Source organism: Mesorhizobium sp. M0037 (genome assembly GCF_040323635.1).
In the GTDB taxonomy this organism is placed as follows: Bacteria; Pseudomonadota; Alphaproteobacteria; order Rhizobiales; family Rhizobiaceae; genus Mesorhizobium.
Genome location: NZ_JAMYVB010000006.1, coordinates 107,641 through 272,698 on the forward strand (window position 1 = coordinate 107,641; position 165,058 = coordinate 272,698).

The 165,058-nt window shown below is 62.4% G+C and carries 162 protein-coding genes, 2 tRNA genes and 2 pseudogenes (1 of these 166 cut by a window edge); 79 read left to right on the plus strand and 87 right to left on the minus strand.

Annotated elements, in window-relative coordinates; genetic code table 11:
• A protein-coding gene (locus NKJ78_RS12045; protein ID WP_352460000.1) for a transporter crosses the window boundary here: on the minus strand, nt 1-524 show its 5' portion. Its footprint begins 82 nt before the window's first position; the window shows 524 of its 606 coding nt (coding positions 1-524); it begins with the start codon at nt 522-524; its stop codon lies beyond the left edge, outside the window.
• A gap of 2 nt (nt 525-526) precedes the next feature.
• On the minus strand, nt 527-1,717 hold the full coding sequence (gene dapE / locus NKJ78_RS12050) for a succinyl-diaminopimelate desuccinylase (protein ID WP_352459999.1): 1,191 nt from the start codon (nt 1,715-1,717) through the stop codon (nt 527-529).
• A gap of 115 nt (nt 1,718-1,832) precedes the next feature.
• Here dapE and NKJ78_RS12055 point away from each other — a divergent pair, with 115 nt between their 5' ends.
• Entirely contained in the window at nt 1,833-2,846 is a 1,014-nt protein-coding gene (locus tag NKJ78_RS12055) for a 2-dehydropantoate 2-reductase (RefSeq protein WP_352459998.1), read from the plus strand.
• A gap of 66 nt (nt 2,847-2,912) precedes the next feature.
• Here the strand turns inward: NKJ78_RS12055 and NKJ78_RS12060 are convergent, their stop codons facing one another.
• Genes NKJ78_RS12060 through dapD form a run of 3 tightly spaced genes read right to left on the minus strand, consistent with a single transcriptional unit; the run spans nt 2,913 to nt 4,960 of the window.
• Nucleotides 2,913-3,683 (minus strand): hypothetical protein, encoded by a 771-nt coding sequence (locus tag NKJ78_RS12060; protein WP_023673220.1) that lies wholly within the window; start codon nt 3,681-3,683, stop codon nt 2,913-2,915.
• Between the two features lie 21 nt (nt 3,684-3,704).
• The gene (locus NKJ78_RS12065) at nt 3,705-4,109 is read right to left on the minus strand and encodes a DUF805 domain-containing protein (protein WP_081725464.1); all 405 of its coding nucleotides are present in this window, start codon (nt 4,107-4,109) and stop codon (nt 3,705-3,707) included.
• A complete protein-coding gene (gene dapD / locus NKJ78_RS12070; protein ID WP_023696035.1) occupies nt 4,106-4,960 on the minus strand; it encodes a 2,3,4,5-tetrahydropyridine-2,6-dicarboxylate N-succinyltransferase in 855 nt (284 codons plus the stop codon). Before dapD ends, NKJ78_RS12065 begins: the two co-directional genes overlap by 4 nt.
• Nucleotides 4,961-5,108: 148 nt before the next feature.
• On the opposite strand from dapD, the gene NKJ78_RS12075 reads away from it, so the two are divergent.
• The gene (locus tag NKJ78_RS12075) at nt 5,109-5,954 is read left to right on the plus strand and encodes an LOG family protein (RefSeq protein ID WP_023681343.1); all 846 of its coding nucleotides are present in this window, start codon (nt 5,109-5,111) and stop codon (nt 5,952-5,954) included.
• 80 nt (nt 5,955-6,034) lie between these two features.
• Here NKJ78_RS12075 and NKJ78_RS12080 read toward each other — a convergent pair whose 3' ends face one another.
• Nucleotides 6,035-6,754 carry a pyrimidine 5'-nucleotidase gene (locus NKJ78_RS12080; RefSeq protein WP_023681344.1) on the minus strand — a complete coding sequence of 240 codons (720 nt, stop codon included), beginning with the start codon at nt 6,752-6,754 and terminating at the stop codon, nt 6,035-6,037.
• Between the two features lie 175 nt (nt 6,755-6,929).
• On the opposite strand from NKJ78_RS12080, the gene NKJ78_RS12085 reads away from it, so the two are divergent.
• The 3 genes from NKJ78_RS12085 (at nt 6,930) to NKJ78_RS12095 (ending at nt 9,475) form a co-directional block, all read left to right on the plus strand.
• On the plus strand, nt 6,930-7,691 hold the full coding sequence (locus tag NKJ78_RS12085) for a GGDEF domain-containing protein (RefSeq protein ID WP_023681345.1): 762 nt from the start codon (nt 6,930-6,932) through the stop codon (nt 7,689-7,691).
• 177 nt (nt 7,692-7,868) lie between these two features.
• Nucleotides 7,869-8,039, plus strand: a complete 171-nt coding sequence (locus tag NKJ78_RS12090; RefSeq protein WP_023805802.1) for a hypothetical protein — start codon at nt 7,869-7,871, stop codon at nt 8,037-8,039.
• On the plus strand, nt 8,036-9,475 hold the full coding sequence (locus NKJ78_RS12095; RefSeq protein ID WP_352459997.1) for a GMC oxidoreductase: 1,440 nt from the start codon (nt 8,036-8,038) through the stop codon (nt 9,473-9,475). Before NKJ78_RS12090 ends, NKJ78_RS12095 begins: the two co-directional genes overlap by 4 nt.
• Nucleotides 9,476-9,669: 194 nt before the next feature.
• Here the strand turns inward: NKJ78_RS12095 and phhA are convergent, their stop codons facing one another.
• The gene (gene phhA / locus NKJ78_RS12100) at nt 9,670-10,506 is read right to left on the minus strand and encodes a phenylalanine 4-monooxygenase (RefSeq protein WP_352459996.1); all 837 of its coding nucleotides are present in this window, start codon (nt 10,504-10,506) and stop codon (nt 9,670-9,672) included.
• A 139-nt stretch (nt 10,507-10,645) separates the two neighbouring features.
• Between phhA and NKJ78_RS12105 the strand changes: the two genes are divergently transcribed.
• The 3 genes and pseudogenes from NKJ78_RS12105 to NKJ78_RS12115 all read left to right on the plus strand — a co-directional run bounded on the left by NKJ78_RS12105 (nt 10,646) and on the right by NKJ78_RS12115 (nt 12,280).
• A complete protein-coding gene (locus tag NKJ78_RS12105) occupies nt 10,646-11,122 on the plus strand; it encodes an Lrp/AsnC family transcriptional regulator (RefSeq protein WP_023687465.1) in 477 nt (158 codons plus the stop codon).
• Between the two features lie 111 nt (nt 11,123-11,233).
• A pseudogene (locus NKJ78_RS12110) lies at nt 11,234-11,566 on the plus strand (cobalamin-dependent protein); the annotation flags it as partial.
• A 315-nt stretch (nt 11,567-11,881) separates the two neighbouring features.
• Nucleotides 11,882-12,280, plus strand: coding sequence for a RidA family protein (locus NKJ78_RS12115; protein WP_352459995.1), 399 nt, complete (start codon nt 11,882-11,884; stop codon nt 12,278-12,280).
• Nucleotides 12,281-12,322: 42 nt separating this feature from the next.
• Here NKJ78_RS12115 and argB read toward each other — a convergent pair whose 3' ends face one another.
• Nucleotides 12,323-13,216: an acetylglutamate kinase gene (gene argB, locus NKJ78_RS12120; protein ID WP_031209616.1), complete on the minus strand. Its 894-nt coding sequence runs from the start codon at nt 13,214-13,216 to the stop codon at nt 12,323-12,325.
• 77 nt (nt 13,217-13,293) lie between these two features.
• A complete protein-coding gene (locus NKJ78_RS12125; protein ID WP_352459994.1) occupies nt 13,294-13,524 on the minus strand; it encodes an amidase family protein in 231 nt (76 codons plus the stop codon).
• A gap of 410 nt (nt 13,525-13,934) precedes the next feature.
• Between NKJ78_RS12125 and NKJ78_RS12130 the strand changes: the two genes are divergently transcribed.
• The 5 genes from NKJ78_RS12130 (at nt 13,935) to NKJ78_RS12150 (ending at nt 18,383) form a co-directional block, all read left to right on the plus strand.
• Nucleotides 13,935-14,474, plus strand: coding sequence for a sigma-70 family RNA polymerase sigma factor (locus tag NKJ78_RS12130; RefSeq protein WP_023673234.1), 540 nt, complete (start codon nt 13,935-13,937; stop codon nt 14,472-14,474).
• Nucleotides 14,471-15,193, plus strand: coding sequence for an anti-sigma factor (locus NKJ78_RS12135; protein ID WP_023673235.1), 723 nt, complete (start codon nt 14,471-14,473; stop codon nt 15,191-15,193). The genes NKJ78_RS12130 and NKJ78_RS12135 overlap by 4 nt, the downstream gene beginning before the upstream one ends.
• A gap of 222 nt (nt 15,194-15,415) precedes the next feature.
• The gene (locus NKJ78_RS12140) at nt 15,416-15,973 is read left to right on the plus strand and encodes a fasciclin domain-containing protein (protein WP_023696028.1); all 558 of its coding nucleotides are present in this window, start codon (nt 15,416-15,418) and stop codon (nt 15,971-15,973) included.
• 213 nt (nt 15,974-16,186) lie between these two features.
• On the plus strand, nt 16,187-16,681 hold the full coding sequence (gene msrB, locus NKJ78_RS12145) for a peptide-methionine (R)-S-oxide reductase MsrB (RefSeq protein WP_023696027.1): 495 nt from the start codon (nt 16,187-16,189) through the stop codon (nt 16,679-16,681).
• Between the two features lie 154 nt (nt 16,682-16,835).
• Complete coding sequence (locus NKJ78_RS12150; RefSeq protein WP_352459993.1) at nt 16,836-18,383, plus strand: FAD-dependent monooxygenase; 1,548 nt, start codon at nt 16,836-16,838, stop codon at nt 18,381-18,383.
• 117 nt (nt 18,384-18,500) lie between these two features.
• Here NKJ78_RS12150 and NKJ78_RS12155 read toward each other — a convergent pair whose 3' ends face one another.
• Together NKJ78_RS12155 and NKJ78_RS12160 are read right to left on the minus strand one after the other, a co-directional pair.
• Nucleotides 18,501-20,102, minus strand: a complete 1,602-nt coding sequence (locus tag NKJ78_RS12155) for a DHA2 family efflux MFS transporter permease subunit (RefSeq protein ID WP_023739775.1) — start codon at nt 20,100-20,102, stop codon at nt 18,501-18,503.
• A 21-nt stretch (nt 20,103-20,123) separates the two neighbouring features.
• The gene (locus NKJ78_RS12160) at nt 20,124-21,305 is read right to left on the minus strand and encodes an HlyD family secretion protein (RefSeq protein ID WP_023687455.1); all 1,182 of its coding nucleotides are present in this window, start codon (nt 21,303-21,305) and stop codon (nt 20,124-20,126) included.
• A gap of 146 nt (nt 21,306-21,451) precedes the next feature.
• Between NKJ78_RS12160 and NKJ78_RS12165 the strand changes: the two genes are divergently transcribed.
• Nucleotides 21,452-22,195, plus strand: a complete 744-nt coding sequence (locus tag NKJ78_RS12165; protein WP_023739774.1) for a TetR/AcrR family transcriptional regulator — start codon at nt 21,452-21,454, stop codon at nt 22,193-22,195.
• 63 nt (nt 22,196-22,258) lie between these two features.
• Here the strand turns inward: NKJ78_RS12165 and yihA are convergent, their stop codons facing one another.
• The 6 genes from yihA to rpmH all read right to left on the minus strand — a co-directional run bounded on the left by yihA (nt 22,259) and on the right by rpmH (nt 27,117).
• Entirely contained in the window at nt 22,259-22,918 is a 660-nt protein-coding gene (gene yihA / locus NKJ78_RS12170; protein WP_023739773.1) for a ribosome biogenesis GTP-binding protein YihA/YsxC, read from the minus strand.
• A complete protein-coding gene (locus NKJ78_RS12175; RefSeq protein WP_023739772.1) occupies nt 22,915-23,553 on the minus strand; it encodes a CatB-related O-acetyltransferase in 639 nt (212 codons plus the stop codon). The genes yihA and NKJ78_RS12175 overlap by 4 nt, the downstream gene beginning before the upstream one ends.
• A gap of 319 nt (nt 23,554-23,872) precedes the next feature.
• Nucleotides 23,873-24,439 carry a fasciclin domain-containing protein gene (locus NKJ78_RS12180; RefSeq protein WP_023739771.1) on the minus strand — a complete coding sequence of 189 codons (567 nt, stop codon included), beginning with the start codon at nt 24,437-24,439 and terminating at the stop codon, nt 23,873-23,875.
• Between the two features lie 344 nt (nt 24,440-24,783).
• Nucleotides 24,784-26,598: a membrane protein insertase YidC gene (gene yidC / locus NKJ78_RS12185; RefSeq protein WP_023739770.1), complete on the minus strand. Its 1,815-nt coding sequence runs from the start codon at nt 26,596-26,598 to the stop codon at nt 24,784-24,786.
• Between the two features lie 14 nt (nt 26,599-26,612).
• A complete protein-coding gene (gene rnpA, locus NKJ78_RS12190) occupies nt 26,613-26,966 on the minus strand; it encodes a ribonuclease P protein component (RefSeq protein ID WP_023672264.1) in 354 nt (117 codons plus the stop codon).
• 16 nt (nt 26,967-26,982) lie between these two features.
• Nucleotides 26,983-27,117, minus strand: coding sequence for a 50S ribosomal protein L34 (gene rpmH, locus NKJ78_RS12195; RefSeq protein ID WP_008833937.1), 135 nt, complete (start codon nt 27,115-27,117; stop codon nt 26,983-26,985).
• A gap of 301 nt (nt 27,118-27,418) precedes the next feature.
• Between rpmH and NKJ78_RS12200 the strand changes: the two genes are divergently transcribed.
• Both NKJ78_RS12200 and NKJ78_RS12205 read left to right on the plus strand, forming a co-directional pair.
• Nucleotides 27,419-28,951 (plus strand): ATP-binding protein, encoded by a 1,533-nt coding sequence (locus NKJ78_RS12200; RefSeq protein ID WP_023672265.1) that lies wholly within the window; start codon nt 27,419-27,421, stop codon nt 28,949-28,951.
• A gap of 195 nt (nt 28,952-29,146) precedes the next feature.
• A tRNA-Arg gene (locus tag NKJ78_RS12205) sits at nt 29,147-29,223 on the plus strand.
• 226 nt (nt 29,224-29,449) lie between these two features.
• Here the strand turns inward: NKJ78_RS12205 and NKJ78_RS12210 are convergent.
• Both NKJ78_RS12210 and NKJ78_RS12215 read right to left on the minus strand, forming a co-directional pair.
• A complete protein-coding gene (locus NKJ78_RS12210) occupies nt 29,450-29,944 on the minus strand; it encodes a helix-turn-helix domain-containing protein (RefSeq protein ID WP_352562443.1) in 495 nt (164 codons plus the stop codon).
• A gap of 103 nt (nt 29,945-30,047) precedes the next feature.
• Complete coding sequence (locus NKJ78_RS12215) at nt 30,048-30,689, minus strand: hypothetical protein (protein WP_352562444.1); 642 nt, start codon at nt 30,687-30,689, stop codon at nt 30,048-30,050.
• Between the two features lie 186 nt (nt 30,690-30,875).
• Between NKJ78_RS12215 and NKJ78_RS12220 the strand changes: the two genes are divergently transcribed.
• Nucleotides 30,876-31,097 carry a helix-turn-helix transcriptional regulator gene (locus NKJ78_RS12220; RefSeq protein WP_502903271.1) on the plus strand — a complete coding sequence of 74 codons (222 nt, stop codon included), beginning with the start codon at nt 30,876-30,878 and terminating at the stop codon, nt 31,095-31,097.
• Between the two features lie 98 nt (nt 31,098-31,195).
• Here NKJ78_RS12220 and NKJ78_RS12225 read toward each other — a convergent pair whose 3' ends face one another.
• Genes NKJ78_RS12225 through NKJ78_RS12235 form a run of 3 tightly spaced genes read right to left on the minus strand, consistent with a single transcriptional unit; the run spans nt 31,196 to nt 34,076 of the window.
• Nucleotides 31,196-32,989 (minus strand): ABC-three component system protein, encoded by a 1,794-nt coding sequence (locus NKJ78_RS12225; RefSeq protein WP_352562445.1) that lies wholly within the window; start codon nt 32,987-32,989, stop codon nt 31,196-31,198.
• Nucleotides 32,986-33,234: an ABC-three component system middle component 6 gene (locus NKJ78_RS12230; RefSeq protein WP_352562446.1), complete on the minus strand. Its 249-nt coding sequence runs from the start codon at nt 33,232-33,234 to the stop codon at nt 32,986-32,988. The genes NKJ78_RS12225 and NKJ78_RS12230 overlap by 4 nt, the downstream gene beginning before the upstream one ends.
• Nucleotides 33,231-34,076 carry an ABC-three component system protein gene (locus tag NKJ78_RS12235; RefSeq protein ID WP_352562447.1) on the minus strand — a complete coding sequence of 282 codons (846 nt, stop codon included), beginning with the start codon at nt 34,074-34,076 and terminating at the stop codon, nt 33,231-33,233. The genes NKJ78_RS12230 and NKJ78_RS12235 overlap by 4 nt, the downstream gene beginning before the upstream one ends.
• Before the next feature lie 228 nt (nt 34,077-34,304).
• Here NKJ78_RS12235 and NKJ78_RS12240 point away from each other — a divergent pair, with 228 nt between their 5' ends.
• The 6 genes from NKJ78_RS12240 (at nt 34,305) to NKJ78_RS12265 (ending at nt 44,727) form a co-directional block, all read left to right on the plus strand.
• Nucleotides 34,305-34,544, plus strand: coding sequence for a hypothetical protein (locus NKJ78_RS12240; protein WP_352562448.1), 240 nt, complete (start codon nt 34,305-34,307; stop codon nt 34,542-34,544).
• 110 nt (nt 34,545-34,654) lie between these two features.
• Nucleotides 34,655-36,154, plus strand: a complete 1,500-nt coding sequence (locus tag NKJ78_RS12245) for an ATP-dependent nuclease (RefSeq protein WP_352562449.1) — start codon at nt 34,655-34,657, stop codon at nt 36,152-36,154.
• Between the two features lie 388 nt (nt 36,155-36,542).
• Entirely contained in the window at nt 36,543-37,055 is a 513-nt protein-coding gene (locus tag NKJ78_RS12250; RefSeq protein ID WP_352562450.1) for a hypothetical protein, read from the plus strand.
• A 230-nt stretch (nt 37,056-37,285) separates the two neighbouring features.
• Nucleotides 37,286-38,464 (plus strand): hypothetical protein, encoded by a 1,179-nt coding sequence (locus NKJ78_RS12255; protein ID WP_352562451.1) that lies wholly within the window; start codon nt 37,286-37,288, stop codon nt 38,462-38,464.
• 279 nt (nt 38,465-38,743) lie between these two features.
• On the plus strand, nt 38,744-41,431 hold the full coding sequence (locus NKJ78_RS12260) for a PD-(D/E)XK nuclease family protein (RefSeq protein WP_352562452.1): 2,688 nt from the start codon (nt 38,744-38,746) through the stop codon (nt 41,429-41,431).
• Nucleotides 41,428-44,727, plus strand: coding sequence for a UvrD-helicase domain-containing protein (locus tag NKJ78_RS12265; RefSeq protein WP_352562453.1), 3,300 nt, complete (start codon nt 41,428-41,430; stop codon nt 44,725-44,727). The genes NKJ78_RS12260 and NKJ78_RS12265 overlap by 4 nt, the downstream gene beginning before the upstream one ends.
• A gap of 839 nt (nt 44,728-45,566) precedes the next feature.
• Here the strand turns inward: NKJ78_RS12265 and NKJ78_RS12270 are convergent.
• Complete coding sequence (locus NKJ78_RS12270; protein WP_502901623.1) at nt 45,567-45,845, minus strand: hypothetical protein; 279 nt, start codon at nt 45,843-45,845, stop codon at nt 45,567-45,569.
• Between the two features lie 601 nt (nt 45,846-46,446).
• Between NKJ78_RS12270 and NKJ78_RS12275 the strand changes: the two genes are divergently transcribed.
• The 8 genes from NKJ78_RS12275 to NKJ78_RS12310 all read left to right on the plus strand — a co-directional run bounded on the left by NKJ78_RS12275 (nt 46,447) and on the right by NKJ78_RS12310 (nt 54,518).
• Nucleotides 46,447-47,235, plus strand: a complete 789-nt coding sequence (locus tag NKJ78_RS12275; RefSeq protein ID WP_352562454.1) for an RNA polymerase sigma factor — start codon at nt 46,447-46,449, stop codon at nt 47,233-47,235.
• Entirely contained in the window at nt 47,232-47,852 is a 621-nt protein-coding gene (locus tag NKJ78_RS12280) for a hypothetical protein (protein WP_352562455.1), read from the plus strand. The genes NKJ78_RS12275 and NKJ78_RS12280 overlap by 4 nt, the downstream gene beginning before the upstream one ends.
• 7 nt (nt 47,853-47,859) lie before the next feature.
• The gene (locus NKJ78_RS12285; protein ID WP_352562456.1) at nt 47,860-51,267 is read left to right on the plus strand and encodes a UvrD-helicase domain-containing protein; all 3,408 of its coding nucleotides are present in this window, start codon (nt 47,860-47,862) and stop codon (nt 51,265-51,267) included.
• A gap of 113 nt (nt 51,268-51,380) precedes the next feature.
• Nucleotides 51,381-51,872, plus strand: a complete 492-nt coding sequence (locus NKJ78_RS12290) for a hypothetical protein (protein WP_352562457.1) — start codon at nt 51,381-51,383, stop codon at nt 51,870-51,872.
• 10 nt (nt 51,873-51,882) lie between these two features.
• Complete coding sequence (locus NKJ78_RS12295) at nt 51,883-52,371, plus strand: DUF7665 family protein (protein WP_352562458.1); 489 nt, start codon at nt 51,883-51,885, stop codon at nt 52,369-52,371.
• The gene (locus NKJ78_RS12300; protein WP_352562459.1) at nt 52,319-52,840 is read left to right on the plus strand and encodes a hypothetical protein; all 522 of its coding nucleotides are present in this window, start codon (nt 52,319-52,321) and stop codon (nt 52,838-52,840) included. The genes NKJ78_RS12295 and NKJ78_RS12300 overlap by 53 nt, the downstream gene beginning before the upstream one ends.
• 9 nt (nt 52,841-52,849) lie before the next feature.
• The gene (locus NKJ78_RS12305) at nt 52,850-54,235 is read left to right on the plus strand and encodes a BilD N-terminal domain-containing protein (protein ID WP_352562460.1); all 1,386 of its coding nucleotides are present in this window, start codon (nt 52,850-52,852) and stop codon (nt 54,233-54,235) included.
• A complete protein-coding gene (locus NKJ78_RS12310; protein ID WP_352562461.1) occupies nt 54,222-54,518 on the plus strand; it encodes a hypothetical protein in 297 nt (98 codons plus the stop codon). The genes NKJ78_RS12305 and NKJ78_RS12310 overlap by 14 nt, the downstream gene beginning before the upstream one ends.
• Before the next feature lie 53 nt (nt 54,519-54,571).
• Here NKJ78_RS12310 and NKJ78_RS12315 read toward each other — a convergent pair whose 3' ends face one another.
• The 4 genes from NKJ78_RS12315 to NKJ78_RS12330 all read right to left on the minus strand — a co-directional run bounded on the left by NKJ78_RS12315 (nt 54,572) and on the right by NKJ78_RS12330 (nt 61,995).
• Nucleotides 54,572-58,567: a PIN domain-containing protein gene (locus NKJ78_RS12315; protein ID WP_352562462.1), complete on the minus strand. Its 3,996-nt coding sequence runs from the start codon at nt 58,565-58,567 to the stop codon at nt 54,572-54,574.
• Nucleotides 58,568-58,741: 174 nt separating this feature from the next.
• Complete coding sequence (locus NKJ78_RS12320; RefSeq protein ID WP_352562463.1) at nt 58,742-59,500, minus strand: hypothetical protein; 759 nt, start codon at nt 59,498-59,500, stop codon at nt 58,742-58,744.
• Nucleotides 59,494-60,507 carry a winged helix DNA-binding protein gene (locus tag NKJ78_RS12325; RefSeq protein ID WP_352562464.1) on the minus strand — a complete coding sequence of 338 codons (1,014 nt, stop codon included), beginning with the start codon at nt 60,505-60,507 and terminating at the stop codon, nt 59,494-59,496. Before NKJ78_RS12325 ends, NKJ78_RS12320 begins: the two co-directional genes overlap by 7 nt.
• Before the next feature lie 108 nt (nt 60,508-60,615).
• On the minus strand, nt 60,616-61,995 hold the full coding sequence (locus tag NKJ78_RS12330; protein ID WP_352562465.1) for an integrase arm-type DNA-binding domain-containing protein: 1,380 nt from the start codon (nt 61,993-61,995) through the stop codon (nt 60,616-60,618).
• A gap of 270 nt (nt 61,996-62,265) precedes the next feature.
• Here NKJ78_RS12330 and NKJ78_RS12335 point away from each other — a divergent pair.
• Nucleotides 62,266-62,418, plus strand: a pseudogene (locus NKJ78_RS12335) (LysR family transcriptional regulator); the annotation flags it as partial.
• 99 nt (nt 62,419-62,517) lie between these two features.
• Here the strand turns inward: NKJ78_RS12335 and NKJ78_RS12340 are convergent.
• Nucleotides 62,518-63,060, minus strand: a complete 543-nt coding sequence (locus NKJ78_RS12340; RefSeq protein ID WP_023739769.1) for an autotransporter — start codon at nt 63,058-63,060, stop codon at nt 62,518-62,520.
• 146 nt (nt 63,061-63,206) lie between these two features.
• Between NKJ78_RS12340 and NKJ78_RS12345 the strand changes: the two genes are divergently transcribed.
• Entirely contained in the window at nt 63,207-63,935 is a 729-nt protein-coding gene (locus tag NKJ78_RS12345; RefSeq protein ID WP_031198350.1) for a GntR family transcriptional regulator, read from the plus strand.
• A 30-nt stretch (nt 63,936-63,965) separates the two neighbouring features.
• On the opposite strand, the gene NKJ78_RS12350 is transcribed toward NKJ78_RS12345, so the two are convergent.
• Both NKJ78_RS12350 and NKJ78_RS12355 read right to left on the minus strand, forming a co-directional pair.
• Nucleotides 63,966-64,856, minus strand: coding sequence for a sigma-70 family RNA polymerase sigma factor (locus NKJ78_RS12350; RefSeq protein WP_023739768.1), 891 nt, complete (start codon nt 64,854-64,856; stop codon nt 63,966-63,968).
• 32 nt (nt 64,857-64,888) lie between these two features.
• Complete coding sequence (locus tag NKJ78_RS12355; RefSeq protein WP_023739767.1) at nt 64,889-65,197, minus strand: hypothetical protein; 309 nt, start codon at nt 65,195-65,197, stop codon at nt 64,889-64,891.
• Between the two features lie 147 nt (nt 65,198-65,344).
• Between NKJ78_RS12355 and NKJ78_RS12360 the strand changes: the two genes are divergently transcribed.
• The gene (locus NKJ78_RS12360) at nt 65,345-65,710 is read left to right on the plus strand and encodes a VOC family protein (protein WP_023672270.1); all 366 of its coding nucleotides are present in this window, start codon (nt 65,345-65,347) and stop codon (nt 65,708-65,710) included.
• 47 nt (nt 65,711-65,757) lie between these two features.
• On the plus strand, nt 65,758-66,615 hold the full coding sequence (locus tag NKJ78_RS12365; RefSeq protein WP_245260482.1) for an alpha/beta hydrolase: 858 nt from the start codon (nt 65,758-65,760) through the stop codon (nt 66,613-66,615).
• Nucleotides 66,616-66,700: 85 nt separating this feature from the next.
• Here NKJ78_RS12365 and NKJ78_RS12370 read toward each other — a convergent pair whose 3' ends face one another.
• The 4 genes from NKJ78_RS12370 to NKJ78_RS12385 all read right to left on the minus strand — a co-directional run bounded on the left by NKJ78_RS12370 (nt 66,701) and on the right by NKJ78_RS12385 (nt 70,030).
• Complete coding sequence (locus tag NKJ78_RS12370; protein WP_023714484.1) at nt 66,701-67,687, minus strand: Gfo/Idh/MocA family protein; 987 nt, start codon at nt 67,685-67,687, stop codon at nt 66,701-66,703.
• Between the two features lie 78 nt (nt 67,688-67,765).
• The gene (locus NKJ78_RS12375; protein ID WP_023681381.1) at nt 67,766-68,341 is read right to left on the minus strand and encodes a YceI family protein; all 576 of its coding nucleotides are present in this window, start codon (nt 68,339-68,341) and stop codon (nt 67,766-67,768) included.
• Between the two features lie 68 nt (nt 68,342-68,409).
• Complete coding sequence (locus NKJ78_RS12380; protein ID WP_023687445.1) at nt 68,410-68,988, minus strand: cytochrome b; 579 nt, start codon at nt 68,986-68,988, stop codon at nt 68,410-68,412.
• Between the two features lie 151 nt (nt 68,989-69,139).
• Nucleotides 69,140-70,030, minus strand: a complete 891-nt coding sequence (locus NKJ78_RS12385; protein ID WP_023687444.1) for a LysR family transcriptional regulator — start codon at nt 70,028-70,030, stop codon at nt 69,140-69,142.
• 96 nt (nt 70,031-70,126) lie between these two features.
• Here NKJ78_RS12385 and NKJ78_RS12390 point away from each other — a divergent pair, with 96 nt between their 5' ends.
• Nucleotides 70,127-71,122, plus strand: coding sequence for an aldo/keto reductase (locus NKJ78_RS12390; protein ID WP_352562466.1), 996 nt, complete (start codon nt 70,127-70,129; stop codon nt 71,120-71,122).
• Nucleotides 71,123-71,183: 61 nt separating this feature from the next.
• Here the strand turns inward: NKJ78_RS12390 and NKJ78_RS12395 are convergent, their stop codons facing one another.
• Complete coding sequence (locus NKJ78_RS12395) at nt 71,184-71,372, minus strand: hypothetical protein (RefSeq protein ID WP_031199013.1); 189 nt, start codon at nt 71,370-71,372, stop codon at nt 71,184-71,186.
• Between the two features lie 327 nt (nt 71,373-71,699).
• A complete protein-coding gene (locus NKJ78_RS12400) occupies nt 71,700-72,302 on the minus strand; it encodes a nucleotidyltransferase family protein (RefSeq protein WP_023828830.1) in 603 nt (200 codons plus the stop codon).
• Nucleotides 72,303-72,455: 153 nt separating this feature from the next.
• Here NKJ78_RS12400 and NKJ78_RS12405 point away from each other — a divergent pair, with 153 nt between their 5' ends.
• Nucleotides 72,456-72,833, plus strand: coding sequence for a helix-turn-helix domain-containing protein (locus NKJ78_RS12405; RefSeq protein ID WP_023710419.1), 378 nt, complete (start codon nt 72,456-72,458; stop codon nt 72,831-72,833).
• A 105-nt stretch (nt 72,834-72,938) separates the two neighbouring features.
• Here the strand turns inward: NKJ78_RS12405 and pheT are convergent, their stop codons facing one another.
• The 7 genes from pheT to infC all read right to left on the minus strand — a co-directional run bounded on the left by pheT (nt 72,939) and on the right by infC (nt 79,278).
• Complete coding sequence (pheT, locus tag NKJ78_RS12410; RefSeq protein WP_352459992.1) at nt 72,939-75,347, minus strand: phenylalanine--tRNA ligase subunit beta; 2,409 nt, start codon at nt 75,345-75,347, stop codon at nt 72,939-72,941.
• Nucleotides 75,348-75,349: 2 nt separating this feature from the next.
• Nucleotides 75,350-75,796 (minus strand): GFA family protein, encoded by a 447-nt coding sequence (locus NKJ78_RS12415; RefSeq protein WP_023696009.1) that lies wholly within the window; start codon nt 75,794-75,796, stop codon nt 75,350-75,352.
• Entirely contained in the window at nt 75,793-76,845 is a 1,053-nt protein-coding gene (pheS, locus tag NKJ78_RS12420) for a phenylalanine--tRNA ligase subunit alpha (RefSeq protein WP_032891898.1), read from the minus strand. Before pheS ends, NKJ78_RS12415 begins: the two co-directional genes overlap by 4 nt.
• Before the next feature lie 296 nt (nt 76,846-77,141).
• Nucleotides 77,142-77,543 carry a 50S ribosomal protein L20 gene (rplT, locus tag NKJ78_RS12425; protein ID WP_023672281.1) on the minus strand — a complete coding sequence of 134 codons (402 nt, stop codon included), beginning with the start codon at nt 77,541-77,543 and terminating at the stop codon, nt 77,142-77,144.
• Nucleotides 77,544-77,582: 39 nt separating this feature from the next.
• Entirely contained in the window at nt 77,583-77,786 is a 204-nt protein-coding gene (rpmI, locus tag NKJ78_RS12430; RefSeq protein WP_006201248.1) for a 50S ribosomal protein L35, read from the minus strand.
• 184 nt (nt 77,787-77,970) lie between these two features.
• The gene (locus NKJ78_RS12435) at nt 77,971-78,609 is read right to left on the minus strand and encodes a methyltransferase family protein (RefSeq protein WP_023755491.1); all 639 of its coding nucleotides are present in this window, start codon (nt 78,607-78,609) and stop codon (nt 77,971-77,973) included.
• Nucleotides 78,610-78,741: 132 nt separating this feature from the next.
• The gene (infC, locus tag NKJ78_RS12440) at nt 78,742-79,278 is read right to left on the minus strand and encodes a translation initiation factor IF-3 (RefSeq protein WP_023744911.1); all 537 of its coding nucleotides are present in this window, start codon (nt 79,276-79,278) and stop codon (nt 78,742-78,744) included.
• A 247-nt stretch (nt 79,279-79,525) separates the two neighbouring features.
• Between infC and NKJ78_RS12445 the strand changes: the two genes are divergently transcribed.
• From NKJ78_RS12445 to NKJ78_RS12460, 4 genes are all read left to right on the plus strand, one after another.
• Nucleotides 79,526-80,296, plus strand: a complete 771-nt coding sequence (locus tag NKJ78_RS12445; protein WP_023693062.1) for an alpha/beta hydrolase — start codon at nt 79,526-79,528, stop codon at nt 80,294-80,296.
• 6 nt (nt 80,297-80,302) lie between these two features.
• The gene (locus NKJ78_RS12450) at nt 80,303-81,445 is read left to right on the plus strand and encodes a benzoate/H(+) symporter BenE family transporter (protein ID WP_352459991.1); all 1,143 of its coding nucleotides are present in this window, start codon (nt 80,303-80,305) and stop codon (nt 81,443-81,445) included.
• Nucleotides 81,446-81,562: 117 nt separating this feature from the next.
• Nucleotides 81,563-82,048: a DUF2852 domain-containing protein gene (locus NKJ78_RS12455; RefSeq protein ID WP_023672286.1), complete on the plus strand. Its 486-nt coding sequence runs from the start codon at nt 81,563-81,565 to the stop codon at nt 82,046-82,048.
• Nucleotides 82,049-82,246: 198 nt separating this feature from the next.
• The gene (locus NKJ78_RS12460) at nt 82,247-83,005 is read left to right on the plus strand and encodes a M48 family metallopeptidase (RefSeq protein WP_023693065.1); all 759 of its coding nucleotides are present in this window, start codon (nt 82,247-82,249) and stop codon (nt 83,003-83,005) included.
• Between the two features lie 18 nt (nt 83,006-83,023).
• Here the strand turns inward: NKJ78_RS12460 and NKJ78_RS12465 are convergent, their stop codons facing one another.
• Nucleotides 83,024-83,242 carry a hypothetical protein gene (locus NKJ78_RS12465; protein ID WP_023672288.1) on the minus strand — a complete coding sequence of 73 codons (219 nt, stop codon included), beginning with the start codon at nt 83,240-83,242 and terminating at the stop codon, nt 83,024-83,026.
• Nucleotides 83,243-83,351: 109 nt separating this feature from the next.
• Between NKJ78_RS12465 and NKJ78_RS12470 the strand changes: the two genes are divergently transcribed.
• The 6 genes from NKJ78_RS12470 (at nt 83,352) to NKJ78_RS12495 (ending at nt 88,941) form a co-directional block, all read left to right on the plus strand.
• Nucleotides 83,352-84,011: a phosphoribosylanthranilate isomerase gene (locus NKJ78_RS12470; RefSeq protein WP_352459990.1), complete on the plus strand. Its 660-nt coding sequence runs from the start codon at nt 83,352-83,354 to the stop codon at nt 84,009-84,011.
• 28 nt (nt 84,012-84,039) lie between these two features.
• A complete protein-coding gene (gene trpB, locus NKJ78_RS12475; RefSeq protein WP_352459989.1) occupies nt 84,040-85,290 on the plus strand; it encodes a tryptophan synthase subunit beta in 1,251 nt (416 codons plus the stop codon).
• Nucleotides 85,291-85,292: 2 nt separating this feature from the next.
• On the plus strand, nt 85,293-86,132 hold the full coding sequence (trpA, locus tag NKJ78_RS12480; protein ID WP_352459988.1) for a tryptophan synthase subunit alpha: 840 nt from the start codon (nt 85,293-85,295) through the stop codon (nt 86,130-86,132).
• Between the two features lie 48 nt (nt 86,133-86,180).
• Entirely contained in the window at nt 86,181-87,107 is a 927-nt protein-coding gene (gene accD, locus NKJ78_RS12485; RefSeq protein ID WP_023748272.1) for an acetyl-CoA carboxylase, carboxyltransferase subunit beta, read from the plus strand.
• 62 nt (nt 87,108-87,169) lie between these two features.
• A complete protein-coding gene (locus tag NKJ78_RS12490; protein WP_352459987.1) occupies nt 87,170-88,495 on the plus strand; it encodes a bifunctional folylpolyglutamate synthase/dihydrofolate synthase in 1,326 nt (441 codons plus the stop codon).
• A 26-nt stretch (nt 88,496-88,521) separates the two neighbouring features.
• Complete coding sequence (locus tag NKJ78_RS12495; protein WP_352459986.1) at nt 88,522-88,941, plus strand: VOC family protein; 420 nt, start codon at nt 88,522-88,524, stop codon at nt 88,939-88,941.
• Nucleotides 88,942-88,963: 22 nt separating this feature from the next.
• Here NKJ78_RS12495 and NKJ78_RS12500 read toward each other — a convergent pair whose 3' ends face one another.
• From NKJ78_RS12500 to NKJ78_RS12565, 14 genes are all read right to left on the minus strand, one after another.
• Nucleotides 88,964-89,212, minus strand: a complete 249-nt coding sequence (locus tag NKJ78_RS12500; RefSeq protein ID WP_352459985.1) for a plasmid stabilization protein — start codon at nt 89,210-89,212, stop codon at nt 88,964-88,966.
• Between the two features lie 72 nt (nt 89,213-89,284).
• Entirely contained in the window at nt 89,285-89,566 is a 282-nt protein-coding gene (locus NKJ78_RS12505) for a cupin domain-containing protein (RefSeq protein WP_352459984.1), read from the minus strand.
• A 131-nt stretch (nt 89,567-89,697) separates the two neighbouring features.
• On the minus strand, nt 89,698-90,021 hold the full coding sequence (trxA, locus tag NKJ78_RS12510) for a thioredoxin (protein ID WP_023672297.1): 324 nt from the start codon (nt 90,019-90,021) through the stop codon (nt 89,698-89,700).
• 73 nt (nt 90,022-90,094) lie between these two features.
• Entirely contained in the window at nt 90,095-93,613 is a 3,519-nt protein-coding gene (gene addA, locus NKJ78_RS12515; protein WP_352459983.1) for a double-strand break repair helicase AddA, read from the minus strand.
• The gene (gene addB, locus NKJ78_RS12520; RefSeq protein ID WP_352459982.1) at nt 93,610-96,747 is read right to left on the minus strand and encodes a double-strand break repair protein AddB; all 3,138 of its coding nucleotides are present in this window, start codon (nt 96,745-96,747) and stop codon (nt 93,610-93,612) included. The genes addA and addB overlap by 4 nt, the downstream gene beginning before the upstream one ends.
• Entirely contained in the window at nt 96,744-97,448 is a 705-nt protein-coding gene (locus tag NKJ78_RS12525) for a nucleotidyltransferase family protein (protein ID WP_352460028.1), read from the minus strand. Before NKJ78_RS12525 ends, addB begins: the two co-directional genes overlap by 4 nt.
• 14 nt (nt 97,449-97,462) lie before the next feature.
• Entirely contained in the window at nt 97,463-98,974 is a 1,512-nt protein-coding gene (gene tsaE / locus NKJ78_RS12530) for a tRNA (adenosine(37)-N6)-threonylcarbamoyltransferase complex ATPase subunit type 1 TsaE (RefSeq protein WP_352562467.1), read from the minus strand.
• 8 nt (nt 98,975-98,982) lie between these two features.
• The gene (locus NKJ78_RS12535; RefSeq protein ID WP_023739754.1) at nt 98,983-101,547 is read right to left on the minus strand and encodes a sensor histidine kinase; all 2,565 of its coding nucleotides are present in this window, start codon (nt 101,545-101,547) and stop codon (nt 98,983-98,985) included.
• 309 nt (nt 101,548-101,856) lie between these two features.
• A complete protein-coding gene (gene ahcY / locus NKJ78_RS12540) occupies nt 101,857-103,257 on the minus strand; it encodes an adenosylhomocysteinase (RefSeq protein ID WP_023681401.1) in 1,401 nt (466 codons plus the stop codon).
• Between the two features lie 206 nt (nt 103,258-103,463).
• Nucleotides 103,464-103,754, minus strand: a complete 291-nt coding sequence (locus NKJ78_RS12545) for an HPr family phosphocarrier protein (protein WP_023672303.1) — start codon at nt 103,752-103,754, stop codon at nt 103,464-103,466.
• Entirely contained in the window at nt 103,751-104,152 is a 402-nt protein-coding gene (locus NKJ78_RS12550) for a PTS sugar transporter subunit IIA (RefSeq protein WP_023672304.1), read from the minus strand. Before NKJ78_RS12550 ends, NKJ78_RS12545 begins: the two co-directional genes overlap by 4 nt.
• Before the next feature lie 164 nt (nt 104,153-104,316).
• Nucleotides 104,317-104,778: an HPr kinase/phosphorylase gene (locus NKJ78_RS12555; protein ID WP_023739752.1), complete on the minus strand. Its 462-nt coding sequence runs from the start codon at nt 104,776-104,778 to the stop codon at nt 104,317-104,319.
• A 12-nt stretch (nt 104,779-104,790) separates the two neighbouring features.
• Nucleotides 104,791-106,572, minus strand: coding sequence for a sensor histidine kinase (locus NKJ78_RS12560; RefSeq protein WP_023672307.1), 1,782 nt, complete (start codon nt 106,570-106,572; stop codon nt 104,791-104,793).
• A gap of 85 nt (nt 106,573-106,657) precedes the next feature.
• Entirely contained in the window at nt 106,658-107,359 is a 702-nt protein-coding gene (locus NKJ78_RS12565) for a response regulator transcription factor (RefSeq protein WP_010912942.1), read from the minus strand.
• 346 nt (nt 107,360-107,705) lie between these two features.
• Here NKJ78_RS12565 and NKJ78_RS12570 point away from each other — a divergent pair, with 346 nt between their 5' ends.
• The 4 genes from NKJ78_RS12570 (at nt 107,706) to NKJ78_RS12585 (ending at nt 111,886) form a co-directional block, all read left to right on the plus strand.
• Nucleotides 107,706-109,316 (plus strand): phosphoenolpyruvate carboxykinase, encoded by a 1,611-nt coding sequence (locus tag NKJ78_RS12570; RefSeq protein ID WP_023695997.1) that lies wholly within the window; start codon nt 107,706-107,708, stop codon nt 109,314-109,316.
• Between the two features lie 86 nt (nt 109,317-109,402).
• A complete protein-coding gene (gene arfB, locus NKJ78_RS12575; protein WP_023672309.1) occupies nt 109,403-109,837 on the plus strand; it encodes an alternative ribosome rescue aminoacyl-tRNA hydrolase ArfB in 435 nt (144 codons plus the stop codon).
• Between the two features lie 158 nt (nt 109,838-109,995).
• Nucleotides 109,996-110,625 (plus strand): alpha-ketoglutarate-dependent dioxygenase AlkB, encoded by a 630-nt coding sequence (locus tag NKJ78_RS12580; RefSeq protein ID WP_023739751.1) that lies wholly within the window; start codon nt 109,996-109,998, stop codon nt 110,623-110,625.
• A gap of 124 nt (nt 110,626-110,749) precedes the next feature.
• A complete protein-coding gene (locus tag NKJ78_RS12585) occupies nt 110,750-111,886 on the plus strand; it encodes a phosphatase PAP2 family protein (protein WP_023739750.1) in 1,137 nt (378 codons plus the stop codon).
• Here the strand turns inward: NKJ78_RS12585 and coaA are convergent.
• The 9 genes from coaA to hisB form a co-directional block, all read right to left on the minus strand.
• Nucleotides 111,873-112,832 carry a type I pantothenate kinase gene (gene coaA, locus NKJ78_RS12590; protein ID WP_023672313.1) on the minus strand — a complete coding sequence of 320 codons (960 nt, stop codon included), beginning with the start codon at nt 112,830-112,832 and terminating at the stop codon, nt 111,873-111,875. The genes NKJ78_RS12585 and coaA overlap by 14 nt on opposite strands.
• A 132-nt stretch (nt 112,833-112,964) precedes the next feature.
• Nucleotides 112,965-113,288 (minus strand): phosphoribosyl-ATP diphosphatase, encoded by a 324-nt coding sequence (locus tag NKJ78_RS12595; protein ID WP_023672314.1) that lies wholly within the window; start codon nt 113,286-113,288, stop codon nt 112,965-112,967.
• A gap of 8 nt (nt 113,289-113,296) precedes the next feature.
• A complete protein-coding gene (hisF, locus tag NKJ78_RS12600; RefSeq protein ID WP_023739749.1) occupies nt 113,297-114,103 on the minus strand; it encodes an imidazole glycerol phosphate synthase subunit HisF in 807 nt (268 codons plus the stop codon).
• Nucleotides 114,100-114,936, minus strand: coding sequence for an arginase family protein (locus tag NKJ78_RS12605; RefSeq protein WP_023702081.1), 837 nt, complete (start codon nt 114,934-114,936; stop codon nt 114,100-114,102). The genes hisF and NKJ78_RS12605 overlap by 4 nt, the downstream gene beginning before the upstream one ends.
• Complete coding sequence (gene hisA / locus NKJ78_RS12610; protein ID WP_023694622.1) at nt 114,933-115,679, minus strand: 1-(5-phosphoribosyl)-5-[(5-phosphoribosylamino)methylideneamino]imidazole-4-carboxamide isomerase; 747 nt, start codon at nt 115,677-115,679, stop codon at nt 114,933-114,935. Before hisA ends, NKJ78_RS12605 begins: the two co-directional genes overlap by 4 nt.
• A gap of 3 nt (nt 115,680-115,682) precedes the next feature.
• Nucleotides 115,683-115,973 carry a DUF1330 domain-containing protein gene (locus NKJ78_RS12615; protein WP_023672318.1) on the minus strand — a complete coding sequence of 97 codons (291 nt, stop codon included), beginning with the start codon at nt 115,971-115,973 and terminating at the stop codon, nt 115,683-115,685.
• A 1-nt stretch (nt 115,974) separates the two neighbouring features.
• On the minus strand, nt 115,975-116,625 hold the full coding sequence (hisH, locus tag NKJ78_RS12620) for an imidazole glycerol phosphate synthase subunit HisH (protein ID WP_023739748.1): 651 nt from the start codon (nt 116,623-116,625) through the stop codon (nt 115,975-115,977).
• A gap of 1 nt (nt 116,626) precedes the next feature.
• A complete protein-coding gene (locus NKJ78_RS12625; protein ID WP_023739747.1) occupies nt 116,627-117,103 on the minus strand; it encodes a DUF2628 domain-containing protein in 477 nt (158 codons plus the stop codon).
• A gap of 4 nt (nt 117,104-117,107) precedes the next feature.
• Nucleotides 117,108-117,707, minus strand: coding sequence for an imidazoleglycerol-phosphate dehydratase HisB (gene hisB, locus NKJ78_RS12630; RefSeq protein ID WP_023672321.1), 600 nt, complete (start codon nt 117,705-117,707; stop codon nt 117,108-117,110).
• A gap of 237 nt (nt 117,708-117,944) precedes the next feature.
• On the opposite strand from hisB, the gene hslV reads away from it, so the two are divergent.
• From hslV to NKJ78_RS12655, 5 genes are all read left to right on the plus strand, one after another.
• A complete protein-coding gene (gene hslV, locus NKJ78_RS12635) occupies nt 117,945-118,496 on the plus strand; it encodes an ATP-dependent protease subunit HslV (protein ID WP_023672322.1) in 552 nt (183 codons plus the stop codon).
• Nucleotides 118,486-119,013, plus strand: a complete 528-nt coding sequence (locus NKJ78_RS12640) for a GNAT family N-acetyltransferase (RefSeq protein WP_352459979.1) — start codon at nt 118,486-118,488, stop codon at nt 119,011-119,013. Before hslV ends, NKJ78_RS12640 begins: the two co-directional genes overlap by 11 nt.
• A 4-nt stretch (nt 119,014-119,017) precedes the next feature.
• Nucleotides 119,018-119,620: a DUF2585 domain-containing protein gene (locus NKJ78_RS12645; protein ID WP_352459978.1), complete on the plus strand. Its 603-nt coding sequence runs from the start codon at nt 119,018-119,020 to the stop codon at nt 119,618-119,620.
• 1 nt (nt 119,621) lies between these two features.
• A complete protein-coding gene (hslU, locus tag NKJ78_RS12650; RefSeq protein ID WP_352459977.1) occupies nt 119,622-120,935 on the plus strand; it encodes an ATP-dependent protease ATPase subunit HslU in 1,314 nt (437 codons plus the stop codon).
• A 276-nt stretch (nt 120,936-121,211) separates the two neighbouring features.
• Nucleotides 121,212-122,168, plus strand: coding sequence for a DUF1402 family protein (locus NKJ78_RS12655; RefSeq protein WP_352459976.1), 957 nt, complete (start codon nt 121,212-121,214; stop codon nt 122,166-122,168).
• A gap of 117 nt (nt 122,169-122,285) precedes the next feature.
• On the opposite strand, the gene NKJ78_RS12660 is transcribed toward NKJ78_RS12655, so the two are convergent.
• The 3 genes from NKJ78_RS12660 to NKJ78_RS12670 all read right to left on the minus strand — a co-directional run bounded on the left by NKJ78_RS12660 (nt 122,286) and on the right by NKJ78_RS12670 (nt 125,026).
• The gene (locus NKJ78_RS12660) at nt 122,286-123,506 is read right to left on the minus strand and encodes an NAD(P)/FAD-dependent oxidoreductase (RefSeq protein WP_352459975.1); all 1,221 of its coding nucleotides are present in this window, start codon (nt 123,504-123,506) and stop codon (nt 122,286-122,288) included.
• Between the two features lie 16 nt (nt 123,507-123,522).
• The gene (locus NKJ78_RS12665) at nt 123,523-123,837 is read right to left on the minus strand and encodes a MocE family 2Fe-2S type ferredoxin (protein WP_023672328.1); all 315 of its coding nucleotides are present in this window, start codon (nt 123,835-123,837) and stop codon (nt 123,523-123,525) included.
• Nucleotides 123,838-123,922: 85 nt separating this feature from the next.
• A complete protein-coding gene (locus NKJ78_RS12670) occupies nt 123,923-125,026 on the minus strand; it encodes a fatty acid desaturase family protein (protein ID WP_352459974.1) in 1,104 nt (367 codons plus the stop codon).
• Nucleotides 125,027-125,201: 175 nt separating this feature from the next.
• On the opposite strand from NKJ78_RS12670, the gene NKJ78_RS12675 reads away from it, so the two are divergent.
• From NKJ78_RS12675 to NKJ78_RS12725, 11 genes are all read left to right on the plus strand, one after another.
• Entirely contained in the window at nt 125,202-126,233 is a 1,032-nt protein-coding gene (locus tag NKJ78_RS12675) for a LacI family DNA-binding transcriptional regulator (RefSeq protein ID WP_352459973.1), read from the plus strand.
• 372 nt (nt 126,234-126,605) lie between these two features.
• On the plus strand, nt 126,606-127,547 hold the full coding sequence (locus NKJ78_RS12680; protein ID WP_023684065.1) for a sugar ABC transporter substrate-binding protein: 942 nt from the start codon (nt 126,606-126,608) through the stop codon (nt 127,545-127,547).
• Between the two features lie 107 nt (nt 127,548-127,654).
• A complete protein-coding gene (locus NKJ78_RS12685; protein ID WP_352459972.1) occupies nt 127,655-128,731 on the plus strand; it encodes an ABC transporter permease in 1,077 nt (358 codons plus the stop codon).
• A 2-nt stretch (nt 128,732-128,733) separates the two neighbouring features.
• On the plus strand, nt 128,734-129,516 hold the full coding sequence (locus NKJ78_RS12690) for an ATP-binding cassette domain-containing protein (RefSeq protein WP_027049093.1): 783 nt from the start codon (nt 128,734-128,736) through the stop codon (nt 129,514-129,516).
• A gap of 112 nt (nt 129,517-129,628) precedes the next feature.
• On the plus strand, nt 129,629-130,624 hold the full coding sequence (iolG, locus tag NKJ78_RS12695) for an inositol 2-dehydrogenase (protein ID WP_352459971.1): 996 nt from the start codon (nt 129,629-129,631) through the stop codon (nt 130,622-130,624).
• Nucleotides 130,625-130,654: 30 nt separating this feature from the next.
• A complete protein-coding gene (locus NKJ78_RS12700; protein ID WP_352459970.1) occupies nt 130,655-131,449 on the plus strand; it encodes an SDR family oxidoreductase in 795 nt (264 codons plus the stop codon).
• A gap of 71 nt (nt 131,450-131,520) precedes the next feature.
• A complete protein-coding gene (locus NKJ78_RS12705) occupies nt 131,521-131,784 on the plus strand; it encodes a type II toxin-antitoxin system Phd/YefM family antitoxin (RefSeq protein ID WP_023710445.1) in 264 nt (87 codons plus the stop codon).
• A complete protein-coding gene (locus NKJ78_RS12710) occupies nt 131,781-132,203 on the plus strand; it encodes a type II toxin-antitoxin system VapC family toxin (protein ID WP_352459969.1) in 423 nt (140 codons plus the stop codon). The genes NKJ78_RS12705 and NKJ78_RS12710 overlap by 4 nt, the downstream gene beginning before the upstream one ends.
• A gap of 499 nt (nt 132,204-132,702) precedes the next feature.
• On the plus strand, nt 132,703-133,794 hold the full coding sequence (locus NKJ78_RS12715) for a 3-deoxy-7-phosphoheptulonate synthase (protein ID WP_352459968.1): 1,092 nt from the start codon (nt 132,703-132,705) through the stop codon (nt 133,792-133,794).
• Between the two features lie 75 nt (nt 133,795-133,869).
• Nucleotides 133,870-134,229 (plus strand): ArsR/SmtB family transcription factor, encoded by a 360-nt coding sequence (locus NKJ78_RS12720; RefSeq protein ID WP_352459967.1) that lies wholly within the window; start codon nt 133,870-133,872, stop codon nt 134,227-134,229.
• A complete protein-coding gene (locus NKJ78_RS12725; RefSeq protein WP_023703749.1) occupies nt 134,207-134,722 on the plus strand; it encodes an SRPBCC domain-containing protein in 516 nt (171 codons plus the stop codon). Before NKJ78_RS12720 ends, NKJ78_RS12725 begins: the two co-directional genes overlap by 23 nt.
• Nucleotides 134,723-134,837: 115 nt before the next feature.
• Here NKJ78_RS12725 and NKJ78_RS12730 read toward each other — a convergent pair whose 3' ends face one another.
• On the minus strand, nt 134,838-135,473 hold the full coding sequence (locus NKJ78_RS12730; protein WP_352459966.1) for a LysE family translocator: 636 nt from the start codon (nt 135,471-135,473) through the stop codon (nt 134,838-134,840).
• A gap of 126 nt (nt 135,474-135,599) precedes the next feature.
• Between NKJ78_RS12730 and NKJ78_RS12735 the strand changes: the two genes are divergently transcribed.
• Nucleotides 135,600-136,292, plus strand: a complete 693-nt coding sequence (locus NKJ78_RS12735; RefSeq protein ID WP_352459965.1) for a helix-turn-helix transcriptional regulator — start codon at nt 135,600-135,602, stop codon at nt 136,290-136,292.
• 12 nt (nt 136,293-136,304) lie between these two features.
• Here NKJ78_RS12735 and NKJ78_RS12740 read toward each other — a convergent pair whose 3' ends face one another.
• Entirely contained in the window at nt 136,305-137,414 is a 1,110-nt protein-coding gene (locus NKJ78_RS12740) for a Gfo/Idh/MocA family protein (RefSeq protein ID WP_352459964.1), read from the minus strand.
• A gap of 213 nt (nt 137,415-137,627) precedes the next feature.
• On the opposite strand from NKJ78_RS12740, the gene NKJ78_RS12745 reads away from it, so the two are divergent.
• The 9 genes from NKJ78_RS12745 (at nt 137,628) to phnN (ending at nt 147,444) form a co-directional block, all read left to right on the plus strand.
• Entirely contained in the window at nt 137,628-138,473 is an 846-nt protein-coding gene (locus NKJ78_RS12745; RefSeq protein ID WP_023672343.1) for a MurR/RpiR family transcriptional regulator, read from the plus strand.
• 154 nt (nt 138,474-138,627) lie between these two features.
• Nucleotides 138,628-140,562 carry a bifunctional 5-dehydro-2-deoxygluconokinase/5-dehydro-2-deoxyphosphogluconate aldolase gene (locus NKJ78_RS12750; protein ID WP_352459963.1) on the plus strand — a complete coding sequence of 645 codons (1,935 nt, stop codon included), beginning with the start codon at nt 138,628-138,630 and terminating at the stop codon, nt 140,560-140,562.
• 33 nt (nt 140,563-140,595) lie between these two features.
• Nucleotides 140,596-142,446 (plus strand): 3D-(3,5/4)-trihydroxycyclohexane-1,2-dione acylhydrolase (decyclizing), encoded by a 1,851-nt coding sequence (gene iolD, locus NKJ78_RS12755; protein ID WP_352459962.1) that lies wholly within the window; start codon nt 140,596-140,598, stop codon nt 142,444-142,446.
• Nucleotides 142,447-142,592: 146 nt separating this feature from the next.
• Nucleotides 142,593-143,510: a myo-inosose-2 dehydratase gene (iolE, locus tag NKJ78_RS12760; RefSeq protein WP_352459961.1), complete on the plus strand. Its 918-nt coding sequence runs from the start codon at nt 142,593-142,595 to the stop codon at nt 143,508-143,510.
• Nucleotides 143,511-143,519: 9 nt separating this feature from the next.
• On the plus strand, nt 143,520-143,768 hold the full coding sequence (locus NKJ78_RS12765) for a DUF3329 domain-containing protein (protein ID WP_352459960.1): 249 nt from the start codon (nt 143,520-143,522) through the stop codon (nt 143,766-143,768).
• A gap of 189 nt (nt 143,769-143,957) precedes the next feature.
• Complete coding sequence (gene iolB, locus NKJ78_RS12770) at nt 143,958-144,770, plus strand: 5-deoxy-glucuronate isomerase (RefSeq protein ID WP_352459959.1); 813 nt, start codon at nt 143,958-143,960, stop codon at nt 144,768-144,770.
• Between the two features lie 151 nt (nt 144,771-144,921).
• A complete protein-coding gene (locus NKJ78_RS12775; protein ID WP_352459958.1) occupies nt 144,922-145,629 on the plus strand; it encodes a DUF1045 domain-containing protein in 708 nt (235 codons plus the stop codon).
• 34 nt (nt 145,630-145,663) lie between these two features.
• Nucleotides 145,664-146,818 (plus strand): alpha-D-ribose 1-methylphosphonate 5-triphosphate diphosphatase, encoded by a 1,155-nt coding sequence (locus NKJ78_RS12780; protein WP_023694645.1) that lies wholly within the window; start codon nt 145,664-145,666, stop codon nt 146,816-146,818.
• On the plus strand, nt 146,815-147,444 hold the full coding sequence (phnN, locus tag NKJ78_RS12785; protein ID WP_031208993.1) for a phosphonate metabolism protein/1,5-bisphosphokinase (PRPP-forming) PhnN: 630 nt from the start codon (nt 146,815-146,817) through the stop codon (nt 147,442-147,444). Before NKJ78_RS12780 ends, phnN begins: the two co-directional genes overlap by 4 nt.
• A 2-nt stretch (nt 147,445-147,446) precedes the next feature.
• Here the strand turns inward: phnN and NKJ78_RS12790 are convergent, their stop codons facing one another.
• The 3 genes from NKJ78_RS12790 to NKJ78_RS12800 all read right to left on the minus strand — a co-directional run bounded on the left by NKJ78_RS12790 (nt 147,447) and on the right by NKJ78_RS12800 (nt 151,101).
• Nucleotides 147,447-148,433, minus strand: coding sequence for an ABC transporter permease (locus NKJ78_RS12790; RefSeq protein WP_023684050.1), 987 nt, complete (start codon nt 148,431-148,433; stop codon nt 147,447-147,449).
• 44 nt (nt 148,434-148,477) lie between these two features.
• Nucleotides 148,478-150,016 (minus strand): sugar ABC transporter ATP-binding protein, encoded by a 1,539-nt coding sequence (locus tag NKJ78_RS12795; RefSeq protein ID WP_352460027.1) that lies wholly within the window; start codon nt 150,014-150,016, stop codon nt 148,478-148,480.
• Nucleotides 150,017-150,138: 122 nt separating this feature from the next.
• Nucleotides 150,139-151,101: a sugar-binding protein gene (locus tag NKJ78_RS12800; protein WP_023672352.1), complete on the minus strand. Its 963-nt coding sequence runs from the start codon at nt 151,099-151,101 to the stop codon at nt 150,139-150,141.
• Nucleotides 151,102-151,680: 579 nt separating this feature from the next.
• Here NKJ78_RS12800 and NKJ78_RS12805 point away from each other — a divergent pair.
• Entirely contained in the window at nt 151,681-152,784 is a 1,104-nt protein-coding gene (locus tag NKJ78_RS12805; protein WP_352459957.1) for a LacI family DNA-binding transcriptional regulator, read from the plus strand.
• Nucleotides 152,785-152,930: 146 nt separating this feature from the next.
• Nucleotides 152,931-153,185: a hypothetical protein gene (locus NKJ78_RS12810; protein WP_352459956.1), complete on the plus strand. Its 255-nt coding sequence runs from the start codon at nt 152,931-152,933 to the stop codon at nt 153,183-153,185.
• A gap of 359 nt (nt 153,186-153,544) precedes the next feature.
• Here the strand turns inward: NKJ78_RS12810 and NKJ78_RS12815 are convergent, their stop codons facing one another.
• The 12 genes from NKJ78_RS12815 to NKJ78_RS12870 all read right to left on the minus strand — a co-directional run bounded on the left by NKJ78_RS12815 (nt 153,545) and on the right by NKJ78_RS12870 (nt 164,655).
• On the minus strand, nt 153,545-154,096 hold the full coding sequence (locus NKJ78_RS12815) for a hypothetical protein (protein ID WP_352562468.1): 552 nt from the start codon (nt 154,094-154,096) through the stop codon (nt 153,545-153,547).
• A 539-nt stretch (nt 154,097-154,635) separates the two neighbouring features.
• A complete protein-coding gene (locus NKJ78_RS12820; RefSeq protein ID WP_023710456.1) occupies nt 154,636-155,547 on the minus strand; it encodes an ABC transporter permease in 912 nt (303 codons plus the stop codon).
• Complete coding sequence (locus NKJ78_RS12825; RefSeq protein ID WP_023695008.1) at nt 155,544-156,644, minus strand: ABC transporter permease; 1,101 nt, start codon at nt 156,642-156,644, stop codon at nt 155,544-155,546. Before NKJ78_RS12825 ends, NKJ78_RS12820 begins: the two co-directional genes overlap by 4 nt.
• Nucleotides 156,641-158,164, minus strand: coding sequence for an ABC transporter ATP-binding protein (locus NKJ78_RS12830; RefSeq protein WP_023739727.1), 1,524 nt, complete (start codon nt 158,162-158,164; stop codon nt 156,641-156,643). The genes NKJ78_RS12825 and NKJ78_RS12830 overlap by 4 nt, the downstream gene beginning before the upstream one ends.
• Nucleotides 158,165-158,167: 3 nt before the next feature.
• Nucleotides 158,168-159,265 (minus strand): BMP family ABC transporter substrate-binding protein, encoded by a 1,098-nt coding sequence (locus tag NKJ78_RS12835; protein WP_196814159.1) that lies wholly within the window; start codon nt 159,263-159,265, stop codon nt 158,168-158,170.
• Between the two features lie 26 nt (nt 159,266-159,291).
• Nucleotides 159,292-160,671 (minus strand): amidohydrolase, encoded by a 1,380-nt coding sequence (locus NKJ78_RS12840; protein ID WP_023739726.1) that lies wholly within the window; start codon nt 160,669-160,671, stop codon nt 159,292-159,294.
• A gap of 1 nt (nt 160,672) precedes the next feature.
• Nucleotides 160,673-161,332, minus strand: coding sequence for a glutathione S-transferase family protein (locus tag NKJ78_RS12845; RefSeq protein ID WP_023683611.1), 660 nt, complete (start codon nt 161,330-161,332; stop codon nt 160,673-160,675).
• A complete protein-coding gene (locus NKJ78_RS12850) occupies nt 161,329-162,174 on the minus strand; it encodes an aromatic ring-hydroxylating oxygenase subunit alpha (RefSeq protein ID WP_023739725.1) in 846 nt (281 codons plus the stop codon). The genes NKJ78_RS12845 and NKJ78_RS12850 overlap by 4 nt, the downstream gene beginning before the upstream one ends.
• Nucleotides 162,171-162,824 carry a Rieske 2Fe-2S domain-containing protein gene (locus tag NKJ78_RS12855; protein WP_023739724.1) on the minus strand — a complete coding sequence of 218 codons (654 nt, stop codon included), beginning with the start codon at nt 162,822-162,824 and terminating at the stop codon, nt 162,171-162,173. The genes NKJ78_RS12850 and NKJ78_RS12855 overlap by 4 nt, the downstream gene beginning before the upstream one ends.
• A 156-nt stretch (nt 162,825-162,980) precedes the next feature.
• Nucleotides 162,981-163,421 carry an acylphosphatase gene (locus NKJ78_RS30805; RefSeq protein WP_444849051.1) on the minus strand — a complete coding sequence of 147 codons (441 nt, stop codon included), beginning with the start codon at nt 163,419-163,421 and terminating at the stop codon, nt 162,981-162,983.
• A 91-nt stretch (nt 163,422-163,512) separates the two neighbouring features.
• Nucleotides 163,513-163,589: transfer RNA gene (locus tag NKJ78_RS12865), tRNA-Arg, on the minus strand.
• A gap of 163 nt (nt 163,590-163,752) precedes the next feature.
• Entirely contained in the window at nt 163,753-164,655 is a 903-nt protein-coding gene (locus NKJ78_RS12870; RefSeq protein ID WP_023703727.1) for a DUF1003 domain-containing protein, read from the minus strand.
• Nucleotides 164,656-165,058: the final 403 nt, after the last annotated feature.

Below are 165,058 nucleotides of genomic sequence, written 5' to 3' on the forward strand. Positions count from 1 at the left end.
CCTGCGAACACGGCGCTGCCGACAGCCGCGCCCTTGCCGATCGCGGCGTTGGTCATCCGCCAGGAGAGTACCAGCGACAGCACCACCAGAGCCAGCCACACCAATTCGGCAACCGGGTTGCCGGACGGCAGGAAAAGCCTGATCAGCGCTGAAGGCAGCAGCATCCAGGCGGTGATCGCCGACGCCCAGTTGCTGGCGACGACATAGTGGACGAAGCGGTCGCCGATGCCGGCGCGCGATGCGACCAGGGCAAGCACAACCAGGGGCAGCAGCCACGAGCCGAGGTCGACGGTCGCCAGGCGAATCAACATGCCCAGCCGGCCGGCGAACGCATTGGGATCGCCGATCTCGTTGGCCGTGCCGACCCAGCCGACGATCATCGCCGGCGCGGCGACGACGATGGCGAAGAAGGAATTCCAGAAGCCGTCCGCCGACAGGTCGAGCAGCCGCAAGCCGTCGGCCTTTCCGAGCATCAGCCGCCAGGCTCCGTTAAGCGATGAAGAGGTCTCGTCAACCGAAAGCATGATCAGCCCTGCTCGAACCAGTCATCGATGAAGCGCTGGTAGATTTGGGTCAGCGTCTCGAGGTCGGCCAGTGCGACGCGCTCGTCGACCATGTGCATGGTCTTGCCGACGAGGCCGAACTCGACCACCGGGCAATAGTCCTTGATGAAACGCGCATCCGAGGTTCCGCCCGAGGTGGACAGCGCCGGCTCCTTGCCGACCGTCGCCTTGATCGACCCGCGCAGCGTCCCGATCAGCTTGTCGTCGCGCGTCAGGAAGACATGGCTCGGCCGGTCGCGCCAGATCAGCTCGTAGTCGACCGGCGTCTTGCCGGTCCGGTATTTCTTGCGCTTCGCCGCCTGGTCGAGGCGGTTATGGATCTCGGCCTGCACCGTCTCGGCAGTCCATGTGTCGTTGAAGCGGATGTTGAAGGTGGCTGTCGCCTTGGCCGGAATAACATTGGTCGCCGGGTTGCCGACATCGATCGAGGTCACTTCCAGATTGGTCGGCTGAAAATCCTTCGTGCCCTTGTCGAAGACGGGCGACAGCAAGGCGTCGACCAGGCTGATCAGGCCGCGCACCGGATTGTCGGCGAGCAATGGATAGGCGACATGGCCCTGGCGGCCGTTGACCGTGACACTGCCCGACATCGAGCCACGCCGGCCGATTTTGATCATGTCGCCGAGCGTGTCCGGATTGGTGGGCTCGCCGACGATCGCGGCGTCCCATTTCTCGCCCCTGGCCGCCGCCCAGTCGAGCAGTTTTGTCGTCCCGTTGATCGCCGGCCCCTCCTCGTCGCCGGTGATCAGCAGCGAGACCGAGCCTTTCGGACCACCCTTTTTCTCGACATGGCGCGCCACGGCGGCGATGAAACAGGCGATGCCGCCCTTCATGTCGACGGCGCCGCGGCCGTACATTTCGCCCTTGGCGATCTCGGCGGCAAAGGGCGGATGCGTCCACGACGCCTCGTCGCCCGCCGGCACCACGTCGGTATGGCCGGCAAACATCAGATGCGGCCCGTTGCCGGAGCGACGCGCGTAGAGGTTCTCGATGTCGGGGGTGCCGTCTTCGGAAAACACAGGGCGTTCGACGGAAAAGCCGAGCGGCTTCAGCATGCCTTCCAGGGCAGCCAGCGCGCCGCCCTCGGCGGGCGTTACGGAGGCGCAACGTATGAGGGTCGCGAGGTTGGCGGCGGGATCGGTCGGCAGTTTCATGGGCAAAGCGATAGTCGAAAGCGAAAGGCCTGTCACGGCCAGAGATGATGACCGATCCTGCCGCCGACATTATGGTTTTCCTGTCGTATAGTGCAGGCCAACACGAGATAATCGCATGGCCAACGCCGAAAAGACCATCGTCATTGCCGGCGCCGGCAGCATCGGCTGCTATGTCGGCGGTTGCCTGGCGCTGGCCGGACGCAAGGTGGTGTTTTTGGCGCGGCCAGGCATCGCGACAGCCTTGCTGGACGGTGGCCTGCGCATCACCGATCTCGATGGTCGCGACCGATCCATCCGGCCGGAGTCCGTCACCACCGATCCCGCCGCTGCCCTCGCCAGTGCCGACGTGGTGCTGGTGACGGTCAAGAACGGCGCTACCGAGGAGATGGCGTCGCTTGTTGCCGGACATGCGCGCGGCGATGTCGTGGTGGTCAGCCTGCAGAACGGCGTCGGCAATGCCGACCGGTTACGCGCCGGGCTCGGTGGACGGACTGTGCTCGCCGGCATGGTGCCGTTCAATGTCGTCCAGTCGGCCATAGGCAATTTGCCGCTTCACGTGCATCGCGCCAGCGACGGCAAGGTCATGATCGAAGATGGCGTGACCGGCCTTGCCGGCCTTCTCGATGTCGAAGGGCTTGGCGTGGAAACCCATCCCGACATGAAAGCCGTTCAGTGGGGCAAGCTGCTGATCAACCTCAACAACGCGCTTGTCGCCTTGTCCGGCCTGCCGCTGGCGAGCGAACTTGCCGACCGCCGCTGGCGGCGAATCCTGGCCGGTCAGATCGACGAGGCCCTGGCGGCGATGAAGGCGTTACATATCGCGCCGGCACGAATCGGCGGCTTGCATCCCGTCCTGCTGCCGAAACTGCTCCGGCTGCCGGACTGGCTGTTCCGGCTGGTCGCCCGCCGCATGCTCGCCATCGACCCGCAGGCGCGCTCGTCCATGTGGGACGACCTCCAGCGTGGTCGGCCGACCGAGATCGGTGACCTGCAGGGGGCCGTCCTGAACCTCGCCGAAAAGGCCGGCACGCCGGCGCCTCTGCTGAAGCGGGTCACCGTGCTGGTGCGGCAGGCCGAGCGGGAAAAGCGCGGCTCACCCGGGCTGACGCCGGAAGCCGTCACTGGATAGTCTACTTGCCGCGAGCCTCGGGCCTTGGCCCGCATAGCCCGAAAACAGGCGCGTGGGCCCGCCGCGTCACAGCTTTGGTGCGCGCCTCGGAGCCGGCGCTTTGCTCGCCGGGCCTGGCGCCGGCACGGGCTGCGCCGCCGGGTGGTTCTCGATCAGCGTGATCTTCTGCCAGATCTTGCGCGACAGGTTGGACGCCAGGTTCTCGACGTCGTTGACGCCGTCGATGACCACATCGTCATTGACGGACTGCGCAAACAGCGCCGCGATCTTGCCGGTGATCGACAGCATTTCCGAGCAATAGTCGAGGTAGCGCGCAAGGTCGGCGGCATTGGTGATGCGCGCCGGCGAATGCGCGGTCGGCCTGAAATTGGCGGACAATGCTGCCGGATCCTTGGTCAGCTGGTGCATGTCGATGACATGGATCAGCGATCTCAACCCATGCAACTGGCGAAACACCCGCTTGCGCTTGATGCGCTCCTCGGTGCGGATCAGCGCCAGCAGGCCGAGCACGGCAAGGATCATCATGTTGATCGTGGCTTCGATGCCTTGCACCGACTGCACCGCATCGTCGGCCTGCGAGATATGGATGAGCGGCAGGATGGTGCCGACGAACAGGAAGATCAGCGCGCCGGCGGCAACAGCGGCGACGATGGCGCCGCGGAGCCACCAGATCGGCGCTTCGAGCGCCTGCGCCGCCTTGGCCAGGTCGCGCGACAGCGACACCAGTTCGGCGGCGACGCCGCGCAGGCCGGCATCGGGAAAACGCTCGGCGACGCGCTCTTCCAGCCGCTCGGCGGTGTCGATGATCAGTTTCGGATCAAGCGTGCGGTAGCGCATGGCGAGATATCCGGTCGGCGCTCATGGTTCAGCCGGCGCGTTGCTGCGTTTGCCGTAGCGGTTCGGACCGGGGTCACCGCGGAAACACGCTAGAACGATGAGAAGAATGGGGCCGATGATAAGAGAGATCAACGCGTAATAAGTCGGCTTGCCGAAATCATGAAACCGCTTTGCGGTTACCGCAAAGCTCGACCATGTCGAGATCAGCAAAACGACCCAGAACACAAGTGCCCAGTTCTGGCTGGTTGCGGTGCCGGGTTCCAGTCTCGACAACTGGTAGAGCGGGAAAAACTGTGCAAGCACCAGCAGCAGCCCGGCGAGCACGTAGGCACTTGGGCTGACGCGCCCTGAGAGGCTGAAGAAAAGCCAGGGAAGTGGTGGTGTGTTGGGCAATCTGGAGCGCTCTGGTTGCTCGGACAGGATCAATCACGCAGCAGTTCGTTGATCGAGGTTTTCGACCGGGTCTTGGCATCGACGCGCTTGACGATGACGGCGCAGTAGAGGCCAGGGCCCGGCTCGTTGTTCGGAAAGGCCTTGCCCGGCATCGAGCCGGCGACGACGACCGAATTCGGCGGCACCTCGCCATAAAACACTTCGCCGGTGGCGCGGTCGACGATCTTGGTCGACTGGCCGATGAACACACCCATTCCGAGCACCGAGCCTTCGCGCACGATGCAGCCCTCGACCACTTCGGAGCGCGCGCCGATGAAGCAATTGTCCTCGATGATGGTCGGGCCGGCCTGCATCGGCTCCAGCACCCCGCCGATGCCGACGCCGCCCGAGAGGTGCACATTCTTGCCGATCTGGGCGCAGGAGCCGACCGAGGCCCAGGTGTCGACCATGGTGCCGCTGTCAACATAGGCGCCGACATTGACGAAGGACGGCATCAGCACCGCGCCCGGCGCGACATAGGCAGAACGGCGCACGATCGAAGACGGCACGGCGCGGAAGCCTGCCTTCTCGAAGTCGACCGCGCTCCAGCCGTCGAACTTCGACGCCACCTTGTCCCACCAGACCGCCTGGCCGGGGCCGCCCTTGATGATCTCCATCGGATAGAGCCGGAAGGAGAGCAGCACCGCCTTCTTCAGCCACTGGTTGACATGCCATTTGCCATCCGGCTGGCGCTCGGCGACCCGCACGGTGCCACGGTCGAGCAGGTCGAGTGAGGACTGGATGGCGTCGCGCGTTTCGCCACGGGTCGCGGTCGAAATCGTGTCGCGCTCCTCGAAGGCCTTCTCGATGGTCTTTTCGAGGCTGGCCAGATCAGGCTTCGACATGAATTCGCTCCGTTACCACGCTGTTAAGGCCGTCGGCCTTAACCTTGTTTTGAAAGTCGCGCGGACCCTATGTTAAGGCGTATTGGGGGTCAATCGCGGGTGCGCCATGGGACGGCGCAAGTGAACTGTTGGGACGGGTAGAAAGCATATGACTCCTATGGAAAAGGCGGGATGGACGCCGCTGCCGCATTCGGACGAGGATCTGGAGCGCTCGAAAAGCGTGCCCGACACGCCGCAGACTCGCGCCGAAACCTACCGGCTGGCCTGGAACGATCCCGACTTCATGACGCGCCGGGAATTGCGCGCTGTGCGCTTGCAGCTTGAGCTCTTGAAGCCCGAAATGATCCTGGCCGAGCGCGGCATCCGCTCGACGGTCATCCTGTTCGGCGGCGCGCGTATTCCCGAGCCCGGCGGCGAGGCCTGGGCCGCCAAGAACGAGACGCAGAAGAAAAACCTCGAGGAAAACAGCAAATACTACGAGGAGGCGCGCAAATTCGCCCGCCTCTGCTCACAGCAATCGGCCACGTCCTACTACCGCGAATTCGTCGTCGTCACCGGTGGCGGCCCAGGCGTGATGGAGGCGGGAAATCGCGGCGCCGACGATGTCGGCGCGCCGTCGATCGGCCTCAACATCGTCCTGCCGCACGAGCAGGCGCCGAACGCCTATGTGACCCCGGAGCTGTGCTTCAACTTCCACTATTTCGCCATCCGCAAGATGCATTTCGTCATGCGCGCCAAGGCCGTCGCGGTGTTTCCGGGCGGCTTCGGCACCATGGACGAATTCTTCGAGACGCTGACGCTGATCCAGACCGGCCGCATGGAGCGCGTGCCGGTGATCCTGTTCGGCAAGGCGTTCTGGCAGCGCGCGATCGACCTCGATTTCCTGGCCGAACAAGGCACCATCACGCCCGGCGACCAGGATATCATCGACTTTGTCGACACCGCCGACGAGGCCTGGGGGATCATCAGCCGCTTCTACAAGTTGGGGGAGTAGGGGAACCGGGAATTGAAGAACTGAAGAATTGAGGAAAAGGAGGTCCGGATCGGTCTCCCTTTCACCAGTTCTTCAATTCTTCAGCTCCTCAATTCCTCTACCCCCTCCACTATCCCCGTCAGAAACGTCGCGAGATCGTCGGTGACGAAATCGACGTCGTCCTCATTGGCCGGATCGCGCTCCCAGATCTCGGCAAAGGTCGGCTCGAAATTGCGCGGCACCACCAGCACCGTGGTCATGCCCAGTGATTTCGGCACCTCGAGGTTGCGGGCGAGATCCTCGAACATCACCGCATTGTGTCCGGTGACGGCGTGCAGTTCGGCAAACTTCTCATAGGTCTGCCGCGACGGCTTCGGCGTCAGCCCGGCGGCGACGATATCGAAAATGTCGTCGAAATGGTCGAGTATGCCGAGCTGGCGCGCGGTGCGCTCGGCGTGCCTGCGGTCGCCATTGGTGAAGATGAACTTGCGGCCGGGCAGCTGGCGGATAGCGGTGCCCAGCACCGGATCCGGCACCAGCCACGAATAGTCGATATCATGCACCTTTTCGAGAAAGTCGTCGGGGTCGATGCCGTGACGCGTCATCAGCCCGTTCAGCGTCGTGCCATATTCCTGATAGAGTTCCTTCTGCAGCTTGCGCGCTTCCTCGCGCGGCAGCGTGAGCAGTTCTCCGACATAGGCCGTCATCTTGACGTCGATCTGCGAAAACAGATTCGAATGGTGCGGATAAAGCGTGTTGTCGAGGTCGAACACCCAGTCGGTGACATGGGCGAAGCGGGCGGGATCGGGCAGCGTGGTCATGGCGTCCTTATGGCATGAAATATCTGCCGTTCGAACCCCTTTCTGATGTAGAGCTTATCCACAACCTATGTGCATCTAGAGTTGTAAAAATGGGCTCACCATTCAAATTTTAGCCATCACGGAAAGGTGGCCTTCAGGGCTTGCTGGCACAGAGACGGTTCAGTGGGAGCCAGCGATGAGTCGCATAGTCTTAAAGTCCGCCGCGGTCGCATTCGGCTCGGTAGCCATCTCGCTTTTGCTGACGCTGATCATCGTTCCCGCCATGGGTTTTCCGGTCGACCGCACTGTCTGGCTGACATCGACGGTGTGCCCGCTGGCGCTCGCCTGGATCGCCTGCGCCAGCACCTTCTGGCAGAGCGACCGACTGAAAAACGCGCATCGCGATCTCGCCCGCGCGCATGCCCAGCTCGCCGCCGCGCATCGGCGCCTGTCGGCGAAGGCGAGCCGCGACGACATGACCGGCATGCTCAACCGCGAGAGCTTCTTTGCCGCGTTGGACGGCTCGCGGCGCAAATCCGATCGCGGCGCGCTGCTGATCATCGACGCCGACCATTTCAAGGCGATCAACGACAGTTTCGGCCATCTGACCGGCGATGACGCACTGGTGTTGATCGCCAGCGCCATCGAGCGCGGCGTCCGCAGCGGCGACGTGCTCGGCCGCATTGGCGGTGAGGAGTTCGGCGCCTTCCTGGTCGGCGCTACGGAAGCCGAAGCCCGGCGCGTGGCCGAGCGCATCCGCCGTGAAGTCGAGCTGGTCCGCTTTCGTCCGGTCGACGAGCGCACGGTGCCGCTGACCGTCTCGATCGGCGGCATCACCTGTGCGCAAGATGCCGATGTCTCGGACCTGATGCGCGCCGCCGACCGCCGGCTCTACGAGGCCAAGCACCGCGGCCGCAATTTGTCGATCCTCGACCGGGACATTTCCGAAGCTGCCTAGGTGTTGGTGGTGGGGCTGTTAACGGTTCGCCAACATTGTTTCCACGCAACTGCGCCGTTTACCGGGTTGTAACTCGTTTACAGGCAAGGCTTGGCACGGGAATGGCATGTCTGGCCGGTACCTGTGCCGTTCAGGGAACGCCATGCGTGGATCGAAGCCCCCATCCAGAGACGTGTCATGAGTTTCTTCATCAGGAAAATATCGCGCCGCACCATCGTGCAGGCGCTGATTGCGATGCCGGCGCTACAGCTTTTTCGCAAGCAGCCTGACAGCGACCGCCCCCCGGCCGATCCCGACGTGATCGTCGTGGTCAATGGCTGGATCCTGAAGCGGAGCGACCTGGCATGATCTTCGACAGCTATGAGGCGTTTCGAGCCTCGGATTTCAAGCCCAAGGTCTGCATTCTCGGCTCCGGGCCGGCCGGCACCACCATTGCCAGAAAGCTCGGCGCCGCCGGCATTCCGGTCGTGGTGCTGGAGGCCGGCGCACGCGAATTCAGCGACGAGTCGCAGGATTTCTACCGCGGCTCCACGGTCGGCGATCAATATTTCGATCTCGACATCACCCGGCTGCGCTTCATGGGCGGGTCGTCGAACCACTGGGCCGGCTGGTGCCGCGTGCTCGACAAGCAGGACTTTGAGCCCAAGGCATGGGCGCCGGACACCGGCTGGCCAATCGCCCGGACCGACATCGAGCCCTATCTGTCCGAGCTGCACGACATACTCGAGCTTCCCGACTTCAAGCCCGATGTGCCGATTTCAGACGACATACGCTGGGTGCAGCTGATCAAGAGCCCGGCCGTGCGCTTTGGCGAGAAATTCTCCGACGAGCTCGACAAGAGCAAGAACATAGCGCTCGTGCTCAACACCTATGCCACCGAACTTGCCGGGGACGGCAAACGAGTGACCGGCGCCAGGCTGTGGTCGAACGGCAAGGATGCCGGCGCCTTCAGCGCCGATTATTTCATCGTCTGCGCCGGCGGGCTGGAGAATTCGCGGCTGCTTCTATGGTCGAACCAGCGCTCGAATGGCGGCGTGGTGCCGAACGCCACGGCACTTGGCCGCTACTGGATGGAGCACCCGACCTTCGAGGGCGGCAATGCCATCCTGGCCGATTACAGCGAGTTCGAGGTCGATGCCGTCAACGAGGCGTTCTTCTCGCCGACGCTCGCCGCCATGGAGCGGCTGCAGATCATGAATTTCGGCATACGCCTGATCGAGACGCCCTATGCCGGCGTCAAGAGCCTGATTGCCGACCTTGCCTGCACCGCGCCCGAGGCCGCCGAATGGGTCGCCTACCAGCTCAGCCAGAACCTGCGCTGCGCCGCCCAGCTCTACGTCGCCTGGGAACAGGCGCCGCTGGCCTCGAACCATATCGAATTGTCGAAGACCGATGTCGACCGTGCCGGCGTGCCGCGCATCGAGCTGCACTGGAAGAAGTCGCCGTTGGAGCGCCGCACCATCCTCGAGGGGCTCAAGTTGTTCGGAACGACGCTGATCGAGAAGGACCTCGGCCGCGTCCGCATCATGGACTGGCTGACCAATGGCGAGGACTACCCGACGGATGAGGAACTGGCCGGCCACCACCACATGGGCGGCACGCGCATGGGCACCGATGTCGTCAAGAGCGTGGTCGACGCCAACTGCAAGGTGCACGGCATGGATAATCTCTATGTCGGTGGTTCCTCGGTATTCTGCACCTCTGGCGAATGCAATCCAACGACGACGATCACAGCGCTTGCCTGCCGGCTAGGCGACCATCTGACCAAAGTAATCACGGTGTGACGAAGTCATCCACGGTGTGACGAAGTCATTACCGTCTGATTGTCAAAAAAGCGAACGGCGCGACAGGATTGCTGCCGGCGCTACCCATGCCTTGGTGTCGAAACCCTCGGAAATCAGCGCCAACGAGATCTCCCTCCCCCTTGTGGGGAGGATTAAGGGTGGGGATAGGTGCCGCGCAAACCCTTCAGGATTTGCTAAACCGTCGCTGGATCCAGGGTCGGCTGCCCCTTGCGACGGGCAACAATCGCCTTGAAATCGGCGGTCCGGAACGCATCGCGCAGCACGTCGAAGGACGGCAGCACGAAATAAGCGCGCTGGAACTTGTCGATCTCGTAACCGGTGCGCATTACCGTTTCGAGGTCGAAGGGCACGCGGTGCGCGTCCGGGCTCGCGACGGCGAACTGCAATTCGGTGAACGACGACATCAGCCCGGCGCCGAAAGCTTTCAGCTTCTGGCCCTCCTCCTGTATCAGCCCGTATTCGGCGGTGTACCAGTAGAGCCGGGTGATCATCTCGTCACCGCCCAGCGCAATCACGTTCTCGGCCTTTTCGCCATACATCTGCATGAAGTCGGCAAACACCGGCTGTGTCAGGATGGGCACATGGCCGAAGAAGTCGTGGAACATGTCGGGTTCGACGATGTAGTCGAGCTCGTCCTTGGTGCGCAGCCAGTTGGTCACCGGAAAGCGCCGGTTGGCGAGATGGTCGAAGAAGGGCGCGGCCGGGATGAGCCCAGGCACGGCGACGATTTCCCAGCCGGTCAGCTTGCGCAGCTTGTCTGAGACCGCGCCGAAATCCGGGATCTTGTCGAGCAGGCCGAGTGCGGCGATCCCATCGAGATAGGAATGGTGCGCCAGCTTCTGCGTCAGCTTGGTCTGCCGGTCGCACAACGTGCGCCACACCGCCTGTTCGTCGGCGCTGTAGTTGTAGCCCTGCGCCACGGTGAAGTCGGAACGGCACACTGAATAGTCGCCACGCAGGCCTTGCGCCGCGCAATCGCGGGCATATTCGGCAACACTCATCGTCGTCATGGTTCTTCTCCCCTGATCGTGACACTTGAATCTGTCCGCAGAGTCTAGCGGCGGCCGGCGAGGCAATTCAGCTTTGATGATGGCTTGGGTCCATGATTTGAGGTAAAAATCACCAAGAAGAAGCTGAAAGAGAGTGAAAATGCCTCAGTTCGACGATTTCGAGATCAAGATGCTGGATGTTCTTCAGCGCGATGGACGCAAGCCCGTGTCCGAACTGGCGCAGGAGATCGGCCTGTCGACGACGCCTTGCGCCCGCCGCTTCGAGGCGCTGCAGGAGGCCGGCATCATCAAGGGCTTTGCCGCCGTGCTCAACCGCCGCGCCGTCGGCCTGATGGTCGAGGTGTTCATCCAGGTGCGCCTCACCAGCCACAGCGACGGTTCGCCCGAAACCTTCATCGCCGCCGTGCAACGCATGGACGAAGTGTCGTCATGCTGGACGATGACCGGCGACCACGATTTCCTGCTGCACGTCATGGTGCCGTCGGTCGACGAACTCAACGCCTTCGTCATGCACCGCCTGATGCGCCTTGCCGGCGTGCGCGACGTTCACACCCAGCTGGTGCTGCAGAACATCAAGGGCCCGGGCCACGTGCCGCTCGCCCACCTCAGGCGGTAGGACACGCATCGCCATTTCTGCGGAAAAGCTGCACGCAAACTGCTGAACGGAGCCCAAATGCGAAACTGAAACGCCGGCTACGCCATGCGGACCGTCGCTCAAAGGTCCGTCATGAACATCGTGCTGATCAATCCGCCGCACACCGCCATCGGCAGCCGCGTGCCCGATGACCATCTGCCACCGCTCGGCCTGCTGGCACTGGGCGGCCCGCTTATCGACGCCGGCCATAAAGTCCGGCGGGTCGATGCCGAATTCGGGCCGATGCCGTTGGAAACGCTGGTGCGCGATGCGCTCAGCGGCCAGCCCGATTGCATCCTGATCGGCCACTCCGGCTCGACCTCGGCGCATCCCACCGCGCTCGCGATCGCCCGCATGGTCAAGGCGCTCGAGCCGGCGACGCTGGTGATCTATGGCGGCGTGTTCCCGACCTATCACTGGCGCGACGATGCGCTGGTACACGCAAATGGGCCGCCGCGTGGTTCCACGAGGTCTGGGGTTTTCTGGCCCGCGACCGCCGCCTCAAGGATGGTCCGACGCTGGCTGAGTTCTGGGGCGCTCCGCAGGATCCCGATGAGGAATCCATGGTCGTCATGCGCCCGTCGCGCAAGCCGGCCGAAGCGGCTGTCGCGATCTCTGCCGGCGCCTGACAGGCTCGCTGCCATTCATAGATACGTACCGTATGCGTATTGACATACGCAGCGTATGTACCCACCTCATGCATACGGGACGTATGTGAGTGCCCCGGACAATGGAGTGAAAATGACCAAACGTGACGCGATCTTTCCTGCCGGCCGGCAGGCTCTCTACGAGATGAATCGCTATTCTGCTGCAATCCGATCGGGCGATCTTTTGTTCGTCTCGGGCCAGGTCGGCAGCCGCGAGGACGGGTCGCCCGAACCTGCATTCGAAAAGCAGGTCCAGCTTGCCTTCGATAATCGCGCGGCAGTACTGAAAGCAGCGGGCTCCACGTTCGACGATATAGTCGACGTGACCACCTTCCACACCGATCCGGCAGCGCAATGGCCCGTGATCGATGCCGTTCGGCTGAAGGTGTTCGGTGAACCGCCCTACACCAATTGGACGGCGGTCGGCGTCAACTGGTTAGCCGGCTTCGACTTCGAGATAAAGGCCATCGCGCGCCTGCCCCAGCCTGCCTAACGGCTGGCCAGCCGATCGACTGGCCGCCAAGCAAGTTGCACCTCAGGGCACGATCAGCGTGCCGGCGCCGTGTTCGGTGAACAGTTCCAGAAGCACCGCATGCGGCGTCTTGCCGTTGAGGATGACGACGCCTTCGACGCCGCGCTCGATCGCCTCGATGCAGGTCTCGACCTTGGGGATCATGCCGCCCGATACCGTGCCGTCCTTGATCAGCGCCCTGGCCTCGGCCACCGTCAGCTCGTCGATCAGCTTCTTGTTCTTGTCGAGCACGCCGGGCACGTCGGTCAGGAACAAAAGGCGCGTCGCCTGGCAGGCGCCTGCAATGGCGCCGGCGAAAGTGTCGGCATTGATGTTGTACGTGTGGCCGTCGCGGCCCGGCGCCACCGGCGCCAGCACCGGGATCATTTCCGAGCGTGCCAGCAGATCGAGCAGGGTGCGGTCTACCTCGACCGGCTCGCCGACGAAACCGAGATCGAGCACACGCTCGATGTTGGAGTCCGGGTCGATCATGGTCTTGCGCGCCTTTTCGGCGAACACCATGTTGCCGTCCTTGCCGCACAGGCCGATCGCCCATTCGCCCTCGGCGTTGATCAGCGCGACGATCTCCTTGTTGATCGAACCGGCCAGCACCATCTCGACGATCTCGACCGTCTTCTGGTCGGTAACGCGCAGCCCGCCTTCGAACTTGGATTCGATGCCCATCTTGGCCAGCATGGCGCCGATCTGCGGCCCGCCGCCATGGACGACGATCGGGTTGACGCCGGACTGCTTCAGCAGCGCGATGTCACGGGCGAAAGCCTTGCCGAGCTCGATATCGCCCATGGCATGACCGCCATATTTCACCACCACCGTCTTGTGCTCGTAGCGCTGCATATAGGGCAGGGCCCGCGAGAGCAGGGCGGCCTGCATTTCGGCGGTGGCGGTGATCTCCGTCATCGGCATGGTTCCCTGGATGTGGGTAAGGACGGCGGCGTCTTAGCGGGAATTGGCCCAGGCCGCAAACAGCTTTGCTATCACGATGATGAAATCTGCCGGATCAGGCCGGCACCTTGAGCGGCGCCCGCCGCGTCAGCCAGCCGGAAACCTTCTCCATCTGCGCGGCAAGCGACAAAAGCGTCCTGCTCGTCGCCGGGGCGGCCGACGGCCTGGATGCCGAGCGGCAGGCCAGCATCGGTGACATGGACCGGCAGCGCGATCGACGGCTGGCCGCTAACATTCTGGATCGCCGGCCAGTGGTGAACCACAGGCTCTTGTCCATCAATTGCCCAAACAGGGATCTGATCTCCAAGAGACGGGTCAAATGCAATTTGTCGAGCAGGTTTTCGATGAGCTCGTCGGCCCCCTTCGGGTCCATGGCGCCTCAGGCAAGCGGCGGATGCGCAATGATCGGGTTGCCTCGGCGCGCGCGATCGCAGCATCGACAAGGTCTGGCGGCGAGATCTCGCCTCTGTGCACAGCCTGCCAAGTCGGTTGCATCGTTCTCCCACAGCATCTGTTCGGCCGACATTGCTGTTCCCCTTTCTGCGGGAGGCTAACGACAGCCGATTTCCTTGGCACCGACCGGCGATTACTGGCGATCGGGCGCGGACATCGTTTGCGTGGACAACAAGATTTCTGCCTTTGCAAATAAATTGTGATCGCTTAGCTTGTCCGTATGACGCCGCAGGATATCTCCACCCTGATTGTCCGAACCTCGATGAAGGATCGGACTGCGTTCGATCTGCTTTACCGGCAAACCAGTGCGAAACTTTTCGGCGTGTGCCTTCGTGTATTGAAGGATCGCGGAGATGCGGAAGAAGCGCTGCAAGAGGTCTTCGTCAAAGTGTGGACGAAGGCGGACCGTTTCGCTGTTTCCGATCTAAGCCCAATCTCCTGGCTGGTGGCCATAGCACGCAATCATGCGATTGATCGCATCCGGTCGCGACGCAAGCCCGCTGCCGATATCGATGCCGCGCTCGACGTGGCTGACCCCGGTCCGGGGCCAGAGGCTATGGTTGTTGCGGGCGGTGAATCCGAGCGCATCTATCAGTGCCTTGAAGAGTTGGAACAAGACCGGGCGCAAGCCGTTCGGGGTGCTTATTTGAACGGCGAAAGTTACGCCGAGCTCGCGGAACGTCACAAGGTTCCGCTCAACACGATGCGGACATGGCTGCGCCGCAGCCTGTTGAAACTTAGAGAATGTCTGGAAAGATGACCCTGGCAGAAGAAAATGGACCGGAACGTGGAGGCGACGACCTGCTCGCAGCCGAATACGTTCTCGGCGTGCTGCCGGCGGATGAGCGCCAGATAGCCTCCGGACGCATCGACGCGGAGACCGGCTTTGCCCGTCTCGTCGATTCCTGGGAAGTGAATCTCTCGCCGATGGCTGCCGCTTATGCTGAGGTAGAGCCGCCGGCCACCATCAAGCCGGCTATCGATCGCCGGCTGTTCTCCTCCACCGCGGCATCGACGACGGCCCCGAGCGGCAGCCTGTGGTCCAGCCTTAGCTTCTGGCGCGGCCTCACCGCAGCGGCTCTCGCGGCCCTGGTGCTCTATGTCGCCGTGCCTTACGTCAGGTCGCCGGTCGTCGTGCCGCAGGAGCGCCTCGTCGCCTCGCTGGCTGCCGAAGGCAGCGATGTCAAATACCTCGTCGTCTACGACGCTTCCCGCCGCGATGTCGGCCTGTCACTGGTTTCGGGCGAACGCGCCGCCGGCAAGGACTTCGAACTGTGGATGATCGAAGGCAAGAATGCGCCGGTCTCGATGGGTGTCATTCCCGCCGGCCAGGTCACGCACATTCCGGTTACCCCGGCAGTGCAGCAGAAGCTGGCGCAAGGCGCCGTGCTTGCCGTCAGCGTCGAGCCGACGGGCGGTTCGACGACCGGACAGCCGACCGGACCGGTCGTTGCCGCGGGCGACCTGAAGGGCATCTGATAAATCGTAAAACCATGACGTCACAATGAAGACAGCGGAAGTACATCTTCCGCTGTTTTCGTTTTGGATACGCTGCTGGAGATTAGAGGTTCGATCTCCGGAGATTAATTCGTCGACAAAATAAAGGAAATTTTTCCCGGCGCGCGGAAACTCAGGCAGTTCTATTTCGTATCTCCTCATGTTCCGAAAGAGGAAACAATAACCCCGAGGAGTTCGAACACTATGCGTAGAATCGCCACCCTTTTGCTCGCCGGTACCATTACCGTCTCCGCCCTCGCCACGGTCGCCTATGCCGAGAATCCGATGGTTGGCGGCGCCGCCATGTTCGCCAACAAGAACATCGTCGAGAACGCCGTCAATTCGAAGGACCACACCACGCTGGTCGCCGCGGTCAAGGCTGCCGGCCTGGTCGAGACACTGCAGGGCGCCGGCCCGTTCACCGTCTTCGCGCCGACCAATGAGGCCTTCGCCGCGCTTCCGGCTGGCACGGTCGAGTCTCTACTCAAGCCCGAGAACAAGGACAAGCTCACCAAGATCCTGACCTGCCATGTCATCGGCGCCAAGGCGATGGGCGCCGATGTCGCCTCGATGGCCAAGGCCGATGGCGGCACCCACAAGGTCAAGACGGTCGGCGGCTGCGAGCTGTCGCTCAAGGCTGATGGCGGCAAGGTCACCGTGACCGACGAGAACGGCAATGTCGCCAATGTGACGATCGCCGACGTCGAGCAGTCGAACGGCGTCATCCACGTCATCGACAAGGTCCTGCTGCCGAAGATGTAACAAAGCCCCTGCCGCCGACGAACAGGCGGTAAGCTCCTGCAGATTGCGCGGCCCCGCCCCCGTGGGCCGAGCAAACGACCGAGCGCTCCATCCCGTCCGCAATAAGCGCGGAGCCGGTATGGAGCGTTCGTTTGCAGAGGCCCACCGTCGCCGGCTTTTGATTTTGCAGTGCCGGCCAGATCTGGCATAACAACCCGCAGGAGGATTTCTGTCATGAACCGTCGCGACTTGCTTTTGAGTGGCGTCGCCTTTGCGACCGTTGCCGGCGCGGCGGCAACGTTGCGCTTGGGCGGGCCCGCCAAAGCCGCCGAAACCTTCGAGGTCACCAAGACCGACGCCGAATGGCACGCCATCCTGTCTGACGAAGCCTTCAACGTGCTGCGCAAGGAGGGCACCGAATATCCCGGCACCAGCCCGCTGCTCAACGAGCACCGCAAGGGCATTTTCGCCTGCGCCGGCTGCGACCTGCCGGTCTATTCCTCGGAGACCAAGTTCGAATCCGGCACCGGCTGGCCGAGCTTCTGGCAGGAGATTGCCAACGCCGTCGGCAAGACCGAGGACCGTTCGCTCGGCATGACGCGTACCGAGGTCCACTGCCGCCGCTGTGGCGGCCATCTCGGCCATGTCTTCGACGATGGCCCGGCGCCGACCGGCCTGCGCCATTGCATCAACGGCGTGGCGCTCAGCTTCAAGCCGGCCACTGCCTGACCGTTCGGCGTCTTTTAGCGGGATTGGGGATTTGGCGCCGGTGTGACGACCGCCTCCTATCTCTTGAAATGGGGCGAAAACAGTCAACTTCAAGAATTGGCAGACGGCTTTTTATGCGTAGATTCCGCAGCCCTTAACGAGAGGGCCAGAACCTATGCAACGAACTGAAGCACGGGCTCGCGACGGCGAGCCCAAATCGACCGCCAAATCGACCGACGGTGTTGATGCGGACCGGCCGCGAATATCCCATTCCGTGGTGATCGCCGGCGGCGGCCCGACCGGGTTGATGCTGGCCGGCGAGCTTTCCCTGGCCGGCATCGATGTCGCCATCGTCGAGCGGCGCGAGAACCAGGACCTCGCCGGCGCGCGCTCGGGCGGCCTGCATTCGCGCACCATCGAGATCTTCGACCAGCGCGGCATTGCCGATCGGTTCCTGTCGCAAGGCCAGACCGCACAGGTCGCAGGCTTCGTCGGCGTTTCGCTTGATATCAGCGACTTCCCCACCCGCCACAATTACGGGCTGGCGCTGTGGCAAAAGCACATAGAGCGCATCCTTGCTGACTGGGTCGAGGAGCTTGGCGTCACGTTCTACCGTGGCCGCGAGGTGACAGGCTTGGTGCAGGATGGCGGCGGCGTCGATGTCGCGCTGAGCGATGGCGGGTCGCTTCGTGCCGATTATCTCGTCGGCTGCGACGGCGGCAGAAGCCTCGTGCGCAAGGCGGCGGGCATCGAGTTCCCCGGTTCCGAGCCGACAACCAGCAATTTGATCGCCGAGATCGAGGTAACGGAAGAGCCGCAATGGGGTATCCACCGCGATGCCATCGGAATTCACGGCCTCAGCAGACTGGAAGACGGTACGGTGCGGGTGCTGGTGACCGAACGCGAGGTCGGGGCCGGCGGCGTGCCCACATTGCATGAGCTCAGCGAGGCGCTCATTGCCGTCTACGGCACCGATTACGGCGTCCACAATCCAACATCGCTGGCCCGCTTCACCGACATGACCCGGCAGGCAGCCTCATACCGCAAGGGGCGGGTGCTGCTGGCAGGCGACGCCGCGCACGTGCATCCACCGGACGGTGGACAGGGGCTGCAGACCGGCGTGCAGGACGCGGTCAATCTGGGCTGGAAGCTCGCCCAAGTGGTCAGGAAAACTGCGCCCGAAAGCCTGCTCGACAGCTACCAGGCAGAGCGCCACCCGATTGCCGCGCGTGTGATGAAAAACACCATGGCGTCGGTCGTGCTCCGTCGCGAAGACGAGCGCACCAAGGCGCTGCGCGATACAGTGTCGGAACTTCTCGGCATGGAAGAGCCGCGCAAGCGTTTTGCCGGCATGTTGTCCGGCCTGGACATCCACTACGATCTTGGCGAGGGGCATCCGCTGCTGGGGCGTCGCATGCCGGATCTCGACCTCGTCACCGCTGCCGGTCCGCTGCCGGTTTTCGCCCTGCTGCACGACGCTCGGCCGCTGCTGCTTAATCTTGGTGAGCCCGGCGCTTTTGGTATCGGCCAGTGGGTGGAGCGGATTCAGCTGGTCGACGCCAGCTACGATGGCGCATGGGAGCTTCCGGTGCTGGGGGCAGTCGAAGCCCCACGCGCAGTGCTGGTCCGGCCTGACGGTTATGTGGCCTGGGTCGGCGGCCCTGAAGCAGCCGGGCTAACCGACTCGCTGACCAAATGGTTTGGGCCGCCTGCCGCAGCATAGCGCGCCGGGTGTTCGACCAAGGAGCTTGACAACGATCGATGCTTAAGCGTGACCCCGGAAATCGGGGGTGATTTCCGGGGTCACACATGAGGGCGCCAGGCGGGGGATCCGGCGCGCTCAATGGCCTCCGCTACCGCTGCCCGCGGGCGGCGCCGGCTTGGCGATGACCAGGGTGAAGACCGCCATGGTCGCGAACAGCACGGTCAGCATGGTGAACACATCCATGAACGACAGCAGCGACGCCTGCTGCTGGACCATGCCCGACAGTTTGGAGATCGCCGCCTTGGTGGCGTCGAGGCCGGGAGTCTGCTGGAAGTCGAGCGTCATGTTCTGCAGCTTGGCCTGCGCCGCTGCACTGCCCCATTCCACATGCTCGGCCAGCCTGGCGTAGTGGAAGGCGCTGCGATCGATCAGCACGGTGTTGATGACGGCAAGGCCGACCGCACCGCCGAGGTTGCGGGTCAGGTTGAACAGGCCCGACGCGTTCTTCAGCCGGTCCGGCGGCAAGGTACCGAGCGCAATGTTGTTGATCGGCACCATGCACAGCATCATCGAGCTGCCGCGCAGGATCTGCGGGATCAGCAATTCCCAGAAATCCCAGTCGGCGGTCAGATGCGTCATCCACCATGTGCCGGCAGCGAAACCGAACAGCCCGATCATCATCATGATGCGCAAATCCATCTTGCTCGACAGGATGCCGGAAATCGGCGCGGTGACGAACATCGCCAGGCCGCTGACGAACAGGGCTTCGCCGATCATCAAGGAATCGTAGCCGCGGATGCGTCCGAGGAACACTGGGTAGAGATAGGTCAGACCGTACAGGCCGATGCCGATGACGAAGGAGAACAGCGAACCGAAGGCGAAATTGACGTTGGTGAAGGCCCTGAGATCGACGATCGGCTCCTCGGCGGTAAAGGCGCGCCAGAAGAACAGCGCCGCACCGACAACCATGATGATGGCGCAGATGAACACGGCCTGTTCCTGCAGCCAGTCATGGTTCGGACCTTCCTCGAGCACATATTCCATGCAGCCGAGGAACGCCGCCATGCCGGCAAGGCCCCACCAGTCGAACTTGCTGAACAGGCCGAGATTGGGCTTGTCGAAATCGATCAGGGTCCAAGTCGTGACCGTCACCAGAATGCCTGGAATGACATTGATGAGGAACAGCCAGTGCCACGACATGGCATGGCTGATATAGCCGCCGACGGTCGGGCCGATGGTCGGCGCCAGCGTCGCCACCAGGCCGATCATCGGCGACACCATGGCGCGGCGCGACGGCGGGAAGATGGTGAAGGCGGCGGCGAAAACGCTCGGGATCATGCCGCCGCCGATAAAGCCCTGGATGGCTCGGTAGACGATCATCTGGTCGATGTTGGTGGCGGTCGCGGCCAGCGCGCTGGCCGCCGTGAAGCCGGCCGCGGCGCCTGCAAACAGCACGCGCGTCGACAGCATCCGGCTGAGGAAGCCCGACAGCGGGATCATCACCACTTCGGCGATCAGATAGGCGGTCTGCACCCATGGGATTTCGTCGGAACTGGCGCTGAGGCCGGCCTGGATCTCGGCCAGCGAGGCTGAGACGATCTGGATGTCGAGGATCGCCATGAACATGCCGAACACCATCGCCAGGAAGGCGATGAGGCGGCGCGTCGAGATGGTCGTCGGTACCGCCGGCATGGCAGGCGCCGGCGCCGCTCCTGCTGTTATGGTTGCGGTTGCCATGGCATTGCTCCCGGCGTTCGCTCAGTTCGCCGCGGCCGGAGCCGTGCGGCTGTCGACGGCGACGACGACGCTCAGGCCGGCGCGCAGCCTGCCGGCCTTCAGCACATCGGCCGGCACGTCGATGCGAACCGGGATGCGCTGCACCACCTTGGTGAAGTTGCCGGTGGCATTTTCCGGCGGCAGCAGCGAGAACACCGCACCCGAAGCCGGCGCCAGCGACGACACCGTGCCTTCGAAATCATGGCCGTCCGTGGCGTCGACCGAGACCCGCACCTTCTCGCCGGGCACCAGCTTGGCCAGCTGCGTCTCCTTGAAGTTGGCAACGATGTAGAGCTTGTCCAGCGGCACCACGACGGCGAGCTTCTGGCCGGGGCTGACGAGGTCGCCCTGCTCGACCGAGCGGTTGCCGACGACGCCGTCATAAGGCGCCTTGAGCACGGTGAAGGACAGATCGCGCGCGGCCTTGTCGCGGTTCAGCCGCAGCGAAGCCAGCGTGCTGGCCGATTCGGCGCGCTGCGCTTCGAACACGCCGATATTGGCCTGTGCGGCTGCAATCTGCGCGTCGGCGCCGACGAGGGCTGCATTGGCCTGGTCGAGAGCGGTCTGGGCATCGTCCAATTGCGCCTGTGTGCCGACATGCGTCTTGACCAGTTGCGCGGCGCGCTGCTGGGCGCGAGCGGCGTTGTCGGCTGCCGCCTGGTCGGCGACCTTCTGCGCCTGCGCCTGTTGCAGCGAAGCTTGCGCCGCCTTGGTCTGCGCGTCGATACGGTCGAGCGTCTTGGCCAGCGTGGCGATCTGCGCCTCCGCCTGGGCAACGGCTATTCTGTAGTCGCCGTCGTCGATCGTCAGCAGCGGATCGCCGGCCTTGACCTGCTGGTTCTCCGAGACCTTGACTTGATCGACATAGCCGGAAATCTTCGGCGAGACGAACGACATGTCGGCCTGGACATAGGCATCGTCGGTCGAGATCAGGAACCGGCCGTCGGTCCAGTAATTATAGCCATACCAGGCGCCGGCGCTGAGCAGAGCGAGGCCGATGATCGGCAGCATGAACGAGCGAGCCGACCGCTTCTTCTTGGCCGGCACCTCGGCCAAAACTTCGGCGGCAGGCTTGATGGGCGCTTCCGGCGCTTCGATAACCGGCGAGACCTTGGCGTTGGGGAAGGGGCGGACTTCGGCGGTGGTTGGCGTGTTCGAGGACATGATATCTCGCTACCGTAGCTACATAAGGAAAATGTGTTATACTGAACCGTTCGGTTCGATGCGAACGTTGACATAGCGCTAAAGCAGGCCCATATCAAGAGCAATCGAACCGCCCGGTTCGAATTATTTCGCGAGGTGTGACTTTAATGGCCGACACGTTACCCGACCTCGAAAATGATCGGTGCGATGTGCTGGATAGTGCGCGTCGCGGCCGCCCGGCGGCGGGCCAGGATCCGGTCAAGCGCAGCCAGATCATTGAGGGCGCGCGGCGCGTGTTCATCGACAAGGGCTTCGAAGCGGCGTCGATGAACGACATTACCCGCGAGGCCGGCGTCTCCAAGGGCACGATCTATGTCTACTTCGCCAACAAGGAAGAGCTGTTCGAGGCGCTGATCGAGGAAGAGCGCGGCACCATCTTCAAGAACATGTACGACATGCTCGACCGCGCCGACGATCTGCGCCAGACGCTGGTGAAATTCGGCAAGGTGCTGTCGATGAAGATCACCTCGGCCAAGGTCATCCAGGCGCAACGCACCGTGATCGGCGCCTCCGACAGGATACCGGACATGGGCGCGCGGTTTTACGAACGTGGCCCCAAACGCGGCCACGACAAGGTGGTCAAGTTCCTCAATGCAGCCATCGAACGCGGCCTGCTCAAGATCGATGATGTCGATCTTGCCGCCTATCAATTCACCGAACTGTGCCTCGCCGGCCTGTTTCGCCAGTGCATCTTCGCCTACCGCACCAAGGCGCCGAGCCAGGATGAAATCGACCACATCGTGCGGTCGGGCGTCAGCCTGTTCCTGAAGTCCTACGGCACCGAAAAGCTTGCCGAGGAAGAAAGCCACCAGATGATCGCTGTGGAGGCGAAGCCAAAGGCAAAGGCCTAGTTAGCCAAGGTCTTTTTTCGCAACTCCGGACGGAAAACCGCTTCACACTTCCTGGAGTTGCTTTTAACCGCCATTGGCCGCCAGCACGATCGCCGCGCGCAGTTCGTCCAGACCCTCGCCCTTTTCCGACGACGTGGCGAGCACGAACGGAAACGCCGCCGGCCGCTTCTTGATCTTCAGTAATGTCTCTTCGATCAGCCGCGGCACGCCGGCGGCCTTGATCTTGTCGGTCTTGGTCAGCACGATCTGGTAGGACACCGCCGCCTTGTCGAGCAGCGACAGCACTTCGTCGTCCTTGGCTTTGATGCCATGGCGGGAATCGATCAGCACATAGACCCGCTTCAGCGTCACGCGGCCCTTGAGATAATCGAAGACCAGCTTGGTCCAGTCGTCGACCTTTTCCTTCGGCGCGCTGGCATAGCCGTAGCCCGGCATGTCGACCAGCGCCATTGGCGGCAAGTCGGTGCCTTCGCCGGAAAACCCGCCCGGCACGAAATAGTTGAGCTCCTGCGTGCGGCCCGGCGTGTTGGAGGTGCGCGCCAGCCCGTTATGGCCGAGGAGCGCATTGATCAGCGACGACTTGCCGACATTGGAGCGGCCGGCAAAGGCGATCTCCGGCGGCCCCTCCGGCGGCAGGAACTTCATCGCCGGCACGCCGCGGATGAAGATCCACCCCTTGGTGAACAGGTCGGTTCCGATGACGGCGTTGCCCAACGCGTTCAAATTGCTGCCTCCAGCCTGGAAATATCGGCGCCCCGGATGGCGTTGAGGTTGCGGCCGATCTTGTCCACGGGCCAATTCCACCACGCCGCGGAAAGCAGTCGCCTGACCGTCCTGTCGTCGAAACGCATCTTCACCACCTTTGCCGCATTGCCGGCGACGATCGCATAGGCCGGCACGTCATGCGTCACCACCGATTTCGCCGCCACGATGGCGCCATTGCCGACCGACACGCCGGGCATGATCACCGCATCCATGCCGATCCATACATCATTGCCGACCACCGTGTCGCCGCGCACTTCCTGCGACCACGTCTTCGGGTCGAAGCCTTGCTCCCAGCCATGGCCGAAAATGTTGAACGGATAGGTGGAAAAGCCGGACATGGCATGGTTGGCGCCGTTCATGATGAAGCGCGCGCCCTCGGCGATGGCGCAGAACTTGCCGATGATCAGCTTGTCGCCGATGAAGGGATAATGATGCAGCACGCATCGCTCGGCGAATTTGTCCGGTCCGTCAGGATCGTCATAGTAGGTGAACTCGCCGATCTCGATATTCGGCGCGGTGACCAGGGGCTTGAGGAAGCCGACGCGGGTGTGCATCGGGATGGGGTGTTTGATGTCTGGGTTGGGTCCGTCCATGGCGAGATCCGTCGAGAGTGGCGCAAATTAAAGCCGCCATTCTAGATGGCGTGATCCGCCCTATAGCACCAATCGCCCGATGAGCGAGCCCTGCTGGGCTTCGATGTTCAGTTCGTGCCGCGGCAGATCACGATCAGGTCGACCGCCGCCGTCGGCTAAGGCGCCCTGAAACCCAAAAAAACGGGGCCCTGCGAAGGACAAGCAGGACCCCGGTGGTGTCGAAGACGGCTTCAAAAGAATGGCACCTCCTCGTGAGGTGGGGAAGGCAGACCGAGAAAGCCCGTCGCAGCCCGCCGTCATTCCCCGTTGCGTAAAGCCGTTACTTCGGCAACAGCACCTTGTTGACGACGTGGATGACGCCGTTCGACTGGTTGACGTCGGCGACCGTCACCTTGGCGGCGCCGCCGGACTCGTCGACGATGTAGAGCGAGCCGCCCTTGACCTCGGCGATCAGCGTGTCGCCGCTAACGGTCTTCATCTCATACTTGCCGCCCATCGCCTTGGCCTTGGTCATCATCTCCTTGGCCGAGATCTTGCCGGCCACGACATGGGCGGTCAGGATCTTGGTCAGCTTGTCCTTGTTTTCGGGCTTCACCAGCGTGGCGACGGTGCCGGGCGGCAGTTTCTTGAAGGCGGAATCGGTCGGCGCAAACACCGTGAAGGGTCCCGCGCTTTCCAGCGTGTCGACCAGGCCGGCGGCCTTGACGGCGGCAACAAGCGTCTTGTGGATCGGCGAGTTGAGGGCGTTCTCGACGATGTTCTTGGAGGTCAGCATCGCAGCGCCGCCAACGGCGGGATTGGCGAGCGTATAGGCCGTCGTAGCTGCGAGGCCCGATAGAGCCAGGCCGGCGGAAAAGCAGAATGCCTTGAGGATGGACTTTGCCATTGGAGAACCTTCTGGTGCGACAATTGTTGATTCGATTGTCGGGAAGAGTTACGCGGCGATTGCGGGAAAGTTTCGGTGCAGAGTAAAAAACGATAATGATAACAAATACTTAAAGGCGAATGCCCATTCCACGCGCCGCATCCCCGCGATGGACATGACGGGGTCACGGATCAAAAACAGCGGTCTTCGGATTAGAGCTGATCGGTGTTGATCGGCCTTGGCGGTACAAGCAGCAGCCACGCCGGTTGCACGCCGCAAGTTTCGCGCCTCACGGGAACGTGATGCGCGCCTCGTCCAAAAAAACCCCGGACGAGCCGGGGCTTTGATTGCCGGAATAGCGCCTTCTATTCAGCCGGCGAGGGTTTCTTTCGGAACAATGCCGTCAGATTGTCCCACAATTCGATCTTGGCGCCCTGGCGCTTCATGATCACGCCCTGCTGCAGGATCGACAGCGTGTTGTTCCAGGCCCAGTAGATGACGAGGCCGGCCGGGAAGCTGCCCATCATGAAGGTGAAGATCACCGGCATCCAGGTGAAGATCTGCGCCTGCGTCGGATCCGGCGGCGTCGGGTTCATGCGCATCTGCAGGAACATGGTGATGCCCATAACCACCGCCCAGGCGCCCATATGCGGCAGGAATGCCGGTGGCGCGAAGGGCAGCAGGCCGAACAGGTTGAAGACCGAGGTCGGATCGGGCGCGGCCAAATCCTGGATCCAGCCGAAGAACGGCGCGTGCCGCATCTCGATGGTGATGTAGAGCACCTTGTAGAGCGAGAAGAACACCGGGATCTGCAGCGCCACCGGCCAGCAGCCGGCGAGCGGATTGATCTTCTCGGTCTTGTACAGCTCCATCATCGCCTGTTGCTGCTTCATCTTGTCGTCCGCGTATTTCTCGCGGATCTCGAGCATCTTGGGCTGCACCTTCTTCATGTTCGCCATCGACGCATAGGATTTGTTGGCGAGCGGGAAGAAGAGGGTTTTGACGACGACCGTGGTGGCAAGGATGGCCAGGCCGAAATTGCCGAAGAATTTGTACAGCGTGTCGATCAGGTAGAACATCGGCTTGGTGATCCAGATGAACCACCCCCAATCGATCAGCCGGTCGAACAGCCTGATCTGCCGGTCCTGGGCGTAGGCGTTGATCTTGTTGACTTCCTTGGCGCCGGCGAAGATCTCGGTCTCCACCGTCGCCGACTGGCCGGCGGCAATGGTGATCGGGTCGGTGAGGAAGTCCGACTGGTAGCGCGGGCGGCCATTGTCGTAATAGGCATAGTGCGGCTGGAAGGGCTGCTTCTCGGTCGGCACCAGGGTGACCGCCCAGTATTTGTCGGTGATGCCAAGCCAGCCATCGGTCGATTTGCTCGGCGTATACAGCTTATTCTTCTCGATGTCGGCGTATTTGTGCTCCTGCAGGCCTTCCGTGCCGGTGACGCCGATCAGGCCTTCATGCAGCACATAGGAGCTGGCAATGGCTGGCTTGTCGAAACGGATGACGCGGCCGTAATTGGACAGCGTGACCGGGGCCGAGCCTGAATTCTGCACCGCATCGGAAACGGTAAACATGTAGTCGCCGTCGACGGAGATCGTGCGCTTGAAGGTCAGGCCCTTGTCGTTGGTGAAGGTCAGCGTCACTGGCGTCGCCGGCGTCAGAGTCGCATTGCCGTCGACGCTCCAGACCGTTTCCGGGCCCGGCACCGTGCCGGTCGTGTCGCTGCCGACAAAGCCGATCTCGGCATAATAGCCGGTGGGCAGCGCCTGCGGATTGAGCAGCTGGATCTGCGGCGATGTCTTGTCGACCGTCTCGGTATAGTGCTTGAGCTTTAGGTCGTCGAGACGCGCGCCGGCCAGGTTGATCGAGCCCGACAGGCTCGGCGTGTCGATGTTGACGCGGGCCGTCTTGGCCACTTCCTGCGCGCGGCCTTCCGGCGTCGTGACATAGGTGCCGGGCGCGTTTGGAATGGCGCCGGGCGCTGCGGGCGCCGGCGTGCCGCCGGGGTTGGCGGCCTCGGCCGCCTTCTTCTGCTCCGCCGCCCGCTGCTCTTCGATGCGGGCCGCCTCGCGCTGCTGTTCGCTGCGCGGCAGCACATAGAAATATTGCCACAGCCCGAGGATCAGCACCGACAAGACGATGGTGATGTAGAAGTTCCGGTTGTTTTCCATCGAAAGCCCTTGGCCTATCGTGTTCCGCTGAGACGGCGGGAGAGTTCGGCCTTCAACTGGCCGAACGGAATGGTGAGCACGTCTTCACGCCCGACGATGACATAGTCATTGCCGGGCGCCATGTCACTTGCGGCATGGGTGCGCACGGCTTCTTTCAGCCGCCGCCTGACGCGGTTGCGGACAACCGCATTGCCGACCTTCTTGGTGACGGTGAAGCCGACGCGCGGCGGCAGGCCGTCATTGCGGTCGAGAACTTCGACGAGAAAAAGCCGCCCGCGCCGCTTTTCACCGCGGCGGACGGCCAGGAATTCCGCACGTTTCAGAAGCCGCTTGGGGTTTGGTCCCACTGGCTTGCCGGTTGCGGGCAACGATCTCGTCTTCCGTTCAGGCGCTGAGCCGCTTGCGGCCGCGGTTGCGGCGAGCTGCGACGACGCCGCGACCACCCTTGGTGGCCATGCGAGCACGGAAACCGTGCCGGCGTTTGCGGACGAGTTTGGACGGTTGGTAGGTACGCTTCATTTGTTTTAATACCGCGGGGTGCGGCCCTTCTTGATTCTGTCACTGTGTAACAGGAGCTTTGCCGGGCCGGCATTGGCGCGATCGAAACCGCGCCGGGACGAATGGCCCGAGCGTGAGCGGCTTATAGAAAGAAGGGTTTTGGGAGTCAATCCAGCGCGAACTATGAGTTCGTCGCAGCGCGAACACCCAGTTCGAGGCGGTCTTTTATTGCTGGCACCATCGTCCAACGAAGGATGAAATTGGCAAAAAAGCCGCAATCGCCTAATCTCAACCGATCAAGCGTTTGTGAAGACAGGCCTTAATGAGCGAAGTTGCATCAGCGGATGAAGGGAGCGGCCCGGCGACAGCCGATGCCAGCCCGGCGACCGTTCGCCCGGTTGCGAGCCGTTCGGTGCCCAATCGTTCAGTGCCCTTGGCGCGCGGCCTGTCGACCAAGCTGCTCTTGCTCACCATTGTCTTCGTGCTCCTGGCCGAAGTCCTCATTTTCCTGCCCTGGATCGCCAGCTACCGCCTGGCCTGGCTGAAGGAGCGGCTAAGCACCGCTGCCGCGGTGTCGATCGTGCTGGTGCAGGGCGAGCCCAATTCGCTCTCCCGCGCCGCCCAGAACGACGTGCTGATGGCAATCGGCGCCAAGGCGATCGCGGTGCGCGACGGCGGCGTGTCGCGCCTGCTGGTGGTGGCCGAGATGCCGCCGCAGGTCGACGAGCATATCGATATCGCCAATGTCGGCATGATCAAGGGCATGACCGGGGCGCTGGATACGCTGTTCTTCGGCGGCAAGCGCATGCTCAGGGTGTTCGGCCCGGTCGGCGACAGCGACAAGGAATTCGAGCTGATCATGCCCGACTATTCCCTGCGCAACGCCATGCTGCGCTATTCGCGCAACGTCGCCTTCGTCTCGCTGCTGATCTCGCTGTTCACCGCAATGCTGGTCTATGCCGCGATCGACCTGATCATGATCGGCCCGATCCGCACCATGACGCGCTCGATGCTGTCCTTTTCCGAGGCGCCCGACGATCCAGGGCGCATCATCCACCCGGCCGCCCGTGCCGACGAGATCGGCGTTGCCGAGCGCGAACTGTCGCAGATGCAGGAACGGCTGCAAAAGATGCTGTCGGAGCAGAAGCACCTTGCCGACCTTGGCCTCGCCGTCTCCAAGATCAACCACGACATGCGCAACATCCTGGCCTCGGCGCAGCTGATGTCGGACCGCTTGCGCCTGGTCAAGGACCCGACGGTGCAGGCCTTCGCGCCAAAGCTGTTGCGCGCGCTCGACCGAGCCGTTTCCTATTCCGAAGGCGTGCTCCACTATGGTCGCACGCAGGAGCCGGCGCCCTCACGCCGCCGCTTGCGGCTGCGCCAGCTGGTCGACGACGTCCACGGCCTGCTCGACATCGAGGACGGCATCGAGTTCGTCAATGCCGTCGAGCTCGCTTTCGAGGTCGATGCCGATTCCGACCAGCTGTTTCGCGTGCTCACCAATCTGTGCCGCAATGCGGTGCAGGCGATGGCGGCCGACGCCGAGAGCGCGCTGGTGCGCCGGCTCGCCGTATCGGCCGAGCGCATAGGCAGCGTAAGCCGCATCATTGTCACCGACACCGGTCCCGGCCTGCCGGCGAAGGCGCGAGAAAACCTGTTCGCGGCGTTTCGCGGCTCGGCCCGCAGCGGCGGCACCGGCCTTGGCCTGGCCATCGCGCACGAACTGATCCGCGCCCATGGCGGCACGGTGGAGCTGGTCGAATCGATCGGCGGCCGCACCACCTTCGCCGTCACCATCCCCGACCAGCCGGTCCGCCTCGACCAGGCCCGCAACGGCCTGCGCCGCCCTGCCTGAGCTGTATTTAATATTCAGCCGAAGCCGGACTGAGCTGAATCTCAGCACCCCTTGATCGGCACCGTCGAAAGCAGCTGCGACAAAACTTTTGCCGGATTGGCTTGCTTTTCGGAAATTCAGTCGCTAGGGAACACGTCTTGTCGCGGCCGGTCGTCAGGATCGGTTAGCGGGGCTATGTAAAGCATGGCCTGTTGCGCGCCCGTAGCTCAGCTGGATAGAGCACCAGACTACGAATCTGGGGGTCAGGAGTTCGAATCTCTTCGGGCGCGCCATTCCATCTAATTGATTTCCCTGCGCTTTTTGACACATTAGGCGAGTCAGCGCCGGCTTGATTTTTGGAATTCAGCCGGTTTTTCAGCCGGTTTTGAACAGTCGGCGCCCCCCGGCGACAAAATCGCACCATAGGTGCAGTGCCCTGTGGCAAATAGCGGATTCAGCGTGGCGACAGCAGATTCACTGGGGTGACTACCTGCCGGCCTGGGCCGTCTTGCGCGCGTTCTACGGTCGTCGCCTGCCGCAGTCCGTATCGAGGACCGCCAGTTCCTCCCCCAATGCGGCGATCAAGGCCGCCACCCGGCCGCGCACGCGTCGATTGAGATTCATCAAACCCTCAACGAGACGCCGGCCTTCCGCACTGGCGATGAAGTCTATGCGCTCGTCTACCGGCAGAGGCCGAGTATCCCGGGTGGTCTCGTTGCCCGGCAGGCCTTCGAAGAAGCGGCTGACGGGAACGCCAAGTGACGTGGCGATCTCGTAGAGCATGGAGGCGCTCACACGATTCCTTGCGTTCTCGTATTTCTGGAGCTGCTGAAAGCTGATGCCTATGGATCGGGCAAGCTGGGCTTGCGCTACGTCCGACTGTACGCGAACGATCGCAATCTGCCTGCCGACATGCTTGTCAGCGGGATGAGGGCTCGGTTGAGGTTTGGGTTTTGCCCACGCCGTAACAGCGGAAAGCGGTTTCTGTTCTGACAACGCTTCTCGCTTTTGCATGGGTCACTTCCCCGGAATGTGAGTCTGTCGCGGTGCGCCGCCAGTCAGCAAATTTCCGAATGCTTGGGGAGTTACAGACCTGCGCGAAACGGCATGGACGCCTTCAACTCGGCTCTCTCTGCCGCCTAATCCGGACAATATCCTCGATGGCCGAGCGGATTTGGGGCCAGGGAAACTCGGCATCGTCCTCAGACGACTGACCTTCCTTAAGCGCAGCATCAAGCTTGGCTCCTATGCCGGCAAGCGTAGTGGCAGGAGTTTCAGACAATTCTTCGAGCAAGGCCTCTGCTCGGTTGGCCGCCTCGTGCTCTGCAAGCATCGCGGCAGAGTACCCAATTTCCCTGTCGGCAGCATCCCAGCGCGCCTGATGGGCCGCGAAGTCTGCTTCAGCCTTCGCGAGAACTGTTGCGTCGATGGGGTCGACGCCTAGTGATTCACGAATTCCCTTCAGTGAATGCAGTGTCACACTCGTACCATTCGAGAGTATCGTCGCACGCGGAAAACCAATGGTTTCGGCGAGCTTCCGCTCTAAGCGTTGTTGCTCACGGCACAGCCGCTCGGTCAATTTGTGGGCGTCCTGCCAATGGCGCCACACCGTTACAGCGGGATCGCCCGATTGGTCCTCTTCCAGAGCCTTGCGAACAAACTCGGTGTGCCGCGACCCCACCATTGCATTTGTTGTTCGGGCAGCTACGGTCCTGCCCGTGACGAGGGGCAAAGTCGTGGTATTGTCGGAATCAGCCATGATCCGAGCTCCGTCCAGCTTGGTAGTGGTCAGGCTGGCGCAAACGCGTTGGCATGTAACCAACCGAGTTCGTGGCCTCTCCTCAATGTCAGCCATTTAGACTGACTTTCATTACAAAGTCAAGCAAAAAGTATGATTTCCAAATTTAACCCGATGTCGGTTGAGCAGTGCAGAGGAGCTAGGGCGATGCTCGGCTGGAGCCAAAACCAACTGGCGGAAGCGGCGGGCGTTTCTCGCGCAACGGTGGTCGATTTCGAACGAGGGCTTCGGATTCCTCATCGTAACAACCTGACCGCCATTCAGCAGTCCCTAGAGACTGCAGGGATAGAGTTCATATCCGAGAACGGCGGCGGACCAGGTGTCCGATTCTCACGCAGAATAGACGACCCTAAAATGGAAGTCCGTTAAGGGCCGTTAGCTGTAAGACAGGTTCTGGATGACGTAGCTGTTCCTCGCCAAATAGCACGGTGCCGTATGCGCTGCGATGTCCGTATCGGTCCGGAGCGCTATTCTAAATCGAAGCGGAAACCGAAAAGTCCTCCGGTCTCGTCGTCGGCGAGTTTGACCGGATTGACGAATGGCTTGAACGAAACGTCGCTAGCGAGTTCGGCCTTGTCGAGCTCGTCGCTATTGAGCGCCACGATATACTGGCCGCTCACCTCGCCGGCTATTCCCATGCCGTAGACCAGCGCCTGCGCGACCTGCCGGGAATCCACCCCGTCGAACAGATGGCTGTCATGTACAAGCATCCGCGGCCCCGGCGCGAAGCGGTCGAACGCAATACGCAGCAGTGCGGTGTCGAAACAGAAGAGCTTCATCATGTCGATGCCACCCTTGTTGCCGCCGCCCTGAATCTCGATACGGAATTTCGGACCGGATCGTGACGCCTCGACGATGAGGTTGCCCGTGCGATCATCGTAGAGCTCGGTGATCGCATGATCGACCAGCACGGTTGCCCGCTTGATGCTGTCCTCCGCCTGCTCGTAGCTGCGCTGGAGCATCAGCTCCAGATCCGCAGCTTCGGCCTTGAGCTGGGCCTTGTTGTTCTCGAGGGTCGCGGCATGCTGGAGCTTGCTGCGTAAGGTCTCGGCACGGCTGACGAGTTCGCCGAACTGCTCGCGAAGACGGATGAGATCCTCGAAGGCGCCCTTGCCCTCGAGCGTTTGCAGGATGTCTGTCCGTTTGCTGGTCGCATCCTCAAGTTGTTGGTTCAGACCGTCGCGCTGGGTGACGATCTCGTCGATCTGCTCCTGCAGATAGAGGCGCCTATTGGTGGCCACCGATGCCTGAAATGCCTTCACCTCGTCAAAACGGCGCAGAGCGACATCCGGAAGTTCGACACCGGCGGCGGCATAGAGCCGCTCAACATCGGCATAGGCAGGCGGCGTCTCCTGTTCGAGCGCCTTGGTCATATAGTCTACCGCCGAATCCGCTTCGGCGAGTGCGAATGTCAGCTCGGTCGCAAGGTCCTTTAGCGCCGAAGCCTGAGTGGCGAGTTCGCGGTAGCTGTCATGGAGTTGAAAGTGCTCAACCTGCGTGCGGAGCTTTTCGATCTGCTCCTCTGCCCGCGCCAGTTGGGGCCGGATTTCCGCGGTCGTGCCGAAAATCTGTCCGAGATCTCCGTCCTTAATCGCCTTGCTCAGCGCACTGATCACCTTCTTGCGATCCCGCATGTCCTGAAACCTGCGGGCGACGCGCCAGTCGAGCGCCAACAGATAGGACAGGGACACTTGCCAACTGCTGGGTTGCTGGTCGCTGCTGTTCTTCTCGATGCTGCTGAGCCCACCGACTTTGCGCCGGCGCGCGAAATAGCCGACCAACTGCCGAAAGCTCGGCGCGCCCTTGATGTCAAAGGCGGTTCCGGACCGGTCATGTGGCAGGGCGAACCACCGGGCGCCTAAGACTCCCTTCCAGTTGTCGAGCGAGATGCTGGTAGGTTCGTCGCCGGTCTCGAACAGATCCCGCGGTGGTGTAAAGCCGAGCGCTTCGGCATCTGCCGCCGACAGGATGATCTTGTCATCGCTGGCGCCGGAGCGGGTGGCGCACACCCAGCGATCACCAAGAAGAAACTCTACCGTGAAGCTGTGGTCGATAAGTTCGACATGCTTGAACAGCGACGTCTTGCCGGCGTCGCTGCCGAGCAGGAAATGAAGGATCTCCACGAGGCTTGTCTTGCCCGCCGAGTTTCGCGTGTGCCGATCGGTCGAGGTTTCGGCGACATCAGCCAGGATGATGTTGAGGCCAGAATTGAACACGAGCGCCTTAAACGACGGCAGCGTGCTGCTGATCGAGCGGATCATGCGGCCGACCTTTTAGTGAGCAGGTCGTCGTGCAGTTCGATCGCCTGAATGGCATAAAGAAGTGACAAGGCCAAGACGAACCAGTCGAATGGCAACGGCGAGGCGTTCGCGCGTTTCGACCTGCGTGCCTGCACGGCTTCCCAGACCCCAGACACCGAGCTTTGCTGACCTAGGACGGCGAGGATGTCGCCGCCGATCGTCAGGAGCGCCCTGTCGGGCTGCAGGTTCTTACCGGGAAGGATCATGCCACTCTCGTCGTTACCGGCTTATCCTCAAAAATCATGCATTTCTCGAACAGATAAGCGAGGAGGCTCCATACCGACACATCGAGCGCGGCGGACGTCTTTCCCCCGCCCGCGGCGAAATCGTAAAGATGGAAGAGGATATCGTCGGGATCGAGACTCTGTGCCTTGAAGTCGAGATATTTGGCTTTGAAGGCGCCGGCAAGATTGCCCTCAAGCAGCGGATCCTGATGATCCTGCACGAGTTTGGCCACTCGAATGGCGTTCTGCATACCCTTGACTATCCGGTCCTGAGAGTGCGCGGACAGGCCGTTGAAATGCAGTTTCTGCTGTGGGACTTCGACGGGACCGTCGTCCGGGACATGGCGATGATCGACTACAGCCATGATGCTCTCAACAACGGATAACACGACTGTCGGCTGGAGAGCTCGAAAATCCTCGTCGGTCGCAGCATCGCCGACGAGCGCCTCGATCGCCTCGGTGTCGAGCGAGAGCAGCGCATTCTCGAACTGCTCTTTACCGAAAAGTTCGATCTTACTCGTGCTGTTTTGGTCGCGCAGCTCCAGGATCTTCTGGACGATCTGCGCGGGCGGTTGCTCGACATAGTTATGAACGAATTTCCAAACCTTGAGCCTGGGCCAGTGCTCAAGAGCGCCGGCGAAGTCGGTATCGACCTTAGCAATCGCTGTCTTAATCGCCGCTTCGGTTGCGTTGGCGCCAGCATTGACGGGGCCATAGCAAGCAAAAATGGTCAGCGGATCCTGCAGAAGCCCGTCGCATTTGAGGTCACCGCGGGAATAGTCGGTTCCGATCGGCAGAAACTTGTCGCCGTGTATCGCCGTCATCAGTTCGGAAAGAAACTCCTGGAGGCGTGTCCCTTTCGACCTCCGCAACTTCAGCTCTAGTGCTGCCCGAATGGCCTTTTTTCGGGATAGCGAGTGCGTCAAAGTGAAACCCCAGACTTGATCATAACCGAGCGCGAACCGCCAACCATCATCAATACTAAGCCAATTCGATCAAGTGACGGCCCGAGGCATGGATCGTCGTGGCCTTGTTTCGGAGACGACTCGAGGATGGCTTACAAAGCAAAGCTAACGGTAAACAGCGTAGTTGTCTTTGGCTCGGATCACCCGACCGTTGTTCTGCGTTCGAATGGCCGCTTTCAGCCTCCGGACGATGACCGCCCGAACGGCTTAGGTGAGGCGCAAGCTTGCGGATCGGCCGCTTCCGGACAAATTCTTATCGAAGCCGCCGTTCCGCCGCCGACCGCCGACACTTCAAGAATCCTCACGGCCTCCCAAAAGTTGCCGTGACCCCTTTCATTGCAGTGCGGCTAGCAGGTGGGGCCGCTACTAGCATTTCCGCGAGGACTCCGGATAAACACTACGTGTCATTGAGTTTGAGCTGAATCTTGGGGGGGCAAATGCCTGGCTCGATAGAAATTTGCAATCTGCGTAACATCCGACGCCTCAAGTTCTCAATCCCAGATCGCGGAGTTTGGCTGCTCACGGGCGCCAACGGCGCTGGCAAGACATCTCTGCTGGCCTGCCTTCGACGGCTTGGTAGCGCCAATGCTTTTCCCGTACACTTTCCCTCATCATTGCGCTCGGAGCGTCTCGACAATCATGCTACCGGGACTGTGACTTACGAGATTAATGGCTCACAGGTAGAATACGCCTATCGTGGTGCACGCTGGACGCCACGGCCTCGAAGTGCCTCACATCTATTCCGGAATTTTGGCTACGCGTCAGTCACCTACGTTGGGGCCACTGCAGACCGCATAACTCCCAGGCCCGAAGACTTTGATACCCGTCACGTCAAAACCGTTGATAAGCAGATTTTGGTCGCGGCCAACCAAATTTTTCAAACAGACAAGTTCACGAATTTGCGGTCAATCAATCTGACTCGAGGCATCGGCAACAATGCTTTCGTGTTGGCCTTGGGCACGACGCCTCAGACTTACCACTCTGAAAAGCACTTCAGCTTGGGAGAGCTGTGCGTTCTAAAGCTTCTGCGGCTACTGAAAGATGTCGCAAACAACAGCATGATTATCGTAGATGAACTCGAGATGGCGCTGCATCCTAGAGCGCAGGTCGAGTTACTCCGCTATTTGGAAAAACAAGCAAAAGAAAAATCGCTGACCGTGATCTTTTCTACGCACTCAGTCACCCTTCTTAAGACCATAAATCACAATCGTATCATTTACCTGGAGAGGCAGGATGACGGAATAATCAGCCCCGTTGTCGGCTGTTTCCCAACCTACGCTATTGGTAATATCGCCGCCGAGGAAGAGACACTTCCTGACATCATGCTGTACGTGGAAGACCTTTTCGCCCGGGATTTCTTGAATGCGTTCTTCGAACTGTTTGTCGACGAAAAATACGGCGACCCCACGCTTCGCCCCTCAGCCAAAATTGTTCCAGTGGGTGGCTTTAACGAGGTTGTTGGATTTCTAGACCGAAATCGCTCGGTCCTACCTGCATCTGTAAGGCAAAAGGCCGTTCTCGATGCGGACGTCGCGACCGAGACCCTGACCCAGTGGCAGAATGCGAAAAATCACGCGAAATTGGCGAAGCATCAGGAGTTAAAGGAATATATCGCGTTTCTCCCCTTCACCCCAGAAGTTGGGTTCATGGATTATGCAGCCAGCAACGCGACGGGCTTTGAGCAAAAGCTCCGGGAAAGGTGCGGCGACAACCAGTTGCAGGTTCGGAGCATCGTGGGGAAATACAACACGTCTCTGACGGGCCCTGCGAAAAGGCAGGCGGCGAAAAAGAGCATCAATGAACTGATGGACTATTTGAAGACGCGCACTCAGGGCACAGACGAGTTAGTCCGAGAGAAATTGAGTGGGTTATTCGCAAACTTGGAGTGGGCGACGTATAAGCCAGAGTTCATGACACTGTTCGGCAGTCTCACGTAGGTCGTACAGGATGACCAGAACTAACCCGGAACGTCGCGGTTTGCGGCGTGCACCAGGCGGTGCTGCAGACATGAAATTCTTCGACCTCGAAAGCAGAAATGATCATCGATCTGTTTGGGACCGTCAGCTGACCGACAACTTTTGGGCCTTATGAGGGGAAAAACTTCCGTTCGACGGAGACGGCCTCTGAGCCGGAAACCGCAGCTCAACCTAAGGTCTTACAGCCGTCTACGCTCCTGGCAAGGCGTTCCAATGAACCTAAATTCCTTCGCCACACTTTTGGGAGGGCAAGCCGCCACCCTTTCGTATTGTGTGAACGAATGTTAGCCGATGCAAGCGCGTCTTGGTTCCGCTAGCATCATCGTTCTCGGGACAAAGGATCTACGCCATGTCGCTAGCTGATGATGCAATCGGCAATTTGCACATCAAAAACGATGCGGCTTTTGAGTTTTTCGTGGTATATGCCCGATATGAATACGCCGCCAAAGTAGCGCGATATGTTTATAAGCCACCTCTTCAAGGTAAAAAACTTCCAGAACTAAAGATCAATCTGCAAGATGTAGCCGACAATATCAAAGATAAATTTCATATAGCCATTCAGAACGATAGAGCGCTTAGTGACGCTGTCGCATACTATCAACAATTTCCGCCCAAAGGCCAAGTGTGGAACGGTGCAGGACCAGACTGGGCTGATATAGAATACAATGACACGTTCCCCTGTATCCTACTGCGGCGGCTCGCCCAAGCTAGAAACAACCTTTTCCATGGCGGCAAAGGCTGGAAGGGTGATCAGCAGACTTGGGATAGGGATAACTTGCTGATTTCGCACGGGTTGATCATACTCGAAGCGGTGATCAAGAGCGACGAAGCTTTAAGCGGAGATTTCACTTCGTACCAGTAATCGCATCGGCACTGCGCCTTCAGGACGGCAAAAGACAGCGGCGGCGCCATTCGTACGATGTCGTTGGTTCATGCGATTGTCGGACCCTGACTTACAGTCCACCACCAACTTCGCTGCTCCAACGGGCGGAACCGCAAAATGGACCCAGTCGGGCAAATTGAGAGAACCCCGCAGATCAACGTGGAGCGGCGAGGACGAGCGATTTCGGAAATCAAGGGCGGGATTTAAGTGTGAAAAGGCGGCATTGTGTTTTCTGCGGCCAGCCGGCGATTAACAAAAATCGGGAGCATATCCTTCCCAAATGGCTGCTTGAGCTCACGGGCGACCCAAGTCGCGTCGTGACGATGGCATTCGACCCGGAAACGGGTGAACCAATCAAATTCGCTTGGTCAGCTCTGGTTATGCCGGCCTGCGAGGCTTGCAATGCGGAGTACAGCGCTCTGGAAGCAGCGGTCAAGCCAATCTTGCTGGCACTGCTGGAGAGGCGACCCATAACGTCTCGCCAGTACTTCTTGCTCCTAGACTGGCTCGACAAGGTTCGTGTCTGCCTTTGGCTGAACCAGCTAATTCTGCAGAAGACGATGGAGACCATCAATCCTCATCTGCATGTCGGTAATCGCATCGGCACGAAGGATCGTCTGCTCTACCTCTACACTCTCGATGGGCAAGCGAGGGGGTTGAATGCGTTCGGCATAGAGAGCCTGATTTTCCAGCACCAGCCTAGCTGCTTCGCACTCAGGGTAAACGACATTATCCTGTTCAACGCATCCAGCGACTATGCATTCTCCGATGGCTGTGGCTTCTGGCATCCGGAGCGCATCAACAGGCAGATCGACGGGGAGTTCGCTGGGCGCGTGGTCTTTCAGGGTCATGCGATGACGCGCAAGATTACGCACCCCATTGTGGACTACCCCCTCCTAAAGGCGGCGATTCGCATCATCCAGCCCATTGCTCAGCGCGGCGAGGATGGTGAGTTCTTTGGCCCGCTTCGGAAGAACGAGAGCTATCACCTCAGGAATATGTCTGACCCGTCACGTGGAGCCGGAATCCTTTTCCGGCAGTTCGACGATAAAGTTCTTCCCATCCGCAATTTCGACGCGCTAATCGAATTCGAGGGCGTGGATGCAGTCAATAACGGCAGCGCCGGCGATATTGCGGCACAGGTGTACCGCTTCCAGGCCTACCTGTTGCATAAGGGCGTGGAATTGGTGGGAAGCGAACCAGCAATCGCTCACGCCAATTCGATGTCCAACATCCTGACGACGACCAACGAGATGAGAGCAGTCCTAACCGAGCGGGGACAGAGGAGCGATCAGGGAAGGGACTTCGTGACGCTCGCGTTTCGCGATGCAATGGCGGCCGCCAAGCGCCCTCTTGCAAGCGAAGGAGAAGGAGCGCGGCGATGCTGACAATCGCGCGGTCGCCGGATTCAATCCGTGGTAATCTTGACTCCACGCCCGACGGATTGGGCTCTGAGACCCTAGCAAAGCTGGCCGACCAGGCAATCGTGCAAGCGTAATCAAGCTTCGCAGGACGGATTTCTCGAAGCGGCATCTGCCGCTGATTCGCTTGTCTCAACACCGATTGGGAAACTGTTTCTCTCAAAGCCGTCGGCACTATGACATGAGGCGTCCAGTCGTCTTGCTTTCATCGATACGAGGGGCAAACTAGGAAGCTCTTGCCGCTGGATGTCCGGACTGGCTCAACTGAAGGTAGACGAGGATTTGCTGCGTCGCCGATTGGTCATCGTTGACACACCGCTCGCCATGCGGATGGCTCGCCTCGAGGCGGCGAAAACGGGACAGCATGGCGTCGAAATCCTTACCCTGCCGTTGCTAGCGGCGAGGCTAGCGGGAGGATTCGCGCGTCCAGCCGACCGAGCCAGTATCTATGGCGCGGTCAACGTCGAACTCGTCGGCGCGGAGCTGATAGAGCTGCACTCAGTGCGCCGCCTACCTGGAATGGGACGAGCAGTCGTGAGATCGCTCGCGGCTGCGTGGCGTGAAGCTACGCCGCTGGCCGATCTCGCGAGATCCTCAGACCGGGCGGCCGATCTCAACCGTCTGGACAGAGGCGTGCGCGCAAATTTGCCAAGCGGAATGCTCGCGCCGCCCGACCTCGCGGCTGCGGCGATCGCCAACGCGGATCTGAGTGTGAAGCTCTTCGACAGCGTCGTGCTCAAGCGCGTGCTGGATGTAGATCCGGTATGGCGCCCCCTGCTTGCCGTGATCACCGAGCGCCTGCCGGTCAGTTGGCTTGCCGTCGGCACGACTGACCGCAGTTGGTTCCAAGGTGGGCCGTTGGAGATCGCTTCAGGGAGCGGAGTGATTAGCGCTGCTGAAATCTGCGCTGATCCGCGTTCCGAAGCGATCGAAGCACTGCGCTGGGTGCGCTCGCTGCTAAGTTCGGGACACGTGCAGGCATCTGACATTGCGCTAGTAGCCGCCTCACCATCGTCTTGGGACGAGCATCTGCAGGTGTTCTCCGCCGAAACGATCAACATCCACTTCTGCCATGGCCGGCCCGCCCTCGGTACTGCGCCAGGTCAGGCTTGCGCGGCCCTCGCCGATGTTCTGCTGCACGGGCTGAGCCAGGATCGCGTACGACGCCTTCAACGGCTCTCACCATATCTGCGCAAGGAACTACCGCTGCGGTTGTTGCGCGGCCTGAAACCGGATGCGGGCCTCTTTTCGGCGGCACACTGGCGTCGCGCGCTCGAAGCGGCGGGCGACGAGTCGTCGATGAGAGCCATGGAGGTGCTTGGACCGATCCTCGACCTGCTTGAGGGGGGCGCCGGCAAAGCCGCAGAGGCTGGAGAGCGTCTCCTCGCCCGCAAGAGCCTCACGCTCTGGCGTGACGCTCTGCGCCAGGCGCCGGCAGCCGCGCTGACGACGACACTGAAGACCCTCCGGGTCGCTGACGATTTCGAGCCGGGCAATAGCGTTGTCTGGGGGCCGGCGGCCGAACTCGCCAGCGCGCCGCGAAAATATATGAGGCTGATGGGTGTGAGTACCCGCAACTGGCCACGTCCAGATGCGGACGATCCCATTTTGCCGGCACGCATTGCTCCACTGCGACCCGACCGGCTATCAGTCACGTCGCTGGACCGGCAGCATTTTTCGATCCTCGTGTCGGCTGCGAGCGGCGCTTGTGTCATTTCTCGCTCTTCCCGCTCCGCAGAAGGGACGCTGCTCTCGCCGAGCCCGCTCTGGCCCGCCAAAACACCAGAAGCCATACACCTGCCCCGGACCAGAATACCGGTGCATGCAGCCAACGAGGCTGATCGCCTGCTGGCGCGTCCTGCGGAGGCGCGAAGCGATCTGCGGATCGCCGCGGCGCAGCTCGCCTGGACGAACTGGAACCGGCGCGAGGTCACAGCGCATGATGGGCGCCTGCGGCCACACCATCCCGTTGTCGCCCGGATCTTCTCGCGACCGCATTCATCTACTACTTTGCGCCGCCTGTTGCGCGATCCGCTCGCGTTCATCTGGAAATATGGCCTTGAGTTGTATCGGCCGCGCTGGGCCACCCTCCCGCTCGAACTTGAACCCGCTGTTGTCGGGGAGCTCGTTCACGAGATGATCAAGGAGACGATCGGCCGGCTTCAACCTGTTCCGGGCTTAACCCGCGCAAGTGACGAGCAGTTGCGTGACGCCATTCGCGATGCTGCCCGCTTTCTCCAGGACCAGTGGCCGCTCGCGCGCCCCGTGCCGCCGCCAACGCTCTGGCGCTATACGCTTGAAGATGCCGTGCGGCGCAGCAAGCGGGCGCTCACGCCCAAGCCCTCTGACGAAGAGGGCTCGAGCCTCGGCACGCGCACATGGAGTGAGTTGGCGTTCGGCGACAACGTTGCTGCGCAGGACGCGCCCTGGAAGGGCATCGCAGCCGTCGGGCTTGCGATCGGGGATTACCGAGTCAAACTCGAGGGCCGCATCGACCGCCTCGATCTTAGCGCTGACCAGCGCATGGTCATTCTATCGGACTACAAGACCGGTGCGGTGCCGTCTTCAGCCCGGAGTGTCGTCCTAGATGGCGGACGCGAAATCCAGCGCACCCTTTATGCTATGGTCGCCCGGCAACTATTGGGCGATGATACGGCTGTGGTTTCTCGCTTGGTCTATCTCGATCGGGACGTCACCACTGCAGCGCTGTCAGGCGACCGGCTTGCTCGCGCGGAGGCCGAACTAACGGCCCGCATCGCGACCGCTGCGTTGATCCTCGAAGCCGGCGAAGCGCCGCCTGGACCGGATGCGGTTGAACGTTACAACGAGTTGCGGCTGCTGCTGCCTGCCGACCTCGATCGCTATCTCGCGCGCAAGCATGAAGGCTTCGAACGGGCTGCCGCGGGTCTCCTGCCTCTATGGGCTGGCCCATGAAGCTCTCCGATGAGGCTGACCGCCGTTCCGTGCTTGTCGATCTCGGCGACACGTTGCTTGTGGAGGCCGCCGCCGGCACAGGCAAGACCGCCCTCATTGCGGGGCGCGTGGCGATGCTGCTCGCGACCAATCTTCGACCTGCTCAAATCGCGGCAGTGACCTTTACCGAACCGGCGGCCGGGGAACTTGCCGAGCGCATCTGCGACTATGTCGACCGGCTCATCGCTGGCGAGGTGCCCAAGGCCATGCTGCCGGCACTCCCCGATGAGATCGTGCCCGATGAGATGCGCCGAACACTCCGGGAGAAGAGGCCTGAACTCGATCAACTGACGGCCTCGACCATTCACGGCTTCTGCCATCAGCTGGTCACCCAATATGCGGTCGACATCGGCATCGATCCGGGAGCCCGTATTATGGACCGGACAACGGCGGAGCTGTTGTTCGAAGACGTGCTCAATGGCTGGCTGGTGGAGTGCTTGTCGAAGGCGCCGAGCGCCGACGATCCTATCGCCGTTCTTGCAAGCGAAAACCCTGCCGGAGTGCTGACGCGCATCAAGAAGCTGGCGGAGCTCAAACGCGATCACCCAGAAGCCGAGACGGTAGCGCCTTCCTTTGCTGCACGGCCGGACCGCGAGCTGGTCGAAGCGATCAGGGCGTTCTCAAGCTGGTTCGCCGGTGCCCCTATCGAGAGTCAGACTGCCGACATCCTTCAGGAACTTGAGAGGTTGTCGGTCTTTTATGACGAATGCCTTATGGGCCCGCTCGACTTTAAGCGGCTCTGGATCCTCGTCCATCCCGAGCGACTGTCGGTTAGCATGGTCGCCGACACGACGCGGCTGAAGGCATATCGGCGCAAGACGTCCTGGGTTAACGCGGACCCAGAGCGTGGCGCGGAGCTCAACGACGTGGCCACTCGGCATTACGAAACCGTCGATCACGCCTATCGCACGCTTCGCGGCGAGTTGGCGAACGCACTGGTCGAAAAGCTGTCGAAGCAACTAAATGTCGCAATCAGGAACTACACCGAGCGCAAACACCAGGCGGCAAGCCTCGATTTCGCTGATCTGTTGCGGCATGGGCTCAAGCTTGTCCGCAATCCGCGAATCCGCGAGGAACTCAGCCGGCGCTACGCGGCGATTTTGATCGACGAGTTCCAGGACACCGATAAAGAGCAATCGGAGATAATCTTCTCGATCGCAGCGAGTTCGCAACCGGAGAGCTGGCAGGCCGCACGGCTTCGTCCCGGTGCCCTCTTCGCGGTGGGCGATCCCAAGCAAGGCATCTATTCCTTCCGCGGCGCCGACATCGAATGCTATCGCGAGGCGCGGAAGATCATTGCTGCGCAACCTGGCGGACGCGTGGTTGAGATCACCGACAGCTTTCGATCCCACCCGCGCATCGTCGAGCACGTGAACTCGGTTTTCGCCCCCGTGTTCGACGGTCAAGAACAACCGGACTACGTAGCGATCAAGTCGACGCGTGCGAGCACCAGTATCGAACTGCCTGAAATCTCGCGTCTGCTGATCGAGCCCGAGATCAGATCCCCGGCCGAGGATCGCGACGAAGAAGCGCGACAGGTGGCTGAGCTCTGCTCGCGCCTAGTCGGCGCTGTCGAGGTTGAACGCAAGGATGGCAAGTTTTCTGCTTTGGTGGCCAGCGATGTCGCGCTGCTCGCGCCCACCGGCACTGAGCTTTGGCGCTACGAGCGCGCCCTTGAGGGCGTAGGCCTCGTGGTCGCCTCGCAGGCGGGCAAGGGCCTGTTCCGGCGACAGGAAGTCCAAGACGTACTTGCGCTGTTGCGGACCCTCGCCGATCCCACCGACAGGCTTGCGTTTATGGCGCTGATGCGTGGCCCGCTTTGCGGCCTCACCGACGAGGAACTCCTCGATATCGACCATGCGCTGCTGATGTCGACCCGTGCGGGCGAAAAGCCCCGCCGCTTTGGGTTACTTACTCCCGCTGACACCATCCACAATGCACAAGCTGCGGCGATCTTGCCTATCTTGCAGCGACTTCATCGCCGGCGCCGCTTCACCACCCCCAGCCTACTGCTGGCCGAGGCTATTGAAGCTTTGACCTTCGCCGCCATACTTTCCGTCAGGCATCAGGGGCACAGCCAGCGTGCTCTCGCCAACCTCGCAATGCTTGTCGAGCTGCTCCGCCGGGATGACGTCGGAGGTCTCGACGGCGCCGTCCAGCGGCTCAACCAGGGATGGGCCACCGCCGCCGCACGGACAGAGGGGCGCGTCGATCCTGTCGGCGAGGCGGTGGAGCTGGTAACTATGCACAGCGCCAAGGGAATCGAGTGGCCGGTCGTGATTTTGATCAATACGACCACCAAGCTCATGCACGAAAAGCAGTTCCTCTATCGCGCTTCAGACGACACTGTCCATTGGATCGTGGGTGACGTCACGCCGCCGGAGTTGTCGTTGGCGCAAGCCGAACAAGAGCGTCTGTTGCGCCTCGAGCGCAAGCGCATGTTCTATGTGGCCACTACACGTGCTCGGGACCTGCTCATTATTCCACACTTGCCTCAGGCAAAACCCGACAGCTGGTCCCGCCTGGTTTATCTCAAGCAAGGTGAGTTGCCTCTGTTTCCCGTAAACAAGCTGCCGCTCTTTACGCGCGCAGCCCTGGCGAAAGAAACCAACGTTCAGAATAGGGCAACATTCTCCGACGAGGCGGAGCGGGTGCGCGCCGCGTCGCCGACACTAGCCTGGCTGCAGCCGAGCCGCGCCGATCCAGATCGCTCTGTTGCGATCGATCTTCCAAATCCGGAGATTCAGGTTGTCGAGCTCGCTGCCACAGTAGTCGGAGCGGGCCGGGTTCGGGGGCTGATCCTCCATAAGCTTATGGAGGAGCTTATCACTGGCGAGGTAGCGGAAAGCGAAACAGCCTTGGTGGCCCGCGCCGCAGTGTTGCTCGAGCAGCTCGTGGGACAGGAGCCGCAGGCCGGGCAGCCGTTGCCAGAGGAGATGGGCCGCACCGCGCTCGCCAGCATCCGCCATCCGGCGGTTGCAACATGGCGGGGTGCCCTCGTCGCAGAGGTGCCGGTATGGGGCAGCCAAGGGGAAGGAAACATGCTGGCCGGTCGTGTCGATGCAATGGCCCTACAGGACGGTGAGATCAAAGCCCTGTTCGATTGGAAGAGCGATCGCCTTCCAGGCCCTGATGAGCGGCTGAAGCATGCGACGCAGCTGCGTCTCTACATGAACGCAACCGGAGTCGATCAAGGCTTCATCCTCTATATGACGGAGCTTGAGGCTATAGCGGTTACTCGGCCCAAGGGCCCGTGACCGCGATGCGACTTGTGGGCTATGCATTGAGTGCTGCGGGGAGCACCAGCCGACAAGCCTGCGCTCGGCCGCCATTCTAAGGCCGACGCTGGCGATGTCGGCTCTGGCCGAGCCGCAACGGCTACCTCCCAGGCAGCCGTGTCAACCGCTGGTCACCGCAAGCCAGGTCGACGAGATTCGACGTTGAGGGTTCGCCCGCTCAGTGGCCTGCTCACCAGACAGCATAAAAGGGACCCGCGTCCTCTTCCGAGAACTGGGTTTTCTTTCGAGCGTCTCGCTGCCGTACCTGACTACGCCCCTTCCCGGCCTACACTTCCTCAACTGCCCGCCGAGCAGCCGCACACTGCATTACGCCGCTGAAATCGCTCAGAAATCATGATTCTTGCAATGTGCGGTAAACATCCGCACTTTGCAAAATCACCTTCTAAGTCATTGAAAAACAACCGCCCAACCGACGCGCAATGTGCGCCCTTTTATCCTGCCATCTAAATCAGTTATGTTCGGCGAGAATTTGAAATCATCGTCGCTCATCGTTGTTTCCACGAAAATATACGAATCTATTCTCTATGCTACGATTCCGCTTTTGGGCGTCGAGTTCCGATGCACCGAGCAATCTTGCGCGCTCTGCGACGGGGTGTTTTGGCTGCGAGAATGCAGCGCTCGAACCGTCGTGGCGCACCCTTCCATCGGACTGACGGAGCATCGTCACAAGCAATCGAGCGCGGTCCAGCCGTCTCATCGCGGCACGGCCGCAGGCAGGATAACGTGCGTTCCGCCGTTCCTGGTCTGCTTCGGTCCTCATCCGCCGAGGCTGATCTCCTTAGCTCAGAAGCCGACCGTCAGCGCGCGGGCACCATACGTTTGAACTGCCCTCGCACCGCTCGTCGAGGCGCACCCAGAAGCTTGCGGCCGTTGCCATGGGCGCGGGCAATGGCATCCGTTTTGGTTGCCGCCGGATCGCAGACATAGGACATCCCGTCGTTCCAGATGGCGTGCATGATCGCCGCCAGCTTGTGCGCAACCGCGACGCAAACCTTGCGGAGGCATGAGCGTTTAGCGATCGCCCATAGCGCGGCAGCCATACTGGCAAATTTGCAAAATAACGCCTGCCGTGCCATCTTCGAGTTGGGGAGCAGGGACAATGTATAGGCGAAGTTTATTCTGCCTTGTGGCTGAGCTGGCAGTACCCATCTGTGCTGCGAACTATCTAAACAAATACGACACAATGACTCTGGCTTCAGGCAATACTAACAATACCAATCACCTGTTGCAGACCGTCGATCCGTTCAGTCCCAACAGCAGCAACACTCATATTGAGGGGGATGGTGCGCGCAGCGCAGGCGTCGTCCAGCGCGATAAATCCAGTCCGCGCGGCGGCGGATACATAGGCAATTGCCCGACCAACGACAGTGGGGCTGCAAACGGTTCGCGGTGCGGAGGCCGTTCGGCAGAGAGCCGTTCAGGAGGCGCGATGTGAACGCCGCGACCACAAAGGTTGTCACCGTCTTGGCAACGGGCGACGTATCCGCTTCAACGGCACTGGAGAGTTGAACTGAGCCACGCCCTGGAAGTCTGGGCGGTCAGTCCGCTGCAAATAAGTCGGTCGTTCCGTAAGATTTTTCTTGGATGGTGGTTCCGGTTTCTGTTTCCCGCGGAATTAAGGGGTCGAGAGCGGGCCAGACGTGGACGCTCACAAACATTACGCGCGAGGCGGTAAACATGGCCAGGCCACTGAACAAGCTGAAAGACGGGGTGCCGTACACCCGACGCCCGGAAATCGAAGCGTGCATCAATAAAGCCTTGACCCAAGACGCCACGACAGTCGTTCATCGCGCGAATATCCGCAGCCTGCGGGATCCGGATTACGTGCCGATGGAATGCCTTTTGCATCTCATGCGCGAGGCGCGGCTCCGGCGCGACAAGACAATGGGAGACAAGCTGTACCCGATTTTCCTGGCGCGCTGCGAAGCGAGATTGAAGAAGGCGATACCCGACGGAAGCCGGGCGGATGCCTGCGGTATCCGCGAGGAAATCATGCAGAAGTTCGGCGAAATTTTCGCGCGCGTCGGCACGAACCACGACAGCACCGCCCTGGATTATTACGAGGTGAACTTTAATCACGCTTTCCAGGTGCTGCGATTCAAGCGCCTGCGCGAGGAAACGAGGCGTGATGAAATTTTCGTCGATCTCGGCAACGAGAAAGACGAAGATGGTTCCCCTGTCGACCCGGAAGCTGACCTTGCAAGGTTTTCTGCGGCTGCTCACGCTCCAGCACGGCAGGAAAATTTTGTGTTTCTAAAGCAGGTCTTGAGAGCGCTCGAAGATCTCTCCCCTGAAGATCGACATACGGTCAGGTTGGTGCTGATCGAGCGTTACAAGGTCGCATCGGATGATCCGGCAGAGGTTACAGCCGCCACGATTCTGGGTGTCAGCCGCCGGGCCATCAACAAGCGGCTCGCCAAGGTGGCAGCCCGCCTCAAAAAGTTTCGCCAGGAGAATGAAGGATGACCAACACAGAGAAAACCCTGGGCGATGTTCTTTATGATTTCGCCCTCGCCATGCCAGCCCCGGACCCGGCAGTGCTGGATGAATTTGCCAAGCTGTACCCGGAATACGCCGACGTACTCACGGATTTCGCGGTGCAGCTTGCGCTTGGATCCGGCGCCGACGACGAAGACGAAGGCTCGGCTGACGACCCTATAAGTCCTGCGGTTTCACGCGCCGTCAGCCATTTCCACAATGTCGCCTATGAACTCGACAGGGCGGCGACGGGCGGAAGGGCAGAAGCGGTGGAGAATCCCTTCGCGACGCTGAGCCGGGAGAGCTTTCGCGCGTTTGTTGCCAAGATAGATGCGAGTTCCGTCTTTGTGATGAAATTGCGGGATCGGCAGATTGAGCCTGATACGATCGAGTCCCGCCCTGGTTTCTGCCAGACATTCGCAGATGAATTGCACGTACCTACAGACGCGCTTCTTGCTCATTTTCGCGGACCGCAAACCTTGACAGCTCAACAACATTTCAAGGCGGACGAAAAGCCCACAATACCCAAACGCGAGACATTTGAGGAAGCGGTTAGAAACTCAGGACTGACACCAGAGCAGCAAAAACGGCTTCTGGAGATGTGAGGACGGTTTGGACAGCTTTGAGACAATCAGGAGGTTAGCGGCGCAGCTTCATGAGAATGTCGCGCGCCTTGGCGTCGATGCATTGAATCCGCTCTTGCTGGTTGAGGCTGCCGCAAAGGATTTAGGTCTCGCGATTGTCTTCCTTGAAGCTGGAAACACGGCTCTTAAGAACGGGCGAGCCCTTTTCGACGACCAGAGCGGAACGATCTGTGCCGAAAACAAAGGCTCTGCGGTCGACCGCGCTCTCTTGGTCGCTCATGAGATTGGCCACTCTATCGTCCACAAGAAATCGAGCCATTGTGCCGAACGCGATATCGATCCCTCTCAGTCCACTGAGGCTGCGCCGGTCGGGCTGCAAAAGGTAGAGGACTACGGCGTTCGGGAGCGGCGCGAGCTCGAGGCAAATGTTTTCGCCCGCGAGCTTGTTTTCCCGCGCGATGTGGCGAAGCGCCTGCATCTTGAGGATGGAGCGACTGCAGCGGACATCTGCGCTCTAACGGGGCTGCCTGTGCCGCTAGTGCGCCAACAGATTCTGGACGCTCTCTTGCTCCCGGTTATCGGACCTGCCGCTGGCAAGCCTGCGACGGTCTTCGAGGAAGACACCGCCCAGGAGGTCGCGGCACAGCACCGCGGATCGCCCTACCTTTTGCGAGCCGGACCTGGAACCGGCAAGACGCGTACCCTCGTCAGACGTATTGAGACGCTAGTCAACGACGATGTCGATTTAAGCTCGATCCTTGTGCTGACATTTTCAAATAGGACCGCTGCCGAATTGGCGGAACGCCTGTCAAAGGCGGTTGGAGAAAAAGCCGCATCGATGTGGGTCGGCACCTTTCATGGCTTTGGCCTCGATCTGATCAGGCGCTTCCACGACAAATTGGGCCTCACGGCCGAGCCGACGCTGTTCGATCGCAGCGACGCGATTTCCGTTCTTGAAGCGATTCTGCCAACCTTGCCTTTGAAGCACTATCGCAACCTGTGGGACCCCGTTGTGGTGCTGCGTGAAATTCTCCAGTCGATTTCACGCGCAAAAGACGAAGTGGTGAGCGCGAGCGAATACCGCGTTCTGGCGCAGACCATGGCCGATAATGCCGATCCTACAGACGACAAACTGCAGGAGGTTGCCGCAAAATGTCTGGAGATCGCTTCGATCTACGAGATTTACGAAGAGGTGAAACGCGATCGTGGCTGCGTGGATTTCGGCGATCTGATCATGTTGCCGACCAAGCTGATGGAACGGGACCAAAGTGTCCGTAATGCCGTCCGCATGCGTCACCGCCATGCTTTGGTTGACGAATATCAGGACGTGAACCGGGCGAGCGTGCGGCTGGTCAAAGCTGTTGCCGGCGAAGGACGCACCCTCTGGGCCGTGGGAGATGCGCGTCAGTCCATCTATCGTTTTCGAGGCGCCTCATCGGCGAACATGAGCGCGTTTGCGCCGGATTTCCCAGGTTCAGCTTTAGGCCAGCTGGAGCTCAGTTATCGATCGACGCAGCGCATTCTCGACATGTTCGGCAAATTCTCGATCGATATGCCGATCGCGAAGGAGCTGGCAAACCTGCCACTGAAAGCCGTGCGCGGATTGGGACCGGCAAAACCGCAGCTTCGCACACTGCGCGATCCGGACGACGAAGCCGCGGGCATTGCCGCCAGCGTGCGCGAACTGGAAAAGGAAGGCGTTGCTCTTCGCGACCAGGCAGTCCTCTGTAGGACGAATGACCGGCTGAACGAAGTCGCGCAGGCGCTTGAGGATCGGGGCATTCCCGTCTTGCATCTCGGCAGTCTCTTTGAACGAGAAGAGATCCGTGACCTGCTGAGTATTCTCTCGCTCGGCGCCGATCATTTTGGCGCCGGCCTTATCCGTATCGGCGCAATGCCACGCTACGCCATTCCGCTGCAAGACGTGAAGCGGATGATCAGCTACTTGAGTGACACTTCAGGCGTCGCCCTGACGAAACTTGAAGAACTGCCGAGCGTGTCGGGTCTCTCGAACGAAGCCGTGGAAGGCATCGGCCGGTTGGCCCGCGATCTCGCCAACGTCAAGTCGGGCGCCTATCCTTGGGATCTGCTGACGACCTATCTGCTCGATCGCACCGACCTCGTTCGAAGAATGGCTCTCGCATCGGGCATCGGCGATCGAATGCAATCGATTGCCGTATGGCAGTTTTTGAATTTCCTCCGCGAGCACAGTCCTGTCGCGACCGGATCACCCATACAAACGGCCCTGGACCGAGTGAGAAATCTTGTCTTGCTGGCCGAGGAACGGGACTTGCGGCAGGTGCCCGATGCAGCCCTTCATATGAATGCCGTCAGGCTGATGACCATTCACGGCAGCAAAGGACTTGAGTTCGAAGCCGTCCACATCCCTGGCTTCGTCAAGACACAAATCCCGGCAAGCTATCGCGCGTCTTGCCCGGTACCCCAAGGATTGATCGAGGGCGCATCGGGAAATGTGCGCGAAGAGGCAGAGCGGTCTCATAAGCAAGAGCAGGAATGCCTCTTCTTCGTCGCGATGTCGCGCGCCCGAACGCATCTGCACCTCTACGCTCATGAAAAGCAGCGGAATGGCTCGGCGCGAAACCCATCAGACTATCTGCCGCGCCTGAAGGGCACCATTGATGAGATCCCAGCGCCCGCTTCGATAAGGCTGCCGGCGCGCCCGATCCGGGCGGTCGAGTTGGCGGCCGGTGATGAATGGGAGCGATCCCATCGGCACATTTCCGAGTATGAGAAATGCCCTCGCCGATTTTTCTACACGCATATGCTGGAGATCGGCACGGCGCGGCGGTCGACGCCTTTCGAGCGCACCCACGCATGCGTCTACAAATTTATCGCCTGGCTTGCAGAGCAGCGTGTGGAGTCGACCCCTACGATCCAAGCTGCCAGCGCAGCGATGGAAACCATCTGGAATGAGAAGGGTCCGCTGATTAGCCCTTATGCCGCCGACTATCGGAAACTTGCCGACAGCTTGGTGGTAGGTTTGCTCGAAGCTGGTGCCGGCCGCCGCTTTCGCGAAGCTGCCCCGCTCGCTATCAATTACAGGAACGGCAGCGTAGTCGTCCGGCCGGATGAGATCGCCGAACGTGACGACGGCGTGATCGTTATCCGCAAGGTGCGGACCGGTAAGCGCAGCAAGTCGGAATTCGCCAAGCTTGAATACTCGATGTACCAGAAGGCGGCGAATGCGCACTTTGGCGCTGGCGCGCAGGTCGAGGCCGTGCATCCGAGCGACACCGGCGTCGAGGTTGTGCCAAGGCCGAAGAAGACCGACACGGCCGAAGCGAAGGTGGAGGAGATACTCAAAGGGATGGGAGCCGGTCATTTTCCGCCGGACCCCGACCCTTTCCGGTGCCCACGCTGTCCTCATTTTTTCATCTGTGCAGCCACGCCCGGAGGACCGCTGACCCTCTCGTAGAGCTTGCCCAAGATTTTCGGTTCCTGTTTCGCGGAGTCGCCGGAATTACCCTCTCAGGAGCGAACGGCGGCAATGAAGCCAACCTTCTCGCCTCCCTTAGGGATCTGAAAACTATGGACAACATCGACATCTACTACCAGGGCGAGACCATCCGCTCTTTCGAGCACCTTGAAATCGGCGCCGAAGAGGCATTCGCCTCTCTCCAGTCGTTGATCGCTAAGAAGCACGGCATCTCCGACAAGGCCTTCCTCTTCGTCGAAGACGAGGACGATCCGGTGGAGGCCAAGGCCAAGGTCCGGTCCAAGGCCGGCCGTTCCGGTGTGAAAGTTCACATTCACCGCTGCCGTAAGGTCGAGGTGGTCGTCCACTTCAAGGACAAGAGCTTTCACGACGCATTCGCTCCGGGCGCGACGATCGCGCGCGTCAAGCATTGGGTCGCCGTGCGCAAGCTGGGCATGACCGACGAGGAGGCAAGCCACCATCACCTCCAAGTCACCGGCACGACGAATCAGCCCGAACCCAGCACGCATATCGGCACGCTGGTCGAGCATCCGCGCTGCCGCGTCGAGTTCGACTTGGTGACGACCCCGAAAGTCAACGGCTAGGGGACGTCGCATGGCCACGTCGACGCAAGCGGGGCCCGATGAGCGGGCCCTGCGGGCTGATTTGGGGAAACCCGCTTTTCGGCTCGCGCAATCGGAAGGTCGCTTTCGCCTCATCAACATCGCCTGGCCGATCGCCGTTATCGGGGTAACTGCCAGCGACGGGCATGAATTCGCCCTGCGGTTCGACTGCTCGGGCTATCCAGCCACCGCGCCGACGGCGCGGGTATGGGATGCGGAGCGCAATACGGCACCTGCCATCGGTCAGTGGCCGAAAAGCAAAGGCGGCCGGGTCAAGGCAGTGTTCCGCCCCGACTGGAAAGACGGTAGTGCCCTCTACCTGCCGTGTGACCGCGTCAGCCGTGAAGGTCACGACAACTGGCTGCAGGAAACGCCGACGATGATCTGGCGACCTGATCGCGGCATCCTTCAATATTTGGAGATCGTCCATGAACTTCTCAATTGCGGCGACTATCAGCCGGTGGCTTGCGCCGCGGCGTGAGCTTTCTTGCTCTTGGCTTTTTTGGCGGAGGCTGACGAGAAAGCTGCGAGAGCGCGGCCGCGACGAAACGCGGGAAAGCGGTGCGTTCCTCATCGGCTATATCGAGGCGGCCGGAGCGGCGCGCATCATCGATTTCGTTTTGTATGACGATCTCGATCCGCAAAGTCTCGACACCGGCATTGTTCGCTTCGATGGCAAGTATTTCGGGCAACTCTGGGCGCTCTGTCGTCAGCGCAAGCTGACGGTTATCGGTGATGTGCATGTCCACCCGGGAGACTCAGGTCAGAGCAGGTCAGACCGAGCCTACCCCATGGTGTCGCAGGCCGGCCATCTCGCCTTGATCCTTCCGCGTTTCGCGCGGGCGCCTATCGCTCATGAGGAGATCGGCATCTATCGTTACCTCGGCGGCGGGGAATGGCTGACGGTGCCGCGTGGCCAGCGGCGTGAATTTTTCAGCATTGGATTTTGAGGAACAGCTATGAATACAATGGCACCCGCAGATGAATTGCACCGCCTGGCTAAGCGCGCCCTCGACAACGGCACCGCAACGAGCATCGCAGAATCTGAAAGGCTGTTGCACGGTTACCGGATCGCGCTGACGATCGGGGCGAACGAAGCGAAAGATCGCAACCATCAGACGGCTCTTCTGACGGCCGTCGCGCTTGGCCGCCGCGTTTTCCTCGGCGGCGTTTTTGTTGATGGGCCGCTCGATACACCGCTTCTTTCGCCGCTGCTCTTTGGAAGGACGCTGGCAGAGGCAATTGCGACGCTGGGTGGAACGTGTGGCCCCGCCCCATCGGCACACGTGCCGCACATCGTCATAGGCGGACCAGTGCGTGCGCGTATCGATCGCTTTGAGGTTCGGGCCGTATTCGATGGCTGGCGTGGCGGTATTGTTCCCGGTCACAAACCTGGTCTCGGAGCGGGAGAAATTCCCACTATGCCGTTGTCGGCGATGCTTGCCGCCGCACTGGCGGTAAACGAAGCCTTCTTGCACTTCTCAGGGGAAATGGCGGCTGCCGGCCGGCGAAGCGTCGGGCTCAACTTGTGGGATATTGAGCGTTCAGTCGACTGGTTCGAAAACGATAGCGCGGCTCCGGCGTTGCGCTACTTGCCAACGCGGCTCTGGCTGGTCGGACTTGGTCATCTGGGGCAAGCGTATCTCTGGGGGCTTGGGCTGTTGCCGTTCTCGGCCGACGTTAAGGTACAGCTTGTCTTGCAAGACAACGACAAGATCACCGGTTCGACCGAGAGCACCTCGGTTCTCTCCGATCGAACGATGATTGGCTTGAAGAAGACCCGCGCGATGGCAGCATGGGCGGATCGGCGCGGCTTCGAGACGACTATCACGGAACGCTTGTTCGATCAGCAGTTTCGCCGCCGTCACGACGAGCCAGCTATCGCACTCTGCGGCATGGATAATGCGCAAGGCCGGCGAGCGCTCGATCAAGTGGGGTTCGACTTCGTTGTCGAAGCCGGACTTGGGCGAAGCCATCAGGATTTTCGCAGTATGCTGGTCCATACCTTGCCAGGCGAACTTACCGCGTCTGAACTGTGGAAGGAGGCCGAAAGTGCCACGCCGCAAGCGTTGGAAGCCGCAGCGTATCGCAGCATGCTCGCCGATGGATCTTTGGATCAGTGCGGCGTTACCCTCCTTGCTGGCAAGGCAGTGGGAGCGCCCTTTGTTGGCGCGGTCGCTGCAACGCTTGTTCTGTGTGAGGTCTTGCGCCTCCTCCACGGTGGCCCGCTGCATCGGCTGATCGACTTGAACCTGATCGATCCGACACGTTTGCGTGCTGCACAGCAGACGCGCGATTTTTCGACTTTCAATCCAGGCTTTTCAGAGGTCCATGGTCGCCAATAAACAGCAGGACCGGGATATGGCGCAGGCGCTCCTTGATTTTGGCTGCTGCGTGTTTCTTCCAGAATTCTGCCTTTTTAAACACGGCAGCCCGGGTCTTCTCGGCACCGTCGAACGCACGATCCAGGTAGCCGAGAAACCAGTCCAGCCACTCGGTAACGTCAAGATTGTCTTTCTGCGTCGCCTCAAACAGAGCGAAGCAAGCCTTCCACTCCAGCCGGATTTACGCGGACAGCATTGTACCTGGAACCACGATACGCGCCCGCCTAATGGTCCTCTCGGCTAAGAATACGTCCCATCCATCACGGACCAGGGCGGTTTGGTGACGGTCAAGCATCATCACTCTCGTCGTCTCGACCTTCGATCCTTCCCCGTTTTTCTAGCTACAGCACTCGAGCCGAACTGTCCGGCGCGACGGGCCCTAACACCACGGGTGATCTCTGAAATTTCGACCTCCGCATGAGCCAAATCGTGAGCCGACAGGAAATGCCCTCGGACCCAGTTGTCGATGTACTGCCGAAGCGCATTGTCCGCCCCCCTTTTTATGAACGCTACTGTCAAAGCCCAAGTCTCGCCGGTATGCCGGATCAGCTTCTCGAGAAGTATCCCCGTCGCTTTCAGCGTCTTCACATCGAAAGCAGGCCTGTGTTTCCATATGTGATTTAGAAAGGTCATCAGAACATCAAGGTGAGATTTCATCTCGGCATTTCCAGTGCCGATGAAGTTCGCGAGTGCTTGGAAATCTGGCAGATCGGTGGCGGTGTCGGCTTGGAACGCATCCAGAAGTGCTTGTGGATCGATCGCTATGTGGCCGTGGCGCCGCCAGGCGAGCTTCACGAGTAAACTGGCATATCGGTCGTCGCTGATTTCTTCAGTTTCCTGCGCGAAGGCGAAGACGGGCTGAAGCCATACGCCCTTCACAGATGAAGCCATTTCGGCCCATTGGCGGAAATTCATGTCCTCTGAAACGAGCAGGTAGCCATCGGTCGCTAAATTGGCTGCATCAAGAACATGGGTACCGAACATTCCCGTGATCAGCGAGGCCGCCTCGGATGGTGTGTCTGGCGCTGTCGCCGGACGGACCCCGCAAGCGGCCTCGATCTTAGCGAGCTGTTCGGCTATGAAGCTGTGGCGAGCGGCGACGTCTTCCGGGGTATGCTCTTGCCTGATGTACTGCCCATTGTGCCAAGCGATTGTCATCGAGGGCTCACCGGTCCACTCCTGCTTGTCTCTGAGAATTCGCAGTTCGTCGATAACCGATTGAGGCACTACGAGCGTGCCGAATATCGCCTTTAGGACATCGAAGGCGCCCATCGTTGCAACAGTCCATGCGGTATAGGTGTCTAGCACCGCACCTGCGGCTCGGTGCTGAACAATGAGCGCTCTGGCTGCTAGGCGCTCGACCTCCATGCCGACACAAGTTCGGATGTCAGCATCAAGGGAGCGAATGTATTCAACGAATCCGATCGTGTCGCCGCCGAGATGGTCCGCGACCATGTTCAACGGCACGTTCTGCACGAGATATAGATCGGCAAGCTTGCGATTGTTTTCGGAAGCCCGACGCACTTGATCCAGCGCCGGCTGTACGTCACCGTCTTCCATGGTGACGGTGTAGAAGCCCTTGGCGTCGGGAAACCTCTTCTCGAAATTCTCCATGACGTCGTGCAGCGCGTGCAGGAATTTGTGTTTGATCTCCGCGATGCGCCACGTCCTATTGTTGCCGAAGCCTGCGGGCATATCGAATGTGTCGCCGACCTTGAGCCCCTTGGCCGCGACGGCGGTCGGGTGAGCTAAGCTCAATATCCCTTCGGCGGGCCGGTCGTCGTTTTCCGTGATGAGGAATGAGTTGTTCTGGCCATGCTCACCCTCGAGGCGAACAAAAGTATCAGTTCCGACGGTATGGACGGTTGGAATGAGACCGTCATCGGGATTCATCATGATGAGCCCGAAATAGCCAAGCGCCGCCTCTGGATCGTTCCTGGCCGCTTGGAGGACGTCGTAAGCGTAGGCAAGGGCTTTCGGCCCCTCTCCCGCCGCACGCAGCAGCTGTGCAACATGCATTTTCTGGATGGTAGTGCCGCGCGCGGTGGCGAGGTCTATGCCATCCAGAATCGGTTTGACTTCGTCGCCGCGTTGGCTTCTACGCAGAACCGATATTAAGGCGAGATAATTGTCCAATTCGGGCTGCGCTTCGACCGCCTTCCGAAGGATCGTTTCGGCTGCGGGAAGATCACCATGGTTGAAATGCAGCAGTCCTTCTGCGTGCAGAAAGAATGGAAGGTCACGAATGGGCGGGGCCAGGCGAGCGAAGAAGCTGAGAGCCCGCTGTCGGATCGGGCTGTCGTTCACGAAGGCCCGAGCCAGCGTACGAAGTTCTTCGCTGTCGTGATCTTCTGCGATGTGACCATCCAGCAAATCGGCCACGACTGACCAATCACCCCGGCGGCCAGCATGCAGCGCCACCATCATCCGGCTTGCGAAATGCGCGTTGTCGTCGATAAGTCTAAGGGCGGTGTGAAATGCCGCCTCCGCGATATCGTCGAAGCCGTCTATGCGAGCGAAATCGGCGACCAAGATACTAGCGCGGGCATCAGCGGCTACATCGCGCGCTAAGCTTTCCAGGGCATCATGCCTGGCGTCGGGTTCTCCGGTTCTGATAGCCGCGAGCCTCGACGCCGCTGCCACAACGAGGCGTTCGACTTCGGGAATGTGCTCTGCCTTCGCTGAATAGAGATTTGCGAGCTCGCTCCAGTTCTTCTGTTCGGAATAAAGGCGGAAGGCGAGAACGGCGGCTTCCGGCCCATCGGGCAGCTTTGGGAGAAGTTCAGCGGCCAAAACGTCATCTTGACTGTCGATTGCGATCATAGCGGCACGAGTGAGGATCGACACGTCGTCTGGCGCTAGCTCAAGGCCCTGCCGGGCAATCTCCAGGGCTCGCGGAAGATCGTCTAGCGCATGCAGCGTCACTATGATGTTGGAGCACATAGCCGCATCCTCGGGGCGCAGCACGCCGTCACTGGATCTCGCCTTGTTCCATATGACAATCAGGGTTGCTGCTGCGCTATGCAGACGAGCGCGCTCATCAGGTGTCAGGCGCCTAGTGTGCTGAAAGCTCTCACTCGTTACGATTTCGTCGATGTCCGCCTCAGCGGCGAACTGAATGGCATGCGGATCACTGGGATGTGCGGCGACCGCTTGGCGCGCAGGCTCCCACCAATCTCCTGTTGACCGGCGCCGACGGATGAAATCTACCCGGCCGATCGCGACCTCGGCCGCCCCCCTTAGGCCTTCCGGCACGAGATCAAGCGGCTCGTCGATCGAAGTATCGAATCGAGCCGCTTGAACCAAATAGCCGGCCAGTCCTTCATTCGTTGGATCGGCCTTGAGCGCTTCCGTGCCGAATGAGAGAAGCTCCTGCCATTGCCCCCGCAGAAGAAGAGAAAAAGCCTTGTTGGCGATGGCTTTGGGTTCGCTCGGAGCGTGGTCGTAGGCTTCCGACAGCATCGAAGCCGCCTTGTCGTCCTCGCCTAGCGCGAGCAAGCATGAACCGATATTTGCCTTGATGCGAAAGAGGATGCGGCCAGAAGCCGACGAATTGACCCGTGCCAAAAGATTCTGGAGGAACGGCAATGCCGCGCGGGGCCGTCCGTCGTTCGCCATCTCCCGGTAATTGTCTATCTCTGCGTCAAGGTGAGCCTCAACAGCATTGGCAGTGGTTGTCGTGTCGCCGGGTGTCGTCTGAAGCCTCGTTGCGACATCCGCGAGCTGTGCTTCGATACGAGAGAGCCCAGCACCTATCTCACTTCGGGCTTCACTCTGACCGGATGTAATTCGTTGGGTTTCCGCGAGGATTTGCTCGCTGAACGGCCCAAAGGTCGGGTCGAAGACCTTTCTTGCGGCCGCATCCTCGGTGATCCTTTCCTCAAGGGTATTCCATCCCCAGACATACACCAGCAGCGGCGTACCTGCTTTGTTAAGCTCGGCCGTGAGCTCGCGCGCCAACTCTTGCATGGCGACATCGTCAGGAGCGGTCGTGATCACAAAGTATTCTTTGAGCCGAGGCCTGAAGGCTAGCGCTTTCGCGACCTCACCGCGCACCTCCTCCTCTGTAAGGCTGTGACCATCACCTTTCAGCTTGCATTGGATTCCGACATGATGCTCCGGGTCGCTGTTGCGGAGTCCAAAGAGATCGACCCCGTTTTGACGCTGCCCCCGGCGGCCATTGCGCTGCACATTGGGATCGCCCAAAAGACCGCGCCAAAGCACGATGGAAGCACGTTCAAAGGCCTGCTCATCTGCCGGCTTCGGAATCTGTGTGGCGGCTAGAAGAGACATTGGCGATCTTTACGATGTAGGGCCGAAATCATCCGGCTACTGCGCGAACAGCTTCAGGACTGCGGTGATTGATCTAAGTAAGGTCTCAGACTATTTCGAAGCGGAAATGGTGATGCTTAGGAGCAGGTAGGATGTAGCTATCCAACCCTCCTCTTTGCAATGTGACTGACACTGTTAGTCCACCCCATAGGCTGATCGTAGCAGGGAGATGGCTTCGTCGCGGGCGAGGGGGACGTCAAATGCTTTGGGGTCAAGGGACTCGTCAGCTTGAGCCAATTCGAGGAATCTTCGGAGATCTTCGCGGATTGGATCGGCGAGCTTGATCGAGGCATCTCCAGGTAGCAATTGGGTCAAGCGAAACACATCATTGCGATGTTTCTTGATGGTCTTGCTATCGATTTTTTCACCAGCCTCCGAGCGGCGCGTTAGATCAAGGAAAGCACGGGCCTTGAACGGAATGAGCAACGTTTCGTCTATGACTGTGACGCCCTCTAGCTTGCGTTTTCCTGCCTGCAGCGCATCGTAGTAACCCTCATCGAGAAGGATGGCCGAGAGGCTGACTATATCCTCTTCCACGGAGATGGGGGTTAGCCCCGCATCTTCTGGGAGGTCGAGCGTCCCCGGTTTGCGCGAAAAGAGCTCGATCATGAAGGGGAAGCTTTGATCCGACGGCCGATGGAAACGATAGAATTCCTTCTTGCCATCGCTCCGCTCTCGCGCCTGATATCCGCCTGCATCCAGAAACGCTTTGAAGGCGGCTCCGAATGCGGGATCGACCACCTCGACACAGAGCACCATGTCGATATCTTTGGTCGCTCTGAATTGGAGACCGGCTGCATCGAATAGCAGGTCGCAGGCGGCGCCGCCGATGATGGCGTAGTGGTCTTCATGTCCTGCGAAATGCTCGCGGAATTTCTCGATGCCGGCTACCATGGGGTGTTCTCCAAGAGATGTTCCGCCGCCATCGCAACACGTTCATCGCGATGATCCCGCAACTGCGCATAAAGCGACAGAGGATCCACGGTGTCAGTGTCGGTCAGTGCGGCAGGATCGTATGACCATGTTTCGACTATGAAATCGGCTTGATCCCGGCTGGTTTCCACAAAGCCGGACGCCTGTGCGGTGGCTTTCCAATCACTGGCGGCTACCGCAAAGATGCCTACGGAAGGCCTGGACAAGTCCGTCAATTCGGCGAGTGCTGTTTCTCCGGCTCGCTTTAGCGGAGATCGGAAGTGATCGCCTTGGACGAATTTCACAGACCGTACAGGGCTGCGGAGGAGATCGCGCGCGGTCTCTAATAGCTGGCGTCCTTTTGCCTTAAATCGAATATGCCTTTCCTTGCCGTGCTTTTCGGTTTGCGCGAGGCCGGATGCGACCAGGTCGTCGAAAGCGCGGCCAACCGACATCGCCGAATAGTGTAGCCGCGCTGCGATGAATGATGGGGTGGTAGCATTGTCGTCGTGCCGCAAAAGGTGATCGAACAAAACGGCTTGAGCCGCCGGCGACAGGCCCTTCGCATGCCGTTGCTTGAGAGCGCGGAAATGCTCGCGCAAATCCATGGCGAGGTCTGGGATATAGAGCTGGTTGCCCGGTACGACGAACGGCACGCCCTGACCAATTAGACGCGATCGGTTGTGCGCGCTCAGCGACGGCGTTGCGAAGACAACGATCGCATCAACAGAGTTGCGGATCAGGCTGATGTGCTTGGCAATGTCGGAAGGGGTAGCGGCATTGTTCAAAGCCGCAAGAAAGACGCACCGCCTTCCGGCTATCCAGGCTTCGTAGAAGGTGTAGGTTCGTGCGAGAAATGACGGAAGGCTGCGTCCATCCGCAAATTCCATGATTGGAATGCGGTCATGAAGCGTGTCTCCGAGATAGCGCTGTAGCGCCTCGGCGAATGATCCCTCAGGGGTAATGTGCTCTATCCCTAACATCGCCATGCACGCTAACACCGTTAGTGTTATTATGCAACAACGTCGTTAGCATCCCTACGCTTCTTTAGCCTAAGCGCGGCGGCGACCTGCCAAGTCTGCACAATTTCCTCTTGTCTAGGCGGCTGTGCGCAAGGCCGCCTCGTCGGCATCCCGTTTGGCGTCCTCTATTGCCTGCCGCGTGGCGCGCGGGCCGAGCCAGGAGCGAACGGCCGCCTCCCTAACGATCAGATCACGTAAAGCACCAAACATCGTGCTGCTGATCGCCTGCTGTTGGACGCGAAGGTGGTCTTCAAGCAACTTATGCCGGGAAATATAGCCCGCGTTGACCCCTGGAATGGCATGGTTCATCAGCAGGCGCGCGTCGAACTCCGATACGCCGGCAGGCGTTGCTAGCGTTCTGAACGTCTGCCGCAGGTCATTACCCCATTTGGCCAGCACATCCCGGTCTTCCTTCTGTTCGGCCAGATGTCCACTGTCACTGTCCGCAGGGAAAAGCCAGTTATTGGCTTCACAAGGATATAAGTAGTGGGCAAAGCGGATCACTCGGATGAGGCACAAGATCATCTGGCGCGACAGTGGAATGTCGAACGCACGGTCGGCTCCGCCCTTCGGCCGCGGTATGTGAAGTACGCGGCGACGAAGATCTAGATGCTGCGGCTGTGCCTCCATCAACGCAGTTGGCCGGCAGCCGGAAAGTAGCGAGAACAGATGGAATTCGCGTCGAATGGGGCCTGGAAGCGCCGCGACTTGCTGGAACCAATGGGGTAAGTCATTTAGGCCCATTGCGGTATTCCGACGTTCCTCCGAGTTCCAGTCAACGACGCTCGCGGGATTGTCGGCCGGGAGATAGCGATGCGCCTTACGCGCATGATTGTAGACGGCGCGCAGCGTACGCATGCTGCCATTGGCAATGTAGGGGCCACGTTGTTTGGTGAGTTCGTCGTGCCTAGCGATGACTTTGGCCGGATCGTCGGCGAGTTCCTGCAGGGGCGCGTCGAGCCAATCCTTGAAGAGGCGTTCGACATGGTCACGGTAGCCCTCAATTGTCCCCTCGCTCCGGCCTTTCCGGATGAGGTGGGCGTCGCGATAACGCTCCCACGCTTTCCGTAGGGTGACCCCTTTCGAGGTGGCATCATCCTCACGCCGCGTTGGCTGGTCCTCGCTAGTTTGTGAAGCTTCATTTCCGCGGGCCGCCATGTCAGCGGCTTTCGGATTGGGGTGTTCGCCCCGGGATATCTGAGCGAGGTACGCCTTCGCGGTCGTGCGCGCTTCGCGAGTGGATGTGGTCCCCACGTCACCGATCCGAACTGAGATCGAGGCAACGCGCTTGCCGTCCTTCCGCAGGTCCCCTTGAACGGCGAATGTTTTGGTTCGTCTGCCAACGATGACGTGGAACCCTTTAAGCTGTGTGTCGCGAGCACGGTACTGTCCCGCACTGGGTGCCTTCAGGTCAGTGATCGACCTGTCGTTAAGGAGGATACGAATGTCGGCCATAGTGCACTTCCTGCAAGTCTAGGGTATGCCGGTCGGAAAAATTAAGCCGGTTTTTCAGCCGGTTTTAGACTCGCACGAGATCAAACGGTATGTCTACGCCGAAATGCGAGGCTATATTCAACTATATGGAAGAACACGTAAATTATCGAGCGCGGCGAACAATTGGATAAATCCGGATAGTTATAAGAATAAACTACGAATCTGGGGGTCAGGAGTTCGAATCTCTTCGGGCGCGCCATTCCCGCCGAAACTGTGATTTCCTGCGATCCGCTAGCCGGTCTTGGGCTCGCATATGAAGAGCATGTTGCTGAGCACCGCCTCATTCGAGTACTGGAGAACTGGACGCCGCCTATTCCGGGCTTCTTCATTTATTACCCCAGTCGTCAGCCTGACTGCGCTATAAACGCGCTGCGATGTTCTTGAAATGGTCCGGTACGCGGCGACTGTTATCTGGGCGCGGCGACGCGGAACGCTCGCTCGCGCCGCCGCGCAGCAGGCTCACTTTTCTTCCGCTTTCCCGGATCAGGGCCCAATCGGCCTCGCCCCAGCCAGATACCGCTCATTGTCGAACGGCTCGGCGTGGGTGCTGTCCGGGCTCCACATGTGGCGGTGGGTCTCCGTCAGATTGCCGAGATAGACATGCAGTGCGCCCGAGCGGGCGCTGCCGGTGTTGGCGACCGCATGCACCGTATCCGGGTTAATATGCACCACCGCGGGCGCCGCGATGTCGTGGCGTTCCGGCGCATCGATCTCGCTGCCGTCGACGGGATAGATGAAGTTGGTCTCGCTGCCCTTGTAGATGCCGATCAGCGCATCCATCAGATGGTTGTGCGGCGGGTACTGCAGGCCGGGCGACAGCGTGATGTGGTAGATGGTCAAGTCAGGGCTGGCATGCAGCAGCACCTCATCGTCGTCTTCCTCATGCGCGAGCACGCCTGATGCATGGAAGCGATCGGTGTGTTCGCGCAGCACCGCCTTGACCCGTTCGAAGGCATGAGCACCTTTGGCTGCGTTGACGATATCGGAGGTTACGGCGTAGAGAGGCGAGTTGGCGGCAAGAGACATTTGTCGTCATCTCCATTGGGAAGCTCAACCAATACAACTGAGATGCTCAGGTTAGCGAATGCCGGCAGACCCGTCAACCGGATGGTCGAACGGGCAAGCAGACTACGCGGGCAGACCACGCGGGCAGACCACACGGGCAGGCAGATATGGCTCCTCCGAAATCAGTGTCACCGTCCGCCGTCAAGGCGCCGTCGACCGCCGACATATTGCGCAGCGAGGAAGCTTATGAGCAGCTGAAGAGCGACATCGTCGCCTGCGTCCTGCAACCCGGCGAAAGCCTGACCGAAAAGCAGATCGGCGACCGCTACCAGATCAGAAAGGCGACGATCCGCTCGGCTTTGGCCCGCCTGACGCAGGAAGGGCTGATCAAGAGCGAGCCGCGCCGCGGCTATGTCATCGCACCGCTTAGCCTGCGCGACGTCAACGAGATCTTCGACGTCCGCAGCCTAATCGAACCGGAAGTGTTCCGGGTGGCCGCGGCAAACCTCACCGAACGCGGGCTCGACGACATCAGGCTGGCGGCGCAGAAGGTGCTGAAGCCGGAGACGCTGCGCAGCCATGTCGCCTTTCTGGCGGCCGACCGCGCCTTTCGCCTGGCCCTGGCCGAACTCTCCGGCAATCTGCGGCTGGTTCGCCTGCTCGACCAAACGCTCGACCAGTCGGAGCGTGTCCTCCATCTCGGCTTCAAATCGCGCGACTTCACGCAAGCGATCATCGGCCAGCAGAAGGAGTTGGTGCTTGCCTGCGAGCTGGCCGAGGTCTCGGCCATCGCAAAGCTTGCCCGCTCGCAGTGCCTGTCGCTCAAGAAGCAGGTGCTCGAGACCTTGCTCGCCGGCTCCAAGCTGCAGGACGCCAATTTGCAAAGCTTCGCCTGAGGCGCGAAGCCTGCGCTCTCTGGCCGATGCTTACCCGTCGATGAAGCGGATGTCCGCATCGGCAAGGCAATAGGGCGCGTAGCGGAAATCGCGGATATGGCTGACCTTTCCATCCTGCCAGTCGACCAGCATGAAGCCGCGCACGGCGTCATCTCCCGCTTGCGGGTTGCGGATCAGGATGGCCGGCCTGCCGTCGACGAAGCCGAGCGACAGCGCCCAATCCTGGACACGGTCGTAATTGCCGAAATAGTTGGAAACCTGCGCTTTGCCGCGCATGCGGGTGCGGTTGACGACTTCAAGCTGGATATCCTCGGCGATCAACGCGCGCACGGCGTCGAAGTCGCGCGCGTTGAACAGGTCGACATAGCGGCGCAGGCGCCGCTCGTCGTTGATGTCGAGTTTTGGGGCAGGCGCCTGCTCCTCCTGTGAGGCCAGCAGGCGCAGCTGCGACCGCCCGCGATGCAGCGCCGCCTGGGTCGCGGCCAGTGTCGCGCCGGACACTTCGCAGGTTTCGTGCAGGCTGAGGCCAAGCACGTCGACAAGGATCACGGCGCTGCGCTGCACTGTTGCCAGCTGCATGAAGCTTCGCAGGCTGGCGGCGGTGGCGAGCCTCGCATCGGCGCTTGCGGAGGGGTCTTCGATCGTCGTCATGTCGGTCTCGCTCATGCGCGCCTGCTCCCGCTGGCGCCGGCGCAGATGATCCTGCGCGGCATTGTGGGCTATGCGGAACAGCCATTGCTCCGGACGCTCGACGGCGGCGTCGCCGTCGATGGCCTGCAGTGCCTTGATCAGTGTCTCCTGGACGATGTCCTCGCCATCGATCACCGAGCCGGCCATGCGGGCGCAGTAGCGGTGCAGCTTCGGTCGCAAGGAGCCGAGCATCGCCTCCAGGGCCACGCGGTCGAGTTTTGCTGTGTTCATCCTGTCCGTTCCCAAGATGCCGGTCTTTGCATTCAAGCCGGCACGACCTCGCCGGCCAGCATACGATAATTGCCGACGATCTTTGCCGGCGATCTGGCAAGCGGCGTCGAGCGGCGCCCGGCATGATCGGCGCTGAAGGCCTTGAAGGCTGCGAGCCCGGTCAGGCCGTCGCCATCCTGGCTGACAAGATGGATGAACTCGCCATTCTCCAGTTCCAGGACGAGGTAGCGCACGGATTGCGGTTTCGTGTCGTCGAGCGCCTCGAACACCTGTGCAACCAGCATACGGTTCTCGGCGATGCTTTCGTCCCTCACGCCGTAGCGGATGAGATTGTAGCCCATTGTCGTCTCCTGTTTTTCAACTCTGCACAGAGAAGACGTTTCGCGGCCTCGAAAAGATTCGTCGCCCGGCGAATCTTTTCGATCGTCCGGATCGTCTTTCCCGTCGACGGCTGCGCGGCAGCCGTCCAGGAGCAGGAGAGACCCATCATGCACATCCAGTTTGCCGAATTGCCGGTGTTCGACCAGGACCGCGCCAAGGCCTTCTACACCGGACATCTTGCTTGCCAGGTGGCGGAGGACCAGCTGATGGGCGACAGCGGCTGGCGCTGGATCGAGCTGACATTTCCCGGCGCCGTCACCAATTTGCATTTCGTCAAACGCCCCGATGACACGCCGGGCACTGAGCCCGTGCTGGTGCTCGTTGATGGCGATGTCGAGGCAACGGTCGCGGGCCTGAAGGCGCGCGGCGTCGAAATCATCACCGAGCCGCAGGAAGCGCCTTGGCAGCCGGGCCGCACGGTCGCCGAATTCCGCGACAGCGAGGGCAACCGCATGGTTGTCGCCAGCAAATGAGCGACACGCACCAGACCGAATTCCCAGAACCAACAGGAGAAATGGACATGACCCCTCAATCGTCGACGCTGAAAGTACCGGGCGCGAGCCTCTATTATGAGATGCGCGGTTCCGGCCCCGTGCTGTTGATCATCCCCGGCGGACCGCAGGACGCCGGCGTCTTCGCCGATGTCGCGGGCTACGTCGCCGACCGCTACACGGTGGTCGCCTATGATCCGCGCGGCAATTCGCGCAGCACCTTCGACGGAGAGCCGCAAGAGCAGGACCTCAATGTCCATGGCGACGATGCCGCGCGATTGATCGAGGCGCTTGGCGCCGGACCGGCCTATGTGTTCGGCACCAGCGGCGGCGCCCAGATCGGGCTCAACCTCGCCGCCCGCCATCCCGGCCGGGTTCGTGCGCTGGTGGCGCATGAGCCGCCCAGCATGATGCTGCTCGACGACCCGTCGCCGTCACTGGCCGGCATGCGCGACCTGCACGACACCTATCGCAGCCAGGGCGTCGAGGCGGCGATGCAGAAATTCTTCAGCGAGAACAGCCTGTCGGAAGGGCCGGGCCAGGATGAAGCCGGACCGCACGAGCCGCAAGACGGACCGCCTTCGTTCGAACCGTCGCCCGAGGAGGCCGAGACCTTTGCCAGGGTCAGCGGCAATTTCGAATACTGGCTGGCGCATGGCGTCATGCCGCTGTCGCTCTACCGTCCTGATATCGAGGCGCTGCGCGGCCGCCCGGTCGTGGTCGGCATAGGCGAAGAGTCCATCGGCCAGCCGATCGACGGCATGGGCAAGGCGCTGGCCGACAGGCTCGGCAGCAAGCGCGCCGCCTTCCCCGGCGACCATATGGGCTTTGCGCCCTATCCCGACCGCTTCGCCGAGACCTTGCACCTGACGCTCAGAGGCGCGTGAGATCGTCAGTCCAATAGGAAAGGAGCGTCCGCATGCACAATGCGGACGCCCTTCTCCCATGAAATTACCGGCTAAGATTGCTGTATCAGACGGCCTCCCAGCCTTCCTTGCCACCGGCGCGGAAGATGGCGTCAATGACCTTCTGGTTGAGTACGGACTCCTCCAGCGTGAAGACACGCTCCTTGCCGCCCTGTGCCGCCCTGGCAAACGTCTCGACCTCGCGCCGGTACTGTTGCGTGCCGGGAAAGCGGAACACCTGCGCCTCCGTATGGTTCTGGTTGTGCAATTCGATGCGGTGATGGTCGTAGAGCCCGGCATTGAATGGCGAGAACACCTCGATGAAACCCTTCTCGCCGTGGAACACCATCACCTGCCGCGCCGCCATCTGCGTCGACAGATAGAAGGACAGTTCGAAATCGCCGAAATCGGCGCGGATCGAGGAATAGATGTCGGTGCCGAATTTCTTGTCGCGCTCGATCGTCGCCTGCACGCGCAGCGGCTCCTTGCCGCTCGAAAACCGCGTCGACACCGTCGGATAGACGCCGATATCAGGCAGCGCGCCGCCGCCGAGATCGAGCTGGTTGCGCATGTTGGTGGGATCGACATTGTAATAGGAGAAGGCGCCCTGCACATGGCGCAGCCGGCCGATGGCGCCATCGGCGATGAGATCGCGCACCTTGATCCATTGCGGGTGGTAGATGACCATGAAGGCCTCGCAGACCAGCACCTTCTTCTGGTCGCGCAGCTTGATCAGCGGCGCGATGTCCTTGGCGTCGAGCGCCAGCGGCTTCTCCACCAGCACATGTTTTCCCGCTTCGATGGCCTTGGCCGTCCATTCGACATGCTGCGAGGTCGGCAGCGGGATGTAGACGCCGTCGACGTCTTTCGAAGCGAGAAGCTCCTCATACGAACCAAAGGCATGCCTGGCGCCGAACCGCTCGCCCAGGGCCTCGGCCTTCGACAGGTCGCGGCTGGCGATCGCGGACAAAACGCCATTCTCGGCCTCGACGATTGCCGGCAACAATTGCTCGCGGCCGATCTTGGCCGTCGACAAAACACCCCATCGGAACATCAGGCTTCTCCTATCGATTTACAGGCGAGGAGGTTTGCCCGAAATTGCGGGAAAAGCCAATGCGGATCGCTGGTCCTGCTAGCCTCGCTTGCCCGTCAGCGTCATGTCGAAATTGACGATATTCGAATAGATCGGCGTGCCGACATCCATGCCGTACCGGGAGCGCAGCACCTTGCCGGTGACGTGGAATTTAATGACGCCGCCCTTCAGCCCGCCGAGCTCGGCAGTGAACTTTTCCGCAAACGTCTTGCCGCGCGCCGTCAGCCGGCCGCTGACCAGCGCCGTGGTGTCGCTGGTTCGGGTTACGCTGGTCGAGCGGAACTGGATTTCGGGGCTGTTGGCCACGTCGAACACCGCATCGGAGCGCAGGAAGGCGTCGATGCGGCCCTGGCCGGTGCCGACGCTTTCGGGATAGATGGTGAAGTTGACCGCGGAACGGCCGACATCGCTGTTGTCGATGCGGATGGAGCCCTTGAAGCGGCCAAAGGCGCCGTCGAGGCCGCCGCCACCGACCTTGCCGATGGAGAAGCGAATGCTGGAGCTGGCCGGGTTGACCGTGTAGCTGCCGGCGGCGTCGCCGAGGTCCACAGCGGCGGAGACAGGCATGGCAAGGCAAGCGGCAACAGCCGCCAATCCGAAGATGCGCGCATACATGGGTTTTGTCCTTCTGGGGCAGGCGAAGTGTTGCGCCCTCACTCCAATGAACGAATGCGCGGCGCGCGCTATTCCATGTCCTGATCTGACGAAGGCGTGATCATGCGCGTGAGCACGCTGTCGCGCAGCCAGAAATGATGCCGCAGCGCCGCCAGCGCATGCAGCGCAACCAAGGCAATGCCGGCATAGGCGAGATACCAGTGTGCTACCGCCCAGAAGTTTTCCGCCGCATCGGACACGCCGAGCGGCAGGTTCGGCATCACGAAAAGGTTGAACGGCATGCTGGGGATCTCCAGCATCGACACCGAAACCAGTGCCCAGCCGGACAGCGGCACCGCGAGCTGGAAGCCATAAAGTGCCAGATGCGCCAGCGGCGCCGTCCGACGCTCCAGGCCTCCGACCGAGGCCGGCAAGGCCGGGGCCGCGTTGCCGAGCCGCCAGGCAATGCGCAGGATGAGGAGGCCGAGCAGCAGGAAGCCGAAGGATTTGTGCAGCTGGATCAGCTCGAAGGCGGTGCGCTGGCTGGTCAACCGCACCATGATGAAGCCGAGCATGAACTGGCCGATGAACAGGATGCCGATCAGCCAGTGGAGGACGATCGCCGCCCAGCCGTAGCGGGTTGAGTTGTTGGTGATGAATGCCGGCATGGCTGGTGAACGAATGGCAGCTGGGCTTTCTTCCACCCTCCCCCTTGTGGGGAGGGTCGGCGCGAAGCGACGGGGTGGGGGGGTAGCGCCCTACGAAGACTCCCACCCCGATCCGCTACGCGGATCGACCCTCCCCACAAGGGGGAGGTGGCTAAGCACCGACCTTGAAGAAATCCACAAACGCCCGCAGCGCCGGGCGCATCTGGCGGCGGCTGGGGTAGTAGACGAAGAAACCGTCGAAGGGCGGACACCAGTCTTCCAGCACGCGGATCAAGCGACCGTCGGCGAGCGGCGCGCGCACATAATCGTCGAAGACGAAGGCGAGCCCAGCGCCGTCGACCGCCGCCTGGGCGATCAGATGGTCTTCGTCGAGGATCAGCGGCCCTTGCGCCGCGATCTCGATCTCTTCGCCATCCTTCTCGAATTCCCAGCGGTAAAGAATGCCGCTGGAAAAACGGAAGCGGATGCAGCGGTGGTCGGCAAGATCGCGCGGATGGCGGGGTCTTGGCATGGTCGCGAAATAGGATGGCGCGCCGACCACGGCGCCGCGAAGGTCCGGTCCGATGCGCACCGCGATCATGTCGCGCTGCAGGCTTTCACCGAGCCGCACGCCGGCATCGAAGCCGCCTTCGACGACGTCGGTGAAGCGATCCTCGATGACGATTTCCAGCACGATGTCAGGATAGGCCGCGGCAAAGCCGCCGAGCCTGGGCGTCAATGCCAGGTGGGCCGCGGTGCGCGGCACGGTCAGCCGCAGGTTCCCGGCCGGCCGGTCGCGCGCCTCGATCGCCGTTTCCAGCGCCAGATCGATCTCGGACAGCGCCGGCCGCAGCCGTTCGAGCAGCTGCGCGCCCTCCTCCGTTGGTGCCACGCTGCGGGTGCTGCGCGCCAAAAGCCGCACGCCGAGCCGCGCCTCCAGGCTGGACACGGCATGGCTCACCGCTGAAGGCGCAATGGCCAGTTCGCGCGCCGCGCCACGAAAACTGCCGCATTGGGCGACTGTCGCCAGCACAGCCAGTTGAGAAAGATGCGCTCGATTCATTGATCTATTTTATAGAACAGCCCGTGCGAATGACAGCCAATTATCGAACGTAAGACCAGGCACTATCTCTCCTTCATCGCAACAAGGAGACGCGCCATGAAAACCCGCAAACTTGGTACTGAACTCGAAGTCTTCCCCGTCGGCCTCGGCTGCATGGGCATGAGCTTCGCCTATGGCGGTCAGGCAGAGGCCGACGCAATCGCCACTTTGCGCCGCGCTGTCGAGATCGGCGTGACGTTTTTCGACACGGCCGAAGTTTACGGCCCCTTTGAGAACGAGATACTTCTCGGCAAGGCGTTGAAGCCGGTGCGCGACAAGGTGACGATCGCGACCAAATTCGGCTTCAAGATTTCCGAGGAAGGCTCGGGCCTCGGGCGCATGGTCGGCGTCGACAGCCGTCCCGAGCACGTCAAAGCGGTGGCGGAAGCCTCGCTGAAGCGGCTCGATGCCGATGTCATCGACCTCTACTACCAGCATCGTGTCGATCCCAACGTGCCGATCGAGGACACGGTCGGCGCCATGGCCGAACTGGTGCGCGACGGCAAGGTACGGGCGCTGGGCCTGTCGGAGGTCAGTGCCGCCACCATCCGCCGGGCGCACGCCGTGCATCCGATTTCTGCCGTGCAGAGCGAATACTCGCTGTGGAGCCGCGACCCCGAAGACGAGGTGTTAGATCTCTGCCGCGAACTCGGCATCGGCTTTGTCCCCTACAGCCCGCTCGGCCGCGGCCTGCTTACCGGCACCATCGCCAAGCCCGAGGCCCTGAGCGACGACGACTGGCGCCGCACCTTGCCCCGCTTCCAGGCCGACGCCATGGCGGCCAATGCCAAGGTGATCGCCACGCTGGAAAAGCTGGCGACGGAAAAAGGCGTCACCTCGGCGCAACTGGCGCTGGCCTGGGTGCTGCACCAGGGCGACTTCATCGTGCCGATCCCCGGCGCGCGGAAAATCCGCCATCTCGAGCAGAACACGGCGGCGGCCGGGATCGAGCTGAGTGCGGCCGAAGTGGCGGCGATCGGCGATGCTCTGTCGCCGGACAAGGTGGTGGGTAAGCGGTACACCGAGGAATTGCTGGCGCTGGTGAATGGGTGAGTTTGCAGCAATAGCCAGATCAAAAGGGGCTGAACCATGCGGCTCAGCCCCTTGTCTTCAGCTAGGCGTACTGAATGAGAACCCAGGTAACTGCCTTTCCCTTGTACGGAGGGAAAGTATTGCCCTTCGCAAAGGGTCCAGTGGTGGAGTCGCGAGGATCGTCCACCTTCCAGACGCCGCTCTCGGGGCAGGTTTCTCCGGTACGCTTCTTGGTGCCAAGCGGCACCTTGGTCAGGCCATAAACGCTCATTACTTTGTCCTTCCATTGTGGACAACAAAGCCGAGGGTTGACGCGGCGAATCAGCCGTGATTCAGTGATCACGTCTTTAATCGAGACCGGCCCAGCTCCCTCGACGGGTTAATTGCTGGGTCTGACCAAAGGTCGGCCGCAGACTGCAATCTGTGGTCGACCCATTCTTTTAGCCAGCCCTCAAAAAGAAACACGATTCTGCATTTGAGTCCATCTGGCGCAACGATATTTTGTGGCCTCCACACTGATGGACACATTATCTTGTGGATTTGGTCGATGACCGCTTGAAAATTGCAGCGAATCGACACCTTCGACCTTTGTGAAAAATCACCAAGGTACAACCGATATCTCTGGCCAGGTATCCTTGGCACGCCTGCCCTTGGCCTCATGCGTCTGCTGGTTGTCCATCACCCGGTTCGGCGTGATGCGAAACGAGAAGATATCGTCGAGCCCAAACGGCGCCACCAGTTCAAGCTGCCCATCCGCGTCGTAGCGAACGCCAACCGCGTGAGTCCTCGAGGCGAAAAAGCGGAGCGCGTGGCTGGAGCTGGTATAGCGCGGGCAGGGCCGGCCGAATTTCTGCGGATACCACAGATGCACCCGCGCCTGGTTGCGCACCTCGACCGGTAGCGGCAGGCCGGCGAAGACCGTAGCGGTGCGGGCAATCACACCGTCCTCGGCCTCGTAGGACAGGTCGCTGTCATCGAAGTAGAAAAGATCAACATCCTTGATGCCGTAGCCCGATGGCTTGCCGGTCAGATGGTTCCAGACGGAATTATAGAGCGCGCCTGAAACCACCAGCCAATCCGGCAGGTCAAGCGAGCGTGCCTGCGCCAGCGCGTCGCGAACCAGTGGATCCGCCGACACGATGGCGAGAAGCGCTTCGCGTTGTGCTTCGAACGAGAACCCGGAATAGCGCAGATGATCCATCACCCTTTGGAGGGCGATTCGCTGTCGATCCGCAATCCGGACACTTGAGATCTTATCTCATTGCGGAGTCAGAATTCGTACTGAGTATGAAGAAAACTCTTGCGTACTCAGTACGCAACTGATACTCCGTGCCACGAAAATGGAGATTCCAATATGACACCGGAACAGTTCAAGGCTTGGCGCAAGGATCTCGGGCTATCGCAAGAAGCTGCAGCCGCAGTTCTCGGCGTCTCACGTGGTTCCATCGAAAATTACGAGCGCGGTAGCAGGCGCGAGGATCAACGCCCCGTCGAGATACCTACCAACGTCGTTCGGCTTGCGGTGCTCATCGCATACCGAAAGGATATCAACGCCCGGATCGAGGTCCTCGAACGGCAAGTTGAATTGCTTGAAACAGGGCATTTGAAAACAAGAGAAAGCACTATCGAGCATCCCGAATGGCGCGACACCACACAAACAGATATTGAGCACGCCCAGGAACACATCAGGACGTATCAAGGTATTCTGTCGAGGCTGGACGTGACCGCGTAGGAGCCCGCGCGGTTTTACGACCTGAGCTTCCGTTTCAATCCGGCCTTGCCCTAGCAAATCAACTCCCAGTAGGAGGGCGATTCGCCACCCCTGCCGGCAATCCCTTTACGTCCTCAGCACGCCGCCCGTCTGCTTGCCGACATTGTCGACGATCCGCTTGGCCAACGCCTCGAAATCCTCGTCGGTGAGCGTCTTTTCAACCGGCTGAATCGACACTTCGATGGCGATGGACTTCTTGGCGGCACCGAGTGAAGCGCCCTCGAAGACGTCGAACACCGAGACGCCGGTGACCAGCTTCTTGTCGGCGGCGAGCGCTGCCCGCACCAGCGTGCCGGCCTCGACCCCTTTGTCGACGACGAAAGCAAAGTCGCGCTTCACTGCCTGGAAGGCGGAGAGCTCCAGCTTCGGCTTGGTTTTCGTCGGCTTGGCCTTCGGCTCCGGCACGGCGTCGATATAGACCTCGAAGCCGCAGAGCGGTCCGGAAACGTCGAGCCCCTCCAGCGTCTTCGGGTGGAACTCGCCGAACGTGCCGAGCACCGTCTTCGGGCCGAGCTTGATCGTGCCGGAGCGGCCGGGATGGTACCAGGCCGGACCGCCTGGCTCGATCTGCAGCCGGTCGACCGGCGCGCCGCAGGCTTCCAGCGCTGCAATCGCATCGGCCTTGGCGTCGAACACGCCAACCGGGCCTGCATTGCCGGCCCAGCTGCGGCCGGAGCCGTCGAGCTTGGCGGTGCCGCGCCGCACGCCGGCGGCGACGCGTCGCTGCTGGTCGGGGCCGTCGCCCTCATAGGTGCCGGAGACCTCGAACAGCGCGACGTCGCCAATGCCCTTGTCGGCGTTGCGCTGCGCGGCGGAAATCAGCCCGGGCAGCAGCGAGGGACGCATGTCGGACATGTCGGCGGCGATCGGGTTGGCGAGCTTCAGCGCCGTCTGGCCACCGCCGAACAGTTCGGCGTGCCTGGCCGGGATGAACGACCAGGTGACGGCTTCCATCATGCCGCGCACGGCGAGCGAGCGCTTGGCGGTGCGGGTGCGGACCTGCAGCGTGGTCAGGATCTTGGAATTGACCGCATCATGCGCGCCCAGCGGTTGCGGTGCGATGTTGTCGACACCGTGGATGCGCATGACTTCCTCGACCAGGTCGGCCTTGCCGTCGACATCCGGGCGCCAGGACGGCACCGCTACATCGACGACATCGCCCGAGCCCTGCGGCTTGAAGCCGAGGCGCGACAGGATGTCGAGGCTCTCCGCCCTGGGCACCTCGATGCCGGTCAGCCGCTTCACTTCCGAAAGCGGGAAGGAAACGGTCTTCGGCGTATGGCCGGCGTAGCCGACGACCTCGATTTCCGTCGGCTCGCCGCCGCAGAACTCCAGCACAAGCTTTGTCGCCATCTCGACGCCGGGCACCATGAATTCTGGGTCGACGCCACGCTCGAAACGGTAACGGGCATCGGTGATGATGCCGAGCGTACGGCCAGTGCGGGCCGTGGTGATCGGATCCCAAAGAGCGGATTCGATCAGCACGTCCGTGGTGCTCTCGTCGCAGCCGGAATGCTCGCCGCCCATGACACCGGCGATCGATTCGACGCCATTATCATCGGCGATCACGCACATCTGCGGCGTCAGCGTGTATTCGCGCCCGTCGAGCGCCAGCACCTTCTCGCCGTCGCGTGCGCGGCGCACGACGAGATTGCCGGCGACCTTCTTGGCATCGAACACATGCAGCGGCCGGCCACGGTCGAAGGTGACGTAGTTGGTGATGTCGACCAGCGCGCTGATCGGGCGCAAGCCGATGGCGATCAGCCTTTGCTGCAGCCATTTCGGCGACGGCCCGTTCTTCACGCCTTTCACCAGGCGCAGCGCGAAACCGGGGCAGAGCTCCGGCGCCTCGATGGTCACCTTGACCGGCGTTTCACCTTTGCCAGGGACCGCTTCGACCGGCGCGGTCTTGAGCCGGCCAAGCCCGCTTGCCGCCAGGTCCCGGGCGACGCCGTAAATGCTGGTCGCATCCGGCCGGTTCGGCGTCAGATTGATCTCGATCACCGGATCGTCGAGATGCGCGTAAGCCGCGAAGCTGGTGCCGACAGGCGCATCGGCCGGCAGGTCGATAATGCCATTGTGCTCATCCGACAGCTCCAGCTCGCGCTCGGAACACATCATGCCATGGCTCTCGACGCCGCGGATCTTGCCGACGGTCAGCGTCACGTCGATACCGGGCACATAGGCGCCGGGCGCGGCGAAGGCGCCGATCAGGCCGGCGCGGGCATTCGGCGCACCGCACACCACCTGGACAGGGGCTGCGCCATTGCCGGTGTCGACGGTCAGCACCCGCAGCCGGTCGGCGTCGGGATGCTGCACCGCCGTCAGCACCTTGGCGATGACGAACGGCTTCAGGCCGGCCTTGTCGTCGACATGCTCGACTTCGAGGCCGATCGAGGTCAGCCTCTCGACGATCTCGTCGAGCGTGGCGTCGGTGTCGAGATGATCCTTGAGCCAGGAAAGGGTGAGTTTCATCACTATGTTCCGTTTTGTCTGTACCCGCCCGGACCTTGTCCATCGGGTCTGGGCACGCTTGTCTTCAAATGGCGCGGCAAGTCGTCGGGCATATGCACGAAGGGCAGCTGCTCGCGCACATAGGCATGGTGCGTCGGCCGGAAATAGGCCGGCATGTCCATGGCGCCCAGCATGAAATAGATGTGGTCTTCCAGCCGCTCGTCGACATAGGCGATAGGCGAGCCGCAAATGCCGCAGAACGAGCGCGTCACCGGCCCGTTCTCGTACATCTTCAGCGCCTTGCCGGTGAAAGCCACCTGCTCGGTCAGGAAGCCGACAAAGGCCGACACCGGCGCGCCGCTGGCGCGCCGGCAATCGCCGCAATGGCAATAGCTGATATGGTGCGGTTCGACTGATGCCTCGAACCGTACCGCGCCGCAGCGGCAGCCACCCGTGTGCGGCGCCGTCATGCGGAAAGACCTCCGAACAGCGTCGGCATGTCGAGCGGCCTGAAACCGTAATGCGACAGCCAGCGGACATCGGCGTCGAAGAAGGCGCGCAGGTCCGGCATGCCGTATTTCAGCATGGCGATGCGGTCGATGCCCATGCCCCAGGCAAAGCCCTGATATTCGTCGGGATCGAGCCCGCCGGCGCGCAGCACATTGGGGTGCACCATGCCGCAGCCGAGGATCTCCATCCAGTCCGAGCCTTCGCCGAATCGCACTTCGCCGGGCCGCGAGCGGTCGCACTGGATGTCGACCTCGAGGCTGGGCTCGGTGAACGGGAAGAAGGACGGCCGGAAGCGCATCTTGACCTGCGGCACCTCGAAGAAAGCCTTGCAGAATTCTTCCAGCACCCACTTCATGTTGGCGACATTGGCCGATTTGTCGATCACCAGCCCCTCGACCTGATGGAACATCGGCGAGTGGGTAGCGTCGGAATCCTGGCGGTAGGTCTTGCCGGGAATGACGATGCGGATCGGCGGCTTCTGCTTCTCCATGGTGCGGATCTGTACCGGCGAGGTGTGCGTGCGCAACAGCTTGCGCTCGCCCTTTTCGTCCGGCTGGAAAAAGAAGGTATCGTGCATCTCGCGCGCCGGATGCCCTTCGGGGAAATTCAGCGCGGTGAAATTGTAATAGTCGCTCTCGACATCGGGACCTTCTGCGATGGCAAAGCCGAGATCGCCGAAGATCGCCGCGATCTCGTCGATGACCTGGCTGATCGGATGGATGCGGCCGCGCTCGGCCGGCGATTGCCGCACCGGCAGCGTCACGTCGACCGTCTCGGCGGCAAGGCGCGCCGTGACCGCCACATCCTTCAGCTCGGCCTTGCGTGTCGTCAGCGCTTCGGTGACGCGGTTCTTCAGGCCGTTGATCGCGGGGCCCTTGACCTGGCGCTCCTCGGCGCTCATCGCGCCCAGTGTCTTCAGCAATTCCGAGATCGACCCCTTTTTGCCGAGAGCCGCGACGCGCACGGCTTCGATAGCAGCCTCATCGGCGGCCGACGCGACGTCGGCCATCAGGGAGTTTTCGAGAGTATCCAAGCCGGTAGCTATGTCGTTCACGGTCAAACTCGCTGTGTTGGGAGTCAACTTTGAGGTGAAAGTCACTTTCAAGTTGAAAGTTCAGCCATAAGAAAAACCCGCGCCAGCCGTGCCAGCGCGGGTTCCCCAATCAGAATTGCGAATGCTGGGAAGCGCTGGGCTCGGAGCCCGATCCCGAAAAGTTGCAGACTTTTCGGAAAGATCGCGCTCCTCGCTAAATTTCCCTGAGCATGATGTTGTCCAAAAAGTCAGCAACTTTTTGGCATCATGCTCTAGGCGACAGCGCTTTCAAAAGCATTCGGGGTGGTGTTCTTCAGATATTCGAGCGCGACCTTGGCCTTGGCCACGAGTGCGGCGAACGCCTGCGGTTCATGGATGGCCATGTCGGACAGGATCTTGCGATCGATCTCGATACCTGACTTGTTGAGGCCGTCGATGAAGCGGCCATAGGTCAGGCCATGCTCGTGCGTCGCGGCGTTGATGCGCTGGATCCACAGCGCGCGGAACGAGCGCTTGCGGTTCTTGCGGTCGCGATACGCGTACTGCATCGACTTTTCGACCGCCTGCTTGGCGATGCGAATGGTGTTCTTGCGGCGGCCGTAGAAGCCTTTCGCGGCTTTCAGGACCTTCTTGTGCTTGGCGTGCGAGGTGACGCCTCTTTTTACGCGTGCCATGTCATGATCTCCTTAAACGCTGTTCCTGAAACCGAATGCTCAGAGGCCGTTCGGCAGAAAATTCTTGATGACCTTCTTGCCATCCGGTTCAGCCAGAACCATCGTGCCGCGGGCATTTCGAATGAACTTGTTGGAACGCTTGATCATGCCGTGACGCTTGCCGGCCGCAGCCGACAGGACTTTACCCGTACCTGTGATCTTGAACCGCTTCTTGGCGGCCGATTTGGTCTTCATCTTGGGCATTTTGCTACTCCGTATTGGTGGCGCACAATCGCGCTTCTTGTTCGCTTCGGGCGGACCAAAAGCCCGAAAAGCAAATGAAACCGCCACGGCATGCCCTGCCGGGCGGTTTTCTTGGAACGGCGGTCCTATACGTCAAAGCGGGCTGGCGCGCAACACCCGAGCGGCTGCGACGCTCTGTCCGCGATCAGGGCAGCCTGAACAGCACCGGCAGAATGCCCGATTGCTGGGCGCCATCGATGGTCTCGAACACCGGCAACGCCACCAGAAACACCAGCCCGTCGAGCAAGGTGGTCAGCAAGAGGCGCGGCTTGAAGCTGCCGGTGTCGCCTTCCTGGTAGAGCGACAGCTTGGGGAAGAAACGCGGCACCCGCGCCAGATAGGCTGTGTAGGGCGCGCCGAGAACCTCCTTGAGATACCGTTCCTCGCGCAGGATGACGATGTGGAAGGCGCCGGCGCACAAAAGCGCAAACAGGACGATGCCGGAGAACGAGCCGATCTGCGCCCCGACGCCGGCGGCGGCAACGGTCGAGAACACGTAGAGAGGATTGCGGGTGATCGAATAGGGTCCGCCGGTGACCACTTCGGAGGATTTGCGCCCCCCGATATAGAGTGTCGACCACAAGCGGCCGACGACGCCAAGGAAGATCAGCAGCACGCCGACCATCTCGATCGTTTCATGCACCGGGGTATCGGGCGGGAAGGTCGACTGGCCGAACAGCAGTGCCGCAAACAGCACCACCACCAGCACCGCAAGCACCATCCGGCGCATGTGCTGGTAGCCGCCCAGCTCCTTGATGGGCGCAGGGTTGATTTCATTGGCCATGTCGGGAATCCGATCGTCGAGAAGCTTTGCCGGCGATCGCGGCGTCTGGACAGGAGAATAGGCGTCCCGCCGATCGCCGGGACGCCATGAGACAGGATTCAGGCGGATTTAGAGCGCAATGCCCGAACTGATCTAGCGCGGGGCCAGCACCATCATCATCTGGCGGCCTTCCAGCTTCGGCTCGGCTTCGACCTTGGCGATGGTAGCCGTCTCCTCGCGCACCTTGTTCAGGAGCTGCATGCCGAGTTCCATATGCGCCATCTCGCGGCCGCGGAAGCGCAGCGTCAGCTTGACCTTGTCGCCTTCCTCGAAGAAGCGCCGCACGGCCTTCATCTTGGTTTCGTAGTCATGGCTGTCGATGTTCGGGCGCATCTTGATCTCTTTGATCTCGATGACCTTCTGGTTCTTGCGCGCCTCGGCCGCCTTCTTCTGGTTGGCGTATTTCAATTTGCCGAGATCGAGGATCTTGACGACAGGCGGCACCGCATTGGGCGAGATCTCGACCAGATCGAGCCCTGCCTCTTCGGCGAGCAGCAATGCGTCGTTGATGGAAATATCGCCGCGGTTCTGGCCATCGGCGTCGATCAGTTGGACCCGGGGAACCCGGATATCACGGTTTGAGCGCGGGCCATCCTTGGTGGGCGCCGCTGCTTTGAAAGGTCTGCGAATGGTCGTGGTCTCCTTGGCCGTTTCGTTCAGGGTTTCAATCTAAAAATGTTCGGGACGCGCCAATGTGGTGAGCGCGCGGGCGGAGTCAATAGCACAGCGCTGACAGAAAATCACCCTGATCGCAGGCCTGCACCAAACAAAGGATGTCGCGAGCACTTTCCGCCTCGCCTGTGCCTGTGTCAAAAGACCGGCGAGTAAAATCAGGCTCCCGCAATCAGGCCCCCAGAACCAGGATTGATCCACAGCCATGACCGCGACCACCCCAACCCTGCTGGATGTCGACGGCATTGATATCGCGGTTCGCCATTCCTCGGGCGCAACGCCCGGCATCGTCTGGCTCGGCGGCTATAAATCCGACATGCTGGGCACGAAGGCGCAGACGCTATCGGATTGGGCGGCAAGGGAAGGCCGCGCGTATCTGCGCCACGATTATTCCGGCCATGGCGAATCCGGCGGCGCCTTTGCCGACGGCACCATTTCGAAATGGCTTGGCGAGAGCCTCGCCGTCTTCCGGCGTTTCACCGAGGGCAAGCAAATCCTGGTCGGCTCGTCGATGGGCGCCTGGATCGCGCTGCGCATGGCGCAGGAACTGCGCAAGGCGGGCGACAGCAATGTGGTTGGCCTGGTGCTGCTCGCGCCGGCGCCGGATTTCACCGCCGAGCTGGTCGAGCCGGCTCTGACGGAGGAACAGAGGCGCGACCTCCGGGAGAAAGGCTTTTTCGAAGAACCTTCGGACTATTCCGCCGAGCCTTACATCTACACAAGCGCGCTGATCGAGGACGGCAGGGCGAACCGGGTCATGACCGGGCCGATCGATACCCATTGCCCCGTCCACATCCTGCAGGGCCTGGCCGATGCCGATGTGCCGGCAAGCCATGCGCTGAAGCTGGTCTCGCTGCTGCCGGCCGACGACGTCACCTTGTCGCTCATTCCCGACGGCGACCACCGGCTGTCGCGGCCGCAGGATCTCGACATGCTGCTGAGGGCGGTGGGCGACATGGTTCAGCGGGCGGGGTAGGCAAGAATGCGCATTTCCATCCCGATATCCGCCTTTGTCGCGGCAATCGTCGGCTTCGGCGGCACGCTGGCCGTCGTCATTGCCGCCGCCAAGGCGGTTGGCGCCACCCAGGCCGAAACCGCGAGCTGGGTGACGGCAGTGTGCGTGGCGATGGCGATCGAATGCTTGTGGCTGTCCTGGCGCACGAAAATACCCATCATCACCGCCTGGTCGACACCGGGCCTGGCGCTGATGGCGGCATCGAGCGGGTTTACCATGGCTGATGCGGTCGGCGCCTTCATCGTCACCAGCTTGATGTTGATCGCCACCGGCCTGTTCAAGCCGCTGACCCAGCTGATATCAAGGATACCGGCGTCAGTCGCGTCCGGCATGCTGGCGGGCATCGTCGTCACCTTCGCGCTCAATGCCGTCAAGACCATTCCGGTCGATCCCTGGCTGATCCTGCCGCTGATCGCGGCCTTCTTCGTCATTCGCCTGTTCAACCCGGCGCTGTCGGTGCTGGCGGTGCTGATCGGCGGCGGCATCGCCGCATTCCTGACAGGCCGTGTCGGCGGACTGCCGGCGCCGGAACTGTCGACGCTGACGCTGATTGCCCCGCATTTCAGCGCCGCAGCTGTCATCGGCCTGGCGCTGCCGCTCTACCTCGTCACCATGGCGTCGCAGAACCTGTCGGGTCTCGCCGTCTTGCGCGCCGCCGGCTATCACCCCGAACCCGGCCCGCTGATCGGCGTCACCGGCCTGTTCTCGCTGCTGTCGGCGCCGTTTGGCGGCTCGACCACCAATCTGGCCGCGATCTCTGCGGCGATCTGCACCGGGCCGGACGTCCATCCCGACCCGGCCGAGCGCTGGAAGACCGGACCCTTCTATGCACTTGCCTATCTGATCTTCGCGGTTTTCGGCGCCTCGCTGGTGGCGATCTTCGCCGTCCTGCCGCAGAGCCTGATCGTTCTGGTAGCCGGCCTGGCGCTGATGGGATCGCTCGCCAACGCGCTGTCGATCGCCCTCAAGGACGAGGACCAGCGCATGGCGGCTACTGTCACCTTCGTTGTCACCGCGTCGGGGCTGACTTTGTTCGGCGTTGGCGCCGCCTTCTGGGGCTTGGTCGCCGGCCTGGTCGTGCTTTTCCTCGAAGCGCTCAAAAAGCGATAATCATTTCAGGACCTTGTCCGGTTTTGGCGGACGTTGTCTTGAATCGCCGTTTTTCTCATCCCATTTCGAATCCACGCAGCCGCTCTTGGCTGTCTCCAACCGAAGGAATGGGAGAAAATGAACACATCCGCATTGATCCGCCCGGCCTGGACGCCGGCGACCATCGCGCTGATGGTGATCGGCTTCATGGTGTTCTGGCCGCTTGGCTTCGCCATGCTCGCCTACATCATCTGGGGCGACCGGCTTGACGGCTTCAAGCGCGACGTCAACCGCGCCACGGACGGCATCTTCGCCGGCTGCCGCCGCGGTTCCGACAAGGCCGCGCGCTGGGGCCACGGTTCGGCCCGCACCGGCAATGTCGCTTTCGACGACTGGCGCGAGAAGGAACTCGAACGCCTCGCCGAAGAGCGTCGCAAGCTCGACGAGATGCTGAGCGAGTTCGATGAGTACGCCCGCGAATTGCGCCGCGCCAAGGACCAGGACGAGTTCGACCGCTTCATGGCCAACCGCAACAAGTCAACGGCGCCTGCGAAAACAGGCTCGGCCGAAACGGCCAAGCCCGCGACCCCCAAGCGCAAGGGCCCGAACCTGCTTGACGACTGAGGCTGCGCTCATGACCCCGAAAATCGAAACCGATTTTCGGAAAGGTTCATGCGCCAAATTAGAGTGCTACAGCGTCCTTTGCGCGTCAGAGACGCGCGGCGCTGTAGGACAGGCCTTGGCATGATGGACGGCGTCGCGCGAGCGGCGCCGTTTCTTTTTTGTTCTGGTCGTTTTCCTCGAATCGCGTATCGTTCAGCCATGTCCTTCGGCTTTTTCCGCAACCTGACCAAACCAAAACCCTCGCCTGTCGAAGAGCGAGAGCACGTCGTTGCCGGCCGCACACTGCCGCTCAGGATCGTCGAGAGCGCCCGCGCACGGCGGCTGACGCTGCGCATCGATTCGGGCGGCCAGGGGCTGCGCATCACCGTGCCGCCGGGCCTGCGCCGCGGCGAGGTGGAGAAATTCCTTCACCGCCACCAGGGCTGGCTGGAGCAGCGTCTGGCCAAGGTCCCGACACGGCCGCAAGTGCGCCCCGGCATCAAGATCCCGATACGCGGCGTCGCGCATCGCATCGTCCACGAACCGTCGAAACGCGGCACCGTCACCGTGTCGCGCGACGAGCGCGGTCCGCTGCTGATCGTCCATGGCGAGCGCATACATTTGCCGCGCCGCATCGCCGATTTCCTCAAGCGCGAGGCCAAGAAGGACATCGAGAAGCTGGTGGTCAAGCATACCGAGGCCATCGGCAAGCGCGCCAAGGCGATCCGCTTCAAGGACACGTCGAGCCGCTGGGGCTCCTGCACTTCCGACGGCAATTTGTCCTTCTCATGGCGCATCATGATGGCGCCGACGCCGGTGATAAACTACCTGGTCGCGCATGAGGTGGCGCATCTCAAGGAGATGAACCACGGCCCGAAATTCTGGAAACTGTGCGAGCAGCTCTGCCCGGACACCGACCGCTGCAAGGACTGGCTGAAGCGGAATGGTGGGGCATTGCAGGCGATTGTGTTCGATTAGCCTGCGCCAGCGCCGCGCTTAGTCATCATTGGCCGCATTAAGCTCTTCAGGCCGCAGCCCCTCGTCGCCATGGCGCGGCCATGGCAGAAAATTCTGCTCGAACGCATCGCTGCCGAAATAATCCAGGACCCGGTGCGCTTCCGCCCCGTCGAAGGCGGCCTTTTGCATCAGATGGGCGATGACGTCGCGCGCTTGCGCAATCTTCTGCCTGAGTTCGGCTATGCTCTGGTCGGCCATTCGTCTGCTCCGCCTTGCTTCTCCCATCAATAGGTAGCGCCTTTGGCGTTGCCGGCAAACAGCATGCTTTTTCTCGACTCTTGGGCGGTTTCGTGTAAAGCCCCGCGCCATGGCGCTCGATATCAAGATCTGCGGATTGAAGACCGATGATGCAATGGCCGCGGCATTGGCCGGCGGCGCCAGCCATGTCGGCTTCATCTTCTTTGCTAAAAGCCCGCGCTATATCGAGCCTGCGGCAGCCGGCCGCCTGCGCCAGGCGGCAATCGGCAAGGCCAGGGCGGTCGCCGTGACGGTCGATGCCGATGACGCGTTCCTGGATGAGATCGTCGCCAAAATGCGCCCCGACATGCTGCAACTGCACGGCACGGAGACGCCCGAGCGGGTGGCCGAGGTGAAAGCTCGCTACGGCCTGCCTGTCATGAAGGTGTTCTCCGTCAGTGAGGTAGCCGATCTCGAGCGGCTAAAGCCGTTCATCGGCGTTGCCGATCGCTTCATGTTCGATGCCAAGCCACCAAAGGGCTCGCAACTTCCGGGCGGCAATGGCGTCGCCTTTGACTGGCGGATCCTGGCCGGCCTTGACGTCGGGCTCGATTACATGCTTTCCGGTGGGCTCAATGCCGCCAATATCGGCGACGCCCTGAGATCAGCCAATCCGCCCGCAATAGACATTTCGTCGGGGGTGGAAAGCGCTCCAGGCGTCAAGGATCCGGCGCTGATCGAGCAGTTTTTCCGGGCCGTCATGGCCGCGCGCGACGACCGCGCCGCCTGAACAATTTTTTCGAACCAGGAGATCGGCGATGAACAAGCCGGCGACACCCAATTCCTTCCGCACCGGACCCGACGAACAGGGCATGTTCGGCATCTTCGGCGGCCGCTTCGTCGCCGAGACGCTGATGCCGCTGATCCTCGACCTGGAGCGGCACTGGAACGAGGTCAAGAACGATCCGGATTTCAAGGCCGAATTGACCGACCTCTCGACCCACTATGCCGGGCGGCCGTCGAAGCTCTATTTCGCTGAAGGCCTGACCAGACATCTTCGGGAGGTTTCCTCGGCGAAGGGCCTCGGGGGCGGCGCAAAAGTCTATTTCAAGCGCGAGGACCTGAACCACACCGGTTCGCACAAGATCAACAATTGCCTCGGCCAGATCCTGCTGGCCAAGCGCATGGGCAAGAAGCGCATCATCGCCGAGACGGGTGCGGGCCAGCACGGCGTGGCGGCAGCCACGGTCGCGGCGCGCTTCGGTTTCCCCTGCGTCGTTTATATGGGCGCTACCGATGTCGCCCGCCAAAGCCCCAATGTGTTCCGCATGAAGCTGCTCGGCGCCGAAGTGCGGCCGGTGACCGCCGGTCACGGCACGCTGAAGGACGCCATGAACGAAGCGTTGCGCGACTGGGTCACCAATGTCGAGGATACCTATTACCTGATCGGCACCGCCGCAGGCCCGCATCCCTATCCGGAGCTGGTGCGCGACTTCCAGTCGGTGATCGGCATCGAGGCGCGGGCCCAGATCCTCGAACAGGAAGGCCGGTTGCCCGACACCATCATCGCGGCTGTCGGCGGCGGTTCCAACGCCATCGGCCTGTTCCATCCCTTCCTCGACGACAGGCAAGTCCGGATCATCGGCATCGAAGCCGGCGGCCGCGGCCTCGACGGCATCGATCATTGCGCCTCGATGAATGCCGGCGCGCCGGGCGTGCTGCACGGCAACCGCACCTATCTCCTGCAGAACTCCGATGGCCAGATCCTGGACGGTCATTCGATCTCGGCCGGCCTCGACTATCCCGGCGTCGGCCCCGAACATTCCTGGCTGCGCGATTCCGGCCGCGTCGAATATGTGCCGATCCTCGACCACGAGGCGCTGGAAGCCTTCAAGCTGACGACGCGCGTCGAAGGCATCATCCCGGCGCTGGAATCCGCGCACGCCATCGCCCATGCGGTGAAGATCGTGCCTGATATGGACAAGGACCAGATCGTCATCGTCAACCTGTCGGGACGCGGCGACAAGGATGTGCACACAGTGGCCTCGATGCTGGGCATGGAGATCTGATCATGGTGACCCGCATCGACCGCCGCATGGCAAAACTGAAAGCCGAGGGCCGCCCGGCGCTCGTCACCTATTTCATGAGCGGCGACCCCGACTATGACACCGCTTTGTCGATCATGAAGGCGCTGCCCAAGGCCGGCGCCGACATCATCGAAATGGGTATGCCGTTTTCCGACCCGATGGCCGATGGACCGGCGATCCAGGCCGCCGGCCTGCGGGCGCTGAAAGGTGGCCAGACCCTGGTCAAGACGCTGAAGACGGCGGCTGATTTCCGCGCCATCGACAATGAAACGCCGATCGTGCTGATGGGCTACTACAACCCGATCTACATCTACGGTGTCGATCGCTTCCTCAAGGACGCGATCGCCAGCGGTATTGACGGGCTGATCGTCGTCGACCTGCCACCGGAGATGGACGAAGAACTCTGCATTCCGGCGCTGAAGGCCGGCATCAACTTCATCCGCCTGGCCACGCCGACCACCGACGACAAGCGCCTGCCCAAGGTGCTGCAGAACACGTCGGGCTTCGTCTATTACGTGTCGATGACCGGCATCACCGGCTCGGCTTTGGCCGACACCGGCAAGGTTGCCGCCGCGGTCAAGCGCATCAAGGGCCATACCGACCTGCCGGTCTGTGTCGGCTTCGGCGTCAAGACCGCCGAGCAGGCGCGCATCATCGGCGCCAATGCCGACGGCGTCGTCGTCGGCACCGCGATCGTCAATGCGGTGGCCAATGTGCTGGGGCCGAAGGGCGAGAAGACCGCCGACCCGGCCGAAGCCGTCGCCACGCTGGTCAGCGGCCTGGCGCAAGGTGTGCGTTCGGCCCGCCTTGCTGCTGCCGAATAGTTTCCCTACCCTTTTACCTGACTCTTCGTCAGGACAGGAACCGAAGCGATGAACTGGATCACCAACTACGTTCGCCCGAGGATCAATTCGATGCTCGGTCGGCGCACCGACATGCCCGAGAATCTCTGGATCAAGGATCCCGAGACCGGCGAGATGGTGTTCCACAAGGACCTGGAATCCAACCAGTTCGTCATCCCGTCATCGGGCCATCACATGAAGATTTCGGCCAAGGAACGGCTGAAATTCTTCCTAGACGACGGCAAATACGAGCAGCTTGAGAACCCCAAGGTCGTGCAGGACCCGCTCAAGTTCCGCGACGAGAAGCGCTACACAGACCGGCTGAAGGACGCCAAGGCCAAGACCGGCCTGGAAGACGCCATCATCAACGCGCTGGGCACGGTCGAAGGTCTGCCGGTTGTGGTGACGGTGCAGGATTTCGCCTTCATGGGCGGCTCGCTCGGCATGGCCGCGGGTGACGCTATTGTGCACGGTTTCGAGGTCGCCTTGCAGCGCAAGCGGCCGCTGATCCTGTTTGCCGCCTCCGGTGGCGCGCGTATGCAAGAAGGCATCCTGTCCCTGATGCAATTGCCACGCACCACGATCGGCGTCGACCGGCTGAAGGAAGCCGGCCTGCCATACATCGTCGTCTTGACCAACCCGACCACCGGCGGCGTCACCGCCTCCTACGCCATGCTGGGCGACGTGCATATCGCCGAGCCCGGCGCGCTGATCGGCTTCGCCGGCCCTCGCGTCATCGAGCAGACCATCCGGGAGAAACTGCCGGACGGTTTCCAGCGCTCCGAATATCTGATGGAGCACGGCATGGTCGATATGGTGGTGTCGCGGCTGGAACTGCGCGAGACGATTTCACGGCTGTTGAAAATCCTGCTCAAACTGCCGCAGGAGCAAAAGCCGCTGGAGCCGGAAATCCTGCCGCCGTCGGTCATCCCGACGGAAGCCCGCCCGCAGGCCTGACGCGACATTTCTGGCCGCAAACCGCGATTGCGTGCACCTGCGCGCATGCGTAGGATTCGCTCATGACAACGCTTGCCGCAGATCGTGAAATCGAAGCCCTGATGGCGCTGCATCCGAAAGGCTTCGACCTTTCGCTCGACCGCATCACAAGGCTGCTCGAACGCCTCGGCAATCCGCAGGAGCGGCTGCCGCCGGTCATCCATATCGCCGGCACCAACGGTAAGGGCTCGTGCGCGGCCTTTTCGCGCGCGCTGCTCGAAGCCGGCGGCCACCTTGTCCATGTCCACACTTCGCCGCATCTGGTGAACTGGGCCGAGCGCTACCGACTGGCGGCCGAAGGCGGCGGCCGGCTGGTCGACGACGAGACCTTCGCCGAGGCCATCGCCCGCGTCGCCCGGGCCAATCAAGGCCAGAAGATCACCGTCTTCGAAATCCTAACCGCCGTCACCTTCATCCTGTTTTCCGAACATCCGGCTGCCGCCGCCATCATCGAGGTCGGCCTTGGCGGCCGCTTCGACGCCACCAATGTCGTTGCCCGGCCGGCGGTGTCGGTGATCATGCCGGTGTCGATGGATCACGAAGCCTATCTCGGCGACCGGGTCGAACTGATCGCCGCGGAAAAGGCCGGCATCATGAAGCGCGGCTGCCCGGTGGTGATCGGAGCGCAGGAGAGCGAGACGGCACTGCAAGTGCTGATCGAAACCGCCGAGCGCCTGGATTGCCCGACCTTCGTCTACGGACAGGATTTTCTCGCCTTCGAGGAGAACGGCCGCATGGTCTATCAGGATGAGGACGGGCTGATGGACCTGCCGCCGCCGCGCCTGCCCGGGCGCCACCAGTTCGCCAATGCGGCGGCAGCGATTGCCGCGGTCAAGGCCGCCGGTTTCGAAATCAGTCATCGCGCCACTGAGAAGGCGATGGCGAGCGTCGCATGGCCGGGCCGCATGCAGAAACTGGTACAGGGCCGGCTGATGGAGCTGGCGCCCAAGGGCGCCGACATCTGGCTCGACGGCGGCCACAATCCGGGCGCCGGCATGGTCATTGCCGAGGCGCTGGCCGAGCAGGAGGAAAAGAACCCGCGGCCGCTGTTTCTGATCTCCGGCATGATCAACACCAAGGACCAGAGCGGCTACTTCCACGCCTTCAAGGGCCTGGCTCGGCACGTCTACACCGTGCCGGTGAGCATGAGCGATGCCGGCGTGCCGAATGACGAGCTGGCGGTGCGGGCGACCGAAGCCGGCCTCACGGCCGAACCGGTCAGTTCCGTCGCCAGTGCGCTGATGCTGCTGCGCGACACCTGGGACGGGCCGGCGCCACGCATCCTGATCGGCGGGTCGTTATATCTCGCCGGCGCGGTGCTGGCCGAAAACGGCACGCCGCCGACCTGAAGCCATTTCACTGCGAGGAGCCCATCATGATCAAGGTCAAGCAGCTCGCCCATGTCTGCATCTTCGCGCATGATCTGGAGGCGACGCGAAACTTCTACCGCGACGTGCTTGGCCTCGACACGCAGTTCAATTTCCTGCGCGACGGCAAGGTCTTCGGCTTCTACCTCAATTGCGGCGGCCGCAGCCATATCGAGGTGTTCCAGAAGGACGGCACTGCATATAGCGAGCAGAACCAGATCAATCATTTCTGCCTTGAGGTCGAAGATCTAGACGCGGCGATCGCCCACATCAAATCGAAGAGCATCGACGTTACCGCCAAGAAGCATGCCTGCGACGACACCTTTCAGGCCTGGATCCGAGATCCCAACGGCGTGAAGATCGAGCTGTTCGAATACACCGCAAAAAGCGCGCAATTCGCCGGCGGCGACCGCATCGCCGACTGGTGAGCTGTGTTGGTGTCGACGAGGATCAAAGCTCCGGCCCTGTATGGACCTTGCGGCTTTTCCGGATGATTTCTTCCAGATCGATATCCGCGCCACTGCTTGCCGTCAGGCGGGAGTAGAAGGTGGACGCCGGTTCTCGCCCCGCCTCCTGAATCTCATAGGATTCAAGCGCGCGTTCGACGATATCCGCTATCGAGCGGTTTTCGCGATGAGCAAGACGATGCGCAAGATCTCGTGCTTTTGCGCTGCGGACGGAAAGCCGGGGTTCGGCCATTTCAAAATACCTTCGAGAAAATATATCCCCCATTTAGGACGAGCCATCAAGATGGCAGAGGATGGCAAGCGATCACCTTAGCTCAATCTCGATGAAGGCATACTCGCCGTCATTGGCGCTAATGACGTCGTGTTCGACGCCCTCCTTTCGGAAATAGGGCGCACCCTTCTTCATCTCGGCGAAGCTCTCGCCGTCCTTGGTCACCAGCCTCACCTTGCCGTCCATCAGCGGCACCACGACATAGTCGTGGCCGTGGCGATGCCAGCCGGTGTTGTCGCCGGGCTGGAACCGATACTCGGTGACGATAACGCGCTCGTTGTCGATGAAGACGGTGGCCTTGGCGGATCCGGTCATTCTGTCTCTCCTGTCCAGCCTCAAGCAAAAGACATGGAGCCTTCAGGCGCGAGGGCCAGAGAGGTCAGGCGATAACGCCAAAGAAAAGCCCGGCGCGAGGGCCGGGCTTAACTTCTGAAATTCCTACAGGGTCAGGCGAGGCTGCCATTGATCCAATGCGACAGCGCGGTCTTCGGCGCGGCGCCGACCTTCATGTCGGCGACTTCGCCGCCTTTGAAGATCATCAGCGTCGGGATCGAGCGCACCCCGAACTGCGCGGCAAGCTCGGGGTTCTCGTCGATGTTCAGCTTGGCGATCTTGATCTTGTCGCCGAGCTCATTGGCGATCTCTTCCAGCGACGGACCGATCATCTTGCAGGGGCCGCACCATTCGGCCCAGAAATCCACGACGACGGGCTGCGAGGCGTTGAGCACATCGGCCTGGAAATTGCTCTTGTCGACCTTGACGGTGGCCATGCGAAAATCCTTTCGAAATTTATCTCGCACCAAATGTGGTGGTTGAGCAGCCCTTCTTCAAGCAGAACTTGTGTCACGCTCCCGCGAGTCGGGCAAGGGCGTCATCCATCGCCTGCGCCGGCAGTTCGATCAGCCTCGGCGCTTCGGTGAACAGCAGCGCCGCCGTCACCGCGCGGCCGGGGTAAAGCGGCTGGAGCAGCGCGCGGTAGAGCGCCAGCTGCAGTATATAGGCCGGCGGCACCTGGGCCAGGCCTGCGGGCGCCGGCCGGTTGGTCTTGTAGTCGACGATCGATACGCGCTCGGGCGTCACCGCCAGCCGGTCGATCTTGCCCGAGATCGAGCGCAGTCTGCCTTTGACTTCGAGGCTGCCCATGACCGCCACTTCAGCGCGTGACGAGGGCGAAAACAGCCCGGCAAAGCGAGAATCTCCGAGGATCGCCATCACCGAGGCCAGCGCCTTGTTACGCTCGGCCTCGGGCCAGTCGGCGCCGGCTCGAATGAGATACTGCGCCGCCGCGCCTTGCCGTTCGTCCTCGGGGAAGCCGGGCAGCATCTGCAGCAATTTGTGCAGCGCCAGCCCGCGCATCACCGCAAAGCCCGGCTCCGCCTCGCTGTCCAGCACCGGCGAGCGGGTATCGACAACAGCTTCCTTGCCTTCGTCGATCAGCGCCGACGCGCCGGAAGGCGACAGCGGGCGCGGCAGCTCCTCATAAGGCGGCAAGGGCCGGAACAAGCCCACCGGCAGCGGCGGCACCTGTTGCGGCAGCCGCGACTCGTCGGCTGCCGCGGGCGCCACCGCCGGCAGCTTGGTCATGACGAAGCGGTGCACCGGCTCGCCGCTGGCGGGATGGCGGCGCTCCGTGCTTTCCGGCGCGGCAAGCAGCGCGCGGCTGACAATCGAATGCCAGGTGCCGGTGCTCGGCGAACGCTTGCCGTGATAGCCGCAGACGATCAGCCGGTCCTCGGCGCGCGTCATGCCGACATAGAGCAGCCGGCGGTATTCGTCGTCGGCAAGCTCCCGCGCCCTGGCCGAGGCCGCCTTGGAGAAGCCGTTCGCGACATCGGCGGCCGAGCGCCAGAGATAGCCCTTGCCGTCGAAATTGCGGCCCGAAGCGTCGAACGGCATCAGCCGCGGCAGATGCTGGTCGCTGAACGGCGCCGAACCGCCATCGACCAGGAAGACAACAGGCGCTTCCAGGCCCTTGGCGGCATGCACGGTCATGACGCGGACCTCGTCGCGCGTCTGGTCCATTTCGCGCTTGATCTCCGGGCCGGTGTTCTCCAGCGTCGCCAGAAAGGCTTCCAGCCCCGGCAGTCCGGTGCGTTCCCCGGCCAGGCAGAAACTCAGGAATTCGTCGAGGATGTCGCCGGCTTCCGGTCCAAGCCGGGCGATCATCTTCTTGCGCAGGCCGTCGCGCGCCAGCACCCCGGCGTAGAATTCGAACACCGGCCGGAACGCCGCCTCGTTGGCCCAGCCGTCGAGCCGGGCAACGACATCGGTCAGCGCGGTATTGTCGCCAGCATGCTGGCGTAATGAGGCGATCAGCGATGTTCCGGCTGGCCGTCCGGCGCCAAGCGTAAAAAGCGTCTCCTCCGACACGTCGAAAACCGGGCTGCGCAGCACGGCGGCGAGCGACAGGTCATCCTGCGGCTGGATGAGGAAATGGCCGAGTGCGATCAGGTCCTTGACCGCGATATGGCCGGGCAGGCTCAGCCGGTCGGCGCCGGCGACGGGAATATCGCGGTCCTTCAGCGCGCGCGACAGCGCATGGACGAAGCGGTCGCGCTTGCGCACCAGCACAAGAATGTCGCCGGCCCTCAGCCTGCGTCCCTTGCCCTCGATGATCTCGCGGTCCTTGAGCCAGGTCTGGATGGTCGCAGCCACATGCTCGGCCACCCGCACAGCCGGCGCGCTGGCATGGTTGACCGGCAACGTCCAGTCGTCGGGCTCCTCGACGGCGTCAGCGCCGAGCGACGGCCAGACCTCGACATAGCCAGGCGCGTCGTTGCGGATCGCCTTGTGGTCGAGCGGATCGGGGTCATGGCTGATGCCGCGCCGCACGCCCGGATCGGCAAAGACGCGGTCGACGGCGGCAAGCACGTCGTCGGCCGACCGGAACGACCAGGTCAGTTTCAGGTCGGCAAACGAAGCATTGGCGGCGTTCACGCGTCCGGAAAACAAGAGCCGGCTGTCGGCGAAGGAATCCGGCGCGGCACCCTGAAAGGAATAGATCGACTGCTTTTCGTCGCCGACGGCGAACACCGTGCGATTGGTCGTGCCGCGCTGGCCGTGGCCGGCAAAGAACTCCTCCGCCAGCCGCTTCACCACCTCCCATTGGTCGGGGCTGGTGTCCTGCGCCTCGTCGAGCAGGATGTGATCGATGCCTTGGTCGAGCTTGTACTGCACCCAGGGGCCGGCATCGGGCCGCGCCAGAAGGTTGACGGTGCGGGTGATGAGGTCGTTGAAATCGAGAAAGCCGCGGCTGCGCTTCAGGCGCTCGTAGCGCACGATCAGCCAGTCGGCTATGGTCAACGCCGCGACCGTGCCTACCAGCATCCGGAACAGCGCCAGCCGGTCGGAGACGTCTGTTATCGACTTGACGGCCGCCAGATAGCGCTCGGGAAGGTCGGGCAGCCGGCCGAGCAGCGCCTTCTTGAACAACTTTGAGGGATCATAGGGGTCGCCATCGGCCTTGAGAAAGGCTTTGCCGAGCATCTGCAGCCGGCGGGTCGGGTCCGTCTCGGCAAAGGCCAACCGGGCATAGGGCAAGAGATTGTTGAGCACGGTGCGGGCGTCGGCGGCCTCGGCGGCACTGGCGAACACTGCAAAGAAGTCCGGCAGGAAACCCGGCAGCGGCCATACCGATGCCGCTATGTCTTCGGCGCTCTGCCCGGGGCGAAAATGGAATTCGTCGAACAGGGCCTGAAAGCCGCCGCCGTCGCGCCGGACCGCACCGATGAAGCCGCGTAAGCCGTCGCGCTTGCGCACGATTTCGGCGAGCAGCGCATCGAGTCCGTGTTCGCCGCCGCGCTCCAGCACGGTGGCAAAGGCCTCGGCCAGTCCGGTGTCTCCGGCTGACGTGCCCGAAATCATGTCGCGGCGGGCGCCAGCAAACAGCGAGGCCTCCATCTGCGGATCGAGCATTTCGAAATGGGCCGGGATGTTGGCCTCCAGCGGAAACTGGTGCAGCACCGATTCGCAGAAGGCGTGGATGGTCTGGATCTTCAGCCCGCCCGGCGTTTCCAGCGCTTCGGCAAACAGCCGGCGCGCCCGCCGCATCGTGTCGCGGTCGGGTCGGCGGCCGTCCACCGCCTCAATCTTTGTGGCAAGCTCGGCACCGCCGAGCGCCGTCCATTCCGACAGGGTCGAGAACACGCGGTTCGACATGTTGGCGGCGGCCGCCCGCGTATAGGTCAGGCACAGGATCTTCGACGGATCGGTGCCGTTGAGCAGCAGCCGGATGACGCGCTGGGCCAGCACATGCGTCTTGCCCGAGCCGGCATTGGCGGACACCCAGGCCGAGTTCTTCGGGTCGGAGGCGCGCGCCTGGCTGGCGGCGGTTTCGCTGGGGATGGGATAGGTTTTTTTCATGCCTCCCCCGCCTCGTCATCGCTGTCGCCGCCGGCCGACCATTCGAGCACGCGCGCCAGGTGGTCGTAATCGCCATCGCTCTCGCCTTCGCGAAACGGCAGCGCCCGCGACAGATAGCCGGTCGCGGGATCGGCATAGTGAATGAGCAGTTTTTCCAGCCGCGCCCAGGCCTCTTCGGCGAGGTCTTCTGCGGTCCGGGGCTGGCGGTTGTAGTCGAGGATGGATTCCTCGAACACTTCGCCATTCGGCTTCAGCCGCACGAATGCAAGCTGCGAGGGTTCGCGCGCGCCAAGCCCCTTGAAGGCGCCGCGCCGGAGCAGCGCCCCTTCGAGCGCCAGCTGTGGCGCCAGCAGCGTGTGCGCCTGCGCCTTGGATGGCGAGGAGCCGGTCTTGTAATCGAGAATGTCGGCCATGCCACCGGCCAAAAGGTCGACGCGGTCGGCATAGCCGGACAGCGTCACACCGGTACGGCCGACAGCCGTCTTTTCGGCGCGCTCCTCGGCATGCCGCCGGGCGACGGCAGGGGCGCGGCCGCGCTCCCATTCGATGATGTTGGCGGCGAGCTTTTCGAAGCGCGGCCACCACACCGCCTCGACATCGGCGGGTAGGGCAATGTCGGCAAAGCACCTGCGGCCAGCCGAGATGAGTCTCTCCAGAGCTTCCGGCGCGCGCGGGTCGGCAACCTCTGTCGAGAACAGATGCAGGATGTCATGAAACAGCGTGCCGCGCTCGGCCGCACCGGGATCGCGGATCACCGGCTCGAGCGGCAGAAGGCTCAGAATACGCCTTGCATAGACCGCATAGGGGTCGCGGCGCAGCGTCTCGATCTCGGTCACCGAGAAGTGGGTGGGCCGCATGCTCAGCGGCGGTTTCGGCTGCGGTCGCGGCGCGAAATGCTGCCGCTCGCCGGCATCGAGCGCGCGCGCCCAGGCAAGCAATTCGTCGCCGCGCCCGCGCAATGCGGCCGCCGGATTCTTGCCGATGAAGGTGAGGATGCGCTGCAGCCAGCGCGACGGCACCGCCGGTGCGTCGCCGGCTCGGGCGGAGCGCGTCAGCACCACCTTTTTCGCCCCCATCGCCATCTGGAAGTCGTGGGCGGCAAGGCCGATACGGCGCTCCGGCGGCTCGAGATCGATGCCGGTCTTCATCAACCGCGACATGAAGCGATCGCTTTCCGGCTTGCGTGGCCACACGCCCTCGTTCAGCCCGCCAATGACCAGCGTGTCGACATTCTGCAGCCGCGCTTCCAGCGCCCCCCAAATGGCGATGTTGCGGTCGGTGCCTTGCCCGGGCTTGACCGTTTCCGGTGCTACCAGCGCGTCCATCACATCAGGCCATTCGTCGGCCGGGAAGTCGAACGAGGCCGAGGCCGCGACCACACCGCGCAGCAGCTCGGCGAGTTTCTCGCCGGCGTCGCCGGCATAAAATTCAGCCAGGCTGCCCTCCGCCGTGCGGCCGAGATTTTCCAGCGCGGCGACGCTCGCTCTGGTCAACGCGACAAGATCGGCATTCTCTTCACCGCGAAAGGCGGTCAGCGGCGCCAGTGCCGTCACAAGCCGGCTCAGCATATCGCGGGCATCGTCGATGCCGCGCACGCTCAGGCGCGAAAACCAGAAGGGCTGGCGCTTGTCCCCGCTCAGCCCGGCGAGACGCTCCTCGAACAGTGCTGGCAAGGCGGCGATGTCGGGGCGTCCGGTGCCGCCGCGCAGCGCCACGAGTTCGATGAGCTCGGCGGCATGGCGCACGCCGGTGCGCTCAAGTCCGAGCCCGAGCAGCGGATGCTTGAGCAGCGACAAAAGGCCGACGGGATCGCCGGGCCGGAATACCGCTTGAAGTGTGAGCCGCAGCAGGCTGGCGGCAGGCGTGTTGGCGAGCGGCGTGCCGCCGGAATCGTCGGCGATCACGCCGAAGCGCAACAGCTCGGCCGAGACGCGCCGCGCCAGCCCGCGGTCGCCGGTTACGAGCGCTGCCCTTAGTCCCGGCTGTTCCACAGCGATTTTCAGCGCGATGGCGATCGCCGCCGCCTCGTCGCGTTCGCTGGCGGCTTCGACCAGCGTCACATCGGCGAAGGCCTCGGCGATATCCGGGGCGTTGAAGCGTATGCGGGTCTCTGCCCATAATTCCGTGGTCTCGGCCGGACGCAGCGCCTCGCCGACAAGGGCCGCACGGAGCGCCAGTGCGGGCTCGGCGGCGACCACTTCCTCGACATCGCCACGCAGCACGCCAATTTTGCCGATCAGCTTGGCCATGCCGTATTGCGGGTGGCCGAGCAGTGCCGGCCGCGCACCGGGCGCCGCAATCGGGGCAAAAGACGGTTCGTCCAGCATCCCATCGAGCCCGGGCAGCACCACGGCGCCGTTGGGCAGGCCGGCGACCGTGGCAAGCAGTTCAGCCGTGGCGGGAATAGAGCCCGTCGAGCCGGCGGCGATCACCGGGCCTTTGGGCGGGTTGCGTTCCAGCCGCTTCGCCTCGCGCCGGATCAGCGCATTGCGGTGCTCGGCCGGGTTGGAGCGGTCGCGCTCCTCCAGCAATTTCGGCCAGGCCTCGGTGACGATACGGAGGAAATCGAGCGTCACAAGCCACCATCCGGCAAGATTGCCGGTGACCAGATCGGCAAGCCTGGTCCAGTCCGTGCCTTCGGTTTCGATCTCGTCCATCAGCCGGGCGAGGTCACGCGCTAGCCAGATCGCATCGGCGGCGGAGGCCGGCACGACGATCTCTTCGTTGAACATATCAAGGACATGCGCCGGCAAGGTGCGCTTCCAGGCCCGCACCAGCGGCGCCAGTAGCAGCATGCGTTCGATGGCTGCGATCGGCGGCGCCATTTCAAGCTCGGTCGGCGTGCCGGCGTCGAAGGCGGCTTCGTCCTCGTCGAACTCTCCGAGCGGGCGGATGACCGGCAGGATCGCCGAACGGCGGCTCCCTCCCGGTCCCGAAAGCGCGTCGACAAAAGCGCCGCGCAGCGCACGGGCCGCCCGCCGTGTCGGCACATAGATGGTGACATCAGCCAGCGCCAGCGGATCGCCGTCGAACCGGAAGCCGGGCACCAGCCGTCCGGCCAGCAAGGCCTCGGCCAGAGTCGGCAGGAATGGCGCTCCGGGCGGGAGCGAAAGAACGCGGCGCGCGCCGCTCATACCACCTTCGCGAGGGCGTCGGCGGCGGCCGCTTCCGCCTGCGGAATGGCGTCGGGCGTGCCGACGGTGATCCAGCTTCCGCGCATCTGCATGCCGAACAGACGGCCAGAGGCGATTGCCTTGTCGAAATAGGTGTTGAGCGAATGCGCCCCGGCCGGCGCATCCCTGAAGATGGCGGGATTGACGATTGCCGCTCCGGCATAGATCAACCCTGCCGGATCGCCTTTCGAGCGCTGCAGGCCGCCATCGGGCGCCATCAGGAAATCCGTGCCGACACCGTGTCCGGTGGCCGAGTCGAGATCGGTAAGCATCAGCAGAATATCCATTTTCGCGCCGTCCCATGCAAGGGCAAGGCGCTCGAGGCTGGGCTGGCCGCTGTCGATCCAGAACGTATCGGCGTTGATGATGTAGAAGGGGTCGCTGCCCAGCAGCGGCAACGCCTTGACGATGCCACCCGCCGAATTCAGCAGTGCGTCGCGCTCGTCGGAAATGACGATCTTTGGCGCCCGCCTGTGGGCGATATGGGCGACGATCTGGTCCGGTAGATAGTGCACGTTGACGATGGCTTTCTCGACGCCGGCCGCTTCGAGACTGTCCAGCCCCCAGTCGAGCAAGGTCCTGCCGGCGATCCGCACCAGCGGCTTCGGCATGGTGTCGGTGATCGGCCGCATGCGCTTGCCAAGACCAGCCGCCAGCACCATCGCTGTGGTCAAGGTCACGGGAGCCGTTCCTCCAGCAGGCCATGTGCCATGTAAAACTCCTTCAGCTGAGCCAGCGCCGGGTGCGCCAGCGCCCGCCTGAGATAATCGCGGATGCGCGGCAGGTGTCGGAGATAATAGGGCTTGCCGTCGCGCTTTTCGAGCCGCACGAAAATGCCGAGGATCTTCGAATTGCGCTGCGCCGCCATGATCGCATAGGCCTCACGGAAAGCGAGCTCGTCGAAGCCGATGGCGGCGTGGCGCGCAGCGACATAGGCGTCCACGGTCCGCTGCTCGATATCGGGCGAAACGGTGACGCGGGCATCCATGGCCAGCGACGCAACGTCATAGGCCGCAGGACCCATCAGCGCGTCCTGGACGTCGACGATGCCGAGGCGGTCGTGGCCTTTGCGGTCACCGCGCCAGATGATGTTGGGCGAATGGAAGTCGCGCAGCATCAGCGTGTATTCCTGTGTGTCCAGCCGATCGAGAACCGCGTTCCATTCCCTGTGATAGCCGGCGCGTAAAGCCTCGCTTGCCGGGCTGCCGGTCACCATCGGCACATACCAATCGACCAAGAGATCGGCTTCGATCAGCATGGCGTCGCCATCGAACGGCGGCACCTCGTGGAAGACGCCCGGCACGGCCTCCATGCGCTGCGGCCAGGTCTTCCCATGCATCATCGCCAGCAATTCGGCCGCTGCCGCGTAGCGCTCGGCCACCGGCTCATCATTGCCGTCGAGAAAACCTTCCGAGCCCAGATGCTCCAGCAGCAGAAAGCCCCGTTCGAGATCCTCGGCATGGATTTTTGGGACACTGACACCTTGCGACAGCAGCGCCTTGTCGATGGCGACGAAAGCGGTGACCGACTGCGCCGTGTGGGCGATCACGGCATAGGGCTTGCCGTCGCACACCGGCGGCCCCAGCACCAGCCGCGGCGAATTCATCAGCACGCGCGGCGCAAGGCCGGCGAGCGAAACAATCTCGTAAGAGCGCGCCGAGGCGTCGCCGACGAAATGGCGCCGCGCGGCGTCGCCCCAGCCGGCCGTTTCAAGGAAATCACGCATCGCCAGCGATCGCGCCACGCGTTCGAAGGCAACGCCTTGGCCCGATAGTTTCGCCAGGCGGCCTTCGCCCTGATGGACGAGTTCGATCCAGATCGACGTTCTCGGAAGAGCGGCCTCCGCCCGTTCCGGCCACTCGACAAGGGCAGCGCCCTGCAGCAGCGCCTCGTCGAAACCCAGCTCGTCCATCTCGCCGGCCGAGGACAGGCGATAGAGATCGAAATGGTGCACGGGGATGCGCGTGTCGTAGCTTTGCACCAAGGTGAAGGTAGGGCTCGGCACATCGAGGCCGGCATCATCGGCCAGCGCCCTGATCAGGGCCCGCGCCAGCGTCGACTTGCCGGCGCCGAGATCGCCCTTGAGCGCCAGCACGTCGCCCGGCCGCAGCGCCATGGCCAGGTCTTCGCCGAGCCTTGCGGTCGCAGCCTCGTCGGCGAGAAAACGCTCCAGCACAACAACAGTCATCGAGCGCGCTACTCGGCCGCGGCGCGGATGCCCGACGGTGCATCGGGGAAGGTGCAGATGACGGTGGTGCCCTTGTCCTTGCCGGTCTCGATGCGCACGCTGCCGCCGTGCAGCTCGACAAAGCTCTTGACGATCGACAGGCCTAACCCCGCACCGCGCCGGCGCCCGCCATTGGTGCGCGGCTCGAAGCGGCGGAACACCGAATCGAGCAGGTCCGGTGGCATGCCGGGGCCGTTGTCATGGACGGAGAATTCCACACCTTGCTCCAAATGCCGGCAGGCAAGTGTGATAGTGCTCGCCTCCGGCGCGTAATTGGCGGCGTTGCTGAGCAGATTGTAGAGGATCTGGCGAACCCGGGTCTCGTCGCCGTGAAAACTCTTCGGCGCCGCAGCGGCGTCGATCCGGAGCTTGATCGAATGCTCTTGCAGCCGGTCGGCGACCAGTTCGGCCGCGGCCTCGATGGTGCGCTCGACGCTTACTTCCGAAATGTCGAGCTGCATGATGCCGGCGTCGACGGTGGCGAGGTCGAGTATGTCGTTGACGATGGTGAGCAGCACCGAGGATGACGAGCCGACATGCTCGACATATTCGCGCTGCTTTGGGCTGAGCGGCCCGGTCGCCGGCAGCGACAAAAGCTCGGTGAAGCCGATGATGTTGGTCAGTGGCGAGCGCAGCTCGTAGGAGACATGCTGCACGAACTCGTTCTTCAGCTGGTCGGATTTCTGCAGCGCTTCGTTCTTGTCCTTCAGCGCGCGCTCGACATTGACGCTGTCGGTGACGTCCACAAAGGTCATCATCACCTGGCCGTTGGGCAGCGGGATGACGGCGTAGCTGAGCACGGTGCCGTTCTTCAGTTCGGTCTGGCCATGGCGGTCGCGGCGCTCGTCGTCGAAACCGGTGATGGCGGCGACGAACCCGCCCCACGGGCTGTCGACGGCGCGCTGGTCGCTGAGATCGCGGATCGCCGAGACATGGACGTTGGGCTTGATCACATCCTGGCTAAGTCCCCACAGCGCGACAAAGGCCGGGTTCGACAGGCGCAGCCGCCCATCGGGACCGAACACCGCGACGCCTTCGGCCAGATTGTCGAGCGTTTCGCCCTGGACCCGCACCGCCGTCTGGTAGCGGCTTTCCAGGTCCATCTTCTCGGTCAGGTTCTCAAACACCCAGGTCACGCCGCCCTTCGGCTGGGGGTTGGCGACCACGCGGATGGTCTTGCCGTCGGGCAAATGCCACCAATGCTCTTGCGATTCCACCGCGCGGTAGGCGCCAAGCAGGCCTTCTTTCCAACGCCGCCATTCCGGCTGCTCGGCGATCTTGCCTTCGCTGCGCAGCCGGTCGAGCAGCAGCGCATTGTCGGGCGCGCTGTGCAGGAAGCCCGGGTCCAGCCCCCACAGTTTCTGGAACGCCTGGTTGAAGAAGCGCAACTTCTCGTTGGCATCGAAGATCGCCACCGCCGTGTTGAGCTGGTCGAGCGTGTCGGCATGGCTGCGCACCGTGCGCTCATATTCGCCGCGAATGGTTTCGGTGGCGCTGGTGTCGCAGGCAAGGCCGGCCGAGCCGTCCGCACCGGCGAAGTCGGTGACGGCGAACACGCGGCGGTCGCCCTCGATCACTGTCGACAGCGTTTGTTCGAAGATTGGGCGCGATTTGTGCTGCGCGGCGATCTGTTCGCGCGCTTGGGCGCCGAGGAATTCCTTGGCTTCGCGCACGGCGGTCTCGGCGTTCGGTGCCTCGACCGCTCCGGCATAGGCACGGTTGACCCATTTCAGCCGCCCGTCGGTGGCGCGCAGCCAGGCCGGCATCGGCAAGGCGTCGAGCAGGCCGATCATGGTCTCGTAGTCGGCGGCCAGACGCTGGTTCTCGATCTTCAGCCTGGCTTGGCTCCTCTGAGTTTCCGACAGCGAGACGAAGCGCACCAGCACATGCGCGGCGCTCTTGCGGCCATGCACTTCAAGCGGCGCCCCGGCCTGCGATTCGATCACGAGATCAAAGGGTTTCGCTTTCTCGCGCAGACCAGCGACGGCATTTTCGAGCGCCGCCGCCGAGCGCGGCATCAGCCAGCGGCCGAAGGCGAGGAAGGCTGCACGGTCGTCCGGCGCACCGCTTTCCAGCGGCAGCGTGCCGATCAGCTCCGGCTTCTTGTTCTCCGACGCCCAGACGATGACGCGCTGGTCACGCAGATTGAGCAGCGCGTCGGAGCGCTGCAGCGCCGCATTGATGTCGGCAATGCGGGCTCTGAGTTCGACATTCTGCGCCGAGGTGCGGGCTCTTTCGCGGATCAGGAAGATGGCCGAGACCAGTGCCGCGCCCATGACGCCGACGAACATGGCGAGCTGGATGACTTCGACCGCGCTGACCGACAGTCCGGCCTTCTGCGCAATGGCCGGCTCGGCATGGGCGGCAAACGAGGTGAGCGGGCCGGCAAGAGCTGAGGTGGCAAGAAAGCCGGCGGTGCGGGCGCCGACGCGCCTCTTCAGGCCACCGCCTGTCGTGACGGAGCCAGTGCTATCGGAATCGTCATGGCCGCCGGAAACGGCCGATCCCGCGCGAGGCGGGTTTTCCCCCGGCATGTCTTGGTCCTCTTCGCCGCCTGAATGCAAGACCGCCCAGATCAGGATCACGTTTGGTAGAAACGCCCTTCTGACCTAACTCTCTCTTGAAGAGCATGATCTTTTCCGAAAACCGCTTCCCACTTTTCGCTGACGCGGTCCTTCGGTTCGAATCATGCTCTCGATGCGTACGCCGGCCCTCGTCCCCGGCCCACGAATCAGCACAATAGCGCGTGCTGGAATCGGCGTGAAGAATCATCCGCGCAAAAAAGAAGCCGGGCGAAAAGTCAATCGCCCGGCTTCAATATCTAGTGATAAACGCCGCTTCTGTTAATAGCGGTAGTGTTCCGGCTTGAACGGACCCTGCGGGGTCACGCCGATATAGGCGGCCTGTTCGCCGGACAGTTCGGTTAGGCGGGCTCCGAGCTTGTCGAGATGCAGACGCGCCACCTTCTCGTCGAGGTGCTTGGGCAGCACATAGACCTGGTTCTGGTACTGGCCGGGCTTGGTGTAGAGTTCGATCTGCGCCAGCACCTGATTGGTGAACGAGGCCGACATCACGAAGCTCGGATGACCGGTCGCGTTGCCGAGGTTGAGCAGGCGCCCCTCCGACAGCAGGATCATCCGCTTGCCGTCCGGGAAGGTTATCATGTCGACCTGCGGCTTGACGTTGGTCCATTGCAGGTTGCGCAGCGACGCGACCTGGATCTCATTGTCGAAGTGGCCGATATTGCCGACGATCACCATGTCCTTCATCGAGCGCATGTGGTCGAGGGTGACGACATCCTTGTTGCCGGTGGTGGTGATGACGATGTCGGCGGTTGGTGCGGCATCTTCCAGCGTGACGACTTCAAAGCCGTCCATCGCCGCCTGCAGCGCGCAGATCGGATCGACTTCCGTGACCTTGACGCGGGCGCCGGCGCCCTTGAGCGAAGCCGACGAGCCCTTGCCGACGTCGCCATAGCCGCAGACGACCGCAACCTTGCCGGCCATCATGGTGTCGGTGCCGCGGCGGATGCCGTCGACCAGCGATTCCTTGCAGCCATATTTGTTGTCGAACTTCGACTTGGTGACCGAGTCGTTGACGTTGATCGCCGGGAAGGGCAGCAGGCCCTTCTTCTGCAGCTGGTAGAGCCGGTTGACGCCCGTCGTCGTCTCTTCGGTGACGCCGCGAATGGCTTCCTTCTGCTTGGTGAAGAAGCCGGGTGAGGCCTTCAGGCGCTTCTTGACCTGGGCGTAGAAGTATTCCTCTTCCTCGCTCTGCGGGTTGGACAGCACGTCCTCGCCGGCCTCGGCGCGGGCGCCGATCAGTATGTACATGGTGGCGTCGCCGCCATCGTCGAGGATCATGTTGGAGAGGCCGCCATCGGCCCACTGGAAGATCCTGTCGGTGTAGTCCCAATACTCCTCGAGCGACTCGCCCTTGACGGCGAACACCGGGATGCCGGCCTCGGCGATGGCTGCGGCCGCATGGTCCTGGGTCGAGAAGATGTTGCACGAGGCCCAGCGGATATCGGCGCCAAGCGCCTTCAGCGTCTCGATCAGCACCGCAGTCTGGATGGTCATGTGCAGCGAGCCGGTGATGCGCGCACCTTTCAACGGCTTCTTGTCGCCGAATTCCTCGCGGCAGGCCATCAGGCCCGGCATTTCGGTTTCGGCGATATCGAGTTCCTTGCGGCCCCAGCCGGCAAGCGAGATGTCGGCGACCACATAGTCCTTGCTACCTGTCATGGCAGTGCTCCGGTGTGATTTGTCTTCAGAATGCGCCTGCGCCACACGGCGCGTCGAAGGGCGCGGAATGCCGGCCTGACTAGCAGATCGCCGCCAAGACGACAATGGGATATAAAGAAATCTTTATGCGCGTATGTGTTTTACGGGGATGCATGCCGCCCAAAAGTATCCCGCGGTTTTGGGACAACGGCGTTCAAGCAAAAACTTCAGCACTCTTCGCCGAAGCGCGAGGCGACCAGCTGCTCCAGCGCGTCCATCGCCGCTGCGGCTTCAGCGCCGCTGGCGGTGACGCGGATCGAATAACCGGGGCTCGCCGCCAGCATCATCAGCCCCATGATCGAGGTGCCGCCGACCTTGAGACCATCCTTCTCGACATGGACGGTGGCGTCGAAGCCGCTGGCGACCTGGACGAACTTCGCCGAGGCGCGCGCATGCAGGCCGCGCTGGTTGACGATCGGGAACTCGCGCACGATCTCACCGGGCGACAGCGCGTTCATTTGCTGCTCAGCAGCTGACTTGCGACGTTGATGTATTTGCGCCCCGCGGCCTGCGCCTCGTCGAGCGCGGTCGCCATGTTGTCGCCCTTGCGGATCGACGACAGCTTGATCAGCATCGGCAGGTTCATGCCGGCGATGACCTCGGTGCGACCGGATTCCATCACCGAAATGGCGAGATTGGAAGGCGTGCCGCCGAACATATCGGTCAGAACGATGACGCCGGTCCCGGTGTCGACGCGGCCGACGGCGTCGACGATATCGCGCCGACGCTGCTCCATATCGTCATCGGCGCCGATTGCCACGGTTTCGAAATTGTCTTGTGGCCCCACGACATGTTCCACGGCATGGCGGAACTCGGCGGCCAGTTGACCGTGCGTTACAAGCACGAGTCCGATCATTCTATGGTGGCTCCCGTCATCGCCGCTTCACAGGCGCTTTTTATGCTCGCCGGCCATCCCAGGCGGCGGGAGCGCTATCTTGTCGACGCGCGGCGCGTTGACAAGCCCAAAATTGCGTCGGCCATGGCCAATTTGACGCATTGCAGCAAAAAACCGGCGGCGGATCATACGAAAGGCGCAATCTCCAGCCGCGCCATTACCGCCGGCAAAGCCGCAGTGACGTTGCGCTGAACGAGGTCGATGCGCGGCACCACACAGCCGGCAATGGTCGCGCTCGACTCTTCCTGGAAACGCTCCACAGCGTTTGCGGCAACCAGCTGGATCGTAAGGTCGATGACCCCCACAGGTTGGAACAAAAGCGGCTTCGGACCAAGTCCGGGCACCTCTGTGAGGCCGGCGATGCTGGCGGGCGCATGGCAGACCAGCCGCCCGAAACGCGCCGCGACAAACAGCTGGTCGTCGCCGATCAGCCGCGCAAACAGCCCGAGCCGGCTGAAATGGTCGATGAGCGCCAGCGCCAGCGTTGTCTTGCCCGAGCCGGACGGCCCGGTGATCAGGACGCCCCGCTCGCCAATCTGGATTGCGGTGGCATGGATGTTCTCGGGTTTCGCGGTGGGATCGGGCATGCGCAGCCGCGATCAGCCTTCGGCCGGCAGCGTAACGACGAAGCGCGCGCCCTTGATGTCGCCGGGCTTGGTGCCGGGGATGTTCTCGGCGGTCAGCGTGCCGCCATGGGCTTCGACGATCTGCCTGGATATCGACAGGCCAAGCCCTGAATTCTGGCCGAACGCCTCGCCGGCCGGGCGGTCGGTGTAGAAGCGCTCGAAGATGCGGTCGATGGCGTCGGCGCGGATTCCGGGGCCGTTGTCGTCGACGGTGACGATGTTGACCTTGCCCGAGCGTGCCAGGGAAATGGCGATGTGACCGTGGTCCTCCGGCACGAAGGAGCGGGCATTCTCGATCAGATTGGTGATGACCTGGCCGATCCTGAGATCATGGCCGGTGACGAAATAGCCTTTGACGCCTTGCGGCAGCTTGGCGGCCTTGAATTCGATCTCGACAGCCTTTTTGTTGCGCGTCGCTTCGCGCGACACGGCGACGAGATCGGTGATGAATTTCTTCAAATCGACCGTGGCGGCATCCTCACGCGCCAGTTCGGCGTCTAGGCGCGAGGCATCGGAAATGTCGGTGATCAGCCGGTCGAGACGCCGGACATCGTGCTGGATGATCTCCATCAGCCTGCCGCGTGAATTGTCGTTCTTGGCAAGCGGCAAGGTCTCCACCGCGCTGCGCAGCGAGGTCAGCGGGTTCTTCAACTCGTGCGAGACATCGGCGGCGAAGCTTTCGATCGCCTCGATGCGGGCATAGAGCGCATTGGTCATGTCGCGCACCGCGACCGACAAATTGCCGATCTCGTCCTGGCGGTCGGAAAAGTCGGGGATCTCCTCGCGGCTCTTGACGCCGCGCCGCACCCGCACTGCCGCCGCCGATAGGCGGCGCAGCGGATTGGCGATGGTGGATGCGAGCAGCATCGACAGGATGGCGGTGACCAGGGCGGCGATGCCGAACACGCGCAAAATAGCCTTGCGTTCGGCGGCGACGATCTTGTCGATGTCGCCGCCTTCCGTCGACAGCATCAGCACGCCGAGGACGGCACGGAAGCGCTGGATCGGCACCGCCACCGAAACGATCTGCTCGCCCTGTTCGCTCACCCGCACGATCGTCGATGGACTGCCGGTCAGCGCCTTGACCACTTCCGGGAAGGCCGCACCGTTGCCGCCGGGCTGCTCATGGTAGACGGGCAGGTCCTTGTTGCGGAAGAAGTCGAAGACGAATTTCTGCACGCGCTCCAGCATATCCGGCTGCTCGTCCTCGACCGGCGGCAGGTCGTAGCGCAGGATTTGGCCGCGCGAATAGAGATGGCGCGAATCGAGCAGCAGATTGGCGTCGCGGTCATAGATGCGGGCCCGGGTGCGCGTCGGCGAAATCAGCCGCCGCAGCACCGGCGCCACGCGCTCGGGATTGATCGGGAAATCCAGATTGTCGAGCTGGTCGGAGCCCGGCCCCAGGCTTTCGCCGGCCTGCAGTTCAAGCAGTTTTTCTGGATCGATGCTGATCGAATCGGTCTCGACCGTCGCCGACGCGGCAATGGCGCCGGCGATGATCTCGCCCTGCGTCATCAGGCTTTCGACGCGGGCGTCGATCAGCCCGTCGCGGAAGGTGTTGAGATAGAGGATGCCGGTGACCAGCACGGCGAGGCCGGCCAGGTTGAGGAACAGGATGCGCCGGGTCAGGCTGGAAAAGATGTGGTGGCCGAGGAAGCGGCGCATCGGCACCGTCAACCTCGACAGGAATGCGGGCAGAATCCGCGACCGCCTGACAGCGCTCGTTCGTCTGCTCCGCTGTACATCCACTGCCATCGAATAGCAGCTCCCGCCTAGTCTTTGGTTTTATGCATGTCGTCGTCCCAAAAACCGCGACCACTTTTGGGCGACATGCATCAACTCAAGCTTCGCGGAACCGGTATCCGACTCCGTAAAGGGTTTCGATCATTTCGAAGTCGTCATCGACGGCCTTGAACTTCTTGCGCAGCCGCTTGATGTGGCTATCGATGGTGCGGTCGTCGACATAGACCTGCTCATCATAGGCGGAATCCATCAGCGCATCACGGCTTTTTACCACGCCGGGGCGCTGCGCCAACGAGTGCAGGATGAGAAATTCGGTGACCGTCAGCGTCACCGGCTCGCCCTTCCAGGTGCAGGTATGGCGTTCCTGGTCCATGACGAGCTGGCCGCGTTCGAGCGAACGGGCCTGCTGGCTGGGCGCCTTTGCCGCAGCTTCGCGGGCGCTGGCGCGGCGCAGCACGGCGCGCACCCGCTCGACCAGCAGGCGCTGCGAGAACGGTTTGCGGATGAAATCGTCGGCGCCCATCTTGAGGCCGAAAAGCTCATCGATCTCATCGTCCTTCGAGGTCAGGAAGATCACCGGCAGGTCGGACTTCTGCCGCATCCGGCGCAACAGCTCCATGCCGTCCATGCGCGGCATCTTGATGTCGAGGATGGCGAGATTCGGCGGCCGCGCCGCCAGGCCTTCCAGCGCCGACGCACCATCCGTGTAGGTCTCGACGCGATACCCCTCGGACTCGAGGGCGATCGACACCGATGTCAGAATGTTGCGGTCGTCATCGACAAGCGCGATTGTTGCCATTTCAAGCGGCTCCCTCATGAGCTGTCCCTTCTGTCTTAGAGAAGGGGCTTTTGCAGGACAAATTAGGTACAAAATGTGGCACAGGCTCCACCCGCTGTCGCGGACGGCTTGCCGGCGGCCCCATCGGAACCTCTACACGGGTTGGACGAACACTGTGTGCCAATCCTTTGGGCAACCACCGTGATTCTTTGCACATATAAACGATTTAAACAACTTTCAAAATTTTTAAATCGATTAATGATTTGATATCATTCGAGTTTTCTGGTTCTCACCGTCTCAGCCCCTAACGCGGGCTCGCCGGAAACGCGCCGGCAAAGTGCGGCGAATCCAGAAGAAGGGACCCTTGATGTCGGAAGTCGGCAAACGCAATTCTGCTTGCGCGATCGATCGTATCGGCCTGAAAACCACCGGCACGGTGCATTATAATTTTGGTGCGGCCGCCCTTTATGAGGCAGCGATCCGTCGTGGCGAGGCCCGGTTGACCGCCGGCGGCGCGCTGCTTGCCGAGACCGGCCAGCACACTGGCCGCTCGCCCAAGGACAAGTTTGTCGTCCGCGATGGCGCCACCGAGCCCCATGTCTGGTGGGACAACAACAAGGCGATTTCGGCGGGCCAGTTCGAAATGCTGCTCGCCGATTTCCTTGTCCACGCCGCGAATAGCGATCTCTATGTGCAGGACCTCGTCGGCGGCGCCGATGCCGAGCTGAAGCTGCCGACGCGGGTCATCACCGAATTCGCCTGGCACTCGCTGTTCATCCGCAATCTTTTGATCCGCCCGCAGGCCGCCGAGCTCGAGGATTTCGTGCCGGAGATGACGATCATCGACCTGCCGTCCTTCCGCGCCGATCCGGCCCGCCACGGCAGCCGCACCGAAACGGTGATTGCGGTCGATCTCACCCGCAAGATCGTGCTGATCGGCGGCACTTCCTATGCCGGCGAGATGAAGAAATCGGTGTTCACCATGCTCAACTATCTGCTGCCGGAAAAGGGCGTCATGCCGATGCACTGCTCGGCCAATGAGGGCCCGGGCGGCGACGCAGCGATCTTCTTCGGGCTTTCCGGGACGGGCAAGACGACGCTGTCGGCCGATCCGTCACGTACGCTCATCGGCGACGACGAGCACGGCTGGGGACCGCACGGCATCTTCAACTTCGAAGGCGGCTGCTACGCCAAGACGATCCGGCTGTCGGCCGAGGCCGAGCCGGAGATTTTCGCCACCACGCAGCGTTTCGGCACGGTGCTGGAAAATGTCGTGCTCAACGCCGACCGCGTGCCGGACTTCAACGACGGCCGGCTCACCGAAAACACGCGCTGCGCCTATCCGCTGGATTTCATCCCCAATGCCTCGAAGAGCGGACGGGCCAGCCACCCGAAAAACATCATCATGCTGACCGCCGATGCCTTCGGCATCATGCCGCCGATCGCACGGCTGACCCCGGCGCAGGCGATGTACCACTTCCTCTCCGGCTACACCGCCAAGGTGGCCGGCACCGAGAAGGGCGTTACCGAGCCGGAAGCGACGTTCTCGACCTGCTTCGGCGCCCCGTTCATGCCGCGCCACCCCAAGGAATACGGCAATCTGCTGCGCGAGCTGATCGCCCGCCACGGCGCCGATTGCTGGCTGGTCAACACCGGCTGGACCGGCGGCGCCTACGGCACCGGCAAGCGCATGCCGATCAAGGCGACGCGCGCCTTGCTGGCCGCAGCGCTTGACGGTTCGCTGAAGGCGTCCGGTTTCCGCACCGACGCCAATTTCGGCTTCGAGGTGCCGGTTGCTGTGCCTGGCGTCGACAGCGCCATTCTCGACCCGCGTTCGACCTGGGCCGACAAGGCAGCCTATGACCGGCAGGCAGCGCGATTGGTCGGCATGTTCGCCGTCAACTTCGAGAAATTCGAGAGCCATGTCGATGCCGTCGTGCTCGGCGCAGCACCCCGCCTGCAGGAAGCTGCGGAATAGTCGAGGCGTCTTCACCGAAGCATCCTTGAAAGGCGCGATCTCGATCGGGCCTTTTCTTTTTTGGTCCGCCGCGCCATGACTGCGGCATGCCTATCGACGACATCATCATATCGGACGAAGCCGTAATCCATCCGGGCGACCTGCACGAGGATTTCATCCGCTCGTCGGGTCCCGGCGGCCAGAACGTCAACAAGGTGGCGACCGCCGTCCAATTGCGCTTCGACGCCGCCAATGCGGCTGGCCTGTCCGAACGCGTGCGCGCGCGCACGATCAAGCTCGCCGGCCAGCGCGCCACTAAGGACGGCGTCATCGTCATCGAGGCCGGCCGCTTCCGCACCCAGGAGCAGAACCGGGCCGATGCCCGGGCAAGGCTGACGGCGCTGGTCGCCAAGGCCGCGGAACCGCCGCCGCCGCCGCGCAAGAAGACCAGGCCGTCGAAAGGCTCGGTGGAGCGGCGGCTGCAAAGCAAGGCAGGGCGCGGCACGATCAAAAAGCTGCGCGGCCGGGTAGAGAACGACTAAGGACCGCGCCGACTGCGTGCATAAAGCGGCCTCCCCTTCGGAACCGCAGACGCAAGGTTTCACCATTGCCACAGCAAGGGAGACCGACAACGGTGGCTTTCGGGTCGCCGTTTCTGATTGGCGGTGGCATGGTTTCAGTATCAACCGGAGGCGAAGTCATGCTCGTTCTGCCCAAAGGCGTCCGCCATATGCCCGGCTATCTGTCCCGCGCGGCGCAGGAAGCGCTGGTGGAAGAGGTGAGGACAATTGTACAGCGGGCGCCGCTGTACGTGCCGGCGATGCCGCGGACCGGCAAGGAGATGAGCGTGCGCATGACCAATTGCGGCACGCTCGGCTGGGTCACTGACAAGGAGCTGGGCTATCGCTACCAGCCAACGCACCCACTCACCGGAGAGCCATGGCCGCCGATCCCGGACGTGCTGCTGCAATTGTGGCGGGAGGTCGCCGCCTATCCGAATCCGCCGGAGGCCTGCCTGGTCAATTTCTATACGCAGGACGCCAAAATGGGTCTGCACCAGGATCGCGACGAAGCCGATTTCTCGGCCCCAGTGGTCTCGGTGTCACTTGGCGACGATTGCCTGTTCCGGGTCGGCCAAGTGACGGGCAGGGGGGCCACACGCGACGGCGGTACCAAATCGTTCCGCCTGAAAAGCGGCGACGTCGTCGTGCTCGGCGGCGAAGGCCGGCTCTGCTTCCACGGCGTCGACCGCATCTATCCGTCGACCTCGGCGCTGCTGAAAAATGGCGGCCGGATCAATCTGACGCTGCGGCGGGTGACCTTGCCTTGAAGAGGTGAGAGTGCATTCTTGCACTTACTGAACCACTGACCTTGCGAATGAAAAATCCCTAACGGAATTTAAGGTTTCGGCCGCTAGTCTGCGCCAAAACGTCATCATTCCCGGTGTGGATACCATGCTCGAAATCGAATCCGAAGTGATTTGGCGCTACATTCGAAATGCCGCATGGCGCACGGTTTCGATCGCCCGCTCGGATGCATCGCTCTACCTGTTCATTGGCATCTACACTGCAACGGGGCTGGGGTTTCTGGCTTGGGTCGGCGCGCTCCATCGCACCGCATACCAGACCTACGTGCCGATATGGCTTATGGTTTTCGGTTTCGTGCTGCCGGCGGTATCGCTTCTCCTGGAAACCGGCTGGCTTTTGCATCGATTTGAGCGTCGGCGGAAATTTGCTGCGGGCAAGATGTTCTCAGCCGAGCGGATGGCGGTTCTCTTTTCCGGCATATGTCTGTTGATGGGCATCATGATTTTCCAAAGCACCTTCACCTCGGTCAAGAACGGCATGTCCGTCCTGTGGAAAGGGTTCCCCTATGATCGCGCCTTGGCAGATATCGATGCCTATCTGCATTTCGGCACTGATCCGTGGCGATGGCTCTACGTTATCGGCAAGCATGACTGGGTACGGGAATCCGTCGGATGGAACTACGACATGCTGTGGTTCATCATTTGCTACAGCATGCTGTTTTTCATTGTCACGTCACCACGCACCACGCATCTGAAGAGACGCTATGTGCTGTCCTTCATGGTGGTGTGGGTGGTCGTCGGAAACATCCTGGCCGGGCTGTTCATGTCGGCCGGACCGGCGTTCTACGGCTATGTCACCGGCGATGTGCCACGCTTCGGTGAACAGCTTTCGTTTCTTGCGCAAAGCCGGTCGGCGAGTTCCGCCGCCGTGTACCAGCAGTATCTGTGGACGCTCCAGACCGAGGGTGTGACTGGACTCGCGTCGGGAATATCGGCATTTCCAAGCGTTCATGTCGCCTTGATCACCCTGAATGCGGTGTATACCTGGGAGTACGACCAGCGGTTGGGCGCCATCGCATTTCTGTATGTCGCCTTCATAGTCGCGAGTTCGGTCTATCTTGGTTGGCACTATGCGATCGATGGTTATGCGGCGGTCGCGCTCACGATCGCCCTATGTGCGGCCGTCCGCAAGCTGGTACCCGACGGCGAAATCCTGATGCCAGGCCCGGCCCGGCAATCGGCGGCTGGCGGCAGCCGCCCGGAGGCGGTCGTCACAGTTTCCTGAGCGCCACTTCCTCGACCAGATGATTGGCGCCCTTGCGCAGGATGAGGTCGGCCCGCGCCCGTGTCGGCACGATGTTCTCGCGCAGGTTTTTCAGGTTGATGTTGGCCCACAAGCCTTCCGCAATGGCGCGCGCGGCGTCTTCCGAAAGCTGCGAATAGCGGTGGAAGAAGGAGTCCGGATTGCGGAAGGCCGTCTCGCGCAGGCGCATGAAGCGGGCGATGTACCATTGGTGGATCAGCTTCTCGTCGGCATCTATATAAATGGCGAAATCGAAGAAATCCGACAGGAACGGCACGATCTTGCCGTCCTTTGGCAATTTGCCGGGTTGCAGAACGTTGATGCCTTCGAAGATCAGAATGTCTGGCCGGTCGATGGTGACGAACTCGCCGGGAATGACGTCATAGGTCAAATGCGAATAGACGGGCGCGCGGACATTGCGCTGGGCCGACTTGATGCCCGACAGGAAACGCAGCAGCGCACCGACATCGTAGCTGTCGGGAAAGCCCTTGCGCTCCATCAGATTGTCGCGTCGCAACACCTTGTTGGGCAGCAGGAACCCGTCGGTAGTGATGAGATCGACCTTGGGGCTCGACGGCCAGCGCGCCAGAAGCTCCTTCAGCACGCGCGCCGTGGTCGATTTGCCGACCGCAACCGAACCGGCAATGCCGATGATGAACGGTGTCTTGACCACATCCAGCGCGTTGAAGAAGGCCTGGCGCTGGCGAAACAGCAACTGGCTGGCCTCGACATGCGCCGAAAGCAGCCGCGAGAGCGACAGATAGATGCGCTTGACTTCTTCCAGGTCGACCGGATCGTTCAGTGAGCGCAGACGGTTGATCTCGTCTTCGCCCAGCGTCATCGGCGTGTCGGCGCGGAAGTTCGACCATTGCTCGGCCGAGAAGAAACGATAGGGGGAATATTTCTCGGTCGGAGCGAGCTGGTCCATCGAGTTTCCTGCCCTCTAGAGCATGAGGCCGAAAAGTGTGAAGCGGTTTTCGGGCGACATCATGCTCCCTCTATCAATTTAGAGACGGATTCAGATTTAAGGCCTCGGCCCGAAATCATCCGGCTCTCGCGGTCAGCCTTTCGGCCGGGATGCCTTTTCAGTGACGCCCGAACGGCCGGTACGGCCCTCAAGCTCCTTCAGCACCTCGCCCAGCGAAACGCCGGCCATGCCAAGCACGACGAGCCAATGATATATGAGATCGGCACTTTCGGAAACGAGGGCATTTTTGTCGCCCTTGACGGCGGCAATGACGGTCTCGACTGCCTCTTCACCAAGCTTCTGCGCCGCCTTGTCGATGCCTTTGGCGAACAGTTTTGCCGTCCACGAGTCCGGGTCGCCGGAACGGGCGCGTTCGCCAATGATCGTTTCCAGATCGGACAGCGAAAATTCAGCCATGGCGCAGCCTACAGCCTTTGTGGAGTGGATTGAACCGGGTAGTCCAGCCGCATCGGTAGCCCGGCCTCGGCCATATGCGCCTTGGCTTCCGCAATCGTGTAAGTGCCGAAATGGAAGATCGAGGCCGCGAGCACGGCGCCGGCGTGGCCGTCGCGAATGCCCTCGACCAGATGGTCGAGCGTGCCGACGCCGCCCGACGCGATGACCGGCGCGCGCACCGCATCCGCTATCGCGCGGGTCAGCGCAATGTCGTAACCGGCCTTGGTGCCGTCGCGGTCCATCGAGGTCAGCAGGATCTCGCCAGCGCCGCGATCGACCATTTTTCGCGCGAACTCGACCGCATCGATGCCGGTCTTTTCGCGGCCACCGTGGGTGAAGATCTCCCAGCGGCCGGGCTCTTTCGGCGCCGACACCCTCTTGGCGTCGATGGCGACGACAATACACTGGTTGCCGAACTTGTCGGCGGCTTCGGCGACGAAATCGGGATTCTTCACCGCCGCAGTGTTGATCGACACCTTGTCGGCGCCGGCCAGCAACAGTTTGCGGATATCGGCGACCTGGCGCACGCCGCCGCCGACGGTCAGCGGCATGAAGCATTGTTCGGCGGTGCGGGCGACGACGTCGAAGATGGTTTCACGGTTGTCGGACGACGCGGTGATATCGAGAAAGCAAAGCTCGTCAGCGCCGGCCGCGTCATAGGCTTTGGCCGCCTCGACCGGATCACCGGCATCGATGAGGTCGACGAAATTGACGCCCTTGACGACGCGGCCGTTCTTGACGTCAAGGCAAGGGATGACTCGGGCCTTCAGCATCAGCCCTTCTCCATCGTCGCCAGCAACTCGCTGAGCAGTTCGCCGACCAGCGGCGGAACCTCGGCCTGCGCATCGAACGCCGGATCGTAGGCGGAAATGGTGATGCCGGAAATCGGCAGCAGGCCGGCCATGCCGCAGACAGCCTGGCGCAGCTGTTTCGGCTCCGGGCCGCCGGGCGTGGTGTAGCGGTTGGCCTGCAGCGCCCCGGGGTCGTGCACGTCGAGATCGAGATGCAGGTGCACCCGCTTCGCATCCGGCGCCTTCAGCCTGCCGCTCGCCGTCGCCCAGTCCGGGCATTCGGTGCGGATGACCGGCAACGTCTTCAACAGCTCCGTTTCGGCCGGATCGAGATCGCGCGCGTTGACCAGCACGCAACGCGCCGGATCGATCGGCCGGAAGCCGGGGATGGCCGAGGCCATCGGCTTCCAGCACAGGCCGAGAACCGTGGCCAGCGCCATGCCGTCGAGAAAGCCGAAGATGGACGTCTCCGGGGTGTTGAGATCGCCATGCTGGTCGGCCCAGATGATCGCATCGGCATCCTCGCCGGCAACCGCACCGGCCGATGTCAGACAATTGCCGGCCAGCACGATGGGAAGCCGGCCGCGGTCTATGGCGATGCGGACCTCGCCGGAGACGGCACCGCACACGGCAAAGCCGGTGGCGATCTCGCGCTGCTGTTCGTCGCCAACCCTGCCGATATCGGTGACGACGACGTCGTGCCCGGAGAGCGTCAGCGCGTCGACAAGCCCGCCGGCGATGAGTGCATCCGGGCCTCGGCCCATGCCGCCGTGATAGTGGCCGCTGTCATAGGAGGCCAGAATGATGGAGATTTTCACGGCCGGGTCTCCATCGCCTTGCCCTGCAGCACCGCAAGCGCCTCGGCCGGGTCGATACGCCCGTCATAGAGCGCGCGGCCGGAGATGGCGCCTTCCAGTTTCTTCGCGTCGGGCATGGTCATGCGCACGATGTCGGCGATCGAAGCCAGCCCGCCCGAGGCGATGACCGGGATCGAGACGGCGTCGGCGAGATCGATCGTGGCATCCCAGTTGATGCCGGTCAGAACGCCGTCGCGGTCGATATCGGTGTAGATGATGGCGGCAACGCCGGCGCCTTCGAATTTCCGCGCCAGTTCGATGACGCCGAGGCTGGAGGCCTCGGCCCAGCCTTCGACCGCCACCTTGCCGCCCTTGGCGTCGATGCCCACGGCGATCTTTCCAGGAAATTCCTTGCAGGCTTCCCGGACCAGGTCGGGATCGCGCACCGCCACCGTGCCGAGGATGACGCGGGCCAGCCCGCGGTCGAGCCAGTCCTCGATCTGCGCCAGCGTGCGGATGCCGCCGCCGAGCTGCACCGGGTTTTTCGTCGCCTTGAGGATGGCGCCGACCGCCGCGCTGTTGACGCTCTGGCCCTTGAAGGCGCCGTTGAGGTCGACGACATGCAGCCATTCAAACCCTTGCTCTTCGAAGGCCTTGGCCTGGGCCGCAGGGTCGTCATTGTAGATGGTCGCGGTCGCCATATCGCCGTGCTTCAGCCGCACGCACTTGCCGTCCTTGAGGTCGATGGCCGGAAACAGGATCACCGTTCAGACCCCTTCCACAATGGCGAAATGCGAGGTCGAATAAGCGCGCCGGAATTTCAGCGCTGCCTGGTATTCGGGGGAATGGAAGCACGCCAGCGCGACCTCGTAGCTTTCGAACTCGACGATCACATGGCGATTGCCGGATGGCCCTTCCGGGCTTGACGACTGACCGCCTCGCGTCAGGAATTTCGCGCCGTATTTGTCGAACGCCGCTTTGTTGGCGGCGATGTATTTCGGATAGTTTTCCGGATCGGTCACATCGACCATCGCCATCCAGTAGCCCTTCTTGCTCATCTCAAGGCCTCCAGCGCAGGAAGTTGGTGATCAGTGCCAGGCCGAGCGCCTGGCTCTTTTCCGGATGGAATTGCGTGCCGGCAAGGTTGCCGTGCGCGACCGCCGCCGTTACCGGGCCGCCATAATCGGCGACGGCCAGCACTTCGTCCGGCCTTGTCGCGTCGAGATGGTAGGAATGAACGAAATAGGCGTGCAGACCCTTAGGCCCGGTCGCAATACCCGAAAACAGCGGGTGCTTGCGCTCCAGATCGATGGTGTTCCAGCCGATTTGCGGGATCTTCAGTGCCGGATCGGCGGGCGTGATCTCCTTGACGTCGCCGGCAATCCAGCCGAAGCCCTTGGTCACGGTCTTTTCCAGGCCGCGCTCCGACATCAGCTGCATGCCGACGCAGATGCCGAGGAACGGCCGCGCCTTGGCGATCGCTACCTCTTCCACCGCTTCCCACATGCCGGCGACGCCGCGCAGGCCCGCCGCGCAATCGGCATAGGCGCCGACGCCGGGCAAAACGATGCGGTCGGCGCTGCGCACACGCTCGGCATCGGCGGTCAGCTCGATGGCAGCCGCAATGCCGGCTTCATGCGCGGCGCGCTCGAAGGCCTTGGTGGCCGAGCGCAGATTGCCCGACCCGTAATCGATGATCGCGACCCGCATCTCAGGCTTTTCCCGGCGTATGGCTCAGGCCCAGCGTCAGCCCGGTCTGCGCCGGCCGGGCCAGGCTGGCGTCCGGCACGATGCGCGGCAGCGGCGCCGGCTCATCGGCAAGCGCCTCGGCGTCCAGTGACTGGCGGATGTCGGCATCGTCAGGATTGTCGGCTTCGACGACGCCCCATTCATGCCAGCCGCCGCGGCGCAGCGCTGCGAGCCGCAACCCTTGGCCTTCCAGCCCGATATAGAGCGACACCAGTAAAGACAGTGCGGAGCCGGCCCAGTCCAGTCCCAGCCATTGGCCGAGCACCGAGATGAGCCCCATGGCGACGAAGGCGAGCGCGGCCTCGATCCAAAGCCGGTGCCAAGCGAGCCACAGCGGCGCCACCAGGAAAGCCAGCCAGGAAAAACCGTCGCGGACAAAAATGGTTGCGTCGGCCGCCTCGGTGCGGCCTGGCGGTTCCATCACGACATAGATGGCCATCAGCCTACCCTTTCAGAGATCCCTTGGTGGAGGGAACCGCTTCCGGCTGGCGCGGGTCGCGCTCCAGTGCGAAACGTAGCGCGCGCGCCACCGCCTTGAAGCAGGTCTCGGCAATATGGTGGTTGTTGGCGCCATAATGGTTGGTGACATGCAGCGTGATGCCGGCATTCTGCGCCAGCGCCTGGAAGAATTCTCGCACCAGTTCGGTGTCGAACGTGCCGATCTTGGGCGACGAGAAGGCGACATTCCAGACCAGAAACGGACGGCCCGACACGTCGATCGCGGCCCGCGTCAGCGTCTCGTCCATGGCAAGGTCGACAGAGGCGTAGCGCATGATGCCGCGCCGCTCGCCCAGCGCCTTGGCCAGCGCCTGGCCGATCGCAATGCCGGTGTCCTCGACCGTGTGGTGGTCGTCAATGTGCAGGTCGCCCTTGGCCTTCACCGTGATGTCGATCAGCGAGTGGCGCGACAGCTGGTCCAGCATGTGGTCGAAGAAGCCGACGCCGCTCGACATGTCGGATTTTCCGGTGCCGTCGACATGGACCGAGACGCTGATCTCGGTTTCCTTGGTCTTGCGGCTGACTTCGGCGGAACGGGACGCCATGACCTTGTCCTTGGCTGAGGGGTTCGAAACTCAAGACGGGGTTCCAAGCTGTCATTTGCTTGAAAACGAAAGCCTTCTAGCAGCATGATCCGGCGATTGCCAGTTGCGATGCGGACAGCCACCGGCCATGGCGTACGCCGTTTGCAATCACCCGCCCCATGCATACATATGGCCGATCGAAATCACTCGTACCGCGCGCCAATCGCCTTATCGGGATCGCGCGAATCGGAGCTAAAAATGTCCAATGAACTGAGTATGCACGCCACGACCATCGTGACGGTGCGCAAGGGCAACAAGGTGGTGATCGCCGGCGACGGCCAGGTCAGCCTTGGCCAGACCATCATGAAAGGCAACGCCAAAAAGGTGCGCCGCATCGGCAAGGGCGGCAATGTCATTGCCGGTTTCGCCGGCGCCACAGCGGACGCTTTCACCCTTCTGGAGCGGCTCGAAGCCAAGCTCGAACAATATCCCGACCAGTTGACACGCGCCTGCGTCGAGCTCGCCAAGGACTGGCGCACCGACCGTTATCTGCGCCGGCTGGAAGCGATGATGCTGGTGGCCGACAAGTCGGTTTCGCTGGCGCTCACCGGCACCGGCGACGTACTGGAGCCCGAATTCGGCGTCATGGCCATCGGTTCCGGCGGCAACTATGCGCTGGCCGCTGCCCGCGCGCTGATGGACAGCGACAAGGATGCCGAGGAGATCGCCCGCAAGGCGATGCAGATCGCCTCCGACATTTGCGTCTACACCAACAACAACTTTGTTGTCGAAACGCTCGATGCCGGCTAACCCGCCGGTGCTCTATGATTTTCGACCGGTTGCCGAAAAAGACCTGCCCATGATCGCCGGCTGGCTGGCCGAGCCGCATGTCGCCGAATGGTGGGACGATCCGGAGACGGAAATCGCCGAAATCCGGGAGCACATCGACTCTATTTCTGTAGAGCCGCTGATCGTCGAGCTCGACGGCAGGCCGATCGCCTATCTGCAGAGCTACGATCCGCATCTGGAAGACGGCCATCCCTATGCCGACCAGCCGTTCGGCACGCTCGGCATCGACCTGTCGATCGGCGTGCCGGACCTGGTCGGCAAAGGTCATGGCTCGGCTATCGTCAGGCAATTCGTTGAGCAACTGTTCGAGGAAGGCGCGCCGCGCGTCATCATCGATCCGCATCCCGACAATGGCCGCGCCATCCGCGCCTATGAAAAGGCGGGCTTCAGGGCTATCGATCGCAGACACTCTAGATATGGGGACGTCGTGCTGATGTCTGTCGATGCCAAAGAGAGCGACGCGGAAGAAGGGGAATGAGTTGATGGCGACACCGGGCACTGCCAAAAATTACTCGGCCTATGAAGACAGCTGGCGCATGGGGCTTCTGCTCGTGCTCGCTCTGCTCATCTTCCAGGCCGGCGCGCTTTACGGCATGGGCCGCACGCCGATCTGCACCTGCGGTTACGTCAAACTCTGGCACGGTGTGGTGAACAGTTCGGAGAATTCCCAGCATATTTCCGACTGGTACACGTTCTCGCACATCATCCACGGCTTCCTGTTCTACGCCTTGGCCTGGTTCCTCTTCCCGCGCTCGCCAATCGGTCTGCGCCTGGCTTTCGCCGTTGTCATCGAGGGCGGCTGGGAACTCCTGGAAAACAGCCCGTTCATCATCGAGCGCTACCGCGCCGGCACCATTTCGCTGGATTACTATGGCGATAGCATCATCAATTCGGTGTCCGACACGCTGGCCATGGTGCTGGGGTTTGTGATGGCCAGAAAGCTACCTATATGGGCGGTCGTCGGCCTCGCCCTCATCTTCGAACTGGGTGTCGGCTACCTCATCCGGGACAATCTGACGCTCAACGTGATCATGCTGCTGCATCCGTTCGAGTCCATCAAGCAGTGGCAAAGTGGAATTCAGTGATATGACCACCTTCTCTCCCCGTGAAATCGTTTCGGAACTCGACCGCTTCATCATCGGCCAGAAGGACGCCAAGCGCGCCGTGGCCATTGCCTTGCGCAACCGCTGGCGCCGCCAGCAGCTGGAAGGCCAGATGCGCGAAGAGGTGATGCCGAAGAACATCCTGATGATCGGCCCGACCGGCGTCGGCAAGACCGAGATCTCGCGCCGCCTGGCGCGGCTCGCCGGTGCGCCTTTCGTCAAGGTCGAGGCCACCAAGTTCACCGAAGTCGGCTATGTCGGCCGCGATGTCGAGCAGATCATCCGCGACCTGGTCGAGATCGCCATCGGCCTGGTGCGCGAGAAGATGCGCGAGGACGTGAAGGCGCGCGCGCACCTCAATGCCGAGGAGCGCGTGCTGGAAGCCCTGGTCGGCAAGACGGCGAGCCCGGCGACCCGCGATTCCTTCCGCAAGAAGCTGCGCGACGGCGAGCTCGATGACAAGGAGATCGAGATCGAGGTTGCCGACACCGGCACCGGCGGCATGCCCGGCTTCGAGATCCCCGGCATGCCGGGCGCTAATATCGGCGTGCTCAACATCAACGACATGCTGTCGAAGGCGATGGGTGGCAAGAAGACCAAGGCGCGCAAGACGACGGTCAAGGAGTCCTACGCGCTGTTGGTCAACGACGAGTCCGACAAGCTGCTCGACCAGGACGAGGTGGTGCGCCGGGCGCTCGACGCGACCGAAAATGACGGCATCGTCTTCCTCGACGAGATCGACAAGATCGCCTCGCGCGAAGGCGGCATGGGCGCCGGCGTCTCGCGCGAAGGCGTGCAGCGCGACCTGCTGCCGCTGATCGAAGGCACGACGGTGGCGACCAAATACGGACCGTTGAAGACCGACCACATACTGTTCATCGCCTCGGGCTCCTTCCATGTCTCCAAGCCGTCCGACCTGTTGCCGGAATTGCAGGGCCGCCTGCCGATCCGTGTCGAGTTGCGGGCGCTGGAGAAGGACGATTTCATTCGCATCCTCACCGAGACCGAGGCCAGCCTCATCAAGCAGTATATCGCGCTGATGAAGACCGAAGGCGTCGACCTCACCTTCACCGACGATGCCATCGATTCGCTGGCCGGCATCGCTGTCGACCTCAACGCTAGCGTCGAAAACATCGGAGCGAGACGCCTGCAGACGGTGATGGAGCGCGTGCTGGACGAGATCTCCTACGACGCGCCCGACCGCAACGGCACCAGCGTCGCCATCGATGCCGCCTATGTGGAAAAGCATGTCGGCGACCTCTCGCGAAACACAGATTTGTCGCGATTCATCCTTTAAACGAGGGCGCCGGTTCATCCGGCGCCGGTATTAGAGCGCCGCGCGTCCTTTGGACGCGCAAAGGTCGCTCTAACAGTATTGAATCGACGCATCGGACTTTCCAAAAATCGGTTTCGATCTTTGGGCCGATGCTTAGGCAACAGTTTCCGGCAAACATCATCGTGTGTGGCCGGATGGTATCATGCGGCCACCTTTCGTCTTGCTGGCTGCAAGGGCGCTCTCGACTCGACCGGGAGCTTTACCTAATTTGCGCGGCAATTCTCTAGGCGGCGGCGCATGAAAAAACTGATCCTGCTCATTCTTGGCTTGACGCTGGCGGCGACGCTGTTCGCGGCTGACGCGGCGACATTGGTGCCGGCGGGCAACCGCAATGTCGTGCAGCCTGACATACCGGGCGCCTCCAGCCGCCGCACCCAGGCCACCAACACCACCTTCCAGGCCAAATACCGCAAGGTCTACGCTCTGTTGCAGAACGACGCCGAATTGCGCGCCAAAATCAGGAAGGCGGCTGCCGCTTACGGCATCAACCCCTTGCACATCGTCGGCGCCATCGTCGGCGAGCACACCTACAATGTCGATGCCTACGACCGGCTGCAGACCTACTACGTCAAGGCGATCTCCTACCTCTCCAGCAAGCTGTCCTTCGCCTATGACGGCGAGGACATCACCGATTTCGTGCAGCGGCCGGAATTCAAGAAGTGCACAATGTCGGACAGCTACGACCTGTGGGAATGCCGCGAGCAGGTGTGGAACCGCTCCTTCCGCGGCAAGACCGTCGGCGGCACCAGCTTTCCCAACGACCGCTTCGGCGCCACCTTCTTCCAGCCCTATTATGCCGGCCAGACCTTTGGCCTCGGCCAGCTCAACCCGCTGACCGCGCTGCAGATGAGCGATCTCGTGCACAAGGTGTCGGGGCTGCCCGAGCTCGATGTCGCCGATCCCAATGGGGTCTACAAGACCATCATGGATCCGGATCTGACATTGCCCTACGTGGCAGCGACGATCAGGAAGTCGATTGACGCCTACAAAAACATTGCCGGCTTCGACATCTCAGGCAATCCGGGGCTGACCGCCACGCTCTACAATGTCGGCAATCCCGAGCAACGCGCCTATGCGCTGAAGGCTGAGAACGACAAGCGCCGCGCCGCGGGTGAGACGGTGAAGCTGCCGGAAGAGAATTATTACGGCTGGCTGGTAAACGACAAGCTGGACGAGCTGAAGGCGCTGTTTTAAGGCTGGGGCCTTTACCTCCCCTTGTGGGGAGGTCGGACCAAAGGTCCGGGTGGGGGTCGGTGCCGCACCCCACCCCGCTGCTTCGCAGCGACCCTCCCCACAAGGGGAGCATAAAACTTACGCCGCCAGCAACGACTTCAGCTTCACATCCGGCGACCCCAACGCCTCCGGCGCCGGCCTAGCCCGCATGGCGATCAGCATCTCGGCCAGCCTGATGTCGCGCGCCACGGCATTGCCCGTACCGAGGCCGCTCGCCGCCACCAGCCTGCCATCCTCGGCCAGATGAAACAGAATAAAAGCACCACCGTCGCCGAGATCGCGGCGGACCGTGCTTTTGCCCTCGTCGGGAAGGCCGGCGATCTGCAGCGACAAACCATACTGATCCGACCAGAACCATGGCACCGCGGCATGCGCTTCGCGGGCGCCCAGCATGTTCTTCGCGGCCAGCGCACCCTGTTCCTGCGCATTGCGCCAGGCTTCCAGCCGCACCCGCCGGCCAGCATAGACAGCGAGCGGAAACGAGCAGCAATCGCCGGCGGCGAAGATGTCGGGATCGATTGTTTGGAGTTCGCCATTGACGGCGATGCCGTTATCGACGGTCAGGCCCGCTTCCGCGGCAAGCCCGGTCACCGGCACGGCGCCGATGCCGATGACGGCGAGATCGGCTGTTATCTCCTGCCCGTCGGCGAGCGTGATCCGCACCTCGGCGCCATCATCGGCGACGGTAGCAATGCCCTGGCCAGTGAGCATGGTCACGCCTTCGGCTTCATGCGCCCGATGGATGATTTCGGCGATCTCGGCTGGAACCCCGCGCATGAGGATGCGCGGCTGCGCCTCAATGACCGTGACGCTGGCCCCGAGCTTGCGCGCCGAAGCGGCGAGCTCCAGGCCGATAAAGCCACCACCAATGATGGCGATGCGGTTTGCCGGGCTGAGGTGGGCGCGAATGGCCAGCGCGTCGGCAAAGGTGCGGAGGTAGACGCAGCGCGACCCCAGTCCCGGCATCGGCAGCTTGCGCGGTGTCGAGCCGGTCGCCAGCAGCAGCTTGTCGTAGGGCAGGGCCGAACCGTCCGACAGCCGCACCATATGCGCCGGGCGGTCGATCGCCACCGCTTGAACGGAATGGATATGCCGGATCGATTTCTCGGCCAGAATTTCGTCGCTGGCGATCGTCTTGATCTCGGCCGCGTCGCTCGTCATTGCGTCCTTGGACAGGGGCGGCCGCTCATAGGGCAGATGGGGTTCGTCACCCACCAGCGTCACCGGCCCGTGATAGCCCAGCTCGCGCAGTGTCAGCGCTGCCCGCCCGCCGCACTCGCCGGCGCCAATGATGACCATTCCCGCCTGCATGGTCCTACCCGATCTGGATCAGCACTTTGCCGGCCTCGACCTTTACCGGATACGTGGCGAGATTGACGCAAACCGGCGCGCCGCGTGCCGCCCCCGTCTTGTAATTGAAGCGGCCATTGTGCTTGGGGCACTCGATGATGTCATCCATCACCAGCCCGTCGGCCAGATGCACCTTTTCGTGCGTGCACAGGCCATCGGTGGCGAAGTAGTCGTCATCGGGGCTGCGATAGATGGCGAAGGTGCGGCCGCCATGGTCGAAGCGCATCACATCTTCTTCGTCGATGTCGCCGGCAGCACAGGCTTCGATCCAGTCGCTCATGTGTTCCTCCCAAAAGCAATTCCAGGAAAAGTGCGTTGCGGTTTTCCGTTCGGAGTTGCGTCAAAACAAAAGCTTAATCGCGCGATCATTCCGCCGCGGCGGCGACGGCGTCGTTGTGGAGTTCCTCGCGATAGGGCCGCGCCGTTGGCGGCAGTTCGCGCTTGAGGAAATAGTCCTCGTTGCGCAGCTGGCGCAAAAAGGCCGGGATCATCTCGCGATAGCCGGCCAGGATCGACGGCGTCGGCGCCGGCAGATCGTGCTTGATCAGCGCATGCAGTTTAGGCAGCGCATGATAGGGCACCATCGGGAACATGTGGTGTTCGACGTGATAGTTCATGTTCCAGTAGATGAAGCGGCTGACCGGGTTCATGTAGACGGTGCGGCTGTTCAGCCGGTGGTCGATGACATTTTCCGCGAGCCCGCCATGCTGCAGCAGGCCGACCATGACATGATGCCAGGCGCCGTAGAGCCGGGGCAGCCCGACCAGCATCAGCGGCAGCCATGAACCGAAATAAAGCGCCAGCGCGATCGTCACGGCATAGATCGCCGTCCAGATGCGGGCGATGCGAATGGCTTTAGGCTGCTCCTGTTCGGGGATAAAAGTCTTTTCCGCCGCGCTGATATTGCCGGCGGCATTGCGCAGCATGTCCGACATCGCATGCCAGGCATCCAGCACGCCGATAAAGCCAAGCGCGACCCGGAACAGATCCGGCGGCCGCATGACGGAGATTTCCGGGTCGCGGCCGACGATGATGGTGTCGGTGTGGTGGCGGGTGTGGCTCCAGCGCCAGGTCACCGGATTGCGCATGATCATGAAGCAGGCGATCTGGTAGACGGCGTCGTTCATCCATTGGGTGCGGAAGGCGGTGCCATGGCCGCATTCGTGCCAGCGCGAATCGGTCGACGAGCCGTAGAGCACGCCATAGACGAAGAAGAACGGCACGCACCACCAGCTGCCCCAGAACCAGGCGCCTCCGGCGGCACTCAGGATCAGCGCCGCCAGCCAGATCGCGGTGTCGCGGATCGCCGGCCCGTCGGAGCGCTGCATCAGCTCCTTCATCTGCTTGCGCGGAATATCGGTGTGATACCACTCGGCCGCCGCCAGCCCGGTCTCGACGGCGAGCTTGGAATCGCGGCCGATCAGGCTGTAGTCGCGCCGAAACGGTGGTGTGGATAGTGTCGCTTCCATAGGGGCTGGCTCCGTCGGCCACAGCATCCGTCAGGACGGATATGTCCATTACAGGGCGCTTGTGTCCGAGCGCAAAATAGCGCCATGCGGTGATAGTCTCAATATCACAAAGATAGTTTCTATCATTTTCCATCAGAACGATGTAAGCAGTTGCAGGCACTCATGCGGGACAGTCATGGCAAAACGGCCAACCATCACCGATCTGGCGCGCATCTCCGGCGTTAGCGTCGCCACTGTCGACAGGGTGCTGAACAACCGGCTGCCGGTGCGCGAGGAAACCGCGCGCCGCGTCTATGAGGCGGCGACCGGCATCGGTTACCACGCCGCCGGGCTGATCAAGCGGCGCATGCGCCAGGAATTGCCGGAATACCGCCTCGGCTTTCTGCTGCTGCGGGGCAATGATGTTTTTTACGGCGATTTCGCGAGGGAGCTAGAAATGGCGGTCTCGCAATCGCAGCGCTTCCGCGGCGTCGCCACCATCGATTTCGCCAGCTCGCTAGCCGCCGACGAGATCGCCGCCCAGATGCGCAAGCTGGCAGCGAAATCCAGAGCAATCGCCGTTGTCGGTCCGGACCATCCGACGCTGACGGCGGTCGTGGAGTCGCTGAAAGCGAGGGGGCAACCTGTCTTCTCGCTGCTGTCCGACTTTGCCGCTGGCATCCGTGAGGGATATGTCGGCCTCGACAATCGCAAGGTCGGTCGCACCGCGGCCTGGATGATCGCCAGGGCGGCAAAGAACCCCGGCAAGGTCGCCCTTTTCGTCGGCAGTCATCGCTTCCACGGCCATGAACTGCGCGAGATCGGATTTCGCTCCTTCTTCCGCGAACATGCGCCGGACTTCACGGTGATGGAAACGCTGGTCAATCTGGAAGCCAACCAGGTCACCCACGATGCGATGATCGATCTCCTGGTGCGGTATCCGGATCTTGCCGGCTGCTATGTCGCCGGCGGCGGCATGGAAGGCGCGGTCTCGGCGCTGCGCGCAGCGAAGCCCGCAAACATGCCGGTGGTCGTCTGCAACGAGATCAACGCCGAATCGCGCGCGGCACTCGCCGACAACATCCTGACAATGGTGATCTCGACGCCGCTCGCCGCCTTGTGCCGCGAGCTTGTCGACCTGATGGCGCATTCCATCGAGGCCGGCGCCGCCAACGCGACGGGCCAGACCTTTCTGCCCTTCGACATCTATCTGCCGGAAAATATCTAACGCGTTGCCGCGCCGACCCGTTCGGCGTGGGCTCTCCGGCGATGATAGAATCTATCAGATTCCGCCTTCAGACTCGGCCTGGGCCGCTGTCGGCCTTGATTCGGCGTGAAATTGCGGCGCGGCGACCGAAAATCCGCTTTCCGACTTAGGAATCGCTCTTGACGTCTCGCGAAAAAATGGAATAAATATTTCATCAGATTGGTATTTTGGTTCTTTCGTTCCGGAACATCTGTTACAAACTGGGAGCCTGGCGTTCCATCCCTTGGACAAAACGCCATACGGAACAGGAAGGCATCAGGGAGCGATTCCTCGGGCTATCGGGGATTCCGGGTAGATCGGTGCAGCCGGACACCAATGTGGAGGAGAAACACAATGAAGAAACTGATTTTGGGCGTCGCCTTTGCGGCGCTGATGAGTTCGTCCGCTTTTGCCGCCAAGGTCGGCGTGTCGATGGCCAAGTTCGACGACAACTTCCTCACCGTGCTGCGCAACGGCATGATCGAGCAGGCCAAGGGCATGAGCGGCGTGGAACTGCAGGTCGAGGACGCGCAGAACGACGTCGCCAAGCAGCTCGACCAGATCAAGAACTTCGCCGCCTCGGGCGTCGACGCCATCATCGTCAACCCGGTCGATACCTCGGCCACGCAGGCGATGTCGGACGCCGCCGCAGCCGCCAAGATCCCGTTGGTCTATGTCAACCGCCAGCCGGTCAATGTCGACACGCTGCCGGACAACCAGGCCTTCGTCGCGTCGAACGAGGCCGATTCCGGCACGCTCGAGACCAAGGAAGTCTGCCGCCTGTTCACCGAGGCCGGCAAGAAGGAAGCCAATGTCTATGTCATCATGGGCGAGCTTTCCAACCAGGCCGCCGTGCAGCGCACCAAGGACATCGAAGAGGTGATCGCCACGCCGGAGTGCAGCTTCATCAAGATCATCGACAAGCAGACTTCGAACTGGAACCGCGACGAAGCGCAGAACCTGATGACCAACTGGCTGTCGACCGGCAAGCCGTTCGACGGCGTCATCGCCAACAATGACGAAAGCGCCATCGGCGCCATCCAGGCGATGAAGGCCGCCAACATCGATATGAAGACGGTCGTCGTCGGTGGCGTCGACGCCACGCAGGACGCGCTCGCCGCCATGCAGGCAGGCGACCTCGATGCGACCGTGTTCCAGGACGCGGCCGGCCAGGGCGCCGGCGCGCTCGACGCGGCACTGAAGCTCGCCAAGGGCGAGAAGGTCGAGCACAAGGTCTACGTGCCCTTCCAGCTGGTTACGCCGGCCAACATCGACAAGTTCCTGAAGAAGAACTGAGCCGGCAACTCGTTCGACTAACGGAGCGGCGCATCAATCGCGCCGCTCCTGTTTCCCTCACCGCCCTTACGTGCGGGAGGGCAAATGCCGCCTCACGGAGGACAGACATGTCACAGACATCTCATGGCGTCGGCGGGGTCAGCTATGACGCGAAGAGGCGGACATGGCCGGCCGAATTCAACGTCTTCCTGGCGCTGGTCATTCTGGTCGTCATCTTCGAACTGATCGGCCGCATCTTTCTTGGCGACAGCTTCCTGTTCAACACGCGCGACAACGTCGCCGGGATATTCAATGAGGCCCGCCTGCAGATCATCATCCTGCAGGTGTCGATCGTCGGCATCATCGCCATCGGCGTCACGCAGGTGATCATTTGCGGCGGCATCGACCTGTCCTCGGGCTCGATCGTCGGCGCCACCGCCATGATCGCCATGAGTTTTGCCCAGGTGGCGACGGTCAACGGCAATCCCAACCCCAAGGCGATGTTCCTGGCGCAGGGCTGGACCGACCTGCCGGTCATCGTGCCGGTGCTGGTCGCCATCGCCTGCGGTCTGTTCGCCGGCCTCGTCAACGGCTCCTTGATTGCCTATACGCGCATTCCGCCGTTCATCGCCACGCTCGGCATGATGGTGACCGCGCGCGGCATTGCCAAATGGTGGTCCAAGGGTCAGCCGATCTCGTTTCCGACCGAAAGTTTCGCTGGTATCGGCAAGGGGCTGATGCCGGTCATCATCTTCCTGTCGCTGGCGGTGCTGTTCCAGCTGATCATGACCTACACACGCTACGGCAAGCATTGCTATGCGATCGGCTCCAACGAGGATGCCGCGCGCATGTCGGGCATCAAGATCGCCAACCACAAGATCCTCGTCTACGTCATTGCCGGCATCCTCGCCGCGCTGGCCGCCGTCGTGCTCTCCTCCAAGAACCTGACGGCACAGTCCGGCATGGGCGTCATGTACGAGCTCGACGCCATCGCCATGGCGGTCATCGGCGGCGTCTCTTTGTCGGGCGGCCGCGGCTCGATCGTCGGCACCGTGATCGGCTCGCTGATCTTCGGCGTCATCATTTCCGGCTTCACCTTCCTGCGCCTCGACGCCTACTATCAGGAGATGGTCAAGGGCGTGATCATCGTCGGCGCGGTCGTTCTCGACCAATGGCGCCAGCGCATGCGGGCATTGAGGGCTTGACCATGCCAGATATCTCCACGACAGACATCGTCCTGAAGACCGAAAACCTGACCAAACGCTATGGCGGCGTGCACGCGCTGGAAGGCGCCAATTTCGAGCTGCGCAAGGGCGAGCATGTCGCCATCATGGGCGACAATGGCGCCGGCAAATCGACCTTCGTGCGCCAGATCACCGCCGTCGAGCAACGCACCAGCGGCCAGATCTGGTTCGACGGCAGGGAAGTGAATTTTGCCGGGCCGATCGAAGCGCGCACGGCGGGCATCGAGACGGTGTTCCAGAACCTGGCGCTGGCCGACGATCTCGACGTGCCGTCGAACCTGTTCCTCGGCCGCGAAAAGGTGCTTTTCAATCTCGGGCCGTTCTCGATCCTCGACCGCAAATACATGCGCAAGGCGACCGAGGCGGCGCTGATCCGCACGGCAGTGAAAATCCCCAATTTGTCCAACACCATTCGCCACATGTCGGGCGGCCAGCGCCAGTGCGTTGCGATCGCCCGGACCGCGACCTTCGCCTCCAAGCTGATCATCATGGACGAGCCGACGGCAGCCCTTGGCGTGCAGGAGACGGCGCAGGTCGAGAACATCATCCGCACGCTGAAGGACAATGGCGAGCCGCTGATCCTGATCAGCCACAACATGCGCCAGGTGTTCGACCTGTGCGACCGCATCGTCGTCTTCCGGCGCGGCCGCATCGTCGCCAACCTGCGCAAGGAAAACACCGACGGCAACGACATCGTCTCCTACATCACTGGCGCCAAGACCGGGGAGGCGGAACTCGCGGCCTGAACAGGATGGTCATCCTGTTTTCTGGCGTGCTCGAAAAATTATCTTGCCACCTTTCTCAAAAGGAAGGTGGAGACAGAACTCTCTCGAACCCATCCCCCTGAGGAAATACCCCATGACTGTTCGTTTCGCCCTCCTCGGTGCCGGCCGCATCGGCAAGGTCCATGCCCGCGCCGTCGGCTCCAACCCGCAGGCCAGACTGGTGGCCGTTGCCGACGCTTTTGAAAAGGCGGCGACCGAGTTGGCAACCGCCTATGGCGCCGAAGCGCGCACCATCGACGCAATCGAGAAGGCCAAGGACATCGACGCCGTGGTCATCTGCACGCCGACCGACACCCATGCCGATCTGATCGAGCGTTTCGCCAAGGCCGGCAAGGCGATCTTCTGCGAGAAGCCGATCGACCTCGACGTCAAGCGTGTCGAGAAATGCCTGGCCGTGGTCGACAAGGCCAAGGCGACGCTGATGGTAGGTTTCAACCGCCGCTTCGATCCGCATTTCGCCGCCGTGCGCAAGGCGATCGACGACGGCGCCATCGGTACTGTCGAGATGGTCACCATTACCTCGCGCGATCCGGGCGCGCCGCCGGTCGATTATATCAAGCGCTCGGGCGGCATTTTTCGCGACATGACCATCCACGATTTCGACATGGCGCGCTTCCTGCTCGGCGAAGAGGTGGCGGCGGTCAGCGCCCATGCTTCGGTGCTGGTCGACAAGAAGATCGGCGAGGCCGGCGATTTCGATTCGGTCAGCGTCATCCTCGAAACCGCGTCCGGGAAGCAGGCCGTCATCTCCAATTCGCGCCGCGCCACCTATGGCTACGACCAGCGCATCGAGGTGCATGGGTCCAAGGGCATGGTCGCCGCCGAAAACCAGCGGCCGGTGTCGATCGAAGTCGCCAACGAGAAGGGTTACACCCGCCCGCCGCTGCACGATTTCTTCATGACCCGCTATCTCGACGCCTACGCCATCGAGATTGCCGCCTTCATCACTGCTGCAACCTCGGGCAAGAAGGCATCGCCGAGCGGCGCCGACGGCCTCGTGGCGCTGAAGCTGGCCGATGCGGCGCTGAAATCGGCGACATCGGGCAAGACCGTCCGCCTCGACAAGTAAGAACCGAAACCAGGGCACAGGAGCAGAGCGATGAGCACATCCGCCGATCGCAATTCGAACACGCGCGCCATCGTCACCGGCGGCGCGCAAGGCATCGGCTTTGCCGTTGCCGAGGCCTTGGCCGACGAAGGCTGCAAGGCGCTGGCGCTGATCGGCCGTTCGCAGGAGAAGGGCGACAAGGCTGTCGCCCACTTCAAGAAGGCAGGCGTCGATGCGATCTTCATCGGCGCCGACGTCTCGAAAGTGGCGGACTGCAAGCGCGCGGTGGCAACCGCGATCTCGCATTTCGGCAGCATCAACGCGCTGGTCAACGCCGCCGCCACGTCCGCGCGCGGTTCGCTGGTCGAAACCTCCGAGGAGACCTTCGACCAGATTTTCCAGACCAACGTGCGGGGCCCGTTCTTCCTGATGCAGGGCGTGGTGGCCCATCTCCTGGACCAGAAGGCGCCGGGCTCGATCGTCAACGTGCTGTCTATGTCGGCACATTGCGGCCAGTCCTTCCTGGCGCCCTATTCCTCGAGCAAGGGTGCGCTGGCGACGCTGACCAAGAACGTCGCCAACGCCTATCGTTTCAACCGCATCCGCTGCAACGCCGTGCTGCCGGGCTGGATGGACACCGAGGGCGAGGACATCGTGCAGAAGAAATGGCACGGTGCCTCCGACGACTGGCTGGCAAAGGCAGAGGCCGGCCAGCCCATGGGCCAACTGGTGAAGCCCGACCAACTGGCGCGGCTGATCAGCTACATGGCCAGCCCGCAATCCGGTGTCATGACCGGCTCGCTGGTTGACTACGACCAGAACGTCGCGGGGACCTCGCCGGAGTAGCCTCAAACCCTGTTGCAGCAACATCGCCATTCCCACATAGTCATGATAGTCAGGCTAGTCACGAGCATGCGATGCTAACGTCATCCAAAGACACCAACTGGACGGTTGCCGGGGCAAAAGCCCGGCTCTCCGAGGTCATCGAGCGCGCACAGTCCTCGCCGCAGACGATCACCAAGAACGGCAAACCAAGCGTGGTTGTCGTCTCGGCCGAGGAATGGCAGCGCAAGATCGCACGCAAGGGTACGCTTGCCGAGTTCCTGCTGGACTCGCCGCTGCGCGGCGCCGATCTCGAGCTTGAACGTCAGCGCGACGAACCGCGCGACCTGCCGCCGTGAGACTGCTGCTCGACACGAATGTCCTGTCCGAGGTGACGAGGCTAGCGCCTGACGCACGTGTCCTGGGCTGGCTGGACGAGCTTGATGAGGACCGCTCCTTCATCAGCGTAGTGTCGATCGCCGAGATCCGGCGCGGCGTCTCTCTGATGGATGAGGGCCGCAAACGCGAGGCGCTGGCCGAATGGCTCGCCCGGGACCTGCCCCAGCGCTTCGAACAGCGGGTTTTGCCGGTGAACGATGCGGTTGCCTTGGCCTGGGGCGACCTGATGGGTCTTGCGAAGCGCCGCGGTCGTGGTCTGTCGTCGATGGACGGCCTGATCGCAGCCACTGCGATTGCGCACGAGCTCACCTTGGCAACGTGCAATACGAAAGATTTCGAACGCTTTGGGCTTGAACTCTTCGATCCCTGGACGGCATGAGCGCCAGGAGCAGCTACTGATGCGCCCTCAAGAGGACATTGAATGCATTCTCACTTGATTACACCGTCCCCTAGCGTCGGCATCACCGCGCGGTCGGAAGCTGACGCCCTGCAACTCTTCGGATTTGCCTTCGGTCCCCCGAGAAAGTCATCCGTATCGAGGTCATCAAGGACATGAACGATCTCGACCAGAATCACGTCTTACCCAATATTGACGGAGCCAACTTCCTTCGGCGCGGCATCTGGTTTCCGCAGGGCCAGGAGCACATCTCAGACTGGGACAATGCGTAGCGCGATCAGAGACGTGACAAGCGCCTCCGCATCGACTATATGAGCCTCATGATCAACCTGACCGCCTCGTATTGGTACTTTAGCAGCTCGCTGGCGGCGGGAGGATTGCGCTCGATCTGAAGATTGCAGCAACAAGTCCGAACAGCCGCCAGACCTGGCGGCTTTTTTGTATCAGCCGGCAGGTCTCCTAAAAACAGGAGCAGAAAGCCGTGTTGACCACCACAGACGATCTTCGGGTCAAGGAAATCCGAGAATTGAGTACGCCGGACGAGGTGATGCGGGAGATCCCGCGCACGCTGACGGCAACGCGCACCGTGAGCGCATCACGCAACGCCACCCATGCCATCTTGAACGGCACCGACGACCGGCTGCTTGTCATCGTTGGCCCGTGTTCGATCCACGACCCGGTCGCGGCCGTTGACTATGCCAGCCGGCTAGTGGCGCTGCGCGAGACCCTGTCCGACCGGTTGGAGATCGTCATGCGGGTCTATTTCGAAAAGCCGCGCACGACTGTCGGCTGGAAGGGCCTTATCAACGATCCCGATCTCGACGGCAGCTTCAACATCGACAAGGGGCTGCGGATGGCGCGCAACGTGCTGTCGGCGGTCAACAATCTCGGCCTGCCCTCGGCCACCGAATTTCTCGACATGACGACGCCGCAATACATTGCCGACCTCGTCGCCTGGGGCGCCATCGGCGCGCGCACCACCGAGAGCCAGATCCACCGCGAACTGGCTTCCGGCCTGTCCTGCCCGGTCGGCTTCAAGAACGGCACCGACGGCAATCTCAGGATCGCCGCCGAGGCGGTGAAATCCGCCGCCCAGCCGCATCATTTCATGGCGGTGACCAAGGGCGGACGCAGCGGCATTGCGACTACTACCGGCAATGAGGACTGCCACGTCATCCTGCGCGGCGGCGTTCAGCCGAATTACGATGCGGCGAGCGTCGAGGCGGCCTCGGTCGAACTTGCCCGCATCGGCGTCGCCCCCCGTCTGATGATCGATGTCAGCCACGCCAACTCGAGCAAGAAGCCGGAGAACCAGCCGAAGGTGGCGGCCGATGTCGCCGGCCAGGTGGCAGCAGGGGACGAGCGTATCATCGGCGTCATGATCGAGAGCAATCTCGTCGCCGGCCGGCAGGACGTGGTATCAGGCAAGCCGCTCGTCTATGGCCAGAGCATCACAGATGGCTGCATCGACTGGGCGACCACAGAGAGTGTGCTGCACGGCCTCGCCGGCGCCGTAGAATGGCGCCGCTCAGCCCGCCGCGCCATGATGGAGAACCGGCCGGGCGCCGCCTGATACGAGGCGATGCGCGGGAAGGACGCTGCGGCTCCCCTTGCACCCCGGCAACCGGTCTGCTAAATACTGAACCGTATGGTTCAGTATACCGACTTGGATTCCTCGTTCGCCGCGCTCTCGGACGCCACCCGGCGTGGCGTTCTGGAGCAGCTCGGACGCGCAGACGCTTCGCTCACCGAGCTTGCCGGAAAATTCCACATGACCCTCACGGGCATGAAGAAGCACGTCGGCGTCCTGGAGCAGGCGGGGCTCGTCACCACGCAGAAGGTTGGCCGCGTGCGGACCTGCAAGCTCGGCCTGCGCGGACTGGAGGAAGAGGCGGCCTGGATCGAGCGGCACCGCCTGCTCTGGGACGCACGCTTCAACGAGTTGGACAAGGTTGTCGAGGAATTGAAACGGAAGGAGAAAGCCGATGCGCCAAAGAACCGAGAGTGAGCCCACGAACAACCGCACGACGGTCGAACGGAAGTCCGAGCGCGAGCTGGTCGTCACGCGAACAGTCAACGGTCCGGCGCGCATCGTGTTCGAGGCGTGGACGAAGCCCGAGCTGTTCAAGCAGTGGTGGGTGCCGAAGTCGATGGGCATGTTCCTGCGTTCATGTGAGATGGATGCTCGTACCGGAGGCACGTACCGCCTGGTGTTCGGCCACGACGCCTCGGACCTTCACGAATTCTTCGGCAGGTATATCGAAGTGACACCGCACTCACGCCTTGTCTGGACCAATGACGAAGGTGGTGACGGTGGACCCGTCACCACGCTGACCTTCGAGGAAAAGGGTGGCAATACGCTGCTGGTCATGCACGAACTCTATCCCTCGAAGGAGGCTCTCGACGCGGCCGGTACCGGGGCGGCGGATGCGATGGGCGAGACGTTCGAGCAATTGGACGAGCTTCTCGTCGTCTTGGGCGAAGGCGTGAGGCGGTCATGACGTCATCGGTCTCGCGGACGGGGTAGCTGCCGCCCTCGACGACGAAAAGACCGGGACAGTGATCCGCAAGCGCCGCGCCGAGGCGAAGAAACGCGGGGTCATCGCTTGATCGGGATCACGCTGCCCCCAACCCTTCCCATGCCGTAAACACCGAGACCGCAAACAGCAGCAGTCCGGCCGCCCGGCCCGCAAAAGCGGTCGCCCGCGGATTGGCCACCAGCAGATTGCGGCTGCGGCCGGCGGTGATGGCGAGCCCGCCATAGATGGCGGCCTGCGTCAGCATCGTCAGCAAGCCCATGACCGTCGCCTGCATCCAGATCGGGCCGTAATCCGGCTTCAGGAACTGCGGATAGACGGCAAATATGAAGAGATAGGCCTTCGGGTTGATCAGGCAGGTCACCAGTCCCTGGCGAAAGGCCTTCCAGGCCGTACGGCTGCCGGCGGGCCCGTCGTGGCCGACGGTGATGGAACTGCGCATCAGCGAGATGCCGATGAAGGCCATGTAGGCGGCGCCGGCTATCAGCAGCGGCTTGTACAGGATCGGTACGAAATGCATCAGCAGGCCGACGCCGATGGCGCCGTTCAGCGTGTGCACGATGCCGCCGACCATGATGCCACCGGTGGCGGCGAGGCCCCGGTCGCGGCCGCCGGTGAGCGCATTGGCAAGCACGAACAGCATGTCCATGCCGGGCACGATGATGATGCCGGACAGCAGGATAAAGAACAGCCAGAGATTTTCCGCGTAGCTCATGTCAGTTGCCTGTCGCTTCCTGCTGGGGTGCCGTGGAGGAATTTGTTGATTTTCAACCCGATAGGCAGTCCAATAAATCATCCCAACTGACGGGGATGTGTCAGTAGCGTTCATCAGGGAGAGGAAATGCGCAAGGCGTCGCGGCTGTTCGAGATTATCCAGATCCTGCGGCTGGCGCGGCAGCCGGTGACGGCAGCCATGATCGCCGGGCAGCTGGAAGTCACGATGCGTTCGATCTATCGCGACATCGCCGCACTGCAGGCAATGCGCGTGCCGATCGAAGGCGGGCGCGGTATCGGCTACATATTGCGGCCCGGCTTCGACCTGCCGCCGCTGATGTTTTCGATCGAGGAGATGGAAGCGATCGTCCTGTCGCTCGCCCTGCTGGAGCGCACGGGAGACAGCGAACTCAAGCAGGCGGCCAAGCGCGTCAGCGCCAAGATCGCCGGCGCCGTGCCGCCGCCGTTGCGCCAGGCGTTCGACGCCAACGCGCTGCATGTCTGGGGGTTCGCAGCACCGGCAATCGGCACCATCGATCTGGCGCTTGTGCGCCGCGCCATCCGCGACGAGGAAAAGCTCGACCTGTCCTATCGCGACGAAATCGGCCGCGCCTCCGAGCGGCTGATCCGTCCAATCGCGCTGATCTACTATTCAGAAACCGCCAACATCGTCGCCTGGTGCGAATTGCGCCAGGCCATCCGCAATTTCCGCAGCGACCGCATCGCGGATTGCCGGGCGACCGGCCTGCGCTTCAAGGGCGAAGGCGATCGCCTGCGGCAGGTCTGGGCCGATGGCTGGAACGCTGTCGCTGGCGGCTGAAACGAGCGGATCTTACCGCACCTCCACCCAGCGCTTCTCCTCGAACGACCTCGCCATCGCGTGCACGGTGCGTTCGATCTCCAGCCCTTCGGCGAACTCGATGACCCGTGCCGGCTTGCCGGCAAGCCGCGTCAGCAATTCGTGGCACTCGATGATCTTGAGGTCGTTGAAGCCGAGCCCATGGCCCGGCGCCGGGAGGAAGGCGTCGTAAGGCTTGTGGTGCGGCGCGACCAGTATGGTGCGGTAGCCCTGTTCGGTCGGGCGATCGGCGGTGACATAGAGCTGGATTTCGTTCATCCGCTCCTGGTCGAACAGGATCGATCCCTTGGAGCCGAAAATCTGGATGGCGATGCGGCCCTTGCGGCCCCAGGCCGAGCGGTTGACCAGCAGCGTGCCGGCAATGCCGTTTTCCAGATGCATCAGCACGCTGGCGATGTCGTAGGTCTCGACGGCGCGGCGGCCGCCGGCGGCCAGCTTGCGGTCGGCATACGGCTTGGCCATGTCGCAGATGACTTTTGCGACGCGGCCGAACAGCGTCGAGACCAGCGACAGCGGATGCACGGCGAAATCGTCGAGCGCGCCATAGCCGGATGCGGCCTCATGCTTCCAGAAGAACAGCGCTTCGGGGTCGGCCATGAAGTCCTCGTCCATCTCGATGCGCAGATGGTTGACCTCGCCGATGATCTTTTCCTCGAGCAGCGCGCCGATGTGGCGGATGGCCGGGCTCTGTATGTAGTTGTAGCCAAGGGCTGCGACCTTGCCGGACTTCTTCGCCGCGGCCGCCATCGCCGCTGCTTCGGCAAAGCTCGGCGCCATCGGCTTTTCGCACCACAGATGCTTGCCGGCTTCGAGAATGGCGATGGCCATTTCCGGATGGAACTGGTTGGGCGTGGTCAAGGAGACGATGTCGACCTCGGGGTCGTTGACGACCGCGCGCCAGTCGCCGGACGCCTTGGCGAAGCCGAACTCGCCGGCCTTGCGCTTGGCCAGCTCCTCGTTGACCTCGCCGAGATGGACCAGCTTCGGCTTGGCGACATAGGGAAAGACGGCGCCGACGGCGCTCCACGCAATGGCGTGGCATTTGCCCATGAAACCCGTGCCGATAAGACCAACGCCGACCATTTCTTTCTCCCAATACCTGAAGCGATCGATGGATGAATTAGTCCATTTCTTCTCCGAATGGAATGTCTGCCTCATTTTTTATGGCCTTCTTGCGCAGGCTCGCTATGATGGGGCAGAGAGGACGTCACTTGAGTTAAAGAGAGCATGATGTCGTCCGAAAACCGCTGCACACTTTTCGGCATCATGCTCTAGATGAGCTTGGACGGGGCGACGATGGACGAACGGGTACCTCGCGACTTCGAGACGCTGCGCGCCACGATCCTCGATCGCCGTGAAACCTTGCCCAAGCGCATCGCCCAGATCGCCGCCTATGCGCTCGACAATCCCGATGACATCGCCTTTGGCACCGCCGCCAGCATCGCCGCTTCGGCGGGCGTGCAGCCGTCCACCTTGATCCGCTTTGCCCAGCAACTAGGCTTCGACGGCTTCACCAGCCTGCAGCAGGTGTTTCGCGAGCGGCTGCGCGAGCGCAATTCCTCTTATGACGAACGCCTGCAGGCGCTGCGCGCCAAGGCCGATGCGGGTGCTGGACACCGCGCCATCTTCGACGGCTTCGTCGCCGCCGCCAGCACTTCGCTCAACGACATCTCACGCTCGCTGGACGAGGCCCATCTGGAAGACGCAATTGCGCTGCTGGCCAAGGCCGAGACCATCTATGTCCTGGCCAAGCGCCGCTCCTATCCGGTGGCGAGCTACATCGCCTATGCGCTGGGCAAACTGAAGATCCGCAACCAGCTGATCGAATCCGCCGCCGGCCTCAATGCCGAGATGGTCGCCTTCGCCACGCCGGCGGACGCCGTCATTGCCATCAGTTTCTCGCCCTATGCGCCGGCCACCATCGAGGAGGCCCGCACCATTTCCGAACAGGGCGTGCCGATCGTCGCCATCACCGACAGTTCGTTTTCGCCACTAGCGCAGTTCGCCAAGGTCTGGTTCGAGGTTGCCGAGGCCGATTTTGCCGGCTTCCGCTCGCTGTCGGCCACCATGGCGCTGGCCATGGCGCTCACCGTCGGCGTCGGCGAGAAGCGGCGCAGCACGGGCAAGAAGCGTAAGGCCTAGGCCGGCGCCCGGCGCTCGAAATTCGCGGAAGGAATGCTCATTCCATATTGACTATAGATTGGAATTATTATTTCATATTCCCGGCGCCACGCTGCCGCTCGCGCGTGTCCCCCAACTACGTTGCTCAAGACAACAAGACCGACGGGAGGTTCCAATGAGCGAAGCCGTGGACGCCAAACAGGCGACGCTCGATGTCATCACCATCGGTCGCGCTTCCGTCGACCTTTACGGCCAGCAGATCGGCTCGCGGCTGGAGGACATCACCTCCTTTGCCAAATCGGTCGGCGGCTGCCCGGCCAACATCTCGGTTGGCACGGCGAGACTAGGCCTGCGCTCGGCGCTGCTCACCCGCGTCGGCGACGAGCAGATGGGCCGCTTCATCCGCGAGCAGCTGCGGCGCGAAGGCGTCAATGTCGACGGGCTGAAGACCGACAAGGAACGGCTGACGGCCCTGGTGCTGCTTTCGGTCGAGAGCGAAGGCGTCTCGCCGATGATCTTTTATCGCAGCGACTGCGCCGACATGGCGCTCGCCGAAGAAGACATCGATGAAGCCTTCATCGCCTCGGCCCGTTCCATCGTCGTCACCGGCACGCATTTTTCCCGGCCCAACAGCGACGCCGCCCAGCGCAAGGCGATCCGCATCATCAAGGCCAGGGGCGGCAAGGTGGTGTTCGACATCGACTACCGCCCCAACCTCTGGGGCCTCGCCGGCCATGCCGAAGGTTTCGAGCGCTATGTCAAATCCGACCGCGTCTCGGCCCAGCTGAAGACGGTGCTGCCCGATTGCGATCTCATCCTCGGCACCGAGGAAGAGATCATGATCGCCTCGGGCGCCGACGATTGCCTGAGTGCGTTGAAGACCATCCGCGCTCTGTCCTCGGCGACCATCGTCTTGAAGCGCGGCGCCATGGGTTGCATCGTCTATGACGGGCCGATCAGCGACGATCTGGAAGACGGTATCGTCGGCAAGGGCTTTCCGATCGAGATCTATAATGTGCTGGGCGCGGGCGATGCCTTCATGTCCGGTTTCCTGCGCGGCTGGCTGGGTGGGGAAGATCATGCGACAGCGGCGACCTGGGCCAATGCCTGCGGTGCCTTCGCCGTGTCGCGGCTGCTCTGCGCGCCGGAATATCCGACCTTCGAGGAATTGCAGTTCTTCCTCAAGAACGGCAGCAAGCACCTCGCTCTGCGCAAGGACGATGCGATCAACCACATCCATTGGGCGACGACCCGCCGCCGCGACATCCCCTCGATGATGGCGCTCGCCTGCGACCACCGTGTGCAGCTCGAGGAAGTCGCGGCAAAGACCGGCGCCGATCCGGCGCGCATCCGCGATTTCAAGGTGCTGGCGGTCAAGGCTGCGGCGAAAGTCGCCGCCGGCCGCGACGGCTATGGCATGCTGATCGACGAGAAGCATGGCCGCGAGGCGATGTTCGAATTCGCCCGCCACCCCTTTGCCTGGCTCGGCCGTCCCGTCGAACTGCCGGGCTCGCGGCCGCTGCGCTTCGAGTTCTCGCAGGACATCGGCTCGCAACTGGTGGAATGGCCGGTCGACCACTGCATCAAATGCCTGTGCTTCTATCACCCCGACGATCCGGCAGCGCTCAAGGAAGAGCAGCAGCAGAAGCTGCGCTCGCTGTTCGAAGCCGCGCGGAAGGTCGGCCGGGAGCTTCTGGTCGAGATCATCGCCGGCAAGCACGGCAAGCTCGACGAAACGACCATCCCGCGCGCCCTGGAAGAACTCTATGCGCTTGGCATCAAGCCGGACTGGTGGAAGCTCGAGCCGCAGGCGTCGGCCGGCGCCTGGGCCAAGATCGAAGCGGTGATCCTGAAGCACGATCCCTGGTGTCGTGGCGTCGTGCTGCTGGGTCTCGAAGCGCCGCAGGACGAACTGGAAGCGGCCTTCGCCGCCACCGCCATGGCGCCGATCGTCAAGGGATTTGCCGTCGGCCGCACCATCTTCGTCCAGGCCGCCGAACGATGGCTGGCAGGCAAGATGACGGATGACGAGGCTATCGCCGACATGGCCGCGCGCTTCGAACAGTTGACCGAAGCGTGGCTTGCCGCGCGTGGCCGTAAAGCAGCATAAAGGCGCGGCAAGAGGACTGCGGAGGAAAACACCATGAGCAAGACAATCCGCCTGACGATGGCGCAGGCGCTGACCCGCTTTCTGAGCAAGCAGATGACCGAGATCGACGGCAGACGAGTGCCCATCTTCGGCGGTGTGTGGGCGATCTTCGGTCACGGCAATGTCGCCGGCATCGGCGAGGCGCTGTACCAGCTGCGCGACGAATTGCCGACCTTCCGCGCCCACAATGAGCAGGCGATGGCGCATGCGGCGATCGCCTATGGCAAGGCCAATTTCCGCCGCCGTTTCATGGCCGCGACCTCATCGATCGGCCCCGGTGCGCTCAACATGGTGACGGCGGCGGCGCTCGCCCATGTAAACAGGTTGCCCGTCCTGTTTTTGCCGGGCGATGTCTTCGCCAACCGCATTCCCGACCCGGTGCTGCAGCAGGCCGAGGACTTTTCCGACGGCACAGCGACGGTCAATGACTGCTTCCGTCCGGTGTCGCGCTATTTCGACCGCATCACCCGTCCCGAGCAGATCATCCCGGCATTGGCGCGGACCATGCAGGTGCTGACCGATCCGGCGGAATGCGGCCCGGTGACGCTGTCGCTCTGCCAGGACGTGCAGGCCGAGGCCTATGACTATCCCGAGAGCTTTTTCGCCGAGCGCGTCTGGCACCAGCGCCGGCCGCGTCCGGACCGGCATGAATTGGCGGCGGCGGTCACCGCGCTGAAGGGTGCGAAAAAACCGCTGATCATCGCCGGCGGCGGCGTGCTGTATTCGCAGGCTTCGGATGAACTGGCGAAATTGGCCGAGAGCGCCGGCATTCCGGTCTGCGAGACGCAAGGCGGCAAATCCTCGCTGCCCGACACACATCCGCTCAACATGGCGGCAGTCGGCGTCACCGGCACGTCCGCGGCCAACCGGCTGGCGGAAGAGGCCGATGTCGTGCTGGCGATCGGCACCCGCCTGCAGGATTTCACCACCGGCTCATGGGCGCTGTTCAAAAATTCCGGCAAGACCATCATCGGACTCAACGTGCAGCCTTTCGATGCCGGCAAGCATCGTGCGCTGCCGCTGGTCGCCGACGCGGCCGAAGGGCTTGTCGAACTCGGTGCGGCGCTGGGGGGCTGGAAAGCACCGGCGACATGGACCGACAATGCGACCCGGGGCAAGAAGGCCTGGCAGGCCGAAGCCTCCAAGGTGACGGCGTCGACCAACGCCGCCTTCCCCTCGGATGCGCAGGTGATCGGCGCCGTGCAGCGCGCGCTGGGGTCCGGCGTGACCTTGCTGAATGCGTCGGGGGGCTTGCCGGGCGAACTGCATAAACTCTGGCAGGCGGGCGCGCCCGGCTCGTACCATGGCGAATATGGCTTCTCGACCATGGGCTACGAGATTGCCGGCGGGCTCGGCGCCAAGATGGCCAAGCCCGACCAGGAGGTCGTCGTAATGGTCGGGGACGGCTCCTACCTCATGATGAATTCCGAAATCGCCACGTCGGTGATGCTTGGCCTGAAGCTGACCATCGTGGTGCTCGACAACAGGGGTTATGGCTGCATCAACCGGCTGCAGATGGCCACCGGCGGCGCCAACTTCAACAACCTCCTGAAGGACGCGCGCCACGAGATCTTGCCCGACATCGACTTCGCGGCGCATGCGGCCAGCATGGGCGCTATTGCCGAGAAGGTGCCGTCGATCACCGGCCTGGAGACCGCGCTGCAAAAGTCGAAAACCAACGACCGCACCACCGTGCTGGTCATCGACACCGACCCGCTGATTTCCACCGATGCCGGCGGCCATTGGTGGGATGTCGCGGTGCCGGAAGTCTCCGCACGGCCGCAGGTCAACGCAGCCCGCAAGGCCTATGACGAAAAGCGGCAGATGCAGACTATTGGCGATTGATGCTAAGTCAGCGCTGCCCCCTACCTCCCCCTTGTGGGGAGGTCGGACCGAAGGTCCGGGTGGGGGGCTGGCGCCGCACCCCACCTCGCTGCTTCGCAGCGACCCTCCCCACAACGGGAGGGTGAACAAGAAACCGGAGCTAAAACTTGAAAGCCAAACTGGGCATGTCCCCCATTGCGTGGTGGAACGATGATCTTGCCGAACTCAGCGACGACGTCTCGCTGGAAGAGTGCCTGCGCCAGTCGCGCTCTGCCGGCTTCACCGGCATGGAAATGGGCCGGCGTTTCCCAAACGACCCCGAAATCATGCTGCCGATCCTGAAAAAGGCCGACGTGACGCTGTGCGGCGGCTGGTTCTCAGGCACGCTGGTCGATGAGGACATGGGCAAGAACAAGGATCGCATCCAGCCGATGATCGACCTGTTCAAGGCGGTGAATGCGCCTTGCATCGTCTATGGCGAGGTCGGCCGCTCGATCCAGGGTGATCGCTCCAGGCCTCTCGCCACCAAGCCGAAATTGTCCAACGACGAGATGAGGGCCTATGCCAGGCGCCTCACCGAATTCGGCGAATGGTGCGCCGAGCAAGGCATGCCGCTGTCCTATCACCATCACATGGCGGCAGTGGTCGAGACCGAGCCGGAGCTCGATGCCTTCATGCGCCATTCCGGCGAAGGCATTCCGTTGCTGCTCGATGCAGGGCATCTCGCCTTTGCCGGTGGCGACGTGCTGCGCGCCATCGACAACCACCACAAGCGCATCAGCCATGTCCATGTGAAGGATGTGCGCATGGGCGTGATCGACGGGCTCGACCGCACGAAACAGTCCTTTCTCGACGCCGTGGCGCTCGGTGCCTTCACGGTGCCCGGCGACGGTTCGCTCGATTTCGGCGCCATTGTGCAGCGCTTCGCCGACCATGGCTATGAAGGCTGGTTCGTCGTCGAGGCCGAGCAGGACCCGAAGAAGAACCCGCCGCTCAAGATGGCGCAGGTCGGCCACAAGGAATTGATGCGCGTGATGACGGCTGCCGGCTACGCCGTGGAAACGCAAGGCTTTCCCAATGCCTGAGGCGATCCGATGAAGGATTACGAGCACCCGTTCTTCCAGCCGCTGTGGCGGCGCGTTGCCGTCGTCGCCGTCTGCGTGATCTGGGCCGGAATAGAATTCGCCTCCGGCACCCCATTCTGGGGCATCATTGCGCTCGGCTTTGCCGCCTACGCGGTGTGGCAGTTCTTCTATCTTTACAAGCCGGTGGAGGAGAGCAAGGCTGCGCCTGATCGACCGCAGACCGGCGAAGCGAAGGCGGACGCCGAACCGAAGGAATGAAGCGGCCGCGGCTCGGAAGGGCTTGCGGGTCGGACACTCGACACCTGGCGTATCGCCTACGTCGGTGATTGCCGGAACGTCCCTCGCTTCGTCATCCTAGGGTCTTCGCGACGGAGCTTCGTTCCTGCTTCGCCCTAGGATGACGAAGTTGAGAGGCCGACCTCGAAGACTTGCGATAGGAGACAAAACATGTCGAAACTGCTCGTCAAAGCCGACAAGGGCCATGGCCGCGTCGCCCATGTCACGCCCAAAAGCGCCGGATGGACCTATGTCGGCTTCGACCTGCACCGGCTGAAGCCGGGCGAGACCGCATCCGGCAAGACGCAGGATCGCGAAGTCTGCCTGGTGTTCGTCACCGGCAAGGGCACGGCAAAGGCCGGCGGCCAGGAACTCGGCCTGCTCGGCGAGCGCATGTCGCCCTTCGAGGGCAAGCCGTGGTCGGTCTATATCCCGGAGGGTTCGGACTGGTCGGTCACCGCCGACACCGATCTCGAACTCGCGGTCTGCTCGGCGCCGGGCCTGGGCGGCGGCTTGCCCATTCGCGTCATCGCACCCGACGACCTCGGCCAGGAGACTCGGGGCAAAGGCACCAACACGCGCTACGTCACCAACATATTGCCCGAGGGCAAGCCCGCCGACTCGCTGCTGGTGGTCGAGGTCATCACGCCCGGCGGCCACACATCGAGCTACCCGCCGCACAAGCACGACCAGGACAATCTGCCTGCCGAATCCTATCTCGAGGAAACCTACTACCACCGCCTCAACCCGCCGCAGGGTTTTGCCTTCCAGCGCGTCTACACCGACGCCGACAAGACCGGCGCCCGCGAGCTGGACGAAGCCATGGCGATCGAGGACGGCGATGTTGTGCTGGTGCCCAAGGGCTATCACCCCTGCGCCGCCTGCCACGGCTACGACCTCTATTACCTCAACGTCATGGCCGGGCCGAAGCGGACGTGGAAGTTCCACAACGCGCCCGAGCACGAGTGGCTGACGAAGGCCTGATCGGCCTTCGCTTGCGCCGGAAGCTGTTAGTCCAGCAGCGAAAAATCGTCGGCTAACGATCCATGGGGTCGATTTGCCTTCGAAAACCCGCATAAGCTTCGTCAATCCGTCATGGAAATCACCTATGGCAGCGGGCTGACGAGGATTTTCGATGCGCTACGCCATCTATTTCACCCCAAGGCAGGACGAGCCGTTGGCGCGGATCGCCGCCAACTGGCTGGGCCGCGACCCCTTTGGCGCCGCCGCGAGGCCGGTCGAGGCGGTGGGCGAGCTGTCGGCGGCCGAAGTCGCCTTTCACACCGCATCGGCGCGGCGCTACGGTTTTCATGCGACGCTGAAAGCGCCCTTCCGGTTGGCCGCCAACGAAACCGAAAGCTCGTTGCGCGCGGCGCTGGACGCCTTTGCCGAAGCAATGCCGACGGTCACCATCCCGCGCCTGGTCGTCAGCCAGATCGATGGTTTCTTCGCTTTGCTGCCGGAAGGCCCGCTGCCGCCGCTCAACCGTTTCGCCGATGATGTCGTGCTTAGCTTCGACCGTTTTCGCGCGCCGCTCACCGAGGCCGAGATCGAGCGGCGCAGCCCGGATTCGCTGAGGCCGGCCGAGTTCCGCAATCTCTGCCAGTGGGGCTATCCCTATGTGTTTGAGACCTTTCGCTTCCACATGACACTGTCCGGCCGGGCCGGGCCGCAGGAAAGCCAACGTCTGCGCGCGGCAATTGACAGCCTGTTCGCCGATGTGCTGCAGCAGCCGGTGCTGGTGGATGCGCTGACGCTGTTCGTCGAAACCGAACCGGGCGCTCCGTTCATGGTGCTTTCGCATCATGCGCTCGGCCGCCGCGCTGCCCGAAAAACCGCCTGACCGCAATTCGTCCGAGTAAGCAAGGACTGCCTGAATGACCGCCGAAACTGTTCTCCACAACGCCCGCATCGTGCTTGCCGACGAGATCGTCGAAGGGTCGCTCGTGCTGCGCGACGGTTTTATCTCCGGCGTCGACGCCGGCACCGGCCACACCGGGGGGAGCATGGGCGGCGAGGACATGGGCGGCGACTACATCATTCCCGGCCTGGTCGAGCTGCACACTGACCATCTCGAAGGCCACTATGCGCCGCGCCCGAAAGTGCGCTGGAACCCGATCGCCGCCGTCCTTGCCCATGACGCGCAGGTGGCCACCGCCGGCATCACCACCGTGCTCGACGCTTTGCGTGTCGGCATGGACGAGGACGCGGATATTACCTCCGACGACATCCGCAAGCTCGCCGGCGCGATCGAGGACAGCGTCGCGAAAGACCGGTTGCGGGCCGACCATTTCCTGCACCTGCGCTGCGAGGTCTCGGCGCCGGATTGCTTGCGGGCTTTCGCCAATTTCGATGGCGACGAGCGGGTCAAGCTGGCCTCGCTGATGGACCATGCGCCGGGACAGCGTCAGTTCGTCAATCTCGAGACCTACGCCCATTACTATCAGCGCAAGCTGAAATTGACCGATCGCGACTTCCAATTGTTCTGCGAAAAGCGGATGTCGGAATCGGCGAAGAATTCGGGACCGAACCGGGTGGCGATATCAGCCGCCTGCAACGAGCGGGGCATTGTGCTGGCGAGCCATGACGACGCCACATCAGGCCATGTCGACGAGGCGATCGAGCAGGGCGTGCGCGTCGCGGAATTCCCGACCACGCTGGAAGCCGCCAAGGCCTCGAAGGATGCCGGGCTCGGCGTACTGATGGGCGCGCCCAACGTCATGCGCGGCTCCTCGCATTCGGGCAATGTCTCGGCCCGCACGCTGGCCGGCGACGGCCTGCTCGACATATTGTCGTCCGACTACATTCCCTTCAGCCTGATCCAGTCGGCCTTCTTCCTCGGCGACGTCGTCGAGGGCATTTCCCTGCCGCAGGCGGTTGCCATGGTGTCGAAGAATCCGGCCGAGGCGATCGGCCTCAACGACCGCGGCGTCATCGAACAGGGCCGCCGCGCCGATCTGGTGCGTGTGCGCGTCGACGACCATGTGCCGGTCGTGCGCACTGTCTGGCGCCAAGGGCGCCGGGTCGCCTGATGGTCTTGGCGTCGATCGACCGCGAACTCAGCAGCGAGGCCTTTCCGCTCCGCAACGGCGTGTTTGTCGCCGTCGTCGGCCCGAGCGGCGCCGGCAAGGATACGGTAATCGGCTATGCCCGCACCTTGTTTGCCGACGAGACGAGGCTGGAGTTCGTCCGCCGGGTCATCACCAGGCCGAGCGACGCCGCAAGCGAGGATCACGACACGCTGGCCGACGCAGCCTTTGCCGAAGCCGAGGCCGACGGCGCCTTCGCCATTTCCTGGGAGGCGCACGGGCTGCGCTACGGCATTCCGGCCGATGTCGACTGGTCGATAGCCAATGGCCATGTCGCCGTGGCCAATGTCTCGCGCGCAGTCATCCCGGTGCTGCGGGAGCGCTATGCCAATCTGGCTGTCGTCGAGATCACCGCTTCGCCGGAAATCCTCGCCGAGCGTCTCGCCCAGCGCGGCCGCGAATCGCGCGGCGAAGTGCTGGCTCGGCTCGCCCGCAGCGCCAATATCGCTTTGTCCGGCTCCGGCGTCACCTCGATCGACAATGGCGGCCGGCGCGAAGCCGCCGGAGAACGCTTCGTCGAGGTGCTGCGCAAGGCGATGGCCTTCTCGGATATATCCGGCGTGATGTAGCGCTACTCCGCCGCGACAGTCTTCCGGCTGGCATCGAGCATCAGCCGCCTTGCGCGGAACACGCCCCATTGCTGGTCGACCAGCACGCCGATCAGGATCACGCCGCCCATCACCGCGAAGTTGAGCGAGGACGGGATGCCGAGCAGATTGACCAGGTTCTGCAACTCCTGCAGCAGCACGGTGCCCAGGATGACGCCGACCAGCGAGCCTTCGCCGCCGCGCAGCGAGAAGCCGCCGAGAACGGCGGCGGCAATGGCGTAGAGTTCGTAGAACTGGCCGTGGCTGGCCGGCGAGATCGAGCGCGTGTACATGGCGAAATAGATCGCCGACAGCGCCGTCAGAACGCCGCAGATGACATAGGCGGCCATCACGACGCGGCCGGTGCGGATGCCCGAATATTTAGCCGCCTCTTCGTTCTTGCCGATGGCATAGAGGTAGCGTCCGAACACCGAGCGGTGCAGCACCACCCACATGACGATCGAAATGACGATCAGTGCGATGAAACTGTTGGGCACGCCATAGCTGCGGCCCGCGGTGAGGAATTCGAGCTCGGGAAAATTCTGGCCGAAGGCGAAGCCGGCGGTGCCGTCGGCGGTATAGAAACGGGCGACCCCGCGATAGATCAAAAGGCCGCACAGCGTCACCACGAAGGGCTGCAATTTCAGCCTTGTGATCAGCCAGCCATGCGCCAGCCCGATGATGCCGCCCAGCACCAGGATCAGCGGCAGCGCCACCGGCCATGGCATGTCGCGCACAGCGATGAAATCGATGAACAGCGTGCCGAGCAGCGCCACCAGCGACCCCACCGACAATTCGATGCCGCCGGTGATGATGACGAAGGCCTGGCCGATGGCGAGAATCCCGAACAGGCCGATCAGGTTCGAGGTGTTGGCGAGGTTGATCGGTAAAAGGAAGCGCGGGTTGATGGCGGTCACCACGGCGCCGACCACCAGGATCAGGATCAGCAGGCCGAGATCTTTTTTGCTCATCGTCTTCTCCCCAATGCGCCGGACCGGCAATCGCCTGAAGCCCGCTAGTTTGCCGGCTTGCCGACTGCCAGCAACAGCACGTTTTCCTGGCTGAATTGTTCCTTGTCGAGAATGCCCGAGATCTGGCCCTCATGCATGACGGCGATGCGGTCGGACACGCCGATCACCTCTTCCATGTCGCTGGAGATCATCAGCACGGCGACGCCGGCATCGGCCAAGGCTCGCATCAGCCCGTAAATCTCGGCCTTGGCGCCGATATCTATGCCGCGCGTAGGCTCATCGAGGATCATCACCTTCGGGTTCATCGCCAGCCATTTGCCCAGCACCACCTTCTGCTGGTTGCCGCCCGACAGCGTGCCGGTTCGCGTCTGCACCGACGGCGCCTTGATGCCGAGATTGCTCTTCTGCTTCTCGGCGGTGGCGGTCTCGGCGCTTGCCGACACCAGTCGACGCTTCGCATGCGCCGGCAGGTTGGGCAGCGAGATGTTCTGCGCGATCGACAGGTCAAGCAAAATGCCGGTCAGCTTGCGGTCTTCCGGAACCAGAAAAATGCCATGCGCGACCGCATCGGCCGCCGAACCCAGCACAAGCGGCTTGCCGTCGAGTTCGAGCCCACCGCCAAGCGTGCTGTCTATGCCGAAGAACACCCGCGCCAGTTCGGTGCGGCCGGAGCCGACAAGGCCGGCGAGGCCGAGGATTTCACCGCGCCTGATGTCGAGGTCGACCGGCCGGGCAGGGTAGGCGGGGGTGCGGATGGCTTTGGCCGAGAGCGCAGTGGCGCCCGGCGCCCGAGCCGCCTCGGAGGCCTTCTCGCGCTCCTTCAGCATGCGGCCGATCATCAGCTTGACCATCTGGTCGTGGTTGATGGCGCTCTTCGGCAAGGTGCCAGCCAGCATGCCGTCGCGCAGCACCACGACGCGGTCGGCGACGCGCTCGACCTCATGCAGCCGGTGCGAAATGAAGATGACGCTGATGCCATCGGCCTTCAGCGCCTTGATGACGTCGAGCAGCTTGTCGGTTTCGGCAAGCGGCAGGCTCGATGTCGGCTCGTCGAGGATGACCAGCCGTGCCTTGATCGACAGCGCCTTGGCGATCTCGACCATCTGCTGCTGGGCAAGCGACAGCGAGGCAACCGGCGTATCGGCGGAAAAGTTGGCGCCGACACGCTTCAGCAGCGGCGCCACCATTTCGCGCAGCTTGGCGCGGTCGACCAATCTCAGCGGCCCGCCGCGCAACGGCTCGCGGCCGAAGAAGATATTGGCGGCAACATCGAGGTTTTCGAACAGATTGAGTTCCTGGTGGACGAAGGCGATGCCCGACCCCAGGCTGCCTTCGACGGTGAGCCCGTCATGCGCAACGCCGTCGACGGTGATGGCGCCGCTGTCCGGCCTGGTGACGCCGCCGAGGATCTTCATCAAGGTCGACTTGCCGGCGCCGTTTTCGCCGACCAGGCCGATCACCTCTCCCGGCCTGACCTCCATGGAAAAACCATCCAGCGCCACCACGCCCGGATAGGTCTTGCGCACGTTCTCGAGGTCGAGGAACGGGGTGGTTGCGACGATGGATGGGTCGGAATAATTCATCACGCCATATTTGATCAGGCTTGCCAGCAGCCGGTGGGCTACAGACTGACGGGCCTTGGCCGGCCCGTCAACACGATCGCCGGCTCAAGGCGAACCCTGAGCCGGCGCAACTGCTCGTGGTCTCAGTTTCCGGACATCGCCTTCAGATTGGCGGCATAGGTGTCGACATCGTCCTTACCGATGATCTTGGTCGGGATAATGATCAGGCCGCCTTCCGGAATGCCTGATTTGTCGCCCTTGAGATAGGCGGCCATCAGCTTCATGCCCTGATAGGCCCATTCGAAGGGCTGCTGCACGACGGTCGCCGCCACGGTGCCTTCCTTGACGCCGCCCAGCGTGATCGGATCGTCATCGAAGCCGACGACCGTGATCGAGCCGAGCTTGCCGGCGTCGCGCAGCGCTTCATAGATGCGCGGCGTGTTGTAGGAATAGAAGCCGACCATGCAGGTGATGTCGGGGCTGGCGACCAGCGCGTCCTCGACATTCTTCTTGGCGCGCGCCTGGTCGATGTCGTCGCCGCGCACGTCCACCAGTTCGATCTTGCTGCCGGCGAGGCCGTCCTTCATGCCCTGGATGCGTTCCTTGGCATTGTCGGCGCCGAGCAGGCCGACGAAGCCGAGGCACTTGCCGCCGTCCGGCATCGCCTTCTTGGCGATCTCGGCCGCCTGCTTGCCGGCGTCGACATTGGACGAGCCGATATAGGCGACGCGCTTGGTCTGCGGGGCATCGGAGTCGGTGGTGAACAGCGCCGTTTCCGACGCGATCTTGTTCAGACCGTCGGTCGAGGTCTTGGGGTCGACGGCCGAGACCATGATGCCCTTGACGCCGGCGGTCACCAGATCGTCCATCAGCCGCTGCTGGATGGCGACCGAGGACTGCTCGGGATATTTGAGTTCGAGATTGTAGTCGGGCAATTCGGCCTGCGCCTTCTTGACGCCGGCTTCGGCGGCCTTCCAGAAATCGGAAGCGCCGTTGACGACGAAGGCCAGCGTCGGTTTGTCGTCGGCGCGCGCAATGGCTGTCGCGGTCAGGCCAAGCAGCAGGGCTGCGGTGGCCACGGATGCATGTCGTATCAAGGATTTCATGTTCAACCTCCCGTTTTGGCTCAGTCGTCGGACTGAACCGATCTTGCATTCACTGACTTGCCGCTCGCGATTTGGACGCCCTCCTCCTCAGGGGTTCCCGGCGCTGAAGAATGGCGTCGTCGGTCGCGATCACGGACTTTAGAGACTCATCCCGTGCTCGTAAATAGTCTGATTTGTCTGACATATCACATGTCCGAGACCAGGCTTGCGGAGGCAAACCCCGCTCGCCATCGGGCCATTCACGTGCACTTCTCGCCGCACGGGCCCACCTGACCGGACACGGCGGATTGACGTTACAGCGTCGTTTTGTATTAGTAAACACTATTAGCAGAGGTCTCGCGCGGACACTCGGCGGTGGCCCTAGGTCTAGTTTGCCCGAACAGGTGCAGCACCGCTTCGCGCAAGCAGATGCCTTGCAGTCCTCGAATTTCACGCAGCCCGCAGCGGCATGGCGGGGAACTTCAAAGCTGCTAATGAAGATAAACGCCTTCGACTATTTCCATTGGTCGACGGCGCGACACCATCTTGTCGGTGTGGCAGGCTTGCGACTAGACAGGCTGGGGATTGGGACGCAATGCCATGAGCGAGACGAGGGATCCGGACGACACGGCGAAGCGGCGCAAGGCGCCGGCGAGAGCCGCCAAGGGCGGCCGCGTCACCATGACCGACATCGCCAGGGCAGCCGGGTGCTCGCAGGCGACCGTCTCCTTCGTGCTCAACGATTCGCCCGGCATCCGGCTGTCGAAGCAGACGCGCGAGCGGGTGATCGACGCCGCGCGTGCGCTCGGCTACGCAGCACCCGCCTTCTCGGCGCTGCGCAAACCTGTTCCCGCCTTCGATGGACTTGACGGTGTCATCGGTTTCGCTGTCGACCAGCTGGCGACAAGCCCGGAAGCCGTTGTCGCCATCGAGGGCGCGCGCCAGGCGTCGTGGAACGCCGGCAATGTGTTGCTCGTGGCGCAGACCATGGGCGACTCCGTCATGGAGCCGCGCGCCATTGCGGCGCTCACCAGGCGCGGCATCTCGGCGCTGGTCTACATGACCATCTTCACCCGCGAGATCACGGCGCCGGACTTCCTCTACGGCCTCGACATCCCGGTCATCCTGCTCAACTGCTACACGGCCGATTATGCCTTCCCGGCCGTGGTGCCGTCCGAGATCGCCGGCGGCCAGAACTCGACCCGGCATCTGATCGGCCACGGCCACCGCCGCATCGCCACCATCACCGGCGAGCCGTGGATGCAGGCCGCGCAGGACCGGCTCAAAGGCTACCGCAGGGCGCTCGCCACCGCCGACATCCCGTTCGATCCCGAACTGGTGGTCGAGGGCGACTGGTCGGCGAGCGCCGGCTACGCGGCGACCGTGAAGCTTTTGGCGCTGAAAGAGCGTCCGACCGCTATCTTCTGCCAGAACGACCGCACGGCCATCGGCTGTTACGAAGCGCTGAAGGAGGCGGGCCTGCACATCCCGCAGGACATCTCCGTCGTCGGCTATGACGACGAGGAGATCGCCCGTCACCTGTTCCCGCCGCTGACGACATCGATCCTGCCGCACATGGCGATGGGCCAATGGGCGATCGAACAGCTCGAAGTGCCGCCGCCTGCCGGCCGCGGCCGCTATCCCATCACCAAGCTGGAATGCCCGCTGGTCGAGCGGGAGTCGGTGGCAGCTGTGGCTGGATAAAGCTGAACCAACCCATCCCGATGCAAATCGGGATGGGTCTGTTTGGTGGTTGCGCCTCAGGGCAGGGACTATCCGGGAACGTGCCGCGGTTAGAACCGCAAGACGACAAAGGAGCGCCTGCGATAGCAGCGCCGGCGCAGCCGGCCATGCCGCCAGAACGTGCGGCAGTGCCGTCTCCAGACATGCCGCCTGTGGTGGCGACGATGGTGCCATCGCCGATGCGAGATCTGCTCGACGTCGCCAGCGCCTTCGTCGTCATCAAACGAATTGGCATCCTGCTTGTCGAGTTCATCGAGAATGCCGTTACCGACATTGGGAACCCCGGCCACGGCCTCGAGAGGCCGAACCGCGGTAGCAAGCGCCGCGGCCCCCGCAACGCCAAACAATGCTGTCAAGAATGATCGCCGATCCATCAAAACCTCCATCAGCAAGACAAGGCTAACATGACGAGCCTAACACAAAGCAGCTAGAGCGGGTGATACAAAAGGCCAGAGGCGAATCTTGGAGCCGGCCCAAACGGGTGACCGGACGGACGGCAGAGGTCAGATTAAGGCCGCAACCGGGCGGCGCGCTTCCTTCGGCTCGGTGACCAAGCCATGCAGAATGCCGCCGATGAAAGCGCACAGCCTGACCGGTTCCGCCTTTCCGCGAAAACGCTGAACCGCTCGGCAAAGCTCTCTCCCTAAGAATGCCCGCCACCTTGCGGCATTGGGGCTGGCTGAGAGACTGATGCCCCACGGCACATGCGATGTTGCGGTACTCAGCGCCGCGCCAATATCCGGCAGAGCTCCTTCAGGTCCCGGTCGTAGGTGCCCTTGCCGCTGAGCACGCTGGCGCAGCGTTTCTTCATCTTGGCGATCTGGCCGGCCGACATGGCGCTGATGGCAACCACCGCCGGTCGCGTCGGCACCGCCGGCGTGTTGGGATCCCGAGGGCTGGTGGGCGCGGTCGGTGCGCCAATGCCGACCCCGACCCCGGCCGTCACCCCATTGCCCACCCCGACACCGGCGCCGACCCCGACACCGCTGCCGACGGTTGCGCCGACCCCGACCCCGACGCCCGTGCCCACCGATGCGCCGACGCCGGCCGCAACGCCGCTGGTGCCGCCGACCGTTGCGCCGACATTGGCGCCCTTGCTGCCGCCGACCGAGACGCCGACGCCAAGCCCGCCGCCACTGCCGCCGACCGAGACGCCCACCCCACCGCTGCCGCCGATGCCCACACTGAGCCCGCCCGCGCCAGCCGGAAAGCACAAAGCCACGGCAACAGCGCCACCGGCCAAGGCCTTTGTTAAACTTTTAAAGAAATCCATAATGACGCTCCCCGTGTTGGTTGCCTGTACGCAGGTTGAACAGCATCCGTTACCAATATGATTACGCGAGTGTAGCGTTTTTAGTTTCTGCGAGAATAGGTAGTATTGGAAATCGTTGTTATGGCTGCTTGCGGCGATCGGAATATATATTTTGGAATTGGCGGAAAAAATCGAGGATTTGCGGTTAGACTCGGAACCTTAGACAGGCAGGACGAGTGCTTGCATGCGGGAATTTACCGGGCGCATGCCTCAGGCCGTCTTGCGAAGCCGCTTCCTGCGGTGGAGAATGGACCCTCGAGAATGGGCTCGTGCTGAGGAAAGGGGACGATCCAAGAAACCCGCGACGATCTCCACCGATGTCGGGCGCGTTGTGCGCCACATCGTTCCGCTGCTCGCAGTCGACGGCGTCAGCGCTACCCTTGCGGGCATACCTTCGCCCCGTTTGGCGTTTCTGCCCTTTGGATCGGATGCCGATCGTCCGCTGGCGTTTCGAATCTCTTCAACTTACGCCGAGTTTCGCAAATCCACTTTAATCCCGGCTAACGTTCGAAGGGTTCGCCAAGCGAGGCGACACCGTTCAGCCTGAGCAAGCGGCGGTCCGCCGAGATGACACCGAGCACGACGATCGTAACGAGATAGGGAAGGCTGGAAAGCAGTTGCGATGGCAAGTCCAGACCGGTCGCCTGGGCGGCGAGGCTCATCAGCGAAACCGCACCGAAGAGGCAGGCACCCAGGAAGATGCGGCCAGCGAGCCACGTACCAAAGACAACGAGTGCGATCGCGATCCAGCCACGTCCGGCAATCATACCGTCCGCCCAAAGGGGCGTGTACACCGCCGCCGCATAGGCGCCGGCAAAACCCGCCATCATGCCACCAAAAGCTATGGCCGCGATACGGATAGCGATGACCGGATAGCCGATGGCATGGGCTGCCTTGGGATTCTCGCCGATTGCCCTCACGACAAGGCCGACTCTCGTATAGGCAAACATCGCCCAGATCGCAAACGTCACGGCAAGGGAAAGCCATACGACGACGTCCTGGACAAACAGCCTGCCGACTACCGGGATTTCCGAGAGGCCGGGAAAGGCAAGTTTCGGGAGCCCCTTGACCGTCAAGCTCTCGTAGCTTTTGCCGAACAGCGCCGAAAGGCCCTGGCCGAGAATGCCGATCGCAAGGCCTGTCGCGACCTGGTTTGCCCGGAATCCGAGTGCCAGCACTGCAAAGACGAGGGACAGGACGGCGCTACCGAGGCCGGCGGCAACGAACCCCAGCAGGTGTCCACCGCCGTGGTAGACGACGATGAACGCGAGCACCGCGCCGAGGGCCATCAGGCCCTCTACGCCGAGGTTAAGAACGCCGGCGCGCTCGACCACCAACTCGCCGAGTGCGGCAAGGAGAAAGGGGGTTGCCGCTGCGAGCATGCCCGAAATAATGAACTCGACGGCGTTCATGGCTGGCTCAGGTGATGGGGGCGGCGCCACTCGATGCGGTAGCGCACGAAGGCCACAGCGCCGAGATAGGCGAGCAGCAAGCTGCCTTGGAAGACGCGGACGGCGGCGATCGGCAGGTTTGCCGACACCATCGCATTGTCGCCGCCGATATAGAGGACAGCCATGAAGAGCGCGGAAAAGATGATGCCGACTGGATGCAAGCCGCCGAGATAGGCGACAATAATGGCCGCATAACCGTAGCCGGTCGAGATCGAGCGCTGCAGCTGGCCGAGCGGACCCGCGACTTCCGCGGCGCCTGCCAGTCCCGCCGCCATGCCACCGATCAGAAGCGATAGCCAAATCGCACGCCCTTCGCTGAAGCCGGCGTAACCGGCCGCGCGCGGGGCAAGGCCGCCGACCTTGAGCTTATACCCCATGAAGCTTCGCTGCATGAAAACCCAGGCCACCAGCGAGAGCGCAAGTGTGATGAGCAGCGAGACGTTGACGCGGGTACCGGTGATCAGGGTCGGCACCATCGCGTCGTTCTGAAACATGACGGATTGTGGGAAATTGAAGCCGGCCGGGTCCTTCCATGGGCCGAGCAGCAGGTAGTTGAGGACTTGCGCCGCAACGAGGCTCAGCATCAGGGAGACCAGGATCTCGTTCGCATTGAGCCTGACGCGCCAGAAGGCGGTGATAGATGCCCAAAGTGCACCGCCGAGGGCACCGAGAAGCAGCATCAGCGGCCAGATCCACTGCCCGGTCGCCTGCGGAAACCAGACGGGGATCGCCGAGGCGAAAATAGCGCCCAGGATAAACTGGCCCTCCGCGCCGATGTTGAACACTTTTGCGCGGAAACCGATCGCCAGCCCCTGAGCAATGAGGAGAAGGGGCCCCGCCTTCAGCAGCACCTCCGCAAACGATGCCCAGGAGAGGAACGGCTCGAGAAGCATCGCGTACAGGACGGCCGCCGGATCTCGGCCTATCAGCACATAAAGGCCCAGATTGAGGATGATCGCCATGCCAAGCGCGACAGCCGGGGCCAGCATGGCCGCGACGAGCGAGGCATGCTCCCGGCGGACGAGCGCGGGGAGGAACGTCGCGGCCCAAACGCTCATGCAGGAACCTTCTCTGGCGAGGCATGTGCTCCGATCATGTATCTGCCGATGTCTTCGGGGCGCGTGTCCCGCGTGACCAGAGGCGGACTCAGCATTCCATGATGGAGCACCTGGATGAAATCGCAGAGTTCGAAAAGTTCCTCGAGTTCCTCGGAAATTACGAGGATCGCCACGCCCAGGTTGCGCAACGCGATGAGCCGCCTTCTGATGGCGGATGCAGCGCCAATGTCTACACCCCAGGTCGGCTGCGCCACGAAAAGCAGTTTTGGCGACAGCATCATCTCGCGACCGACGATGAATTTCTGCAAGTTGCCGCCGGACAGCGAGCCCGCTTCGGCATCCGGGCCGGAGGCGCGGACGTCGTACCGACGGATGCATTCGCTGGTGAAAGCCGTCGCTCCGGCGCTGTTGATGAGGCCGCGCCTCACGAGATCGAAAGGATGGGCGGTAAGAACGGTGTTGAGCACGAGCGACATTTCAGGGACCGCGCCGCGTCCCAGCCGGTCTTCGGGCACGAAGGCGAAGCCAAATCTCCTGCGCGCGGCCGCATCGAGTGTGCCTACGTCGCGGCCCATCATGTAGATCCGGTCGCGTTGTTCCTTCAGCAGCATCGCTTCGCCCGAGATGAGCGCGGCAAGCTCGCCTTGGCCATTGCCCGATATTCCGGCTATGCCAAGGATCTCGCCTGATCGTACCGTGAGGCTGATGCCGGAGAGCGGCGTGGCAAAGGGGTCGTCCGGCGTGTAGTCCATGTCGATTATTTCCAGCCGCTTCTCCCCCTCGGGCATGGCCAACGCGGGCATCACCTCGGGCATGTCGCGGCCGATCATCATCCGGGCGAGGTCGTGCGCATCATAGTCGCGCGGGTCGACGGTGCCGATAACGCGCCCTCCACGCAAGACCGTCGCCTGGTCACAGATCGTGCGAATTTCCTCCAGTTTGTGGGAGATGAACAGGATGGACACGCCGCGGTCGCGAAGGCGCCTGAGCGTGTCGAACAGCTTCTTCACCGCCTGCGGCGGCAAGACCGAGGTCGGCTCGTCGAGAATGAGCAGCTTCGGGTCCGTCATCAGGCAGCGGATGATCTCCACCCGCTGCCGTTCGCCGACCGAGAGCGCGTGCACATCGGCGAGAGGATCCACTTCAAGGCCGAAATCCTGGCCGAGGCTGCGGATGCGCCCCGCCAGCTCCGCCTTGCCGCCGGGGACGACGAGCTGGATGTTCTCGACGACAGTCAGCGTCTCGAACAGCGAGAAATGCTGAAAGACCATGCCGATGCCCCTGCGCCGTGCCTCAGCCGGCGAGGCAAGGCGCAGATGCTCTCCGTTCCAGACGACGGTGCCTTCGTCCGGCTGTTCAACGCCATAGATGAGCTTCATCAGCGTCGATTTGCCCGCCCCATTCTCCCCGAGGATCGCATGGATCGATTGGGGCGCCACGTCCAGATCGATGGCTTGGTTGGCCCGGATCTGGCCGTAGCTCTTCGAGATGCCGCGGAGCGACAGAAGGGGCGGGGTCATGACTTACTTCGGCAGTGGTGTGGTGACACCCTTGACGTGCCAGTCCATCGCGACGATCTCGGGATCCGCTATCGTCGCACCGGCGGCGGCGGCTTCGCTGCCGTCGGCCTTGGTGATTGGACCTGTGAAGGGCGAGAAGCTGCCGTCGGCGATCTTCGCCGCCACTTCCTTGATCTTCGTCATCGTGTCGGCTGGGATATCTGAGTTCCAGTCCACGACCTCCACCACCTTTTCGGCGACGCCGAGGAAGGTGTTGGCGCCCTTGAAAGTTCCGGCGAGATGGGCATCCACGGAAGCCTTGAAGAAGGGCGACCAGTCTGTCGCGATGCAGCCGAGATATTTCTTCGGTGCATATTTCTTCATCGACGAATTGAGGTTGAACGCGTAGACGCCAGCCTCCTCGCAGGCCGAGATCACGGAGGGTGTGTCCTGCGCGTTCGAGAAGATCACGTCGCAGTTCTGTGCCATCAGCGCCTTGGCGGCTTCCTGTTCCTTGGCCGGGTCGAACCAGGAGTTCACCCAGACGACCGATACCTCGATATCGGGATTTACGGTCTGTGCGCCGAGCGTAAATGCGTTGATCGAGGTGATCAGCTCCGGAATGGCGAAGGCCGAGACGGAGCCGACCTTGCCGGTCTTGGAAAGAGCTGCGGCGGCTATGCCGAGCAGGTAAGTGCCCTGGAAATACTTCGCCGCGAAGGGCGAGAAATTCGGCGCGGTCTGGAAGCCGGAGGCATGCAGCACGGTGACCGCAGGATCGCGGCGGGCGATCTGTAATGCACCATTCTGGTAGCCGAATGAGCCGGCGATCAGGAACTTGTTACCGTCGGCGACGGTCTTGTTCATGATCCGGTCGGCGTCCGGCCCTTCGGCGATGTTCTCGATGACGGTGATCTTCACCTTGTCGCCGTATGCGGCCTTGACCGGCTCGAGGCCGGCGGCGAGCGCATGGCCCCAGCCGACATCGCCGACCGGCGACGGGAGCACGAGCGTGATACCGAGCGGCTCGTCGGCCGCAAAGGCGGGACGGCTGCCAAGCGCGCCGGCAAGCCCTGTCGCGGCAAGGCCCTTCATCAGAGTTCTGCGGGTCAGATAGTTCAGCATGTCAGTTCCCCTGTCTTAAGTTGTTAGAATTCCACCGCGGCAAAGGCGGCTTCCGCGTCCGCAGCAAGCCGGGCCTCGTTCAGCCCGGTAAACGCACCCTTCTCCCAGACGATGCGGCCGTTGATCATGGTCATGTCGGTGGGCATGCCGATACCGACCTTGGCGATCAGGCTCAATGGATCGTGGCGCGTGCCGACATAATCCATGCGGCGCGTGTCGATCGCGAAGAGGTCGGCGCCCATGCCGGGCGACAGTCGGCCGATGTCATTGCGGCCCAGAAGCGCGGCCCCGCCCGTTGTCGCATAGCCGAGGAAATCGACCGGCGCAGGCACGGGATGAGCGCGCGTCGAGGCCGCCAGGCATTGCAGCATGTAGGCGGAATGGATGCAGTGCATGAGGTTGGAGTTGTCGTTCGAGGCAGCACCGTCGCAGCCGAGACCGACGCGCAGGCCAAAGGCGGACATGGCGGGAATATCAGTCACCTCCGCACCCACCAGATAGACCGGCTCCGGGCAATGCGAGACACCGGTGCCGCTCGCCGCCATCAGCCGCAGTTCGTCATGCGTCAGCTCCCAGCAATGGGCATAGAAAGTGTCTCGGCCGGCAAATCCGAGGTCCTCGAGATAGTCCACCGTACGCATGCCATGGCGGGCCTCGATGATCGGGCTTTCGCCCTCGCCGACATGGGTGTGCATCCGCACCCCGCGATCACGCGCCAGCGAAACCGATTCCACGAAGGTCTCGCGGTAGCAGTTGACCGGCTGGCAGGGAGCGACCACGACCTGACGCATGCTGAAGGGACTGGTGTCGTGATAAGTGTCGATGAGGCGTGCGCAGTCGGCAATGAATTCGTCCGTGGTCTCCAGCATCTCGTCTGGAATGGTCGAGCCTTCCGATTTTGGCAGCGTGTTGCCGCCGCGGCCGGCATGGAAACGCATGCCGAGAAGATCGGCCGCTTCGAACTGCCGGTCGATGAGCCGTTTTCCGGCATGGCGCGGAAAATTGTACTGGTGGTCGAAGGCCGTTGTGCAACCGTGCTTTATCAACTCTGCCATCGCCGTGATAGAGGCGTGGTAGAAACAATCCTCGTTGAGCCGGGAGAAGATCGGATAGATCCGGTCGAGCCATTCGATGACCGAGAGCTTCGTCCAGTCGAGTTCGGCACGGTTGCGCATAAAGCACTGAAAGAAGTGATGGTGCGTGTTGACGAGGCCGGGATAGACGAACCAGCCGTCGGCATCCTGCACGATAGTACCGGCCGGCAACTCGCTTCTGTGCAGGCCTTCGCCGATTGCCTCGATCTGCGGGCCATTCGTCAGCACATCGACATTGCGCCGGACGCTCGGACCCCTGCCCTCGTCGGTGATGACCGCTGCGCAATTCTTCAGGAGATAGCCGGTCACCTCACGCCTCGTCCAGCATGGGTCGCGGTTCGGGCTTCAACTCGTGTAGCCGGTGGATACCGGGCATCTCGATGAAATTGTCGAGGCTGCGGAGCGCTCGCGACCAGAGCCGGATCGTGGGATACGGATCGAGGGAAACGCCACCGTCGGGCGCGAGCGCGACATAGGGAAAGCAAGCAATGTCGGCAATCGTCGGCCGGTCGGATGCGAGAAACCGATCGCCACGCATTTTTTGTTCGAAAAGGCCGGCTTCCAGCTCACGTAGTGCCGCTATGCCATTGGCCTGAAGCGCACCGATGTCACCGGGGCGCAGCAGCATCTCATGCAGGCGCGCGCCGCCGAGGTTGGCGGTCAGCCTGTGCGAGAAGGAGAGCCATTGCTGGATGCGCGCCGTCTCCTCGGGGGCGCCGCTGCCGAGCCAGGCCGGTGCTGCCTTCGCGGCGAGATAGCCAAGCATGGCGGAAGACTCGGTCAGGATCAGGTCGCCGTCTTCAAGGATCGGGATGGAGCCTCCCGGATTAAGCGCCATAAGCTCGGGGCCACGATGCTCGGCGCCGGGATGGAAGTCGACCGGGCGGATTTCGAGCTTCACACCTGACAGCGTCGCCATCAGGCGCACCTTGTAGCAACTTGGGGAGAGGACGTAGTCGTAAAGCCTCATTGTGCCACCAATTGCGCGCCGTAGGTATAATCGTGGCGCTTCAGCCAGCGGCGATAGGCGACCGAGGTCAGGTCGGCGCGCGTCGGGATTTCCATGCCGGGATCGAGCGGCAGAAGACGCGGGATCTGGTTTTCGAGGATCGAGCGGTCCTGCAGGAAAATCGTCTGCTGGAAATGGATGAGATCGGTCAGTGGTGTCTCGTCATCGAAAAGCGCCATCCATGGCCAGACGTCGCAGAGATCCTCGGCAAGCGGCTGGACGAATAGCGTAATGACATCCCATTCGCCCGGGCGCGGCGGGCAGGTCTTGTAGAGGACTGAGCAGGTCGGAGCCGGCACGCGGTACATGTATTCCGTCGTGATACCTCCACTCGCGGATTTCGCCGCCTGCGGCTGGTAGAACTTCACCTGGGTCGCCCAGACCTCGTCCTCCTCCTCGCGGATCTCGACCTTGTAGTTTTCGACCTCGGTATGCGGCTCCGAGCCGAGGATGTCGGTATGGACGAAGGGGAAGTGTGCGATGTCGAGGAAGTTCTCGACGGCGCGGAGCGGCGAGCAGCGCACCCGCACCACGCCGACATCGACGAAGCGGCGCCCGGGCTGGTCTGCTTCGGGAATCGGGAAGACCGGTTTCTTCGGTTCGCCGAGCGACGACCAGATATGGCCATAGCGCACCGAAACCGGCAGCACGCGCCCGTTTTCGCCTGTCACTTTCGCCGCGCCATTGGCGTCGAGCGCAATCTTGATCGGCTCGCCCATCAGGGTGGTCTCGCGTCCTTCGCGGTCGAGCCGGCTGAAAAGCCCGACCGGATACCATTCGTCGCGCATCGCATCGTTGATCATGGCACAGCCCCTTTCGCCTCGATCCCTTCGGCCACGCGCCGAAGGCTCTCGGCGGCTCGCGAGGCGGCGATGCGCTCGGACGCATCGCAATCGGCTGGAACAAGGACGTGGATCAGCGTCTCGCCGGCTTCCTGCGGGATAGGCAGCAGGCGGATTGCCGGCGCGCCGGGTGCCTGCCAGACGCATCCTTCAACGGTGGCCTTCGTACCGGCAGCGACAAAGAGCGCCGAACTTCCGGCGCGGGCCGTCAATGAACGGAGCGGGACGTAACCCTCAAAAAGGGGTGGCTTGCCGTCAGGCTCTCCATCCGCGACCCAGATGATCCCGCCTGCCTCTTCGACCAACCGGGTCGCAACTCGAATCGTCTCCGGCGGCGTGAGGCTGGGATGGGCAGGAATGCGCAGGCACTGACCGGCCTGCGAATAGGTCCAGCCGTGATAGATGCAGGAGAGCGCCTCGCCGCGCACGAAGCCATGGGAGAGGCGCATGCCGCGATGCGGACAGCGATCCGCCGATGCCGCCAAGCGCCCCGATTGGCTTCGCCAGAGGGCAATGGGACCGGCGGGCGTCCGCGCCGGCATTACCTGTCCTGTTGGCAGATCCTGGGTAAGGGCGACCGGCACCCAGGTGTCCGTCTTGTCGGACAGCATGACCTTACTTTCCGTACTGATACTACTGTTTCCCGACCAGAGAGATGCCGGCGCAAGGAGTTGGCGAACCGCTCGATGCGGCTGACGTATGCATAATAATTTCGCAATTGCAATATTGGTTAAATTAAGTGCAAACCGAGGTAACCACACGCAAAGCTATATGTTTTTTTGCTCGACAGGCGCGCGGTCGATCGTCTCGACCCAGACCTCAATGGGCCCAAGCGAACATCCCATCTCCATCATGTCGATCAGCTCCGCCGCACCGGCAATATCGAGTTCGATGCGATCGGTGCTTGCATGAGCGATGTGGTGCGCGAGACCGAGCTTGGCCGCATGGCGCATGATCCAGGGCACGAAGGACGCGGGTTCGAGGTGGCCGCGAATGGTCATCCGCTCATGCAAGCGGTGTTGACTTTGCTTCATCACGAACGGAACGCGCGCCTTGGTGTCACGGTCAGCAGCATAGCGTCTGACTGAACGGGCGGAAGTGGTAATCGACGCGCCAATAACACCGAATATCGACTGATCGCCCGTGCCTAGACCCGGGCACTCATGCATGTCGCCCAGAAGTGAGCCGCGGTCCTGGGACAACGACATGCATTAAAACAAAGACTTCAAGCGCGTCGCATGAATCCGTTCAGCGTGACGGGCTTTAGGGTTATCTGAGCTATTGTAATACATCGGTAAGTGGCGCACCCGACAGGATTCGAACCTGTGACCTCTGCCTTCGGAGGGCAGCGCTCTATCCAGCTGAGCTACGGGTGCCTTCAAGGAACCTGAAAACGAACCAGCCGATAGGCCGGCCAGCCACGGCTTCTTAGCGGAAGCCGCGCCGGGCTTCAACGGGCAATTGGCGTGGCGATATTTTTCGAAGCCACGTCGCGCGGCTTGGCAACTTCGCGTCCGCCCTGCAGCCTCAGCCCGGGACTCACCCCGCCACCTCCACCTTCGCCACCCGCCTGCGCACCCTGCGCGGCGCCCGCTTCGCCTTCTTCGCGCCGGTCAGTTCGTGCATCGCATCCAGCTGCATCTGCTGCATTTCGGCCAGCCGCGTCCATTGGCGCGAGATCAGATAGTCGAGCTTTTCGTGCAAATGGCGCACTTCCAGCTCGGCTTTCAGGTTGACCCGGTAGTCGTTGAACGAGCGCAGGCGATCCTTGGCCTCCGTCCGTCTCTGGCTCATCATGATGATCGGCGCCTGGATGGCGGCGATGCAGGAGAGCAGCAGGTTGAGCAGGATGAAGGGGTAGGGGTCGAAGGCGCTGCTCACGCCCGCGATCAAATTGATGCCGATCCACACCGCAAGCACGCTGCCGAACGAGATCAGGAACCACCAGCTGCCGCCGAAAGCCGCCATGTTGTCGGAGACGCGGTCGGCGAACGAGCGGTGCTCCTCGAACTCCTCTTCCGAGTTTTCCGAAATCGTGTCCTGCCTGGCGATCGATTCGACCACCTGGCGGTCGAGCTCGGAGAATTCGCCATGCTCCTGCTGCAGTAGCTCCTCCATGTAGCGCATGCGGTAGCGGCCGAGCTCCTCGCGGCTGATGCGGGCGCCGCGCGGCAGGTCGGGATGATCGGAGCGGATGCGGTCGGCCAGGCTCGGCCTGAGGTCGTCGATGCGCACCAGGTCACGCTTGCGGAATTTGCGGCCCGATATCGCCGATGGTTTCCGCTTCGGCTTCAGGCGGCCATGAGGTTCGGAGTCCGGCACATCGGGCGCTTCCAGCGCCTCGTCGGCAACCAGTTCGGCGTCGTGGGCGGGCGGCGCCTCGAAATACTCGCCGCCGCTGTCGTTTTCATTGTCGGCCTGTTCGGATGGTTTTGGGCTCATGATGCCGGCTCCTGCTGTCGCGCCCACGATACGCCAAGGCGAGGCGGCATAGCCACCGCCGCGGTGACGATTGCGGGCTTGTGCAAGCGCTTGTGATGAATGCCTGCTGCAATTGCCTGTGGCGGCGCAGCCCCCCGGGGCCTCGCTCGCCTGCTGGTCGGCAACCAGACCGCCGAAGTGCTGTTGCCGACGGAGGTCGCGCCTGCTGCAGAGTTAAGATGAGGCAGCGATCCTTCACGACCCCCCTCTGTCCTGCCGGACATCTCCCCCTCAAGGGGCCCGTTGCGTTATAGGCTTTGGGCGTGGAGAGAGACGGCAAGGGCAATGCGAGGTGGTTTCCGGCGCTGGTTTGTGGCCAGATGGGGTAGGAGTTGGCGTATTCGGCGGATTTCGGGCGCAGTGC

What these genes read in the sequence shown, in the direction of transcription:
- trpA (WP_352459988.1), top strand. Translation starts at nt 85,293, where the DNA reads ATGGTGACCCGCATCGACCGCCGCATGGCAAAACTGAAAGCCGAGGGC.
- NKJ78_RS12720 (WP_352459967.1), top strand. Translation starts at nt 133,870, where the DNA reads ATGGTTCAGTATACCGACTTGGATTCCTCGTTCGCCGCGCTCTCGGAC.
- NKJ78_RS12130 (WP_023673234.1), top strand. Translation starts at nt 13,935, where the DNA reads ATGACGCCGCAGGATATCTCCACCCTGATTGTCCGAACCTCGATGAAG.
- NKJ78_RS12180 (WP_023739771.1), bottom strand. Translation starts at nt 24,439, where the DNA reads ATGGCAAAGTCCATCCTCAAGGCATTCTGCTTTTCCGCCGGCCTGGCT.
- NKJ78_RS12550 (WP_023672304.1), bottom strand. Translation starts at nt 104,152, where the DNA reads ATGATCGGACTCGTGCTTGTAACGCACGGTCAACTGGCCGCCGAGTTC.
- NKJ78_RS12615 (WP_023672318.1), bottom strand. Translation starts at nt 115,973, where the DNA reads ATGAGCAAGAAGGGCTACTGGATGGCGATGGTCGATGTGACCGATCCG.
- NKJ78_RS12730 (WP_352459966.1), bottom strand. Translation starts at nt 135,473, where the DNA reads ATGAGCTACGCGGAAAATCTCTGGCTGTTCTTTATCCTGCTGTCCGGC.
- NKJ78_RS12175 (WP_023739772.1), bottom strand. Translation starts at nt 23,553, where the DNA reads ATGGACGGACCCAACCCAGACATCAAACACCCCATCCCGATGCACACC.
- trxA (WP_023672297.1), bottom strand. Translation starts at nt 90,021, where the DNA reads ATGGCCACCGTCAAGGTCGACAAGAGCAATTTCCAGGCCGATGTGCTC.
- NKJ78_RS12525 (WP_352460028.1), bottom strand. Translation starts at nt 97,448, where the DNA reads ATGGTGCTGGCGGCTGGTCTTGGCAAGCGCATGCGGCCGATCACCGAC.
- NKJ78_RS12345 (WP_031198350.1), top strand. Translation starts at nt 63,207, where the DNA reads ATGGCTCCTCCGAAATCAGTGTCACCGTCCGCCGTCAAGGCGCCGTCG.
- NKJ78_RS12470 (WP_352459990.1), top strand. Translation starts at nt 83,352, where the DNA reads ATGGCGCTCGATATCAAGATCTGCGGATTGAAGACCGATGATGCAATG.
- NKJ78_RS12450 (WP_352459991.1), top strand. Translation starts at nt 80,303, where the DNA reads ATGCGCATTTCCATCCCGATATCCGCCTTTGTCGCGGCAATCGTCGGC.
- NKJ78_RS12220 (WP_502903271.1), top strand. Translation starts at nt 30,876, where the DNA reads ATGCTCGGCTGGAGCCAAAACCAACTGGCGGAAGCGGCGGGCGTTTCT.
- NKJ78_RS12260 (WP_352562452.1), top strand. Translation starts at nt 38,744, where the DNA reads ATGTCCGGACTGGCTCAACTGAAGGTAGACGAGGATTTGCTGCGTCGC.
- hslV (WP_023672322.1), top strand. Translation starts at nt 117,945, where the DNA reads ATGTCCAATGAACTGAGTATGCACGCCACGACCATCGTGACGGTGCGC.
- argB (WP_031209616.1), bottom strand. Translation starts at nt 13,216, where the DNA reads ATGACGGAGATCACCGCCACCGCCGAAATGCAGGCCGCCCTGCTCTCG.
- dapE (WP_352459999.1), bottom strand. Translation starts at nt 1,717, where the DNA reads ATGAAACTGCCGACCGATCCCGCCGCCAACCTCGCGACCCTCATACGT.
- addA (WP_352459983.1), bottom strand. Translation starts at nt 93,613, where the DNA reads ATGAAAAAAACCTATCCCATCCCCAGCGAAACCGCCGCCAGCCAGGCG.
- NKJ78_RS12780 (WP_023694645.1), top strand. Translation starts at nt 145,664, where the DNA reads ATGACCGCCGAAACTGTTCTCCACAACGCCCGCATCGTGCTTGCCGAC.
- NKJ78_RS12390 (WP_352562466.1), top strand. Translation starts at nt 70,127, where the DNA reads ATGAAAACCCGCAAACTTGGTACTGAACTCGAAGTCTTCCCCGTCGGC.
- NKJ78_RS12845 (WP_023683611.1), bottom strand. Translation starts at nt 161,332, where the DNA reads ATGAGGCTTTACGACTACGTCCTCTCCCCAAGTTGCTACAAGGTGCGC.
- NKJ78_RS12445 (WP_023693062.1), top strand. Translation starts at nt 79,526, where the DNA reads ATGACCGCGACCACCCCAACCCTGCTGGATGTCGACGGCATTGATATC.
- NKJ78_RS12085 (WP_023681345.1), top strand. Translation starts at nt 6,930, where the DNA reads ATGAGTCGCATAGTCTTAAAGTCCGCCGCGGTCGCATTCGGCTCGGTA.
- NKJ78_RS12200 (WP_023672265.1), top strand. Translation starts at nt 27,419, where the DNA reads ATGAGCGAAGTTGCATCAGCGGATGAAGGGAGCGGCCCGGCGACAGCC.
- iolD (WP_352459962.1), top strand. Translation starts at nt 140,596, where the DNA reads ATGAGCAAGACAATCCGCCTGACGATGGCGCAGGCGCTGACCCGCTTT.
- NKJ78_RS12245 (WP_352562449.1), top strand. Translation starts at nt 34,655, where the DNA reads ATGCCTGGCTCGATAGAAATTTGCAATCTGCGTAACATCCGACGCCTC.
- NKJ78_RS12240 (WP_352562448.1), top strand. Translation starts at nt 34,305, where the DNA reads ATGGCTTACAAAGCAAAGCTAACGGTAAACAGCGTAGTTGTCTTTGGC.
- NKJ78_RS12370 (WP_023714484.1), bottom strand. Translation starts at nt 67,687, where the DNA reads ATGTTCCGATGGGGTGTTTTGTCGACGGCCAAGATCGGCCGCGAGCAA.
- yidC (WP_023739770.1), bottom strand. Translation starts at nt 26,598, where the DNA reads ATGGAAAACAACCGGAACTTCTACATCACCATCGTCTTGTCGGTGCTG.
- NKJ78_RS12595 (WP_023672314.1), bottom strand. Translation starts at nt 113,288, where the DNA reads ATGGCTGAATTTTCGCTGTCCGATCTGGAAACGATCATTGGCGAACGC.
- trpB (WP_352459989.1), top strand. Translation starts at nt 84,040, where the DNA reads ATGAACAAGCCGGCGACACCCAATTCCTTCCGCACCGGACCCGACGAA.
- NKJ78_RS12655 (WP_352459976.1), top strand. Translation starts at nt 121,212, where the DNA reads ATGAAAAAACTGATCCTGCTCATTCTTGGCTTGACGCTGGCGGCGACG.
- rpmI (WP_006201248.1), bottom strand. Translation starts at nt 77,786, where the DNA reads ATGCCCAAGATGAAGACCAAATCGGCCGCCAAGAAGCGGTTCAAGATC.
- NKJ78_RS30805 (WP_444849051.1), bottom strand. Translation starts at nt 163,421, where the DNA reads ATGTCGTTGTCCCAGGACCGCGGCTCACTTCTGGGCGACATGCATGAG.
- NKJ78_RS12535 (WP_023739754.1), bottom strand. Translation starts at nt 101,547, where the DNA reads ATGCCGGGGGAAAACCCGCCTCGCGCGGGATCGGCCGTTTCCGGCGGC.
- msrB (WP_023696027.1), top strand. Translation starts at nt 16,187, where the DNA reads ATGAACCGTCGCGACTTGCTTTTGAGTGGCGTCGCCTTTGCGACCGTT.
- NKJ78_RS12385 (WP_023687444.1), bottom strand. Translation starts at nt 70,030, where the DNA reads ATGAATCGAGCGCATCTTTCTCAACTGGCTGTGCTGGCGACAGTCGCC.
- NKJ78_RS12870 (WP_023703727.1), bottom strand. Translation starts at nt 164,655, where the DNA reads ATGAGCCCAAAACCATCCGAACAGGCCGACAATGAAAACGACAGCGGC.
- NKJ78_RS12645 (WP_352459978.1), top strand. Translation starts at nt 119,018, where the DNA reads ATGGCGACACCGGGCACTGCCAAAAATTACTCGGCCTATGAAGACAGC.
- NKJ78_RS12555 (WP_023739752.1), bottom strand. Translation starts at nt 104,778, where the DNA reads ATGCCCGATCCCACCGCGAAACCCGAGAACATCCATGCCACCGCAATC.
- NKJ78_RS12155 (WP_023739775.1), bottom strand. Translation starts at nt 20,102, where the DNA reads ATGGCAACCGCAACCATAACAGCAGGAGCGGCGCCGGCGCCTGCCATG.
- NKJ78_RS12305 (WP_352562460.1), top strand. Translation starts at nt 52,850, where the DNA reads ATGAATACAATGGCACCCGCAGATGAATTGCACCGCCTGGCTAAGCGC.
- NKJ78_RS12355 (WP_023739767.1), bottom strand. Translation starts at nt 65,197, where the DNA reads ATGGGCTACAATCTCATCCGCTACGGCGTGAGGGACGAAAGCATCGCC.
- NKJ78_RS12685 (WP_352459972.1), top strand. Translation starts at nt 127,655, where the DNA reads ATGTCACAGACATCTCATGGCGTCGGCGGGGTCAGCTATGACGCGAAG.
- NKJ78_RS12380 (WP_023687445.1), bottom strand. Translation starts at nt 68,988, where the DNA reads ATGCCGGCATTCATCACCAACAACTCAACCCGCTACGGCTGGGCGGCG.
- NKJ78_RS12700 (WP_352459970.1), top strand. Translation starts at nt 130,655, where the DNA reads ATGAGCACATCCGCCGATCGCAATTCGAACACGCGCGCCATCGTCACC.
- NKJ78_RS12570 (WP_023695997.1), top strand. Translation starts at nt 107,706, where the DNA reads ATGTCGGAAGTCGGCAAACGCAATTCTGCTTGCGCGATCGATCGTATC.
- NKJ78_RS12580 (WP_023739751.1), top strand. Translation starts at nt 109,996, where the DNA reads ATGCTCGTTCTGCCCAAAGGCGTCCGCCATATGCCCGGCTATCTGTCC.
- NKJ78_RS12075 (WP_023681343.1), top strand. Translation starts at nt 5,109, where the DNA reads ATGACTCCTATGGAAAAGGCGGGATGGACGCCGCTGCCGCATTCGGAC.
- rpmH (WP_008833937.1), bottom strand. Translation starts at nt 27,117, where the DNA reads ATGAAGCGTACCTACCAACCGTCCAAACTCGTCCGCAAACGCCGGCAC.
- pheS (WP_032891898.1), bottom strand. Translation starts at nt 76,845, where the DNA reads ATGGCCGACGTCGCGTCGGCCGCCGATGAGGCTGCTATCGAAGCCGTG.
- NKJ78_RS12625 (WP_023739747.1), bottom strand. Translation starts at nt 117,103, where the DNA reads ATGGCCATCTATGTCGTGATGGAACCGCCAGGCCGCACCGAGGCGGCC.
- NKJ78_RS12265 (WP_352562453.1), top strand. Translation starts at nt 41,428, where the DNA reads ATGAAGCTCTCCGATGAGGCTGACCGCCGTTCCGTGCTTGTCGATCTC.
- addB (WP_352459982.1), bottom strand. Translation starts at nt 96,747, where the DNA reads ATGAGCGGCGCGCGCCGCGTTCTTTCGCTCCCGCCCGGAGCGCCATTC.
- NKJ78_RS12140 (WP_023696028.1), top strand. Translation starts at nt 15,416, where the DNA reads ATGCGTAGAATCGCCACCCTTTTGCTCGCCGGTACCATTACCGTCTCC.
- NKJ78_RS12250 (WP_352562450.1), top strand. Translation starts at nt 36,543, where the DNA reads ATGTCGCTAGCTGATGATGCAATCGGCAATTTGCACATCAAAAACGAT.
- NKJ78_RS12855 (WP_023739724.1), bottom strand. Translation starts at nt 162,824, where the DNA reads ATGCTGTCCGACAAGACGGACACCTGGGTGCCGGTCGCCCTTACCCAG.
- NKJ78_RS12505 (WP_352459984.1), bottom strand. Translation starts at nt 89,566, where the DNA reads ATGACCGGATCCGCCAAGGCCACCGTCTTCATCGACAACGAGCGCGTT.
- NKJ78_RS12825 (WP_023695008.1), bottom strand. Translation starts at nt 156,644, where the DNA reads ATGAGCGTTTGGGCCGCGACGTTCCTCCCCGCGCTCGTCCGCCGGGAG.
- NKJ78_RS12850 (WP_023739725.1), bottom strand. Translation starts at nt 162,174, where the DNA reads ATGATCAACGATGCGATGCGCGACGAATGGTATCCGGTCGGGCTTTTC.
- NKJ78_RS12350 (WP_023739768.1), bottom strand. Translation starts at nt 64,856, where the DNA reads ATGAACACAGCAAAACTCGACCGCGTGGCCCTGGAGGCGATGCTCGGC.
- NKJ78_RS12740 (WP_352459964.1), bottom strand. Translation starts at nt 137,414, where the DNA reads ATGGTCGGCGTTGGTCTTATCGGCACGGGTTTCATGGGCAAATGCCAC.
- NKJ78_RS12705 (WP_023710445.1), top strand. Translation starts at nt 131,521, where the DNA reads ATGCTAACGTCATCCAAAGACACCAACTGGACGGTTGCCGGGGCAAAA.
- coaA (WP_023672313.1), bottom strand. Translation starts at nt 112,832, where the DNA reads ATGGACCAGCTCGCTCCGACCGAGAAATATTCCCCCTATCGTTTCTTC.
- NKJ78_RS12745 (WP_023672343.1), top strand. Translation starts at nt 137,628, where the DNA reads ATGGACGAACGGGTACCTCGCGACTTCGAGACGCTGCGCGCCACGATC.
- NKJ78_RS12395 (WP_031199013.1), bottom strand. Translation starts at nt 71,372, where the DNA reads ATGAGCGTTTATGGCCTGACCAAGGTGCCGCTTGGCACCAAGAAGCGT.
- NKJ78_RS12090 (WP_023805802.1), top strand. Translation starts at nt 7,869, where the DNA reads ATGAGTTTCTTCATCAGGAAAATATCGCGCCGCACCATCGTGCAGGCG.
- rplT (WP_023672281.1), bottom strand. Translation starts at nt 77,543, where the DNA reads ATGGCACGCGTAAAAAGAGGCGTCACCTCGCACGCCAAGCACAAGAAG.
- NKJ78_RS12295 (WP_352562458.1), top strand. Translation starts at nt 51,883, where the DNA reads ATGGCCACGTCGACGCAAGCGGGGCCCGATGAGCGGGCCCTGCGGGCT.
- NKJ78_RS12805 (WP_352459957.1), top strand. Translation starts at nt 151,681, where the DNA reads ATGAGCGAGACGAGGGATCCGGACGACACGGCGAAGCGGCGCAAGGCG.
- NKJ78_RS12830 (WP_023739727.1), bottom strand. Translation starts at nt 158,164, where the DNA reads ATGACCCCGCCCCTTCTGTCGCTCCGCGGCATCTCGAAGAGCTACGGC.
- NKJ78_RS12105 (WP_023687465.1), top strand. Translation starts at nt 10,646, where the DNA reads ATGCCTCAGTTCGACGATTTCGAGATCAAGATGCTGGATGTTCTTCAG.
- NKJ78_RS12235 (WP_352562447.1), bottom strand. Translation starts at nt 34,076, where the DNA reads ATGACGGCGATACACGGCGACAAGTTTCTGCCGATCGGAACCGACTAT.
- NKJ78_RS12165 (WP_023739774.1), top strand. Translation starts at nt 21,452, where the DNA reads ATGGCCGACACGTTACCCGACCTCGAAAATGATCGGTGCGATGTGCTG.
- NKJ78_RS12765 (WP_352459960.1), top strand. Translation starts at nt 143,520, where the DNA reads ATGAAGGATTACGAGCACCCGTTCTTCCAGCCGCTGTGGCGGCGCGTT.
- NKJ78_RS12795 (WP_352460027.1), bottom strand. Translation starts at nt 150,016, where the DNA reads ATGAATTATTCCGACCCATCCATCGTCGCAACCACCCCGTTCCTCGAC.
- NKJ78_RS12060 (WP_023673220.1), bottom strand. Translation starts at nt 3,683, where the DNA reads ATGCGCTACCGCACGCTTGATCCGAAACTGATCATCGACACCGCCGAG.
- NKJ78_RS12080 (WP_023681344.1), bottom strand. Translation starts at nt 6,754, where the DNA reads ATGACCACGCTGCCCGATCCCGCCCGCTTCGCCCATGTCACCGACTGG.
- NKJ78_RS12565 (WP_010912942.1), bottom strand. Translation starts at nt 107,359, where the DNA reads ATGGCAACAATCGCGCTTGTCGATGACGACCGCAACATTCTGACATCG.
- NKJ78_RS12735 (WP_352459965.1), top strand. Translation starts at nt 135,600, where the DNA reads ATGCGCAAGGCGTCGCGGCTGTTCGAGATTATCCAGATCCTGCGGCTG.
- NKJ78_RS12790 (WP_023684050.1), bottom strand. Translation starts at nt 148,433, where the DNA reads ATGAGCAAAAAAGATCTCGGCCTGCTGATCCTGATCCTGGTGGTCGGC.
- NKJ78_RS12375 (WP_023681381.1), bottom strand. Translation starts at nt 68,341, where the DNA reads ATGTATGCGCGCATCTTCGGATTGGCGGCTGTTGCCGCTTGCCTTGCC.
- NKJ78_RS12215 (WP_352562444.1), bottom strand. Translation starts at nt 30,689, where the DNA reads ATGGCTGATTCCGACAATACCACGACTTTGCCCCTCGTCACGGGCAGG.
- iolG (WP_352459971.1), top strand. Translation starts at nt 129,629, where the DNA reads ATGACTGTTCGTTTCGCCCTCCTCGGTGCCGGCCGCATCGGCAAGGTC.
- NKJ78_RS12225 (WP_352562445.1), bottom strand. Translation starts at nt 32,989, where the DNA reads ATGATCCGCTCGATCAGCAGCACGCTGCCGTCGTTTAAGGCGCTCGTG.
- NKJ78_RS12675 (WP_352459973.1), top strand. Translation starts at nt 125,202, where the DNA reads ATGGCAAAACGGCCAACCATCACCGATCTGGCGCGCATCTCCGGCGTT.
- pheT (WP_352459992.1), bottom strand. Translation starts at nt 75,347, where the DNA reads ATGAAACTCACCCTTTCCTGGCTCAAGGATCATCTCGACACCGACGCC.
- NKJ78_RS12290 (WP_352562457.1), top strand. Translation starts at nt 51,381, where the DNA reads ATGGACAACATCGACATCTACTACCAGGGCGAGACCATCCGCTCTTTC.
- NKJ78_RS12400 (WP_023828830.1), bottom strand. Translation starts at nt 72,302, where the DNA reads ATGGATCATCTGCGCTATTCCGGGTTCTCGTTCGAAGCACAACGCGAA.
- NKJ78_RS12280 (WP_352562455.1), top strand. Translation starts at nt 47,232, where the DNA reads ATGACCAACACAGAGAAAACCCTGGGCGATGTTCTTTATGATTTCGCC.
- tsaE (WP_352562467.1), bottom strand. Translation starts at nt 98,974, where the DNA reads ATGACTGTTGTTGTGCTGGAGCGTTTTCTCGCCGACGAGGCTGCGACC.
- NKJ78_RS12585 (WP_023739750.1), top strand. Translation starts at nt 110,750, where the DNA reads ATGCTCGAAATCGAATCCGAAGTGATTTGGCGCTACATTCGAAATGCC.
- NKJ78_RS12460 (WP_023693065.1), top strand. Translation starts at nt 82,247, where the DNA reads ATGTCCTTCGGCTTTTTCCGCAACCTGACCAAACCAAAACCCTCGCCT.
- ahcY (WP_023681401.1), bottom strand. Translation starts at nt 103,257, where the DNA reads ATGACAGGTAGCAAGGACTATGTGGTCGCCGACATCTCGCTTGCCGGC.
- arfB (WP_023672309.1), top strand. Translation starts at nt 109,403, where the DNA reads ATGCCTATCGACGACATCATCATATCGGACGAAGCCGTAATCCATCCG.
- NKJ78_RS12230 (WP_352562446.1), bottom strand. Translation starts at nt 33,234, where the DNA reads ATGATCCTTCCCGGTAAGAACCTGCAGCCCGACAGGGCGCTCCTGACG.
- NKJ78_RS12665 (WP_023672328.1), bottom strand. Translation starts at nt 123,837, where the DNA reads ATGAGCGACTGGATCGAAGCCTGTGCTGCCGGCGACATCGACGAAGAA.
- NKJ78_RS12815 (WP_352562468.1), bottom strand. Translation starts at nt 154,096, where the DNA reads ATGGATTTCTTTAAAAGTTTAACAAAGGCCTTGGCCGGTGGCGCTGTT.
- NKJ78_RS12135 (WP_023673235.1), top strand. Translation starts at nt 14,471, where the DNA reads ATGACCCTGGCAGAAGAAAATGGACCGGAACGTGGAGGCGACGACCTG.
- NKJ78_RS12310 (WP_352562461.1), top strand. Translation starts at nt 54,222, where the DNA reads ATGGTCGCCAATAAACAGCAGGACCGGGATATGGCGCAGGCGCTCCTT.
- NKJ78_RS12690 (WP_027049093.1), top strand. Translation starts at nt 128,734, where the DNA reads ATGCCAGATATCTCCACGACAGACATCGTCCTGAAGACCGAAAACCTG.
- NKJ78_RS12405 (WP_023710419.1), top strand. Translation starts at nt 72,456, where the DNA reads ATGACACCGGAACAGTTCAAGGCTTGGCGCAAGGATCTCGGGCTATCG.
- NKJ78_RS12660 (WP_352459975.1), bottom strand. Translation starts at nt 123,506, where the DNA reads ATGGTCATCATTGGCGCCGGCGAGTGCGGCGGGCGGGCAGCGCTGACA.
- hslU (WP_352459977.1), top strand. Translation starts at nt 119,622, where the DNA reads ATGACCACCTTCTCTCCCCGTGAAATCGTTTCGGAACTCGACCGCTTC.
- NKJ78_RS12210 (WP_352562443.1), bottom strand. Translation starts at nt 29,944, where the DNA reads ATGCAAAAGCGAGAAGCGTTGTCAGAACAGAAACCGCTTTCCGCTGTT.
- NKJ78_RS12465 (WP_023672288.1), bottom strand. Translation starts at nt 83,242, where the DNA reads ATGGCCGACCAGAGCATAGCCGAACTCAGGCAGAAGATTGCGCAAGCG.
- NKJ78_RS12320 (WP_352562463.1), bottom strand. Translation starts at nt 59,500, where the DNA reads ATGGTAGCCGGCATCGAGAAATTCCGCGAGCATTTCGCAGGACATGAA.
- NKJ78_RS12115 (WP_352459995.1), top strand. Translation starts at nt 11,882, where the DNA reads ATGACCAAACGTGACGCGATCTTTCCTGCCGGCCGGCAGGCTCTCTAC.
- NKJ78_RS12670 (WP_352459974.1), bottom strand. Translation starts at nt 125,026, where the DNA reads ATGGAAGCGACACTATCCACACCACCGTTTCGGCGCGACTACAGCCTG.
- hisH (WP_023739748.1), bottom strand. Translation starts at nt 116,625, where the DNA reads ATGCGGGTCGCGATCATCGATTACGGGTCGGGCAATCTGCGCTCGGCC.
- NKJ78_RS12270 (WP_502901623.1), bottom strand. Translation starts at nt 45,845, where the DNA reads ATGGCACGGCAGGCGTTATTTTGCAAATTTGCCAGTATGGCTGCCGCG.
- NKJ78_RS12775 (WP_352459958.1), top strand. Translation starts at nt 144,922, where the DNA reads ATGCGCTACGCCATCTATTTCACCCCAAGGCAGGACGAGCCGTTGGCG.
- NKJ78_RS12500 (WP_352459985.1), bottom strand. Translation starts at nt 89,212, where the DNA reads ATGGCCGAACCCCGGCTTTCCGTCCGCAGCGCAAAAGCACGAGATCTT.
- NKJ78_RS12300 (WP_352562459.1), top strand. Translation starts at nt 52,319, where the DNA reads ATGAACTTCTCAATTGCGGCGACTATCAGCCGGTGGCTTGCGCCGCGG.
- NKJ78_RS12545 (WP_023672303.1), bottom strand. Translation starts at nt 103,754, where the DNA reads ATGAACGCGCTGTCGCCCGGTGAGATCGTGCGCGAGTTCCCGATCGTC.
- NKJ78_RS12560 (WP_023672307.1), bottom strand. Translation starts at nt 106,572, where the DNA reads ATGGCAGTGGATGTACAGCGGAGCAGACGAACGAGCGCTGTCAGGCGG.
- NKJ78_RS12435 (WP_023755491.1), bottom strand. Translation starts at nt 78,609, where the DNA reads ATGGCCAATGAAATCAACCCTGCGCCCATCAAGGAGCTGGGCGGCTAC.
- NKJ78_RS12800 (WP_023672352.1), bottom strand. Translation starts at nt 151,101, where the DNA reads ATGAAATCCTTGATACGACATGCATCCGTGGCCACCGCAGCCCTGCTG.
- NKJ78_RS12750 (WP_352459963.1), top strand. Translation starts at nt 138,628, where the DNA reads ATGAGCGAAGCCGTGGACGCCAAACAGGCGACGCTCGATGTCATCACC.
- NKJ78_RS12360 (WP_023672270.1), top strand. Translation starts at nt 65,345, where the DNA reads ATGCACATCCAGTTTGCCGAATTGCCGGTGTTCGACCAGGACCGCGCC.
- NKJ78_RS12365 (WP_245260482.1), top strand. Translation starts at nt 65,758, where the DNA reads ATGACCCCTCAATCGTCGACGCTGAAAGTACCGGGCGCGAGCCTCTAT.
- NKJ78_RS12340 (WP_023739769.1), bottom strand. Translation starts at nt 63,060, where the DNA reads ATGTCTCTTGCCGCCAACTCGCCTCTCTACGCCGTAACCTCCGATATC.
- NKJ78_RS12495 (WP_352459986.1), top strand. Translation starts at nt 88,522, where the DNA reads ATGATCAAGGTCAAGCAGCTCGCCCATGTCTGCATCTTCGCGCATGAT.
- NKJ78_RS12150 (WP_352459993.1), top strand. Translation starts at nt 16,836, where the DNA reads ATGCAACGAACTGAAGCACGGGCTCGCGACGGCGAGCCCAAATCGACC.
- dapD (WP_023696035.1), bottom strand. Translation starts at nt 4,960, where the DNA reads ATGTCGAAGCCTGATCTGGCCAGCCTCGAAAAGACCATCGAGAAGGCC.
- NKJ78_RS12640 (WP_352459979.1), top strand. Translation starts at nt 118,486, where the DNA reads ATGCCGGCTAACCCGCCGGTGCTCTATGATTTTCGACCGGTTGCCGAA.
- NKJ78_RS12325 (WP_352562464.1), bottom strand. Translation starts at nt 60,507, where the DNA reads ATGGCGATGTTAGGGATAGAGCACATTACCCCTGAGGGATCATTCGCC.
- NKJ78_RS12160 (WP_023687455.1), bottom strand. Translation starts at nt 21,305, where the DNA reads ATGTCCTCGAACACGCCAACCACCGCCGAAGTCCGCCCCTTCCCCAAC.
- phhA (WP_352459996.1), bottom strand. Translation starts at nt 10,506, where the DNA reads ATGACGACGATGAGTGTTGCCGAATATGCCCGCGATTGCGCGGCGCAA.
- NKJ78_RS12680 (WP_023684065.1), top strand. Translation starts at nt 126,606, where the DNA reads ATGAAGAAACTGATTTTGGGCGTCGCCTTTGCGGCGCTGATGAGTTCG.
- hisB (WP_023672321.1), bottom strand. Translation starts at nt 117,707, where the DNA reads ATGGCGTCCCGTTCCGCCGAAGTCAGCCGCAAGACCAAGGAAACCGAG.
- NKJ78_RS12330 (WP_352562465.1), bottom strand. Translation starts at nt 61,995, where the DNA reads ATGGCCGACATTCGTATCCTCCTTAACGACAGGTCGATCACTGACCTG.
- NKJ78_RS12415 (WP_023696009.1), bottom strand. Translation starts at nt 75,796, where the DNA reads ATGACGGCGCCGCACACGGGTGGCTGCCGCTGCGGCGCGGTACGGTTC.
- NKJ78_RS12725 (WP_023703749.1), top strand. Translation starts at nt 134,207, where the DNA reads ATGCGCCAAAGAACCGAGAGTGAGCCCACGAACAACCGCACGACGGTC.
- NKJ78_RS12055 (WP_352459998.1), top strand. Translation starts at nt 1,833, where the DNA reads ATGGCCAACGCCGAAAAGACCATCGTCATTGCCGGCGCCGGCAGCATC.
- NKJ78_RS12315 (WP_352562462.1), bottom strand. Translation starts at nt 58,567, where the DNA reads ATGTCTCTTCTAGCCGCCACACAGATTCCGAAGCCGGCAGATGAGCAG.
- accD (WP_023748272.1), top strand. Translation starts at nt 86,181, where the DNA reads ATGAACTGGATCACCAACTACGTTCGCCCGAGGATCAATTCGATGCTC.
- NKJ78_RS12455 (WP_023672286.1), top strand. Translation starts at nt 81,563, where the DNA reads ATGAACACATCCGCATTGATCCGCCCGGCCTGGACGCCGGCGACCATC.
- NKJ78_RS12820 (WP_023710456.1), bottom strand. Translation starts at nt 155,547, where the DNA reads ATGAACGCCGTCGAGTTCATTATTTCGGGCATGCTCGCAGCGGCAACC.
- iolB (WP_352459959.1), top strand. Translation starts at nt 143,958, where the DNA reads ATGTCGAAACTGCTCGTCAAAGCCGACAAGGGCCATGGCCGCGTCGCC.
- NKJ78_RS12095 (WP_352459997.1), top strand. Translation starts at nt 8,036, where the DNA reads ATGATCTTCGACAGCTATGAGGCGTTTCGAGCCTCGGATTTCAAGCCC.
- NKJ78_RS12810 (WP_352459956.1), top strand. Translation starts at nt 152,931, where the DNA reads ATGCCGCCAGAACGTGCGGCAGTGCCGTCTCCAGACATGCCGCCTGTG.
- NKJ78_RS12275 (WP_352562454.1), top strand. Translation starts at nt 46,447, where the DNA reads ATGGCCAGGCCACTGAACAAGCTGAAAGACGGGGTGCCGTACACCCGA.
- NKJ78_RS12490 (WP_352459987.1), top strand. Translation starts at nt 87,170, where the DNA reads ATGACAACGCTTGCCGCAGATCGTGAAATCGAAGCCCTGATGGCGCTG.